Annotated in this window: 170 protein-coding genes, 13 pseudogenes and 2 riboswitches (2 of these 185 only partly in view); of the genes and pseudogenes, 93 read left to right on the top strand and 90 right to left on the bottom strand. The window is 70.6% G+C overall.

Annotation, left to right across the window (positions count from 1 at the left end; translation table 11 throughout):
* A protein-coding gene (locus JNO44_RS06760; protein WP_240167460.1) for an MFS transporter crosses the window boundary here: on the top strand, nt 1-430 show its 3' portion. 983 nt of this gene lie to the left of the window's left edge; the window shows 430 of its 1,413 coding nt (coding positions 984-1,413); its start codon lies off the left edge, out of view; its stop codon occupies nt 428-430.
* 246 nt (nt 431-676) lie between these two features.
* Here JNO44_RS06760 and JNO44_RS06755 read toward each other — a convergent pair whose 3' ends face one another.
* Nucleotides 677-1,024 carry an FUSC family protein gene (locus JNO44_RS06755; RefSeq protein WP_205362249.1) on the bottom strand — a complete coding sequence of 116 codons (348 nt, stop codon included), beginning with the start codon at nt 1,022-1,024 and terminating at the stop codon, nt 677-679.
* A gap of 463 nt (nt 1,025-1,487) precedes the next feature.
* Here JNO44_RS06755 and JNO44_RS06750 point away from each other — a divergent pair, with 463 nt between their 5' ends.
* On the top strand, nt 1,488-2,729 hold the full coding sequence (locus JNO44_RS06750; RefSeq protein WP_240167459.1) for a cytochrome P450: 1,242 nt from the start codon (nt 1,488-1,490) through the stop codon (nt 2,727-2,729).
* A 137-nt stretch (nt 2,730-2,866) separates the two neighbouring features.
* Here JNO44_RS06750 and JNO44_RS06745 read toward each other — a convergent pair whose 3' ends face one another.
* The gene (locus JNO44_RS06745; RefSeq protein WP_420882742.1) at nt 2,867-3,052 is read right to left on the bottom strand and encodes a TetR family transcriptional regulator C-terminal domain-containing protein; all 186 of its coding nucleotides are present in this window, start codon (nt 3,050-3,052) and stop codon (nt 2,867-2,869) included.
* 38 nt (nt 3,053-3,090) lie between these two features.
* On the opposite strand from JNO44_RS06745, the pseudogene JNO44_RS44760 reads away from it, so the two are divergent.
* Together JNO44_RS44760 and JNO44_RS45085 are read left to right on the top strand one after the other, a co-directional pair.
* Nucleotides 3,091-3,555, top strand: a pseudogene (locus JNO44_RS44760) (alpha/beta hydrolase fold domain-containing protein); the annotation flags it as partial.
* 109 nt (nt 3,556-3,664) lie between these two features.
* Nucleotides 3,665-4,078 (top strand): annotated as a pseudogene (locus JNO44_RS45085) (gfo/Idh/MocA family oxidoreductase); the annotation flags it as partial.
* 295 nt (nt 4,079-4,373) lie between these two features.
* On the opposite strand, the gene JNO44_RS06735 reads toward JNO44_RS45085, so the two are convergent.
* From JNO44_RS06735 to JNO44_RS06715, 5 genes are all read right to left on the bottom strand, one after another.
* The gene (locus JNO44_RS06735) at nt 4,374-5,216 is read right to left on the bottom strand and encodes an EamA family transporter (protein ID WP_205362246.1); all 843 of its coding nucleotides are present in this window, start codon (nt 5,214-5,216) and stop codon (nt 4,374-4,376) included.
* A gap of 571 nt (nt 5,217-5,787) precedes the next feature.
* A complete protein-coding gene (locus JNO44_RS06730; RefSeq protein WP_205362245.1) occupies nt 5,788-6,558 on the bottom strand; it encodes a helix-turn-helix transcriptional regulator in 771 nt (256 codons plus the stop codon).
* Between the two features lie 50 nt (nt 6,559-6,608).
* On the bottom strand, nt 6,609-8,321 hold the full coding sequence (locus JNO44_RS06725) for an amidohydrolase (RefSeq protein ID WP_205362244.1): 1,713 nt from the start codon (nt 8,319-8,321) through the stop codon (nt 6,609-6,611).
* A gap of 215 nt (nt 8,322-8,536) precedes the next feature.
* A complete protein-coding gene (locus JNO44_RS06720) occupies nt 8,537-9,781 on the bottom strand; it encodes a serine hydrolase domain-containing protein (RefSeq protein ID WP_205362243.1) in 1,245 nt (414 codons plus the stop codon).
* Nucleotides 9,782-9,849: 68 nt separating this feature from the next.
* Complete coding sequence (locus JNO44_RS06715) at nt 9,850-10,512, bottom strand: DUF4097 family beta strand repeat-containing protein (RefSeq protein ID WP_205362242.1); 663 nt, start codon at nt 10,510-10,512, stop codon at nt 9,850-9,852.
* Between the two features lie 528 nt (nt 10,513-11,040).
* Between JNO44_RS06715 and JNO44_RS45080 the strand changes: the two genes are divergently transcribed.
* The 4 genes from JNO44_RS45080 (at nt 11,041) to JNO44_RS06695 (ending at nt 14,932) form a co-directional block, all read left to right on the top strand.
* A complete protein-coding gene (locus JNO44_RS45080) occupies nt 11,041-11,205 on the top strand; it encodes a hypothetical protein (RefSeq protein ID WP_420882621.1) in 165 nt (54 codons plus the stop codon).
* A gap of 209 nt (nt 11,206-11,414) precedes the next feature.
* Nucleotides 11,415-13,121, top strand: coding sequence for a sensor histidine kinase (locus tag JNO44_RS06705; protein WP_205369434.1), 1,707 nt, complete (start codon nt 11,415-11,417; stop codon nt 13,119-13,121).
* Between the two features lie 96 nt (nt 13,122-13,217).
* A complete protein-coding gene (locus tag JNO44_RS06700) occupies nt 13,218-13,868 on the top strand; it encodes a response regulator (protein WP_073446095.1) in 651 nt (216 codons plus the stop codon).
* Nucleotides 13,869-14,041: 173 nt separating this feature from the next.
* Nucleotides 14,042-14,932 carry a trypsin-like serine peptidase gene (locus JNO44_RS06695; protein WP_240167458.1) on the top strand — a complete coding sequence of 297 codons (891 nt, stop codon included), beginning with the start codon at nt 14,042-14,044 and terminating at the stop codon, nt 14,930-14,932.
* A gap of 66 nt (nt 14,933-14,998) precedes the next feature.
* Here JNO44_RS06695 and JNO44_RS06690 read toward each other — a convergent pair whose 3' ends face one another.
* Together JNO44_RS06690 and JNO44_RS06685 are read right to left on the bottom strand one after the other, a co-directional pair.
* Nucleotides 14,999-16,372 (bottom strand): alpha/beta hydrolase family protein, encoded by a 1,374-nt coding sequence (locus tag JNO44_RS06690; protein ID WP_205362241.1) that lies wholly within the window; start codon nt 16,370-16,372, stop codon nt 14,999-15,001.
* A 219-nt stretch (nt 16,373-16,591) separates the two neighbouring features.
* Nucleotides 16,592-18,280 (bottom strand): carbamoyltransferase N-terminal domain-containing protein, encoded by a 1,689-nt coding sequence (locus JNO44_RS06685; RefSeq protein WP_205362240.1) that lies wholly within the window; start codon nt 18,278-18,280, stop codon nt 16,592-16,594.
* Nucleotides 18,281-18,727: 447 nt separating this feature from the next.
* Here JNO44_RS06685 and JNO44_RS06680 point away from each other — a divergent pair, with 447 nt between their 5' ends.
* Entirely contained in the window at nt 18,728-19,741 is a 1,014-nt protein-coding gene (locus JNO44_RS06680) for a class I SAM-dependent methyltransferase (RefSeq protein WP_205362236.1), read from the top strand.
* Nucleotides 19,742-19,808: 67 nt separating this feature from the next.
* Here JNO44_RS06680 and JNO44_RS06675 read toward each other — a convergent pair whose 3' ends face one another.
* Nucleotides 19,809-21,125, bottom strand: a complete 1,317-nt coding sequence (locus JNO44_RS06675; RefSeq protein ID WP_205362235.1) for a flavin monoamine oxidase family protein — start codon at nt 21,123-21,125, stop codon at nt 19,809-19,811.
* Between the two features lie 72 nt (nt 21,126-21,197).
* Nucleotides 21,198-22,643 carry a pyridoxal phosphate-dependent decarboxylase family protein gene (locus tag JNO44_RS06670; protein ID WP_240167457.1) on the bottom strand — a complete coding sequence of 482 codons (1,446 nt, stop codon included), beginning with the start codon at nt 22,641-22,643 and terminating at the stop codon, nt 21,198-21,200.
* Nucleotides 22,644-22,954: 311 nt separating this feature from the next.
* Between JNO44_RS06670 and JNO44_RS06665 the strand changes: the two genes are divergently transcribed.
* The 3 genes from JNO44_RS06665 (at nt 22,955) to JNO44_RS06655 (ending at nt 27,164) form a co-directional block, all read left to right on the top strand.
* Nucleotides 22,955-23,752, top strand: coding sequence for a phenylalanine 4-monooxygenase (locus JNO44_RS06665; RefSeq protein ID WP_205362234.1), 798 nt, complete (start codon nt 22,955-22,957; stop codon nt 23,750-23,752).
* Nucleotides 23,753-23,993: 241 nt separating this feature from the next.
* Nucleotides 23,994-25,073 carry a methyltransferase gene (locus JNO44_RS06660; protein ID WP_205362233.1) on the top strand — a complete coding sequence of 360 codons (1,080 nt, stop codon included), beginning with the start codon at nt 23,994-23,996 and terminating at the stop codon, nt 25,071-25,073.
* Nucleotides 25,074-26,045: 972 nt separating this feature from the next.
* A complete protein-coding gene (locus JNO44_RS06655; RefSeq protein WP_235092522.1) occupies nt 26,046-27,164 on the top strand; it encodes a serine hydrolase domain-containing protein in 1,119 nt (372 codons plus the stop codon).
* Between the two features lie 106 nt (nt 27,165-27,270).
* Here JNO44_RS06655 and JNO44_RS06650 read toward each other — a convergent pair whose 3' ends face one another.
* A complete protein-coding gene (locus JNO44_RS06650) occupies nt 27,271-28,029 on the bottom strand; it encodes an SDR family oxidoreductase (RefSeq protein WP_205362232.1) in 759 nt (252 codons plus the stop codon).
* A 71-nt stretch (nt 28,030-28,100) separates the two neighbouring features.
* Here JNO44_RS06650 and JNO44_RS06645 point away from each other — a divergent pair, with 71 nt between their 5' ends.
* Nucleotides 28,101-29,027, top strand: coding sequence for a LysR family transcriptional regulator (locus tag JNO44_RS06645; protein ID WP_102923350.1), 927 nt, complete (start codon nt 28,101-28,103; stop codon nt 29,025-29,027).
* Nucleotides 29,028-29,228: 201 nt separating this feature from the next.
* Here the strand turns inward: JNO44_RS06645 and JNO44_RS06640 are convergent, their stop codons facing one another.
* The 4 genes from JNO44_RS06640 to JNO44_RS06625 all read right to left on the bottom strand — a co-directional run bounded on the left by JNO44_RS06640 (nt 29,229) and on the right by JNO44_RS06625 (nt 34,262).
* Nucleotides 29,229-31,988: an EF-hand domain-containing protein gene (locus tag JNO44_RS06640; protein ID WP_205362230.1), complete on the bottom strand. Its 2,760-nt coding sequence runs from the start codon at nt 31,986-31,988 to the stop codon at nt 29,229-29,231.
* 5 nt (nt 31,989-31,993) lie between these two features.
* A complete protein-coding gene (locus tag JNO44_RS06635; protein WP_205362228.1) occupies nt 31,994-32,191 on the bottom strand; it encodes a hypothetical protein in 198 nt (65 codons plus the stop codon).
* Nucleotides 32,192-32,311: 120 nt separating this feature from the next.
* Complete coding sequence (locus tag JNO44_RS06630; RefSeq protein ID WP_205362226.1) at nt 32,312-33,646, bottom strand: DUF6801 domain-containing protein; 1,335 nt, start codon at nt 33,644-33,646, stop codon at nt 32,312-32,314.
* Between the two features lie 400 nt (nt 33,647-34,046).
* Complete coding sequence (locus JNO44_RS06625; RefSeq protein ID WP_205362224.1) at nt 34,047-34,262, bottom strand: hypothetical protein; 216 nt, start codon at nt 34,260-34,262, stop codon at nt 34,047-34,049.
* Nucleotides 34,263-34,806: 544 nt separating this feature from the next.
* On the opposite strand from JNO44_RS06625, the gene JNO44_RS06620 reads away from it, so the two are divergent.
* Both JNO44_RS06620 and JNO44_RS06615 read left to right on the top strand, forming a co-directional pair.
* Entirely contained in the window at nt 34,807-35,598 is a 792-nt protein-coding gene (locus JNO44_RS06620) for a hypothetical protein (protein WP_205362222.1), read from the top strand.
* Nucleotides 35,595-35,981, top strand: coding sequence for a response regulator transcription factor (locus tag JNO44_RS06615; protein ID WP_205362220.1), 387 nt, complete (start codon nt 35,595-35,597; stop codon nt 35,979-35,981). Before JNO44_RS06620 ends, JNO44_RS06615 begins: the two co-directional genes overlap by 4 nt.
* A gap of 104 nt (nt 35,982-36,085) precedes the next feature.
* Here JNO44_RS06615 and JNO44_RS06610 read toward each other — a convergent pair whose 3' ends face one another.
* Together JNO44_RS06610 and JNO44_RS06605 are read right to left on the bottom strand one after the other, a co-directional pair.
* The gene (locus JNO44_RS06610) at nt 36,086-36,769 is read right to left on the bottom strand and encodes a formylglycine-generating enzyme family protein (protein WP_205362218.1); all 684 of its coding nucleotides are present in this window, start codon (nt 36,767-36,769) and stop codon (nt 36,086-36,088) included.
* A gap of 42 nt (nt 36,770-36,811) precedes the next feature.
* Nucleotides 36,812-37,540 carry a TetR/AcrR family transcriptional regulator gene (locus JNO44_RS06605; RefSeq protein ID WP_205362216.1) on the bottom strand — a complete coding sequence of 243 codons (729 nt, stop codon included), beginning with the start codon at nt 37,538-37,540 and terminating at the stop codon, nt 36,812-36,814.
* Nucleotides 37,541-37,636: 96 nt separating this feature from the next.
* On the opposite strand from JNO44_RS06605, the gene JNO44_RS06600 reads away from it, so the two are divergent.
* Nucleotides 37,637-38,017, top strand: coding sequence for a darcynin family protein (locus JNO44_RS06600; RefSeq protein ID WP_205362214.1), 381 nt, complete (start codon nt 37,637-37,639; stop codon nt 38,015-38,017).
* Between the two features lie 26 nt (nt 38,018-38,043).
* Here JNO44_RS06600 and JNO44_RS06595 read toward each other — a convergent pair whose 3' ends face one another.
* Entirely contained in the window at nt 38,044-38,214 is a 171-nt protein-coding gene (locus tag JNO44_RS06595; protein WP_205362213.1) for a hypothetical protein, read from the bottom strand.
* A 105-nt stretch (nt 38,215-38,319) separates the two neighbouring features.
* Between JNO44_RS06595 and JNO44_RS06590 the strand changes: the two genes are divergently transcribed.
* Nucleotides 38,320-39,345, top strand: coding sequence for a GNAT family N-acetyltransferase (locus JNO44_RS06590; RefSeq protein WP_205362210.1), 1,026 nt, complete (start codon nt 38,320-38,322; stop codon nt 39,343-39,345).
* Between the two features lie 182 nt (nt 39,346-39,527).
* On the opposite strand, the gene JNO44_RS06585 is transcribed toward JNO44_RS06590, so the two are convergent.
* Nucleotides 39,528-40,409, bottom strand: a complete 882-nt coding sequence (locus JNO44_RS06585; RefSeq protein ID WP_205362208.1) for an NAD(P)H-binding protein — start codon at nt 40,407-40,409, stop codon at nt 39,528-39,530.
* Between the two features lie 44 nt (nt 40,410-40,453).
* Between JNO44_RS06585 and JNO44_RS06580 the strand changes: the two genes are divergently transcribed.
* A complete protein-coding gene (locus JNO44_RS06580; protein ID WP_235092512.1) occupies nt 40,454-40,828 on the top strand; it encodes a MerR family transcriptional regulator in 375 nt (124 codons plus the stop codon).
* A gap of 255 nt (nt 40,829-41,083) precedes the next feature.
* Here the strand turns inward: JNO44_RS06580 and JNO44_RS06575 are convergent, their stop codons facing one another.
* The 4 genes from JNO44_RS06575 to JNO44_RS06560 all read right to left on the bottom strand — a co-directional run bounded on the left by JNO44_RS06575 (nt 41,084) and on the right by JNO44_RS06560 (nt 43,692).
* On the bottom strand, nt 41,084-41,353 hold the full coding sequence (locus JNO44_RS06575) for a hypothetical protein (protein ID WP_205362207.1): 270 nt from the start codon (nt 41,351-41,353) through the stop codon (nt 41,084-41,086).
* Nucleotides 41,354-41,489: 136 nt separating this feature from the next.
* Nucleotides 41,490-42,647, bottom strand: a complete 1,158-nt coding sequence (locus tag JNO44_RS06570; RefSeq protein WP_205362206.1) for an FAD-dependent oxidoreductase — start codon at nt 42,645-42,647, stop codon at nt 41,490-41,492.
* A 266-nt stretch (nt 42,648-42,913) separates the two neighbouring features.
* Nucleotides 42,914-43,201: a helix-turn-helix domain-containing protein gene (locus JNO44_RS06565; RefSeq protein WP_205362205.1), complete on the bottom strand. Its 288-nt coding sequence runs from the start codon at nt 43,199-43,201 to the stop codon at nt 42,914-42,916.
* Nucleotides 43,201-43,692 (bottom strand): DUF2975 domain-containing protein, encoded by a 492-nt coding sequence (locus JNO44_RS06560; RefSeq protein WP_205362204.1) that lies wholly within the window; start codon nt 43,690-43,692, stop codon nt 43,201-43,203. Before JNO44_RS06560 ends, JNO44_RS06565 begins: the two co-directional genes overlap by 1 nt.
* A 522-nt stretch (nt 43,693-44,214) precedes the next feature.
* On the opposite strand from JNO44_RS06560, the gene JNO44_RS06555 reads away from it, so the two are divergent.
* Both JNO44_RS06555 and JNO44_RS06550 read left to right on the top strand, forming a co-directional pair.
* A complete protein-coding gene (locus JNO44_RS06555) occupies nt 44,215-45,369 on the top strand; it encodes an ABC transporter substrate-binding protein (protein WP_205362203.1) in 1,155 nt (384 codons plus the stop codon).
* Between the two features lie 485 nt (nt 45,370-45,854).
* Nucleotides 45,855-46,778, top strand: a complete 924-nt coding sequence (locus JNO44_RS06550) for a ketopantoate reductase family protein (RefSeq protein WP_205362202.1) — start codon at nt 45,855-45,857, stop codon at nt 46,776-46,778.
* Between the two features lie 15 nt (nt 46,779-46,793).
* Here the strand turns inward: JNO44_RS06550 and JNO44_RS06545 are convergent, their stop codons facing one another.
* From JNO44_RS06545 to JNO44_RS06530, 4 genes are read right to left on the bottom strand one after another with little or no spacing between them, the layout of a single operon-like run.
* Nucleotides 46,794-48,008, bottom strand: a complete 1,215-nt coding sequence (locus tag JNO44_RS06545; protein WP_205362201.1) for an amidohydrolase family protein — start codon at nt 48,006-48,008, stop codon at nt 46,794-46,796.
* Nucleotides 47,983-49,113 carry an MAB_1171c family putative transporter gene (locus tag JNO44_RS06540; protein ID WP_205369426.1) on the bottom strand — a complete coding sequence of 377 codons (1,131 nt, stop codon included), beginning with the start codon at nt 49,111-49,113 and terminating at the stop codon, nt 47,983-47,985. Before JNO44_RS06540 ends, JNO44_RS06545 begins: the two co-directional genes overlap by 26 nt.
* A gap of 23 nt (nt 49,114-49,136) precedes the next feature.
* Nucleotides 49,137-49,658 carry a M48 family metalloprotease gene (locus tag JNO44_RS06535; protein WP_205362198.1) on the bottom strand — a complete coding sequence of 174 codons (522 nt, stop codon included), beginning with the start codon at nt 49,656-49,658 and terminating at the stop codon, nt 49,137-49,139.
* 11 nt (nt 49,659-49,669) lie between these two features.
* The gene (locus JNO44_RS06530; protein ID WP_205362197.1) at nt 49,670-50,137 is read right to left on the bottom strand and encodes a hypothetical protein; all 468 of its coding nucleotides are present in this window, start codon (nt 50,135-50,137) and stop codon (nt 49,670-49,672) included.
* A gap of 858 nt (nt 50,138-50,995) precedes the next feature.
* Here JNO44_RS06530 and JNO44_RS06525 point away from each other — a divergent pair.
* Entirely contained in the window at nt 50,996-53,863 is a 2,868-nt protein-coding gene (locus tag JNO44_RS06525; protein WP_240167456.1) for a helix-turn-helix transcriptional regulator, read from the top strand.
* A gap of 97 nt (nt 53,864-53,960) precedes the next feature.
* Here the strand turns inward: JNO44_RS06525 and JNO44_RS06520 are convergent.
* From JNO44_RS06520 to JNO44_RS06505, 5 genes and pseudogenes are all read right to left on the bottom strand, one after another.
* Nucleotides 53,961-57,917: pseudogene (locus tag JNO44_RS06520) on the bottom strand (type I polyketide synthase); the annotation flags it as partial.
* A gap of 45 nt (nt 57,918-57,962) precedes the next feature.
* Nucleotides 57,963-58,361 (bottom strand): acyl carrier protein, encoded by a 399-nt coding sequence (locus JNO44_RS45075; protein WP_420882741.1) that lies wholly within the window; start codon nt 58,359-58,361, stop codon nt 57,963-57,965.
* Nucleotides 58,244-71,196 (bottom strand): annotated as a pseudogene (locus JNO44_RS45070) (type I polyketide synthase); the annotation flags it as partial. The gene JNO44_RS45075 and the pseudogene JNO44_RS45070, both read right to left, overlap by 118 nt.
* A 48-nt stretch (nt 71,197-71,244) precedes the next feature.
* A pseudogene (locus tag JNO44_RS45065) lies at nt 71,245-71,295 on the bottom strand (polyketide synthase docking domain-containing protein); the annotation flags it as partial.
* A 7-nt stretch (nt 71,296-71,302) separates the two neighbouring features.
* Nucleotides 71,303-79,810, bottom strand: coding sequence for a type I polyketide synthase (locus JNO44_RS06505; RefSeq protein WP_205362189.1), 8,508 nt, complete (start codon nt 79,808-79,810; stop codon nt 71,303-71,305).
* A 310-nt stretch (nt 79,811-80,120) separates the two neighbouring features.
* On the opposite strand from JNO44_RS06505, the gene JNO44_RS06500 reads away from it, so the two are divergent.
* Nucleotides 80,121-81,332 carry a cytochrome P450 gene (locus JNO44_RS06500; protein ID WP_240167454.1) on the top strand — a complete coding sequence of 404 codons (1,212 nt, stop codon included), beginning with the start codon at nt 80,121-80,123 and terminating at the stop codon, nt 81,330-81,332.
* A gap of 195 nt (nt 81,333-81,527) precedes the next feature.
* Here JNO44_RS06500 and JNO44_RS06495 read toward each other — a convergent pair whose 3' ends face one another.
* On the bottom strand, nt 81,528-82,703 hold the full coding sequence (locus JNO44_RS06495; protein ID WP_235092504.1) for an MFS transporter: 1,176 nt from the start codon (nt 82,701-82,703) through the stop codon (nt 81,528-81,530).
* Nucleotides 82,704-82,808: 105 nt separating this feature from the next.
* Here JNO44_RS06495 and JNO44_RS06490 point away from each other — a divergent pair, with 105 nt between their 5' ends.
* Complete coding sequence (locus JNO44_RS06490) at nt 82,809-83,168, top strand: ArsR/SmtB family transcription factor (protein ID WP_205362187.1); 360 nt, start codon at nt 82,809-82,811, stop codon at nt 83,166-83,168.
* Nucleotides 83,169-83,175: 7 nt separating this feature from the next.
* Here the strand turns inward: JNO44_RS06490 and JNO44_RS06485 are convergent, their stop codons facing one another.
* From JNO44_RS06485 to JNO44_RS06475, 3 genes are all read right to left on the bottom strand, one after another.
* On the bottom strand, nt 83,176-84,045 hold the full coding sequence (locus JNO44_RS06485) for an SDR family oxidoreductase (RefSeq protein ID WP_205362185.1): 870 nt from the start codon (nt 84,043-84,045) through the stop codon (nt 83,176-83,178).
* A gap of 365 nt (nt 84,046-84,410) precedes the next feature.
* On the bottom strand, nt 84,411-85,565 hold the full coding sequence (locus JNO44_RS06480) for a bile acid:sodium symporter family protein (protein ID WP_205362183.1): 1,155 nt from the start codon (nt 85,563-85,565) through the stop codon (nt 84,411-84,413).
* 182 nt (nt 85,566-85,747) lie between these two features.
* Complete coding sequence (locus JNO44_RS06475) at nt 85,748-86,611, bottom strand: isocitrate lyase/PEP mutase family protein (protein WP_205362181.1); 864 nt, start codon at nt 86,609-86,611, stop codon at nt 85,748-85,750.
* Between the two features lie 676 nt (nt 86,612-87,287).
* Here JNO44_RS06475 and JNO44_RS06470 point away from each other — a divergent pair.
* Complete coding sequence (locus tag JNO44_RS06470) at nt 87,288-87,956, top strand: hypothetical protein (protein WP_205362179.1); 669 nt, start codon at nt 87,288-87,290, stop codon at nt 87,954-87,956.
* A 196-nt stretch (nt 87,957-88,152) separates the two neighbouring features.
* On the opposite strand, the gene JNO44_RS06465 is transcribed toward JNO44_RS06470, so the two are convergent.
* Genes JNO44_RS06465 through JNO44_RS06450 form a run of 4 tightly spaced genes read right to left on the bottom strand, consistent with a single transcriptional unit; the run spans nt 88,153 to nt 93,230 of the window.
* Entirely contained in the window at nt 88,153-89,223 is a 1,071-nt protein-coding gene (locus tag JNO44_RS06465) for an NlpC/P60 family protein (protein WP_205362177.1), read from the bottom strand.
* A gap of 20 nt (nt 89,224-89,243) precedes the next feature.
* On the bottom strand, nt 89,244-89,726 hold the full coding sequence (locus JNO44_RS06460; protein ID WP_067355194.1) for a poly-gamma-glutamate biosynthesis protein PgsC/CapC: 483 nt from the start codon (nt 89,724-89,726) through the stop codon (nt 89,244-89,246).
* Complete coding sequence (pgsB, locus tag JNO44_RS06455; protein ID WP_205362176.1) at nt 89,723-91,042, bottom strand: poly-gamma-glutamate synthase PgsB; 1,320 nt, start codon at nt 91,040-91,042, stop codon at nt 89,723-89,725. The genes JNO44_RS06460 and pgsB overlap by 4 nt, the downstream gene beginning before the upstream one ends.
* A gap of 4 nt (nt 91,043-91,046) precedes the next feature.
* Nucleotides 91,047-93,230, bottom strand: a complete 2,184-nt coding sequence (locus JNO44_RS06450; RefSeq protein ID WP_205362175.1) for a HAMP domain-containing protein — start codon at nt 93,228-93,230, stop codon at nt 91,047-91,049.
* Nucleotides 93,231-93,503: 273 nt separating this feature from the next.
* Here JNO44_RS06450 and JNO44_RS06445 point away from each other — a divergent pair, with 273 nt between their 5' ends.
* Entirely contained in the window at nt 93,504-94,517 is a 1,014-nt protein-coding gene (locus JNO44_RS06445) for a hypothetical protein (protein WP_205362174.1), read from the top strand.
* A gap of 76 nt (nt 94,518-94,593) precedes the next feature.
* The gene (locus JNO44_RS45060; RefSeq protein WP_420882740.1) at nt 94,594-94,956 is read left to right on the top strand and encodes a DUF6924 domain-containing protein; all 363 of its coding nucleotides are present in this window, start codon (nt 94,594-94,596) and stop codon (nt 94,954-94,956) included.
* On the opposite strand, the gene JNO44_RS06440 is transcribed toward JNO44_RS45060, so the two are convergent.
* Nucleotides 94,881-95,354 carry a YfbM family protein gene (locus JNO44_RS06440; protein WP_205362173.1) on the bottom strand — a complete coding sequence of 158 codons (474 nt, stop codon included), beginning with the start codon at nt 95,352-95,354 and terminating at the stop codon, nt 94,881-94,883. The two genes, JNO44_RS45060 and JNO44_RS06440, sit on opposite strands and share 76 nt — an antisense overlap.
* A 301-nt stretch (nt 95,355-95,655) precedes the next feature.
* On the opposite strand from JNO44_RS06440, the gene JNO44_RS06435 reads away from it, so the two are divergent.
* Both JNO44_RS06435 and JNO44_RS06430 read left to right on the top strand, forming a co-directional pair.
* Complete coding sequence (locus JNO44_RS06435; protein WP_205362172.1) at nt 95,656-96,345, top strand: hypothetical protein; 690 nt, start codon at nt 95,656-95,658, stop codon at nt 96,343-96,345.
* Between the two features lie 291 nt (nt 96,346-96,636).
* Entirely contained in the window at nt 96,637-97,158 is a 522-nt protein-coding gene (locus JNO44_RS06430; RefSeq protein ID WP_205362171.1) for a hypothetical protein, read from the top strand.
* A gap of 121 nt (nt 97,159-97,279) precedes the next feature.
* Here JNO44_RS06430 and JNO44_RS06425 read toward each other — a convergent pair whose 3' ends face one another.
* Nucleotides 97,280-97,861 carry a methyltransferase family protein gene (locus JNO44_RS06425; RefSeq protein ID WP_240167453.1) on the bottom strand — a complete coding sequence of 194 codons (582 nt, stop codon included), beginning with the start codon at nt 97,859-97,861 and terminating at the stop codon, nt 97,280-97,282.
* 439 nt (nt 97,862-98,300) lie between these two features.
* Here JNO44_RS06425 and JNO44_RS06420 point away from each other — a divergent pair, with 439 nt between their 5' ends.
* Complete coding sequence (locus tag JNO44_RS06420) at nt 98,301-98,510, top strand: hypothetical protein (protein ID WP_067355202.1); 210 nt, start codon at nt 98,301-98,303, stop codon at nt 98,508-98,510.
* A gap of 252 nt (nt 98,511-98,762) precedes the next feature.
* On the opposite strand, the gene JNO44_RS06415 is transcribed toward JNO44_RS06420, so the two are convergent.
* Both JNO44_RS06415 and JNO44_RS06410 read right to left on the bottom strand, forming a co-directional pair.
* On the bottom strand, nt 98,763-99,185 hold the full coding sequence (locus JNO44_RS06415) for a hypothetical protein (RefSeq protein WP_205362170.1): 423 nt from the start codon (nt 99,183-99,185) through the stop codon (nt 98,763-98,765).
* Nucleotides 99,145-101,127 carry a hypothetical protein gene (locus JNO44_RS06410; RefSeq protein WP_205362169.1) on the bottom strand — a complete coding sequence of 661 codons (1,983 nt, stop codon included), beginning with the start codon at nt 101,125-101,127 and terminating at the stop codon, nt 99,145-99,147. The genes JNO44_RS06415 and JNO44_RS06410 overlap by 41 nt, the downstream gene beginning before the upstream one ends.
* A gap of 849 nt (nt 101,128-101,976) precedes the next feature.
* On the opposite strand from JNO44_RS06410, the gene JNO44_RS06405 reads away from it, so the two are divergent.
* The 3 genes from JNO44_RS06405 to JNO44_RS06395 all read left to right on the top strand — a co-directional run bounded on the left by JNO44_RS06405 (nt 101,977) and on the right by JNO44_RS06395 (nt 104,551).
* Entirely contained in the window at nt 101,977-102,141 is a 165-nt protein-coding gene (locus JNO44_RS06405; protein ID WP_159425973.1) for a hypothetical protein, read from the top strand.
* Nucleotides 102,142-102,400: 259 nt separating this feature from the next.
* Nucleotides 102,401-102,811 (top strand): hypothetical protein, encoded by a 411-nt coding sequence (locus JNO44_RS06400; RefSeq protein WP_205362167.1) that lies wholly within the window; start codon nt 102,401-102,403, stop codon nt 102,809-102,811.
* A 153-nt stretch (nt 102,812-102,964) separates the two neighbouring features.
* A complete protein-coding gene (locus JNO44_RS06395) occupies nt 102,965-104,551 on the top strand; it encodes a GMC family oxidoreductase (protein WP_205362165.1) in 1,587 nt (528 codons plus the stop codon).
* A gap of 185 nt (nt 104,552-104,736) precedes the next feature.
* On the opposite strand, the gene JNO44_RS06390 is transcribed toward JNO44_RS06395, so the two are convergent.
* From JNO44_RS06390 to JNO44_RS06380, 3 genes are all read right to left on the bottom strand, one after another.
* Complete coding sequence (locus JNO44_RS06390; RefSeq protein ID WP_205362163.1) at nt 104,737-105,483, bottom strand: cutinase family protein; 747 nt, start codon at nt 105,481-105,483, stop codon at nt 104,737-104,739.
* 126 nt (nt 105,484-105,609) lie between these two features.
* Complete coding sequence (locus tag JNO44_RS06385; protein ID WP_205362161.1) at nt 105,610-106,335, bottom strand: DUF6585 family protein; 726 nt, start codon at nt 106,333-106,335, stop codon at nt 105,610-105,612.
* Nucleotides 106,332-107,393, bottom strand: a complete 1,062-nt coding sequence (locus tag JNO44_RS06380) for an AfsR/SARP family transcriptional regulator (RefSeq protein WP_205362159.1) — start codon at nt 107,391-107,393, stop codon at nt 106,332-106,334. Before JNO44_RS06380 ends, JNO44_RS06385 begins: the two co-directional genes overlap by 4 nt.
* A gap of 169 nt (nt 107,394-107,562) precedes the next feature.
* Between JNO44_RS06380 and JNO44_RS06375 the strand changes: the two genes are divergently transcribed.
* Nucleotides 107,563-109,908: a helix-turn-helix domain-containing protein gene (locus tag JNO44_RS06375; protein WP_205362157.1), complete on the top strand. Its 2,346-nt coding sequence runs from the start codon at nt 107,563-107,565 to the stop codon at nt 109,906-109,908.
* A gap of 133 nt (nt 109,909-110,041) precedes the next feature.
* Here JNO44_RS06375 and JNO44_RS06370 read toward each other — a convergent pair whose 3' ends face one another.
* The 4 genes from JNO44_RS06370 to JNO44_RS06355 form a co-directional block, all read right to left on the bottom strand.
* Nucleotides 110,042-110,722, bottom strand: coding sequence for a hypothetical protein (locus tag JNO44_RS06370; protein WP_205362154.1), 681 nt, complete (start codon nt 110,720-110,722; stop codon nt 110,042-110,044).
* Between the two features lie 273 nt (nt 110,723-110,995).
* On the bottom strand, nt 110,996-111,184 hold the full coding sequence (locus JNO44_RS06365; RefSeq protein WP_205362152.1) for a WHG domain-containing protein: 189 nt from the start codon (nt 111,182-111,184) through the stop codon (nt 110,996-110,998).
* A gap of 397 nt (nt 111,185-111,581) precedes the next feature.
* Nucleotides 111,582-112,775 carry a serine hydrolase domain-containing protein gene (locus JNO44_RS06360; protein WP_240167452.1) on the bottom strand — a complete coding sequence of 398 codons (1,194 nt, stop codon included), beginning with the start codon at nt 112,773-112,775 and terminating at the stop codon, nt 111,582-111,584.
* Nucleotides 112,776-112,904: 129 nt separating this feature from the next.
* The gene (locus tag JNO44_RS06355) at nt 112,905-113,342 is read right to left on the bottom strand and encodes a spore-associated protein A (RefSeq protein WP_235092485.1); all 438 of its coding nucleotides are present in this window, start codon (nt 113,340-113,342) and stop codon (nt 112,905-112,907) included.
* A gap of 293 nt (nt 113,343-113,635) precedes the next feature.
* Here JNO44_RS06355 and JNO44_RS06350 point away from each other — a divergent pair, with 293 nt between their 5' ends.
* Entirely contained in the window at nt 113,636-116,005 is a 2,370-nt protein-coding gene (locus tag JNO44_RS06350) for a molybdopterin cofactor-binding domain-containing protein (RefSeq protein ID WP_205362148.1), read from the top strand.
* On the opposite strand, the gene JNO44_RS06345 is transcribed toward JNO44_RS06350, so the two are convergent.
* On the bottom strand, nt 116,002-116,631 hold the full coding sequence (locus JNO44_RS06345) for a transposase (RefSeq protein WP_205360203.1): 630 nt from the start codon (nt 116,629-116,631) through the stop codon (nt 116,002-116,004). The two genes, JNO44_RS06350 and JNO44_RS06345, sit on opposite strands and share 4 nt — an antisense overlap.
* Nucleotides 116,595-117,113, bottom strand: coding sequence for a helix-turn-helix domain-containing protein (locus JNO44_RS06340; RefSeq protein ID WP_205360206.1), 519 nt, complete (start codon nt 117,111-117,113; stop codon nt 116,595-116,597). The genes JNO44_RS06345 and JNO44_RS06340 overlap by 37 nt, the downstream gene beginning before the upstream one ends.
* Before the next feature lie 81 nt (nt 117,114-117,194).
* Here JNO44_RS06340 and JNO44_RS06335 point away from each other — a divergent pair, with 81 nt between their 5' ends.
* Entirely contained in the window at nt 117,195-117,671 is a 477-nt protein-coding gene (locus tag JNO44_RS06335) for a (2Fe-2S)-binding protein (protein WP_067355220.1), read from the top strand.
* Between the two features lie 286 nt (nt 117,672-117,957).
* Here the strand turns inward: JNO44_RS06335 and JNO44_RS06330 are convergent, their stop codons facing one another.
* Complete coding sequence (locus tag JNO44_RS06330; protein ID WP_205362146.1) at nt 117,958-118,785, bottom strand: 3-hydroxybutyrate dehydrogenase; 828 nt, start codon at nt 118,783-118,785, stop codon at nt 117,958-117,960.
* 405 nt (nt 118,786-119,190) lie between these two features.
* Between JNO44_RS06330 and JNO44_RS06325 the strand changes: the two are divergent.
* A pseudogene (locus JNO44_RS06325) lies at nt 119,191-120,189 on the top strand (extracellular catalytic domain type 1 short-chain-length polyhydroxyalkanoate depolymerase); the annotation flags it as partial.
* A gap of 82 nt (nt 120,190-120,271) precedes the next feature.
* On the opposite strand, the gene JNO44_RS06320 reads toward JNO44_RS06325, so the two are convergent.
* Nucleotides 120,272-120,895: a TetR/AcrR family transcriptional regulator gene (locus tag JNO44_RS06320; protein ID WP_205362142.1), complete on the bottom strand. Its 624-nt coding sequence runs from the start codon at nt 120,893-120,895 to the stop codon at nt 120,272-120,274.
* Between the two features lie 274 nt (nt 120,896-121,169).
* Nucleotides 121,170-121,595 carry a GNAT family N-acetyltransferase gene (locus JNO44_RS06315; protein ID WP_240167451.1) on the bottom strand — a complete coding sequence of 142 codons (426 nt, stop codon included), beginning with the start codon at nt 121,593-121,595 and terminating at the stop codon, nt 121,170-121,172.
* Between the two features lie 101 nt (nt 121,596-121,696).
* On the opposite strand from JNO44_RS06315, the gene JNO44_RS06310 reads away from it, so the two are divergent.
* The gene (locus JNO44_RS06310) at nt 121,697-122,599 is read left to right on the top strand and encodes a helix-turn-helix domain-containing GNAT family N-acetyltransferase (RefSeq protein ID WP_205362139.1); all 903 of its coding nucleotides are present in this window, start codon (nt 121,697-121,699) and stop codon (nt 122,597-122,599) included.
* Here the strand turns inward: JNO44_RS06310 and JNO44_RS06305 are convergent.
* Complete coding sequence (locus JNO44_RS06305) at nt 122,535-123,224, bottom strand: TetR/AcrR family transcriptional regulator (RefSeq protein WP_205362137.1); 690 nt, start codon at nt 123,222-123,224, stop codon at nt 122,535-122,537. The two genes, JNO44_RS06310 and JNO44_RS06305, sit on opposite strands and share 65 nt — an antisense overlap.
* 77 nt (nt 123,225-123,301) lie before the next feature.
* Here JNO44_RS06305 and JNO44_RS06300 point away from each other — a divergent pair, with 77 nt between their 5' ends.
* Nucleotides 123,302-123,856: a GNAT family N-acetyltransferase gene (locus tag JNO44_RS06300; RefSeq protein WP_240167450.1), complete on the top strand. Its 555-nt coding sequence runs from the start codon at nt 123,302-123,304 to the stop codon at nt 123,854-123,856.
* Nucleotides 123,857-123,953: 97 nt separating this feature from the next.
* The gene (locus tag JNO44_RS06295; RefSeq protein ID WP_205362134.1) at nt 123,954-124,919 is read left to right on the top strand and encodes a hypothetical protein; all 966 of its coding nucleotides are present in this window, start codon (nt 123,954-123,956) and stop codon (nt 124,917-124,919) included.
* Between the two features lie 21 nt (nt 124,920-124,940).
* Here the strand turns inward: JNO44_RS06295 and JNO44_RS06290 are convergent, their stop codons facing one another.
* Nucleotides 124,941-126,602, bottom strand: coding sequence for an amidase (locus tag JNO44_RS06290; protein WP_205362132.1), 1,662 nt, complete (start codon nt 126,600-126,602; stop codon nt 124,941-124,943).
* A 129-nt stretch (nt 126,603-126,731) separates the two neighbouring features.
* Here JNO44_RS06290 and JNO44_RS06285 point away from each other — a divergent pair, with 129 nt between their 5' ends.
* The 3 genes from JNO44_RS06285 to JNO44_RS06275 all read left to right on the top strand — a co-directional run bounded on the left by JNO44_RS06285 (nt 126,732) and on the right by JNO44_RS06275 (nt 130,012).
* Nucleotides 126,732-128,726, top strand: a complete 1,995-nt coding sequence (locus JNO44_RS06285; protein WP_205362130.1) for a bifunctional serine/threonine-protein kinase/transporter substrate-binding domain-containing protein — start codon at nt 126,732-126,734, stop codon at nt 128,724-128,726.
* Between the two features lie 46 nt (nt 128,727-128,772).
* On the top strand, nt 128,773-129,528 hold the full coding sequence (locus JNO44_RS06280) for a PIG-L family deacetylase (RefSeq protein ID WP_205362128.1): 756 nt from the start codon (nt 128,773-128,775) through the stop codon (nt 129,526-129,528).
* A gap of 169 nt (nt 129,529-129,697) precedes the next feature.
* Nucleotides 129,698-130,012, top strand: coding sequence for a hypothetical protein (locus JNO44_RS06275; RefSeq protein ID WP_205362126.1), 315 nt, complete (start codon nt 129,698-129,700; stop codon nt 130,010-130,012).
* A gap of 44 nt (nt 130,013-130,056) precedes the next feature.
* Here the strand turns inward: JNO44_RS06275 and JNO44_RS06270 are convergent, their stop codons facing one another.
* The 4 genes from JNO44_RS06270 to JNO44_RS06255 all read right to left on the bottom strand — a co-directional run bounded on the left by JNO44_RS06270 (nt 130,057) and on the right by JNO44_RS06255 (nt 134,973).
* Nucleotides 130,057-131,079: a DUF6801 domain-containing protein gene (locus JNO44_RS06270; protein ID WP_205362124.1), complete on the bottom strand. Its 1,023-nt coding sequence runs from the start codon at nt 131,077-131,079 to the stop codon at nt 130,057-130,059.
* 125 nt (nt 131,080-131,204) lie between these two features.
* Complete coding sequence (locus JNO44_RS06265) at nt 131,205-134,009, bottom strand: trypsin-like peptidase domain-containing protein (protein WP_205362122.1); 2,805 nt, start codon at nt 134,007-134,009, stop codon at nt 131,205-131,207.
* The gene (locus JNO44_RS06260) at nt 134,006-134,305 is read right to left on the bottom strand and encodes a trypco2 family protein (protein WP_205362119.1); all 300 of its coding nucleotides are present in this window, start codon (nt 134,303-134,305) and stop codon (nt 134,006-134,008) included. The genes JNO44_RS06265 and JNO44_RS06260 overlap by 4 nt, the downstream gene beginning before the upstream one ends.
* An 86-nt stretch (nt 134,306-134,391) precedes the next feature.
* The gene (locus JNO44_RS06255) at nt 134,392-134,973 is read right to left on the bottom strand and encodes a CAP domain-containing protein (protein WP_205362117.1); all 582 of its coding nucleotides are present in this window, start codon (nt 134,971-134,973) and stop codon (nt 134,392-134,394) included.
* Nucleotides 134,974-135,534: 561 nt separating this feature from the next.
* A riboswitch (cobalamin riboswitch) is annotated at nt 135,535-135,708 on the top strand.
* 224 nt (nt 135,709-135,932) lie between these two features.
* Here JNO44_RS06255 and JNO44_RS06250 point away from each other — a divergent pair.
* The 8 genes from JNO44_RS06250 (at nt 135,933) to JNO44_RS06215 (ending at nt 143,058) form a co-directional block, all read left to right on the top strand.
* Entirely contained in the window at nt 135,933-137,465 is a 1,533-nt protein-coding gene (locus tag JNO44_RS06250) for a CoA-acylating methylmalonate-semialdehyde dehydrogenase (RefSeq protein ID WP_205362115.1), read from the top strand.
* Nucleotides 137,462-138,610: an acyl-CoA dehydrogenase family protein gene (locus JNO44_RS06245; protein WP_205362114.1), complete on the top strand. Its 1,149-nt coding sequence runs from the start codon at nt 137,462-137,464 to the stop codon at nt 138,608-138,610. The genes JNO44_RS06250 and JNO44_RS06245 overlap by 4 nt, the downstream gene beginning before the upstream one ends.
* Entirely contained in the window at nt 138,607-139,689 is a 1,083-nt protein-coding gene (locus JNO44_RS06240) for an enoyl-CoA hydratase/isomerase family protein (protein WP_205362113.1), read from the top strand. Before JNO44_RS06245 ends, JNO44_RS06240 begins: the two co-directional genes overlap by 4 nt.
* On the top strand, nt 139,686-140,582 hold the full coding sequence (gene mmsB / locus JNO44_RS06235; RefSeq protein ID WP_205362112.1) for a 3-hydroxyisobutyrate dehydrogenase: 897 nt from the start codon (nt 139,686-139,688) through the stop codon (nt 140,580-140,582). Before JNO44_RS06240 ends, mmsB begins: the two co-directional genes overlap by 4 nt.
* A complete protein-coding gene (locus tag JNO44_RS06230) occupies nt 140,579-141,370 on the top strand; it encodes an enoyl-CoA hydratase (protein WP_205362108.1) in 792 nt (263 codons plus the stop codon). Before mmsB ends, JNO44_RS06230 begins: the two co-directional genes overlap by 4 nt.
* Before the next feature lie 67 nt (nt 141,371-141,437).
* A riboswitch (cobalamin riboswitch) is annotated at nt 141,438-141,585 on the top strand.
* Nucleotides 141,586-141,622: 37 nt separating this feature from the next.
* Nucleotides 141,623-141,844: a CbtB domain-containing protein gene (locus JNO44_RS06225; RefSeq protein ID WP_039638686.1), complete on the top strand. Its 222-nt coding sequence runs from the start codon at nt 141,623-141,625 to the stop codon at nt 141,842-141,844.
* Between the two features lie 21 nt (nt 141,845-141,865).
* Complete coding sequence (locus JNO44_RS06220; protein WP_205362106.1) at nt 141,866-142,618, top strand: CbtA family protein; 753 nt, start codon at nt 141,866-141,868, stop codon at nt 142,616-142,618.
* Nucleotides 142,619-142,782: 164 nt separating this feature from the next.
* A complete protein-coding gene (locus tag JNO44_RS06215; RefSeq protein WP_039638688.1) occupies nt 142,783-143,058 on the top strand; it encodes a hypothetical protein in 276 nt (91 codons plus the stop codon).
* Nucleotides 143,059-143,085: 27 nt separating this feature from the next.
* On the opposite strand, the gene JNO44_RS06210 is transcribed toward JNO44_RS06215, so the two are convergent.
* Nucleotides 143,086-143,676, bottom strand: coding sequence for a histidine phosphatase family protein (locus JNO44_RS06210; RefSeq protein WP_205362104.1), 591 nt, complete (start codon nt 143,674-143,676; stop codon nt 143,086-143,088).
* A pseudogene (locus tag JNO44_RS06205) lies at nt 143,673-144,909 on the bottom strand (helix-turn-helix domain-containing protein). The gene JNO44_RS06210 and the pseudogene JNO44_RS06205 overlap by 4 nt, the downstream one beginning before the upstream one ends.
* 144 nt (nt 144,910-145,053) lie before the next feature.
* Between JNO44_RS06205 and JNO44_RS06200 the strand changes: the two are divergent.
* Nucleotides 145,054-146,078: pseudogene (locus tag JNO44_RS06200) on the top strand (MmgE/PrpD family protein).
* Nucleotides 146,078-146,794, top strand: coding sequence for an isocitrate lyase/PEP mutase family protein (locus JNO44_RS43175; RefSeq protein ID WP_240167449.1), 717 nt, complete (start codon nt 146,078-146,080; stop codon nt 146,792-146,794). Before JNO44_RS06200 ends, JNO44_RS43175 begins: the two are co-directional and overlap by 1 nt.
* A gap of 875 nt (nt 146,795-147,669) precedes the next feature.
* Here JNO44_RS43175 and JNO44_RS06190 read toward each other — a convergent pair.
* Nucleotides 147,670-148,017: a MerR family transcriptional regulator gene (locus JNO44_RS06190; RefSeq protein ID WP_205362102.1), complete on the bottom strand. Its 348-nt coding sequence runs from the start codon at nt 148,015-148,017 to the stop codon at nt 147,670-147,672.
* 704 nt (nt 148,018-148,721) lie between these two features.
* Between JNO44_RS06190 and JNO44_RS06185 the strand changes: the two genes are divergently transcribed.
* Nucleotides 148,722-148,925 carry a cold-shock protein gene (locus tag JNO44_RS06185; RefSeq protein ID WP_037915390.1) on the top strand — a complete coding sequence of 68 codons (204 nt, stop codon included), beginning with the start codon at nt 148,722-148,724 and terminating at the stop codon, nt 148,923-148,925.
* A 276-nt stretch (nt 148,926-149,201) separates the two neighbouring features.
* On the top strand, nt 149,202-150,701 hold the full coding sequence (locus JNO44_RS06180) for a DEAD/DEAH box helicase (RefSeq protein ID WP_205362101.1): 1,500 nt from the start codon (nt 149,202-149,204) through the stop codon (nt 150,699-150,701).
* Between the two features lie 21 nt (nt 150,702-150,722).
* Here JNO44_RS06180 and JNO44_RS06175 read toward each other — a convergent pair.
* Both JNO44_RS06175 and JNO44_RS06170 read right to left on the bottom strand, forming a co-directional pair.
* A pseudogene (locus JNO44_RS06175) lies at nt 150,723-151,619 on the bottom strand (IS982 family transposase); the annotation flags it as partial.
* Nucleotides 151,571-151,873 (bottom strand): ferredoxin reductase domain-containing protein, encoded by a 303-nt coding sequence (locus tag JNO44_RS06170; RefSeq protein ID WP_205362100.1) that lies wholly within the window; start codon nt 151,871-151,873, stop codon nt 151,571-151,573. The pseudogene JNO44_RS06175 and the gene JNO44_RS06170, both read right to left, overlap by 49 nt.
* Before the next feature lie 325 nt (nt 151,874-152,198).
* On the opposite strand from JNO44_RS06170, the gene JNO44_RS06165 reads away from it, so the two are divergent.
* From JNO44_RS06165 to JNO44_RS06115, 11 genes and pseudogenes are all read left to right on the top strand, one after another.
* A complete protein-coding gene (locus tag JNO44_RS06165) occupies nt 152,199-152,879 on the top strand; it encodes an EF-hand domain-containing protein (protein ID WP_205362099.1) in 681 nt (226 codons plus the stop codon).
* Nucleotides 152,872-154,407 (top strand): PfaD family polyunsaturated fatty acid/polyketide biosynthesis protein, encoded by a 1,536-nt coding sequence (locus JNO44_RS06160; RefSeq protein WP_205362098.1) that lies wholly within the window; start codon nt 152,872-152,874, stop codon nt 154,405-154,407. The genes JNO44_RS06165 and JNO44_RS06160 overlap by 8 nt, the downstream gene beginning before the upstream one ends.
* 10 nt (nt 154,408-154,417) lie before the next feature.
* Nucleotides 154,418-159,058: a type I polyketide synthase gene (locus tag JNO44_RS06155; RefSeq protein WP_205362097.1), complete on the top strand. Its 4,641-nt coding sequence runs from the start codon at nt 154,418-154,420 to the stop codon at nt 159,056-159,058.
* An 82-nt stretch (nt 159,059-159,140) separates the two neighbouring features.
* The gene (locus JNO44_RS06150) at nt 159,141-162,299 is read left to right on the top strand and encodes a hotdog family protein (RefSeq protein ID WP_205362096.1); all 3,159 of its coding nucleotides are present in this window, start codon (nt 159,141-159,143) and stop codon (nt 162,297-162,299) included.
* The gene (locus tag JNO44_RS06145) at nt 162,296-163,306 is read left to right on the top strand and encodes an SDR family oxidoreductase (RefSeq protein WP_205362089.1); all 1,011 of its coding nucleotides are present in this window, start codon (nt 162,296-162,298) and stop codon (nt 163,304-163,306) included. The genes JNO44_RS06150 and JNO44_RS06145 overlap by 4 nt, the downstream gene beginning before the upstream one ends.
* A gap of 214 nt (nt 163,307-163,520) precedes the next feature.
* Nucleotides 163,521-164,846 (top strand): WS/DGAT domain-containing protein, encoded by a 1,326-nt coding sequence (locus tag JNO44_RS06140; RefSeq protein ID WP_205362086.1) that lies wholly within the window; start codon nt 163,521-163,523, stop codon nt 164,844-164,846.
* A 213-nt stretch (nt 164,847-165,059) separates the two neighbouring features.
* A protein-coding gene (locus JNO44_RS06135; RefSeq protein ID WP_420882620.1) for an IS5 family transposase occupies nt 165,060-165,877 on the top strand; the annotation gives its coding sequence in 2 pieces (ribosomal slippage) (nt 165,060-165,411 and nt 165,411-165,877; 819 coding nt in all).
* A gap of 107 nt (nt 165,878-165,984) precedes the next feature.
* Nucleotides 165,985-166,481, top strand: a pseudogene (locus JNO44_RS06130) (citrate/2-methylcitrate synthase); the annotation flags it as partial.
* A gap of 217 nt (nt 166,482-166,698) precedes the next feature.
* Nucleotides 166,699-167,610: a hypothetical protein gene (locus tag JNO44_RS06125; RefSeq protein ID WP_240167448.1), complete on the top strand. Its 912-nt coding sequence runs from the start codon at nt 166,699-166,701 to the stop codon at nt 167,608-167,610.
* A gap of 14 nt (nt 167,611-167,624) precedes the next feature.
* Nucleotides 167,625-169,844 (top strand): protein kinase domain-containing protein, encoded by a 2,220-nt coding sequence (locus tag JNO44_RS06120; RefSeq protein WP_205362084.1) that lies wholly within the window; start codon nt 167,625-167,627, stop codon nt 169,842-169,844.
* Nucleotides 169,841-171,976: a protein kinase domain-containing protein gene (locus JNO44_RS06115; protein WP_205362081.1), complete on the top strand. Its 2,136-nt coding sequence runs from the start codon at nt 169,841-169,843 to the stop codon at nt 171,974-171,976. Before JNO44_RS06120 ends, JNO44_RS06115 begins: the two co-directional genes overlap by 4 nt.
* A gap of 191 nt (nt 171,977-172,167) precedes the next feature.
* On the opposite strand, the pseudogene JNO44_RS06110 reads toward JNO44_RS06115, so the two are convergent.
* Both JNO44_RS06110 and JNO44_RS06105 read right to left on the bottom strand, forming a co-directional pair.
* Nucleotides 172,168-172,470: pseudogene (locus JNO44_RS06110) on the bottom strand (malate synthase A); the annotation flags it as partial.
* Nucleotides 172,467-172,715 (bottom strand): annotated as a pseudogene (locus JNO44_RS06105) (isocitrate lyase); the annotation flags it as partial. The pseudogenes JNO44_RS06110 and JNO44_RS06105, both read right to left, overlap by 4 nt.
* 376 nt (nt 172,716-173,091) lie before the next feature.
* Here JNO44_RS06105 and JNO44_RS06100 point away from each other — a divergent pair.
* Entirely contained in the window at nt 173,092-174,489 is a 1,398-nt protein-coding gene (locus JNO44_RS06100) for a short-chain fatty acyl-CoA regulator family protein (protein ID WP_205369420.1), read from the top strand.
* Nucleotides 174,490-174,505: 16 nt separating this feature from the next.
* Here JNO44_RS06100 and JNO44_RS06095 read toward each other — a convergent pair whose 3' ends face one another.
* Complete coding sequence (locus JNO44_RS06095; protein WP_240167447.1) at nt 174,506-175,306, bottom strand: class I SAM-dependent methyltransferase; 801 nt, start codon at nt 175,304-175,306, stop codon at nt 174,506-174,508.
* 140 nt (nt 175,307-175,446) lie between these two features.
* Between JNO44_RS06095 and JNO44_RS06090 the strand changes: the two genes are divergently transcribed.
* Together JNO44_RS06090 and JNO44_RS06085 are read left to right on the top strand one after the other, a co-directional pair.
* A complete protein-coding gene (locus tag JNO44_RS06090) occupies nt 175,447-175,743 on the top strand; it encodes a hypothetical protein (RefSeq protein ID WP_073447018.1) in 297 nt (98 codons plus the stop codon).
* Nucleotides 175,744-175,772: 29 nt separating this feature from the next.
* Nucleotides 175,773-176,552 carry an alpha/beta fold hydrolase gene (locus JNO44_RS06085; RefSeq protein WP_205362080.1) on the top strand — a complete coding sequence of 260 codons (780 nt, stop codon included), beginning with the start codon at nt 175,773-175,775 and terminating at the stop codon, nt 176,550-176,552.
* A gap of 106 nt (nt 176,553-176,658) precedes the next feature.
* On the opposite strand, the gene JNO44_RS06080 is transcribed toward JNO44_RS06085, so the two are convergent.
* Nucleotides 176,659-177,219, bottom strand: coding sequence for a universal stress protein (locus tag JNO44_RS06080; RefSeq protein WP_205362079.1), 561 nt, complete (start codon nt 177,217-177,219; stop codon nt 176,659-176,661).
* Nucleotides 177,220-177,408: 189 nt separating this feature from the next.
* Nucleotides 177,409-178,185, bottom strand: a complete 777-nt coding sequence (locus JNO44_RS06075; protein ID WP_205362078.1) for a GNAT family N-acetyltransferase — start codon at nt 178,183-178,185, stop codon at nt 177,409-177,411.
* A 553-nt stretch (nt 178,186-178,738) separates the two neighbouring features.
* Between JNO44_RS06075 and JNO44_RS06070 the strand changes: the two genes are divergently transcribed.
* Nucleotides 178,739-179,221 (top strand): SDR family NAD(P)-dependent oxidoreductase, encoded by a 483-nt coding sequence (locus tag JNO44_RS06070; RefSeq protein WP_205362077.1) that lies wholly within the window; start codon nt 178,739-178,741, stop codon nt 179,219-179,221.
* A 507-nt stretch (nt 179,222-179,728) separates the two neighbouring features.
* Here JNO44_RS06070 and JNO44_RS06065 read toward each other — a convergent pair.
* From JNO44_RS06065 to JNO44_RS06055, 3 genes are all read right to left on the bottom strand, one after another.
* Nucleotides 179,729-180,649 carry a serine hydrolase gene (locus tag JNO44_RS06065; protein ID WP_240167446.1) on the bottom strand — a complete coding sequence of 307 codons (921 nt, stop codon included), beginning with the start codon at nt 180,647-180,649 and terminating at the stop codon, nt 179,729-179,731.
* An 11-nt stretch (nt 180,650-180,660) separates the two neighbouring features.
* The gene (locus JNO44_RS06060) at nt 180,661-181,671 is read right to left on the bottom strand and encodes a LysR family transcriptional regulator (RefSeq protein ID WP_205362075.1); all 1,011 of its coding nucleotides are present in this window, start codon (nt 181,669-181,671) and stop codon (nt 180,661-180,663) included.
* 233 nt (nt 181,672-181,904) lie between these two features.
* Nucleotides 181,905-182,393: a hypothetical protein gene (locus tag JNO44_RS06055; RefSeq protein WP_205362074.1), complete on the bottom strand. Its 489-nt coding sequence runs from the start codon at nt 182,391-182,393 to the stop codon at nt 181,905-181,907.
* Between the two features lie 429 nt (nt 182,394-182,822).
* Here JNO44_RS06055 and JNO44_RS06050 point away from each other — a divergent pair, with 429 nt between their 5' ends.
* Nucleotides 182,823-184,493, top strand: a complete 1,671-nt coding sequence (locus JNO44_RS06050) for a CocE/NonD family hydrolase (protein WP_240167445.1) — start codon at nt 182,823-182,825, stop codon at nt 184,491-184,493.
* Between the two features lie 420 nt (nt 184,494-184,913).
* A complete protein-coding gene (locus JNO44_RS06045; RefSeq protein WP_205362069.1) occupies nt 184,914-185,978 on the top strand; it encodes a hypothetical protein in 1,065 nt (354 codons plus the stop codon).
* Between the two features lie 366 nt (nt 185,979-186,344).
* On the opposite strand, the gene JNO44_RS06040 is transcribed toward JNO44_RS06045, so the two are convergent.
* Both JNO44_RS06040 and JNO44_RS06035 read right to left on the bottom strand, forming a co-directional pair.
* Nucleotides 186,345-187,427, bottom strand: coding sequence for an amidohydrolase family protein (locus JNO44_RS06040; protein ID WP_205362067.1), 1,083 nt, complete (start codon nt 187,425-187,427; stop codon nt 186,345-186,347).
* Between the two features lie 220 nt (nt 187,428-187,647).
* Nucleotides 187,648-188,469 carry a DAPG hydrolase family protein gene (locus tag JNO44_RS06035; RefSeq protein WP_205362058.1) on the bottom strand — a complete coding sequence of 274 codons (822 nt, stop codon included), beginning with the start codon at nt 188,467-188,469 and terminating at the stop codon, nt 187,648-187,650.
* Nucleotides 188,470-188,687: 218 nt separating this feature from the next.
* On the opposite strand from JNO44_RS06035, the gene JNO44_RS06030 reads away from it, so the two are divergent.
* Nucleotides 188,688-189,323 (top strand): TetR/AcrR family transcriptional regulator, encoded by a 636-nt coding sequence (locus JNO44_RS06030; protein WP_205362056.1) that lies wholly within the window; start codon nt 188,688-188,690, stop codon nt 189,321-189,323.
* Here JNO44_RS06030 and JNO44_RS43170 read toward each other — a convergent pair.
* Together JNO44_RS43170 and JNO44_RS43165 are read right to left on the bottom strand one after the other, a co-directional pair.
* Entirely contained in the window at nt 189,279-189,818 is a 540-nt protein-coding gene (locus tag JNO44_RS43170; RefSeq protein ID WP_235092430.1) for an aminotransferase class I/II-fold pyridoxal phosphate-dependent enzyme, read from the bottom strand. The genes JNO44_RS06030 and JNO44_RS43170 overlap by 45 nt on opposite strands.
* A gap of 17 nt (nt 189,819-189,835) precedes the next feature.
* Nucleotides 189,836-190,324 carry a hypothetical protein gene (locus JNO44_RS43165; RefSeq protein WP_240167444.1) on the bottom strand — a complete coding sequence of 163 codons (489 nt, stop codon included), beginning with the start codon at nt 190,322-190,324 and terminating at the stop codon, nt 189,836-189,838.
* Between the two features lie 488 nt (nt 190,325-190,812).
* Here JNO44_RS43165 and JNO44_RS06020 point away from each other — a divergent pair, with 488 nt between their 5' ends.
* Nucleotides 190,813-192,084 (top strand): hypothetical protein, encoded by a 1,272-nt coding sequence (locus JNO44_RS06020; protein WP_205362055.1) that lies wholly within the window; start codon nt 190,813-190,815, stop codon nt 192,082-192,084.
* Nucleotides 192,074-192,472: a hypothetical protein gene (locus JNO44_RS06015; RefSeq protein WP_073446997.1), complete on the top strand. Its 399-nt coding sequence runs from the start codon at nt 192,074-192,076 to the stop codon at nt 192,470-192,472. Before JNO44_RS06020 ends, JNO44_RS06015 begins: the two co-directional genes overlap by 11 nt.
* Before the next feature lie 75 nt (nt 192,473-192,547).
* On the opposite strand, the gene JNO44_RS06010 is transcribed toward JNO44_RS06015, so the two are convergent.
* Nucleotides 192,548-193,615 (bottom strand): NAD-dependent epimerase/dehydratase family protein, encoded by a 1,068-nt coding sequence (locus JNO44_RS06010; RefSeq protein WP_205362054.1) that lies wholly within the window; start codon nt 193,613-193,615, stop codon nt 192,548-192,550.
* Nucleotides 193,616-193,632: 17 nt separating this feature from the next.
* Nucleotides 193,633-195,819: a DUF362 domain-containing protein gene (locus tag JNO44_RS06005; RefSeq protein ID WP_205362053.1), complete on the bottom strand. Its 2,187-nt coding sequence runs from the start codon at nt 195,817-195,819 to the stop codon at nt 193,633-193,635.
* Nucleotides 195,820-196,962: 1,143 nt separating this feature from the next.
* Here JNO44_RS06005 and JNO44_RS06000 point away from each other — a divergent pair.
* Nucleotides 196,963-197,826 (top strand): IS5 family transposase, encoded by an 864-nt coding sequence (locus JNO44_RS06000; RefSeq protein WP_205362052.1) that lies wholly within the window; start codon nt 196,963-196,965, stop codon nt 197,824-197,826.
* 79 nt (nt 197,827-197,905) lie between these two features.
* Here JNO44_RS06000 and JNO44_RS05995 read toward each other — a convergent pair whose 3' ends face one another.
* Complete coding sequence (locus JNO44_RS05995; protein WP_205362051.1) at nt 197,906-198,913, bottom strand: transposase family protein; 1,008 nt, start codon at nt 198,911-198,913, stop codon at nt 197,906-197,908.
* A 61-nt stretch (nt 198,914-198,974) separates the two neighbouring features.
* On the opposite strand from JNO44_RS05995, the gene JNO44_RS05990 reads away from it, so the two are divergent.
* The 6 genes and pseudogenes from JNO44_RS05990 (at nt 198,975) to JNO44_RS44365 (ending at nt 202,648) form a co-directional block, all read left to right on the top strand.
* On the top strand, nt 198,975-199,559 hold the full coding sequence (locus JNO44_RS05990; RefSeq protein ID WP_205362050.1) for a DUF3995 domain-containing protein: 585 nt from the start codon (nt 198,975-198,977) through the stop codon (nt 199,557-199,559).
* 132 nt (nt 199,560-199,691) lie between these two features.
* A complete protein-coding gene (locus tag JNO44_RS05985; protein WP_205362048.1) occupies nt 199,692-200,117 on the top strand; it encodes a hypothetical protein in 426 nt (141 codons plus the stop codon).
* Between the two features lie 147 nt (nt 200,118-200,264).
* Nucleotides 200,265-200,945, top strand: a pseudogene (locus JNO44_RS05980) (transporter); the annotation flags it as partial.
* A 399-nt stretch (nt 200,946-201,344) separates the two neighbouring features.
* A complete protein-coding gene (locus tag JNO44_RS05975; RefSeq protein ID WP_420882619.1) occupies nt 201,345-201,683 on the top strand; it encodes a hypothetical protein in 339 nt (112 codons plus the stop codon).
* A gap of 318 nt (nt 201,684-202,001) precedes the next feature.
* Nucleotides 202,002-202,358, top strand: a complete 357-nt coding sequence (locus tag JNO44_RS44370) for a transposase family protein (protein ID WP_338058608.1) — start codon at nt 202,002-202,004, stop codon at nt 202,356-202,358.
* Nucleotides 202,355-202,648 carry a transposase family protein gene (locus tag JNO44_RS44365; protein WP_275695740.1) on the top strand — a complete coding sequence of 98 codons (294 nt, stop codon included), beginning with the start codon at nt 202,355-202,357 and terminating at the stop codon, nt 202,646-202,648. The genes JNO44_RS44370 and JNO44_RS44365 overlap by 4 nt, the downstream gene beginning before the upstream one ends.
* A gap of 28 nt (nt 202,649-202,676) precedes the next feature.
* Here the strand turns inward: JNO44_RS44365 and JNO44_RS05965 are convergent, their stop codons facing one another.
* On the bottom strand, nt 202,677-203,657 hold the full coding sequence (locus JNO44_RS05965) for an alpha/beta hydrolase (protein ID WP_205362046.1): 981 nt from the start codon (nt 203,655-203,657) through the stop codon (nt 202,677-202,679).
* 121 nt (nt 203,658-203,778) lie between these two features.
* Between JNO44_RS05965 and JNO44_RS05960 the strand changes: the two genes are divergently transcribed.
* On the top strand, nt 203,779-204,180 hold the full coding sequence (locus tag JNO44_RS05960; RefSeq protein WP_205362044.1) for a MerR family transcriptional regulator: 402 nt from the start codon (nt 203,779-203,781) through the stop codon (nt 204,178-204,180).
* Nucleotides 204,181-204,364: 184 nt separating this feature from the next.
* Here the strand turns inward: JNO44_RS05960 and JNO44_RS05955 are convergent, their stop codons facing one another.
* On the bottom strand, nt 204,365-204,616 hold the full coding sequence (locus JNO44_RS05955; protein WP_205362043.1) for a hypothetical protein: 252 nt from the start codon (nt 204,614-204,616) through the stop codon (nt 204,365-204,367).
* 57 nt (nt 204,617-204,673) lie between these two features.
* Nucleotides 204,674-205,012 carry a hypothetical protein gene (locus tag JNO44_RS05950; RefSeq protein ID WP_420882619.1) on the bottom strand — a complete coding sequence of 113 codons (339 nt, stop codon included), beginning with the start codon at nt 205,010-205,012 and terminating at the stop codon, nt 204,674-204,676.
* Nucleotides 205,013-205,872: 860 nt separating this feature from the next.
* On the opposite strand from JNO44_RS05950, the gene JNO44_RS05945 reads away from it, so the two are divergent.
* Complete coding sequence (locus JNO44_RS05945; protein WP_205362041.1) at nt 205,873-206,229, top strand: hypothetical protein; 357 nt, start codon at nt 205,873-205,875, stop codon at nt 206,227-206,229.
* An 18-nt stretch (nt 206,230-206,247) separates the two neighbouring features.
* Here JNO44_RS05945 and JNO44_RS05940 read toward each other — a convergent pair.
* Nucleotides 206,248-207,434, bottom strand: a protein-coding gene (locus JNO44_RS05940) for an IS3 family transposase (RefSeq protein ID WP_420882600.1) whose coding sequence is annotated in 2 segments (ribosomal slippage) — nt 206,248-207,161 and nt 207,161-207,434 — 1,188 coding nt in all. Because the reading frame shifts where the segments join, the coding sequence is not laid out codon by codon here.
* Between the two features lie 151 nt (nt 207,435-207,585).
* Between JNO44_RS05940 and JNO44_RS05935 the strand changes: the two genes are divergently transcribed.
* On the top strand, nt 207,586-210,789 hold the full coding sequence (locus tag JNO44_RS05935) for a polymorphic toxin-type HINT domain-containing protein (protein ID WP_240167443.1): 3,204 nt from the start codon (nt 207,586-207,588) through the stop codon (nt 210,787-210,789).
* 935 nt (nt 210,790-211,724) lie between these two features.
* Here the strand turns inward: JNO44_RS05935 and JNO44_RS05930 are convergent.
* The 3 genes from JNO44_RS05930 to JNO44_RS05920 are packed head-to-tail and all read right to left on the bottom strand — an operon-like array spanning nt 211,725 to nt 214,569.
* Nucleotides 211,725-213,131, bottom strand: a complete 1,407-nt coding sequence (locus JNO44_RS05930; protein WP_205362039.1) for a hypothetical protein — start codon at nt 213,129-213,131, stop codon at nt 211,725-211,727.
* Nucleotides 213,128-214,243 carry a WXG100 family type VII secretion target gene (locus JNO44_RS05925; protein WP_205362037.1) on the bottom strand — a complete coding sequence of 372 codons (1,116 nt, stop codon included), beginning with the start codon at nt 214,241-214,243 and terminating at the stop codon, nt 213,128-213,130. The genes JNO44_RS05930 and JNO44_RS05925 overlap by 4 nt, the downstream gene beginning before the upstream one ends.
* Complete coding sequence (locus tag JNO44_RS05920) at nt 214,240-214,569, bottom strand: hypothetical protein (protein WP_205362035.1); 330 nt, start codon at nt 214,567-214,569, stop codon at nt 214,240-214,242. Before JNO44_RS05920 ends, JNO44_RS05925 begins: the two co-directional genes overlap by 4 nt.
* A gap of 282 nt (nt 214,570-214,851) precedes the next feature.
* On the opposite strand from JNO44_RS05920, the gene JNO44_RS05915 reads away from it, so the two are divergent.
* From JNO44_RS05915 to JNO44_RS05875, 9 genes are all read left to right on the top strand, one after another.
* Complete coding sequence (locus JNO44_RS05915) at nt 214,852-216,108, top strand: hypothetical protein (protein WP_205362033.1); 1,257 nt, start codon at nt 214,852-214,854, stop codon at nt 216,106-216,108.
* The gene (locus JNO44_RS05910) at nt 216,105-216,566 is read left to right on the top strand and encodes a hypothetical protein (protein ID WP_205362032.1); all 462 of its coding nucleotides are present in this window, start codon (nt 216,105-216,107) and stop codon (nt 216,564-216,566) included. The genes JNO44_RS05915 and JNO44_RS05910 overlap by 4 nt, the downstream gene beginning before the upstream one ends.
* Before the next feature lie 262 nt (nt 216,567-216,828).
* On the top strand, nt 216,829-217,752 hold the full coding sequence (locus tag JNO44_RS05905) for a GNAT family N-acetyltransferase (RefSeq protein ID WP_205369416.1): 924 nt from the start codon (nt 216,829-216,831) through the stop codon (nt 217,750-217,752).
* A 552-nt stretch (nt 217,753-218,304) separates the two neighbouring features.
* The gene (bla, locus tag JNO44_RS05900) at nt 218,305-219,222 is read left to right on the top strand and encodes a class A beta-lactamase (protein ID WP_205362031.1); all 918 of its coding nucleotides are present in this window, start codon (nt 218,305-218,307) and stop codon (nt 219,220-219,222) included.
* A gap of 1,038 nt (nt 219,223-220,260) precedes the next feature.
* Nucleotides 220,261-221,190 (top strand): LysR family transcriptional regulator, encoded by a 930-nt coding sequence (locus JNO44_RS05895; protein ID WP_205362030.1) that lies wholly within the window; start codon nt 220,261-220,263, stop codon nt 221,188-221,190.
* A gap of 185 nt (nt 221,191-221,375) precedes the next feature.
* Nucleotides 221,376-222,209, top strand: a complete 834-nt coding sequence (locus JNO44_RS05890; RefSeq protein ID WP_268254040.1) for an acyltransferase domain-containing protein — start codon at nt 221,376-221,378, stop codon at nt 222,207-222,209.
* Nucleotides 222,210-222,212: 3 nt separating this feature from the next.
* The gene (locus JNO44_RS05885) at nt 222,213-222,461 is read left to right on the top strand and encodes an acyl carrier protein (RefSeq protein ID WP_039638737.1); all 249 of its coding nucleotides are present in this window, start codon (nt 222,213-222,215) and stop codon (nt 222,459-222,461) included.
* Nucleotides 222,462-222,472: 11 nt separating this feature from the next.
* Nucleotides 222,473-224,467: an asparagine synthase (glutamine-hydrolyzing) gene (gene asnB, locus JNO44_RS05880; protein WP_205362029.1), complete on the top strand. Its 1,995-nt coding sequence runs from the start codon at nt 222,473-222,475 to the stop codon at nt 224,465-224,467.
* Nucleotides 224,467-230,686, top strand: partial view of an SDR family NAD(P)-dependent oxidoreductase gene (locus tag JNO44_RS05875; RefSeq protein WP_205362028.1) — the 5' end (the start) only. 13,088 nt of this gene lie beyond the right edge of the window; the window shows 6,220 of its 19,308 coding nt (coding positions 1-6,220); it begins with the start codon at nt 224,467-224,469; its stop codon lies beyond the right edge, outside the window. Before asnB ends, JNO44_RS05875 begins: the two co-directional genes overlap by 1 nt.

Below are 230,686 nucleotides of genomic sequence, written 5' to 3'. Positions count from 1 at the left end.
ACGCGCCGTACCGGTGATGGCGACGAGCCTGGGAGCGGGCGCGGTGGTCCTGCTGGCCGCGGCGTTCGTCTCCGGACTGCCTCCGTATCTCGCAGCGGTGACCGCCAGCGGGGCGGCGCTGGGCGTCGGCAACGCCCTGACGCTGACCGCCACCCAGGGCGTCATCCGGCCCGAACGCGCCGGTGAGGCATCCGGCTTGACCAAGACGGTCATTACCGTTGCGGCCGGACTGGGGGTGGTCGCCGCAGGCCCCGCGGCCGACCCCGGCGGCACCGCGGCGACTGGCGACAACGGGCCCTTGGCCGTGGCCGGAGCCAGCTGCCTGGCGGCCAGCCTGCTGCTGGTCCTGTGGAGGTGGCTCGGGCGCGGCCGGCGCGCTCGGCGGCCGCAAGAGCCGGTGCCTTCGGCGACGGACAGCGTGGTGCACTGACCGTCGGCATCACCCTGCGCGGCGGCTCCTGGCCGGCCGGCTGCCGCCGTCTCCACCGCCGCCAGGCGACTGTGGGCGTTGTGCGCGGCCACCACGATGCCGGTGCCGGGACCGGGCCATTGCCGATGAAGGCCCCGGCGACCAACGGGCGGCCGGCGGCCGGTGGGGTCAGGCACCGCGCCTTGCGAGGAAGAGGTGCGGCAAGTGCGGTGGCCACACGAGGTGTCCGAAGAGGAGGGCGATCAGTCAGGCGAGGAGGGTGCCGACGAGGCGGGCGGCGCTCTCGCGGGGGTCGCCGATGGCGGTGGGGTTCGCGAGGACCAGCACGATGATGGTGGCCATGGCCGTGTGCCCGGTGTACGACCAGTCGGTGAGCGCGGGAACCAGGGCGCCGATCGTCATGGCGAGGGCGATGAGCGTCCAGCCGTGCGGGGCGAGGGCGGCCAGCCCCAGGGCGAGCAGGATGCCGGCGATCGTGCCGGCGGCCCGGTGCAGGGCTCGGTGGTGCAGGGGCATGGCGTCGGGGCGGAAGACCAGGCATGCGGTATGGGGGGAGAGCCATGAGGCGTGGCGCGGGTGGAGCGCCGCGGCCACGGCCGCCGCGAGCCCGACGCCTCCTTGAGCAGCACACCTCCGCCATCCTGCGTCGCCTGGGCCTGGGCCCTGGGCCTGGGCCTGGGCGAGCACGAGCTGCGCTTGCCGCAGGGGAGGTGAGGCTCAGGGTGACTGGTGCGGGAGCGACATCCATCCTGGCACCGGCCGCGCTCACTCGTTCAGGCGTTTGTCAGATGCCGCACAGGCGGTGAACGGCCACGGTAGAGGTGAGGGTTCAGCGGATCGGTGAGACCCTCCCTGGCGCTGCGCTGTCCTGACATCGATACTGCCGGCCTCGCGCGGCGACACCGAGGAGGTGGACGATGAGCCTGCCGCTGATCGCTTCGATGTGCGGCGATCCGTTCTTCGGCGCCCCGTGTGCACTCGATGGCCGGCGCAGGATGTCTGCGGTGCGGGCCGAGGTGGACTCGTGCCTGGGCAACGGGCCGTTGAGTCAACGTACATGCCATCCAGCAGAGGGATGATGATGGATCCGAACGGGGCAGAACCCGTACACACCGTCAGTGTGCTGTCGGTGGAGCGTCAGCCCGGCTGCCCCTTCGACCCGCCCGAGGAACTGACGCGTGCGCGCCAGCACGGTCCCATCAGCCGATGCCTCCTGCCCGGCGGCCGCCAGGGCTGGCTGGTCACTGGCTACGACCTCGTCCGATCGGTCTTGGCCGACTCGCGGTTCATGTGCATCAGGGGGCTCACACTCGATTCGTACGTGGATATCAGCGACGTCGTGGTTCCTCCGGTGGCACCAGGCGAGTTCACTTTCATGGACGAGCCGCAGCACACCCGTTACCGGAAGCTGCTGGCCGGCGAGTTCACCGTCCGGCGGATGCGCATGCTCACGGAGAGCATCGAGCGGGTCACCGCTGACCACCTGGACGCCATGGAGAAGGACGGGCCGCCGACGGACCTGGTGACCGCGTTCGCCGAGCCCATCCCCGCGATCATGATCTGCGAGCTGCTGGGGGTGCCGTACCAGGACCGAGGCTCCTTCCAGGCACAGTCCGCGACACTCTTCAACGGGGATGCAAGTGCAGAGGAGCAGTTGGCCGCCTACACCGCGCTTCGGGAGTACATCGCGCAGCTGGTGGCCGTCAAGCGTGCCCACCCCACCGGCGATGTGCTGGGCGACCTGACCACAAGCAACCTGACCGATGAGGAACTGACCGGTGCCGGTTTCCTTCTGCTGGCAGCCGGGCTCGACACCACCTCGAACATGCTGGCGTTCGGCACCTTCGCCCTGCTGAGCCACCCCGTTCAATGGGCTGCGCTGCACGCCGATCCCGCGCTCGCCGACAAGGCCGTCGAGGAACTGATGCGGTATCTCTCCGTCGCCAAGACCTTCATGAGAACCGCGTTGGAGGACGTCGAACTGGGCGGCCAGACCATCACGGCCGGTACCACGGTGCTCCTCTCGCTCCACACCGCCAATCGCGATCCCCGGCGCTTCCCCCAACCCGACACTCTCGACATCGAGCGGCAGGCCATCGGACACCTGGGCTTCGGCCACGGCAGACACCAGTGCCCGGGCCAGCAACTGGCCCGCGTCGTGATGCGGGTCGCCTTCCCCGCGCTGGTCAACCGCTTTCCCTCGCTGCGCCTGGACGTACCGCCCGAGGCGATCGACTTGCACTCCGAAACAGCGGATGTCTTCGGGGTGCACAGCCTCCCGGTCGCCTGGGGCGCGTGATCCTTTCGAGGCTGTCTTCGTAGTTCACGGCTCACGAGGACGGCGAGTCCGAAGTCGTCTTCCGCCGCGGCGAGTTCGGGCCGCTCCCTCTCCCGCCTGTTGCGCTGCCGCGGTCATCGCCGTCCCACGGGGTCGTTTCACGACCCGTCGGGCCTGTCCTGGCGCCTGCCTTGACGGCGAGGCGCGCGTGCCCCGTCCAGGACCAGGTCGACCAGGCGCGGGACCAGGGTCTCTTCCAGTGGCTCGCCGGTGAGCAACACCCGCGCCAGCAGGGGACCCGTGATGGCCTCGACCGTGAGGTGAGGGTCGGTGTCGGCGGCCAGTTCTCCTCTGTCGATGCCGCGGCCAAAAGGCTGCCCCCATGCCCGTGGACCCCTCGATCGAGGCCCTGCTCGACCACGTCAACGCTCACCCCCTTCCGCGGATCATCGACACCGACCCGCGGATCCTGCGGGAGCTGAACCGGCAGACGGGCGCCACCGCCGTGGTCGTGGCCGTCGAGTACCGGCTGGCGCCGGAGCACCCCTTCCCCGCCGCCTACGACGACTGCATGGCCGCCACCCGCTGGATCGCCGAGAACGCGAACGGCTACTTCCTCGGCACCCGGGACGTCCTGGACCTGCAACACCTCTACGCCGGCCACGACCCTGCCCTGCGTGGCTCGTTCACAGTCTCCCCGCTGCCCGCCGACAGCTTCGCCGGCCTCGCCCCCGCCATCGTCGCAACCGCCCAGTACGACCCCCTGCACGACGAGGGCAACGCCTACGCCCAGGCCCTGGAAGACGCAGGCGTCGACGTCTTCGCCCGCACCTACGCCGGGCTGATCCACGGCTTCCTCAACCTCTTCCCGGTCGCCCCGGCGGCCGACGCAGCCGTCACCGAGCTGTCCACCCAGCTCAAGCACCAGCTCCGGCGGGCGGGCGGCCACCGCCCATGTGCCGGCGCTGGCCGGGCTCGACGGATACGAGTTGCGGGCGCTGAACGCCAGCAGCGCCGAATCGGCGCGTGCGGCCGGCGAGAAGTATGCGGTGCCGCTGACCTTCGGGAGTGCACGGGAGCTGGCCCGCAGCGAGGAAGTCGATCTCGTGGTGGTGACGGTGAGGGTTCCGCACCATCTGGAGCTCATCCGACCCAGGGACGTGCTGACGGCCGTCGGCCTGCAGGCCCGGTCGGCGCCGCCGCTTCGGTATCTGCGGGACCTGGTCGCCGAGGGCCACGTGGGGCGGGTGCTGTCGACCAGCATGCTCGGATCGGGCTGGATCGGCGGCGCCATCTACGACGACAACCATGCGTACGTGCTGGAGGCCACCAGCGGCGGCACGCTGCTGTCGATCCCCTTCGGGCACTCGGTCGACGCACTGACCATGGTGCTCGGGGAGTTCCGCGAAGTGTCGGCTCACATCGAGAACCCGCGGGGAACCTTGGGCCGGACGAGGACGGCGTTCCCGACTTCCGGCACGCCCTCCGGCGACACGACATGCTGGAGCGGATCCGAGAAGCGGCACGCACCGGACGCAAAGCCACATTCGCGGAGCGGGCCCGATAGTCCCCCGGTCCGCGCGGCCGTCGCTACGGCGCTGCTGCTCGGCGTGAACGACGGTCGGTCCGGCGCGGTCGCCGCGCTGCGGCTGTGCGGGGCGCGGATCACCGGCCCGTGCTCGGCTCGGGGGTGCGGCCTGGGGGGCGGGTGGCGCCGATGGCGGCGAGGGCGACGGCGAGCACCCCGGCCCATTGCGGGGTGGCGAGGTGCTGGCCGAGGAGGAGCAGGCCGATGAGTGCTCCGACGGCGGGTTCGAGGCTGGTGAGGATGCCGAAGACGCGGGGTGGCAGGCGGCGGAGGGCTTCGAGGTGGAAGGTGTAGGGGAGGACGCTGGAGAGTATGGCGACGGCGGTGGCCAGGGCGAGGGTACCGGGGTCCAGGAGCCGGGTGCCCGCTTGTGCGAGGCCGTAGGGCAGGCTCAGCAGGGATCCCCAGGTGACGGCGAGGGCCAGTCCGCGCCCGTCGGGGACGCGTTCGGCCAGGCGTTTGCCGACGAGGATGTATCCGCCCCAGCAGCATCCGGCGAGGGAAGCGCAGGCGAGTCCCGCGGCGTTGAGAGGGATGCCGGAGTTGCTGAGCAGCACGACGCCGGCGGCGGCCAGGCCGGCCCACAGCAGGTCGGTGGCACGGCGTGAGCCGAACAGCGCGACGGCGAAGGGGCCGAGGAACTCCATGGTGGTGGCAGCACCCAGCGGGAGGCGGTCGACCGCTTCGTAGTAGCCGAGGTGATGGACGGCGAGCAGGGTGCCGGCGGCGGCCGCGATGCCGAGGGTGCCACGGTCCCATCGCAGTCCCGGCCGCCACAGTGCGGTGAGGACGACTGCGGCGATGCACAGGCGCAGGGTCACCACTCCCGCCGGCCCCACGGTCGGATAGAGCCGGGTGGTGAGCGCGGCTCCGCACTGCAGGCCGACCACGCCGCCCGTGACCAGCGCCGGGGCAGGCATGGCGCCCAGTCCTCTGCTGATCGCGGCGACAGTGTGTGCGCGGCGGGTGTGGAGCTGGCTGATGGGTGACCTCCTTCGTCTCCGGCACGCCGCAACGCGTGCCGGTCTCCGGTCGAGCAGCACGCAACCTTTCGCGAAGACCGAGCAACTGCTGCGCCAGCAGCTCCATGTCCTGCGCTTGGTACTCCCGCGGCACGTCCTTCAGTTGCGCGGAGAGGACCTGGCGGGCCCGCTCGCCGAAGCGGACGTCGCCGGAGGGTGCGACCGCGACGCCGTCGTGTTCGGCCATTGGGCAGGCGGTGGATCTCGGTGTCGCGATGTGGGGGAGCGTGGCACGAAGAAAACCTGCCTACAACCCCCGATCGGCAACGAAATCCGAAGTTTCCAGGGGGTGTTCGCGCTGCAGATCGTTTCCGGTCACAACGCCAGCGAGGTCCTGTCCGCGGCTACGCCCGCACCCGTCGTCCGTGCGGATCGGCCCGTGCGAGCGGCTTCGGCGAGGCAGCACGCCAACTGGTGCGGCAGCAGCGGCACGCCCGCGGTCCAGGCGTCTTGCGCCGCGGGGCTCGCGTCAGCAGGAGGGGGCGATTCCCCAGGCGGCGGCTCGGGCGGCGGCGGCCGCGCGGTTGGGGAGGTCCAGCTTGGCGAGGATGTGCTCGATGTGGGTCCCCACGGTGCGCGGCGCGATACACAGCCGCTCGGCGATCTCTCTGTTGGTGCGCCCTGTGGTCAGTTCGGCCAGCACCTGGACCTCCCGCGGCGAGAGCCCACCAGGTCGCCGCGCGTCCGCTGCGGGGTCGGTCGCGGTGGCCTCCTCGCGCGGCGGGCCTCCTTGCGCGACGGCCGCGGCGAGGGCCTCAGTAAGAAGGGTGACCACGGCGCGCGCCGGGTCGGGCGTGCGCCGTGGTCGGCGGGTGCTGACGTTGAGCATGCCGACGTACCGGCCGTCGGCGCTGAACAGGCACTGGGCCACGCCGTCCTCGATGCCCAGGGGAGAGAGCACCTCCTGGAAGCCCGGCGATGCCGCCAGGAGGTGACAGGGGACGTCCCTGAGCCAGAGACCGCCTCGGGCCGGGCTGTGGAGCACGGCGAACACCGGGTCGTGGTGGAGGCGGGTCTCGATGTAGGCGGTGGCCTCGTCCGGGTAGCTTCCGGCCAGGGTGGTGTGGCGCCGGCCCAGCGGATCCCATCGGGCCAGGGAGGCGTGGTCGTACTCCATCACCTCCGACAGCGCCGCCAGGACCGCGTCGAGCCCGGTGGTGCCGCTCGTGGCGCTTCGGGCGGCCTCGCGGACGTGGACGGCCGCGTCCAGGATGTCCGCCGTGCTCCGCTGCGCTGCCACCCCCCAAGGATGATCATGCGCCAGGAATGCGTCAATCGCGACGGGTCAGGTCAGTTGCGGAGGGCGTCGTGCACGACCTGCCCGTCGAGGACGGTCAGGACGACCGGCATCGTCGGGATGTCGTGCGGGTCGGCCGTGAGCAGGTCCCCGTCGAGGACACAGAGGTCGGCGACCTTGCCCGGCTCCAGGGAACCCTTCCAGTCGTCGGCGAAGTCCTGCCAGGCCGCGTCGATCGTGTACGTACGGAGCGCCTCGGCCAGGCCGATGCGCTGCTCGGGGCCGCTGACCCGGCCGGCGGCCTTCGACTCGCGCAGCACCATGGTGGCGACGCCCTGGCGCCAGTCCGGGGAGGTGACGGGGGCGTCGGACCCGCTTGCGACGCGCACGCCGGCGTCGAGGGCAGCGCGGTAGGGCCATGCGTACGCGGCCCGTTCGGCGCCGACGAACTCCTCCTCCATGTCGGCGACGGTCCATTTGATGGTGGGGTTCATGTTGACGCCGAAGCCGTGCGCGGCCAGCACCTTCATGCTGTGGGCGGTGAGGAAGTCGCCGTGGATGACGTAGTGGCGGGCGTCGGGCCGCGGGTGTCGGGCCATGGCCGCGGCGAAGGCGTCCGTGACGGTGTCGATGGCCCGGTCTCCGGTGACGTGGACGCCCATCTGGTGCCCGGCGGCGTGGGCGTGCTGGATGATGGCGTCGATCTCGGCGATCTTCTCGCTGTCGGTCTCGCCGCCGACGCACAGGGATCCGCAGCCGCCGCCGATGTACGGCTCGTTCATCCAGGCCGTCTTGTTGGGGACGATGCCGTCGGCGAAGATCTTGACCCCGTGGATCGTCAGGCGGCCCGGGTCGGTGTCCGCGGCCTCGCCTGCGGCGGTGAGGGTGGCGAGGGCGCGGGCGAACTCCTCGGCGGTACTGGCCATTCCGGTGGGTAGGAGCAGGACGCCGACGCGGGCGGTCAGTTCGCCGTCGGCCAGCAGCTCGCGGTAGACGTCGAGGGTCTGCGCGCCGAGTGCGCCGCGCATGATGCCGTCGCCGCCGGGGCCGAGCCCGGGCTCGGTGAAGCTGGTCACGCCGAGCCGGGCGAGCGTGGCGAGGGTCGACCTGATCGCGTCGGTCCGCTCCTGCCGGCTCAGCGGCGGCAGTGCGTGCTGGACGAGGGCCTGGGCCCCTTCGTGGAGGAGCCCGGTCGGCTCACCGGCCTCGTCCACGACGATGGCCCCGCCGGGCGGCGCGACGGAGTGCCGGTCGATCCCGATCAGTTCCAGCGCCTTGGAGTTGACCCAGGTGGCATGACCGGAGAAGGAGTACAGGACGACGGGGTGGTCGGGGCTGACGGCGTCGAGGTCGTGCCGCGAGGGCAGCCGTGACGGGTCGGAGACGCACTCGTCGAGGTAGCCGGTGTCCCAGCCGTGCCCCGTGATCCACTGCCCGACCGGGACCAGCCCGACGGCCTCCCGTACCCCCTCGGCCACGTCCGCGAGGGAGGACACGGCGGGATGGCTGAGGTCGACCGAGAGCGGTGGCGTCGACATGCCGAAGGCGCATCCGTGCAGATGGGAATCGTTGATGCCGGGAAGCAGGGTCGCTCCGTGCAGGTCGACGACGCGGGTGTCGGGCCCGACGAGCGGCGCGACGTCGTCCCGCCCGCCAACGGCAGTGATGGTCCCGCCGGTTACCGCAAGTGCCGAGGCGATGGAGAATTCCGCATCGACCGTGACCACCCGTCCGTCGAGAAACACCAGATCTGCGTACGCGTCCATGGAAGGTCCTTTCAAAAACCGGGCGCACCGCGGCCACCCGCGAACGATCTCCCGAGGACTATGAACCACGCCCCCACCAGCGCACATCGGTCATCCCACCGATACGCGCTCGCGCGGTGGCGGGCTGACGCCGCGCGCTCAGGAACGCGTCGGGCTCAGACCGCGCGGCAGAGGCACGGCGTCGTCCGGCGGTGTCGCTGGCCTCCCCTTGTGCGTCAGTCGTCGATGGCCTGGTAGAGCGTGGTCCAGAAGTCGTGGATGAGTTGTGCCGGGGCGGGGAGGGACAGCCCGACCTGGGTGAGGAGGACGCCGACGAGCCCGTTGTGCGGGTCGGCGTAGACGGTGGTGCCGGTGCCGCCGTCCCAGCCGAACTGGCCGATGGGGGCGTAGTCGCCGCGGTAGGTGCGTACCGCCATGCCGTAGCCCCAACCGCCGTGCTGTCCTTGGCCGAAGGAGATGTGGACGTTGTTGCGGGCCAGGTCGTTGCGGGCGGCGTTCTGTTCGGGGGTGAGGCAGTTGGTGGTCATCAGTTCCACGGCGGGCCGGGACAGGATGCGTTCGCCCTCGTGTATCCCGCCGTTGAGCAGCATGCGGAAGTAGGCGTGGTAGTCGTCGACGGTGGAGACCAGACCGCCGCCGCCTGACGGGAACGCCGGAGGCGTGCTGTACTGCCCGCCCACCGCCTCGTCCCACACGGTGAACTCCCCGGTCTGCGGGTTGGGTGTGTAGCAGGGGGGCAGCCGGTCGATCTTGCCGGCGGGCACGTGGAAGCCGGTGTCCTTCATGCCCAGCGGGCCGAAGATCCGCTCGTGCAGGAACGTGTCGAACGACTGGCCGGTGACCCGGGCGATGAGGACACCGAGCAGGTCGTTGCTGATCTGGTACTGCCAGTGCTCTCCGGGCTGGTGCATCAGCGGCAGCGTGGCCAGTTGGCGCATCCACTCGTCCGGCGCGGCCACCGCCGTCGCGCTCTGGCTGAAGATGCCCCGCTCGAAGACCGCGTCCATGATCGGGGTGCCCAGCGCCGTCAGATCCATGCCCAGGCCGAAGGTGGAGGTCACCAGGTCCCGTACGGTGATCGGCCGCCGCGCCGGGACGGTGTCCTCAAGCGGGCCGTCGACCCGCTTGAGCACTTGGCGATCGGCGAGTTCGGGCAGCCACGGCTCGACCAGGTCGTCCAGGCGCAGCCGGCACTCGTCCAGCAGGACCATCGCCGCCGCCATCGTGACCGGCTTGGTTGTCGAGGCCATCCGGAAGATCGTGTCCCGGCGCATGGGTGCCCCGCCGCCGTGGCGCATCGTGCCGATCGCTTCGACGTGCGCGTGACCGCCCCGACTGACCAGGGCGACGAGTCCGGGAATCTTTCCGGACTCCACGTGCCGCGCCAACACGTCGCGCACCCTGCGCAGCCCGGTTTCGGAGAAGCCGCCGTGCTGACCCGGAGTGATGTTGACGGACATGGTGTGGCTCCTTATGAGATGCGTGTGGTTGGTGGTTGGTGGTTGGTGGTTGGTGGTTGGTCGGGCGGTCAGAGGCTGCGGGCGGTGATGTCGCCGTGGGAGGTGGTGGCGCGGATGTCGAGGTCGGCGGTGCCGTCGTTCTTAAGTGCGTTGCTGACGCGGCCGTGGGCGGTGCCGGCATCGAGGGCGGCCGAGACGCCGCTGGCGGCGCCGATCGAGATGTCGCCGGCCTGGGTGTGGAGCACGACCTTGCCGCCGGTGGCCTCAGTGATCCGGATGTCGCCCCGTGCGGTGCTGATCTCCGCAGGCCCACCCAGCCGGCCGACCTCGACGTCGCCGTCGACCGCGGTGAGGTGCAGGCCGGCGATCTCGTCCAACTTGATCTGGCGGTAAGCCCCTTCGAAGACGACGTCGCCGAGTCGGCCGAGGGTCCGCAGTTCGGCGCTGGCGGTCCTGGCCTCAACTCGCGAACCGGCGGGCAGCTTGACCGTCACCTCGACCGACCCCGAAGGGCCGAAGTACTGGTCCTTCGCCGCCGAAACGATCCGCAGGACCCCGTCGGCGTATTCCACCGAGGTCTGCTCCGCCGCCTTCAGATCCCGGCCCTTCGAGGCGTTGGCGGGCAGGACCTCGACCACGGTGTCGGCCCGCTCCGCGGCGATGAACTGGACGCGCCCGGCGGGGATGTTCAGGACGGCGGAGATCGGGGTGGGGGTGTCGAACTTCTGCATTGTGCGCTCCCTTTGTGTTTGCGGTCCGGCTGTTTCCGAACGATGGAAACGCTACGTTGCTTTCCGTGACTCGACAACGAGTTCTTTGCGTGAAAAGTGCATCCCTGCAGGTAGATTGAGAGAAATCGTTGCAACGCCCTCTCGGGTAACGCAATGCTCAAGTGGCCAATCGTTGCAATGAGTTGAAGGTGAACGCTATGGCGGAGGCGCTTGGCCCGCCGGCGCCGCGCCATCGGCACGCCCGTCGCCACCGCCCCCACTCTGCGCCGGGGCACCAGCACGCGACCACCAGAACCGGCATGCTGCGCTGGTGCCAGACCAGACCAGACCAGACCAGACCAGACCAGACCAGACCAGGCCAGACGGCCGGACGAGCCGGCGCTGATGCGGGAGGCCGCCCATAGCCTGCGGCTGCACGGACCGGACCGGGACGACATTGCGGCAGACCTCGCGAAGCGGGCCGAGGCCCTGGAAGCTGGCTGATCATGCCGTGAGCCGGAGGCGGATCGAGGCCACGGTGACAGTGCCGTGGAAGACACCGGCACGCATGTCGAAGCCTGTGGGCCGCTCGCCTCGGCTGCCGCGGCGCTGGCGGTTGGCGCGCTGACTGCTCGGCTCGGGGATGGTGTGCTGATGCCCCTGCTCTGCCGTCTGCACAGCTTTCCGGACGGCAGTGGTGACGGTCGGCAGTGACGGCGGTCGGCTGCGTCCGGTCAACTTTCGTCGTGGGCCGACGCGACCAATGGCGGGTGCGGTTTCCGGCCACCGCTGCCTAACGTGGCCGCGTGACTCGTGTGGAACGTACAGGCCCTGTGGTATCGGCTCGCCGAGCGCTGGCGGCATGGTTGCGCACGGCGCCCCGGCGGCTGACCGATTCGGGCAGGGCGCTGTTCGCCCCCGGGATGTGGACGCCTGGGCGCGTCGCGGGTGAAGTGCTGCTGAGCCTGGTGCTCGGCCTGCTGGCGGCCGCCGGCGAGGCCCTGGGCACCGGGGGCACCGTACGGATCGTGGCGGTGGCCCTGGCCGCTGCGCTGCTGTCACTGTTGCGCCGGGTCCTGCCCGCGGCGGTGCTTCTGATCACCGCCATCGGTTCGACCGAGTTCGGCGGCCTCGGCCCGCTGGTTCTGGTCGCCGCATGGTCGGCCGGGCGGCGGATCAGCGGGGTCGGCAGGGCGGCCCTCACCTTCGCCACCGCGTATGTCCTCGCCCTCGGCCTGTGGCTCCTGCAGGTCGCGTCCCCCGCACTGCTCTTCCTGGCCTTCGCCGCCCCGTTCCTGCTGGTCGTGCTCGTCGTACCCGGCCTGATCAGTCGCTACTGGTCGCAGCGCCGCACGCTGGCGGACACCCTTCGGGAGTACAACGCCCAGCTGCTGCGCGAACGCGCGATGATCGCCGGACAGGCCCGGATGCGGGAGCGTCAGCGCATCGCGCAGGACATGCACGACAGCCTCGGGCATCAGCTCACGCTCATCTCGGTGCACGCCGGCGCACTGGAAGTGGATCGGGAGCTGACCGGACGGCAGCGGGAGGCCGTAGGGGTGCTGCGCGAGGCATCGGTGGCCGCGATGCACGAGCTGCGCGAGGTGGTGGGGCTGCTCCGGGACGGCACCGAGAATCCCCGGCAGGACAGTGCCTCCCAGGCCCTGCAGGCCATGGGGGAGGAGGACGCGATGGCGTCGTCGCGCGGGGTGGCCGGCATCGAGGGCCTGGTGGCGGCGTCCCGGAGCGCGGGGACGACCGTGGAGCTGCGGCGCTCGGGCGAACCCCGCCCGCTCGCCCCGACCGCCGATCACGCGGCGTACCGCGTCGTGCAGGAGGGCCTGACCAACGCCCACAAGCACGCCCCGGGTGCCTCGATCGCCATCGAGCTGCGCTACGAGCCGGATGCCCTGGTGGTGGAGGTCGTCAACGCCGCCGCCCCAGGGACAGCGGATGGCCAACGGAGCGTGGTGAGCGGCGGCCAGGGCTTGACCGGGCTCGGGGAGCGGACCCGACTCGTCGGAGGCATGGTGCACACCGGCCGGACCGCGGACGGCGGCTTCCGGCTGGCCGGGGTGCTGCCCTACACCCCGCCGGAGGGCGGTGCCCCAAGCCGCGCCGCCGGGGGAGCGACGGCGACGTTCGTCGATCCGACACACGACTTTCGGCAGCAGAACCCGGCGGTCGCTCCGGGCGAGGGTGACCTGGTCATCGACGGGAGCGGTCTGCCGAAGGAGCTGGTCAGGGCAATGACCAAGAACAAGAAGCGAAGCGGCATAGCGATCGGTTGCGGGATTGCGGCAGCGATCCTGGTGCTGCTGATGGTCGCCGGGGTCCTCGCCGCGCTCTTCCTGGCGGGGGAGTCGGACAAGGCCACGATCGATCCGAAGCAGTACGACGCGGTGAAGGTGGGCCAGTCCGAGGCGGAGGTCCGTGCGCGGCTGCCGCACGGCGACTCGTTCCTGGTCAACGGTCTGGACAAGGGCGCGCCGCCGGAGCCGAAGGGGGCGAAGTGCCTCGCCCTGATGTCCACCGAGGCCGGGAGCGCCTGGTACAAGGACCCGGTTTTCCGGTTCTGCTTCAAGGATGGCAGGCTGATCGAGAAGAAGTCCTTCGAGGTCAGGAACTGACGGAGACCGGCTTCGTGGTGACCGGAGGGGGCTCATGCGGGCGGGCTCGTTCGGGGATGATGTCAGGATGACCGCTCGGGACAGCGCAGGAGAGACGTGATCAGGGTTCTCATCACCGATGACGAGCCGCTCATCCGGGCCGGCATCAGGATGATTCTCACCTCGGCCGACGACATCGACGTGATCGCGGAGGCGGCCAACGGCCGCGAGGCGATCGAGTTGGCACGTGCCCAGCGGATCGATGTGGCGCTGCTCGACATCCAGATGCCGGTCATGGACGGGCTGACAGCCCTGACCGAACTACGCCGGACCGTCCCCGACACCCGCGTACTGATCCTCACGACCTTCGGCGCGCAGCAGAACGTGCTGCACGCGCTGACCGAGGGCAGCGCGGGCTTCTTGCTCAAGGACTCGGCACCCGCGGAACTCATCCGCGCGGTGCGCGCCGCGGCCGCCGGTCAGGCGTACCTGTCGCCGGGCGCCACCCGTCACGTCGTGGACTCGCTGGCGTCCGGCCGGACCACGCTCCGCGCCGAGCAGCGCCGCCGGCTGGAGACACTGACCGAACGCGAACTGGAGGTGCTGGCCCTCCTGGGCGAGGGCCGCTCCAACGCGGACGCCGGGCAGCGACTCCACATGAGCGAGGCGACGGTCAAAACCTACGTGAGCCGGATCCTGGCCAAACTGGACTGCGCGAACCGGGTACAGGCGGCACTCCTGGCACGGGACGCGGGCCTGACAAGCTGATCCCGCCAGCCGGCCCGGCACCGAGCCGGCTGGCGCGCAAGCCGGCCGGTGGCGGAGCGGCGGTCGGCAGGGCGCGAAGTCGCCAATACGGGGCGCACCAGCGCTCTGCGGGGAACACCAGTAGCAGTGGCCAGGCGCCCCTGAACTGCACGGTAGGTGCCTACCATCCCACCATGCGCCATAGGTCTGCTGTAACAGTCGTCATGCTCGCCGGTCTGGCTGCCGTGTCGGGTTGTGCCACCAGCGACGTCCCGGCACAGGGCACTCTGGTCTCCGCAATTCCCTCGTCCTCGCCGTTCGCCGGTGCCACCGGGGCCGCGCATGCCTGGTCCGCACAACGGATGCGGGGCGCACGGCCCTTCCGTCACCAGCCGGGGATCTCGCACACCCCACCGCCGACCACTTCCAACGCCCGGGTGGGCGCGGTGTTCAGTCACGGCGGCAACGGCGACCACTTCTGCACCGGGAGCGTTGTGGACAGCCCCGGCAAGTCCGTGGTGATCACCGCGGCACACTGCATCCACACCGGCAAGGACGGCGGCTACCAGACGGACCTGGCGTTCGTCCCCGGCTACCGCGACGGGCAGACCCCCAACGGCGTTTGGCCGATCACCAAGATGGTGGTGGACGACCACTGGGCGCAGTCCTCCGATCCCGGATACGACGTGGGGTTCGTCATCGTCGGCAAGCTCGACGGCAAGCGGATCGCCGATGTCCTGGGCGCCAACAGCTTCGGCTACAACGCCGGTTACGGCAACGACGTGCGGATCACCGGCTATCCGGCCAGCGGCCAGGACCCCATCTCGTGCGTCAACAAGGCCACGAAGTTCCAGACGGACCAGATGAAGGTGGACTGCACCGGCTACAGCGGCGGAACCAGCGGCAGCCCCTGGCTGACCCACTTCAACCGCGCCACACGTACCGGCGAGGTCATCGGTGTCATCGGTGGCTACCAGACCGGCGGTGACACCGACGACACCTCCTACAGCCCCTACTTCAACGACGCCATCAAATCCCTCTACGACAAGGCCATCGGCGAGGAGCACCAGGCACTGACGCCCTAGACGTTCGAGTCCCCTAGCGGGACAGACCCTGGTGCCGTCCACACGGCCGTCCTCGGGGTGCGTCGACTACGGCGTCATCAGGCCCCAGAACAGTGCCCAGGGAGCGAACACCGCGCCGGCGAGCGCCAGCAGCCCGAGGCGGGCGTGGGTCCGGCCCGGTGCCGAGGCCCTGGCCCGCCACCAGCCCAGGGCGGTGGCCGCGGTCGCCAGTGCCGTCCCGGCCGTCAGGAGTTGCAGGACGAGCCAGAGCACTGGACGGCTGCCGAGCACCGGGCCGGGGGTCAGCGTCGTCGCCACGAGGCCGAGGTATCCCAGGAAGCCGAGCACGGTGGCCAGTCCGGTCGCGGCCAGCCATCGCGGTGCCCGGCCGGCCCCGGGAGCGCAAGGGCGCCCGCGCAGGCGCCGCACCAGTTCCGCCAACAGGTACGCGGCGAACGAAACGACCATGAACAGGATGCCTGCGGCCTGTGCCGCGGATGACTGGTATCCGCGGAGAGGGGCCAGAGCGTGGCTCTGCCGGACCTGGCGGGGCGGGGCGTCGTCGGCCCGGTGCCCGTGTCCTGCCACCCAGGACGCCATGGTGTCGACGTAGCCGGGCGTCAGCTGCCTGCCCCGCTGGAAACCGTCGGGTGAGGCGTGGAGTTTGTGGTCGGCGTGCGGGAAGAAGCGGAGCGTCACGTCGGTGTTGCCGCCGTCGCGCAGTGCCTTCTCGACGGCGCCGGCGCTTTCCACGGGAGGTGACTGCTGGTCGTTTCCCCACATGGCGAGCACGGGTTGGCGTAGCCGCCGTAGCGCCGGCATCGGGTCGTAATCCGCCTCCGGGAGCAGACCGGCATCCGTGAGAAACCGCGTCGCGGTGACCGACAGGGTCCGCAGTGGTGATCCTGCGACGCCTGCGTGCCGAAGCTTGTTCTCCAGGGACCACGCCGACTGCCTGGCCGGGGACACCCCGGATGTGCCGACCAGCACCACGTACGAGACCTGCGTCGAGCGCGAGGCTGCCAGCGGAGCGACCCAGCCGCCCTCGCTGAATCCCCAGAGCCCGACCTTGTGGGGATCCACATCGGCGCGCCTGCTCAGCAACCGGGCGCCGGCCAGGGCGTCGTCGGCGAGTTGGGCGTAGGACCGCTGTGTCTGCGAGTAGCCCGTGGTTCGTTTGTCGTAGCTGAGGACCACGAACCCGACTCGTGCCATGGCCTGGACCTCGGCCTGGTAGTTCGCCCGCTTCTCGGGACCCGAACCGTGCACCAGCACGATCCCGGGCCGCCGCCCGGCCGCCCCGGCAGGCGCCGTGACCGTACCGTGCAGCGTCAAGTCCCCACTGCGGAACGCCACGCTCTCCTCGGTGCCATGCCCGGCAGGACGCGCCACGGCCACCCCGCCTGCTGCCACCAGAGCAGCCAGCACCACCATCACCCATACAGCACATCGGACCCGCATCCCGCCCCCCCTGCCTTCAGGAATCTCCCTCTCGAAAGCCTCGGTCGGGTACTCCTCGACGATCCTGCTTCGCATCGCAACGGTGGCCCATCCGGCAGGCCCGCCAACTGTGCTGGGGCTAGCCCCCGTTGGGGGATGCTGCCGCCCTGGAGGTGGACCGAGGAATGGAGCGGGCAGGCCCTGGCCAGTGGCGGTCAGGGCCTGCCCGCTCGTGCGCAGTCACTTCCGGGAGTACAGGCGCCCGTCCGACCAGAGCAGGTCCGCGCGGTCCCAGCGTGCCGCCGCGCTCACGTCGGGGAAGAAGCCGCACCCTTGGTCGTTGGCGCTGGTGTTGCACAGCACCGGTACGCCGCTGAGCTGCTCGTATTCCGTGAGCACCGCGGCCAGCAGTGGATTGTCGTGCTCGGTGACGGTCTGCAGTCGGGCCGTGCCGTCGAGGTGGACGACGGCCGGGATCTTCGTGTGCCACCCGGGGCGTACCTCGTGGTCGAAGAGCATGTACGGGTCGGGGCAGCCGGGGGCGAAGATCTCCGGTGCCCGGTGTTCCAGGCAGATCGGGGCGACCGGGCGGTAGTTGGCGCGGCCCTTGATGTCGTTGAGCCGGTCCTTCGTCTTCGGGTCGGTGGCCGGGGCGAGGATGCTGCGGCCGCCGAGCGCGCGGGGCCCCAACTCGGCCCGCCCGTTGAGGACCACGACCGGCGCCGCGGTTTCGTGGAGCACCTTGGCGAGCCCGGCGGCGTCGCAGGGTTCCCATGTCCACCCGGGTACGTCGGTCACCGGCAGCAGCCGGGGGCCGCGGAACACATCCCAGTCCAGGGCGGTTCTGCCCTCCCGGCTCACCATCTCCGCGACCGCGGTGCCGATCGCGGCGCCGGAGTCGTTCGGGAACGGCGGAATCCATACCTCGGCGAAGAGGCCACTGGACCGGATCAGACTGTTCCACTTGATGTTGAGTGCGCACCCGCCCGACAGACACAGATTCGGGCTGTGCAGGTCAGGTGCGAGTTCCGCCAGGCGTTCGCGCAGCGCGGTCAGCAGCCTGGCGCCGAGATAGCCCTGGAAACTCGCGATGAAGTCGGCTTCCGAACCGCCGGGCAACACCTCGTCGCGGTGCTCGCGGCACCACTCGGCCAGCTCGATGCCGGTGTCGAACGTGAGCGGAATACGGTCCAGTTGGGTGTCGAAGGCCCGGTACAGGGCCGGTTCGTCCCGCCCCAGGGCGGCGTACGCCATCGCCTTGCCCGCCACGTCGAGATTCCGGGGCACGGCGGCATTGGTGATTTCCTGCTCGTCCTGCTGCGGTGCCACCCGGGAGCGGAACGGGTCCCACTGGGCGCAGTAGTCGGCGAAGGCATTGCCGTAGAGGGGGAAGAGGGGACCCAGGCTCCGTACCCGGAAGGGAGCGGTGTCCACCCTGTACAGCCGGGGAACCGTGCCGCCGTCCCAGACGATCCCGAGTGCGGATTCGCCGCGGGCGGCGAACGGGCTGGTGCAGTAGGCCCCGAGCAGATGCTGGGTGACGTGGTGATAACTGGCGTACCGGAAGACGCGGTCGCCCAGCGGCAGGCCGTCGAACTCGTAGCGATGCAGCGCCGCCTTGGCGTTGTCGTCCCCCTCGGAGTACGGCGCGACCTCGATGGCCACCGACCGCCCGTGATGCGTCAACTCCCGCAGCATGGGCATGGGTTCACCCGGCGCCGCCATCCACCCGTCGACCACCACGGCATCGAGGTCGGACAGCTTCACTCCCTGTCCGGCCAGGATGCCCTCGACGGTTTCCATGTGGTCCAGCGGTTGGTAGCGCGGATTGCCGTCGAGTTTCTCCATCTCGATGCTGCACAGCAGCGTGCCGTCCTCGATGACGGCGAGCCCGCCGTCGTGTGTCAGCTTCAGCCCGCAGATCAGCATTGCTTCCAGCCTCTCTTCTCCGAGGTGTCTCGTCTTCTCCGACGTGTCGAGCGGGTCGCATCACGAGCGGGTGGGCACCCGTGCTCCGGTGGTCCTTGCTCCGGTGTTCGTCGTCCAGGCGACGGAACCGTCATGGGGTGGCAGCGACGTCCACGCGGGCATCACTTCCCGAGGCCGTGCGCGACCGTCCTGGTGTCGATCTGCTCCATGGGATTCTCAGCACGACTTTCCAGGATTCGCCAACGGGGAATTCACGGACGGCACTGCGCCGCGCTTCACCCATGACGGACACCCGAACAGTCGAATGCGGAGAACGTGGGCATCTGGATTTTGCGCTTCTTTTGCGGAACTTCGAAATATCGAATTAGACTTCCCGATGGCGCCCGGAAAACGGTGTTTTCCGCTCTCGACACTCTTGAAATCCTCATCAGGAAGGTGGCACCCGGGATGACGAGCGCAGTCGCACAGCTCTACGAGACCTTTCCCTTCCCGTCCCCGGCGGAGGACGCTCCGCTCATGGACATGGTCGCCGACCAACTCCCCTTCGTGCTGCGCGACGGCGACGACCTGGACGGCTGGGAGGTGCTCGACGCCGGGTGCGGAACCGGCTCCATCTTGGTGGCGCTCGCCCGGCGCTACCCCAAGGCCCGGTTCACGGGGGTGGACGCCTGCCGCCGCTCGCTCGACATTGCGCGGCGGTGCGCCGAGCGGCACGGGGTGACCAACGTCGAGCTCGTCCACGGCACCATGCCCGAACTGAGCCTGCAGCGCCGGTTCGACATGGCGGTGTGCTGCGGGGTGCTGCACCATCTCCCCTCACCTCGGGCCGGGCTGCAGTGGCTCACCGAGCACCTCACGGACGACGGACTGATCTATCTGTGGCTGTACGACGCGGTCGGCGAACACGGCCGGATGTTGGACCGGGAGCTGGTGCAGCTGCTCACCTCGCCCGACAACCCCGAGGGCGGGCTCACCACGATCCGCGACCTCGGACTCGAACTGTCGCTCGCGGACTACGGCTTCCCCGTCGGTTGGACCGGTACCGCGCTCACGACGGCCGAACAGGACGTCGCGGACGCCGACGCCTACCTCAACCCCGTGGTCCTGCCGATGCGCTTCGCCGACATGCCCGAGTTGTTCGCGGGTCTGCCCTTGACCTGGCTGGCCGCGGACCGGGTCTTCCACCCGGGCGGCATCGGCCTCGTCGATCTCGCGGGCACGGAGACAGGAAACGGTGGGGCCGTGTTCGTACGCCCCGAGGACCTCTTCGACCGACCGGGCCTGCGGGAGCGGGTCCGCGAGTTGGGGAACCTCGACCGGCTGCGGGCGATCGAGCTGCGGCTGCGGCCGACCGGCTTCGAGGTCCTCGCCGGTCGTGGCGCCGGGCTCGACCGCTGCCTGCCCCGCATCGCGGGCAATCTGCTGCCGTACGGCGACGGCCCCGAGCCCGGCGCACGCTGAGCCCGGAGCCGATCCCCGTACGAAGACCGCCAGACCGCCCCCTGCCCGCAGGACGCCGCCGAGATGATCAGGCGTGGGTGCTCGGTGCCTTCAGGAGAGTTCGGGTGTGGGCGGCGGCGCGGATGCCGGTTTCGACGGCGCCGTCCATCCACAGCGCGTTGAAGTTGGTGGAGGTGTCGCCTCCGGCGAAGGTGATGCGTCCTTCGGGGGCGCTGATGGCGGGCCCGTGTGCGGTGAGCCAGCCAGGGCGGTAGGCGATCCACGTGCCGCGTGAGTAGGGGTCCTCGTTCCAGTCGTGGCTGTGCACGGCCTTGACCCGGGCCTCCGGCGCGTAGGCGGCCAGGGCCTTCTGCGCACCCGAAAGGGTGTACAGGTCGGGGGAGGCCACGGGGTCGCCGAAGCCGGTGAGCAGGCTTCCCTGGGCGGTGACCCGTTCGGTGCGGATCCACTGGAATCCGTCCGGGGTGCCCGCGGCGAAGAAGGACGGATCGGGCAGGCCCTCGGCCAGCAGCCAGACCTTGGCGAAGTGCCCGGCGTGGCCCTGGGCGGTGACGGCCTGCTTCGCGGGGTGCAGGGCCGGGCGGAAGTCGATGGTGTGCCAGCAGTTCAACGGAGTGGCGACGACCGCGGTGCGGGCGACGAACCGCTCGTCGGCGTCGGTGATGACCTCCACGTGGTCCGCGGCCTGGGTGACACGGCGCACGGGGGAGGACAGGTGCACCTCGGCGCCGGCATCGGCGATGAGCGCGTCGAGGAGGGCCTTCGTCCCGTCGCGGAAGCTGTCGAGGACGTCGAGCGCCAACGTCTGCTGCGCGAACAGGGTGTAACGCGTGGCGATCTCACCCAGAAGGTACAGGGCGGAGATCTCGTCGGCGGGGGCTCCGTAGTGCACCGACGCCTGCTGGCTGAGGGTGGCGAGCGCCGTGGGGGACAGGCCGAGCGTGGACAGGTACTGGCGGATCGACACATCCAGGGCACGGGTGCGGTCGGGGTCGTGGAGGTGGGGCCCGGTGGCCCGGGCGGTTTCGGTCATCCGCCGGATGGCGTCCTCGATTTCGGCACCGTAGCCAGGGGGCAGGGCCTGCGGGTCGGTGTGGCGGATGCCGTCGATGAACAGGCTGCTGACGGTCGTGCTGGGGCTCTGCACGACGGGGAGTTGATAGCGGGCGGCCTCGGCGTAGATGTGGCGGAAGGTGTCACGGCGGCCCAGCCACATGCCGCCGAGGTCGACAGGTGTGTCGGTGCCGGGGAAGGTGCTGGTCCAGGTCCGTCCTCCGAGGCGGTCGCGGGCTTCCAGCAACACCACGGAATGTCCTGCTGTCCCCAGTTCTCGGGCGGCGGTGGCGCCGGAGATGCCGCCGCCGATGATGATCACGTCGTGCATGTGTGCTCCTACAGGGTCGGCCGAGAATTCGGCGATCGATACGAAGAAGCGGCTCGGGTGCCTGGCCGGGCGTCAGGGTGCGGTCTCGGCGCGTACGGCGGCGGCGATCCGGTCCCAGGCCAGTCGCACGTGCCGCAGCTCGGTGCCCGGTGCACCGATGGCCATCCGCAGCAGCACCCGGCCACCGACCTTGGTGTGGGTGAGGTACAGCTCGCCGGAGTCGTTGAGCCGTTGCATGATCCGCAGGGCGGTCGCATCCGCCTCGGCGTCGGGCAGTTGAGGCCACAGCGGGCGGAAACAGACCAGGCCCAGCGGGTGGTGGGGGTGCAGGTGGAAGGCCGCATCGGCCTCGATCCACCCGGCCAGCTCCTGCGCCAGGCCGATACCGCTGCGGATGTGCGCCCGCAGCCCCTGCGCCCCGTACCAGCGGATCACCGACCACAGCTTCAGGGCGCGAAAACGGCGGCCGAGCGGGATCTGCCAGTCGCGGTAGTCGATGACCTCGCCCGAGGCGGTGGCCTGGTTGCGCAGGTACTCGGGGAGGACCGAGAGCGCACCCACCAGCGGTGCGCTCTCGGCCACCCACAGCGCGGTGCAGTCGAAGTTGGTGAGCATCCACTTGTGCGGGTTGGTGACGTAGGAGTCGGCATACTGCGCCAGTCCGTCGTTGAGCCACCGCAGTTCCGGACACACCGCCGCCACGCCCGCATAGGCCGCGTCCACGTGCAGCCAGGCACCGTTGCGGCGGCACACCACGCCGATCTCGGGCACCGGGTCGATGGCGGTGGTCGAGGTCGTGCCGACCGTCGCACACACCAGCAGCGGCACGGCGCCCGCGGCGCGGTCCTGGGCGATCGTCGTTTCCAGGCAGGCCGGGTCCATCGCCAGGGTCTGTGGATCGACGTCCACCACCCGCATGGCAGCCGCGCCGATTCCACAGATCCGCGCGGCCTTCTCCAGCGAGGAGTGGGTCTGTGAGCTGGTGTAGAGCGTGTACCGCGCGGTGATGCCGTCCCGCCCGGGCCTTCCCCCGCCCGCTCGGTGCAGCGCGGCGACGACCGCCACCAACGAGGCGCTGGACGCCGAGTCCTGGATGACACCGTTGCCCCGGTACGCCTCCGGCAGTTCCAGCAGCTGCGCCAGCCAGTCGACCACGCGGGTCTCCAGCTCGGTGCAGGCCGGACTGGTCGCCCACAGCATGCCCTGAACGCCCAGCCCGGACGAGAGGAGGTCGCCCAGGATCGCCGGGCCGCTGGCGTTGGCGGGGAAGTAGGCGAAGAACGAGGGATGCTGCCAGTGCGTGATGCCTGGCATCAGCAGCCGGTCCAGGTCCGCCAACACCCCCTCGAAGCCCTCGCCCGTCTCCGGTGGGCTCGGTGGCAGCGCCTCCAACACCTCACCCGGCGCGACCTGGGACCGCACCGGGTACGACTCGATCTTCTCCTGGTAGGCGGCGATCCAGTCGACCACCTGCCGGCCGTGACGCCGGAACTCGTCCGGCGTCATGTGCCCACGCACGACACTGCCTCCCAACACCGTGCCCCACAAGGCTCAGCGCGCATTTGCGGTCCACCTGCTGCCAGAGAGCCGGAGCGCCTTTCGCGCCATAGCGCCTGGGGATCTCTGGGTGAATGGCTGCGACGCCCTCAGTCAAGCAGGAGTACGTGAGAAGGCAGAGGCGGCGGGAACGGGGGTTCACTCCATCGGTCGCCTGGTGAGGCAGCAGGGCACCCATCGGGAGATCCTTCTGTCGGGCGCCCCCTCCCGGTGGGAAATTCTTCCGTTCGCCAAGCCCCTGGAATCAGTGGAACAGGAATCGGTGATCAGCCATGAATCGCGCGAATGAGCACCATGTGGCGGAAGGTGGCCGGCTCGATGAGCCCTGCGCCCGGCGCAGGAAACAAATATCGGAGGCGATCCGCAGGGCGGGCGGGCTCAATTCGCACCCGGTGGCCTACAGCGCGGAGGAAGACCTGTTATGGGGCACGATGGTGTCGAAGCTCAACGCCATGCATCCCCGCGTCGCCAGTTCGCGCTACCTCCAGGCCAAGAATCGCCTGCCGCTGCCCGCCGACCGCGCACCCAGGATCGACGACCTCGGACAGCGCCTCAACAACTCCACGGGATTCCGACTGCTCCCGGTCGAGGGGCTCACACCCGTCGCGGACTTCTACGGGCGCTTCGCCGCCGACATCTTCTCGACGGCCCTGTACCTGCGTTGCCCCAGCCGGCCCCACTACAGCCCGGAACCCGACATGCTCCACGAACTCGTCGGGCACGTCGTGATGCTCTCCGACCCGCTCTTCGCCGACCTCTACCGACTTTTCGGCGAAGCCACGAACAACGCCACCTGCGCGCAGGACCTCCAGGCCATCAGCCGGGTCTTCTGGTTCACGATGGAGACCGGACTCGTGCAGGAGGACGGCCAGGCCAAGGCGTACGGGGCTGCCCTCCTCTCGTCGACCGGTGAACTCGACAAGCTCGGCACCTACCCGGTCGAGAAGTTCTCCATCCAGGAAATGATCGAATCCGACTACGACATCTCCACCTACCAGGGAAAGCTGTTCATTGCCCAATCCGTAGAGGAAATGGCCAGCGAAGTCCGCTCCTTCTTGACACACGTTTGACATGCGGAATCCTTCGCTAGGGCTAGGGCTAGGGCTAGGGCTAGGGCTAGGGCTAGGGCTAGGGCTAGGGCTAGGGCTAGGGCTAGGGCTAGGGCTAGGGCTAGGGCGCCGGCGGAGGCGCACGCCGCGGCAGACATGGGGCACGGTCACCGACATCCACCGGCGAGGCCGTCCCCACCAAAGGCACATGCACGTCTCGGCTTTGAAACCTATTGCGTGTCGGGAAGGCGGTGATGAACCGATGACCACGACGAATACCGGAAGTCGGTCACACGACGGCGGAAGACAGGTGCACGATCCGGCCGCGGTGCGGCTGGTGGAGATCACCCTGTGGTTCTGGATCGGCCAGGCGGTGGGCGCGTTCGCGCGACTGGGCATCGCGGACGCCTTCGGCGATCAGCACCGGACCGTGGACGACCTGGCAGCCCGAACCGACTGCGAACCTCAAGGACTCCTCCGACTGCTGAGATCGCTGACCGGTGTCGGGGTCGTCCGCGAGGTCTCGCCCGGCCTGTTCGCCCTCGGCGAGCTGGGGCAGCACCTCCGTACCGACCACCCCCAGTCCATGCGGGACCTCGCGGTGCTGCAGAGCGAGCCGTGGATGTGGCGGGTCTTCGAGCAACTCCCACACGCGGTCTCCACCGGCGCCACCCCCATCAAGAACGTCCTCGGGACCGACTACTACTGGAACTGGCTGCACCAACAGCCCGAGGAACGGCGGGTGTTCGACGCCGGCATGGTGTCGGTGGCCAAGGCTCTCCAGATCCCCACCGCGCTCTCCTACGACTACCGGGACGTACACCGGATCGTCGACGTCGGCGGCGGCCTGGGACAGGTGCTGACAGCCATCCTCACCGCCAACCCCCACATCAGCGGCACCCTCTTCGACCAGCCGAGCACCGTCGCCGACGCCCAGCGGGCACTGGCGGACGCGGGCCTGGCTGACCGGTGCTCCGTGGAGGGCGGCGACATGTTCCAGGCCGTTCCCGACGGCAGTGACACCTATCTGCTGTCGTTCGTGCTGATGGACTGGGACGACGAGCACGCGGTGCAGCTGCTGAGCAACGTGGCAGCCGTACTCCCCGCACACGGGCGGGTTCTCGTCCTCGACTGCCTGGCGGACCACGACACCGACACCGGCCCGTCAGGACACCCCTTCCACATGGGCCGCACGGTCGACCTGTTCCAGATGTGCATGGGCAGCGCCCGGGTCCGCACCCGCGCGGAGTTCGAAGACCTCTACGCCCGCGCCGGACTGCGACTCCAAGCACTCCACCTGCCGCAGGCCCCGGTCACCCTGATGCAGCTGGCCCCTGCCTGAGAGAACGCGGAGCCGCGGAGCAGGCTTACCGCAACGCCGATCCCCGACGGGGTCGGCTCAACGGCGCGCCGCCTCACCGAGGACCTGGCCGGGCGGCTCGCCGCGGCGGGAGGATGCGCTCACCGAGGACGAACTGCGCATCACCGTCGTTGGCCTGCTGGTCGCTGCGAGCGACAGCACGAGCTTCCAACTCGGCCATGCGATGGCGGCCTTCGCCCCACACCACGAGGGGCTCCGCCGCTGACTCTGGGCGGCGGCTCGCACTACTGCGCCGGGGCGGCGCCGGCCCGTGCGGAACTCGCCGAAGCCCTCACCGCGCTCACCGCACGCCTGGGCCCGCCCAGCATCGCCGGGCCGGTCACCTGGCGCCCGCCCTTCGGGAGCAGCGGCCCGATCGGCCACCGGTCGTCGGATACGTCCCCGACCGCCTCTCTCCCGACGACCGCATGTCGGCCATCGCGTACCTGACGCACATGGGGGGCACGCTGTCCGAGCCGGAGGCGGGGCGCCCGCGCGCCGGCCCTCCGTGGACGTCGCCTTCACGGTGCCTGAATGTGGTCCCGCGCCCCGTGACGTCGCCTGGGAGGGGCTGTCGGGCGTCCTGGCGGTAGACCGCTCGGCGACGAGCGTCACGGTGCACGTGGCGCGCGAAGCCACCGACGCCCTGCGCTTCGCGCCCGCGCGCAGGGAGCGCAGACACACCCGACGGCTGAGGTCGACGTGGGCCTCCTGGCCGGCGCCCAGTACCGCGACGTCGACCAGCGCCCTCGGCCGGCCATCTCGCCCCTCCTCTCGAAGAGGCTCAGCCCCACATATGCGCTTGGTGTTGCACGCGCTGCGTGCATAATGAGGACATGAGTGCGCCGAGGGCCCCGGTGGCATAGGGGGCGGCGTGCTGCTGCTCGTGCCCTGTCACCCCGGTCTGGCGACCTACGTGGAACCCGCCCCGGGGCCTACGAAAGGACGCATGCTGTGACGAATCCACTGGATCCCGTGAAGCTGAACGCCGCCATGGAAGACGTCCACCGCGCCGGGATGCCGGGCCTGTTCGCCGAGGTGCGCGACGGCGACCAGGTCTGGCGCGGCGCCGCCGGGGTCGCCGATGTCGCCACCGGTCGCCCCGTCACCGCCGACATGCGGCACCGCGTCGGCAGCATCACCAAGACCTTCACCGTCGCCGCGGTTCTGCAGCAGGTCGAGCGTGGCCAGATCGGTCTGGACACGCCGATCAGCAGGTACCTTCCGAAGCTGGTTCCCGGGGAACGCGGTGACGCGATCACGGTCCGGATGTTGATCAACCACACCAGCGGCCTCGCCGAGTACCTCCCTTACGCCTACCCGTCCCTCAAGGGGTTTCCCCCCTTCGCGGACACCAGGCCGGCGAGCCTGGACGACCACCGGCTCACGCGGTTCCACTCCACCGAACTGATCGAGATGGGGGTCACCGCACCTGCCGTCGGCGCCCCCGGTGGCACTCCGGGGCTGTACTCCAACACCAACTACCTGCTCCTCGGCGCACTGTTGGAACACGTAACCGGCACTCCCGCCGAGCAGTACATCACCCGGAACGTCATCGAACGCGCCGGGCTCCGGGACACCGAACTCCCCACCACCCCCTACGTCAACGGGCCGCACTCGCAGATGTACGAGGCGTGGTTCGGCATGATCGACCCGCCGCGCGACTACAGCGTCCACGACATGTCATGGGTGGGGCCGGCGGCCTCACTGATCTCGACGGTCACGGACCTCAACCGCTTCTTCGGCATGCTGCTGGCGGGCGAGATCGTCAGTCCGTCGTCGCTGGCGCAGATGCAACGCACCGTCCCGGTCGTCTCCCAAGAGGGGAAGACGATCGACTACGGCCTCGGCCTGTACCCGATGGAAGCTGCCGGGCAGAGCACCTTCTGGGGCCACGGCGGCACGGTGTGGGGTGCCGGAGCGCTGGCCATGATCCGTGCCGACGGCGAGCGCCAGATGGCCGTCGCGGTCAACCTGCAGCGGTGGCACAGGCTCGACTCCTCGGGCACGCCGCAGCTCCACCCCATCGACGACGCGCTTGCGGCTCTCTACCGTGTGGCGATGTACGGCTGACCGGGGCGGCGCGAGTCGCTCTCCCCACGCCGGCACGTATCCCAGGGCCAGTCCCAGAGCCAGTCGCGGGGCCAGACCCTGGGCCTGGCCCAGGCACGCAGGCAGGTCATGCAGCCTGGGCGGTGGCCGCGAGCACCAGTTCGCGCAGGGTGACGCGCTGCGGCTGCCGGTACGCGAAGGTGATCGCCGCTGCCACGTCCTCGGGGACCAGCACCTCGATCGAGTCCTTGAAGGCTTGGTAGTCGGCCTTCACGGCCTCGTCCGTGGTGTGTGAGAGCAACTCGGTCTCCACCGCCCCGGGGGCGATGGTGATCACGCGCACGCCGTGCCCCGAAACCTCCTCGCGCAGACTCTCGGACATACCGTGCACGGCGAACTTGCTGCCGCTGTAGACGGTGTGGTTGGCGTATGTCCTGCGGCCCGCGACCGAGCTGACGTTGACGATCGTCCCGCTGCCACGCTCGATCATGCCGGGCAGCACGGCTCGAACGCCGTGGAGCAGGCCCCGTACGTTGACGTCGAACATCCGCTCCCACTCGGCTGCATCCTGGTGGGCCACCTCCCCGAGCAGCATCACGCCCGCGTTGTTGACGATCAGGTCGGCGTGCCCGTACAGCTCCTCCGCCTCCCGGACGGCGGCGGCCACTTCCCTGGCATCGGTGACGTCGACGGAGCGGGCGAGGGCGTTGGGAAGGCCGAGGGCTTCGGTCCGCTCGACCCTGCGGGCCAGGAGGAGCAGCGGGTGGCCGAGATCGGAGAGGGCGCGGGCGGTGGCAGCGCCGATGCCCGAGCTGGCTCCGGTGATGATGGCGAGCGGTTGCGCAGTGAGGGTCCGGGCGGCGGCGGTGTTCGGCTGTGTGTTCATGTGCTCCAGCTTCGGCGGCCGCCGCACCTCGAACAATGACGGATCACTCCGTGATCCATAACCTGTGCCTTATGGAACGCCGAGATCTCGAAATCTTCCTGACCCTCGCGGAGGAACTGCACTTCGGCCGCACCGCGCAGCGGCTCTTCGTGTCCCAGGCCAGGGTCAGCCAGACCATCAAACAGCTGGAGCGGCAGATCGGCACCGCGCTGTTCGACCGGACCAGCAGACGTGTGGAACTGACGCCGGTCGGACGCGATTTCCTCAACGACGTCCGCCCCGGCTACGAGCTCATCAGAGCAGGCGTCGAGAAGGCGGTTGCCGCCGGCCGCGGCCTCGCCGAGCCGCTGCGGGTCGGGTTCACCAGCCCGCTGGCGGGCGAAATGGTGCTGTTCGCCGCGTCCGCGTACCGCGAGAGCCATCCCGGCGCCGGGGAAGTCGCGCTCCACGAGGCACCGCTCGGGGATCCCCTCGGTCCGCTGCGCAGGGGTGAACTCGATCTGCTGCTGGGCCAGTTCCCCGTGTCCGAGCCCGATCTGCGGACCGGTCCCGTGCTCATCTCCGACAGCCGTGTCCTGGCCGTCTCCACCCGGCATCCCTTCGCGCGCCGGGAATCGGTACGGCTCGACGATCTCGCGAGGGACAAGGTGATCAGCCTCTCCGGCCCCGTCCCCGACTACTGGCTCGACCATCTCCTGCCCCGCACCACCCCCGACGGCAGTCCCGTCGAGCGCGTTGGGGAGGCCACGACCCGGCAGGAGCTCCTGGCCCTCGTCGGTGCGGGCCGCGGAGTGCATCCGGTTGCGTCGCACGAGGTCAGGTACTACGCCCGCCCCAACGTCGCGTACGTTCCGTTCGCCGAGGCCCCGCCTTTGGAGTACGGCCTGGTGTGGCGTGCGGCGACGGAGACCGTTCGGATCCGGGCCTTCGCCGGGGCGGCTGAGGAGGTCGTACGACAGCAGAACGGCCCGGGCCAGGTGTGCAGCGAGTGCCGGTGACCGCTCCCCGCGTGCGCACACCGGCCGGGATGACTGGGCGGGTTGGGCCGGCTGGGCCGACTGGCGGGGTGTGGCGCGGAGTTGCCGTCGGGCGCGTGTCGGAGCCGGACTGCGGCTGGGCGCGGCCCTCGAAGCGGTCAGCCCGGTCCGCGATCGGCGCCCGGAACTCGCCTGGACCAACTCCGCTGAAAACCCCGGGGGTTACCCGACACCGAAGAACACGCTGCCCGTGCCCCCCAGGTCGGGGGAGTGGAAGTACGCGTTGATCGCGCGGCTCAGATCGTCCTTGCTGAGGCAGCCGTCGTCGTCGGTGTCCAGCTGGCCCAGCACGCGCGAGGCGTCTGCGGCGAGGTCCCACATTTCGAGGTACCGGGTCAGCTCCCTCTCGCCGATGCAGCCATCGCGGTCCGCGTCGATGATCTCGAACACCGTCGCTCCGAAGACCGCCACCGGCTCGCGCAGAGCCGGGTCTGTGGTGGTCGCGCCGGCAGCGGTGCGGTGCTGTTCGCGGGACAGGCGGCCGTGGATCTTCGCGTGGCGCTGCAGACAGGTCCAGTACTCCCGGTAGAAGAACGCCAGAGCCCTCGCCTCGGGGGCGTCCGCGGCGAGTTGGTAGGCGGCGCGGTAGCGATCGACGATCCGCTGGTAGTCGGCCCCGTCGACGTAGCCGTCGCCATCGGTGTCGGCGACGTCGAACAGGCGGTCCAGACCGCCGATGCGGTGAACGATGCGCTCGGGCAAGGTGCCGGCGGCCGCGCACAGGTGGTCCCGGAGCTGGGCATGGCGGAACTGGTAGACCGTGCCGACCTGGCGCAGGACCTCGCGCTCGCAGGCGTCCCGCAGGAACGCGTCCACGTCCCTCGGCAACCATCCCGTCAGGGGTAGCCAGATCCGGGCCAGGACCACCCAACGACCCCAGGCGGTCATGGTGCCGACCCCGAGCGCGACCATGGTTCCGGCCGCCAGCCCGGCCCCGGTTCCGGTCAGGGGAGTGTCCGTGAGCCCGAACACGATCCCGTACCCGGGCCCGATGACCAGCCCGACCGCGAGTAGCTGCTTGAGCACGGTGGCGCGGTTGGTGTTCAACAGGTCCGACGGGAGGGCGCGTTTCTCTCTCGGGATGACAGTCTCGAACCCGGCTCCGAGCGCGGCGATGAGCCCCATCACGAACCCCAGAACGATACCCGCCGCGAGCTCCGCCGCCGAGCCCAGCGCGATCGTGGTCCCGGGATCGCCCAGGAGGGCTGACAGCGCCGAACTTCCGAACGCCCACAGGGCTCCGAACAGGAGACCACCGGCGAGCCCGCCGGTGACTCTGGGGCGGAAGCTCGCCCGCAGTCTTGTCTTCGTCCAGTCCTGAAGCCTGATCTCCATGAGCGACGGTTCGAACAGCGGGCCGCCGACCTTCATCTTCGTGACGAACCCGTGCATGAGGGCGAAGGTCAGACCCATCGCGAGCCCGTTCACCGGGCCGGAGACGCATGCCGTCACGAGCCCGTACACGGGTCCGGACGCGAGCCCGCCCTCGACTCCGTACACGAGCCCGGCCACCAGGCCGGACGCGATTCCGACCGTGATCCCGACCCACAGCATGCGCCAGCGCAGCTTCACGGTGGTCCCCAGCCGCCACCATTCGATGTCGGGCGTGTTGAGTTCCGTCACATGTGCGGCGAGGTAGCCGAGCCAGTGCTGGGCGCGTTTGGTGTCCCAGCGCCGGTGATCTCGTGCTGCGCCCCCTTTGCTGAGAGCGCGCCTGTAGGCGGTGGGGACGAAGGTGTCCAGGAGGTGTCTCTCAAGGGCTTCTCGGGTGCCGAACTTCTCGGTGTCCAGCAGTTCCGACGGGTCACGCTCGGATTCGTAGACGAATCGGGCAAGTGTGACCATCAAGGGGGTGGTCAACACGGCGGCGAGAGTGGCGGCGGCCGGTGTGTGGGTAGGGCGGCGCAATTCACTCAGGACATGGGCCCACCCGGTGAGGGGGCCGACGTCCGTACTGCCGGGGAGCGTGGGGAGTGCGGTGTCGGTGGCCTCCTGGAGGTATGTGACGGAGTCGTCCAGGTCGAGATCGATCAACTCGATGGCGTCGGCGGAGGGCACAACCCTGGTTTCTTCCCTGGCGGCTTCGATCTCGGCGCGGCGACTGGTCACGAGCAGCGGCAAGGTGCAGCTGTTGAGTGCGATCAGTGCGTCTTTGCACAAGCCGATGGCGATCTCGTCAAACCCGTCCAGGACCGGTAGCACGTAGTCGGCATCCACCAGCGTGGCGGCCCACGTACTCCCGCTGGGGCTTGCCTCGGCGAGAAGGGGATGATCCCGCTCCAACCGGCCGATCAACCAGTCCCGCAGCTGGGTGGTGTCGGGATTCCATGATCCGAGACTGAAGATGACCGGAACCGGTGCCTTGCGGGTGAGGGGACGCGCTTCCAGGCGGCTCAGCGCGAAACGCAGGGCCAGGGTGCTCTTCCCGGAGCCCTCCCGACCCAGCACCATCAGCCAGCGGGACGTTTCCCGTTTGAGGAGGGCCGTGATGGCGTCCCTTTGACTGCCGAGGTGCCGCGGGGGAGCATGCGTTGTCCCAGTCCGGCCATTACGGAGGTCTTCGCGGTCGGGTGCTTTCCCGTGCACCGGTTGCCAGTGCACAGGCAGCTCCCGATCCGGTAGCCGCAGTTGTTCCACCTCGCGCTTCAGGCGCGCGCGGACCTCACGCGCGAGCAGATCGGCCTTGTCGGCCAGCTCGTCATCGACGGAGCGGCGCTCGGCGCGGACCGCATCCACGAGCTCCTTGACCAACTCGGTGAGCGCGCCCTCGGCTGAGAACCCTTTGTCGAAGAGCACGTTGAGGTTGACCGCGTGGTCGCCGATATTGAGGACGCCCGAGACGTTGCCGACCGTGATCGACGGCTTGCCGCCCGACTGGCCAGGGATATGTGCGGCGGGCTCCGACTCCTGTGGATCCGGCACGGCGCTCACCGGTACCGGATGTTGGTCGCGCCATCGCCGGTGGCGATGATCCCGGCACTGTCCGTGCGGGAGACGCCGCGCGCCCCGGTGGCCTGTGCGGCCCGTGCGTTCGCGGCCCTGCTCGGCACGCCGACGCCGTGCGCACCCGCCACTGCTTCAGCCGCAGGCACGATCTGGCCGAGTAACGGGCCGATCTCAGTCAACAGAGGCACCTCCCTTCGCGCCGACAGTCGGTTTTCAGCGGCCGTTCCGCCCCCCAGCAGGCAGGCAACTGTGCCTGCCTGCTGCCCTGTTCGAGCCACCACCACACAGGCGGTGGTCGGTCACTGCACCTGTCGCACGTACGCGGTGCCGGGCTTCTCGTCGGTCACGACATCGACGTCTTCGCCTTGCAGCAAGTCCTGGAGTTGACTGTCCAGATCGGCGCCGCCGCAGGTCCGCGCACCGACGCCATGACGACCGGACTGGTGTGGAACATGACGTGCCGTCAGACCGTTGCGGCCGTCCGTGACCTTCCTTCTCGCGCTGCCGTGTGATGTTGCCCGACCGCCGCGCCCTCGATGCTGGGGGACAGCGGCATGCGAGCTCTCCCTGTGGCGACCGGCGTCGGCCTTCCCGTCCTTGACGCCTTCGACGAGCAGGCCGTGCTTCGGATCGACGTACCGCTGATCCCCGCCGTCGTCACCGGTGCGGCGGTGGTTCTTCAGGCGCGCGCCGAGGCCGAAGGCGGCGGCGCATGCGGCGAGCACGGCCACGGCCAGCAGGATGAGATCCTTCGTGTCCAGCCCGTCGGCCGAGGCCCTACTGACGATCGTGGGCTCGGTCGACCTCGGCGTCGCATGGGTGGGGTGCGTCACCGACGGGGTGTCGGAGGCCCTGGGGTTCTGGTTGCCCGATGTGATCGCGCTGGGGGTGGTGGGGCCGGTGGTGCCCGCTGGCACCGACGGTTTGGGAACGGCAACGCCCACCGATCCGGTCGTCGGCCTCGGATTGGCGGAGGCTGCCGATCCGGACGAAGGGCTCGGTGTGGCGGAGGGCGCCGAACTCGGCTTTGTGACATCGAAGGACGCCACGACATTGCTCTGGCCGGGGTTCAGGGTGCATGGCGCGTCGCCCTTCAGTACCAGGCTGCCGGTCGCGTTCGACGCGACGAGGTGGAGGGTGAGGTCGCCGGCGGTGATCGTCCCCTTGCCCGGATGGCTGAAGGTGCGGGTGGTCGCGCCGGCGGTTGCCGTGACCTTGAAGGAACCGGATGCCGGGACGTTGGTCGTCGCCATGTGGAAGGGCACCGTGAGGTCGAAGTCGTCCTGTGGCGCGGCCACATGGGCCCCCGCGTCCACCGTGCCCCCGAGGGTCTTCATACCGGCCATGGCGAGCCACCGGGTGAAACTCGCGTCCACCGTCGCCACCGCGTTGACGGCGAGGGGCGTGCTGGGCGCGCCCACCGCAACCGAATCCGGGATGCCCGATCCGATCTCCGCGGTGAATGCCTGAGCGCCGATCAGCTGCGACGAACATGTGTAGGCGAAGGTGTGCGAGAGCGGTTGCGCGGCAGCCGTTCCGGCTCCGATAGCGCCCACCAACCCGCTTGCCATCGCTGAAGCCGTGGCGACCGCAAGGATGATCCTCATCCTTGGCCTGCCGTACCTGATGCTCATGAGCTAGCCCCCGTTCATCGTTCGGGCGTGCGATTATGGAACGACTCTCATTTCCTGAAGCTCGGCATGCTACTCAGATCGCGTGACCCGTGCCGGATCTGTGGAGCCCGGACGATTTCGGCCAGCGGGGCACGTAACGCTGTGAGGAAGACGTGGCTCAGGCGGCTCGGGTTCCGTGCGGAACTCGGCACACTGCTCGAAGACGCCCCAAAACGCCTCACTGGTAAGCACCTTCCACGAGTCCCCCTTCGTGGTTGACTGAACATCAGGAACCGTGCATCTGCGCTTGTCGATGTTTGTGCATCGCGCTGCGCCGCCGGCCGGCAGCTCGGACCACTTGGCCCTGATCCTGACGCGGGCGCAGGTCATTTGGCGCTGACGGCGGTCGCGATCGCCCTGGTCATGGGCGCGTTGAGGACAGTATCGGTGGTTCGCTGATGGTGGCGAAGCCGATGCCGGAGCCGCTGTCGGAGAATCGGCGCAGCAGGGTCCGGCTGGGGCGGTCGGCGCTCCGGGCCCTACGCTCCATGTCGTACTCGCGGACGAGGTCGTCGTAGACCGCTGCTTCGGTCGCGAGCCGTCCGCCCGCGCTTCCTGAATTACGCACCAGGGTCATTGCTGCGGCACTACAACCGCTTCTTCGTCTGCCGGCGGTACAGCGCCTGCGTAGTGCCGACCTGCTCAATTGACGGACGGGGCGGTCGTCGGTGGCGCATTGGTCCGAGCCTGGTCCGAACCCGCTCCGGATCTCGGCCTCAGTCAACGGAAGTCGAGCAGGGGGGCGACGACGGTTTGATGATTCCGCCGTGGTGCGATCTCGTAAGGCGAATTCTTTGATCTTCCGTGCGGTGCGGATTACGGAACGGGCTCCACGGTTATCGCCCTTTTTCTTGCGAGTGATATTGCCCGAGGGGCTGGCCGTCTTGCCTGGTCGGGCGGTCTTGCCCAGTCGGGCGGTCTTGCCCGGTCGGGCGATATTGTGCGGGATAACCTGTCCACCGATCGGATTTGCGGGTGTCCACCGATCGGCCACTTCCTTGTCGATGACCGGGCGAAAGAACCGCTGCCTTACCCGTTTTCGCCCGTGCCGTGCTAGACAGAATTTGACGGCGCAGAGCCCTCTGCGTAACCAGTGTTTCGGAATGTCTGATCGGAGACACATGAGCAGCCCACGGAAAAACAGCTGGAGTTGGCGCATCCTCGGCGTCGGTGTGGCGTCCGCCGCCCTGATCGGCTTGGCGGCGCTGCCGGCTTCCGCCATGACGGGCGATCGGGTCCTGAGGGACTGCGCGAGCGGTTTCGGCAAGTGCACGTTCAACGGCCCGTACCGGCACGAGTCGGAGGGCCCGGCGATCGGCAAGGCATATCTCGGTGACTACCACCAGGTGTCCGACACGATGTGGAACTGCACCACGTCGCCAGCGAAGCAGACGCTGACCTGGAGCGACACCGTCGGGTCGACGGACTCGTTCGACGTGTCCATCAAGGCCGGTGGAAAGATCGCCGGAGTCGTGGAAGCGAGCGTGGAGGCCAAGTACGGGCACACGTGGATGACGCAGCACTCGGACAGCGCCAGCCTGGAGATGACCGTCAAGCCGGGCGAGGTCGGCTGGATATCCCGGGCCCAGGTCATGCGCGAACTCACGGGCTACTGGCAGACGCACTACGACAATCCCCAGGACGGCCACTACTACTGGTACTTGGGGCCCGACACCATCACCAGCCCCGCCCCCAACGACACCGAGGGGGTGAAGAACTCGGTGGTGCTCAAGACGCGACCGATGACCGGTGCGGAAAAGAAGTCCTGCCAGGTGCAGAACGCCGGGGTCTTCCTTTCGAAGAAGAAAGTGGAGCAGCCCCAGCAGCGGAAGGCTCCCCACGCCCCGCCACAGGCCGTACCCGGCAAGGATGACGCGGGGGCAACCGACGAGCGCCAGCGGAAGAGGAGTTGACCGCGACAGACGGCTCCGTGGTCTACCGGGCGATCCAGGCAGGCGCGGCCGGCTACCTCGCGAAAGAGGCCACATGTTCCGAGATCGTCACCGCCGTATTGCAGGTGGCAGGCGGCAGACACGTGATCTCGGAGGAACCGCTCCACGGACTGGTGGAGGAGATCCGCTTGCGGGTCGACAGCGAGGTGATGGTGCTGACCGAACGCGAGCGCCAAGTCCTGCAGGGCTTCGCCGAGGGCAAGAGCATCCCGGACCTGGCGGGCGAACTGTACCTGGGCGTCAGTACGGTCAAGACCCACACCCAGAGACTGTACGAGAAACTCGGGGTCTGCGACCGGGCGGCAGCCGTCGCCGCGGCGATGCGACGCGGCCTCCTCGCATGAGGAGGCCCCGACCCCCACCCGTCAACGGCAACGCCCCCCCGAAAGCAGTGCCACTCGCTGCCAGCGACGTCAGCGTCCTGACTGACTGTTCCCGAATGAGGCCGTCACGGCCGATGCGGCGGTGCGGAGCGCGCGATGCGGAATCCCACGTCGTCGATCCGGAAGGTCGGGTGGCTGCGCCGTCGCACCGATGCCCGGCAGCTCCAGTGCTCGTCGGCCCATCCACCACCACGGAGCACCCGGTAGGTGCCGTACACCTCGGCGTCGTAGACGTCCCAGCACCAGTCCCACACGTTGCCCAGCATGTCGTACAGGCCCCAGGTGTTGGGCTGCTTGGCGCCGACGGGCTGGATCCGCCCACCCGAGTTGCCCTGGTGCCAGGCGATCTCGTCGAGTTGGCCGTACCGCGGGCCGGTGGTGCCCGCGCGGCAGGCGTGCTCCCATTCGGCCTCGGTCGGCAGCCGGTACCCGTCCGCGAAGGCGTCCCATTCGGCCGTCTCGGCTGTGGCGTGGAGGTGGTACGCGGGCGTCAACCCCTCACGCTGGGACAACACGTTGCAGAACTGGACCGCGTCCCACCACGAGACGCCCTCCACGGGCAGCCGGTCGCCTTGGGCGCTACTCGGCCGGCGACCGGTGACCTGCGCGTACCGCGACTGCGTGACGGGGAACGCCGACATCCGGAACGGTGCAACCTCGACGTGCCAGCTTCTCTGCGTCCGCCGGTCGGACAGCGTCACCCGTCCCGGCGGGACCGCAACCATCTCGTTTTCTGCCCCCGTGTCCATAGTCGGCCACCCTATCGCCGCCTCCCGCCGTTCTGTTGATCCTTAGCGGGGAGCGGTCCGAGGCTCTCCCAGTGCGGTGAGGATGTCGCGGACGGTGTGGTCGAAGAGTGGGGCGGGGTCGGTCAGGGCGAAGTCGAGGTGGCCGAAGACCTCCACGGCCACGGCTCCGTACAGCCGGGCCCAGCAGGAGACGAAGACGTAGATGACCTCCAGGGGCACGGGTTCGCCGGAGAGGTGCTCGCGCACCTCCTCCAACTGGACGGTCCAGGCCGGGTCGAGGTCGGCGGGTGGCTTGATGTTTCCGTGGTGCCACAGCTGGACCATCAGGTCCAGGACAACGCCGCCGAAGCGCCAGCTGGGGTCGTGTGCGGCGGCGCCGGGTGCGGTGTCGGCGTCCGTGAGCGGCTTGGCGAACAGCAGCCCGAACTCCTGGGGGTGGGCCAGTGCCCAGCGACGCAACTCGCGGCACACTGCGCCTAGTTGTCGCCCTGGCTCGGAGGCGGGGTGACGGTCGCGGGCCGCTGCCAGGGCCGTGGCCAACTCGTCGTAGAGGGACGAGGCCAGTGCCTGGATCAGGTCCCGGTGTGCGGCGTAGTAGCGATAGAGGCCGGGCGCGGTCATGCCCATTTCGCGGGCGATGGCCCGCAGCGTGACGGCGGCCGGGCCTTCCTCGACCAGGAGCCGTCTGCCGGTGTTCAGGATCTCGGTCAGCGCCTCTTCGCGGACGCGGTGACGGCGCCTGCCCGTGGGGGTTCCCGGAGTGCTCGGCACGGCGACCCGTCTGCCTTCCGCTTGACAAAGTTAACGCCTATCACTTTACCTTCTCCCGAAAGTTAACGGTGTTAGCAATCTCTTCGGGGGAGCCTCATGAAGTACGGCATCGTCCTCACCTACACGGTCACCGAGCGGTGGTTGGCGCTGTCGCGCGAGCAGCGCAACGCGATGCGTGCGGCGCATCTGGAGCCGGTCTTCGCCGCCTACGCGGACCGTGTGACGGCCCGCTTCTTCGACGCCGAGGCGTTCACCGGGCGGGTCTCGGACTTCGCCGTGCTGGAGACCGAGGATCTGGGCGCGTACTACTTCCTCGTCGAGGCCCTGCGCGACACCCCTGTCATCAGCGAGGGCTACCTCACCTTCGCCGACATCTTCCTCGGCGTCGAGGACGGCTTCCAGGCGTACGAGCAGGCCCTGTCGGACGGGAGCGAAGCCCGGTGCTCCTGGACGCGCACGGACGAGCAGTCCCGGTAGCCGTTGCTGCCCGGCAACGGGGCTGCTCAGCTCGGTGTGGGGTCGGGGGAGGCGGCGGTGCGTCGGGTCTGGGTGAGGCCGATGTCGATGTAGCGGTTGAGGATCAGCGGGTCTTGGGTGTTGCCGGCCTGGAAGGTCACGTGGCGGAGCAGGTCGACATCGTGGAGCGCGATGCCCTCGTGGGCGATGGCCACCACTGGCTGGAGGCGGCTGCCGCGTGAGTCTTTGCGTAGGTGGGCAACCTGGCTATCTGGAAAAGGAGTTCTGTCGTCTGTTGAATACGGCCTACGCTTCCGTGCTCGATGGCGCCGCGCATCCAACGTGACGGGGGTCTTGATGTGGACGTGAACAGCGGTAGCGGCCTGGCGTCGCCGGAACAGTTGCCTGGCTACGAGTTCCGACCCTATCGCGGCCACGGTGACCATGACGCGATGGCCGCTGTGCGGCTGGGCTGTGCACAGCAGGATCGGACCGACGCCCACTCGGTTGTGGAAGGGCTCCCGACGGCAGCCGAGATCGCCGAAGCCTCCGTCGGGCTCGACGACCCGACCCGGAACCAGGTCCTGGTGGAGCACAACGGCGGCGTCGTCGGCTACGCGACGATCAGGTGGTGGCAGGAGCGGGACGGGACGTGGCTGTACCTGCACCGCGGCTACCTGCTTCCCGAGCACCGCGGCCAGGGCGTCGGCTCGGCCATGCTCGACTGGGCGGAAAGCCGCATCCGTTGGCTCGTGCAGCAGCACGGAACCACGCGGACGTCCGTCATCGGAGCGAATGCCATGGCCTCCGAACGGGAGGCGACAGCGCTGCTGCTCGAAGCCGGATACCGGCGGGTCTTCAGCCTGGTGGAGCTGGAGCTGCCGGATCTCCAACAGCTCGCGGACGAAAGGCCGTTGCCGGCCACTATCCGAATCGGTGCGGTCGAGCCGGGCAACTACCGCGCGGCCTGGAAGACGGTCGTCGATTCGTATGCAGATGCCGCATTCACTCAGAGGTGGACGTTCGAGAGCTTCCTCGCCACTGCCGACCCGACCTGCTGGCGGGCTGCTTGGGATGGGGAAAACATGGCCGGGGTCGCCCTGTGCTCCATTCGCCGCAACGACCCCACTGCGGGCGAAGTCGAAGAACTGAGCGTCCGGGCACAGTCAAGGCGTCTGGGCCTTGGACGGGCTCTGCTGCTGGACGGGTTGCGATGTCTTCGCGAGCACGGCGCACGGACCGCGCGGTTGTACACCGGGACCGCGAATCCGTATCGATCCTACGAGCTCTACGAAAGCGTAGGGTTCCGGCGCCAGAACGAGTACGTCCGCTACCGCAAGCCGGCGTAGCCTGCCGCTTCTTCACCTCGACGCGCAGGCACGGGAGATCCCCCTCTCGGCAGCGCCATGCCCATCGGCCGTGCGCAGCACGCATGCCTGCCTGTGGGAAACCGAACGATGGCTGACTCGGCGTCCGATGCAGGTCATCGAGGACGTCCGTAAGGGCCTGGTGAGGCGTGCCGCGGTTTTCGTCAGCTGAACTCGGCCGCGTGCTCGATGGCCCACCTCGCGAAGGTGCCGGCCGGTCGGCCCGCAAGGCGCTCGACGTGATCGGTGGTGCAGTTCGACTCCGGTCGCCTCACCGAGGCAGCGATCAGCGCTTCCACCAGCGGCTCGGGACGGCCGTCGGCAAGCATGCGTGATCGCGCGAGGTCGGTGGGGAGCGCCTGGAAGCGCAGACGGCGCCGGAGAGCAGTACCGAGGTGAGCGACCTGGTCGGCGCGACTGAGGACCTCGGGTCCCGTCAACACGTACAAGTCTTGATCCGGTTGGTCGTGATGCGCGAGCAATACGGCTACGGTCGCATCAGCGACATCGCGCTCGTCGACGACGGCTGTGCGCGCCACGTCCGGGCCTGACACCACGTCGCCCACGCGCAACTGTGGTGCCCAGCCACGGGTGTTGGATGCCAATGTGTCGCTGCGCAGCACCACGGGTCGCAGACCGGCATCGTGGAGCAGGGCTTCCATTTCCGCGTGCACCTGAGCGATGGGATCACTCTGGCGGACGGCTTCGTCGTCTATGGCGGTCGTGGACAGATAGACGACACGGGGTGCCGCAGCGATGAGTTCCGCAACCAGGTCATGGGCAGGGGCGGAATCGAGCAGTGGCCAGATGAGAAAGACAGCGTCGATGCCCACGAGCGCCTCGCGGACAACGGCGGGGTCTGTGAGGTCGCCGACCACCGACTCGACTCCGGGGTGCGGAGCAGTCTGATGGCGCACGAGGCTTCGCACGCGCGCGCCGTGAGCTTGGAGACGGCTGACGACCTCACGGCCGAGGTTGCCGGCCGCGCCGGTGACCAGGATCGATGAACGGTGACGAGCTCCCGCGGAGCGAGTGGTATCAGGCATGATCGAGACGCTAAGGGTTCAGGTCGACATGAAGGCAAGGGCGTGTGGTGAAGACGATCGGGGAAGTGGCCGCTGAACTCGGAGTCGAAGCCCACGTGCTGCGGCACTGGGAAGACGTTGGGGCACTCACCGTGCGCCGCGACGGCAACGGCTACCGCATCTACGACGACCATGCTCTGGAGCAGGCGCGTACCGTGCTGAAACTGCGGCGAGTGGGACTCTCGTTGCCCGAGGTCACCGCCGCCATGTCGCCGACGAAGTCGGCGGCACAGGCGGTCGTGAGGGCGAAGATCGCGGCACTCGAAAGTGAGGTCGTCCAGAGACGGCAGGCAATTGCCTTCCTGCAACACACCGTTGAGTGTCGGCATCGATATCTCGACGACTGCCCGGACTGTGCGACTTTCGTCCGTGAAGCTTGAGCCGCTCTCCGGCTGGGAATTCCAAGCGCCGAGTAGTCCTCTTCCGACTCTCCCTCATCCCGCGGCCCGGCAGCGGTGTGTCGCCACTTCGCCGTCGTCAACGTCATGACCCGCAACACCTTGCCGGAAACGCCGGTGGGCAGGGCGCCTTGGCGGGAAGGCCGGCGGGCCGGTCGGGGAACCAGTGCTTCGCCGGCTCGTGCTGGCCGTAGGAGGTCTCGCATGACGGTCCCGCAGCAGCGCGCAGTGCCTGTACTACCGCTGGGCAGAGCACGTCACCGGTTGACCGGGTGCTCCCTTTCGTTGGGCCAGGACGTGGTCGTCGCCTTCCACCAGGAGGCAGTGCGCCACGCTCCTGCCGGTCGGCACGACTTCGAGGCGTGGAGCGTGCCCGCCGTCCTCCTGGGTGCTCCAGGTGGCTCCGCTCACCTTGGCCGGCACGCTGACCGCGCCGTTGGGGCCGTCGATGTAGTCGTGCCGGACGGACTTGAGGGTGCCTCCTTCGGTCCAGGCCCTGTACCTCATGTCAGTACTCGTGGCGCCGCAAGCCGACAGGAGTCCACAGGCAACCACCAGCCCTGCCATCATCATGGTGATGCGCTTTGTGGCCGCCGACATGGGGGATGCGGTCATGAACTTGGCCTCTCGCTCGGTGAGTTGTTCACTTGGGTGTGGGGTCGGGGAAGGATCTGTCGCCGAAGAGGACTCGGCTTGCCGCGGCCCGGCCGAACGGTGTGCGCAGCAGGGTGAATGCCGCTGCTGCCGTGGTCGGCGTCCGTACCTGGGCCAAGAGCCGGCGCAGTGTGAGTCGTCCGCGGAAGTGGGGGCGGAGTGCGGCTCCGTCGTAGTGGGTGAGCGTTTCCGGCCTTCCGGTGCGCAGTGCGTCGTCGAGGATCTCGGCTGCGAGTTTCGACTGTCGCAGGCACGGGTCCAGGCCGCCCGCGGTGAGCGGGGAGACCGCGCCCGCTGCGTCCCCCACGAGAAGACCGTCGGCGCAGCTGATCCGGCGCAGCAGGCCGCCGACGGGTATGGGGCCTGCGCGCCGCTCCACCGTTTCGGGGCGTTGGACGCCGGTCAGTCCGGGCGCCGAGGCGCTGAACCGCTCCATGGCCCGGCGCAGACCGTCTGGATAGCGGTCGGCATAGCCTGCGACTCCGACATGGGCGTGGTGCCCGTCGTTGATCACCCAGGCCAGGTAGCCGGGGGCGAGCGAGGGGTCGAGTACGCAGTGGAATGTCGGTGGCTGGTCGCTTCCGGGGAGTTCGAAGACCTCTTCGGCGCCGACGATCAGGTGGTGGTTGCGGTCGAGGGCGAGGTCGCGGGCGACCCTTGAGCGGGCCCCGTCGGCACCGACGACGAAGCGGGCCCGGACCGTGGTCGGTCCATCGCGACCGGCCAGGTGGAAGATGTTGCCCTGTCGGCCGGTGTAGCGCGTGCCCAGTGCGATGCGTACGCCGGCGTCGGCCGCGGTGGCGGCCGTCGCTTCGTAGAGCGGTGCCATGTCGCCGACCCGGTATTCGTCGCGGGGGCTGGTGAGGCTGACCGGGCGGCGCAGGTTCGGGGGATAGAGGACCACGCGTCGGATCGGTGGTCCAAGGCAGTCGGGGGGCAGTGGGAAGTCGTCGAGTGTCTTCCGCACGAAGATTCCCGTGGTGCGGATCGCGCCGGCAAGACTGGTTCGGCGTTCGACCAGGAGCACGTCGTGGCCTTGTCGGGCGAGGAGCGTGGCGGTGTTCAGTCCGGCCAGTCCGGCCCCGACCACCAGTACGTCGGCGCTGTCCGGGTGCCCGGGGCGGTGAGAGAGGTGTGCTGTCGTCATGTTCTGCTCGCTTCCTTGTGGCGTCCGTGATCGGTGTGTTCGTGTGTTGGGTGCGCTCGGTGCGTTTGCTGCGCGGCGGGGCCGACTGGCGGCAGGCGGCAGTACGGCGACGGCACGGTCCGCGAGGGTGAGGTGCGCGGACGCCGTCGTCCGGTCGTCACGGGGGTACTTGTTGAAGATCAGGCGGAGCGGGGGCGGCAGGGACGGCCGAGGGCGTCGTAGCCGGCGGGCGTGTGCAGGTGGCCGGCCGGCTACCGCGGCTGCGGCTACTGCGGGGAGGAACCGGCCGGGACGGACGCCCCGGATTCCTGCGCAGCCCCGTTGCCGTCGCTGTTCCCGTCCACGGGGCCGTCGGGCTCCCAGCGCAGCAGGTCTCCGGGCTGGCAGCCGAGCACCTCGCACAGCGCGGCGAGCGTGGTGAAGCGCACCGCCTTGGCGCGGCCGTTCTTGAGCACCGCCAGATTGGCGGGTGTGATCCCCACCCGGTCCGCCAGTTCGCCCACGGACATCTTCCGCTTGGCCAGCATCACGTCGATGTCGACGACGATCGGCATCAGATCACCTCGGCCAACTCGGCCCCCAGCTGTGATGCCTCGGCGTCGCGTGCGACGGCCTGGGCGAGCAGCATCCGCAGGACGAGCACGATGAGCGCGATCCCGAAGACCGCCAGGCTGACCCCGCCCAGCAGGGCCACCACGCCCGGGGGTACGACGTGGCCCGACGCCAGGACTGCCCCGAGTGCGAGCGCCAGGAGCGCGGCCGTCACGAACGCGCCGATCACGAGATGGACGTAGCGGAACGCGGCGTGGGAGAACACGGTTCCGCGTTGCACCATCGTCACCAGCCGCCACACGCAGACCAGGACGACCTGGACCGTCATGACGCCCAGGAACGCGATCAGGAGGACCGGAGCGCGGCGGGCCGCAAAGACGGTCTCCTGGATGGCGCCCGTCAGCATCAACACCATCACTGTCTGGGCGCACACCGATCCGGCGTGCAGCGTCACCATCACGGCGCGCAGCCCCAGTACTGTCAGCTTTCCCAACGCCACTCCCTCGATCGATCCACGATGGAAATCTATTGATTATCGATAGGGATGGCAAGTCGGGTCCGTTGGTCATGGGCGGCGGACTCTCTGGAGCGGGCCAGTTGTTGATCACGGCGAGTGGCGGTGGGGAAGGGGGAGGGGAGGGGAGGGGGGCGGACCGTGGGCTGCGGGTCGTGGGCCGTGACCGGTTCAAGTCGATAACGGGCAAGCGTGCAGCAACCGGACCCTGTCGTGAAGTCATGCGGTGTCGGGCGTCTCGTGTGCCGTCCCGGTGAAGATCAGCGGCCGGGCCGGGCGCACCCCGGATGAGGTGCGGTGATGGCTCCCGTGAGCGGTGATCGCGAGGGAAATGGGGTCATCAGTTTCCCCAATGTTTACCTGACGGACACCATAGTTGGGCCTACTAAGGCGCCAGCTTGTTCAGCTATGACAACGGACAGGTGCTCACCCCCCACGTACATCTCCTGTGTGGCCCCACAGGAAACCCCTCAATCCTCTGTGCGTACCCCTGGAGAGACCGTGACCGTCCCCCTGCCGAGAACCGCCGTCCTCACCGGTGTTCTCGCCACCGCCGCCGTGTTCACCCTCAGTGCCTGTGGCGCGGACTCCGCCACGTCGACCACTGACGGCGGACGGAGCGCGGCCGCCGCGACCACGGCCAAGGATGTCGGCGGCATGGACGCCCTGGCCGAGGAGGCCAAGAAGGAGGGCACGCTGCATGCCATCGCGCTGCCCCGTGGCTGGGCCAACTACGGCGCCCTGATCGACGGCTTCGAGAAGAAGTACGGCGTCAAGGTCGAGGTCGAGAACCCCGGCGGCGCCAGCCAGGACGAGATCAGCGCGGTCACCTCGCGCAAGGGCCAGGACAACGCGCCCGACGTCCTCGACCTCGGTAGTTCCTTCGCGCAGAGCGCCGCCCAGCAGGGGCTGCTCGCCCCGTACATGGTCGCCGGTTTCGCCGACATCCCCGACGACCAGAAGGACTCGATCGGCCGTTGGTCGAACGACTACGGCGGCTACATCTCCTTCGGCTGCGACGTCAAGCGGGTGCGAACCTGCCCGACCAGTTTCAAGGATCTGCTCAAGCCGCAGTACAAGGGGCAGGTCGCGCTCAACGGCGACCCCAGCAAGGCGGGTTCGGCGTTCGGTGCCGTGTACGCGGCCGCTCTCGCCAGCGGCGGCTCCTTCGACGACATCCAGCCCGGCATCGACTTCTTCGCCAAGCTGAAGAAGAACGGCAACCTGACGCCCGTCGCCTCCACCCAGGCCACCATCGAGAAGGGCCAGACGCCGATCAGCATCGACTGGGACTACCTCAACACCGGGTACACCGACGACTTCAAGTCCAAGGGCCTCGACTGGACGGTCACGGTCCCCTCGGACGGCCAGTTCTCCCAGTACTACTCGCAGGCCATCAACAAGGTTGCGCCGCACCCCGCGGCCGCGCGCCTGTGGCAGGAGTACCTGTACAGCGCCGAGGGCCAGAACCTCAGGCTCAAGGGATACGCCCGCCCGGCCCTGATGACCGCCATGAAGGAGGCCGGCACGCTCGACCAGGCTGCGGCGGCGAAGCTGCCGAAGGTCACCGGCACGCCGAGCTTCCCCACCGAGTCCCAGCAGAGCAGCGCCAGGTTCGTCATATCGCAGAGCTGGAGCCAGGCCGTCTCCGGATGACCGCGACGTGAACCAGGGCCGACGCGGTGCCGCCGCCTTCTCCCGGCGGCGGCGCCGCGCGGCCGGCCGTCTCGCCCCGACACCGTGCTGGATTCCCTGCACGTGCTGCCGAATGTACGGCGGACCGTCGCTACACGCCCTGTGCACTGCTCACGGACCTGGTGCAGCAGGGCCACGTGGGAAGGAAGGGCGGCCGCGGATTCCATGCCTGTGTGCGGTGAGCTGCGCTCCTGACGGCGGGGCATGAACACCCGCAGGCCGTCGAACACGACCTGCGAGGCGTGCTGTTCCCAAGGAATTTCTTAGCAATTCCTTGGGAACGGGCAAGCAATCGCGAGGATTGACGCCCCTTTCGCTCCTCATCGATGATCGTTCCGGGCCCAGGGCGGCAACCCGTCGCGCCCCTCCTGCCGTGTCCGGACCGGTGGAGGCGGCCGACGGGTGCCGACCCGCGGGCGGCCCACCAGCTGAGAGGAGCCCCACCCATGACGGACACCCGTACGCTCACCGGCGTCCCCGCCCCGACCCCGTCCCGCTCGACCGTGGCCGTACTCGGCCCCGGAGGGGTCGGAGGACTGCTCGCCGCGCTGCTCGCCCGCGCCGGACACCGGGTGATCTGCATCGCCGGCGACGAGACCGCGCACGCCCTGCAGCACGGCGGAATCCGGGTGCACAGTGGGCAGTTCGGTGACTTCACCGTCCCGGTCGAGGCGGACACCCTCCTGCGCGTGCCGGTCGACCTGTGCCTGATGTCGGTCAAGCACACCGCGCTCGACACGGCGCTCGACCGCGTGCCACCCGGTCTCCTCGACGGCGGACTCGTACTGCCCCTGCTCAACGGCATCGAGCACCTGGACACCCTGCGGGCACGCCACGGCGCACGGCGGGTGGTGCCGGCGGTGATTCGCGTCGAGTCGACCCGTACCGCGCCGGGAGTCATCGAGCACGGCAGTCCGTTCGTCGAGATCGACGTGGCCGGTGTGCCGGACCGTCTCGCCCCGCTCGCCGCGTTGCTCACGGCCGCCGGCGTGGACACCCGGGTGATGCCCGAAGAGAACGCCGTCCTGTGGGCGAAACTGGCCTTCCTGGCTCCCTTCGCCCTCCTCACCACCCGCTACCGCCTGCCGATCGGCGACATCCGGTCCGAGCGGCGCGAGGAGTTGGCGGCGCTGGTCGAGGAGACCGCCGCGGTGAGCCGGGCCTGTGGCGGGCCGGGGGATGCCGCTCAGCTCCTGGCGCGCTACGAAGCCTTTCCGCCCGGCAGCAGGTCGTCCATGCAACGCGACGCGGAGGCGGGCCGCCCGCTGGAACTCGACGCGATCGGGGGCGCCGTGCTGCGCGCGGCAGAGCGACACGGGATTCCCGTACCGCTCCTGGAGCGCCTGGTGACGGAGCTGTCGGCCGACTGAGCGGCGGCGTTCGGGCTACCCGGGCTGTTCGGTCCCTTCGGGCGGGAGCGCGGGTGCCCGTCGGCCCGCTGCGAAGACGTGCCGGATACGGCGCAGCGCCGTCGGGTCGGTGAGAGGGTTGCCGTCGGTGACGATGAGGTCGGCGCGCATTCCGGTGGTCAGCGCACCCGTGTCGGTCAGGCCGAGGGCATGGGCGGCGCCGGTGGTGGCCATGTCGAGGACTTCGCAGCGGCCGAAGCCGAGGGTGGCGAAGAAGTCGAGCATGCCGACGTAGTCGCCGAACGCGGCGCCCGGCACGCCGGCGTCGGTGCCGGCGATGAACCGGACGCCGTCCTCGCGCATCCTGCGGATCGTCTCGGAAATCGCGTCCGCGCGTTCCGCTCCCAGTTGCCTGCGGAAGAGTTGCCAGTCGCCGGATACACAGCGGCAGACCGCTATGTCGTTCTCGACCATGCGGCGGGTGATCTCCGGGTCGTAGCCGATGCCTTCGGCGGTGCGCCAGGAGCAGTGCTCGATGGTGCGGACACCCGCGTCCACACAGTGGGCGATGACGTCCGTGCCGTGGGCGTGCGCGGCCACCGCCAAGCCGTGCCGGGTGGCTTCCTCGACGATCAGCCGCAGTTGGCGGGCGGTGAACTGCGCCTCCCACATCCGTGGGCCGGTGGGCGTGAGGGCGCCGCCTGAGGCCATGACCTTGATCAAGTCGGCTCCGGCCGCCGCGTTGCGGGCGATCCCGGCGCGAATGTCGTCGTCGGTGGTGACTTCACCGCCGAGGAACCCACAATGGCCGCCGCGCGAGGTCAAGGGGGTGGTCGCGGCGAGAATGCGCGGCCCGATCGCCGTCCCGGCTTCGATGGCGGCGCGGAGTGTCACGGTGAGCGCGTCGCGGTCGCCGAGGTCGCGGACGGTCGTGACGCCAGAGGCCAGCAGATGCTCGGCGCGGGTCGCCATGGCGGTGGCGAGTTCGGTCGGGTCGGCGTGGGCCACCGCGCGGAGCGGGTCGGCGGAGGCGTCGAAGGCGAGGTGCACATGGCAGTCGATCAAGCCGGGCAGCACCGTCGCCCCCGGGCAGGACAACCGCGTCACGCCCGCGTCGACTGCCGTGTCCAACTCGGCCGCCCTGCCGACCGCAGCGATCCGGCCGCCCTCCACCAACACGGCGCCTTGGTCGATCGGCTGATCCGTGGGCTTGGTGATGACGTGGTCAGCGGTGATCAGGAGCTTGTTCACTGGTGCCTTTCGCATATGCGTGGGAAATGGCGATGAGTTCGCGGGCGTCGGCGGCCAGATCGTTGCCCGACGGGAAGGCGATCGGAGCGGCGGACAGCGCCGCGTCGGGGTCTTCGACGGCCGGTTTCACCGCCAGGGCCGCGGTGATGTGGTGGGCGATGCGGTCGGCCGGCCCGCGCGCCAGATCGGCATCCGGCGCGACGCGGATGAGGTAGGGGCTCAGGCGTACCAGCCCGTCACGGCATTCGATGAGTCGGCGGTAGAAACGTTCATGCGTACCGCGCAGCCTGAGGCGATTCCGTCGGGTGGTGAAGGATTCGCGATTCAGGACGAGCTCCGGGTAGGCCGCGGCGAGGGCCGTCCACAGCGGGGTGAGTTGGTGATACATACGGCGGTGGAGCGCAACGGACCGCAGATGCGCGAAGAGTTGCATGCCGGCGGAATAGCTCATGCCCGCCGTGACGGTGCCCAGCGCCAGGTCCGTCATCGACCAGTTCACGGTGTTGAAGGACTGATGCCCCCGGGGCGCCTCGATGCGCAGGTACACCCAGACCACTCGGTTGACCGAGCTGAGCGCCACCACGAACAGGCCGAACGACATGGTCCGCAGGCCGAGTGCGAGGTGGCGGGTCGCCCTGCGGGCATAGCGCAGTGCCCAAAGCCCGGACGTCAGATAGGCGTAGAGGAAATAGACGTTGCCGATCACGTAGAAGGCGGCGATCTCCGGCCGGGCCATGTACGGGGTGCTCAATGTGTGGCCGCGCAGGGCCGGGGGCGTGGCGGTCATGGCGATCGTCAGCGCGACCAGGACGCCCGCGAGCAGGCCGGTGTGGAAGCGCAGGTAGCGCCGGTAGGCGTTCGCGCGATGTGTGGAGAAGGCGAAGAAGAGGACCAGGGCGCTCAGCCCGATCATGGTGCACGCGTTGAACGCGAGCTTTCCGACGCCGACCGTCGTCAGCGCGTCGACCGCACCGTTGATTTCGGGAACGCTGAGGACTTCTCCGCTGGCCAGCAGGAACAGGCTGGTGACCAGGAGCTGCAGCCCTCGGTCATGGGGGGCGCGAGCCAGGTCGAGGGATCTCCAGATCACCCCGATGATCAACATGATGGTCGTCGGTTCCTGGAAGATTACGTCCACCCCCATCGGGGGTTCAGCGCGGAACTCAGCGAACGGAGATCGAAGTCCTCCGGGGTGCGGGGAGTGGCGTAATCGATGACCACTGCCCATTCCTGGATGATCGTGGCCACCAGTTCCGCTTCGCGTTCGTAATCCTCGGTGTAGCAGGTGCGGCGGAATGCCCGGGTGATCGAGTCGCGGGGATAGTCCGGGCCCAGATCGGGGAGTGCGTCGCCCCCGCTGCCTTCGTCATGGTGATCGGCGAGGATATGGCCGATCTCGTGCAGGATGATGTGGTCCTGGTGTACGCGGGTCGTTTCCTTTTGGTAGAAGATGATTTCTTCGTCCGGTCGGGACATCCATAGCCCGAAGGGGCCGGGGACCGGCAGCGCCCAGGGAATCAAACGTATGCGTTTTCCCCGGTGTTCACCGATTCTTCGGCATAACTCGTCGACGCGCAGTGGAGGTTGCACGTCGAGTCGCCGCAGGAGGCGCTTGCAGTAGCGACGGAGCTCGCGCTCACGTGTGACCACGGAACTCCTCCTCACGCTTCGGTGCCGGAATCGGCGGTCTCGTTCTGGTCGAGGATCTCGATCATCTTGAGCAGCTGCTCGCGCATCGTCGGCGTCATCTCGCCGGCCCGCATGGCGATCTTCCGCACCTGATGACTGGCGAGCCGCTCCCGTAGCAGCGCGTCGTCCGGGTCCTCCTGTGCGACCAGCGACTGGACGGTGATCGAGGGTGATCCCGCTTCGCGGTGGTCGTCGAAGAACTTCGCGAGGCCCTCCAGCACGCTCAGCGTGGGGTTGGTGTGCGAGCCGTTGCGCAGCATCGCCAGGTAGCTCCGCGACAGCGTCGCCGGGTGGGAGGGGTCCGCGGTGACCGCCTCGGCCACCCGGGAGGTGGAGTACTCTCGCCGCCGGCCATGGGCGTCGGTCCAACGGATCGTCGCGAACAACGCGTTGAGCCGCTCGGCCAACGACCGCGTACGTCCCTGACCCTCATCTGTCATCTGTCACGCTCCCGGTTGACTGCCCCTCAGCCCCCGTATCGGCTCACTGCGCGGCCTGTTGGACGCTACCCAAGACCACTTGCCCTCACCGGCCGCAGGGTGCCAATATATTGGACGCTTCGCGCACAGTATGGACTCGCTTCGAGGACACAGTGGTCGATCGATGCGGGCTCGTGCTTGTGGCATCACTCCGCCGCCAGGACGGGCGCTCCGCGCTCGCTGACCAAGGAAGCTGTCGTGGACTGCGATTTAGTTCGTAGCGCAACCCTTATAGCAGCCGGCGATGGCCACGTCGTGGCCCCGGATCCCATGAGACGCCTCAGTGTTACCCCCCGGCCGCGTACCGCCGGGTATCCGACGCCACGGGCCGCGGTGTGCGGCCGGCGTCACCCCTGTCGGCGTGTTCCGCCCTGTTGAAGCGCGGTCAGGGCCCTTCAGCGCGAACCTCCGAATCCGCACCGACTCGTCACCAGGCCACCGGACGGGATTTTCTCCAGGGGAATTCCGGGGCGGTGCCTTTCGCGTGCGGTGGTGCCCCTTGTTGTTTCGGGGTCGTAACGGCCTGTGTCATCGCTCGGGAAGATTCTGTTTCCGGTTGAGGCTGTGGTGGTGCGGAAAGCGTCGGTGAGGACGGGGAGAACGCGACCGAAGGTGTGACCTCAGTCACTGGCGCAAGTGCCCTTGGTTGCTACCGTACTTACGTGGGTTTTCGCAAGGTGTGTGCAACGGAAAAATGTGTGGGGTGGCGCCCACTGGGGCACCGCCGGGTGAGTGGAAAACGCTGCACAGGGTGGGGGCTTTCCCGGAACAACGGCGCTCCGAAGCCCGCTTCACGGCAATAGCCGAGGGGGATTCCAGATGCTGGTGGAACGCGGGTCGCAACTGCGTGCGTTGAGCAGTCGTTTTCGGAAATGTGCAGAGGGAACGGGCGGGATCTCGCTGATCAAGGGCCCGGTCGGTGGCGGGAAGACGGCACTGTTGCGGATGTTCGTCGAAGACGTCGGCGCGCGGCGCGGAGTGGTCCTGGAAGCGGTGGCCTCGCGCCGGGAGATGGAAGTGCCCTTCGGCGTCCTGGACCAGCTCTTCCGGGCTCTGCCGTGCTCGGCGGAACAGCGCCGGACGCGCGCATTATTGAACGACGGCGCGTCCAAGTTATCCGATTCCCCCAGCGGCGTCGGCATGGAATACCTGCGGAACCAGGCGAACCGACAGCTGTGGTCCAGCCTGCAGCAGCTGTCCGAGAAGGCGCCGGTCGTGATCGCCGTCGACGACCTGCAGTACGTCGACCTGCCCTCGTTGGAGTCGCTGCTGTACTTCGCCGCCCATCTGCGCTCGGCACGGGTGGCCATTGTGGTGACACACACCGAGTGCCCGCTCAGTTCGAGGAACCGGGAGCGGACGCTGCTCGTGACCGAGCTGCTGCGGCAACCCTGCTTCGATCTGCTCCGACTCGACCCGCTGTCCACCGACGGCGTGGCGGAACTGCTCGCCGACCGCACCGGACTGGTGGTCAACCGCGCCGTGGCCAGGACCTGGCACCGGGTCTCGGGCGGCAGCCCGTTCCTGCTCAAGGCGCTGATCGAGGATCACCTCGCGGCCGAACCGGAGCCCGGCAGCGACCCGTTGGGGGAGCCGGTGGTCGGCGACGAGTTCGCCAGGGCCACGCTGGCCTGTCTGCACCGCGGCGGCAGATGGTTCGTCAGAACCGCGCGCCTGCTGGCGGTGCTGGCGGAGTCCGACTCGGCCGACCTGATCTACCGCCTGTTCGACGGCAGCGCGGAGAACGCAGGCAAGATGGTCCCGGCGATGAACGCGGCCGGCGTCCTGGAGGCCGAGCACTTCCGGCACCCCGACACCCGGTCGGTGGTGCTCAACGAACTGTCCGCCGCGGACCGTGCGGAGCTGCACCACTGTGTCGCCCGCCTGCTGCACAAGGTCGGTGCGGATCCGCACCGGGTCGCCCTGCACCTCGTCGCCACCCGCTCCACCGGTCAGCCGTGGGAGCTGCCCACGCTCATCGAGGGGGCGCGGGAGGAACTGCACCGCGACGACGTGGAGTTCGCGGCGCGCTGTCTGCGGCTGGCCGAGGGTCTCTGTGAGACCGAGGAACAGCGATGGGAGGTGGCGGTCCTGCGCGTACAGGCAGAATTCCGGGTCAATCCCACAGAGGCGATGCGGCAGTTGGGACCGCTCCGCGAGGCGCTGCGCGCGGGCCGGCTGCGGCACGACCAGATGGTCGCCCTGCTGCGCCCGCTGCTGTGGCACGGGCAGCGGGAAGAGGCGGTGCTCATCCTGGACCGGCTCGCCCGTGCCTACGACCGGCTCGACGCCCGGACCGCCGCAGAGTTGTACATCATGCGGAAGTGGCTGGGCGTCACGCAGCCGCGGCTGCTGGCCACCGCACACCCCGTGGCGAGCATCCCGGAGCAGCAACTCCCGGACGGGGCACGATCGATGATCGTGGCCGACCCGACGGCACACGCGGCCACACTGCTGGGCAGGGTGCTCGAACACGGACCCGACGAGAGCACGGTGCGGACCTCGCAGTGGCTGCTGGAGACCACCCCGCTGGACGACGGCACGCTGTGCTCGATCCAGTCGGCGCTCCTCGCCCTGATGTACGCCGATCGGCTGGACCTGGCCGAGCCGTGGTGCGAGACATGGCTGCGCGAGACCATCGCCCGGCGGGCGCCGACCTGGCAGGCGCTGCTCCTGTCGGCACGCGCCGAGATCGCCCTGCGCCGCGGCGACCTGCTGGCCACCCGCCGCCACGGATGGTCGGCGCTGGGCCTCATCCCGCGCTCGGCGTGGGGGGTCTCCATCGGGTCGGTGGTCGGGAGCCTGGTGAACGCGGCCACCGAACTGGGCGAGACCGACGCCCCTGACCTGCGGCTGGCGGAGATGCCTGACGGATTCTTCGAGACCCGCTCGGGGATCCAGTACCTCTACGCCCGGGGGCGGCGGCACCTGGCGGCCCACCGGCCGCAGACCGCCCTGGACGACCTGCTCACCTGTGGGCGGCTGATGCGGGACTGGGGGATCGACCTGCCGGCCTTCGTGCCGTGGCGCACCGACGCGGTGGGGGCGCTCCTGCAACTCGGGCGGGTGGCGCAGGCCCGGGAGCTCGCCGAGGAACAGCTGTCCCGGCCCGCGGTCCACCAGCCGCGGGTGCGGGGCATGGCGCTGCGCGCCCTGGCGGCCACCCAGGAGGACCTGCGGGAACGCGTCACCACCCTGCTGGACTCGCTGGACGCGCTGGAGGACGGCGCCGACCGCGTCCAGTTGGCGCACACCCTCACCGCCCTGGCCGACACCCAGCGTCAGCTCGGGGAGCGTGGCAACGCGCGCACGTCGGTGCGGCGGGCCGCCCAGATCGCCGAGGTCGGCAAGCTGGAACCGCTGCTGCGCAAGCTGGCCAGGAGCACCGACCCGGTGATGGCCCGGGCGACGGTCGTACCGCATCCGCGGCAGCCGGAGCCGAACGGTGTCTTCGAGGACGGGCTGAGCACCGCCGAACGTCGGGTCGCGGTGCTGGCCGCCAACGGCCGCACCAACCGTGAGATCGCCAAGGAGCTGTACATCACGATCAGCACGGTGGAGCAGCACCTGACCCGGGCGTACCGGAAACTGCGGGTCAAGGGCCGGGCGGGACTCACGTCCTGTCTGCACGTCGAGGACCACACGGGGCCCTTGAACCTCGTGCGCTCGGCGAACCAGGGCGGTTGAGCAACGCCGGCGGGGTGCGAGCCCCGCACCCGCGCCGGCCACTTCGTAGGACGTCGCCCCGTCGAGCAGCAACTCGACGGGGCGACGTCGTGCCGCATCACCCCACGGCGTGCGCGCGGGTGCGGTCCGCACTCTCCCGTGCCGACGGCGCGCGCGACGGCTCGGCACGGTGCGGCGCCAACCAGGCCGCCACGGCCGCCGCCGTGGTGGCGGAGTGGTTCTCCAGGGCCGAGAAGTGATTGCCCGGGACGTCCACCGCCTCGTGCGGCAGCGGCCAGGAGGCCCGCCAGTCCTGGTCCGTGGGCATGCCGGGCAGCGGGTCCTGCGCCCGTAGCAGCAGGGTCGGGGTGCGTACCGACGACGGCCGCCAGGCGCCGAGCACCGTGAGGTAGGCACCCATCGTGGTCAGGCGTGTCTCGCTCAGCGTCAGGTCGAACCGGTCGATCATGCCCAGCATGCCGTTCATCAGCGCGGGCAGCCACCAGCCCCGCGCGGGGTCCTCGGCGGTGTCCACCGGATAGGTGTCGATCATCACCAGGCCGGCGGGGACGCGCCCGCGGTGCTCCAACTCCTCGGCCACGGAGTGCGCGACGCACCCGCCGAGCGACCGGCCGACGAGCGCGAAGGGCCGGTCGCCGACGAGTTCGGTGACGACGTCGGCCTGCAGTCGCGTGAAGGTGTCCATCGAGTCGGGCAGTGGTGTGCCCGCCCCGTAGCCGGGCGCCGGGAGGGCGTAGGTGTCGTGCAGGCCGTTGAGGGCGGGACCAAAACCGGCGTACTCGTGCGGGCCGGACAGCGCGGTGAGCGCCGGGAAGCACACCAGCACCAGGTCGCTGTCGCCGGTCGCCAACCGCACCGGCGGTTCGGCGTGCGCGGCGCGCTCCTGCAGGGCGAACCGAGGGCGCAGCGCCGCCGATGCCGCCAGTACCTGGTTCGCCGCCGAGGCGTCCACCGCGCACAGGGCGAGGTAGACCGCCGCCAGCGGGTCCTGCCCCGCCGGCACCGCCGCGTCGGCCGTCCGGGCGCCGGTCTCCGCTGCCAGGAATTCGCTCACTGCCGCGGGAGTCGGGTGGTCGATCACCAGGTTCCCCGGCAGGGACAGGCCGGTCCTGGTCGCCAGCCGCTTGCGCAGCTGCTGCGCACTGAGCGAGTCCATGCCCAACTCGGCGAATGCCGTGTCCGGCCTGACCTGTTCGCCCGTCGCGTGGCCGAGCACGGCGGCGCTCTCGTCGACGACCAGGTCCAGTAGGGCCGCGCGTCGCACCGGCTCGGGCGCATCGTCGGCGGGGGCCTCCCAGGCGGGCTCCGGGTCCGCCGGGGCGTTCCTCGGCCGGACCGGCATGCCCTCCCCGTCGAGCCAGTACCGGCGGCGTTGGAAGGCGTAGCCCGGCAGGGGGATCAGCGGGGCGTCACGGCCGAGCACCGCAGCCCAGTCGACCGGCAGGCCGCTGACGTGCGCCGCCCCCACGGCTGCCAGCACCGTGGCCACCTCGGGCCTGCCACGGCGCAGCGCGGGCGCCAGCAGTGCGGGTTCCGCGTCGAGCACCTCCCCGGCCATGCCGGTCAGCACCGCGTCGGGCCCGAGTTCGAGGAACCGGGTCACCCCGGCGTCGTGCAGCGTCTGCACCGCGTCCGCGAAGCGGACCGACGAGCGGACGTGGTCGACCCAGTATGCGGCGCTGCCGATCTCCTCGGCCGTGACGGTCTTCCCGGTCAGGCCGGAGGCCACCGGGATGTCCGGTGCGGCGAAGGCGAGTCGCTCCGCCACCGTACGGAACTCGGCGAGCATGTCGTCCATCAGATGCGAGTGGAACGCATGGCTGACCCGCAGTCGGGACGTGCGGCGGCCGCGTGCCGCGAAGCCCTCGGCCAGGAGCAGGGTCGGCTCCTCGTCGCCGGAAATCACCACCGACCGCGGCGAGTTGACCGCAGCGATGCCCACCCCCGGCGGTGCGTCGACCAGCGCGGCCCGGACCTCCGCCTCGCTCGCCTGCACCGCGACCATGGCCCCGCCGGACGGCAGCTGCTGGATCAGCCTGCCCCGCGCGGCGACGAGCGAGGCGGCGTCCGACAGCGAGAACACGCCGGCCACGTGTGCGGCGGCCAGCTCGCCGACCGAGTGGCCGGCCACCAGGTCGGGCCGCAGGCCCCAGGACGCCAGGAGGCGGAACAGCGCCACCTCGACCGCGAACAGCGCCGGTTGGGCGTACGCCGTCCGGTCGAGCTCGTCGCCGTGGTCGGCGGAGAGGACGAGGGTGGCCAGGGGCGGTCCGGGCAGGTGTCGGTCCAGCTCCCTGCACACCGCGTCGAAGGCGTCGGCGAAGACGGGATAGGCGGCATACAACTCCCGCCCCATGCCCGGGCGTTGGCTGCCCTGGCCGGTGAACAGGAAGGCGAGCTTGCCGCCGGTCCGCGCAGTGCCGCTGAGCACGCCGCCGGCCGGCCGCCCGGCCGCCAGCGCCGTCAACCCGGCGACGAGTTCCTCCCGGGCCCCGGCGACCACGACGGCGCGGTGGTCGAGGTGGGTCCGCCGGGTGGCCAGCGTATGGGCGGCGGCCAGCGGGGTACCCGGGGCGTCGGCCAACGCTGCGGACAGGCGGTCCGCCTGGGCGCGGAGCGCGGCGGGCGACTTCGCCGAGAGCAGCCACGGCAGCGGCGCACCGTCGCCGGGGGCGCTCCCGGTTTCCGTGGTGGGTGTGGTGGGGGTGTGGGGTGGTTGTTCGAGGATGAGGTGGGCGTTGGTGCCGCTGATGCCGAAGGCGGAGACGGCGGCGCGTCGGGGGTGGTCGGTGGTGGGCCAGGGTTGGGGTTGGGTGAGGAGTTGGACGGTGTTGTCGGTCCAGTCGACGTGGGGGGTGGGGTGGTCGACGTTGAGGGTGCGGGGGAGTGTGCCGTGGCGCATCGCCTGGACCATCTTGATGACTCCGCCGACGCCGGCCGCTGCAGCTGCATGGCCGATGTTGGATTTGAGGGAGCCGAGCCAGAGGGGTTGGTGGGGGGTGTGGGCGGTGCCGTAGGTGGCGTGGAGGGCGTTGGCTTCGATGGGGTCGCCGAGGGGGGTGCCGGTGCCGTGGGCTTCGACGGCGTCGATGTCGGTGGGTTGGAGGCCGGCGTTGGCGAGTGCTTGGTGGATGACGCGTTGTTGGGCGGTTCCGCTGGGTGCGGTGAGTCCGTTGGAGGTGCCGTCGTTGTTGGTTGCGGTGCCGCGGATGACGGCGTGGATGGTGTGGTTGTTGCGTTGGGCGTCGGAGAGTCGTTCGAGGAGCAGGAGGCCGACGCCTTCGGACCAGCTGGTGCCGTCGGCCGCACCGGCGAACGCCTTGACCCGACCGTCCGGGGACAGACCGCGCTGGCGGGAGAACTCCACGAATCCGGCCGGCGAGGACATCACCGTCACGCCGCCCGCGACGGCGAGTCGGCACTCGCCGTCGCGGAGGGCTCGCGCGGCCAGGTGGATGGCGACCAACGACGAGGAGCAGGCGGTGTCGACCGAGACCGCGGGTCCCTCGAACCCGAAGGTGTAACTGATCCGTCCCGAGGCGACGCTGCCGAGGTTCGAGACCCCGAGGTAGCCCTCCAGTTCCGCCGGCACCTCGGACACCCGGGTGTGGTAGTCCGTGCCCGTCAGGCCGGTGAAGACGCCGGTTCGGGTGCCGCGGAGGGTGTCTGCGGGGATGCCTGCGTGTTCGAGGGCTTCCCAGGTGGTTTCGAGCAGGAGTCGTTGTTGGGGGTCGGTGGCGAGGGCCTCGCGCGGACTGATTCCGAAGAAGGCGGCGTCGAACTGGTCGGCGTCGTGGAGGAATCCGCCGTGGGTGGTGTAGGTGGTGCCGGGGGTGTCGGGGTCGGGGTCGTAGAGGGCGTCGGTGGGCCAGCCGCGGTTGGTGGGCCAGGTGGTGATCGCGTCGGTGCCGGTGTCGACGAGGTCCCAGAGCTGGTCGGGGGTGGTGACGCCGCCGGGGTAGCGGCAGGCCATGCCCACGATGGCGATCGGCTCCCGTCGGGCCGACTCCAGCTCCTGCACCCGCTGTTGGGCCCTTCTGCTGTCGGCGAGCGCGCGCTTCAGGTACTCCCGCAGTTTGTCCTCAGTGGCCATCTGTCCTCATCCCCCGTAGTCCGGAGCGTTGTCCATCAGGTCGAACAACTCCTCGTCGGTGGCGGCCTCGAAGTCGATGTCCACCGCGCCGCCCGCGGTGTCGGGCCCGGCCCACTGGGTGGCCAGTGCCTGGAGCCGCCGGCCGATGTCCAGTCGGGCGGACTCCTCGACGGTCACCTCGGAGAGCATGGCCTCCAGCTGCTCGACGGTGGCCAGCGCGGACGCGCTGACCGGGGGCGTCGCCGGGGCCAGGCGGGCCAGCACGAACGCGGCGAGCGCGGCCGGGGTCGGGTTGTCGAACGCCAGGGTGCTCGGCAGACGCAGCCCGGTGAGCGTGTTGAGCCGGTTGCGCAGACCGATCGCGCTCAACGACTCGAACCCGAGTGACTTGAACGGGGTGTCCACGCCCACCGCGTCCGGGTCGGGCTGTCCCAACACCGCCGCGGTCTGCTCGCGCACCACCTCCAGCACCGCCGCGGCGCGCTCCGACTCCGGCAGAGTCGACAGCCGCGCGACCAGCGCATGTGCCTGCTCACCGGCCACGTCCGGTGCCGCGCCCGCCCCCGGGACCACGAGGGTCGCGGGCGTGTCGGTGTCCAGCCAGTAGCGCTGCCGCTGGAAGGGATAGGTCGGCAGCGGTACCGGCCGGGGCCGCACGGTCCCGGCGAAGGCGGGGCTCCAGTCGACCGGCACCCCGCGCACGGCGAGCGCCGCCGCCGAGGTACGGAACCGGACAAGGCCCCCGTCGTCGCGCCGGAGGGTCTCGGTGACCGTCACCGCCTCACCCGCCACCGCCTCGACGGTGTCCACCACGCTCGACACCAGCACCGGGTGCGGGCTCACCTCGACGAACGCGGTGTGACCCTGCTCGGCCAGGGCCCGGACCGCCTGTTCGAAGTGGACGGTCCGACGCAGGTTGCCGTACCAGTAGTCCGCGTCCATCACCGCGGTGTCGATCCAGTCGGTGGCCATCGTGGAGAACAGCGGCACCGTCGCGGTGCGCGGGCTCAGACCGGTGAGCGCGGCAAGCACGGATTCCCGGATCCGCTCGACGTGGGCCGAGTGCGAGGCGTAGTCCACCCGGATCCGCCGGGTCCGGGTGCCCTCGACGGTGCAGGCGGCGGCCAACTCGTCCAGCGCCTCCGTAGCACCGGAGACGACCACGCTCGCCGGGCCGTTGACCGCCGCGACGGACAGCGCCCCGGCCCAGGGGGCGATGGCGGCCTCGGCGTCGGTGGCCGACAGCGCCACCGACAGCATTCCGCCGTCGCCGGACAGCGCGAGCAGCGCTCGGCTGCGCAACGCCACCACCTTTGCGGCGTCCGCCAGTGACAGCGCCCCGGCGACGTACGCGGCGGCGATCTCGCCCTGGCTGTGGCCGACCACCGCGTCCGGGTGGACGCCGTGCGAGCGCCACAGTTCCGCCAGGGAGACCATGACCGCCCAGAGCGCGGGCTGGACGACGTCGACCCGCTCCAGGGACGCGGCGCCCTCGGCCCCGCGCAGCACGTCGACCAGCGACCAGTCCACGTGCGGGGCCAGCGCCTCGGCGCAGGCGGCGACATGGTCGGCGAACACCGGTGCGGTGTCGAGCAGTTCGGCGGCCATGCCGAGCCACTGCGAGCCCTGGCCGGGGAAGACGAACACGGTCTTCGGCGCGCCCTCGGCCCGTCCCCGCGCGAGGTGTTCGGCGGGCTCGCCGTTGGCGAGCGCGGTCAGCCCCGCCAGCAGGTCGGCGCGCTCTCGGGCGACCACCACCGCACGATGTTCGAGCGCGGACCTGGTACGCAGCAGGGAGTGCGCGGCGGCGACCAGGTCGAGATCAGGGGCGTCGGTGACGAACGCCGCGAGATCACCCGCCAGTTGGCCGAGGGCGGCGGGGGAGGCGGCCGATACCAGGACCGGCAGCGGGGTGTCGTTCTCCTTTGGGGTGGGTGTGGTGGGGGTGTGGGGTGGTTGTTCGAGGATGAGGTGGGCGTTGGTGCCGCTGATGCCGAAGGCGGAGACGGCGGCGCGTCGGGGGTGGTCGGTGGTGGGCCAGGGTTGGGGTTGGGTGAGGAGTTGGATGGTGTTGTCGGTCCAGTCGACGTGGGGGGTGGGGTGGTCGACGTTGAGGGTGCGGGGGAGTGTGCCGTGGCGCATCGCCTGGACCATCTTGATGACTCCGCCGACGCCCGCCGCGGCCTGGGTGTGGCCGATGTTGGATTTGAGGGAGCCGAGCCAGAGGGGTTGGTGGGGGGTGTGGGCGGTGCCGTAGGTGGCGTGGAGGGCGTTGGCTTCGATGGGGTCGCCGAGGGGGGTGCCGGTGCCGTGGGCTTCGACGGCGTCGATGTCGGTGGGTTGGAGGCCGGCGTTGGCGAGTGCTTGGTGGATGACGCGTTGTTGGGCGGTTCCGCTGGGTGCGGTGAGTCCGTTGGAGGTGCCGTCGTTGTTGGTTGCGGTGCCGCGGATGATGGCGTGGATGGTGTGGTTGTTGCGTTGGGCGTCGGAGAGTCGTTCGAGGAGCAGGAGGCCGACGCCTTCGGACCAGCTGGTGCCGTCGGCTGCACCGGCGAACGCCTTGACCCGACCGTCCGGGGACAGGGCACGGTGCCGGCACGCGGAGACGATGCCGTCCGGTGACGACATCACGGTGGCCCCGCCCGCGACGGCGAGCGCGCAGTCGCCGTTGCGCAGCGCCTGCCCGGCCAGGTGGATGGCGACCAACGACGAGGAGCAGGCGGTGTCGACCGAGATCGCGGGCCCCTCGAACCCGAACACATAGCTGATCCGGCCGGAGGCGACGCTCGCGGCACTGCCGTTGGGCAGGTATCCCTCCAACTCGCCCGGGACCGTGTGCAGTCGACTGGCGTAGTCGTTGTACATCACGCCGGTGAAGACGCCGGTTCGGGTGCCGCGGAGGGTGTCTGCGGGGATGCCTGCGTGTTCGAGGGCTTCCCAGGTGGTTTCGAGCAGGAGTCGTTGTTGGGGGTCGGTGGCGAGGGCCTCGCGGGGATGGATCCCGAAGAAGGCGGCGTCGAACTGGTCGGCGTCGTGGAGGAATCCGCCGTGGGTGGTGTAGGTGGTGCCGGGGGTGTCGGGGTCGGGGTCGTAGAGGGCGTCGGTGGGCCAGCCGCGGTTGGTGGGCCAGGTGGTGATCGCGTCGGTGCCGGTGTCGACGAGGTCCCAGAGCTGGTCGGGGGTGGTGACGCCGCCGGGGTAGCGGCAGGCCATGCCCACGATGGCGATCGGCTCGTCCACGCCGATCGGCGCGATGGCCGGGGCCGCGGCCACGGCGTCCCCGGTGAACAGGGAACGCAGGTGCTCGGCCAGCGCCTCCGGAGTCGAGTGGTCGAAGATCACCGTGGCGGGCAGGCGCAGCCCGGTGGCCGCGTTCAGCCGGTTGCGCAGTTCCACCGCGGTCAGCGAGTCGACACCCAACTCCTTGAACGGGCGCGTGGGATCGACGCCCGCACCTTCCGTGTGCCCGAGCACGGTCGCCGCCTCGGTGCGCACCAGGTCGAGGACGCCCTGCGCCACCTCGGCGTCGGGCAGCCCGCGCCACCGTGCACCCGGGTCAGCCACCGAGCCCGCCCGGGAGCGCGCGGTGGGGCGTCGGGCACGCAGCACCCCGCGCAGCATCGGCGGGACCGGCCCGTCCGTGCCACCGGAGGACTCCACGACCACCGGCACCAGCAGCGTCTCGTCGAGCCGCCCGGCCGCGTCGAACAAGGCCAGTCCGGTCCCGCTCGGCAGCGGCCGCACGCCCTGGCGCGCCATCCGGCCGACGTCCGCCCCGCTCAGGTGCCCGGTGAGGTCGCTGGCGTCCGCCCACAGGCCCCAGGCCAGCGACGTGGCCGCGAGGCCCTGGGCCCGACGGTGCGCGGCCAGGGCGTCCAGGAAGGTGTTCGCCGCGGAGTAGTTGCTCTGCCCGGCGGTGCCGAGGACCCCGGCGGCCGAGGAGAACAGGATGAAGGCGGAGAGGTCCAGCCCCGCGGTCAGTTCGTGCAGGTGCCAGGCCGCGTCGACCTTCGGGCCGAACACCGTGTCCAGGCGATCGGGGGTCATGGCTTCCACCACCCCGTCGTCCAGCGCGCCCGCCGCGTGTACCACCGCGGTCAGCGGGTGTGCGACCGGGATGTCGGCCAACAGTGCCGCCAGCGCCGTGCGGTCGGCCACGTCGCAGGCCACCACGGTGACCCGGGCACCCTCCGCGGCCAGTTCGTCCACCAGGGCCGCAGCCTCGGCCGCCGCCGGTCCGCGTCGCGAGGCCAGCACCAGGTGCCGCACCCCGTGTTCGCGGACCAGGTGTCCGGCCAGCAGCCGGCCGAGCAGCCCGAGACCACCGGTGATCAGCACGGTGCCGTCCGGGGCGAACGACCAGCCCGGGTGCTCCGCGACGGGCGCGGTCCGCGCCAGCCGCGGCACCGTGGCCGCACCGTCGCGCAGCACCACCTGGGACTCGCCCGCCGCCAGTGCCGCGGCGACCGCGCCGGGCAGGGCGTGCCGGGACGCCCCGGTGCCGTCCACGTCCACCAGCAGCAGCCGGTCGGGCTGCTCGGTCTGCGCCGAGCGGACCAGTCCCACGGCCGCGGACGCGGGCAGCGAGGGGACGTCCCCGGCCTGCGCCGCGATCGCGCCGGTGGTGACCACGACGAGGGGACGGTCGACCCCCGGTGCCGCGAGCCGCTCCTGTACTTGGGCGAGCACCTGCCCGGTGGTGGCGCGTACGGCCTCGCGCAGGTCCGGTCCGTCGGCGCCGGGCGGCCCGACCTCGACCTCGACCAGGTCCCAGTTCCCGGGCGCCGCGGATTCCGCGGCGGTGGCCAGGTCGGCCCAGGTCACCCGGAGCGGCGCGGGTGCCGGGCCGCCCGCCGCGTCCAGCTGCTCCGGCGCCACCGCCCGGGTCGCCATGGAGCCGACGGTGATCACCGGGGCGCCCGTCCCGTCGGTGGCCGACAGCGACAACGCCTCGCCGTCCACCGCCGCGAGGCGCACCCGCAGCGCGGTGGCGCCGGACGCGTGCAGCCGGACGCCGTTCCAGGAGAAGGGCAGCCGCCGTGCGCCGTCCCCGCCCAGGGCCCACGCGTGGAACGCGGTGTCCAGCAGGGCCGGGTGCACCCCGAACGCCGCCGCTTCCGGGCGCTGCGCCTCGGACAGCTCGACCTCGGCGAAGAACTCGCCGCCGCGCCGCCAGGCGGCCCGCACGCCCTGGAACGCGGGCCCGTACTCCAGCCCGAGGTCGGCGAGCGTGGCGTAGAGGGTGTCCGTGCCGACCGGTGTCGCGCCCGCGGGGGGCCAGACCTGCTGGTCGGCAGCGCCCGCGCCGGTGTCCTGTCGCAGGGATCCACTGGCGTGCCGGATCCACTCGTCCTCGCCCGACCGCGCGTGGACGGCGATCGACCGGCGTCCGGTCTCGTCCAACTCGCCCACGACGAGCTGTACTTGCGCGCCGGACTGACCGGTGAGCACCAGGGGTGCCTCGATCACCAGCTCGTCGACCGTGTCGCAGCCGACCTCGTCACCCGCGCGGATCGCCCACTCCACGAACGCGGTGCCGGGCACGAGCACCCGGTCCAGCACGCGGTGGTCGGCGAGCCAGGGGTGGGTCCGCACGGAGAGGTGACCGGTGAACAGCAGGCCGCCGCCGTCCGCAAGCCGGACCGTGGCGCCCAGCATCGGGTGCCGGGCCGCACCGAGCCCGAGGCCCAGTGCGTCGGCCGGTGCGCCGGGCAGGTCCGGAAGCCAGTACCGGCGTCGTTGGAAGGCATAGCGGGGGAGGTCCACCCACGTGGCGGGCCGGCCGCCGAGCACCGTCGGCCAGTCCACCTCGACACCCTGCACATGGGCGTGCGCCAGCGAGGTCAGGAACCGGTCGAACCCGCCCTCGTCGCGGCGCAGGGTGCCGGTCACCGCGACGTCGGCGGTGCCGGCGTCCTCGGCGGTGTCCTGCACGTGCGCCGTCATCACCGGGTGCGGGCTCAGCTCGACGAACACGTCGTGCTCGTCGGCGAGGAGCGCGCGCACCCCCTCCTCGAAGCGCACCGGGCGGCGGAGGTTGGTGTACCAGTACTCCGCGTCCATGCCCGTGGTGTCGAGCCAGTCCGCGGTCACGGTGGACAGCAGCGGGACGGCTGCCGCCCGCGGGCGGATGTCGGCCAGTGCGCCGCGCACCTGCTCGCCGATCACCTCGACCTGGGCGGAGTGCGAGGCGTAGTCGACGGGGAGCCGCCGGGCACGGACGCCGTCGGCCCGGCAGGACTCGGCCAGGGCGTCCAGCGACTCCGGTTCGCCCGACACCACGACGCTCGACGGGCCGTTGACCGCGGCGATCGAGAGCGTGCCCGACCACCGGGCGAGCCGCTCCTCCGCCGCGCCCGCCGGCAGCGCCACCGACATCATCCCGCCGTCGGGCAGCGAGAGGATCGCCTGGCTGCGCAGGGCCACCACCTTCGCGGCGTCGGACAGCGACAGCGCCCCGGCGACGTACGCGGCGGCGATCTCGCCCTGGCTGTGGCCGATCACCGCGTCGGGGCGCACCCCGCAGGACTTCCAGAGCTCGGCCAGGGACACCAGTACCGCCCACAGCGCCGGTTGCACCACGTCCACCCGGTCCAGTGCCGGGGCGCCCTCCGCGCCGCGCAGGACGTCCAGCAACGACCAGTCCACGAACGGTGCCAGCGCGTCGGCGCAGGCGCCGATGCGGTCGGCGAACACCGGCGCGGAGTCGAGGAGTTCCGCGGCCATACCGGCCCACTGCGAGCCCTGCCCGGGAAAGACGAACACGGTCTTGCGGCCGGGGGCGGCGGTGCCCCTGATCACGTGCGCCGGCCGCTCACCCGCTGCCAGCGCACGCACCCCGGCCACCAGTTCGTCCTGTGCACCACCGATGACGACGGCCCGCTCCCGCTGGGCGGCGCGGGTGGTCAGCACCTGGGCGACGTCGAGCGGGTGGGTGGCGCTGTCGGCGAGCGCCCGGGCCAGTCGCCCGGCCTGCGCGGTCAGCGCCTCGGGCGAGTGGCCGGACACCGGCCAGGCGACCGTGCCGCTCCCGAGCGGGTCGGTGACCGGCGGCAGGGCCTGCGCGGCGTCGGCCTGTTCGAGGACGACGTGTGCGTTGGTGCCGCTGACGCCGAAGGCGGACACGCTCGCGCGCCGCGGCGCTTCGTCGCCCACCCACGGCCGGTTCTCGGTGAGCAGCCGCATGGTGCCGGTGGACCAGTCCACGTGCGGGGTGGGGGCGTCCACGTGCAGCGTCGCGGGAAGCACGCCGTGCCGCAGCGCCATCACCATCTTGATCAGCCCGGCGACACCCGCGGCCGCCTGGGTGTGCCCCAGGTTCGACTTGACCGACCCCAGCCACAGCGGCCGGTCCGGCGCGCGATCCCGGCCGTAGGTGGCGAGCAGCGCCTGGGCCTCGATGGGGTCGCCCAGGACGGTGCCGGTGCCGTGCGCCTCGACGGCGTCCACCTCGCCGCCGGACAGCTGCGCGTCGGCCAACGCCTGGCGGATGACCCGCTGTTGCGCCGGCCCGTTGGGCGCGGTCAGACCGTTGGAGGCGCCGTCCTGGTTGATCGCGGTGCCGCGCACCACTGCCAGCACCCGGTGGCCCAGCCGCTGGGCATCCGAGAGCCGCTCGACCAGCACGACGCCGGCGCCCTCGGACCAACCCGTGCCGTCGGCCGCGGCGGCGAACGCCTTGCAGCGGCCGTCGGGCGACAGGCCCCGCTGCCGGGCGAACTCCACGAAGAGCGACGGCGAGCTCATCAGCGTGACCCCGCCCGCCAGGGCCAGGTCGCACTCGCCCCAGCGCAGCGCGCGCACCGCCAGGTGCAGCGCCACCAGCGACGCCGAGCAGGCGGTGTCCACGGTCACCGCCGGGCCCTCGAAGCCGAAGGTGTAGGAGATGCGCCCGGACCCGACGCTGGCGGCGTTGCCGATCGCCAGGTAGCCCTCCAGGTCCTGGGGCGGGGTGGTGATCCCGGACGGGTAGTCGTTGCCGTTGGTGCCGACGAACACCCCGGTGCGGCTGCCGCGCAGCCCGCTCGGGTCGATCCCGGCGTCCTCGAACGCCTCCCACGTGGTCTCCAGCAGCAGCCGGTGCTGTGGGTCGGCGGCCATCGCCTCGCGCGGGGAGATCCCGAAGAAGTCCGCGTCGAAGTGGCCGGGGTCGCGCAGGAACGCCCCGTGACGGGTGTACGTGGTGCCCGGGCGCTCCATCGTCGGATCGAAGAGCCGCTCCAGGTCCCAACCGCGATCGGTGGGGAACTCCGATATCGCGTCCCGGCCCTCGACGAGCATCCGCCACAGGTCCTCGGCGGAGTCCACCTCGCCGGGGAAGTGGCACCCGATGCCGACGATGGCGATCGGCTCGTGCTGTTGGCTCCGCGCTTCGCGCAGCTTGTCCCTGGCCTCCTGCAACTCGGCAGAGACCCGCTTGAGCAGGTACCGGATCCGGTCGTCGTCCATGTCGTGCCCTTCGCGGTCAGGAGATGCCGAGTTCATTGCTGATGAAATCGATGAGTTCGTCGTCGGAGGCGTCGGCCAGCTCGTCCGCCCGGCCGGCGCCGGTGTCGCGGCCTGCGGCCTCCCAGCCGGCCACCACCGCCCGCAGTCGGTCGTCCACCGCCGCTCGGGTGCGTTCGTCGCGGCCCGCCTCGGTCAGCAGCGCCGCCAGCCGGTCGAGCTCGGCGACCACGGCGTCGGCGGGGTCGGCCGGCGCCGGCAGCAGCGCGTCGCGCAGGTACTCCGCGAGCGCGGCGGGCGTGGGGTGGTCGAACACCACCGTGGCCGGCAGCGCCGTGCCGACCTCCACGTTGAGCCGGTTGCGCAGGTCGACCGCGGTGAGCGAGTCGAACCCCTGGTCGTGGAAGCGGCGGTCGACGTCCACCGCCTGCGGGGAGGGCCTGCCGAGGGCGGCCGCGACGTGCGTGCGCACCAGGCCGACCAGCAACCGCTGCTGCTCGGGCGGTGCGAAGCCCGCATACCGCTCGGCGAACGACACCTGCTCCACGGGGACTTCGGGCGGCGTCACCGACGTGACGAGCTCGGCCAGCAGCGGGTGCGCCCGACCGGTGGCGAGCCGTTCCCAGTCCGCGTCGCACACCATGACGTGGGTGTCCCCGCCGGCCAGCGCGGTGCCCAGGGCACCGATCGCCGACTCCGGCGGCATCGACCGGAACCCGTACCGCTCGCTCTGCGCGACGGCCTGGTCGTCGACGATGCCGTCGCCTCCCCACAGGCCCCAGTCGATGGTGGTGGCGGGCAGGCCGAGGCCCCGCCGGTGCTCGGCCAGCGCGTCGAGGAAGGCGTTGCCGGGCGCGTAGTTGCCCTGGCCCGGCAGGCCGCATACGCCGGTGGCCGAGGAGAACAGGACGAACGCGGACAGGTCCCGGTCGCGGGTCAGCTCGTCCAGATTGCGGGCACCACCGACCTTGACCCGGAGCACCCGCTCGATCCGGTCCGGGGTCAGTTCGCCCAGCATCGTGTCGTCCAGCACCGCAGCGGTGTGCACGACGGCGGTGAGCGGGAACTCCGGCGGCACCGCGGCCAGCACCCCGGCCAGCTCCGCGCGGTCGGCCACGTCGCAGGCCGCGAAGGACACCCGGGCACCCAGGTCGGTCAGCCGTTGTTCGAGTGCGGCACTGCCGGGCGCCTCCCGACCACGCCTGCTGACCAGCAGCAGGTGCTCGGCGCCCTGCTCGGCGAACCAGCGCGCCGCATGCCCGGCCAGCGCGCCGCTGCCGCCGGTGATCAGCACCGTGCCCGGCGCGGGATCCCAGCCCGCGGTCGCCGCGGCGCCCGAGGGGGCGGGGACCAGTCGCCGGCCCACCAGTCCTGCCGGACGCACCGCCAGCTCGGTCTCGCCGTGCTTCCCGCCGAGCGCGTCCCGTACGTGCTGCAAGATGTGCGGGTCCGGCGCGGCCGGCAGGTCGAGCAGTCCACCCCACAGCCCGGGGCACTCCACCGCCGCGACCCCGCCGAGGCCCCACACCAGCGCCCCGGCGGGGTCGGCCACCGGGTCGCCGGGACCGGTGGACACCGCACCCCTGGTGGCGCTCCACAACGGCGCCGGGCTGCCGAGGAGTTCCAGTGCCTGCACCAGGGCGACGGTCGCGGCCAGCCCGCTCGGCACGGCCGGGTGCTTCGGGTCCGGGTCGGTGACCAGGGAGAGCAGGGACACCACGCCGCGCACGGGCTCGGTGCCGATCGCCTCGGCCAGCTCCGTCGCCAGCGCGTCCCGGGTCGCGCCGGCCGGGTCGACGGTGACCCGCCGGGTGCCCTCGCCCAGTGCGGTGGCGAGGGCCTCCCCCCACGCTTGGACCTCGGGGCCGTCGGGCGGCAGCACCAGCAACCAGTCCCCGCCCGTCGCCGGGGGCGCCGCCTCGACCGGACGCCAGGTCGGCCGGTACCGCCAACCATCCACCGTCGTACGGGCGTTGAACCGGTCCCACCAGTCGGCCAGCGCCGGCAGCACCGTGCCCAGCGCGGACTGGTCGTCGGCGCCGTCGAGGGCGAGCGCGCCCGACAGCGCGTCCAGATCGCCGTCCGACACCAAGTTCCAGAACTCCTCGCCCGACGCCCCTGCCGGTGCGGGCCGGGCGGTGTCGGAGACGGGGTCGAACCAGTACCGCTGGTATTGGAACGGGTAGGTCGGCAGCGCGACCCGGCGCGGCGCACGACCGGTGAACAGCGCGTCCCAGTCGACCGGGACCCCTGCGGCGGCGGCCCGGCCGACCGCGTCCACCAGCGTGACCGTCTCCGGCCGGTCGCGGCGCAGCGCGGCGGCGAACACCGGCGCCGCAGCCAACTGCCGCTCGGCACCCACGGTTTCCGCGGCCGAGGCGGTGAGCACCCCGTCCGGGCCGAGTTCGACGAAGCACCGCACGCCGTCGGACCACAGCTGCTCGACGATGTCGGCGAAGCGTACGGCGCCCCGCACATGGTCGGCCCAGTAGCCGCCGGTGAACTCCGACAGCGGTTCGCCGGTCAGGTTGGACAGCACCGGGACGGTCGGCCGCGCGTGCGGCAGGCCCTCGGCGACCCGGCGGAACTCCTCCAGCATCCCGTCCATGTGGGCGGAGTGGAAGGCATGACTGGTCCGCAGCCGTCGGGTCTTTCGGCCCTGCGCAGCGAACCGCTCGGCGACCGCCAGTGCCGCGTCCTCGTCCCCGGAGACGACCACCGAGGTCGGGCCGTTGACCGCGGCGATGTCCACCCGGCCGTCGTGCGTGGCGAGCTCCGCCCGTACCTCCTCCTCGGTCGCCTGGACGGCGACCATGGCGCCGCCGGCGGGCAACGCCTGCATCAACCGGGCCCGGGCGGCCACCAGCGCACAGGCGTCCTCCAGGGTCAGCACCCCCGAGACGTGCGCCGCGACCAGTTCGCCGATGGAGTGGCCGGCCAGGCGGTCCGGGCGGACGCCCCAGGACTCCAACAGCCGGTACAGCGCCACCTCCACCGCGAACAGCGCCGTCTGCGCATAGACCGTACGATCGAGCAGAGCGGCGCCCGCCGTACCGAACACCACATCACGCAGCGGGTGTTCCACGTGCCCGGCCAGTCCCCGGTCCAGTTCCGCGCACACCGCGTCGAAGGCCGCCGCGAACGCCGGGTGGGCCGAGTACAACTCCTTGCCCATGCCGACGCGTTGGCTGCCCTGGCCGGTGAACAGGAAGGCCACCTTCGCCCCGGAGGCGGTCGAGCCCGGTCGCGCGCCACTGGCCACCGCGTCCAGCCCCGACAGCAGGTCGTCCCGGTCGGTGGCGGTGACCGGCACCCGCAGGTCGAACACGGTCCGGGTGGTGGCCAGCGCATGGGCGACGTCGACGGGCTCCACCTCCTGGTGCCCGGCCACGAAGTCCCGCAACCGGGCCGCCTGTGCCCGCAGCGCTTCCGCATCGCGGGCCGACACCAGCAGCGGCACCGCGGGGGCGACGGATCGCTCGACCGGCTCGGCGGGCTCGGCGGCCTGCCGCGCCGGCGGCTCCTCCAGCACGAGATGGGCGTTGGTGCCGCCGATGCCGAACGAGGAGATCGCGGCCCGGCGGGGCCGGTCGGCCACCGGCCAGGGACGGGCCTTGGTCAACAGGGTCAACGGGGTGTCGTCCCAGTCGATGTGCGGGGTGGGCTCGTCGACGTGCAGTGTGCGCGGCAGTACTTCGTGGCGCATCGCCTCGGTCATCTTGATGATCGCGCCGACACCGGCCGCGGCCTGCGAGTGGCCGATGTTGCTCTTGAGCGAGCCCAGGTACAGCGGTTGGCCGGCGGGGCGCTGCTGCCCGTAGACCGCGTGCAGCGCCTGCACCTCGACCGGGTCGCCCAGCGTGGTGCCGGTGCCGTGTGCCTCCACCGCGTCGATGTCGGCGGCGGACAGCCCGGCGTTGTGCAGCGCCTGGCTGATCACCCGCTGCTGGGCGGGGCCGCTGGGTGCGGTCAACTGACTGCTGCGCCCGTCCTGGTTGACCGCGCTGCCGCGGACGACGGCGAGCACCTGGTGACCGTTGCGCTCGGCGTCGGACAGCCGCTCCAACAGCAGCAGGCCCGCCCCCTCGGCCCAGCCGGTGCCGTCGGCGGCCTTGGCGAAGGACTTGCAGCGGCCGTCCGCGGACAGCGCCCGCTGCCGGCTGAAGTCGACGAACGTCGCCGGGGTGGCCATGACGGTGACCCCGCCGGCGAGGGCCAGTTCGCACTCCCCGGACCGCAGCGCCTGGGCGGCCAGATGGATGGCGACCAACGACGAGGAGCAGGCGGTGTCCACCGTGACGGCGGGCCCCTCCAGCCCGAAGCTGTACGCCAACCGCCCGGACACCACGCTGCCCGCGCTGCCCACGACCACATAGCCTTCGAGATCCTCGGGGGCCCGGGCCACGCGGGCGCCGTAGTCGGCGTACATCACCCCGCTGAACACGCCGGTCCGGGTGCCGTGCAGGGTCTCCGGGGGGATGCCGGCGCGTTCCAGCGTCTCCCAGGCGACCTCCAACAGCAGGCGCTGCTGCGGGTCGGTGGCCGCGGCCTCGCGCGGGTTCACCCCGAAGAAGTCGGCGTCGAACCGGTCCGCGTCGTACAGGAAGCCGCCCTCGCGGGTGTAGGACTTCCCCTGCCGGTCCGGGTCCGGGTCGTAGAGGTCCTGCGGCCAGCCGCGGTTGGTCGGGAAGCCGGAGACGGCGTCACGGCCTTCGTCGACCAGCCGCCACAGGTCCTCCGGGCCCCGTACGCCGCCGGGATAGCGGCAGGCCATGCCGACGATGGCGATGGGCTCGTGGAGCCGGGCCTCGGACTCCCGCAGGCGCCGGTGGGCGAGTTGCAGATCGGCGGTGACCCGCTTGAGATAGTCGCGGAGCTTCTGCTCGGTCGTCACTGGGAGTTCAGTCCTCTTCGATGGGGGAGATGCCGAGTTCGTTGTCGATGAGGTCGAAGATCTCGTCGTCGCTGGCGGACTCCAGGTCGGTGGCGAGTGCAGCGGCCTCCAGCCGGCCGAACCGGCTCAGCAGATCGCCCAGTCGGGCCGCGAGCAGTGCCCGCTCGGCGGGCGCCGCGGAGGACAGGCTCTGCTCGATGCGGGCCAGGTCGACCAGGGCCGGCTCGGCCGTGGGGGCGGGCTCCGGCGCGATCTGGGTCAGCAGGTGCTCGACCAGGGCCACCACGGTGGGGTGGTCGATCAGCAGGGTGGTCGGCAGCCGCAGGCCGACCAGCGCGTTCACCTGGTTGCGCAGTTCGATGGTGGCCAGCGAGTCCAGTCCCATGTCCAGGAACCCGCGCCGCACGTCGACGGCGTCCGCGTTCGGATGACCCAGCACCCCGGCCAACCGCGTGCGCAGTGCCTCGGTCAGCCAGGCTGCCCGCTCGGCCTCGGGCAGGCTCACCAGGTGCGCCGCGGCCTCGGGTTCGGCCACGACGCCCCGGCCGGTTGGCCGGGCGGGCGCGCGCACCAGCCCCGACAGGATGGGCGGCAGCACGCCCTCGGCCGCCCTGGCCCGTACCGTGGCCAAGTCCAACGGTGCGGGGACCAGCACCGCGCGGTCGGTGGCCAGCGCCGCGTCGAACAGCGCCAGCCCCTGCTCGGGGGAGATCGTCGCGAGACCCGCACGTCCCATCCGGGCGCGGTCGACGTCGGTCAGCCGTTCCCCCATGCCGCTGTCCCACAGCCCCCAGGCCAGGGCGGTGGCGGGCAGGCCGAGGGCGCGCCGGTACTCCGCGAGGCCGTCCAGGAAGGCGTTGGCCGCGGCGTAGTTGCCCTGCCCGGCCGTGCCGAGGACACCGGCGACCGAGGAGTACAGCACGAACGCGGACAGCTCGGTGTCCCGGGTCAGTTCGTGGAGGTTCCAGGCCGCGTCGACCTTGGCCCGCAGCACCGACGCCACCCGCTCCGGAGTCAGTGCGCCGATCACCCCGTCGTCCAGGGTGCCCGCGGCGTGCACCACCGCGGTCAGCGGATGGGCCGCGGACACGCCGGCGAGGAGCTCGGCCACCGCGTCACGGTCGGCGACGTCGCAGGCCGCCGAGGAGACCTCCGCCCCCAGGGCCCGCAGCTCCGTCGCGAGTTCGGCCGCCGCCGGGGCCGCCCCACCCCGGCGGCTGACCAGCAGCAGGTGCCGGGCACCGTGCGCCGCGACCAAGTGCCGGGCGATCAGACCGCCCAGCGCCCCGGTGGCACCGGTGACCAGCACCGTGCCGTCGGGATCGAGCGACGGCACCGCGCCGCCGCGGCCCGGCCGCTCCAGCCTCGGCACCCGGACCTGCCCGTGGTGGACGTGCAACTGCGGCTCGTCGAGCCCCAGGGCGGCGGGCAGCGCACGGTGCGAGGCGGGCTCGTCGTCGACGTCCAGGAGCACGAAACGGTCGGCGTTCTCGGTCTGCGCGGACCGCACCAGGCCCCACACCGGGGTGGCGTCCGGGGCGCGCAGATCCGCGCGGGACAGCGCGACGGCTCCGGTGGTGACGACGACCAGCCGGCTCGCGGCCAGCCGTTCGTCGGCCAGCCACTCCTGGAGCAGCGCCAGGGTCCGGGTGGTCGTACGGTGCGCCGCGGCCACGATGCCGCCCCGGTGGCCGGGGCCGGTGACGGCGGCCAACACCAGGTCCGGCACCGGGGCGCCGGCGTCCAGGTCCGCCCGCAGCGCGCTCGGGTCCGGGTAGCTGCGCTGGGCACCCAGCGCGGCGGCCCAGTCCGCACCCTCGGCACCCAGCAGCGCGATGTCGCGGTGCGGCGCGGGCTGCGGCGGTTCGACCGGCTGCCACTCGATGTGGAACAGCGATCCGGCCGGGTCCCGGCCGGCGCCGAGCTGGTTGCGCTGCACGGAGCGCAGGGCCAGGGACGCGACGGCCACCGCGGTCGTCCCGGCCGGGTCCGCGATGAGCAGCGCCGCGGTGTCCGGTCCGGTCCGCGACACGCGGGCGTCGAACACGGTCCCGCCGACGGCGTGCGCGGACACCCCCGACCAGGTGAACGGCAGCAGCATCGCGCCGGAACCGCTGCTTCCGCCGCCCCGCACGAGGGGGTGCAGCGCCGCGTCCAGCACGGCCGGGTGGATCCGGTGGCCGGCGGCGTCGGCGTCCTCGGGCAGCCGGATCCGCAGGTAGGTGTCCTCGCCGTGCCGCCAGGCCGCCTCGACCCCTTGGAAGACCGGACCGTACTGGTAGCCCTCGTCGGCGAGCCGCGGATACCAGTCGGTCACGTCGAGCGGCTCCGCGTCCGCGGGCGGGCGGGCACCGGTGGTGTGCCGCGGCTCCTCCGCGGCGGTCAGCAGTCCGCTGGCGTGCCGGGTCCAGGGCGCGTCGGCGTCGTCCGCGGGGCGGGCGTGCAGGGCCACCGGGCGCGCCCCCGTGGGGTCCTCCGCACCGACCGCCACCCGCAGCAGCACCGCGCCCTCGTCGGGCAGCACCAGGGGCGCTTCGAGGGTGAGCTCCTCGACGTGCGGGCAGCCCACCCGCGCCCCCGCGGACGAGGCCAGGTCGACGGAGCCGGCCCCCGGCAGCAGTACCGCACCGCCGATGGTGTGGTCGGCCAGCCAGGGGTGGTCGACCGTGCCGAGCCGCCCGGTGAACAGCCAACCGCCGTCGGGCAGTTCCACCGCGCCGGGCAGCAGCGGATGCTCGCCCGCCGCCAGTCCGGCGTCGCTCAGCTCCGCCGTTCCGCCGGCCTTCGCGGTGAGCCAGAAGCGCTCCCGCTGGAACGGATACGTGGGCAGGTCGACCGGGTGCCGCGGGTCGACGCCGAACAGCGCCGACCAGTCCACCGGCAGCCCCCACACGTGGGCGCGCGCGAGCGCGTCGAGCAGCGCGGCGGGCTCGGACACGTCCCGGTGCGCCGTGGCGACGAGCACGGGTTCGTCGGCGGAGTCGGCCAGGCAGTCGCCGATCATGGCGGTGAGCACCTGGGCCGGGCCGACCTCCACGTACCGGGTCACGCCCTCGGCGTGCAGCGCGCGGACACCGTCGAGGAACCGGACCGCCTCGCGGGCGTGCCGCACCCAGTACGCGGCGGTCGTCAGGTCCCCGTCGCCGGCGGGGGCACCGGTCACATTGGAGATGACCGGGAGGGTCGGGGCGGCGTACCGCAGGCCGCCCGCGATCCGCTCGAACTCCGCGAGCATGTCGTCCATCAGCGAGGAGTGGAAGGCGTGGCTCGTGCGGAGCGCACGGGTCCGGCGGCCACGGGCGGCCCAGACCGCGGCGACTGCCTCGACCTGCTCGGCGGCACCGGAGAGCACCGTCGACGTGGGGCTGTTGACCGCGGCGACGGACACCGCGCCCCCGTGTTCGTCGAGGGAGGACCGGAGTTCGTCCTCGCCCGCCTGAACGGCCACCATGGCGCCGCCGGCGGGCAGTTGCTGCATCAGCCGGCCGCGGGCGGCGACCAGCGCGCACGCGTCGGCCAGGTCGAGAACGCCCGCCACGTGTGCGGCGGCCAGTTCGCCGACCGAGTGCCCGACCAGGTAATCCGGGACGAGGCCGTGGGCACGCAGCAGGTGGTGGAGCGCGACCTGCCACGCGAACAGGGCGGGCTGCGTGTAGGCCGTCTCGTGCAGCAGTTCTGCCTCCGGTGTGCCCGCTTCGGCGAACATCACCTCGCGCAGCGGACGGTCCAGATGCCGGTCGAACTCGGCCCAGACCTTCTCCAGCTCCGCGGCGAACACCTCGGACGTCGCGTACAGCTCGCGGCCCATGCCGGCCCGCTGGCTGCCCTGGCCGGTGAAGACGAACGCGACCTTGCCCGCCCGGTCGGCAGCGCCGCGCAGCACGTTCGGCGCGGTGCCGTCCTGCGCCAGCGTGGCCAGTCCGTCCAGCAGTTCCGCGCGGGACTTTGCGACGACCGTGGCCCGGTGCACGAACGCCGTCCGGGTGGTGGCCAGCGCCCGCGCGATGCCCGGCAGCGACGTGGACGTGCCGTCCACGAACGCCTTCAGGCGCGCGGCCTGGTCCCGCAGGGCGGCCGGGCCGGTCGCCGACAGGACGAAGGGCAGCCGGCGGTCCGGGCCCTCCGGCGGCGCCGGCGCCGCGGCGGGCGGCTGTTCGAGGACGAGGTGGGCGTTGGTGCCGCTGATGCCGAAGGAGGACACGGCGGCACGGCGCGGACGGTCGACCTCGGGCCACGGCCGTTCCTCGGTGAGCAGCGCCACCGTGCCGTCGGACCAGTCGACGTGCGGGGTCGCCTCGTCGACGTGCAGCGTCGCGGGAAGCACGCCGTGCCGCATCGCCAGCACCATCTTCATCACCCCGGCGACACCCGCGGCGGCCTGGGCATGCCCGATGTTGGACTTGAGCGAGCCCAGCCACAGCGGTCGTTCCGCGGTGTGCCCCGCCCCGTAGGTGGCCAGCAGCGCCTGCGCCTCGATCGGGTCGCCCAGCGCGGTCCCGGTGCCGTGTGCCTCGACGGCGTCCACCTCGGACGGCCGGAGCCCGGCCCGGTCGAGCGCCTGCCGGATGACCCGCTGCTGCGACGGCCCGTTGGGCGCCGTCAGCCCGTTGGAGGCACCGTCGTTGTTGACCGCGGTGCCGCGGATGACGGCGAGCACCGGGTGGCCGTTGCGCCGGGCGTCGGACAGGCGCTCCAGCACCAACAGCCCGGCGCCCTCCGCCCATGCGGTGCCGTCGGCCGCCGCGGCGAACGCCTTGCACCGGCCGTCCGGCGCCAGGCCCCGCTGCCGGGAGAACTCGGTGAACATGCCGGGGGAGGCCATCACGGTGGCCCCACCCGCCAGGGCCAGGTCGCAGTCCCCCTCGCGCAGGGCCTGCCCGGCCAGGTGGATGGCCACCAGCGAGGACGAGCAGGCAGTGTCGATCGAGAGGGCGGGGCCGGTCAGGCCGAGCGCATAGCTGATCCGGCCGGACGCGACGCTGTTGGTGCCGCCGGTGAGCAGGTATCCACCGCCGTCGGCCGGGTCGTACAACCGCGGGCCGTACTCCTGCTGGGTGGCGCCGACGAACACCCCGGTCCTGGTGTCGCGCAGCGGTGCGGGCCGGATGCCGCCCCGCTCCAGAGCCTCCCAGGCAAGTTCCAGCAGCAGTCGCTGCTGCGGGTCCATGGCGGCGGCCTCGCGCGGGCTGATCCCGAAGAAGTCGGCGTCGAACAGGTCCGCGTCGTGCAGGAACCCGCCTTCCCGGGCATAGGTCGTCCCCGGCCGGTCCGGATCGGGGTCGAACAGCCGGTCCAGGTCCCAGCCCCGGTTGGTCGGGAACCCGCCCACCGCGTCCGTCCCGCTGGACACCAGCTCCCACAGGCCCTCCGGCGAGTCCACGCCCCCGGGCCACCGGCCCGCCATCGCCACGATGGCGATCGGCTCGTCCTGGACGGGTGCCCGGTGCGCTTCCGGGGCGGCGGTGTCGCCGGTGACGCTCGCGCGGATCGCCGCGGCCACGGCCAGGGGCGTCGGGTGGTCGAAGGTCAGGGTCGGCGAGAGGGGGAGGCCCGCGGCCGCGCTCAGCCGGTCGCGGAACTCCACGGCGCCGAGCGAGTCCAGCCCGAGTTCGGTGAACGTGCGGTCCACCGCCACCTCCGCCGGGTCGTCGTGGCCCAGCACGGCCGCCGCACCGGCACACACGAGATCGAGGACCAGCCGTTCCTGCCGTTCGGCGGTCAGCCCCGCCAGCCGGCCGGCCAGGCCCGCGCCGCCGTCGGACGGTTCCGGTGCCTCCCGGTCGTGGACCTGCTCGGCGGAGGTCGCCTCGGCCGGGGACGGCAGCGCGACCGGCGCGGACGGGGCGAACGGTGCCGGCCGGACGTCGATCCAGTGGCTCCGACGCTGGAAGGGGTAGGTCGGCAGCGCCACCCGGCGGCCGCCACCCAGGACGGTGGCCCAGTCCGGCCCGTGGCCCGCGAGTTCGAGTTGCGCGAACGCCTCCAGCACCGAGCGCCACTCCGCCCGCTCCGGCCGCAACAGCGCGGCGGCCCGGGCGACTTGTCCCTCGGCCCGCTGGGGGAGACCGTTGCGGACCATCGCGCTGAGCACGCCGGACGGGCCGAGTTCGAGGAATCCGGTCACTCCGGCACCGTCCAGGTACCGGACGGAATCGAGGAACCGCACCGGGCGACGGATGTGCCGGACCCAGTAGTCGGGGGTGGTCAGCCGCTCGTCGGCCGGCAGCCCGGTCACATTGGACAGCACCGGAATGCGCGGCGGGTGGAAGGCGATCCCGGCCGCGACCGATCGGAACTCGTCGAGGACCGGGTCCATGTGCGGGGAGTGGAAGGCGTGGCTCACCCGCAGCCTGCGGGTCTTGCGCCCCCGGGCGGAGAACCGTGCGGCGAGTTCGTCGGCGGCCTCCGCGTCACCCGCGACCACGACCGCGGCGGGCCCGTTGACCGCGGCGAGGGACAGCAGGTCCGGCTGCTCGGCGACCAGCGGGGCGACCTCGTCCTCGTCCGCCTGGAGCGCGACCATCGCCCCGCCCGGCCGCGCCGCCTGCATCAGCCGGCCCCGGGCGGCGACCAGCAGGGCCGCGTCGGCCAGGGAGAACACCCCCGAGACGGCCGCGGCGGCGAGTTCGCCGATGGAGTGGCCGACCAGGAAGTCCGGCCGCACACCGTGGTGTTCGACCAACCGGAACAGCGCGATACCGAGGGCGAACAGCGCGGGCTGGGTGTATCGGGTCTCGTCCAGCAGCCGGGCGTCCGCAGATCCCGGCTCGGCGAACAGCAGGTCGCGCAGCGGCCGGTCGAGATGCGTGTCCAGCAGCGCGCACACCTCGTCGAGCGCCGCGGCGAACACGGGGTGTTCGCGGTACAACGCGCGGCCGGCCCCGGCCTGTTGGCTTCCCTGCCCCGGGAAGAGGAACGCGGTGCCGCCCATCCCGCCACCGGCGGCGCGGGCCGTCCGCCCGCTGATGACGGCGGCCGAGGGCGTGCCGTCGGCGAGGGAGTCCAGCCCCGCGAGCAGCCCCGCCCGGTCGCCGCCCAGCACCACCGCCCGGTGGTCCAGGCGGGCGCGGGTGTGCACCAGCGAGTGCCCCAGGTCGAGGGTGCTCCGGTCCGGGAACTCGCGGACGTGCGCGGCGAGCCGGCCGGCCTGCTCGCGCAGCGCCGGGGCGCTGGCCGCGGACAGTACCCACGGCAGCACGGCGGGGGCGGGGCCGGGTCCGTCGGTGTCGGTGGGGGGTTCCTCGGCCCGGGCGGGAGCGGACAGCAGGATGTGGCAGTTGGTGCCGCCCATGCCGAACGAGCTGACGCCGGCGATCAGTTCCCGGTCGGGGCGCGGCCACGCGTCGGTGGTCCGCGCGACCCTCAGGTTCAGCTCGTCGAACCGGATCCGAGGGTTGGGGGTGTCGAAGTTGAGGCTGGCGGGGATCCGCCGGTGCCGCAGGCTCAGCGCGACCTTCAGCAGGCCCACCACGCCCGCGGCCCCTTCGAGATGCCCCACATTGGTCTTGGCCGATCCGATCAGCAGCGGATGCCCGGAGCGCTCCCCGCCGAACTCCTCGCCCAGCGCGTTGGCCTCGATCGGGTCGCCGACCGGCGTGCCGGTGCCGTGGAGTTCGACGTACTGCACGGCTGCCGGCGCGATGCCCGCCCGCTCGGCGGCCTGGCGCAGCACCGCGCGCTGTGCCTCGCCGCTGGGGACGGTCAGCCCGTCCGTGGCGCCGTCGTTGTTGACCGCGCTGCCGCGCACCACGCAGTAGACGGGGTCGCCGTCGGCGAGCGCCGCGGACAGCGCCTTGAGCACGACGAGACCGCCGCCCTCGCCGCGGACGTAGCCGTTGGCCCGTGCGTCGCAGGTGTAGCAGTGGCCGTCCGGGGAGAGGCCGCCGAACTCCGCGACGCTGAGCGTGCTTTCCGCGGTGAGCATGAGGTTCACGCCGCCCGCGACCGCCACCGCGCACTCGCCGCGCCGGATGCTCTCCGCCGCCAGATGCACGGCGACCAGCGCCGAGGACTGTGCGGTGTCCACCGTGATACTCGGCCCGCGCAGCCCCAGGGCGTGCGAGATCCGGTTGGCGAGCATGCCGCGGTTGAGTCCGGTGAGGGTGTGGCGGGTGATCGGGCCGGCGCTCCGGTGCGTCAGCGTGGCGTAGTCGTGCGCGAGCGCGCCGACGAAGACGCCGATCGGGCCGCCGGCCAGGGCCGTCGGCACGATCCCGGCGTCCTCCAGCGCCTCCCACCCCAGTTCCAGCAGCAGTCGCTGTTGGGGGTCCATGGCCGCCGCCTCGCGCGGCGAGATGCCGAAGAACTCCGCGTCGAACGCGTCCACCCGGTCCAGGAATCCGCCGGTGGCCGGCAGGGCGCCTTCGCGCACGCGGTCCGTCGGGGGGTCGGTGACGGCGCTCCGGCCGTTCTTGAGCAATTGCCAGAATGCGTCCGGGTCGGGCGCCCCGGGAAGCCTGCAGGACAGCCCTACTATCGCGACCGCATTCGTGGATGGAATTCCCTCGTTGAGCATCGTGCTCCTTCACCATGAGCGTGACACGGCGCCGGGCCGAACGACCGGGTGGTTGGGAAACCGATGATTGTCCAGGCATTCCGCCCGCCCAACCCCTAACCCACCCTGCTTTCTCCGGGCGCCCGGAACTACCGCTTAGGGGTGCGTCGGGGTCTCGATTAGGGGTGCCGATTAGGGGTGTATCGGGGCTGCCGATTAGGGGTGTTGAGGTCCGTGCCGGGCCGCGTAGTGTCCTGGAATATCTCGACCTAAATCGTGCTCATCGAGCGTCGGGGCACAAGGAAATCGCGGACAATAAGGAGTCGGTCCATTGACAACCCTGGACCAGATGGACGTCTTCGATCAGGAACGCTACCTCGACGGCCCGCCGTACGAGGATTTCGCCGTGCTGCGCAGTGAGGCGCCGGTGTTCCGCAACCCCGACCCCGAGGTGCCGGAGGGGCACTGGGCGGTCACCCGGCACGCGGACGTCGTGCATGTGGCGCGCAATCCCGCCCTGTTCTCCTCGGAGTTGAAGGGTTCCCAACCACAGGAGTTCGACCCGGGCATCATCGAGGTGATGCGCCGCATGATGATCCATCAGGACGCGCCGCGACACAATCGGGTGCGCTCGTTGGTGGCACGCGGCTTCACCCCGCGGGTGGTGCAGACGCTGGGACCGAGGATCGAGGCCGAGTGCGCCGAGATCGTCGACGCGGCCATCAAGCAGGGCGAGTCGGACTTCGTCCAGAGCGTCGCCGCGGAGCTGCCCCTGGTGGTGATCGCCGAGGTGATGGGCATCCCGCGCGCCGACCGGCACCTCATCTTCGAGTGGTCCAAGGCGATCGCCGGGCAGACCGACGACGAGAGCGGTGGCGCGGAGGGGCTGCGGCGGGCCGTCGCGGAGATGTCCGGATACGCCGCCGAGCTCGGTTCGGACCGCCTGCGCTGCCCGGTGGACGACATCATCACGCGGATGGTCAGCGCCGACGACAAGGGCAACCAGCTGACCCAGGAGGAGTTCCAGGCGTTCTTCGTCCTGATGACCGTCGCGGGGAACGAGACCACCCGCTACTCGCTGGCCGGCGCGGTGGAGGCGTTCGCGCACTTCCCCGACCAGTGGGCGCGCCTCAAGGCCGACCCCGGTCTGGCGAGGACCGCCGCGGAGGAGATCGTCCGCTGGGTGTCGCCGACCAAGGTCTTCCGCCGCACCAGCGTGGTCGACCAGGAGTTGGGCGGCCAGCAGATCAAGGCCGGCGAGAAGATCATGGCGCACATCGTCTCGGCCAACCGCGACGAGTCGGTGTTCGCCGATCCCAACACCTTCGACATCGGCCGCGACCCCAACCCGCACCTGGGCTTCGGCGGTGGCGGCCCGCACTTCTGCGTCGGCAAGCACCTCGCGGTGCTGGAGATCGAGTTGATGGTCAAGGCGCTGGCCGAGAAGGTCGACCGCATCGACATCGTCGGTCCGACCCCGCGACTGCGCTCCTACCAGTTCACCGGGATCACCGAACTGCCGGTCAGGGTGGTCTCGGCCTGAACGACGCACCGCGCGGCGCGAGGTGGCAGCGATGCCCCTCGCGCCGTTGCGTGCGTCCGGGGACGGCCGGCCCGAGAGCGGGTCGTCGGCGGTCCCGCGGTCCGCCGGAACGTGACGGCCCCCGGAGACCGTCGAACACGATCTGCGGGGGCGTGCTGCGCCGGGTGACCGCGACGGGTCACGATCACCCGGGCGTCATGCCTCGTTCGGGGTGAGCTCGGCCTGTTGGGCCGGTGCGGGCGCGGGCTCCTTCGCCGCCCTGCGCTCGGGCGCGGTGAGCAGCGCGAAGCCCGCCACCAGGGCGGCGATGACGGCGGAGGCCGGCGCCAGCCAGAGCACACCGGCGACGGAGAGCACCGCACCACCGATGCCGGCGCCGAGCGCGGTGCCGACGTAGTTCATCGACCCGTTCAGGCTCAGGGCGACGGTGGCCACGTCGCCACCCGCGACGAAGACCCGGCTCTGCTGCGGGATGAACAGGGCGGAGCCCATCAGGCCGAGGATGAACAGTGCCACCAGGGTCGGCACGAACCAGTGCTGGACCACGGCCAGCAGGGCCGATCCGAGGGTGACGATGCCCAGCCCGGTGGTGAGCACGGTCAGCGAGGAGAACCGGTCCGCGAACTTGCCGACCAGTCGGTTGCCCAGGAAGAAGCCCGCGCCGTAGACCAACAGCGCGCCCAGGATCGCGTTGCTGCTGCCGGAGGTGCTGACCCCGACGATGGCCGCGGAGTAGGAGGAGATCAGGAACGTGGGCGCGAGCACCAGGGCGCTCACCGCGAGGAGGATGAGGATGCGCGGGTTCACGAGCACCGCGAGCCGCTCCCGCATCGTCGTCGCGGGCAGCGTCATCGACGGCATCGCGATGCCCGCGAGCACCGCGGCCAGCGCCGCCAGCACGACGATCGTCCACAGCGTGCCGCGCCAGCCCCACATCTGACCGATCAGCAGCCCGAAGGGCACACCGAGGACCGCGGCGAGGCTGGGCCCCGCACCGATCACCGCGAAGGCCCGGGCCCGCTGTTCGGGCGGGGCCAGCACCCCGGCGACGGCAAAGGCGTTGGCCTGGAACGCGGCTGCGCCCAGCGCCGCGACGACCCGGCCCACCAGCACGACCGCGTAGGTCGGTCCCGCGGCCTGGAGCACCATGCCGACGAGGAAGGCGATCATGCCCGCACCGATGACGAGGCGCCGGTCCATCCGGCCCGTCAGCGTGGCGATGACCGGCGAGCCGATCGCGTAGGCGACGGCGAAGGCGGTGGTGAGCTGACCGGCGGTGGAGGTGCTCACCAGCAGGTCCTTGGAGATGTCGGGGAGCAGCCCCGGCAACACGAATCCGTCGACACCGAGCACGAACGTGCCGATGGCCAAGATGACTAACCGCCAGGTCGGCGATGAATTCGATGATTGTGGAATCGTCATATCGTGGAGGGTAGTCTATGATTCGATGACGGTCAAAGAATGGAGGGTCTGCGGATGCCACGCACACTGCCCGAGCCGTCCGTCGACTCGTTCGACCTGACGGTCATCCTGAGCGCGCTCGCCGATCCCGGGAGGCGCACGCTGATGCGGGCGCTCTACGACTCCGTCGACCCGATCGACTGCGCGATCCTGGTGGCACGGGTGGATCTGGGGCTGAGCAACCCGACCATTTCCCACCACTACCGGGTACTGCGGGAGGCGGGCCTGACGAGAACGGTCGCCGACGGCCGCAAGCGGGTGGTCCGCGTCCGCCGCGACGACATGGAGTACCGCTTCCCCGGCCTGCTGCAGGCGGTCCTCGGGGCCCCCGAGCGCGAGGGGGGCCAAGCCGAGGCCCGGGAAGGGCGGATGTGAGCGCCGGTCATTCGGCGGACGCGGCACCCAGCCATTTCCGTGTGGTGGACACCACCGCCGAACCGTCGAGGTCGGCCAACTTCCCGGCCACGAACTCCTTCGCGAACTGCGAGGTCTGGACGCGGAACGGCGGCGCCGGGTCGGCCAGCACGTCCAGCACGGTCGCGGCGACCTCCTCCGGGGTCTGCGCCGACGCGAACATCTCGGGGATGTACTCCAAGTAGCTGCCGAGCGCGGGCGTGTAAGGGCCAGCGGCGGCCAGCATCGCGGGGCGGTCCAGGTCGATGTTGTCCACGAACGACGACAGCACCGGGCCGGGCTCGACGATGGACACCGCCACCCCCACCGTGTCGGCCACCGGCGCCAGGCTCTCCAGGTACGCCTCCACCGCGGCCTTGGCGGCGCAGTAGGTCTCGTTGAACGGCTGGCCGACGACCCCGCCGATGCTGCCGATCGTGACCAACCGTCCCCGGCTGGCCCGCAGATGGGGCAGGGCGGCCCGGGTGACCGCGATCGTGCCGAAGAAGTTCGTCTCGAAGGCGGCGCGGACCTGGTCCATCGTCAGCAGTTCCAACGTCCCGACGCTGCCCGCGCCCGCGTTGTTCACCACCGCGTCCAGCCGGCCGTACGCCGCCGCCACCTCCGCCACGGTGTCGGTGAGGGAGGTCTCTTCGGTGATGTCCAGTCGACGGATGTCGAGTGCGACGCCGGCCTCGTCGGCGGCCGTTCGCAACGCGCCGGCGCGATCGGGGTTGCGCAGCGTCGCGACGACGGTGTAGCCCGCCCGGGCCGCTGCCACCGCGGTAGCCAGCCCGATCCCGGACGACGTCCCGGTGATCAGTACGACCCCGCGCGCCGACCCAGCCTTCTCAACCATGTCTTTTCGCCCTCACTGTGACACCGCGCAGCTGCTGCACGCCCATCGGGACCGATGAAAGAAATCAAGAGAAAAGTCCGCGACCGACGTTAACGAAGGGCGCCGAGGCCCTAACACCCCAGAATCTGCTGCCCGTTGACCCCTGCGCCGGGCGGGAGAATAGGGGTGCTTCCGGGGTTGACCGCGTCTCGACTCTCCTGTCCGCGTCCGTGCGCCTGCCGACGGCGGCGCACGGACGCTCAGGACGCGGCGGCAAGTGCCTCGACGCCCTGGGGTTCAACGCCGCCAGCGGGGCGCGACCGGGCCTGTGGGACTGCAACGGCGCCGAAACCGGAAGTGGACCGTGACCCGCTGACCCGCCGCACCTAAGGTCTGTCCGATGGGGCGAGGCCCCGGCGACCGCTCCGTTCCTCTGACGAGGCCTCATCGGCCTTGCTGGTGACTGTGGTTGTGGGAGTCGTTGCGGGGTTGGCTGAGGTGATCGTCTCCGGTGTGGTGGCGGCGGGCGGTGGGGGCTGCCAGCGACGGGCCAAGTAGGCGCAGAGCACCAGTTGGAGGGTGTGGTAGAGCATCAGCGGGAGCACCGTGATCCCGATCCGGTCCGGTGGGAAGAGCACGGTGGCCATCGGCAGACCGCTCGCCAGGCTCTTGTTGGAACCGCAGAAGACGGCGGTGACCCGGTCGGTGCGGGGCAGGCGGATCAGGCGCGCGGTGCCGTCGGCCAGGAACAGGACCAGGCCGAGCAGTGCCAGGCAGATCGCGGCCAGCAGGAGCAGCCGCGGCGGCGGGACGCGGTGCCAGATGCCCGTGGTCATGCCGTGGCTGAAGGCGGAGTAGACCACGAGCAGGATCGAGCCGCGGTCGGACAGGGTGGTCAGCGCCCGATGGCGGCTCAGCCAGTCGGCGATCCAGCGGCGCAGCGCCTGTCCGGCGAGGAAGGGCACGAGGAGTTGGAGCGCGATGTCGACGATCCGGGCGGGGGTGATGGCAAGGGCGCCCGGCCCGGGGCCGCTTCCGGTGTGGCTGATGAGGGTGACGGCCAGCAGCGGGGTGAGCACCACGCCGAGGACGGTGGAGAACGACGCCGAACAGATCGCGGCGGCCACGTTGCCGCGGGCCATCGAGGTGAAGGCGATGGCGGACTGGACGGTGGAGGGCAGCACCGTCAAGAAGAGGACACCGGTGGCCAGTTCGGCGCTGAGCACGGTCTCCGGCAACAGCCCGACCGCCAGTCCGGCCGCGGGGAAGGCCAGGAAGGTGAGGGCGAGGACGGGGAGGTGCAGCCGCCAGTGCCGTACGCCGTCCAGGGCCGCTCGGGGGGAGAGCCGGGCGCCGTAGAGGAAGAAGAGCAGACCGACCGCCAGGCGGGCGGTGAGCGAGACGCCTTCGGCGGCGGCCCCGTCGGCCGGGGCGACCGCGGCCAGGCCGATGACACAGAAGAGCGCGACGATGTACCAGTCGACGCGGCGCAGCAGGCCGCGCAGGACCGGGTCGGTGGTTCCGGGGGAAGGGTGCGGCACGGTTTCCTCCGGGGGAGGGCAGCGGTGCGCTGCGGGCAGGGCAGGGCAGGGCAGGAGCAGGGGAGACGGGGCAGGGGGCCGCGCCGGGCGGCCGGTCGGGGTGCCGGCGCGACCCCGCTGTCCGGGCCTTTAGGCCGCGTGCGGGACGGTGCCTGGGCCGGTGTCGGTACGTCCGAGGGGCGTCAGTGCGTGGCCTCGGCCGGAGCCCGGTCGTGGTGGCGGCTGATGTTCTGCTCCAGCAGCGTCAGGCACTCGCTGACGCCGACGGCGCCCGGAACGTGTTCGGGCAGACGCCCGTCGGCCTGTTTCAGTTCGGCCAGTGCCTGGTCGATGGCCGTCTGGGCGGCAAAGAGGCAGGGCGTGCTGTAGATCGCGACATCGACGCCGAGCTGCTGCAGCTCGGTCAGCGACAGTCGGGGCGACTTGCCGCCCGCGATCTGGTTGAACAGCAACGGCTTGTCGCCGATGACGTGGCGCACCTTGTGGATCCAGTCGACGCTGCGCACGCCGTCCACGAGGATCACATCGGCATCGGTCGCGGCCAGGGCCTTGGCCCGGCGCAGGATCTCCTCTTCTTCGGTGGCGTCGGTGCGGGCGACGACGACCAGGTCCCGGCGGGAGCGGAGGACCAGGTCGAGCTTGGCGAGGTACTCCTCCAGCGGCAGCACCTGCTTGCCGTCGACGTGGCCGCAACGCCGCGGACGCTGCTGGTCCTCCAGGATCACCCCGGAGGCGCCGATGGCCTCCAACTGCTGGACGACATGGCAGGCGGTCTCCGGGTCGACGTAGCCGTCGTCGATGTCGACCAGCAGGTGCTGTTGCGGAAAGGCCATGCGGAGCCGCTGTACGAAGGCGACGATGTCGGGCCAGGCGATGAAGCCGATGTCCGGCAGGCCGTAGTGGGACGCCGCGAAGCCGAAGCCGGAGACGAACATCCCGTCGTAGTGGCGCGCCGCCAGGGACGCGGAGAACATGTCGAAGACGCCGATCAGCGGGGTGGTGCCATCCGCCTGGATCGCGGCTCTTAATCGGTTGGGGTGGTTCACGGTACCCTCCGATGCGTGGTCGCGTGGACTGCGCGTCGCGACCGACCCGTTGCCTGCCAAAGCGGTGGTCGGTGCGATGCGTCACGGGCCGAACCAACCGGGGGCACGCCGCTCTGGCGTGCCCCCGGTTTTGTCATGCCTGAACTGGCCCGTTCGGTGAGCGGCTTTGCGCTCTCCGTGCCAGAAGGTTAGGAAAAGTGTTGGTAATGGCGCAACCATGGATTAGTAATGACCGCTGGTAGGCGTCGCTTTTGAGCCGTTCGGTGGGCGGCTCTCCGGCGGGCCGGGCAGGCCCTTTGGGGCAACGTCGGTGACGGTGTGGCGGACAGGGAATGCCAGGTAATGCCAGGGAAATCCATCGACTGCCGGCGGCTGTCGACAGACGGCCTTTCCGCAGGTGGGGCCGTCGAGTTGGTGCCGTGTCGGGCCATCGGTATCGGGTTCCCGGCCGCTTCGGTGCCGATCCGTTGGAAGGCCGTGGGCGCATGGGCATTACGGCGGATGACTTCACCTGCCGCGGTGTGCGACCTACGGCCGATGTCATGCGGTGTCTGGAGGGTGAGTCAAGGGCGCTGCAGTTGCGACCGCAGGTGGATGAGCGGAAAGGCGTCCTTCATGAACGATGGTTCTGCCGCGGTGCACTCGCCCAAAGCGCCCCAACTCCCAGGAGAATTCCATGCGTTCTTCGTCCTACCGCAAGATGGCAGCAACATTGGCGGCACTCGCCGTGCTGGGCACCGTGGCCACGGCGTCGGCCGCGTCGGCCGACGACAGCGGCAAGAGGCCGCAGTCAGGACCCGCCTACGCGAAGGTGACCGGTAGTGCCGAGTTCGCGCTGCCGTACGTCAAGGACGACGACATCCGTTCGTTCACCTTCGACGCGTCCGCCGCGCCCTACAGCAGACCGCTCCCCGGCATTCCCACCGGCCTGCCTACCGATGCCCGCGGCACGGTGAAGATCTCCCACTACTCGGCCCAACGCCATGTCACCTACACCTCGGAGGGACGGGTGGACTGCCTGGTCACCGGTCCGCACACCGCGACCCTGACCGCCGTCATCACCAAGGTCAGCCCCGGTGGACCGCCGTGGGTGGGCAAGCGGATGGGGTTCAGCGTCTACGACGGCGGCAAGGACGAGGGCGGCAAGGGCCACGGCGGCAAGGAACGAGGCGGCTCCCGCGACCGGGTGGGATTCTCCTGGAACGGTGTGAACCTGTTGCCGGGCACCGCCGCGGCGCCGGAGGCCGAGGTCGGCACCTGTATGGCGCCGGCCCCCTACGCCCCGGTCACCAAGGGGGGATACACCGTTCAGCACGCCGACCTGCTGCCGCCGCCCCAGGGCTGACACCCGAGGCCGTCCGTCGATCAGGCTACGCATTGCGCAGCACGAGTGGATCGTGCGCTCACGACAGCCGGTGGTGTGGCACGCGATGCTGATCGTTGTCCCTCCCGGTGCGCGGCCCGCCCGGTCCTGACCCGCTACGGGGGTGTGGGGCAGGACCGGGGCCGGCGGGGAGGGGTCCCGGCCGTGGGCGTGGGCGTCAGAGACGCTTGGCGTTGCGGAGCAACTGGGCGTAGAAGCCGTTGCCGTCGAGTCGGGACACGCCGCCCGTGTCGCCGATGGTCGGGCCGTTGACCTCCTTGCGGCTGGAGATGAAGACCTTGTGGCCCTCGGTGTCGGGGCCCAGGTACAGGCCCACGTGGTCCAGGCGCTCGCCGGTGTGCCGGTCCATCTTGAAGAACACCAGGTCGCCCGGCTGCAGCACGTCGATGTTCTGCGGGCGTGCGTACCAGGGGCCCGGGCCGGACAGCGGGATGACGTCGGCGCCCAGGTGGGAGCGGCCCATGCCGTTCGCGGTGCGGGGGAGGCCGTCGCCCTTGCCGTCGACGGGGGCGAGCGGGTAGCGGGCCCGGTAGCCGAAGACCAGCCGCATATAGCCGGAGCAGTCGACGGCGCGGTAGCGGGCCGGTTCGGGGCGCTTGGCGGTGCCGTCGCGGAAGGTGTAGGGGATGCCCAAGTAGTCGAAGAAGTCCGACTGTTCGAGCAGCGGCGTGCCGCGGTGCCTGGACAGGTCGGGGTTGACCGGGCCGAACTTGGCGTCGCCGGCGTACGGGATGCCCTGCGGGTCCTTCTTGACGGGTGCCCCGGCGACGTACTGGAAGGCGACGGCGAAGAGATCTTCCTCCTGGCTGCCCCGGTACTTCCGGAACCAGTCCTGGAACCAGCGTTCCTCCTCGGCCCCGGCACGCCACGCCCGGGGCATCAGGCGCACCCAGTCCTCGGTGACCACGCGGGTCGCGGTGTTCGCGGATTCGTCGAAGGTGCGCGACGGGCCCTTGAGCGTGGCGGTGCGGGACCGGTCCGTGAAGGTGGCCAGGACCTGGCCGCTCTCGCCGCGCAGCACGCTGCGGTCGGGGTTCTTCAGGCGCTCCCAGGTCTGCCCGCGCTGCCGGTCGGTGGCCGGGCCGGTTAGCGGGGTGTCGGTGACGGCCTGGGCCCGGGGCGCCTTGTCCTGGGTGTCCCTGCGCAGTTCCACGGTGAGGTAGGCACTGCCGGCCACGAGGGAGAGGGCGGTCAGGGCGTGCAGCAGGGGGCGCTTCTTGTGGGGCATGCGGTGAGGCTCCCGGGCGATCAGGCGGACGGCATGACGCCGAGGAGGATCCCGGCGGTGAGGACGACGTAGGCCATGAGCGTCACCGAGCCCGTGGCCAGGAGGGTGGGGCCCTTGGGCTGGCGCACCAACTGGTAGGCGATCAGGCCCGGCACGATGAAGCCGAGGGTCTGGTTCGCGTACATCAGCGGGAACTCCAGGGAGAGCACGATCATCACGGTGGCCTGGAGGGTGACGCCGAGCAGCACGACCGCGGCGAACAGCCGCTTGCCGTAGAGGATCACGTACCGCTGCATCAGGAGCGTGCCGAGGTAGGTGAGGGCGGTGACGCCGAGCACCATCGCGGCGCGCTGGAGGTCCTCGACGAGGGTCAGGGCCAGCCAGCCCGGGGTGATCATGCCGCCGGGGGAGAGGTTGGTCGTCAGATAGCAGATCAGGGAGAAGAGCAGCCCGATCGCGATGCCGATCGCGGCGATCTCGGGGGTGAGGACGGAGGGGATCAACGGTGCTGTTCTCCTAGGGTGTGCCACTCCTCGCGCGCCTGGGGACGGCGCTGGTCGGGGGCGAGGCGCGGTGTGTACAGCGGCGCGGTGCCGTCGTGCGGGGTGGTGTTCCCGCCGGTCTGGTCGGCGGGGCCCTCGTCCGGCGCGAGCCGCGCGAGGTGCTCCAGGAGCAGTTCGCCCTGGCCGTGGATGTTGCCGATGGCGACGAGCGAGGAGTCGGGGCCGAGCCGGCCCAGCAACTGCCCCATGAACTCCTCCGGATCGCGCCGGTCCCCACCGAGGTCCACCGCCCGGTCCCGGAAGGCGGCCGGGATCGCGTCGATGGCGGACTTGGCCGGGTGGCCGATGACGAAGACCTGCTCCGGGTCGAGGTCGGGGATCAACTCGCCCATCTGGCCGTTGCGTTCGACGCGGTCCGGACGGCAGTTGACGACCACGTGGAGGGGGCGGTGGATGGCGCCCAGGTCGAGCAGCTGGTTGATGTTCATCAACGTCGACTCGGGGTCGTTGGCCGCGAAGACGTTGGCGAAGCGGAGCCGCTTGCCCTCGGGCGTGCGGTACCGCTCCACGGAGAGGACGCCGGGGTCGGGTGGGGCGTCGTACATGCCCTGGAGCGCGGTGCGGCGGTCCACGCCGAGGAGTTCGGCGACGGTCAGCGCGATGGCGACGTTCTCCTTGAAGGTGAACCAGCTGAAGCCGCGCAGCTCCTCGTCGCTGACGGTGTCCGGGTCGGCGTAGACCAGCCGGCAGTTCCGCGCGTCGGCCTCCTCTTGGAGGATGCCGAAGCGGTCCTTCTCCGCCGTCACGCAGATGCCGTCCACCGGCATGGAACGGGACAGCGAACGCGCCACGTCGTCCAGGGTCGGCCCCATCTCGGCGAGGTGGTCCTCACGGACGTTGCACAGCACGCCGATCGTGGACCGGATCAGCTTGGACTGGTTGATCTCCTGGAGCGCGGGCATCACCGCCATGCACTCGATGACCAGGGCGTCCGGCCGGTAGGCGGCGGCGCGGCGCACGATGCCGATCTGCTCGACGACGTTGGCGATCCCGAACTTGCGGTAGACGGGCTCCTCGGTGGCGTCGGGGTGGATGAAGCGGGCGGCGGTGCCGGTGGTCTTGGCGACGGTCGTGAGCCGGCCGCCGCGCAGCGCGCCCGCGCACAGGCGGGTGATGGAGCTCTTGCCGCGGATGCCGTTGACCAGGACGCGGGTCGGGATGCGGTCGAGGTTGGCGAAGTGCCGCCGCTGTTCGACCACTCCGGCGATCAGCAGCACGGCACCGCACACCACGAGCACGGTGTAGAGGAAAAGCACGGTGTCAGGGGGTCCTTCCGGCCGCGGCCGAGGCGCGCGGGGCTCCGTCGTGCGGGCGTTGCTGGTGCTGCAGCTGCTGGCGGATCAGTTCCAGGCTGCGGGTGACGGCGCCCACCTCGTCGTGGTGACGGGGGAAGAGCACGGTCCTGCGGTCGCCGTCCGCCAGCCGCTCGGCGTGCACCGCCAGGGCGCGCAACGGCCGGACCACGACGATGTGCAGCCAGCCCAGACAGCCGGCCGCCGCGGTGACGCCGAGCAGACCCACCAGCACCGTGTGGTTCTGCCGGGTGTACTCGGGGATGGCGAGCGCGGAAGCGGGCTGCGAGCTGACCACCGTCCACGTCAGGTCCTGGGCCGCGCCGCCGCCCGTGAACGGCGCGGCGGCGACGATCCGCACCGTGCCGCCGTCCCGCTGCACGGCGGCCGACGCCTCCTTCGCGGCGACCAGCGGGGCGAGGTGGTCGGGCCGTCGCTGGAAGGCCCGGTAGCCGGTGTTGCTGCCGATGACCCGTCCCCCGGCGTCGACCACGCGGACCTCGCCGAGGCCCGGGCGGCCGAGGAGCCCGTTGAGGAAGTCGATGCGGAACTCGCCCACCACGGCGGTGCCGCGGCGGCCGGGGAGCTCGGCGGTGGCGGTGACGACGGGCTTGGCGCCGCCGTGCCCGCTCACCTGGAACCGCTTGTCGGACGGGCCCTTGCCCGGCGCGGTGTGGGGGGTGCGGCCGGCCTTGGCGAGGATCTCGCCGTCCGGCCCGAGTACGAACAGCGACTCGTAGCGCGGGTGGTCCTGTGCCGCGCGGGCCAGGACGGTCCGCATCGCGTCGGGCGAGGTGCGCTCGCCCATCAGGTCGGCGACGGCGGCGAGGTCGGCGTGCCCCTCGTCGAGGGCCCGGCGCATCCGGTCGCCGAGTGTCGCGGTGCGCGTCTTCTGGTCGCGGACGGTCTGGGTCGGGATGCGGACGCCGTCGTCGGCCCGGTTCAGCAGCAGCATCAGCGGCACCGACCAGGCGAGCAGCAGGACCGCGCCGACGGCGAGCAGGGCGCGGGCGCCGAAGCGGTGCCGCCGCGGCGCGGCCTCCGCGGTGGACTCGGCCGGGGCGCCGCGCAGTTGGCGGCGCAGCCGTTCCAGGGCCGCGCCGATCCGTGCGGCCTCGCCGGACCGCGGCACGGTGACGGGGCGCGCCAGGTCACCGCGGGTGAGGCGGCGGCTCTCCAGGAACAGCCGGATCAGCGGGCGCTGCACGGTCGACAGCAGCAGGAGCACCGCGAGGCCGCCGATGAGCAGCAGGGCGACCGCGGCGGCCAGGCCGAAGGCCGGACCGGCGAGTTGCCCGGTCGGAGCGGCGACGCGGACCTGGGTGACGACGGTCAGGCCGAGCCCGGCGGCGCCGGTGGACTCGCCCGGGGTGGCGCCCGCCAGTGAGGCGTAGCCGGCGACGGACTGCCCGCCTTCCGAGGCGCCCGCGGCGAGGTGGCCGCTGACGCCCGGGTAGCCGCCCGCGCCCGGCTGCTTGGCGGTGATCGGGTTCTGCTTCGCCCGCTCCGCGGCGGTCCCGGCGAACGAGGCGAGCCGCTCCCGGTCCGCCGCGTCGCCCAGCGCGCCGCGACTGCCGACCACGCGTCCGTCGGCGTCGACCACACCGATGGCACGGTGCGCGCCGAGGGTGACGCCCGGCACGTTCAGGCTGCTCGCGCCGATCAGGAGTTGCTGCGGTCGCCCGTCCCAGGACAGCAGGGCGAGGGTGAGCAGCCGGGACTGGCCGTCGGGGAGCCGCACCACGCGCGGGGCGAGGCCGTCCGCGCCGTCGAGCCGGGTGCGGTCGATCGCGGCGAGCGGGACGTTCTCCCCGCGTGCGCCGAGGAGTTTGCCGGACCTGATCTCGATGACGGCGGTGCCGCGCCACTTCTGGTAGACGCTGCCGACCTTGTCCAGGACGGTGTCCGGCGACGCCGGCGGGCCCTGGTTGAACAGGGCGGCGGTGCGGGTGAGGTCGGTGCGCGACTCGTCGAGCGAGGCGCGCAGCGCGATCGCGGCGTCCTCGGCGACGTACTGCTGTGAGAGGCGCACGGCCTCCGGCACCCGGACGTTGTCGGGTGTGCCGAGGGTGAGTGCGGTGATGCCCGCGAGGGACAGGACCAGGGCCGACAGCACGGCGATCGGTGGACGGATCCCGCCGATGAGGGACATGTCTGCTCGTCGGCGGACCTTGTGTCGTCGCTTCGGACGCGAAGCGGCCACCCCGTGCTCCTTTCACCAATCCTGAATCCGCACGTCCACCGCCCCATGCGGAGGTACGCCGGAGGTGCGCGGAAGCGCCCCGGACACGTGCGACCCGTAGGGTAAAGAAATGGTTGTGAATTTCTCAAAAAAAGTGAAATTGCTCTCCGGGGTGGCGTTACAAATCATGACAAAGGGGTGCATACAGGCGAGTGAGTGGCTCCCCGTATCGTTGGTGTGGCCATGACTGCGCACCGGAAGTCCCCCACGACCCTCGCCGCTTCGGCGGCCGTCCTGCTCGCCCTGCTCGCCTCACTCGTCGCCTGCGGCGGCTCGGGCCGTACGGGCGGCTCCGCCGCGCACGACGCCGGGGCGACGACCCGGCCCGGCGATGCGGCGGAGCCGAGCGGGGCCCCGCCGGTCCGGCTCGACCGCCGGATCGCCGCCTACGCCGCCGGGTTCTCCGAGCACACCGGATACCAGCAGCCCCGCCGCGACGACCGGCGGACGATGGCCGAGGCCGTCGGACTGGTCCTCGACGGCCGGCGCGACGCGGCCGCGCAACGGCTGAACACCATCGACTACCAACTGCGCGTCGAAGTCGACGCCGCCACGCACCGCCTGTACGCGGAGATCTCCGACCGTTCGACGCGGAACCCCGCCCCCCGCGGCTGGGGCCGGGTCTACATCGACCTCTCCGCGCCGGTGCGCTGGTCGGTCCAGGTGCCGCACCCGGTCGCCGACCGGCACACCGAACTGCTCGGCGCGCGCGTGCTGCTGAACTCCCCCGGGGGCGTCCTGGTCATCGCGGGCGCGCACCGTCGCGCCGGCCGCGACGGCGCGGCCGACGTCGCCCACCGCCGCGACACCGTCTTCGACGCCGTCTGCGACGAACTGGCCGCCCGCGGCCTCCCCGGCATCCAGGTACACGGCTTCGCCGACGACTCCGCCCCCGGTTACGACGTCATCGCCTCGCCCGGTATCGGGAGCGCCGGCCGCGCCGACGGCCGGGCCCTCGCGAACGCCCTGACCGACGACGCCTTCCAGGTGTGCCGGGCCTGGCTCCGCTCCTGCCCGCTGGAAGGCACCGAGAACGTCCAGGGCCGCGCGGCATCCGACCGCCATATCCCCTTCCTGCACGTCGAGTTCGCCAACTCCGTCCGCACGGACAACCGACGGCTGGACCGCGCGGCATCCGCCGTGCAGACCCTCACCCGCGAGTGGACCCGGCACAACCCGACGACGGGACGACGCTGACCGCGGCCCGAGCGACGCCGACGACTGCCCGGACGAGGCCGACGACGGTCCGGACGACGAGGAGAAGTACCGCGTCCTGCTCCCCGGGACGGCGCAGGCCGCATCTCCTGCCACCGGCCACGACCTGCCGTACCACCACCTGCCGTACCACCACCTCTACCTGGCCGATGCGGAGACCTTCGCCTCCGTCGGCCTGACACTCCTCGGCATCGGCATCGGGGTCCACGGGGACGAGGACGCGGAACCCCGGCCATGCGAAGAGCCGTTCCGGATCCCGGCCCGCCATGTCGCCGGCGTGGAAGTCAACGGCCACATCGCCAACTTGTTCTTCCGCGAGTACCCCGACCTCTCCGACTCGGTCCGTCAGAAGCTGAAGCTCATCAGCGCCGCGGACGTTGAGCGGGCAGTGGCCTCGAAGAAGCTCACCAACGTCTCGTAGGCCCCCTTCAGATACTCGGGCTCGTCCTCGTCCTCGGGATCCCAGATGTTGGGGTACACCTCTTCCTCGGTCATCCGAACCGGGTCGTAATGGGTGACCAGCCGCTCCCACGGCAGCGCCCGCAGCCTCCTCGCCGTGTCCCGGACGCTCTCGACGTCCCAGATGAACAGCGAACCTTCGTCGTCTATCGGGTTACCGTCCATCAGGAACTCAAGGGGCTCATCGGCCTCGCCGAGCAGGAACTCCAGGCCGGCCCATGCCTTGTCGAGGTATGCCTCGGGGTTGTCCGGCCGGATCTCGTCGATCTTCCAGAGGAAGTCCCGCGCCCACTCGGGGTCTTGCTCCGCCCTGTCCAGTTCCTGCGGCGTCACGCAGGTGAACGAGATGACCATGCCCATGAAGGCAGCCCCCATCATCGAGTCGAGATCGATCCATCGCTACGAAGAACGAGTGTTCCAGGCCCCACTGACAGTCCGAGCCGACAGCCCGAACGAGGATGTGGACACCGGGGCAAGGCGGCCATCGCGCCGCGTGCGCGCGCGGCGCGGCACGGATCAGAAGTGGTGGCAACCGGTCGGGCACGCAACAGAATTGGCCAGTGCCGAGCAAAGCCAGGCGAAGTATGGGTGTGCGTCCCTACCATGATCACGCCGTGCCCGTCGGCGCGGTGTGGCGGAGCGACAGACGAGGGGCGGGGCTATGAAGCCACGGTTCGGCATTCTGGTGATGGTCTGTGTCATGGCATCGGGCGCGGTGGGTACGGGCCCGGCCCAGGCTGCGTCCACGTCTGCCTCTGCGCCGGCGTCGGTGCTGCCTGCCCGTGCCGCCGTCCAGGCGGAGATCTTCGCCACCAACAACACCGATCAGATCACCGACCCGGCCGACCCGCGACTCAGGACGCGACTGATCCGATTCGACCGGGAGGTGCGGGACGTCATCCGCTCCCATCACGCCCGCGCCGGCAGTTCCCGCCTCCTGGACGGGGTGTTCTGGTCGTCGGAGCTGAAGAAGACGACGTACGAGCGGTCGCGTGAGTTCGATGTGAACCGTGTCTCCGCCGACGGGCTGCACCACATCGCCGGTGTGCTGGCCAAGCAGTACCACCAGGAGTCGGTACTGACCTTCCGCTACCTGCCACGGACGGCAGCCGACACCAATGCGGTCGACATCGAGGCGCCGGGAGTCGACGCACGACGCCTGCACGATGCGCTGGTGGCCGACCCGGTCGTCCGCGACCGGCTGGGCGGCGGCTCCGTCACCACCGGCGGGCGGCTGGTCCTGATCGCCCCGCTCGACGACCTCGCCCTGGCCCGGAAGTTCGTCGCCGGGCTCGGCGTCGACTGGGCGACGGCACGGGTGCGGTACGGGGCGGAGGAGTTCGTGAGCTAGGGCCGGTCGTCAAACTCCCGCCTGCCTCGCGACGCCTGGCACGCACTCCCCCACGCCTTGAGGGCGCGGGGGACCCCCATGCTGCGTTGTCGGGCTCATCCCGGTACGCCCGGTACCGGGATGCCCCTCCGCCTTGAGATCGCACGCACCAGACGCCGCGAGGCCCGCCCTCCGGGCGAACGACGGGAGTGTGACGACAGGCCCTAGCCCCCGTACGCCGGCCGCCGGACCTCCGTTCCGGGTGGGGTACGTTCGGTGTATGAGGTACTTGATGGGATCCCCGGTGGCCCAGTGAGCGGATGGTGGAGATACCTGGAGGACCGGACCCGTCGGGAGGTCGATGCGCACGTGCTGTGCGACCGCCGGCTGATGGCGGTCAAGGCCGTGTGGGACGCGCTGCGCCCGCTCGGGCTCGATCTGCACGAGGCGGAACGCGTGGTCCACGCGCGCTACGAGGTCCTCGGCGATCGCGTGCGGCACGCGCTGCCCGATCCGCTCGATGTCCGCTCACTGGCAGCCCGTGCGGCCACCCACCCGGGACGGGTGGCCGCGGTCGAGGCGCGTTGGGACGGCGACACCGTCCATGACTGGTTCGTGCTCCTGGTCGCGGTCTTGGCGGACCCGTCCGGGGAAGGCCACTTGGCGACCGTCCACCACCGCCCCGGCGGGTCTGCGCCGGGCGTCGCTGCCGCCCAGGCAGGACGAGCCTTGGCCGACCATCTCGGAGTGCCGTTCCACTTCGCCTCCCCGGATGCCCCGGACGTCCCGGATGCCCCGGACTTCTCAGAAGTCTCAGAGGCCAGACGCCCCTGACTGCCGGGCCCCGCGCCGGCGGGAAGACCGGTGTCTGGCCGAAGGCACGTGAACGTGGCCGCGCGGGGCATCTCCGCGATCCGCCGTTCGGTGTCCGGGCGGTGTGGGCGATACGGGAGCGTCACCAGATGCCGGGGATGAGCCTGCGGGTCCGGGTGGCGTAGGACCGGTACTCCTCACCCAGGGCGTCGAGCAGCATCCGCTCCTCGACGTGGATGCGGTACCCCACTGCGATCAGGGCGCACGCGGTGAACACCAGCGCGGATACGACGTTGTCGGTGAGGAGTGCGAGATCCAGGCCGGCGACCAGGATGCCGGTGTAGGCGGGATGCCGTACCCAGCGGTACGGTCCCGAGCTGACGACCCGGTGGCCGTGTTGGATGTGCACGGTGCCGCGGAAGAAGCGGCCCAGCGTGACGATGGCCCACAGGCGGAGGCCCACTGCGGCCCAGGCCACCAGGAGCACGGTGACTTCCAGGGGCGGCGCGTTCGTGGAGTACGACAGGCCGGGCAACGCGCGCCGGAGCGGCGCCGCCAGCGCGATTCCGCCGCCGAGCAGCACCGGGAAGATCAGCAGGCTGAGCCACTCGGTGCGCTCGGTTCGCGCACTGCGGGTCCGCTGTCGGATCTGGAGCAGGATCTCGGCCGCCGCCCAGACCCAGATGGTGAGGGTGAGTGCGGTGTTGATGACGTGGTGCACCACGGCACCTCCCGGACGTCCAGGATCCCGTACCTCGCCACGGGATCGCGCGATGTCACCATCGCACCCGGACCGGGTGGAGCGGCTCAACTCATGGGTGGAGAGGGGGGTGGAGAGCCCCCGCATGCCGTTTTGGGGCGCCGGTTTCTTCGTGCTTTATTCCCCCGAAGCGGTCCCCGTCGGGCGCGATCCAGGGGGGTACTCGAGAGTAGTGGGCCACGGCAGTCGTGCCCTGATGCTGTGGACCAATCCAGGGCCTTGTGTGAATTCTGCCTTCCGTTTAAAAACCTGGTGTGTGCGGTGAGTGAAGGGTGTGCCGTTTCGTTCTTCTCGACCCGCGCGAGCGTGCAATCTAAAGCATGGCGGGAGTCGTTCAAGGGACTCCCACCGCAGTGCGCCACGCATTGCGACTCACTTCTAGAGAAAAAGGACGCTCATCATCATGAGCAACACCTCCGGCATTGAGACCCGCGAGATAGCCGACGACGACCTCGACAACGTCGCGGGTGGTCTCTCCGTCAGCGGCTCCCTGAATGGCCTGACCGCCACGTTCGCCCCGGGCCCGAATGGCCTGCCCATCCTGACCGGTGGCTCCGTGAAGTCCCTGAGCATTACCGTCTCGGACATCCCCCTGGGCCCGATCGGTCACTGAGACACCACCTGCGGCTGAGATACGGCTATAGCGCGGTGCTCGGCCGATGGGCCCCGCAACCGCCCCGGGTGGATGTGGGGTAATTCGGGGTCCTGTGTGACGTCGGCCTTCAAGACCTGATGGTGGTCTTGAAGGCCGACGTTGTCGTATGGGGTGGTGGTGGACGATGTCCGGGCCGCCGAAGGGGAGTTGACGGGCCGCCTGTGCCCCTGGTGGGGCGGGGGGCCGGGCCCGCGCTCCGCAGCCCGCCCCTTAAGGCTCCCGCCGCTCCTCGGCCTCGAACCTCGCGTACAGATCGCGGTCGCGCCACGAATCGGAGAAGGCTTCCAGCATCGCCTCGTAGAGTCGAAGATGGCTGACGTCCCTCAAGGGCGCGGAGATACGGCGGGAAATGGCTTCTTCCACCGCAGGCCACCGCAACTCGTGCATGACGAAGGAGACCAGTTCGACGACGCCTTCTCGCATCGAATCGATCAAGGCGACGAGTTCTGCCTCGAATTGCGGTTGCCGGTCGGGGGTACTCCGCAGTAACTCAAGTGCGCGCTCCAGATCTGTTTCAAGAACCTCAACTCCGCATGAATGTTCGGCGGAATCCAGGACATCTTGAACGATGCTCTGAAAGCGCGTGAGGGGATCAGCAGCCGGGCTTTCCCCAGGCGGCGTTGTACTTCCCATCCGCATTGAGTCCGTTTCTGTTGAATGCGTCGACGGCCGCCTTCTGTGCGCGTGCCCCGTAAGGCCGGTAGTGTCCGGACTTGTTGTCGAGATAGACGACCTGGCCGCCCTTGGTCTTGAACTCGCCGGCGGCCAGCACCGGGTTGCCGCGGGCAAGGTTGATATGCCCTGCCGTTCTCTTGCCGATGACGAGATCGCCGTTCTCCAGCACCACGTAGAGGTAGTTTCCGGAGCGTTCCAGCGCGGTTTTCGGCGGAATCGGCTTGAACCAGTCGGGCTTGTCCTCGGGAATCAGGTTCGAGAAGGAGTGCGGGTCGTCGTCGCCGTCCTGGGCGAGCGCCCATGCCTTGCCCGCCTGTGCGTGGTACGCGTGGAATCCGCCGGTCGAGAGGCTGGCGCTGGGGCGGAAGCCGTTGGCCTTGCTGCAGCCCGTGTTGTCGCGTTCCCGCTTCACGCCGTTGACGAGCTTCTGGACCTCGACCGTGGCCAGTGCGCGTGCGGTGATCAGCCATTGGGCGTTGTAGGGGATGCGGTACTGGACCGGGCGGCCGCCGTTCGCGCGGGAACGGGCCTGGGCGTCGGCCTTCTTCTGGGCCTCGACCGACGCGAAGACCGGTCCGGCGCCCGGATCGGAGCACGACAGGTCGCCGGAGACGGTGGTGCCGGCGACGGCGAACGAGCTCGGCGAGCTGGTGCAGCGGCCGGCGGACCTGCCGTCGATGCTGAAGGAGGCGGTCATCACGGCGGTGACCTGGCCGCCCGTGAGGCGGCTCTTCGCGCTGGTGGTGATCTGACCGACGAAGCCGCTGTTCGCGGTGCACCCGCCCGAGCTGCACTTGACGGTTCCGGAGCCGTTGAGGGCCAGGGATATGCCACTGTCGGTGGCGTCGCTGAGCTCCTTGGTCTGCTTCTCCAGGTTGCTGAACATCGGCTCGACGGCATCGCCGGTGACCGGGGCCAGGTCCATGCCCTGGGAGTCACTCCCCACGAGCGGGCCTTCGGTGACCGTCGGGGTCTGCGACGGATCCTCGCCGGAATCCCGCGCCGCCATCGGCCTCATCGCCGCCGAGAGCGGTCGCGTCCCCGCGGTGGAGCCACCGGTCGACCGCGACGGCCCGTAGGGCTCCAGGCGCAGCACGCGGTACGGCTTCTGGGCCGTGATGAGCAGTCGGCCCGCTGGCGTGTCCGCCGCGAGGGCCGCCGTGCCGTTCACCGTGGCGGGTCGCTGGGCCGATGCACTGGGTGACGGTGCGTCGGCCATGTCGTCCAGGAGCCCGGAGAGCAGCATCGCCAGCACGGCCGGGGACGGTGTGCGCTTGACGACGTCGTCAGCGGAGCCGGAACTGCCGTCCCCGGCAGCCCATTTGTTCGAGTCCGTGGCGCCGGGCGAGTCCTGTCTGCGGGTGAAGGTCTTGCCGCCCACGTGCAGGATCGCGCGGTCGAGCCGGCTGCCGTAGCCCGTGGTGCCGTAGCGACTGCCGGAGGCGGTGACCGTGATGTCGCGTTTGCTGAGGCCGGCGGAAGAGGAGTCCTTGTACTGCAGTCCGGGGGCAGCGGCCAGCTCGGCCAGGGCCTGTTGGAACGGCTCCAGGTTCTGCTTGGCCGCCGCCGGCTGACGCGGGCCGGAGGTGTTGTTCCAGAGCAGCACTCCGGCCACCAGGGCCAGGACCAGTGCTCCGACCGAGCCGAAGAGGAGAAAACGCCCGCGCCGCCCCGAGGGGTGCAGCCGCTGCGCCGGGCCGCCGGCCGCCGGTTCCGAGGCCGGGGGCCCGTAGGGGAAGCCCTGCGGAGGGACGCGCGGGGCCTGCGGTGGTGGGGGCGGTGGTGGCCCGAAGGCGCCGGGTGGCGGACCGAACGGGCCGGGCTCCGGCGGCCCTTCCGGACCTCCCGGCTGCCGTCCCTGTGGTGGCCACTGGCCGTCCTGGCGTGTCGGCTCCGTCATGGATTCCCCCTAGGCCGTCGGTGTCGACGCAGTGATGCCCTCATGCCACCGGCGCTCTTCGATTCCCCAACTACCCTGAGAGCAGGGGAGGTTCATTGTTCAGCACGGGTGGCTTGGCCACCAGATCGCCGACACGTCGAGGTCATCCGCCTGGTCGCAGGGTAGGGAGCGTGAGTGAAATGGGGATGAAATCGAGAGCTGTTGGGCGTCGAGGTCGGCATGGGCGGCCCTCGCCATGGCCGGCGGCGACGGCCGCGCGTGGCCCGGGGGAGCTGGACCCGGCCCTCGCGGAGCATGTCGCTCACGACGTACGCCACTTGGGCCGGAGCGGAGACGACACGGCCCAACTCACCCTCCACAACGCCGTATCCGTCGTATCCGCCGCATCCGACGTGTCGGTCAGCGCGGACGATGCGTAGGACGGGGGCGACGGGGAGGACGCACGCCGCCGACGGTCCGTCGTGCCGCTGTGCGGGTGGCCGGCGGTCACCGAAGCGGGAGCCCCACACCTGCCGGGCACGCATGGTGAACATCGAGTCGCGTCACGCGACCGGGGGTGTGAGGATGGAGCTGACATGTGGGGCTGCCACAGTCGCCACCGTGCAGGACGCGGGCTATTGCTTCATGCAACGGTTGGTGCGCCGCGTCAAGAGTTGAATGCACCTTTTTCCTGAATTTTCAAAAAAAATCCTTGTTTGCGACGTTGGGGCGACGTAATGTCGAGAACGTCGTAGCCAGGCGTTCCGTCTGGGCGAGCCTGATGGACCCACCTTGCGGGCGCACTGAATCGCCACCGGAAAGACGATCCGGGAAAGGGTTGCGGCAAGGCTCGATGCACAGGAGGCGAAGATGACCTTCAAGGCACTCTTCCCCCGCTACCGCGTGAATGACCGGGGCCGTTACGTACGCGGCGGTGGCTGCGGTGACTGGGGCTGGTGCGACGATGACGACTACGGCTACTTCCGTCGTCCCTTCCGGGGGCGCGGCGGCAACGTCGTCGTCATCATCCGCTGAAAGCTCGATCCGCTGTCATGGCACTCGCCTGACTGTGAGGGCGACGCCCTCCTGGGCCGTTGGTCCTCCTCGTGCCCGGCGCGCACCGCAGGATGCGGCTCGCGCCGGGCGTCGGACTGCCGCCGAACCGTCCGGCGGCACCCGCTGATACAACGACTCGACGATCTCCAGACACCACCGCGATCGAGAGCGAGCCGCTCCAGGATCGGCTCGACTCGCCGGACTTGTCCGAATGTGACAGGGACGCACTGGACGGGCGTTGGCCACGCTGGTCCACTCCTCCTGCGAGCAGGACGTCGCGCAGGTGCTTCTCTGGGCGGCCACGACGTTCGGAGACCGGGGTGCATTCTTCGAGTCCGCAGGCAACTGGCCCGTCGAGGGGAGACCGAGCGGCTCCTGGGCGCCATGCTCGGCGGATCAGGGGGGCGAACCGAGCCTGTCCGCGCCCGTCGGCGCCATCGAGGGCGAAGGCTCCGGAGTCGTCGTGACCACCCGTCACGGCGAACACATCGTTGTGCGGTGCTGCGCTGTCGCCCTGCCGCTCAATGAGCAGAAGCACCTGATGGAGACCGCCAAGACCTGGGCGAGGGGCAGGGGCGAGATCGAGCCCTTCTGTGCCTTCGCGCCCGTGGGGAAGAATCCCACCAGGTCCGCAGGGCACGGCACATGACGATGCTGCGACGCTCGTCGAGCAGTGTGATCCCGACGACGGCCGAGGGCGTGTTCGCCAACGCGTTGCAGAAGGTGGTTCGGCCGCGCCCGTGCGCACCGCGCGCTCCTGGTTCGTCACACGCGCTCCTCAACCACAATCAAAGGGGATGGTATGAGTCTGTATGACTATGTCGTCGTCGGTGCCGGATCGGCGGGCTGTGTGCTGGCGGCACGGCTGTCGGAAGACCCCGGGGTCCGGGTGGCGGTGATCGAGGCGGGCGGCCCCGACACCGCCCAGGAGATCCACATCCCGGCCGCCTTCCCCCAGTTGTTCAAGTCCGACCTCGACTGGGACCTCGACTCCGAACCGGAGCCGGGGATCGGCGGGCGCCGCACCTATCTGCCCCGGGGCAAGACGTTCGGCGGCTCCAGCTCCATGAACGCCATGATCTACATCCGGGGCAACCGCGCCGACTACGACGGCTGGGCCGCGGCCGGGGCCACGGGCTGGTCGTACGCCGAGGTGCTGCCGTACTTCCGGCGCGCCGAGGACAACGAGCGCGGTGAGGACCAATTCCACGGCGTGAAAGGGCCGTTGACCGTCAGCGACGGCAGGTCAGGACACCCGCTCGCCGCGGCCTTCGTGCAGGCGGCCACGCAGGCAGGGCACCGGGCGAACGACGACTTCAACGGCTCCACGCAGTTCGGCGTCGGGAACTACCAGCTCACCCAGCGCGGCGGCATGCGCTGTAGCACCGCCGTCGCCTACCTGCACCCCGCTCTCGAACGGCCCAACCTCACCGTGTTCTCCTCGGCCCTGGCGCACCGCGTGCTGATCGAGGGCGGTCGGGCGACGGGGGTGGAGGTGGAGCGGGACGGCACCGTCGAGATCGTCCGCGCCGAGCGCGAGGTGATCCTCTCCGCGGGCGCCTACGAGTCCCCGAAGCTGCTGATGCTGTCGGGGATCGGGCCCGCCGCCGCACTGTCCGCGTTAGGCATCGACGTGGTGCGCGACCTGCCGGTCGGCGAGGGCCTGCAGGACCACTACATGACGCTGCTGAACTTCCGTACCGAGGTCGAGTCCCTGATCAGCGCCGCGAGCCCGGAGAACGCCGCACTGCTGCAGAGCGAGGGACGCGGACCGCTGACCTCCAACCTCGGCGAGACCGGCGGCTTCTTCCGCAGCCGGGACGGCCTGGCCGCCCCGGACGTCCAGTTCCACGCCGCCGCCGCGCTCTACCGCCAGGAGGGGCTCGGCCCGGCCGCCGAGCACGGCTTCGCCTTCGGCCCGTGCGTGCTCGCCCCCACCAGCCGCGGCAACGTGACACTGCGCTCCGCGCGCCCGGACGCCGCGCCGCGCATCGTGCACAACTACCTGACGACGGCCGAGGACCGGGACTGCATCGTCGCCGGCATCCGGATCGCCCTGGAGATCGCGGCGCAGCGGGCGATCACCGACGTCGCCACGGGGCCGTTCGCCGACATGCCGCGGGACTCGGACTCCGACGCGGAGCTCCTGGCCTGGGCGCAGCGGTCCGGACATACGCTGTACCACCCGACGTCGACCTGTGCGATCGGTGCGGTGGTCGACCCCGAACTGCGTGTGTTCGACGTGGCGGGCCTGCGGGTCGTCGATGCCTCGGTGTTCCCGACGGTGCCGCGCGGGAACACCAACGCGCCCACGATCATGGCCGCGGAGAAGGCAGCCGACCTCATCAAGGGCAGCACCGGCAACGGCGCCGCGGGAGCCGTGCGATGACGATCCCCTGACCGGCGGCCGACCAGTCGTGGGCGATCGCGCGCACGCGTCCCGGAGCCGAGGCACCCGCCGTCGGCTCCGGGACGTGCGTGATCAACAGCGCGGGGACCGCCCGCCGAGCGAGCGCGTCTGTCCGTGGCACTCGTCGATCAACTTGCTTATGCTCGCGCCTGATTGATGGCCGATCAGGCGTCGTACCACGTGATGCCGTCGCCGCCGTCCTGGCCGATGGTCTGCGTCATGATGTTGCCGTCCTGCCAGTACTTGGGGTGCTGCTTGAGGAAGCCGGGGATGGACTGGAGCGAGGTGGCGTCGCACGCCAGGTCGGTGCGGATGCAGAAGCGCTGCACCGGGACGCCGTCGAACTTCGTCAGGCCGGCACCCGTCGACGTGAATCCGAGGGCGCTCCAACCCTTCGGAACCCGGGACCAGACGCCGGTGCCGGGCTGCATGGGGTCGGCGTACAGCATGCCGTTCACCTGCGAGCGGGGGATGTCGGTGCCGCCAGCGGCTATCGTCTGGAGCACCTGGTCCGCCACCTGTGCGCCCTGCGAGTAGCCGACGATCGTGAAGCGGGCGTTCGGGTCGCGGCGGTGGGTTTCCTCAGCGGCGGCCAGCAGGTTGCGGTACCCCTCGCGCACGCTCGCGTCGTAGCTCGGCGCGTTGACGTCCGGGGCGTTCTGGCCGTTGAGCCAGGGGCCGGCGCTCGCCGGGTAGCAGACCGGCACGGGGATGCCGCCGTTGAGGTGCTTGTTGGCGAAGGCGTAGGTGGAGGTGCAGTCGGGCGACGGTGCCGCCGAGCCCGTGCCGCCGACCTCCAGGTAGTAGTGGCGCACCGGATCGGCGTGGGCGACGGTGGGGGTGACGGCGGTGACGGCCATCATGGCCACCGCCGCACCGATCGCCTTCTTCCATGTGCTGAGCAAGGTCATCGCTCTGCTTCTCCTTGAGCTGGTTCGGGCACAACAGCTGTGCCACGAGCAGACGTTATCCGCTGGCGTTGGAATGGGGATGAAACCGCTGGACGCGTTGACGGAATTGACGGGGACCGGTCGCTGTCATTCCTGTAGCGCTTCCGTTCGAAGGCGTTCGGCGAGCGCAGAGAACAGGTAGAGATTCGGTATTTTGGACCCCGTTGGGGTCAGTGTGTGGTGCTTTCCGTGGAGGGTGAGCGTGATGGCCCCGTTCTTCATTGCGAGTTGCTGCACCTGGGGCCATGGCACGGAAAACCCTCCCCAACCGACCTTTTCCGCGGTCAACCAGATATCCCCGAAGGCGAGGTGCTCGCCTTTGCGAAGGGCCGCCCATGCCCGCGGAAGCTGGGCATGGGCGACGGCCCGTTGAATCGCCGGCCCCCATTTTGCCGCCTCGCCGTCGTCCGGTCTGCGATACAGCACGATCCGTTTCCGTTCGACGTCGGTGAGCGTATAGGTGCAGGAGGTGCCGACGAGCGCCGAGATGCCGCGCGGGCGGGCGCTGTTCTGGAACACGGCGGTGGCGTCGTAACGGACGACATGAATCCGCCCCTTGACGGCCACCGTCATTCCGCTTTCGTAGAGGTCCAGTCGGGCGTTCGCGCACACCTTCGGCGCGGACCATCTGCCGTACCGGGCGAGGGCCGGCAGGAGCCGGATCGCCCGGACCGGGCCGCCCTGCGCGGGGCCCCGGAGCACGGTCGCCGTATACGTGGCGAGCCGTCTGCCGAGGTGTGCGCGGCCGGCCGCCGCGGAGATCCGCGCCAACAGCAGCTCCTCACCGCGGGTGCGCGGCGTCGGTGCGGTCATGGCGTGGTGGGGGCGAGGCGGGCGTCGCTGCCGCGCACGATCATCTGCTGCGTCTGCCTGAGCAGTCGGCTCGGCGACACCCCCAACTCGTCGGCCAGACGCCGCCGGGTGCGTTCGAAGACGGTCAACGCGTCGGCCTGCCGGCCGGTGCGGTACAGCGCGCGCATCAGCATCGCGGCGACCGGCTCGTTCAGCGGCTGCGCCACGGCCAGGGCCCACAGCTCGCTGATCGCCTCGGAGTGCCGGCCCAACTGCAGCTGCCAGTCCAGCTTCCGCTGCACGAGGGCGATCCGGCGCTCGGTCAGCCGCAGCCGCTCCAGTTCGGCGAACGGGCCCGGCAGCCCGGCCAACGGCTCCCCGTGGAACAGGTCCAACGCCCGGGTACAGATGCCGACCGCCTCGGTCAGCTCGCCGGCCCGCTCGGCCACCCCGGCGGCGGTCACCAGCTGCTCCATACGCGCCACATCCACCTCGACCGCGCCGGGGACCAGCCGGTAGCCGCAGCGATCGCGCTGGATCACCGAGTCCGTGGCGTTCTCCGAGCGGAGGATCTTCCGCAGCCGATAGATGTACACCGGCACCACTTTCGTGATCGGCGGCTCCAACCCCCACACCCCGTCCAGCAACTCCTCCTGGCTGACCGTCCGGTCCGAGCAGAGCGACAGCGACGCCAGCACGGCCTGCTGACGCAGGTGCCCCAGGTCCACCGGCTGCCCCTCGCGCCAGGCCCGCACCGGCCCGAGCACGGAGATCCGCACCTGTGGCTCGGGTGCCGCGCGCAGGGCGGTCCGCGGCTCCGGGCTCGCCGCCACGCGAGGGCCGCGGCCGGGGACGACCAGCCCGCAGTCGAAGGCGTGGACGATGGCGGCGGCCCGGTCGCGCAGTTCGAGCTTGGCGAGGATCCGGGCGAGGTGTCCGTCGACCGCGCCCTCGGACAGCGTGAGGGTGTCGGCGATCTCGGTGTTCGTCAGACCGCAGCCGACCGCGTGGAGCACCTCGCGCTCCTTGTGCGTGAGCGGGGGGACGGTCGGTTGACCGAGGGTCGCGGTGGTCGGCATCGCGGGCTCTCCTGACGTGACATGACGTGAAGCGGTCGGGCGGTTGCCGTCGACGCTGGTCCCGGAGCGGTCCGTCGGACAGGCCAGCAGACCGGCCGTATCCGGCCGGTGGCCGCGCTAGAGTCCCTCACCTGGGGAAATCGATGGGCAGGGGGAAGGGCCGTGATCTGTGACCAGTGAGTTCAGCGCCCTGTTGAAACGGCTGCGGCGCGAGGCGAAGATGACGCAGGAGGCGTTGGCCGAGCGTGCCGGAGTGGGCGTGCGCACCATCCGGGGGCTGGAGACCGGCGAGCGCGCCGACCCACGGGTGACCACGGTGCGGCTGCTGGCCGACGCGCTCGGGCTGAGCCCCGAGGACCGCGAGCGGCTGCTGGCGGCCGCCGTCCACCGGACCGTCGACGACGGCCCGTCGGACGACGCGACGCCGCGCCCCGAGCCGGCCACCGGCGGCCCATCGGGGTCGGCGTTGCACGAAACCCTGGCCGACGTGGCCGAGCAGGTCGCGCAGACGGTCGCCGCCCGCTGGCAGCGCGAGGAGGAACAGCGGCAGGTCCACGATCCCTACCCGCTGCCGGTGCGCTGGCGGCCGGTCGCCGAGGAGCTGACCGATCACTGGGCCAACATCCGTCGACTGCCCGCCGGGGGGACGCACGGCCCGCTGGACCTGAGCGGGCAACTGGACGAGATCGTGGACGTGTACCGGCGGCTCCCGTCCGGGCGGCTGGTGGTGCTGGGCCGCTCAGGTTCCGGGAAGTCGATCCTCGCCGTGCGGTTCGTGCTGGACCACCTGAAGTCGCGGGGCCGCGCCGACGCCGTACCAGTGATCTTCAGCATCGGCTCGTGGGACCCGACCGCCATCACCCTCCGGGACTGGCTGGCCGCGCAACTGACCCGCGACCAGCCCGGTTTGGCCGCCTCGGCACCGGGCGGGTCGAGCCTGGCCGCCGCGCTGGTCGAGACCGGCCGGATACTCCCCGTGCTGGACGGCTTCGACGAGATCGCCGACGGACTGCGCCGCCCCGCGCTGGAGGCGCTCAACGCCACCACCCTGCCGCTGCTGCTGACGAGCCGCCCGTCCGAGTACGCCGCCGCGGTGGCGGAGACCGACGTGCTCACCTCCGCCGCCGCGGTGGAACTCACCGATCTCGGCCTGGCCGATCTGGCCGACTACCTGCCGCGCACCACCCGCAAGGCCCGCGGCGGGGGCAGCCGCTCGGCGACCGCCTGGGATCCCGTGCTGAGCGAACTGCAGGAGCGACCGGGCAGCCAGGCCGCCGCCAACCTCACCGCGGTGCTGACCACTCCGCTGATGGTCACCCTCGCCCGCGCCGTCTACAGCGACACCCCCGACCACGACCCGGCCGCGCTCCTCGACACCCGGCGCTTTCGCACCCCCGAGGAGCTGGAGGACCACCTCCTCGACAACTTCACCGCCACCGTCTACCGCCCTCGGCCCGGGCACCACCCCGGCAGCGGATCGCGCCGCACCTTCGACCCGGAACGCGCCCAGTACTGGCTCGGCTACCTGGCCCACCACCTGACCCGCCTGGACACCCCCGACCTGGAGTGGTGGCGGCTGGGGCACGGACTGCGCCGGATCCCCCGCACGCTGGTGACGTCGCTGGTGATCTGTGTGGCCATCGGGCTGGTCGACGGCGTGGTCGGCACCCTCTTCGACTCCTTCGCCTTCCAACTCGCGGACGGGCTGGTGGCGGGGCTCCTCGGCGGGCTCCTCTTCGGCATCGCCTACTGGTTCATGGTCGCGGCCAAGGACACGGCCGTGGAACCGTCCGGCGTGCGCATGAAGATATTCGGCAGAGAACGGCGGACCGGGCGGAGCCCCCTTCGCCGCCTGGCCATCGGGGTGCTCTGCGGGCTGGTGTTCGGCATCGGCTACGGCTTCGTCCGCGGGGTGGCCAACGGCCTCTCGTACCACGTCAGCATCCCCCTCGTCCTGGCCGGCAGCCTCGGCGACGGCCTCATCTACGGCGTGATGTTCGCGCTGGCAGCCGGCCCCACCTTCGGCCTGCTGACCCTCTTCGAAACCCCGCTCGACATCCGGTCCGCCGTCAACCCGGTCGGCCTCCTGCGGACGAACGGCCGGACGGTCGCCACCCAACTCCTGCTCTGGGCGCCCACCTTCGGCATCCTGGTCGGCTTCGGCTCCGTGCTGGCGATCCAGCCCATGGCGGCGCTCCTGGGCCCGGTCATCTGGAACGTCACGGCCGCGCTCAAACTCGGTGTCATCAGCGGGCTCGGCGGCGCCCTCGGCTACACCTTCAGCCTGACCTCCTGGGGCCAGTGGACGGTCTTCTCCCGGATCTGGCTGCCGCTGACCGGCCGGCTGCCCTGGTCCGTGGTCACCTTCCTGGAGGACGCCTACCAGCGCGGCGTGCTCCGCCAGGCCGGCGCGGTCTACCAGTTCCGCCACGCCCGCCTGCAGCACCACCTCGCCCGCGCCTACCGGTCACCGCGCCCCCACCAGCCGGCCGAAGGGGTAGCCGGCGACCCCTGACCGGCCGGGCGCGGGGCGGGACACCTGCACACCACCGGGGTTCCGGTCCGCGCCTCCCTGATTCCTTGCTTACCGGTGTCCCGTTGCTCGTCCCTGGTCTCCGCTCCCCGGTCTTTTGTTCGCCGTCTTCCGGTCAGAAGGGTTCGGCGAAGCGCGAGATCAGCAGATCGTCCAATTCCTGACCGAGGTCCTTCGGGACGATCGCCCCTCCGTAGACCAACGCGACCTCTCCCACCGCGAGATCCGGGGACAGGCAGTACTTCAGACGGTCGCCATCGGTCGTGATCTTCAGCAGGCGCCGCGCCGAGATGCGCGCTCGGCCCTCCCCGTCGGGCTCGCCGTCGGGGAGCCCCGCCAACTCGACGACGGTGCGCATGTCGACGGGCCGTGCCACGCCGAACGCCTCCCTGCGCTGCGAGACGAACCCGGCATGAACCTCGCGCAGGAACACCTGCACTGCTTCCGGGAAAATCTCCCAGAATTCCGGTTCCTCGAAAGTGCCGGGATCGTAGCCGACCCAGGAAACCAGTTCCCGTTCCTCCGTCTCCAGGACATAAACCAGCACGGGGGAGTCGTCGGTGATACCGACGCGCACATCGACGCAGTGCGTGTTCAGCACCTCGGCGAATTCAGGGACGAGATCGAGAAATCCCTGGTTCCACAGTGACAGGGCCAGCCGCCGACGTTCTTCCGGGCCGGCGGCAAAGACGATCGGCCGCCATTCTTCGGGGATCCGGGCGACCTCACCACAAGGGGCCCCGACGAACGTCAACGACCAATCATTCAACGTGGCGGCGATTTCTTCAGGGGCCATATCCAACCTCGGTACGGGCTCTTGAGCGGTCGGTCGACAACGTCCGCCGGCGCTACGCCCCTCCCCGACGGCGCCCAAGGGCGCGGTGCGTTCTCTGCTCCGGGTACCTTCCGCCTCACCTCCGGCGTCTGTTGCCCGGGGGTTCTCGGCGGTGACATCTGGATCATCGTGGAAAGCGCTGAAATGCCGATGAAACGCTCCCGTTGCCCTGCCCTGCCCTGCCCTGCTCCGGAGGGCTGGGGCGGCCAGCCTGGTACGTGGCGGTGGTCGGGTTCAGATCCCGCGTTCGATCATGTCGATGACGTGCCGGGCGGCGTCGTCGGCGGCGTGGGTCATGTCGCCGGGCACATGGAAGGCGGTGCGGAACAGGCCCGGTTCCTGCTGGGCGAAGTGGACGTAGCCGGTGCCGACGGCGCCGAAGCGGGCGCGGGCGGCGGCCACCGGGTCCTCGGTGGGCGGCACGGCGGCCTGGCCGGCACACGCCCGGGTCGGTGTGCCGGAGCGTCAGGGACGCGTCGGTGTCAGGTCCGTTGGAAGAACTCCACCTCCGCCAGGGCGACATGGCGCCCCGCCGTGAGCGGTGTGCTGAGCGACGCCGAGCGGTGGGCGAGGTCCAATGGTGCGCCGCGCCGAACGACGGGGGCAGAAACCCTGCCCGGAACTGTGCCCGTTCGGGCCTGCGCACCGTCCGGCGGCGGGCGGCGGAAGGCGCCCCGCGGAGGCGCCGGGGAGCCGGCCCGCCGCCGATGCCGCGGGCCGGCTCGCACACCGCTCGGGCGCGACGAATCCGGGCACCCCCAGCGCTGTGTCGCCCCGACCCGTCACAGGGTGCGGTCGACGAGGCGCCCGGACGCGGCCATCAGGCCAGCGGGGCCACCGCCTTCGACACCTCGACCAGGAGGTCCTCGACCTCCGCGCCCCAGCGCGAGGCGATCACCAGATCGCGCGCCGGGTCCACCCACAGCAGATGGTTGCCCCCGTTGCCACGGGCGCAGCGGCCCGTGCGCGGAGCCCGGGGCCATACGGTGCGGTTGTCGTTGAGCCACCAGGACAGGCCGTAGTTGGGCTTGACCCCGCAGGGGGTCCACAGTTCCTCGATCCAGCGGCGCGAGAGGACCCGTTGCCCGTCCCACTCCCCGCCGCGCAGACAGAGCTGGCCGATGCGGGCCAGGTCCAGGGCGCTGATCCACAGGCCACCGCCCCAGTGCGCCCCGCCGGAGACCACCGGCACCCGGGCGCCGTCGAGGTCGACCACCGAGTTCCGGTAGCCGTGCCAGGACCACTCACCAACGGCGCCTATCGCCGTCATGACGCGCTCGCGCAGCACCTCCGGAAGGGCGCGCCCGGACAGGACCGTGAGCGCGAGCGCCGTGAGGTTCACGCGGACGTCGTTGTAGGCCCAGCCCTCACCGGGAGGCCCGCCCGCCGACTCGGTGCCCTCGCGGGTGCTCTGCGCGTCCGCCCACGTCGGCTTGCCCCACAGCTCGCCCTCCCACTGACTGGTCTGGTCGAGGAGGTGGCGCCAGGTGATCGCGCGTCCGTGCGGGCCGGCGAACTGGGGGAGGTCCACCGACTCCACGACCGGCTCGTCCAGGCGCAGCCTCCCGTCGTCGAACGCGACGCCGCCCACCAGCGACAGCACGCTCTTGGTGGCACTGAACGCCATCTCGGCGCGGGTCGGATCGCCCCACGCGGCGATGACCGTGCCGCGCCGCACCACGACGCCGCCGGGCCCCCGCCCGTCCCGCAGCGGGCCCACGACCTCACGGTGCGAGGCGTCCGACACCTGGGCGGTCAGATACGACGCCATGTCCGCGATCCCGGGCACCGGCCGTCCCGCCTGCGCCCGCACGGCCTGCGCCAGCGCCGCCGCGTCGACTCCCTCCCAGGCATCCCCGGGCCGGCCGCCCCGCTCCAGGACCTCCCCGTCGTACCGCGACGTCACCGCGTCCCCGTCGACCACGTCGTCCGCACCACCCGGCCCGCTCATGCCACTCATGCCACCCATGCCACCCATGCCGTTGACGCCGCTCATGTCGTTCATAGAGTTCATGCCGCTCATGGTGCGCCTCGGAGCCCCCGTGCCCGGGGCGAGACGTCCCGTTCGGTGATGAGGACGAAGGGGGGCGGTGCCCGGCACCACCCCCTGATGGCGCGTCAACTCACCGTGTGACAGCGGCCCTCAGCCGCAGTGGTCGTTCTCCCGGTGGCTGTAGCCGGCGCCGACGACGCCGCCCCAGTCGACGCACGCCCCGCGGGCGTTGACCCACACCGGACCGGCGTACGTGGTGTAGTCGCCCTCGTCCGAGATCCGCGTCGAGGGGTCGTCGGAGCGCGCGAGGGAGACCGACATGGCGATCGGCCCGCCCGTTCCCTTGCGGACGCTGACCGCGCAGTTGCTCCCGGAGGACTTCTGGTACGTGAGGTACACCGTGCCCTCGTTTCCGACGGGCAGGGAGTCTATGACCACGAAACCCGGGCCGCAGACGCCGTTGTAGGCCCCCGTCGTCGCCGCGTCGGCGGTACCCGGGACCGCGATGACCGATGCCGCGGCGATGCCCGCGACCGTGCCGAACGTTGCCAGTCGACGCCCCGCGGAGGAAGCGGAGAACCGTCTCATTCTGTCGCCCAGTGCCATTCTTCGACTCGCCTTCCTGACGATCTTCAAAGGCTCAAAGCTAAGGCGACGCGGAGCGGTACGGCAGAGCCGATTCGGCCAACGCTGGCCGGAACCCGGTAAGCGGTGCACGGCGGACTCCGGGCGTTTCCGCCGCCCCTCGGAGTGCTGTGTCTGTGCGACGACAGACACGGCCACAGGCAGCGCGGACGGAGGTGTCGTCCCTCGTGTTTTGTCGTGAGCACGCTTTCGCTACCATCCGGTAGGCCGATCAACGATGCTCCACGAGAGGACAGATGATGGACGTTCAGGATCGTCTGCCGCCGGAGCCCGACGAGGCCGGCGCCGCGGACCCGGACGCCTCGCGCGCCCCCGCAGGGATCGGCCGCCGGAGGTTCCTCGGCTACGTCCTGGCGGCACCCACCCTCGCGGTCGCCGCGCAACTGGGCGACGCGGTGGCCGGGAGCACCCCGGCGCAGGCCGCGGTCGGCTCGCTCCCCGAGGTGACCGAGCTGTTCGACCTCAACGACATGCTCACGACGGCGGCCCTGCCGACGTCCGGCCTCATCACCATCCACGTGCACGCCGACGGCACGGCCTCGTTCGCGCTGCCGCGCGCCGAAGTGGGCCAGGGCATCACCACGTCCACCGCGATGCTGATCGCCGAGGAGCTGGATCTGCCGCTGGAGAAGATCCGCGTCACCCTCGCCGACGCGCGCCCGGAGCTGCTCTTCAACCAGCTCACCGGCGGCTCCAACACCACCATCTCCACCTACACGCCGATCCGCGTCGCCGCCGCGATCGCCAGGAAGCGCCTTTTGGCGGCCGCGGCCGAGCAGCTCGGCGCCGAACTCTCCACGCTGACCAGCAAGGCCGGGGTGATCACCGCCCCGAACGGCCGGAGTGCCACCTATGGTTCGCTGGCGGAGAAGGCCGCGAGCCTGAAGACCCTACGGGTTGCCACCGACCTCAAGCCGCGCTCCGCCTTCTCGGTCATCGGCACCGCGCGCAACCGCGTGGACGCACTGGAGAGCGTGACCGGCCGCAAGCAGTTCGCCATGGACCTGCACGTGCCGGGCGCGGCGCCGACCATGGTGTGCCGACCGCCCACGATCAACGGCACGGTGCGGTCCGTGCAGAACCTCGACGCGGTACGGGCGATGCCGGGCGTGACCGATGTCGCGACCATCCCGACGGGCGTGGCGGTCCGTGCGCGGACCTTCGGCCAGTGCATCGACGCGGTGCGCGCGCTGAAGGTCCTCTGGGGTCCGGGGACGGCGGAGCGGGCTTCGGACGAGACCGTCCTGCGTGAGCTGAAGGCGGCGGAAATCCCCCTTGCCGTACCGAAGTTGGGGCCACTCGCCAAGACCGTCGAGGGCTCCTTCACCTTCCACTTCGCCAGCAACAGCGCGCTGGAACCCAACTGCGCGGTGGCCGACGTGCGGGCGGACCGGGCGGAGATCTGGGCGGCGCTCAAGTCGCCGATCGTCGCCCAGGGGGCGATCGCGGCGAAGCTGGGCCTGTTGCCGCACGCGGTCACGGTGCATGTCACCGAGGGCGGCGGCTCGTTCGGCCGCAAACTGTTCTTCGACGCCGCCCTCGAAGCCGCCGAGATCTCCAAGGCGATGGGCAAGCCGGTCAAGCTCATGTGGCACCGCACCGACGAGTTCCGGCAGGGCCGTACGCACCCGATGGCCACCTCGCGCATACGGGCGTCGTACGCGCTGGGCAAGGTGCTCACCTATGAACAGCGTCACACCTCGGTGTCCACCGACTTCGGGCACGGCCTCGGGGAGATCATCACGGCGACCGCCGCGAAGCTGCCAGTGGGTGACCTCACCTTCTCCGAGACCATCTTCACCCTCACCCAGCAGTCGCCCTACGACCTCGGGCTCACCACCCAACTGCTCAACGAGGTGGACAAGGGCTTCAACACCGGCAGCATGCGCAACATCTACTCGCCCAACGTCCGGTGCGCGCAAGAGCTGATCATCGACCGGCTCGCGGACGAGATGGGCAAGGACCGCCTGCGCTTCCGCCAGCAGCTGGTCAAGAACGACCGGGCCAGGGCCGTCCTGGACAAGGTAGCCGAACTCGGCGGCTGGGGGCGGAAGTTGCCGGCCGGCATGGCGCAGGGCATCGCCGTGCACCCCGAGTACCACGGGGTCGTCGCCGTGCTCGCCGAGATCGACTGCCGGCCGGAGACCACCGGACGGAAGGTCCCCGACGCCTACACCGGACCGCGCGTCACCAAGGTCGTCTGCGCAGTCGACGTCGGCCTCGCCGTCAACCCGAAGGGCCTCCAGGCCCAGATGATGGGCGGCATCATGGACGGCATCGCGATCACGCTCAGCTCGGGCCTGCACCTCAAGGACGGGGCGTTCCTGGAGGGCAGCTGGGACAACTACTTCTACACCCGGCAGTGGAACACCCCGCCCGAACTGGAGATCGTGGTCATGCCGCCGACCACCGGCAAGCCCGGCGGTGCGGGGGAGTTGGCGGTCGGCGCCGCCTCGGCCGCGGTCGCCTGCGCGTACGGCGCGGCCACCGGCACCATGCCGACGACGTTCCCGATCAACCACTCCGGTCCGCTCGGCTTCGAGCCGCTGCCGACCGTGCCCCCGATCCCGCAATCGCCGACCGACGGCCTGGACCGCGCCTACTAAGCGGTCTTGAGCAAGTCTTCTGTGGTTGGTGTCAGTGCTGTTGCCCGTCGGGTCATTGCCTGGTCGACGGCGGTGTGTAGTGCGGTGGTGCTGGTGTAGGCACGGACGGGCATGTCCTGGTACTTCACTGAGCGCCATATGCGCTCGATGAGGTTCAGCTCCGGCGATCGCGGTGGGAGGTAGAACAGGTGGACGCCGATGGCCTCCAGTTCTTCACGCCGTCCCTTGAAGAGTCTGGCGTGGTGGATCTGGGCGTTGTCCATGACGATCGTGCACGGTCTGACCCGCCGCCAACCAGGCGGCGGGTCAGTGAGACTGTCCGTTCCTTTGGGCAGGCGTGCGATGTGCGTGCAGACGAAGTCGAGAACCATCGAAGCGTCAATTTTGTGGTCGACGGCCCTCCACACCAGTTCGGGGCCTGGCCCGCTCTCGCTCAGTGCTCCCAGGACGTTGACCCGCCGGTTCTTGGTGTCCTCCCGCTTGACGACAGCGCGGACACCGGTGCGGGCCCAGGTGAAACCGGTGGGCAGGGTCGGAGAGAACCCGGACTCGTCCAGGTAGTACAGATCCTCGGTACCGGCTTCGGCCCTCAGCCGTACAGCCGTAGGCCCTCCAGCCGCTCCCACGCGGCGGCCTGGAGGGCCGGGCCGGCCTTGTGCCGCAGACTGTCGCGGGTACGTTTCCAGCGGAAACCGTCCCGGTGCAGCAGCACCGACAGCCAGGAAGAATCGACATTTACCCCACGCTCTCGGCGCAGCCACTCCGCCAAAGCGGGCAGCGTCCACGTGGTCCCCTCAGCCGCCGCGGTATCCAGCATCGCCTCCAGCGCGTCCAGGTCCTCGCGCGTCCACCGTGGCGGCCGGCCCGACCGGGGCGCGTCGGCCAGGGCCTCGAAACTTCCGTCAAGGAACCGGCGCAGAGCTTTGCGCACGGTGACCACATGCCGGTCGACAATGGACGCGATCTCGGGAGCGTTGCGGCCCTGGGCCGACAGCCGCACGCATTCCAACCGCACCCGCTCATTCACCGGCAAGTCCCGAGCCCTCAACCGCCGCCCCAACTCCGCCTCATCCTCCGACGAGAGCTCCACCCACAACGGTCCTGCCATTCCAAACCCCCCTCCTGGTATGGCACATACCCAAACAGCACCACACTTCACCAAGACCGCTTAGTAGCGCAAGGAGCGACCGTGCCCCAACACACCTTCATCCTCAACGGCAAGCCCGTCACGGTGGACGTCGAGGACGACGTACGGCTGCTGTGGGTGCTGCGCGACGTCCTGGGCGTGACCGGGCCGAAGTACGGTTGCGGCCTCGGCGTCTGCCAGGCATGCACCAGTCACATCAACGGCAAGGCGTTCAACCCCTGTTCGGTGCCGCTCAAGGACGTCCGACCGGACGACGAGGTCACCACCATCGAGGGACTGCCGGCCACCGTCGGCAAGGACCTGCACCCCATGCAGGAGGCATGGCTGGAGTACGACGTCGCCCAGTGCGGCTACTGCCAGCCGGGCCAGATCATGGCCGCCGTCGCCAAGGTCAAGCAGGCCCGCGCCACCGGCCGCGAGATCACCGAGGCCGACCTGGACGAGATCCGCAACGTCTGCCGCTGCGGCACCTACCACCGCATCCGCGAGGCCATCGTGGAGGGCGCGAAGCACTTCTAGGGCCTCGCCGGGCGATCGGGCAGCGGACCGGGTGCGCGCCTATGCGGCCAGGCAGCAGGCCGATCGCCACCAGCGCCGCGGTGGCCGGCAGCTCCAGGCAGGCAGGTGCGGCCCCAGATGGCGACCGGGAAGATGGGGGCCGTCCCCAGCAGGAAGCCGCGCGCCACGGTGCTGACGCCGACCGCCGCGAGGCCCGTTCACCGCGGCGACCCGCCACCTCGCGGAGCGCCCGTGTACACCGCTCGCCCGCCGTCAGCCGGCGGCCCGGCCCCCGCTCCAGGAGGGGTCAGCGGATGGTCCAACCCCCGTCGAGGGGGAGGGAGATGCCGGTGATGCCGTCCGCGTGCGGGGTGCACAGCCACACCACGGCCCGGGCCACCTCTTCCGGCTCGATCAGGCGCTTGAGGGCCGTGCGCTCCAGCATCACGCGCGAGACCACCTCGTCCTCCGGTATCCCGTGGGCGCGGGCCTGGGCGGCGATCTGCTCCTCGACCAACGGCGTACGCACATAGCCGGGGCTGACGCAGTTGCTGGTCACGCCGTGTGCGGCGGCTTCCAGGGCGACGACCTTGCTCAGCCCCTCAAGCGCGTGCTTGGCCGTCACATAGGCCGACTTGTAGGGACTGGCACGCAGCCCGTGGACGGAGGAGATGTTGACCACCCGCCCCCACCCGCGCTCGTACATCCGCGGCAGGGTGCGGTGCAGGAGGCGGAACGGGGCCTCCACCATCACCCGCTGCATCAACGCGAAGAGCTCCGGCGGGAAGGACTGGAGGGGGGCGACGTGCTGCAGCCCGGCGTTGTTGACCAGTACGTCCGCGTCGTCGGGAAGCGTGTCCACCGCGTCCGGGACAGACAGGTCGACGATGTGCGCGGCGCCGCCGACCTCCTCGGCGAGCTGCTGGGCCGCCGCCCGGGAGCGGTCCACCACGTGGACGAAGGCCCCCTCGGCGGAGAGCGCCAGCGCGCAGGCCCGACCGATGCCGCCGGCGGCCCCGGTGACCATGGCGGTCCGCCCGGCCAGGCATCCGGCGCCGGGCGCTCCCTGATCGGCGGCGTCGCGCGCCACGCCCGCCGCGTACGGCCCCTCGCCGGGGCGGTGACTGGTGTGCATGGCCGCAACGATAGGAACGGTACGGCGGTCGGCACATGGGGCCACCCCACACATTCGCCCGCGGCGAGGTGGCGTTCGCCGCCATCTCCGGGGAGATGGCGGGCCGGGCGGCCGCCGGGGCGTGCCACCCCCGGCGCGAGTGGTCCGGCGCCGCAATGGCTGTCGCCGCCACAGGCCCCGGTGCCCCCATGTGCCCACCACCCCTACCCGCCCGCCACCTCGCCCCGTAACGTCCGGCACCAGCAGGCGAAGCGGCGCCCACACAGGCATCCCGCACGACGGGACACGGGCGGGATGGCGGGATGTCGAACGGCGCGCCGCCCCCCTACAGGTCCGCCCGCTCAGATCCGTCCCCTTCAGATCCGCCGTCCGCAAATCCGCCGTCCGCAAATCCGGGAGCTCCCTATGCAACTGTCCACGCCCCGCAGTCACCTCGCCCGCCTCAGGGTCGCCGTCGTACTCGGTGTCCTCGCCGCGTGCCTGGGCCTCCTCGCCCCGACCGTCCCGCCCGCGGCGGCCGCGGCCGGCGGACTCCAGCGCGTCCCCGACTTCGGACCCAACCCCGGCAACCTGGAGATGTACCAGTACGTGCCGGCCGCCTTACCGCCGGGCGCGCCCCTCGTCGTCGCCCTGCACGGCTGCACCCAGAGCGCCGACGACTACTATGCGCACTCCGGCTGGCCCAAGTACGCCGACCGGTACGGCTTCGCGCTGGTCCTCCCGCAGACCGGCGCGGTCAACAACCCGCTCTCGTGCTTCAGTTGGTTCGACTCGACCAAGGACACCCGGGGCAACGGCGAGGCGGCGTCCGTCGTCCAGATGGTCCGCCACGCCGTGGCGCAGTTCGGCTCGGACCCCCACCGCGTCTTCGTCACCGGCCTGTCCGCGGGTGGGGGCATGACCGCCGACCTGCTGGCCGACTACCCCGACGTCTTCGCCGGCGGTTCGATCGACGCCGGACTGCCCGCCCACTGTGCGACCAGTCAAGTCCAGGCATCCGGCTGCCAGCTCGGCGCACAGAACCTCACCCCCGCCCAGTGGGGCGACAAGGTCCGCAGCGCCCACCCCGGCTACGCCGGCCCCTGGCCGCGCGTCGCGATCTGGCAGGGCACCGCCGACTTCACCGTCCGTCCGGTGAACGCCACCGAGCTGAGGGACCAGTGGACCGATGTCTGGGGCATCGGCCAGACACCGTCGAGCACCCGCAGCCTCCCCGGCGGCACCACCGAGACCAGCTACGACGACGCCGGCGGCCGGGCCGCAGTCCGGGTCTACACGATCTCCGGAATGGGCCACGGCCTCCCCGTCGCTCCCGGATCCGGCGCCGACCAGTGCGGCACCACCGGCACCTACTACCTCGACGCGATCTGCTCCAGCTCCTACACGGCGCAGTTCTTCGGCCTGGGCTGAGCCGGGGATGGTGCGGTGCGACGCGGCGGTGGCGGCGTGGCAGCCGGTGCCGCTGTGGCGGGCGCGGACCGCCCCGTCATCCGGCGCCGTGATCGTCCTCGGCGTCCTCGACGAAGAGTCGGTCCAGATGCTGATCGATGGCCGTGAGGGTGTCCCGGGGCTCGATCACCTGCAGTTCGAGGAGGGTGGTGAAACCGGTGAGGGCGAGCAGCAGATGGGTCTCGACCACCGGGTCCCGGTCGGGGCGGACGTACCCGTCGGCGACGGCCCGGCGGAGCAACTGCTCGACGGCGGCGCGCCCTTGGGTGATGCCGTCCCGCGCCCGCGCGCGGATGTTCTCGTCGTGCAGCGCCTCCAGGACGAACGCGGCGCTCATCCGGCTGGTCGCGCGGGCGTCGGCGTGCAGCGGGAGCAGCTCCGTGAGCATCACCCGCAGCACGTCGCGGGGGTGCGGACGGTCGCCGAGCTCCGCCAGGCGCCGATCGACGCGCCGCGTGGTCTGCTCGGCGGCGAAGTCCATCGCGAAGGTGAGCATCGCCTCGCGGCTGGCGAAGTAGTGCTGCAACTGGCCGTGGGACATCCCCGCCTCGCGCGCGACCTCGCGCAGCGAGAGCTGGGCGACGCCGCGTTGCTCGACCACCCGCCACAGTGCTCGGGCGATCGCTTCGCGGCGTTCGCGATGATCCACCTGTTTCGGCATCGTCGGTTTCCGTGCGGGCCTCTCGGCGAGCTTTCCCGTGCGGCTGACATGGTACAACCGTCGCCGCGCACCCTTCGGGCGATGCGTCGTATCGGCGGCTCTTGTCCGCTATCGGCGCGCCCTGGGGCAACGGCTCCCCGGTCGGCGGTCGTTCGGCCGCTCCCACGCCCCGGTGGCCGGGCGGTCAGCCCGTCGCGGTCCCGGCGCGGTCGTCCCCGGCGGGCCCGGAGCGCGCCATCCTGAACTCCCTCCGGGGCTCCCCTTCCCGCACCGGCTATACCCGCCCGGTCCGTTGGAAGCCGTGGCGGGCATAGAGCCGTTCCGCGGCTGTGTTGCCCTCCGTCACCCACAGCTCCACCCGCGAAAAGCCGTGGTCCTGTGCCCACCGCAACGCCGTCAGCAGCAGAAGGTCAGCGGTCCCGCGCCCGCGCGCCGAGGGGTGGACCCACATCGACACGACCTGCGCGATGCCCGGAGCCTCCGGAACGACGCCGATCAGCCCGCATGCCTCGTCCCCGTCCTCGGCGACGAACTGACCGCGGCGGGCCAGGCGCGCACGCCACCGCTCCTGGGTGAATGCCTGTTCCCGCTCCAGGGTGGAGCCGAACGCCTGCGGGGCATCGGCCAGCGCCGCCAGGCGGAGCGTGCGATAGCGGGCCCAGTCCTCGACCCCCAGGGGGCGCACGGAGAGCGTCGTCATGGGGGAGACCTTGCCCGGGTCGATCGTCGGGGGCAAGGCGGATTCCCGATCCCGGATGCGGTCCCTTCGCTCCTCCACCATTCTCTGACTAGAGTCAGAGAATGGCTGATGCGACGGAGATCGAGCAGGTGCGGCGGTTCAACCGCGCCGTCACCGAGCGGGTGGGCGTGCTGCACGACCGGTATCTGGGCCGGGACCGGCCCGTCGGCGAGGCCCGGCTGCTCTGGGAGATCGGCGAGCAGGGCCGGGACGTGCGCCGGCTGCGCGAGCGACTGGGGCTCGACTCCGGGTACGTCAGCCGGCTGCTGCGCTCCCTGGAACGGGAGGGCCTGGTGACGGTGGAACCGCACCACCAGGACCGGCGGGTGCGCACCGCACGCCTCACCGACGCGGGCCGCGCGGAGCGCGCCGTGCTCGATCACCGCAGCGACGAGCTGGCCGGCTCCCTGTTGGAGCCGCTCAACGCCGACCAGCGCGCCCGACTGGTCGCCGCCATGGCCGACGTCGACCGCCTGCTGACCGCCGCCACGGTCGCGCTGGACACCGTCGCCCCGGACCACCCCGACGCCCAGTACTGCCTGCGGTCCTACTTCACCGAACTGCAGGAGCGGTTCGAGACCGGCTTCGACCCCGCACGGAGCCTGCTGCCCGACGCGGGCGAACTCGGCCCTCCGCACGGCCTGTTGCTGGTCGCCCGGCTGCACGGCGAACCCGTCGGTTGCGCCGGTCTGAAGCTCCCGGCCGACGCGCCCGCCGAGGTCAAACGCATGTGGGTCGCGCCCCAGGCCCGGGGCCTGGGCCTGGGCCGCCGGTTCCTCGCCGAACTGGAGGAACGGGCCGCCCGACACGGCAGCGACCGGCTGCGCCTCGACACCAACCGGGCGCTGACCGCCGCGATCGGCCTGTACCGCGCCTGCGGCTTCGAGGAGGTCGCCGCGTTCAACCAGGAGCGCTACGCCCACCACTGGTTCGAGAAGCGGATCGCCGGGTCGCCGTCCGTGTGAGGAGGGCGGGCGGATGCTCGGAGTCGGCCGCATCTGAGGTGCGCAGCGCGTCGAGGAAACGGTCCACCGTCGCGGCCTGCGCCTTCGGGGGAAAGCGCTTCGGGTCGAACAGCGCCTGGACCACCAAGCCGTGGACGAAGGCGACGGCCATGGTGGCGAGTTGGTCGAGATCGGCCGTGGTGGGGAGTTCGCCGAGCGCCACGGCGGCTTCCAGGTGGGGGCGGACCGCCGCGCGGATGCGGACGTAGCGTTCCGCCTGGTCGGCGTGGAGCCCCTGGTCGGCGAGGGCCAGGTCCCAGGAGCTGACCCAGATCCGGTTGCGGTCGGTGTTCTCCCGGCCGATCGGCAGGAAGTCCAGCAGGACGGCGCGGAGCGCGGCGAGCCCCTCGCGCGGGCGGGCCCGTCGGGGGCGCTTCGCGCTGCTCTTCTCCAGGAGTTCCAGGGCATGGACGACCAGGGCCCGCTTGGTGGGGAAGTAGTGCATCAGCAGGCCGGTGGAGACGTCCATCTCGGCCGCCACGGCGCGCAGGGTCAGGCCGCCGAACCCCTTGGCGGCTAGCACCCGCCACACCGCCTGGGAGACGTCCTCGCGGCGGGATTCGTGATCGACGGGAGCGGGAGGCATAAGCATCTAGAATACGTACCGAACGCTTGTTATGCACCTTCGTCCGCCGGCCGGCGCGCTGGCGGAGCGATCGACCGATGGAGGACCCCGTGTTCGCCTTGCCGCTTGATGACAGCGCCGAGCTGCGGCCCTTGGAGCCCTGGCAGGCACAGGAGTTCCTCGACCACATCGATCGCGCCCGGCCCACCGTGGACCCCTGGATCCCGTGGGCGACGCGGAGCACGGACCTGGCGTCCGCGATCAACGTCCTTCAGGGCTACGCCGACGGCCAGGCCAAGGACGGTGCGCGGATCTACGGCATCTGGCTGGAGGGCGTGCTGGTCGGCGGCGTGATGTTCACGCAGTTCGATGCCGCGCTGGGGGTCTGCGAGATCGGTTGCTGGTTGGAAGCGGCCGGCGAAGGCCGCGGACTGGTGCATCGGGCGAGCCGGATCCTGATCGACTGGGCGTTCCGCGAGCGCGGGATGAGCCGCGTGGAATGGCGTACCAGTCCGGCCAACAAGCGCAGCGTCGAAGCGGCCCGCCGCCTGGGCATGCGCCGCGACGGCGTGCTGCGCAGCCAGTTCCCGTACGGGGGAGTCCGGCACGACACCGAGGTCTGGTCGGTCCTCGCGGACGAGTGGACGGGCTGAGGCGCCCGCCCGTCGCTCCGTCGGCGAACGGCGGGGCGGCGCCGCAGTCTTCATGACCCCGTACACGACGCCGCCACCGTGCCTGGAGCCCCTCCCCATGGCCGACCGACCCGCTGCCGAACTGCCCGCTCCCGAGGAGCTGTGGGCGCACGCCGCCACGCTGGCCCGGTGGAGCGCCGAGCATCCGCTGCCGGTGCACAACTACCGCGTCGAGGGGGCCGTGCTGCGCTCCGAGGACGTGGGCAACGGCTGGTGGGCGCTGACCCGGGTGGCCGGTGGCCGGGCGGTGCTCTACGGCATCGACAACGACTACAGCGACACCGTGGGCTGCTCCCCGCCCATGGACCTGCTCGCCGGCGGCCCGGCGTGGCTGCCCTGGGACCATCTGACGCCCGTGGTCCACGGGGAGGAGGCCATCGGCTTCGTCCTGTGGTGGGCGGACGGTGTCTGGCGGCGGGCGCCGTATCCGGCGGCCCTGGGCGACGACGGGGCGTCCACCATGGTTCCCGCGGACGACGGCGAGGTGCGGGAGGTGTTGGCGGCGCTCCGGGCGGACGGGACGGCGGCTGCGGAAGTACAGCGCAAGGAGGCGCAGGCGGCCCGGGCCGTGCGCGAAGCCGCCGCCCCTCCTGTCGAGTTGCCGGCCGGCCGCGGCGAGCCGGCCGGCCGGCGGGTGCCGTGCTGGCTGCCGGAGCACCTGGCGGCCGCCCTCGCGGTGGCGATGCGGGCGTCGGCGGAGAGCGCCCGTGCGCTGCCCGCCGGGGACGACGTGGCGGCGGCGGAGGGTGTGGGCGCGGGGCGGTGGCTGTACGTGCGGGTGTCGGTCACCGATGACGGTGTCGGCGTCGAGCGTGCCTACGACCAACTCCCCGGCTGGTGGCGGGGGACGGCGGGCATCTCCGATGCCTGGCCGGAGACCGTGCGGCGCGAGAGGACTCAGCGGGCCCCGCGCCACCGGCCTTCCTGGGTCGGACTGTTGGAGGAGGACGTGTTCCGTACGGGGCTGCCCGCGGAGCTGTGCGCGGTCACGGAGGAGGAGCGCGCCGGGGCGGCGAGGCGTTAGGGCCTGTCGCCGGCGGGGCGTTCAGCGGACGGTGCCGTCGCCCACCGTCGGCAGATAGCGTGGCGCCCGCCAGGCGTGCAGCCGGTGCTCCACCGCGGCCCCCAGCGCCAGGAGCCGGCCGTCCTGGTGGCCACCGGCCATCAGGAGCAGGCCCACCGGCAGTTCGTGCACGAACCCGGCGGGCACCGACAGTGAGGGGTAGCCGGCCACGGCCGCGGGGGTCGAGGACGGGACGACGTCGTTGTCGCCCCGCGCACAGTCGGTCGTCCAGGCCGGCGGATTCGTCGGCGCGGCGATCGCGTCCAGCCGATGGGCGGCCATGGTCTCGTCGATCGAACGCCGGGAGAGATCCCGCAACTCGGCCCGTGCGGCGCGGTATTGCGGGTCGGTGGTGGGCGGCGCGGCAAGCGCCCGCTCGAACAGCTCCTGGCCGGCGAAGCAGGTCCGCTCCGCCGGGTGGGCGCGGTTGAACGCGATCAGCCCGGCGAGGTCCTGCGGCCCGTCGCGGGTGGTGAGATAGGCATCGATGTCCCGGTGGAACTCGGAGAGCAGCGCGGGGAATTCGAGCTCCGCCAGGCGCTTCTGGTACGGGGGCGTCACCTCGACGACCTCGGCGCCCGCCCGGCGCAGCTTCGCCGCGGTCCGGGTCATGACGGCGTCCACGGCCGGTCCCAGCTCGGGCAGCCGCCACAGGCCGATCCGTTTGCCGCGCAGACCGCCGGCGCGGCGCAGTTCGTCCGGGGAGCCGAGGAGGCCGGCGGCATCGCCCGGCCGCCGGGCGTCGCCACCGCTGAGCACCGACAGGGTCAGCGCGGCGTCGACCACATGGCGTGCCATGGGCCCCGCGGTGTCCTGCTCGGCCGAGATCGGGACCACGCCGGCCTGACTGACCAGTCCCAGGGTGGGCTTGTGGCCGACCACCCCGTTCATCCCGGCCGCGCACACGATGGAGCCGTCCGTCTCGGTGCCGATCGCCACCTGCGCCAGGGACGCGGCCAGCGCGGCGGCCGAACCGGCGGACGACCCGCACGGGTTCCGGTCCAGGACATAGGGGTTGTGGGTCTGTCCGCCGACCGCCGACCAGCCCGAGGTCGGCTCGGTCGCACGGAAGTTCGCCCACTCGGACAGATTGGTCTTGCCGAGGAGCACCGCGCCCGCGTCGCGCAGCCGGGTCACCAGGACGGCGTCGCGCTGCGGCGGTCGGCCGGCCAGCGCCAGCGACCCGGCCGTCGTGGGCAGGTCACGGGTGTCCACGTTGTCCTTCAGCAGCACGGGGATGCCGTCGAGCGGGCCGCGGGCCGCGCCGCGGCGATGTCGGGCGTCGCTGGCCGCCGCCTGCTCCAGGGCTGTCGGGTCGGTCCGCAGCACCGCGTTGACCTTCGGATCGACGGCCTCGATCCGGCGCAGATAGGCGGCGGTCAGCGCCGACGAGGTCAGCGACCCGTCCGCCATACGGGCCTGTAGTTCCGGAATCGTCACGGTGTCCAGATCGACCCCCAGGCGCGCGGACTCCCGACGCGTGGACTCCGGGCCCGCCGCCCCCGTGCCGGTGGCCGAACCTCCCGGTGTCCGCCGATCGTCCGCGCCGCCACCGGCCGCCTGTGCGCGCGGATTCGGCGCGCCCGCGCACAGGGCGCCGGCGACCAACACGGCGGCCAGCGTGGCAATGCTCCGCTTCCTCATGCTCCTCATGAAAATCAGCGGACTACAGGCTGCCGGACCGGCACAAGGGCCTTTCGCGTCGCCCTCCCGTCAAGGCACCGGGCGGTTGCGGGATACTGCGGTACGTAACTGCTGGTACGGGGGGTACGGGTGCGACCGCTGGCAAAGGACGATCCACGACAGATCGGACCGTTCCGCATTATCGGGCTGCTCGGCGGCGGCGGGATGGGACGGGTCTATCTCGGCCGCGCGGGCGACGGCCGGACGGTCGCGGTGAAGACCGCGCGCTCCGAACTCGCCGACGACCACGGCTTCCGCAAGCGGTTCGCCCGCGAGGTGGCCGCCGCCGGTCGGGTCGGGGGACCGTTCGTCGCGCCGGTGGTCGATGCCGCGCCACAGGACGACGTGCCGTGGATGGCGACCGAGTACGTACCGGGCCTCCCGCTCAGCTCCGCCGTGCACGACTGGGGGCCGCTGCCCGAGCACACGGTGCGGCTGCTGACGGCGGGATTGCTCCAGGCCCTGTCGGCGGTGCAGGCACAGGGCCTGGTGCACCGGGACCTCAAGCCGTCCAACATCCTGCTCACCGCCGCCGGCCCGCGGGTCATCGACTTCGGCATCGCGCACTCCGCCGCGGACACCGCGCTGACCGTGACCGGCACCGCCCTCGGCACCCCGGGTTTCATGGCGCCCGAGCAACTGGTCATGACCGGCCCCGACATCACCGGGGCGGCGGACGTGTTCGCCCTCGGGGGCGTGGTCGTCTACGCGGCGACCGGCGACGGCCCGTACGGGAGCGCCGAACCACAGGTCCTGATGTACCGCACCGTGCACGAGCAGCCGCAGATCGACCACCTTCCCCACGCGCTCAAGGAGTTGGCGGCGGCATGCCTGGCGAAGGAGCCGCAGCGGCGGCCCGCGCTCCCGGACCTGATGGCGCGGGTGGGTGCACCGGGCCCGTACGGTGACTGGCTGCCGGAACCGATCAGCGAACAGCTCCGCCGGCTGTCCACCCAACTCGGCGACCCCCGCGGCCAGGACACCGCCACGCCGCCGCACCCGGCCCAGGCATCCGCGAACGTCGGCTTCGAGGGACTGCCGACCCGCACGATGACGGATCCCCCTCAACCCCCGCCGTCCGCCGCTCCGTCCGGGCAGCCCCACCGCCCCGGCCCACCACCGCAACCGGCGGGGCAGCCCCCGGCCACGGGTCCGAGCCGCCGCCGGATGCTCGCCGCACTGACCGCCGCCGGGGTCGTCGCCGGCGGCGGGGCGCTGGCCTGGACGCTCCGGCCGGACGGCGGGGCGAAGGGCACCGACGGCGCCGGCGCCGCGGCCAAGCCCGGCGGGACCGGGCAACCGGACGGCCGGCTGCCGCAGGCGATACGCGACAAGGGCACCGTCACCGTCGGCTCGGACCTCACCTACGCCCCGATGGAGTTCGTCGGCAACGGCGGGCCCACCGGTCTCGACGTCGATCTGGCCGAGGCCCTCGGCCGCGAGCTGGGCGTGCGCTGCACGTTCCAGAACGCCGCCTTCGACTCCCTCCTCACCGGCCTCGACGCGGGCAGGTTCGACCTGGTCATGTCGGCGGTGGTCGACACCAAGGACCGTCAGGAGGGGCGCGCGACCGGCTCGACGGCGCGCCGCGGCGTCGACCTGATCGACTACTTCACGTCCGGGCTCTCGCTCGTCGTCCGCAAGGGCAACCCGGACGGCATCCGCAAGATGGCGGACCTGTCGGGCAAGCCGGTCGCGGTCCAGCGCGACTCGGCCGCACAGAGCTACCTGGACGAGGTGAGCCGGCAGTTCCCCGCGCAGCTGACGCTCCGCGCGTTCGACACACCCGACGAGGTCTACTCCGACGTCGCCCAACGCCGTTCCCTCGCCTGCCTCGACGACTTCGCGGTCGCGGCCTACACCGCGGCGACCCATTCCGGCGGCGGCGCCCTCCAACTCTGCGGCCCGCAGCTCGACCCGGTGCCCTTCGGCATCGCCGTCGCCAAGACCGACACGGCCCTGCGCGACGCCGTGCGGGAGGCGCTCGACCGCCTCATCGCGAGCGGCGCGTACGCGAAGATCCTCAAGCGGTGGCACGTCGAGGGCGGGGCGGTGCCGCGTGCCGTCGTCAACGGCGGGCGGTAGGGTCGCCGCACCCGTCTGCCCCGTTCGTGGAAGGTGACGACCAGCCATGTCCCTGCCGAGCCTCCTGGCGGTCTTCGCCCACCCGGACGACGAGTCCCTGTCGGCGGGCGGGCTGCTCGCCCGCCACGCGGCCACCGGTGCGCGAACCGCGGTCGTCACGGCCACCTGGGCGGCGGAGACCCGGCGCGCCGCGGAACTGGCCGACGCACTCCGCATCCTCGGGGCCGGCGCCCCGCGCCTGCTGGGCTATGCCGATGCCGGCGCCCCGCAGTCGGCCCCGGGCGGCGCCCCGTTCTGCGCGGCGCCGCTCGACGAGTCGGTACGGCTCGTGGTCGGACACATCCGGGAGTTCCGCCCGGACATCGTCGTCACACACGACGCCTACGGCGGACTGACCGGCCACCCGGACCACCGCCACACGCACCGGGTGACCACGCTCGCGGTCCAGGCCGCCGGATGGGAGCAGCTCTACCCGGACGCCGGTGCCCCCTGGCAGCCGAGCGCGCTCTACCTGGCCACGCACCCGCACTCCGCCGCACGGGCGTGGGGAGACCGCCTCGTCCGGGCAGGCCGGGCGAGATACAGCGTCCCCGACGCGTGGGTCACCGCGACCGTCGACGTGACCCCGTGGCTGGAGCAGAAGCTAGGCGCCGTACTGGCCCACCGCACCGAGGTCGAGCGCGGCGCCCTGCCGGGGCGCATCGCCGGCCGCCCGCCGGCCGATCGGGCCCGCCTGCTGTCCACCGAGTGGTACATCCACCACGAACGCCCGGGGTTCACGCACCCGTCAGAAGTGCCTTAGGGCGCTTCTGACCCGGTCGTCCGACCCGGCACCCCCTGGACACGCTGGGTGTGCCGCATATGGATCACGACAATTCCCCTCTGAGGCGGGCGAGTCGGGACCTCTCCGGTGCTTAAGGTGCCGGTCTCGGTGCGGGCGCCGCACCGCGCATACTCAGGGGGAGGCTCGTATGCCGAACAGTGTGAAGGGGTCCGTGGACCCGACGGTCGAGGAGACTTCCGCAAGCGCCGACGAGGTGGAGGTGTCGGACCTGGCCGGCTACCTCAAGCACCTCACCGACCGGATCCTGCCGGGGGTCGAGAGCCGACGGGACGGCGCGCGGGCCGCCGACCGGCCGGACGTCGCGGCTGCTTACGCCGAAGTGGCTCACCTCATGATGGAGTCCGTGCAGGCCCTGCGGAACGTCGCCGAAGGGCTGGGCGAAGGACTGGGCGAAGGACTGGGCGAGGGGACGGGCGCGCAGGAGGAACGCCAGGCAGGGTGAGTCGTCGTGCGCCTGCCCGGCGTTGCGCTCCTCGGTGCCGGCGTCTACTTGCGGCGTGCCCGGATGCGGAGGGTGACGGCGAGGGCGAGCGCCCCCACCGCGAGCGCTCCCACGGCCAGCAGGACCAGGCTCCGGGTGTGCTGACTGCCGATCGCGGTGGTGCTGACGGACGGGACCGTCGCGCCGAGCGCGCTCGTGCCGGGCCGTTCCCCGCCCTCCGGGTGCCGCGCTCCACTGGGCTTGCCGTCACGGGAGTTCGGGCCGGCCGCGCCGCCCGTCTCGCCCGGAGTGCCGGATGCGGTCGAGCCGGGCGTGCCGTCCGTGGCGGACGGCCCGGTGTGCGCCGCGGACCCGGGCCCGGCGGCGTCGGATCCGGCCGAGCCGTTGCTCCCGGTCGTCGTCGAGCCGGCCGGCGGGTTCGCCGTGATGGCGAAGGACGCCACCACGTTGTTCTGTTGCGGGGCCAGTTTGCACGGCACGTCGATCGGGCCTCGGAACACCTTGCCGTCGGCGTCCCTGGGCACGACGTGCAGCACGAGGTCGCCCACGGTGATCTGCGCCCTGCCCGGCCGGTCGAAGGTGCGCGACGGTGCGGTGCCGGTCGCCCGGACGGCGAGCGAACCGGAGTCCGGGACGGCGGTCCTGGGTACCTGGAACGGCACGGTGGTGGTTCCGCCGCCGTGTGGCGCGACCACGCGGACCTGGGCGTCCGCCCGGCCCTCGATGCTCTTCACGCCGATCCAGTTCAGCCCGCTGGTGAGGGCCGAACCCAACGGCGCCCCGGCGCGGATGACGAACCGCGGGGTGGGCTGCCCGACCGGTGTCGAGGTGGGGACGTCCGCGTCGATCCGCACCCTTGCGGTCTGTGTGAACGACTGGATCGAGCAGGCGTAGGCGAGCGTGCGCGACAGCGGATCCGCCGCCGCCGGGCCGGCGCCGGTGACTCCCACGATTCCGCTGGCCACCCCCACCGTCGTCGCCACTGTGACGACGCGACGGGCCACCGGACCCTTGAGGACGGCGCGGGCCGAACCGCGCCGGTGTTGCCTTCCTTCGGTACTGATCATCTTGCCTCCCCCGTAAGGCAGCTGTGTCTGTACGACGAGCATCCGCCCGCCGTGTCATAGCCGTGTCACCGCCCGGAATCAGCCCGTCACCGGATCAGCCACCGGGGTGCGCGAGACGTGCAAACTCATCTGTAGGGAAAGGGGAGTTGGCTGTCGTGTTCCCGGAAGGTCTGGGCCAGATGGTCCCGGAGTTCGGCATGGCGGAACTGGTAGACCGCACCGGCCTGACGCAACACGCCCCGCTCGCAGGCGTCGTTGAGGAAGGCGATCAGAGCCCACGGCACGCGTCCGGTCAGTGGCAGCCAGATGCGCGACAGCGCCACCCACTGCCCCCAGGCGGTCCAGCTGAGCCCGTAGCCGAGCCCGCACCCGAAGGCCGCTTCGCCCGCGAACACCAGACCGGCCAGGAACCCGCGCAGCGGCCCGTCGGTGATCCCGTTGGCGACCCCGGCCGCCAGTCCGAAGACGAGTGCCCACACGAGCATGTGGAAGACCACGTTCTTGCGGTTGTCGTTCAGCAGCGCGGCGGGGCGGACGGCGGATCGGATGTCACTGGGTACTTCGAGCCAGGCCACGATGCCCAGCACCAGTCCGATCCCGAGCCCGGCGCCGGGCACGAACATGAGCGCGCCCAGGAGGCCGCCGTCGAGCCCGTCCGCCAGTCCGAGCGGCTCGACCACACCCCTGTCCACCAGCACCAGCACCAGCGCGATCGGGGTGCCGAAGGCGAGCCCGACCGTGAACCGGGGGAGGAACCTCGCACGCCTCTCCCTCCCCCCGCCGAAGAGCCGCACGCGGAACCGCGACGGCTCCGTCGCACCCCGGGAGATGAACGCGTACACCATCCCGAACGCGAACCCGACCGCGAGCCCGTGCAGCAGCCCGACGACGAGCCCCCGTACGAGCGCGAACCGGGCGCCGTGAGAGGTGGCGACCAGGTCGACGGGGAGGTTGCCGACCGCGGTGGTGACGCCGAAGGACAGTCCGGCGAGGAATCCGACCACGAGCACCCGGGTGGAGCGGCGCAGGGTGGTGCCCAGTTGCCACCAGGCGAGGTCGGCGGTGTCGAGTCGGGTGAGGTGCGCGGCGAGGTAGCCGAGCCAGTGGTGGGCGCGTTCGGGGTCCCAGTGCCGTCGGCGGCGACGGCCGGTGGCGGGGTCGCTGTCGGTCGGCGGGCGGTGGTAGGCGGTGGGCGTGAACGCGGCCAGGAGGTGTTTGCGCAGGTCGTCGGCGGTGCGGAAGCGGGTGGTGTCGAGCAGCTCGGAAGGGTCCCGGCCGGGCGCGTCGCTGTAGATGGTGCGTGCCATGGCGACCATCAGCGGGGTGGTGAGCACCGTGGCGACGTTGTGGGTGCCCCGTTCGTGCGGCCGGGTTCCGAGCCTGGCCAGGACGGGCTCCCACACCGTGCCGTGCAGCCCGCCGTCCACGCCGGGGCGGCTGGCGCGCGGCAGGTAGTCGGCGAGGTCGCCGAGGGTGAGGTCGTCCAACTGGACGACGGCGGCGCCGCTGAGCACGTCGGTCGCCGCCACCGCCTGGGCGTATTGCGCGGGGCGGCTGGTGAGCAGCAGCGGTGTGGTGGTGGCGTTGAGCTTGTCGAGCGCTTCCCCCTGCAGGCCGCTGGCGATCTCGTCGAACCCGTCGAGGACGGGCAGGATCCGGCCCGTGTCCACCAGGGCACCGGCCAGGTTGCGCCCGGGCATGTCGGGGTCCCGGGCAGCCAGGCCGTAGTCGCGCACCAACTGGTCGCACATCCAGTCGCGCAGCGAGGTGCTGCGGGGGTCCCACGCGCCCAGGCCGAAGATCACGGGTACCGGGTCGTCGGGGGTGCGGTCGCCGAGCCGGTCGAGGACGAAGCGCAGGGTGAGGATCGTCTTGCCCGAACCGGCCGCACCGAGCACCACCAGCCGGGCGGACGGAACGGACCGGTACACCTGCACGATGTGCTGAAGTCGGCCGGCCAGCGGAAGGGGGCCCGGGTCCGTTCCGGGTGCGGACCGGCGGATGTTGGCCCAGTGGTCGAACAGCCCCGCGTCCGCGGGCCGGAACCGCACGGTCAGCGGCATCGGGTCGTGCACCTTGCGCCGACGCTCCTCCCTGTCCCACTGGTCGTGGACCGTGGCGGCGAGTTTCCTGACCGCTTCCCGCAGTTCCGGCGGGCCGTCGGGCGGCGGTGGGGACGGGCGGGGGAGCCGGTCGAGTCGGTCGGCATCGAGCGGCAGGCCGATGAGCTCGCCCAACTCGCCGATCCGGGCCGGGGACAGGCACGCGTACCAGCGGTGCACCGGGCGCGCGGTGAGCCTGCCGAGCCCGTCGGAGCGGTGGTGCTCGCTGACGATGCCGATCAGGCACCCGTCGCTCCACACCGCGGCCCCCGACATCCCTTCCCAGGGCGAGCGGTCCGGGTCCTGGTCGTGCTCCGGGGCCGCCAGCCTGGCGATCTCCAGGGTGCCCTGGCGCTGGTTCGACAGCGGGACCGCCTGGCCGAGCGCGTGGTGGGTGTCCCGGTAGGAGGTGAGGGGGCCGTGCTCCGGCCACGCGGCGTCGCGGCGCAGCTTGAACCTCGGGAACCCGAGCGCCGCGCAGTCCACCGGCCGCCCGACGCGGGCGAACCGCACCGGCGGCACGTCGACGGCGTACCGCTCGTCGGGGCCCGACCCGTCCGCGATCTTCAGCAGTGCGATGTCCGCGGGGGCGTCCGCCCAGACCGTCTCGCCGGGCACGTCCCGCACGCTGCCGTCCTGATGGACGAACCGCACCTGAACCGACGCCGCGTCGCCGATCACATGCGCGGCGGTGAGCACCACGTCCCCGGTCATCCGGTAGCCCGAGCCGCGCCGGCCCGCGCCCGAGCGGAGGGTGGTGATGATCTGGACCGCCCGCGCCGGGTCGAGTCCCGCCGGCTCCCCGGCCCCGCTCGGCGCGGGAGTCACTGTTCGTGGGCGTCGGCCGGGCCGGAGACGAACGGGTGAGCGTTCGTCCCGGTCAGGGTCGGTTGCAGGGCCAGTTTGATGCGTTGGGTCGTGGTGGTGCCTGCGGTCGCCTCCGCCCCCGACTCCACCACCCAGAACCGCACCTTCGCCCCGGCCTGTGCCGTCCGCTCCAGTGCGACCGACACCTCCAGCTCGACGGGTCCCAGTTCGAAGCGCAGCGCCTCACCCTCCGCCGCGGTGATCGCCTGTTCCAGCTCCGCCCTGAGATCCCTGATCACACTGGCTAACTCGATCACGCGAGGCCCCTTTGTCCGTCACCGGCAACCGAATCCCGTTACCCGTTACCAGTTACCCAGGACGGTGGGCCGGTGATGCGTCGCGGCTACGAGGCGGTGCCGAAATCCTGCGTCCAGTAGTTGCCGGGCTGTGCGAGGCCGACGCCGATCTCCTTGAACGAGCAGTCGAGGATGTTGCGCTTGTGGCCGGGGCTGGACATCCAGCCCGCCATCACGCTCTCCGGGGTGGCGTAGCCGTAGGCGACGTTCTCGCCGTAGCTGTTCCAGTGGTAGCCGGCTCTCGTGAGCCGGGCGCCCGGGTCGGACCCATCGGATCCGGTATGCGACATGTTGTGGTGATCCGCCATGTCCTTGCTGTGGGCTTGGGCGGCCTTTGTCAGCTTTGTGTTGAGGGCCAGGGGGGAGCAGCCGACCTGGCCGCGCTCCTTGTTGACGAGCTCCAGCACGCGGGCCGTCGCGCCGGAGGTCGGTGCGGCGGAGGCGGCGGCCTTCGGAGCCGCGGCGGGTGCCGCCGACGCGGTGCCCGTCCGGTGGTGGTGGAAGTGCCCGGCCTCGTAGGGCCGTTCGCCGCGGCAGGCCATGGCGACGGAGGGGACGCCCACGGCGGCCACGGCGAGGGCGGCGACCGTTATCCGCCGGTAGTTCCGCGTCCTGCGGTGCTTGCTCATGCGTGACCTCGCTCGTTCGTTGCGGTTCGCCGTCGGGCGGTCGGGGCCGCCCCGTTCCCGGTGCCTGGGTGGGGCGGGTGCCGCGCCGGCCGTCATTCTGAGAAGCGCCGCATATCCGGGGCAACGGGGCTTTCTCCTACCCGTGGTAGTAGCTCCCGTACCGGCTTGTCATGGGCGGATGGTCGTGCTGCCCGGCTCCCCGCGGACTCCCTTCGTGCCTGGCGTGCCGTCAGGGGCCGGTGGTGCGCCGTTGAGTGGGCGAAAGGATCAGGGGGGCCGAAGGGCGTCGCTCGATGTGCGCGTCATCGCCAGATCAAGGCGGACAAAGCCCGATTTGTCGCCGCGGCGGGCTCTACTATGCGCCGTAGTTCGCGGCGCAGGCCCGTATGGCGGATGTCACGGGAGGGGGTGGGGCGGGGCGAGCGGGGTTCGGGGCGCGTCGCGCGCGTGTGTCGCGGACCGTCCGGCGTGGCGTCGTCCGGTGGTGCCGGTGGTGCCTGTGGTGCGCGGAAGGAGTGGCGGCCGGCAGGGCTGGATTTACTAGGACGTCCAACTATATATTCGAGGGCGAAGGCCCGCGGTGCAGGGAAGCCGGTGTGAATCCGGCACGGTCCCGCCACTGTGACCGGGGAGTACGCCGTCGAGCGAGACGCCACTGACGTGTCAGACGTCGGGAAGGCGGGCGGCGCGCGCTGATCCGGGAGTCAGGATACCGGCCGTGGGATGTTCCGTGTTGTCCACGAGGATGGAGAAGACACGCATGGCACCGGTGCGCCCCCACGGCCCTGGCGATCTCGTCGGGCAGGCATCGCGGACAGCCCCCGCGGCCCCCGCCACCTGACGACCCTTGCGCCATACGCGATCCCGCGCCACCGACTGACGGCACGCCCCGCAGCCTGCGGGCCTGCCCCGGTCCGGCGCGCCATTCCCTGGATCCCACCTGACGAGAGCAGGCATCCATGGTCCGTGAACGAACCCATGAGCCCGTCCGCGACCTCACCCACTTCGTGGGCGGCACGCACACCCCCGGAACCTCGGGGTCCTACGGTGACGTGTACGACCCCAACACCGGCCGGGTCCAGGCCCGGGTCCCGCTCGCCACCCGCGGTGAGACCGAGGCCGCCATCGCCGACGCGACCGAGGCGCAACGCGCGTGGGGGGAGTGGAACCCGCAGCGTCGGGCCCGCGTCCTGCTGCGCTTCCTCCAACTCGTCGAGGACGAGCGGGACGCGTTGGCCCGGCCGCTCTCCGGCGAGCACGGCAAGACCCTCGCCGACGCGCACGGCGACATCCAACGCGGCCTGGACGTCGTGGAGTTCGCCGCCGGCGTCCCGCACCTGCTGAAGGGCGAGTTCACCGACAACGCCGGCACCGGCATCGACGTCCACTCGCTGCGCGTCCCGATCGGGGTGGCCGCCGGCATCACCCCGTTCAACTTCCCCGCGATGATTCCGCTCTGGCCGGCGGCACCGGCCCTGGCCTGCCGGAACGCCTTCATCCTCAAGCACTCCGAGCGTGCCCCGTCCGTCCCGCTGCGGATCGCCGAACTGTTCCTGGCGGCGGGGCTGCCGCCGGGCGCGCTGAACGTCGTCAACGGCGGCGAGGAAGCCGTCGACACCCTGCTGACGGACCCCAGGGTCGGGGCGCTCGGCTTCGTCGGCTCCACGCCCATCGCCGCCCACGTGTACGCCACCGCCGCCGCCCACGGCAAGCGCGCGCAGTGCTTCGGCGGCGCCAAGAACCACCTGATCGTGATGCCGGACGCCGACCTCGACCAGGCCGTGGACGCGCTGATCGGCGCCGGCTACGGCTCGGCGGGCGAGCGCCGCATGGCGGTCTCCGTGGCGGTCCCCGTCGGCGAGGCCACCGCCGAGGCCCTGGTCGCGCGACTGGCGGAGCGCATCGGACGGCTGCGGGTGGGCCGGAGCGACGACCCCGAGGCGGACTTCGGGCCGCTGGTCGGCCGGGACGCCGTGGACCGGGTGCGTTCCTCTGTCGATGCGGGGGTGGCCGAGAGCGTCGAACTCGACGTCGACGGGCGGGACTTCGTCCTGCCGGGCCGCGAGGGCGGGTGCTTCGCCGGGGCGTCGCTCTTCGACCGCGTCACGCCGGACATGCGGATCTACCAGGAGGAGACCTTCGGGCCCGTGCTGTCCGTCGTCCGGGCCGCCGACTACGAGGAGGCCCTGCGGCTGCCCGGCGAGCACGCCTTCGGCAACGGCGTCGCCCTGTTCACCCGGGACGGCGACACGGCGCGCGACTTCAGCCGGCGGGTGAACACCGGCATGGTCGGCGTCAACGTGCCCATTCCGGTGCCGGTCGCCTACCACACCTTCGGCGGCTGGAAGCGCTCCGGCTTCGGCGACCTCAACCAGCACGAACTGGACGCCATCCGCTTCTACACCCGCACCAAGACCGTCACCTCCCGATGGCCCGCCGGCCGCCGCGAGGGCGCGAGCTTCACGATCCCGGCGATGAGGTGGGCGCGGTGACCACGACCCAGCTCAGCGAGGACCAACTGGCCCTCGTCGAGACGACCCTGGACTTCGCCCAGGACCACCTCGCCCCGCACGCCGTCGCCTGGGACCGGGACAAGCACTTCCCGCTCGACGTGCTGCGCAAGGCCGCCGGCCTGGGGCTCGGCGGCGTGTACGTGCGGGAGGAGTCCGGCGGGAGCGGGCTCGGCCGCGCCGACGGCGTCCTGGTCTTCGAGACCCTCGCCTCCGGCTGCCCGTCCATCGCCGGATACCTCTCGATCCACAACATGGTCGCCTGGATGGTCGACCACTACGGCGACGCCGCCCAACACGAGCGGTGGCTGCCCAGGCTGTGCGCCATGGAGGACCTCGGCAGCTACTGCCTGACCGAACCGGGCGCCGGCTCGGACGCCGCGGCCCTGCGCACCCGCGCCGTCCGCGACGGCGACGACTATCTGCTGACCGGCGTCAAGCAGTTCATCTCCGGTGCGGGCGCCGCCCAGTTGTACGTCGTCATGGCGCGGACCGGCGACGACGGGCCGCGCGGGGTCTCCGCCTTCCTTGTCGACAAGGACGACGCCGGGCTCTCCTTCGGCGCGAACGAACGGAAGATGGGTTGGAACGCCCAGCCCACCCGCCAGGTGATCCTGGACGGGGTCCGGCTCCCCGCCGACCGGCTGCTCGGCCACGAGGGACAGGGCTTCCGGATCGCCATGAACGCCCTCAACGGCGGGCGGCTGGGCATCGCCGCCTGCTCCCTCGGCGGCGCGCGCAGCGCACTCGACAGCAGCCTGGTCCACCTCGCGGACCGGGAGGCGTTCGGCGGACGGCTGCTGGACGCGCCGGCCCTGCGGTTCCGGCTCGCGGACATGGCGACCGAACTGGCCGCCGCCCGGGCGCTGGTGCACCAGGCCGCCCAGGCACTCGACCGGGGCGACCCGCAGGCGCCGCAACTCTGCGCGATGGCCAAGCGCTTCGCCACCGACACCGGATACGCCGTCGCCGACCGGGCCCTGCAACTGCACGGCGGCTACGGCTATCTGAGCGACTACGGCATCGAGAAGATCGTGCGCGACCTGCGCGTCCACCAGATACTGGAAGGAACCAACGAGATCATGCGCGTCATCGTGGCCCGGGGACTGACGGAGGCCCTCCGGTGACCGGCACGGACCAACGGCCCGTCGTGCGGGAGGTCCGGGGCCGGACCGCCCGTCTGACCCTCAACCGCCCCCGGGCGCTCAACGCGCTCACCCACCCCATGGTGCGCGCCCTGGACCAGGCACTGACGGACTGGGAACACGACCCGGCCGTGGAGACCGTCGTGCTCACCGGCGCCGGCGAGCGGGGCCTGTGCGCCGGCGGCGACATCCGCGCCATCCACGACGACGCCCGGGACGGCGACGGCTCGGCCTCGGCCGCCTTCTGGCGGGACGAGTACCGGCTCAACGCCCGCATCGCCCGCTACCCCAAGCCGTATGTGGCCCTCATGGACGGCATCGTGATGGGCGGCGGCGTCGGCATCTCCGCGCACGCCGCCGTGCGGATCGTCACCGAGCGGTCCCGGATCGCCATGCCCGAGACCGGCATCGGCTTCGTCCCGGACGTCGGAGGCACCTATCTGCTCTCCCTCGCCCCCGGCGAACTGGGCACCCACCTCGCCCTGACGGGTACTCAGATCGGTGCGTCCGATGCCCTCCTGTGCGGACTCGCGGACCACTACGTGCCCTCCGCCGCACTCCCCGCACTGCTGGACGACCTCGCCGCACCACCGCTGCGCGAGGTGCTCCACCGGCACGTGGTGCGGCAGGCCCCGCCCGGCCGACTCGCCGACCAGCGGCCGTGGATCGACGCCTGCTACGCCGCCGACACCGTCGAGGAGATCGTCGGGCGGCTGTCCGACCACGGCGATCCGGCGGCCAAGGAGGCGGCCGGGACGCTGCTCGCCAAGTCGCCCACCGCACTGAAGGTCACCCTGACCGCGCTGCGCCGGGCCAGGCACCTCGGCTCCCTGGAAGCCGTGCTCGACCAGGAATACCGCGTCTCCCGCGCCGCCCTGGCCGCACCCGACCTCGTCGAGGGCATCCGCGCCCAGATCGTCGACAAGGACCGCAACCCCCACTGGTCCCCGCCCACCCTCGCGGAGGTCGGCGACACCCATGTCGCCCGCTTCTTCGCCCCCTTGGGCGCGGAGGAGCTGGGACTTGCCCCGTCCGGCACGACACAGGAGGTCCCCTGGTGACCACGACCCTCGCCTTCATCGGACTGGGGCACATGGGCGGCCCGATGGCCGCCAACCTGGTCCGGGCCGGCCACCGAGTGCGCGGCCACGACACGGCCCCCGAGCAGCTGGCGGCGGCCGCGACCGCCGGAGTGGAGCCCGCCGGATCGGCGGCCCGGGCGATCGCGGAAGCCGACGCGGTGTTCACCATGCTGCCCGCCGGCCGCCACGTCCTGGACCTCTACCAGGACGTCCTCGCGGCCGCCCGGCCCGGAACGCTCTTCGTCGACTGCTCCACCGTCGCCGTCGCCGACGCCCGCACCGCCCACGACCGGGCTGCGGCGGCCGGGATGCGGATGCTCGACGCGCCGGTCTCCGGCGGCGTGGTCGGCGCCGAGGCCGGCACCCTCACCTTCATGGCGGGCGGCGGCCCGGACGAGTTCGCCGAGGCCGAACCGCTGCTCGCCGCCATGGGGCGCAAGAGCGTCCACTGCGGCGGACCCGGCGCCGGTCAGGCCGCGAAGATCTGCAACAACATGATCCTCGGGATCTCGATGATCGCGGTCAGCGAGGCGTTCGTGCTCGGGGAGAGCCTCGGCCTCACCCCCCAGGCCCTCTACGACGTGGCCGCCACCTCCTCCGGCCAGTGCTGGGCGCTCACCACCAACTGCCCGGTCCCCGGCCCCGTGCCGACCAGCCCGGCCAACCACGACTACCGGCCAGGCTTCGCCGCACCCCTCATGGCCAAGGACCTCCGGCTGGCCGCCGACGCGGCCAGGTCCGGTGGGGTGCGCACCGAACTCGGCCTACGTGCCGCCGAGTTGTACCAGGCATACGCCCAGGGCGCGGGCGCCGAGGCGGACTTCTCCGGCATCGTCCGGGACATCAGGCAGCGAAGCGGAGGCCAGGCATGACCACACCGACGACGGACGGCTACGAGACGATCCTGGTCGAGCGCACCGGCCGCACCGCGCTGCTCACCCTCAACCGTCCCAAGGCCCTGAACGCCCTCAACCTCCGGCTGATGAACGAGGTGGTCGCGGCCACCGAAGCCCTCGACCGCGACCCGGAGTGCGGCTGCATCGTCCTGACCGGGTCGGCCAGGGCTTTCGCGGCGGGCGCCGACATCAAGGAGATGCAGCCACAGGACTATCCGGAGATGTACCTGAGCGACTGGTTCGCCGTCTGGGACCGGCTCGGCCGGCTCCGCACGCCGACCGTCGCCGCGGTCTCCGGATACGCCCTGGGTGGCGGTTGCGAACTGGCGATGCTCTGCGACGTCCTGCTCGCCGCCGACACCGCCGTCTTCGGCCAGCCCGAGATCAAGCTCGGCGTCCTCCCCGGCATCGGCGGCTCCCAACGGCTGACCCGCGCGGTCGGCAAGGCCAAGGCCATGGAGATGTGCCTGACCGGCCGCACCATGGACGCCGTCGAAGCGGAACGGGCCGGCCTGGTCTCCCGTGTGGTGCCCGCCGACGAGCTGCGGGCCGAGGCGCTGGCGGTCGCCGGGACCATCGCGGGCATGTCCCGGCCCGTCGCGATGATGGTCAAGGAAGCGGTCAACCGGTCCTTCGAGACCACCCTCGCCGAGGGCGTCCACTTCGAACGCCGGATCTTCCACGCGGCCTTCGCCCTCGCCGACCAGAAGGAGGGCATGACCGCCTTCGTCGACAAGCGCCCGCCCCGCTTCACCCACCGCTGACCCGTTCCGCCACCGGCCGGGCCCCCCGTCGGGGCGCAGCGCAGGAGCGTTGGCCCGGCCTTGGCGATGTACCTGACACGCGGTACCTTCTCTTCGATAGCGACGACGGCGAAGCGGAAGCCGGTGGAAATCCGGCACGGTCGCGCCACTGTGTGCGACACGCCCCCCGGGGGTGTGTCGTGAGTCAGACCCGCGGCCGTCGTCCTGTGCACCACCGAAATGGGACGCGAACTCCCAGAAGGAGGTTCTGCCATGGCGCAGACCGTCGCCCAGCCGACATCCACCACTCCCGTCGTTCCCGCCACGCTGCCGCTCAAGGCGATCGCTCCGTGGGCGGTCTTCTTCGGCGTCCTGATGCTCGTCCTGCTCTACTTCGTGGGCGCGGAGCAGGGCGCCACGTCCGTGTTCAGCGGCACCGACGTCCACGAGTGGGTCCACGACGCCCGCCACCTGCTCGGCTTCCCCTGCCACTGACGCAAGGGACGCCGTAGCCCCATGAACTCCGCAACGGTAAGAAATCTGCTCGTACGGGGCATGCTCGCCGGCCTGGGCGCCGGCGTGCTGGCCCTCGTCGTCGCCTACGTCCTCGGTGAGCCGAGCGTCAACAGCGCGATCGGTTTCGAGGAGGCCCACTCCCACGAGCACGAGATGGAGGTCGTCTCCCGCACTCTGCAGTCCACCGCCGGTCTCGCCACCGGCGTCCTGGTCTACGGAGTGGCCTTCGGCGGCATCGCCGCCCTCGCCTTCTGCTTCGCACTCGGCCGCGTCGGACGCTTCGGCCCCCGGGCCACCGCACTGCTGCTGTCCGGCACCGCACTGCTGGCCGTGTACGTCGTGCCGTTCCTGAAGTACCCGGCCAACCCGCCGTCGGTGGGCGCCCCCGACACCATCGGCAAGCGCACCACGCTGTACTTCCTGATGATGGTGCTCAGCGTCCTCCTGGCGGTCGCCGCCACCCAGCTGGGCAAGCGCCTCGCGCTCGGCCTGGGTACCTGGTGGGCGACCGTGGTCGCGGTGGCCGCCTTCGTCGTCGTGATCGGGCTGGCGTACCAGTTCCTGCCGGTCGTCAACGAGGTGCCGAAGGACTTCCCGGCCGCCCTGCTGTGGCGGTTCCGGCTCTCGGCGCTGGCCGTCCAGGCCGTGCTGTGGGGCGGATTCGGGCTGCTCTTCGGTGAGTTGGCCGAGCGGCAGCTCCATCCCGCACCGGCGAGAGCCTCGTCCGGACACACGGTTCCCGCCTCGAACTGAACGGTTTTGGGACACAAAAGGGCCCTTCGGAACCCTCCGAGGGCCCTTTTGCGTTATGCCGGACACGACGACGGAGGTCACGGTCACACCACGGGCGGTCCGGTCCGGGCCGCCCGATCGGGGCACGGGTCGGGGCCGCCGGAGGCGACGAGCGGAGGAGCCGTATGGCCAGAACCCCCCAGCCGCGTCACATCACCCTCGGCGGCCGTGCGGCGGTCGCGCTGACCCCGGAGGAGTACGAGCAACTGATCGCGAGCCGCCGCCAGATCGGCGGCCAGAGCGCGCGGGTACGGGTGCTCGCCCAGCAGGTCAAACGGACCGAGCGACTGCTCTCGGAGCTGGAGGCCCTGGTCGGCGGCCCCGACGACCGCACCGACACCGACCGCCTGCGCCGCGCGATCGCGGAGCTGCTCCGCCGCCACCGGGACGAGGCCCACTGACCCCACGCGGCGCACCCGCCGCAGCCGTCAGCTGTCGGGCTCCGCGTCGGCGACGAGGGCGCGCCCGAGCCGCAGGTTCCAGCGCCCGGACCGACCGCTGACCTCGGTGGCCGTGAGCGGGGGCACGTCGATCCGCCAGAACGCCTCCTCGGGCGCGCCCAGCACATGCACCACCACCGCCCGTACGACCTCCGGTTCGACCACGGCGAGCGTCCGGCCGTCGGCCCGGCCGCAGGCGTCCAGCCACCGCGCGACGCGCCCGCACAGGTCCCGCACCGACTCGCCGCCGTGCGGCGCCGCGCCGGGATCGGTCAGCCACCGGGCCACCGCCTCGGGCTCGGCCGCCGCCACGTCGTCGAGGGTCCGCCCCGACCAGCGGCCGACGTCCAGACCCGCGAGCTCCGGACCCGACGGGCCGCCGTCGAGGCCGAGCGCCGCGGCCGTCTCCCGACAGCGCACGCTGGGGGAGACACAGACCCGGCCGGCGGCCGGCAGGGCACCGGCCGCCGCCCTGGCCTGTGCCGCTCCAACAGCGTCGAGCGGGCCGCCGTCGTCGAAGCGGCCCTGCCGCAGCGACGGGCCGATCGCCGGTGAGATGAGGGTGATACGGCTGGTCACGCGGTGGCTCCTCCTGCTTCGGGCATGGCACTGCGTCCTTCCACGGGATACGGCACGTAGGTGCGCCGGTCGGGGTCGATGGCGAGCCGGCCGGGCCGGGGGCCGGGCGCGCTGCGGGCAGTCGCGACGCTCACAGATCCGACAGCCCAGGCCGATGGGCGTGGCGGCCCGCGGGTCGTCGGGGGCGACCCCCTCGGCGTAGACGAGGCGGTGCGCGTGCCGCAGCTCGCAGCCCAGCGCGACGGCGAACTCGGCGCGCGGGGAATGGTGGCCGGTGCGTTGGAGGGTGCTCAGGCGGTGGCAGACCGTCTCGAAGCCGACGCCGAAGCGCGCGGACAGCAGCTCGATGTCGTAGCGGACCTCCTCGGCGACGCCGTGGAAGGCGGAGCACGGCATGAGCAGCGCGCCCGCGAAGTGGTTCGCCAGCCCGCTGCGGGCCAGTGCCGTCGACTCCGGCGAGGTGAGCTCCGGGGCGCCGCCGGCGAGCCCGTCGAGCAGCGACCCGTGCTCCAACAGGGCCAACCGGTTGGCGAGTTGGAAGGCACGCTGGCCGTCGCTGAGCCAGCGGGACAGGAACGGCACCCCGGTGGTCGGATCGAAGCGGCGGGCGTCGGGGGAGTGGCCCGCGGCGGCCTGCACGACCGTGATCTGGTGCCGCTCGGCGAGGCGCGCGGTGAGCGGGTCGACGGCCCGGCCGGGCCGCAATCCCAGGGCCCCGGCGGTGTGTTCGGCCGCGTCGTCCACCGGGCCGAAGCGGTTGTGGTGGGCGTAGAAGAAGTCCCGTACCTCGTCGTGCGGCTCCGCGGGCGCGCGGCGGGCGTCGATGCCCGGTGCGGCGAGGGCGGCGGCCTGCTCGGCCGCGTCGCGGTAGCGGTGGTGCAGGGCGACCAGGGCGCGTGCCACCTCGGGGTGGTCGCGGGCGGCCTCGGTGATGTCCTCGAAGGCGGGCATCGGCACCCCGCACGCCTCGTCGGCCAGGGCCGCCCTCAGCTCGGCGCCGAGCCGGTCCTCCGCGGCCTCCGAGAAGAACTCCGCGTCGACGCCGAAGACCTCCGCGATGCGCAGCAGCACCGGGGCGGTCAGCGGGCGCTGGCTCTGCTCGATCTGGTTGGCGTAACTGGTGGAGATGCCGAGTGCACGGGCCTTGTCGACCTGGTTCATCCCGTGCTCGCGGCGCAGTCGGCGCAGCCTGGCATGGGCGTAGACCTTCCGGCCGGCCGCTCGCCGGGCCATCGCGCACCTCCGTGTCCGGGCCGTTCGCGTGTCGGCAAAAGTAGCATCCGCATCATTCGCGGGTTTCGCAGATTCGCAGCCCACGGCGGTACGGATTCCGCACGTCGGAGCGGTGGCCCGACGGCCGTCGCGCGGGCAGGCTCGATCGCACCGGCACCCGACAGGACCGCCCGACATCCCCCGGGGAGTCCCGCGCTCGAACACCACGTCCGCGTCCACCCCCAGCGCCGACCGACTGCCCCGCGAGGACCAAACTCGCCTGGAAGCTCGTGCAGGCCGCCACCGGCACCGAGGAGCCGGCCTCCGACAGCGCCGCCATGGCCGTCAACCGGGTCATCGACAACGCCGCGGTCGCCGTCGCCGCCCTGCTGCGCCGCCCGGTCGCCGTCGCCCGCGCCCAGGCCCTGGCCCACCCGACGACCGCCCGCGGCGCCTCGGCCCTCGGCACCGTCGCCCGGGTCTCCCCGGAGTGGGCCGCCTGGGCCAACGGCACCGCCGTGCGCGAGTTGGACTTCCACGACACGTACCTGGCCGCCGACTACTCCCACCCCGGCGACAACATCCCGCCCCTGCTCGCCGTCGCCCAGCACACCGGCCGCACCGGCGCCGACCTGCTCCGTGGGATCGTCGCCGCCTACGAGATCCACGCCGCCCTGGTCAAGGGCATCTGCCTGCACGCGCACCGCATCGACCACGTGGCCCACCTCGGCGCCGCCACCGCCTGCGGGCTGGAGGACGGCACCTGGCACCACGAGCGCTCCTACGCCCCGGACCGCGCCCGCCGACCGGAGACGGTCGAACTCTGGCGGCGGATCACCACGGTCGAGGACCCGGAGTGGACCCGTCGCTACCACGAGCCCGATCCGGCCCGCCGCGCCTTCGGCGGCCGGGCCGTGGTCACCCTCGCCGACGCCACCGTCGTCGAGGACGAACTGGCCGTCGCCGACGCCCATCCGGCCGGGGCCCGCCCCTTCCGCCGGCCCGACTACGCGGCCAAGTTCCGCACCCTGACCGAGGGGATCCTCGCCCCCGACGCCCGAACGCGCTTCCTCGACACGGCGGAACGGCTCGCCGACCTGGACGCCGACGGTCTCGACGCGCTGTTCCCGGCCGTCGACATCGCGGCCGTCACCGCGCACGACGCCCACCTGCCGAAGGGCCTGTTCTGATGCTGCACACCCGCACCACCCCCGCCGAGCGCCGCCGCGCCCTGCGCGCGCGGCTGGCCACCGGACGCCTGCTGCCCATGCCGGGCGCCCTCAACCCGCTCTCCGCCCGCCTCATCCAGGACACCGGCTTCGAGGCCGCCTACCTCTCCGGCGCCGTGCTCGCCGCCGACCTGGGACTGCCCGACATCGGCCTGACCACCTCCACCGAGATCGCCGCCCGCGCCCAGCAGACGACCAGGGCCACCGACCTGCCCGTCCTCATCGACGCCGACACCGGCTTCGGCGAACCGCTGAACGCCGCCCGCACCGTCCAGCTGATGGAGGACGCCGGGCTGGCCGGGCTGCACCTGGAAGACCAGGTCGCCCCCAAGCGCTGCGGCCACCTCGACGGCAAGTCGGTGGTCCCCAGGGAGCAGATGGATCAACTCGCAGAGGTGCTTCGCGAGGAGGCCGGGCGCTGGCAGGAGGCTGCAGTACTCGGTGAGTACTGCGATGCTCTGGAACGTCGTCTTGCCGAAGCGGGCAGCGTCGTGGACGAGCCGGCACTGGAATCGGCAAGACGTTGGTTGGAGTGGGCACGCGAATTCGTTTGTGCGATCAGTCCCTTGAACCGGCGTCCGGAGATGCCAACTCCAAGGGAACCGACGCCAGACGAGCTCAAGGCACACATGAATGGGTGGAGTCCCTACGGCCCAGAACGCCGAGATAGGCGGTGAAGCGCAGAGTGGGCGGGCGGTTCGCTGATTGCCCCACGTGTTCCCGATGACGCATCACGTGGAGTGCGTCGCGGCCCTCGAGCTAGCCACAAAGGGCTCCTGAACTTCGATTTTGCGTGCGCATTACGTGTGGTTTGAGTGTTACGGACGATAGCGACGCCGAAATTGTGATCGTTTTGATGGGACGTCAGACGTGCTACGCCGCTGGACAGGCTGATATGTAATCCGGTCAAGCAGCTTCCCTGAGAGTGTCGTGGCGCGCAGCAGGTTCTTGGTCTGCTTGGTGGTACAGCGTCGGCGTAGTGCTGATCTGCTGAAACGATGCACGGGGCGCCGTCGGCGGCGCGTTGGTCCGTGCCTGGTCCGGATCTTGGTCTCTACCATCGGATGTCAGGAAGGCCCTCAGAGTGGTCCATCACGGGCAGCGCCACCTGCGCACGGCTCATGCCCAACCGGAGTGTGAGCCGTAGGACGTGGGCAGGCAGGCCGGCCAGCGGACGTTGCCTCCAGGCGTCTCTGCGCCACGTCGTTGTCGATGGTGGAACCACTTGGCACACGTTGTCGGAAGCGTCTTGTGCCGTCCAGGTGGTCTAGCTCAGGAGCGTTTTCGCAGGTCAAGTCCTTGCGATCCAGGTGCGTCGACGCTGTTGGTGGTAGGCGTGTGATAGCAGGTGAGAGATGCGGAACCCCCGTCGGCTGGCTCCGGCGGGGGTTTCTGCGTTCGGGGATGGCCCTGGTGCGTGGTGCTCGACGCGGTCTTGTCGTGCTCCGGCTCGCCGTTCTCGACGGCGCAGGGAGGGCAGCGGTGACGATGCGGGTGCGGCGGTCGAAGCGCAGCAGTGGGCGGGGGACGTTACGCGGCGGGACGGTGCGCGTCAGGGACCGGTGGGCTGACTCGGGTCGGCAGCGGTCCGGCGCAGTTCCTCGTTGAGTCGCCGGGCCTCTTCGAGCTGGTCCTCAAGGATGACGATGCGGCAGGCGGCTTCGATCGGGGTGCCCTGGTCGACGAGTTCGCGCGCGCGGGCGGCGATGCGCAGCTGGTAGCGGGAGTAGCGGCGATGGCCGCCTTCGGAGCGCAAGGGGACGATGAGGCGGGCTTCGCCGACCGCCCGCAGGAAAGCGGGCGTGCTGCCGATCATCTCCGCGGCGCGGCCCATGGTGTAGGCGGGGTAGTCGTCGTCATCGAATCTGTCGGTGGCGCGTGAGGGAGTCTCTCGGGTCATTGAACCTCGTCGTAGGACGCGTCGAGGAGCCCTGATGCCATACGGCACCGAGACCCCGGGGGTTTTCCACACCATCTGGTATTGCTGTCGTGCTCGCGGCGCTTCGTGTCTGCCGCGCCTCATTGGCCTCATTGGCTACGAGAGAAATGCTAACTTTCCGAAGTGAGAATGTCTACTGCGGTCAATGGAGATTTCTCTCGGCCGCAGCAACAGGGCTAGACCGCTTCGGCTCCCCGGGTGCGCCGTCGCTCCTGGCGCGCCGCACCGCGAACTGCCCCCGACGGCCGCGTGGTACGGCCAGGTGTAGTCGGTGCGGGCGCCCGTGTCTGCCCGTGTCTGCCCGTGCCTGCGGAGCTCGAGCGGTGGCCGAGGGGGCGCGGTTTTCCGGTCGAATAGAGGCGAGCGCCGGTGTCGAATATCTAATGCCGCAACTACAGAAATGATCACCGGCGGGGTAGGAGTTTTGCGCTCTCGGAAGCGTCGGGCGTATGCCCTGTCTCGTGCCCTGTGCATGGTCGCCAGGGTCGTGCTAACGTCTATTTCAGTTGCAGTTGTGGTTCCCGAAAACTTCAGGTGCGCTCGCCGTCGTACACGGTGGGGGCACCTATGTATTTTCCGGCGGTATTTCCGGCGGGGTGATCATCGCGGCGACGCTGGAGCTCACATGGTGTGGGTTCCGGGCACTGCCCCGAAGGAGATATGGCATGGCTACTGGCACCGTGAAGTGGTTCAACGCGGAAAAGGGTTTCGGCTTCATCGAGCAGGACGGTGGCGGTGCTGACGTCTTCGCCCACTACTCGAACATCGCCACCCAGGGCTTCCGCGAGCTGCAGGAAGGCCAGAAGGTGTCCTTCGACGTCACGCAGGGCCAGAAGGGCCCGCAGGCCGAGAACATCGTTCCCGCCTGATCACTGACGCCGACGCGTACGCCCGTGGCTGGGGCCCGCACCTTGGGTGCGGGCCCCAGCTCGTTGCTTGGACGTTTTCCGTTGTGCGCCGCAACGGCCGCGCAAGCGGCGCGGGGCGGCCTGTTCGACCGCCGCCCCCTTTGGTGACCCGCTGGGCCGGCATATTTCCGACCCGTTTCGTTTCATCTTTTTTCATCGGTTCGTTCTGGCGGTTCTTTGTGTGCGGCTCGTTTCCGCCGGGAATTCCTCGACGTACTGTATCGAGGAAGGTTCTTCATGAACCGCACAGCACGCTCGAAAGACCGCCCGTTCCGCGCCCGCTTCGCCGACTCCGGCCGCGGCGGCCGCCGCTCGCAGCCGTCGAAGCGCTCCGGTGGCAACAGGCGCCGCCCCGCCGCACGGCCGGGAGAGTTCGCGCCACCCGTCACGCACACCCCCGCGCTGCCCCCGGCCGAGACCTTCGCGGAACTGGACATGCCGCCCGCGCTGCTGGCGTCGCTGGCCGCCGAAGGGGTGTCGGTCCCGTTCCCGATCCAGGCCGCCACACTGCCGAACTCGCTGGCCGGACGCGATGTGCTGGGTTGCGGGCGCACCGGATCGGGCAAGACGCTCGCCTTCGGTCTGGCCCTGCTGGCCCGCACCGCCGGCCGGCGCGCCGAACCCGGCCGGCCCCTGGCCCTGATCCTGGTACCCACCCGGGAGCTGGCTCAGCAGGTCACCGATGCCCTCACTCCCTACGCCCGGTCGCTGAACCTGCGCCTGGCCACCGTCGTCGGGGGGATGTCGATCGGCCGGCAGGTCAGCGCGCTGCGAGGCGGCGCCGAGGCCGTGGTCGCGACGCCGGGACGCCTCAAGGACCTCATCGAGCGCGGTGACTGCCGCTTGAACGAGGTCGGCATCACCGTGCTGGACGAGGCGGACCAGATGGCCGACATGGGCTTCATGCCCCAGGTCACCGCCCTGCTCGACCAGGTCCGGCCCGAGGGGCAGCGGATGCTCTTCTCGGCCACCCTGGACCGCAATGTCGACCTCCTGGTCCGGCGCTATCTCACCGACCCGGTGGTCCACTCCGTAGACCCCTCGGCGGGCGCCGTCACCACGATGGAACACCACCTGCTGCACGTCCACGGCGCCGACAAGCACGCCACCACAACGGAGATCGCCGCCCGAGAGGGCCGGTCGATCATGTTCCTGGACACCAAGCACGCCGTGGACAAACTCACCAAGCACCTGCTGAAGAGCGGTGTCCGCGCCGCCGGCCTGCACGGTGGCAAGTCCCAGCCGCAGCGCACCCGCACCCTGGCCCAGTTCAAGACCGGCCAGGTCACCGTCCTGGTGGCCACCAACGTCGCCGCCCGCGGCATCCACGTCGACAATCTCGACCTCGTCGTCAATGTCGACCCGCCCAGCGACCACAAGGACTACCTGCACCGTGGCGGCCGCACCGCCCGGGCCGGCGAGTCCGGCAGCGTCGTCACCCTGGTCCTGCCCGACCAGCGCCGCGAGATGGACCGCCTGATGGCCGACGCCGGCATCACTCCGCAGTCCACCAAGGTCCGCTCCGGCGAGGCCGCGCTGAGCCGCATCACCGGTGCCCGGACCCCCTCCGGAATTCCCGTCACCATCACCACCCCGGTCGTCGAACGCCCCAAGCGCGGCGGCTTCTCCACGCGCGGCCGCCGCACCCGCTCCGCCCAGGCCCGGCGTTCGGCGGGTGCACCCCGCACCGGGACCCCCGCCTCCGGGCGACAGTCCTCCCGCGGCGCTGCCGCCTAGATGATCGATTCCAAGGGGGCAGTGGTCAAGGGCGGTCAGTGATCGCAGGACCGGCTGTCCGGTGTGGTCGTTGTGCCAGATCGCGGCGGTCAGTGCGAGGGTGCGCCGCATGACGCGGGCGGTGACGCCGGCTGGTGTGCGACCACGGTGCTGCTCGAGGTCGAGCTGCCCCTTGAAGCTCTCGTTCACCGATTCGTTGACCTGCCGCAGCGGCTTGAACAGCGGGGCACCGGCCCGCTCCGGCTCGCCTTTGCGGGTCGGCCGCAGCAGTCGGACGTCCAGTTCGGCCAACTGGTGCTCGAAGTCGCGGCCGAAGTAGTTCTTGTCGCCGATCAGCGTCTGACCGGGCCGGGCGGCCACCAGTTCCGGTTCGGCGGCAAGCAGGTCCAGTAGCGTTTCGCGTTCGTCGGCCTTGGCCGCGGTCAGGGCGAAAGCGATCGGCAGGCCCTGAAGCGTGCACACCAGGTGCAGCCGAAGGCCCCAAAAGAAGCGGCTGTGGCTGGAGCAGTATCCGTACTCGGCTCATCCGGCCAGGTCGGAACGCTTGACGGTCTCGCGGGAGCGTCCGCATTCGACCGGGGTGGAGTCGACGATCCACACGTCGCTCCAGACGCTGGTGTCGGTGGCCAGTAGCCGGGTGATGCGGCGAAGCAGCTCGGCGACCTTGCGTAGGCGCTTGTTGTAGCCGGGCTGTTTCGGCAGGTAGGGAAAGAGATGCCGCAGGTGAGCTCGGGCGTGGCGGAGCCACTTCGCCTCGGAGGTGAAGCCGAGCATGGCCTGCATCATCGCGAGCGTGACCAGCTCGGCGTCGGTGAGTCGTGGAGCGATCCCGGTGGCTGGCCGCCACGGAGCGAGATGCGGTGAGTCCTTCAGCAGGCCGTCAGTCTCCACGTAGAGTGCGGTGGCGAGGGAGTCCAAGTCTGGCGACGTACACCGTTCACCTCGACGCCGAGGCGGACATGCTGGCCCGCGCAGAAGCCGCGCCGGTTCGCGTTGGGCTGCAGGGTGAGCGTCACCGTGTCCCGGGCCTGGTGCCGGATGTGCAATACCCGGGCCCGGGTTTCGGATACCGACCACAGCGGATTGACCGCTGCCAGGCAGAGGTCAACGCCGTTCGGTGCCGCCAGGATGTCCAGCAGTGGCGAGGCGAACAGGCGGAGGAGCGGCTTCACGGAAACCTCCTTGGGGGCGAGGGCGGACAGTTGCTCCCAAGCCGTCGAGAGCGTCGAATAGCGCGCCCACCATTGGCGGTTGCGGAGGCGGCGATGCCCAAGGCGGCCCACTTTCTAGCATGTTCGGCACCGCTGTATATCAACTTGGTTTTTAGATAACCAATTTGAGTGATTTCAGGTCATGGCGGGTCGGGTGACGCTGTTAGCCTCCCGGGCACGAGATCACAAACGAGCGTGCAGTAACGATCACGTTGCGCGAACAGAGGGGCTCGTGGTAGCTGAGACGCCGAAGGGCAACGAAGAGACGAATGCGACCCGCAGGACGGTGCTGCGCGGCGCTGCGGGGTTGGCAGCCGGTGCCGTGCCCGCTGTGGCGCTGACGGGTGAGGCCGTGGCCGCGCCCAGGCCGGACGCTGCGGTCACCATTGCGGCCGCGGAACGGCTGGCGGCGGCCCAGGACCCATACCTGCGGCGCAAGCAGCTGTGGATGTTCGAGGTCCTGGACGACGACGGCGACGGTGCGGTGACCCCCGGGGACACGATGCAGTTCGCGCACCGGCTGGCGCGGCTGACCGGGCACGCCCAGGACTCGCCGCGGGCGCAACAGATGGTCGCGACGGTGAACCGGATCTGGCACGCGCTGGTGGTCAAGCCCGCGTGGGTGCCGGACCCGAAGCGGCTGGATGCGGAGCAGTTCGTCGTGGTGATGGCCAACAGTGTTGCGGAGACGCCGGACAAGACACTGCAGTACATCGGTGTGGTCACCAATCTGGCGTTTGCGATGGCGGACGATGACCATGACGGGCGGGTCACCAGGGATGAGGCGATTCGTCTCGGCACGGAGGTCCTGCGCGTGGACCGGAACCACGCCGAGCACGCGTGGGAGGTGCTGGACGCCGATGCGGACGGCCATCTCGGCTACGCCGAGGTGCTGATGGCGGTCACCGACTTCATCACGAGCTTGGACCCCCGGGCGCCGGGCAACCTGGCGCTCGGCCGTGTCTGACACGGCGCCAGGGGTGTTCCACGGCGACGGCCTGGTCGAACTAGCCCAGCGGGTGGCCAGGCCGGTGCATCTGGTGGCCCGCGAGCGGGACGGTGCGCTGGGGCTCTCGGAACGGCCGAGGCCAGCCGCTGTCGGCACGGTGCCGGCCATGTACCCGGAGTGGTTGGGCGACTGGTCCTTCGCCGAAACTCACCAGGTGCGATTCCCTTACGTCGCGGGTGAGATGGCGTACGGCATCGCGGGCGTCGAGATGGTCGAGGCGATGGCCCGGGAGGAGATGCTGGCGTTCTTCGGGGCGGCCGGGCTCGGTCTGGCACGTCTCGACCGGGACCTGGAGCGGTTGCGGACCGGCCTGGCCGGGCGGCGCAACTGGGGTGTCAACCTCATCCACCAGCCGCATGATCGGGCCATGGAGAACGAGGTCGCGGCGCGCCTGCTGCGGGCTGGGGTACCGAAGATCTCGGTGTCGGCGTTCATGGACATCACGCCCGCGGTGGTGCGCTGCTCGGGCTCCGGGCTGCGGGCCGACGCAGCGGGCCGGATCTTTCGGAGAACCGCGCTGTTCGCCAAGGTATCGCGGCCCGAGACGGCCGAGCTGTTCCTGTCCCCGCCCCCGGCGGAACTGGTGCGCCGACTGGTCAGGGACGGTGAACTCACCGAGGACGAGGGCCGATTGGCGGCCCGGACGCCGGTGGTGGACGACATCACGGTCGAGGCGGACAGCGGTGGCCACACCGACGGTCGGCCGCTGGTTGCGGTGCTGCCGGCGGTCCTTGCGCTGGCCCGCCGCAAGAACCCCGGTGTGCGGGTGGGTGCGGCAGGCGGGCTCGGCGATCCGGCCGCGGTGGCGGCGGCATTCGCCCTCGGTGCGGCGTACGTCGTGACGGGCTCGGTGAACCAGATGTCGGTCGAGGCCGCCGTCAGCGACGAAGCGAAGGCCATGCTCGCGCAGGCCGGGGTGGCGGACGTGGCGATGGCGCCAGCGGCCGACATGTTCGAACTCGGCGCCAAGGTCCAGGTCCTGCGACGCGGAACCAAGTTCGCCGGCCGAGCGGCCCGGCTGCACCAGCTGTACACCGCCCACCCGTCGCTGGAATCGATCCCCAAGGAGACCCGGCAAGCCTTGGAGCGCGAGGTCTTCGGCACCTCCCTGGACGATGTGTGGAAGCTGACCGAGGAGTACTGGTCGCAGCGCGCTCCTGCCGAGGTCACCCGGGCGCATGCGGACCCGAAGCACCGGATGGCCCTGACCTTCCGCTGGTACCTGGGCAACGCTGCCGCGTGGGCGGTCGACGGCGCGCCGGGCCGGCGCTTCGACTACCAGCTGTGGTGCGGCCCCGCCGCAGGGGCCTTCAACACCTGGGTCGCCGGCAGTTTTCTGGCCGATCCCGGTCGGCGTTCGGTCACACAGATCGCCCGCAACCTGCTCCAGGGAGCCGCGGTGCTGACCCGGGCGCACCAGCTGCGCACCCTCGGGGTCCGTCTTCCCGCCGAAGTCTTCGACTTCCGGCCTCGCCCACTGGCTTGAGGAACGGCAGATGAGCTTGGACCACCGGATCGCGATCGTCGGCGTTAGCGCGATCACGCCGGGCGCCCCGGATGTGGACGCCTTCTGGCGCAACGTCATCGAGGGGCGCGACCTCATGACCGACGTGCCGGCCGATCGCTGGCTGATCGAGGACTTCTACGACCCTGACCCGGAGGCTCCGGACAAGACTTACGCCCGCCGCGGGGCATTCCTTCCCGAGGTCGAGTTCGACCCGATGGCCCTGGGGGTGCCGCCGCGAAACCTGCCCGCTACCGACACCGCCCAGTTGCTGGCACTGGTCGCCGCGGAGCGCCTGCTGACCGGTCTGGCGGGCACAGGGCTCGACCAGGTCGACGGCGAGCGGGTCGGCGTGTTCCTCGGCTGTGCCTCGTTGCAGCTACTCGGTGAGATGGCGGCGCGGGCCGGGCGCCCGTTGTGGCGCCGGGCTCTGCTGGACAGCGGGCTGTCCGAGGCGGACGCGGATGCGGTCTGCGACCGGATCGCGGACTACTCGACGCCATGGCAGGAGGCGACGTTCCCGGGCCTGCTGAGCAACGTGGTGGCGGGCCGGATCGCGAACCGCTTCGACCTGCACGGGGCCAACTTCACTGTGGACGCCGCGTGTGCGAGTTCCTTGGCTGCTCTGTCGGTCGCGGCGGACGACCTGCTGCTCGGCCGCTCCGACCTGGTGATCACCGGCGGGGTGGACACGCTCAATGACCCGTTGACGTTCCAGTGCTTCAGCAAGACCCCGGCTCTGTCATCCAGCGGCGACTGCCGCCCGTTCGACGAGCACGCGGACGGCACGATGCTGGGCGAGGGCATCGCGCTGTTCGCCCTGAAGCGGCTCGCCGACGCAGAACGCGACGGCGACCAGGTGCACGCCGTGATCCGCGGCATCGGCTCCTCCTCGGACGGCAGCGGCACCTCGGTGTATGCGCCGCTGGACACCGGGCAAGCGCGGGCGCTGCGCCGGGCGTACGAGGCTGCGGGCTACGGACCGGAGACGGTCGGCCTGGTCGAGGCGCACGGCACCGGCACCGCCGCCGGTGACGCCGCCGAACTCGCCGCCCTGCGTTCGGTGTTCGACGCGAGCGGACGGGCTGACCGCCAGTGGTGCGCACTGGGGTCCGTCAAGTCCCAGATCGGGCACACCAAGGCCGCGGCGGGCGCCGCCGGGCTGCTGAAGGCCACCCTGGCGTTGCGGCACCGGGTGCTGCCGCCGACGATCAAGGTCACTCGGCCGAATCCCGGACTGAAGCTGGCGGAGAGCCCCTTCTACCTCAACACACAGGCGCGGCCGTGGATCCACACGGCCGACCACCCTCGGCGAGCCTCGGTGTCCAGCTTCGGCTTCGGCGGCTCGAACTTCCATGTCGCGCTTGAGGAGTACGCCGGCATGGCGCCTCGGACCCGCCACTCGGTGCGCTGCGAGGTACGGCCGTGCGAGCTGGTGGTGCTGTCCGCCGCCACCCCGCAGGAGCTCTTCTCCCGCGACCTTTCGGGCGGCCTGACAGCCATCGCGCGGCGCAGCCAGGAGACCTTCCGCAGCACAGAGGCGCACCGGCTGGCAGTGGTCGCCTCGTCCACTGAGGACCTCGCACAGAAGCTGGAACAGGCGCGCGGCCTGGTCGGCACAGAACCGTTCTCGACGCCCTCGGGTGTGCACTACGGCGTCGGGCGCGCGCCGGGCCGGATCGCGTTCCTCTTCCCGGGGCAGGGGGCCCAGTACGTGGGCATGGGTGCGGACCTGGCGATGCATCTTCCGCAGGCCCACGCGGTGTGGAACGGACATGAGGTGTCCCGGCTCGTCTTCCCCGCACCGGTGTTCACCGACGCCGAGCGGCAGGCGCAGCGGCGCGCGCTCACCGACACCGGCGCCGCGCAGCCGGCCATCGCCGCGCACAGCCTCGCGCTGTTGGCCGTGCTGGATGCGGTGGGGGTGCGGCCGGACTGCGTGGCCGGGCACAGTTTCGGCGAGCTGGTGGCCCTGCACGCGGCGCGCGCGTACGACGAGGACACGCTGATGCGGCTGGCCGCCCGTCGGGGCGAGCTGATGCGCGGGACCTCCGGTGTCATGATCGCGTTGGATACCGGCGTCGACGAGGTGTCGGAGCTGCTCGCACGCCACGACCTCGCCGAGGCGTGGATCGCCAACCACAACGCTCCGCGCCAGGTCGTGGTGGCCGCAACCGCCGAGGCGGGGGCACTGGTACAGAGGCACGCCACCGCAGCTGGAATGACGGCGCGGGTGCTCGACACCTCGGCGGCCTTCCACAGCCCTCTGGTCGTGTCGGCGACGGAGCCGCTGCGGGCGTTCCTATCCGGGGCGACTGTGCGTGCACCGCTGCTGGACGTGTACGGGAATACCACGGCGGCCGTGCACTCTGTGGAGCCTGCCGAGATTCGGCGGGCGATCGCCGACCATGTCGCCTCCCCGGTCCGCTTCGCCGACATGGTGCGGGCCATGCATACCGACGGGGTGCGGATCTTCCTGGAGGTGGGCCCGGGCGGTGCGTTGACCGGCCTGGTCAAGCAGTCCCTCGCCGACGTCCACGCGATCGCCCTCGACCGCCCGGGCCGCAACGGCGTGACCGGACTGCTCGACGCGCTCGGACACCTCTGCGCGCTTGGTGTCCCGCTCGACTTCGCCGGGCTGTGGCACGGTCCCGCCCGGCCCGAGCCTGCGCGACCGGCGATGCCCATGCTGATCAGCGGGGGCAACCACGGCAGGCGCTACCCGCCGAACGCGGAGTACTCGCCCGCGGCACCGGCACCGGTGCTGTCCAACTCCGCTGCCCTGGGCGGCGATACGTTGCGCGCGGTCGCGGAAGCCCAGCAGGAGATCGCACGCGCCCACGCGGCCTATCTGAGCATGGCCGAGAAGTCGATCGACGCGCTGACGGCGCTGGAGGGCACTGCGGACCACATCGTCGAGCCGACCGCCGCAGCCGGACCGCTCCACCGGCCTGCCGTCCCACCGCCCGCGCCAGTCGCCGCCTCGGCACCCGCCGTGGCCATGTCCCCGGCACCCGTCGAGGTACGCAGCCTCGATGATCTGGAGGCCGTGGTGCTGGCCGCCGTGGCTGAGAAGACCGGCTACCCAGTGGAGATCCTGGAGCCGCACATGGAGCTGGAGGTCGACCTCGGCCTGGACTCGATCACCCGCACCCAGGTCCTCGCTGCGCTGCGCCCGATGTTCCCGCAGTTGGAAGCCGTGGACCGGGCTCAGCTCGCCCCGCTTCTGACGCTGCGCACGGTCGGTGAGATCGCCGACCGTCTGCGTGCCCTGTTGGACGCACCCGCTCCGCTCACCACTGCTGTTCCTGTGCAGGCGATCCGCCGGCATGTCCTGACCTTGCAGCGCACGCCCGCACCGGGCTCACCCATGCGGGGACTTGGGACCCTGCTGGTCACCGACGATGGCACCGGAATCGCCAAGGAAGCCGTACGGCTGCTCACCGAGCGAGGCATCCACGCAGAGGTCGGCACCACGGCCGACCTCGCCAGGACGGCGGCCGCCGGCCTGCTGTTCCTCGGCGGGCTCGCCGACATCACGTCCATCGACGACGCCCTGGCCGTCCAACGGGACGCGTTCCGGGCAGCGCAGGCGATCGGGCCGCGGCTGCGCGCCGAGGGCGGTGTCTTCGTCACCGTGCAGGACACCGGCGGCGGGTTCGGCCACCGCGACGCGCAACGACCCTGGCTCGGCGGCCTGGCCGCGCTCGCCCGTACGGTCCGCTGGGAATGGCCGCTCGCCGCGGTCAAGGCCATCGACTGCCGGCGCGCGGACCGGACGGCGGCCGAGGTCGCCGCCGCCGTCGTCGACGAACTCCTGGCCGGAGGCCCCGACCTGGACGTCGGGCTTGCTGCTGACGGGACTCGGTGGACGCTGGCCCTCGCCGAACTCCCCGATCACGTACCGGGGCCGTCCGCCACTGACGCTCTCGGGGAGGACCCGGTGATCGTCGTGTCAGGCGGGACCGGGGCAGTCACGGCGGCGGCGCTGCGCGCGCTCGACTCCCGCCACCGCGCGCGCTTCGTCCTCCTCGGCCGCGGCCCGAGCCGCGAGGTGGACGGATTGGACCAGGCCCGCTACCTGCACGCCGACGTCCGGGACGAGGACGCCGTACGGGCGGCGCTCACGGACGTCCGGACACAGTGGGGGCCGATCACCGGCGTCGTGCATGCGGCCGGAGTGCTGGCCGACCGGCGGGTGGAGGACAAGACCGAGGAGCAGTTCGACGCCGTGTTCCAAACCAAGGTCGACGGTCTGCGGGCACTGCTGTCCGCCACCCGCGAGGACCCGCTGCGGCTGCTGTGCGCGTTCTCGTCGGTCGTCGCCGCGACCGGGAACGGGGGGCAGTGCGACTACGCGATGGCCAACGAAACCCTCAACCACGTGCTCGCCGCCGAGCAGGCAACCCGCCCCGGGACAGTGGTCCGCTCGCTGCTGTGGGGACCATGGGAGGCAGGCATGGTCACCCCCGAGCTGGCCGAGGTGTTCCGGCTCGGCGGCGTCGACATGATCCCGCTCCAGGCCGGGGCACGCTCCTTCGCCGAGGAACTGACCATGACGGCGGACGATCCGCGCGTGCTGATCACCGCCGGCCGCGCGCTGGCGCGGCTGCGGGAGGTGGCCCGTGGATGACGTGGCCGGCGTCGAGATCATGCCCCGGCCCCCGACGTCCCATCGGCCGGCCCCGGCCCCGGCCCCGGCGGATGCCGCAGGCTTGATCTCCGAACAGCTGCGGCTGGCCACCGACCTTCACGAGCGCTTCCTCGCCGCTCAGGCGGACCTTCACATGCCACGCCCCGAACCGGCAGGCAGTCCCGCGCGCACTGCTCACACCGTTGTCGACCTCGGCGGCTGGTACCTCGACAGGGCAGGCCGGATGACGGCCGGAGCCCTGGTGCACGACCTGCTGGAGCTGCTGCCGCAGCGCGACGGGGTGCTCGACTGCGAACTCGCCTTCCACCAAGGGCTCCCCGCGCCGGGTGAGCGGCTACTGAGCTCGCTGACCCTCAGCGGGCGCTCCTTCCGGGGCAGGGTCGACGGCCTGCTGTCGCTGCGCGGCACCGAGTCGGAGGGCCTGAGCCAGGGCCTGCCGCCCGAGCACACGGGCGCTGGATTCGGCCCCGGCGAGGTCACGGCATTCGCCGAGGGCCGCCCGGCCGACTGTTTCACCGGCAACGACTGGGAGCTGACGCGCGCCCATGTCCGCAGCCCCGGTCTCGGTTCGCGCCGCACGCTCCTGCTGCATGAAATCACCGCGTTCGCCCCCTCGATGGGGCTCGTCGCGACCGGACGCACCCTTCCGAAGGAATGGCGGACACCTGCCGCGCTGCTCGAAGGCTGCTTCCAGGCGCTCTCGTTCCAACTCGCCGCAACCTGCTGCACGGTCCACCGCGACGGCTGGCGGTTCGAGCCGCAGCCGGACGAGCCCGCCCGTGTTCGGTTCCTCGCCAACGCCCCGGACGGAACGTCCCGCTACCACATCACGATCCGGTCGATGACGGACACGACCGTGCACGCGGATGCGGTCTGCACGATCGACAACCGGGTGGTGATGCGAGCCGAAGGGCTCGCGGTCCATCTCGTACCGGACACGCCCCTGACGCACTGGCGGCTCCTCGGCCCAGCCACCGTCCAACGCACCGGCAATCCGGGACCGCCCCGCGTGCTCGCCGGCCTGCGCGGCCACGACGATCCGGCCGCCGCCACCGTGGGCTCGGTCCGGTACGACCACGCGGCGATGCTCGCCAGCGCGTGGGGACCGGTGAACGAGATCTTCCCCGGCGCGAGTGACGATGCCTTCCGGCTGCCGGGACCGCCGTACCTGTTCATCACCCGGCTGACCGAGGTGTCCGCCACCATTGGAGCCCCCCGGCCCGGCAGCCACCTGGTCGCCGAGTACGACGTGCCCGAGCAGGTGTGGTTCCGCGAGCAGAGCGGAACGCTCCCAGCCGCCGCGCTGATGGAGGCCGCACTTCAGCCCTGTGGCCTTCTCGCCGGCTACCTGGCAGCCCGGACGACCGACGCGCAGCTGCGGATCCGCAACCTCGACGGCCACCTGACTACCACCCGCGAAGTGCCGCCGGACGTACGGTCGTTGAAGACCGCTGTGGAGTTCGTCGGGCTGGACCGCTGGGACGGCACGGTGGTGGAGACGTTCCGGATCCGCTGCGAGGCAGACGGCGTTCCCGCACTGGAGGGCACCGCGGTCTTCGCCCTGACGCACGCGGCCCAGTTGACGTCCCAGACCGGCCTGCCGGTGACGGACGCGGACCGCACCCGACTGGCCCTGCCCTGTGACCGCCCGGTCACCGACCTCCGGTCCCGGCCCGCGCGGTTCTTCGGGCACTCCGCCCGCCTGCCCGGCCCGATGCTGCTGATGCTCGACCGGATCACCGGGTACTGGCCCGAAGGCGGCCCCGCCGGACTCGGACGGCTGCGTGCCGAATGCGACGTGCGGGCCGATGCCTGGTACTTCAAGGCGCACTTCTTCAACGACCCGGTACAGCCCGGCTCACTCGGCATCGAGGCGATGTGCCAGCTCCTGTGCTACTACCTGGTCGAGTGTGGCGTCGGCGACGGGTTCCGGTTCGAATCGGTCGTGCCGGCCTCGTGGACGTACCGCGGCCAGGTCGTACCGACCGACGCCCTCGTCACCATCGAGCTGGACGTGCTGGACGTCGAGTTGGGGCCCCAGGGCGGGCACGCCGAGGCCGAGGCATGGCTCTGGGTGGACGGCCGCAGGGCCTACCACGTCCCTCGCCTGAGGGTACGTGCGGTCCCCGGCACACCGGACTCACCCTCCACCGTCGACACCGTGCTCGACCCCCGCTCGGACACCTGGCTGGCGGACCACTGCCCCACCTGGACGGTGCCGGCCGTACCGCTGATGTCAACAGCCGACCTCCTCGCCCGAGCGGCCAGTGACCACGCCGGGCGCCCAGTCCGCGTACTGCATGACCTGCGCGTGCAGCGGTGGCTGCCGGTCACCGGCCCGACCCGGCTTCGCATGACCTGCGCGGGGGACACGGCGCGGCTCGCGGTATGGCACGAGGCCGGCGCGCTCTCCAGGTTCGCACCGGTAGCCGACGCAACGGTCGGATTCGAGCCGCCACCCCGTCCGGAACGCTTCGCCCCCCTGCCTGATCTCGTGGACGTGCCGGACCCATACGAGGGCGCGGAGCTCTTTCACGGTCCGAGCTTCCAGTACCTGACGGCGTTGCGGAGGGGCTCCGCCGGATCGAGCGGGATGCTCGACGCCGGGCGCGGCTCAGTGCCGCGCGGCGCACTGCACCAAGGACTGCTGGACGCCGCACTGCACGTCATCCCACACAACGAGCTGCAACGGTGGGAACCGGCCATCGGGCCCGGCCGAATGTCCTTCCCGCACCAGCTCACCCGGCTCGCCGTGTTCGCCCCCCTGCCGGACTGCGGCGAGATCGAGGTGGAAGCCAGGTTCGCCGGTGTGCTGCCGGACGATCTCGTCGCGGTCGACGTCCAACTGTGCCGGGACGAAAGCGTGCTGGTCTCCTTCCAGATCGTCAACATGCTCATCCCGGCCGGCCCCTTGGCCGAGGTCTCCGGCCCCGCCCGCCGCGCCTACCTGCGTGACGGCCACCCCGACTCCCGCCTGCTGCTGACAGGTTCGGACGGTGTGCTGCGACGGAGCGACGTGGGGCGGATCGACGTCCTGACGGGAACCGCCAACGCCGTCTATGGCCTGCCCGACGGTACCCGTGCCACGGACTGGCTTCCGCATATCGCCCTGAAGGAACACATCGCCCGGACAATCGGCGTCCACCCGCGAACCGTAGAGGTCACCGGCCTCGACAACGTCAGCTGGGACGACGACTCCGCCACCGTGAGGACCCCATGATCCTGGTAACCGGAGCCTCCGGCATCGTCGGCTCCGCGCTGCTGCGCGAGCTGGACGAAGCCATCGCGCTCACCCACCACAAGCCGGTCGGCACGCCGTCCGTACGCGGCGACGTGACCCGGCCCTGGCTCGGCCTCCACCCGGCCGACTACCGCGACCTCGCGGCCAGAGTCGACGCCGTCGTGCACTGCGCGGCGAGCGTGAACTTCTCGATCACGCCCGAGCACCTGCACCGGGTCAACGTCGTCGGAACCGGCCACGTCCTGCGGTTCGCCGAGGACGCCGGCGCCCACCTCGTGCACGGCTCCACCGCTTTCATCTCCCGCGCGGGCGACCACACCCCCTTCGGCGCCTATGCGGCCTCCAAAGCCGCCGGCGAGACACTGGTACGCGAGTCCGGCCTGCCCAGCTGCATTGCCCGGATCTCCACCGTGATCGGAGACTCCCACTCGGGGGAAGTCCCCCGTCTCCAGGCATTCCACTACCTGCTCGGCGTCGCCCTTTCCGGCCAGATGCCCTTCCTACCCTGCACCCCAGGCACCCATGTCGACCTCATCCCCCGGGATACTGTCGCCGCCGCACTCGCCGCACTCGCCCGAGACCACAGCGCGCGCGGCGACCACTGGATCACCGCGGGCCCGGCCGCCCTGCCGATGGAACGCATCATCGACATCGCCTACGACGCCTCCGCCGCCCGCGCCCAGAACGACGAAGAACTCCGCGACATCGACCAGGCGGTCTTCCGTACCCGTCTCATCGACCCCGCAGTCGCCGACACAGTCATCAACGCAGTCCTCGCCCGCAGCTCAACCTCCGCCGCGCCCAGCGTCATCCAGCGCGCCGCCAACCTGATGACCGCCTACAACGACGTCGACGCCTTCCCCACCTCCCTGGGGCGCATCCCCACCGGCCCCACAGCCCCCACCCCCGAATCGAGCGAGACCGCCCTGCGCCACATGATCAACTACCTGGTCGAATTGCCCCGCGACACCTGGGAACTCCAGTGACCAGGCAGCTTGGCCACAGTGCGAGCCCCATCGGTGTAGACGTTGGGGTTAGGCAGGCCGGGAAGCGGCACCCCAGGACGCCAAGCCAAAAAGTGCCGCTTTCAAGCCCGAACCGCGAATTGCCGACACGTGGCGCCTTCAGGGCATACCCCACGCCGTGCAGGCTCGTTGACCCCGAAGGTACTTCGGTCTGCCACTCCGAAAGGTGATTTCGATGAAGGTCCCCTGGGGAAAGCCAGCAGTGAGGGGCGATCACCTCACTGCAGGTTGGAAGTCCTATCAGCGGCGCAATCCCGATGCTTCCACGGCGATCGGTTTTGTGTTCCTGTGCGAGGGTGAACATCCCACCCGTGCTGAGCTGCTTGACCTGGTGTCGACCCTGACCGGTCATGTGCCCACCGCTTCGCGGCCGGGTTCGGCTGGAATCCTCGAACATCAGGTGACGCTGGCAGAGGCGCCGGACGAAACGAAGCTGGGAGAGGTATTGGGTGAGTGCTACTCAGCCAGCCTCCCTGATGAAGGCTGGGACGTCTGGATGGTGGGCTACGCGCCGCAGAGGTTCGCCCTGGCCATTCGATTTGATCACCTGCTGATCGATGGAGTCGGTGGGATCCAGCTGCTCTCGCGTCTGGCGAGCATCCCGGGGACAGGCTTCACTCCCGCAGTACCGGTTGGTGATCGCGACCGCCTGCCCTCGCGAACAGCGCCCATGCCCAAGAGCCCGGCTCGGATCGGCCGCTTCACCGTGCTCACCTCGGCGCGCACAGTCCGTGCGCTGGTCGCACCTCTGCTGGGAGTCCCCCGTGCCAGTGTGCTGACTCCCGGCACACGCGCCGGCGCCGACGGGATGAGGTACGTCTGGGCACAGGCCGACTACCGAAGGCTCGTGTCCTGTGCGCATGCCTTGGGCGCGCAACCCAACGACGTTATCCTCGCAGCCCTCACCGGAGCCCTTCGTGACTGGTACGCCGGTTGCGGGCTGCGACCGGACGGACAGGTCACAGCCCTGGTCCCCATCAGCATCCGCCGCACCAACGAGCGCGACACGCATGGCAACAGGATCGTCAGCTCTCGGATCTCTCTGCCGATCGACGAACCCGATGTTCTGGCTCGGCTCAACGAAATCGCCCAGCGCAGCCGCACGGCCAAACGGCTGGCCACGCATGCGCTTCTGCCGCCCCTGCTGCAGCTACTGCCAGGCCCCGTTCTCTCCTGGGGCTTGCAGCGGAACCTCCGCCCGAACGTGAACACTCTGCTCGCAACCACCGTGGCCGGACCTCCCATCCCGCTGCGCGTGCTGGGCCGCAGCGTGCAGCAGATCCTCCCCATCGTCTTCCTGCCGGCGGGCCACCGCGTCGCTGTCGCGATCTCACGCTACGCCGGGACCTCGTTCGTGTGCTTCACTACCGACCGCACTTTGAAGGGCGCAGACAGTCTCCCCGAGATGTGGAGCGCGGCGTTTGACGAGTTGTGCGCTCTTGCCGGTCCGGCTGCGTCGGAGTCGGAAAGCGCCACGTCTGCCGCGGGCGCGAGGGATTGACCTGTCTGTCGTGGCCCTGGGCTCAGCCGTGCCCTGGGCTCGCTCGGGGAGCCTCCTTGGGCCTGTGCAAGCGATCAGTCGACCACAACGGCACCGCACTGCGCTTGCTTCCACTCTCACATCGCGTGGCTTTCTGGGACGTGCCCCTTTTAGAACTCCTAACAGAAGTGGTTGATCATGTGACTGCTGGCCTATTTGCTCGTTGGTCTGGTCGTGGGGAAGCGTCAGTCGCGGCCGTGGATCGTGTCGGATGAACTATGGGCGTTGGTCGAGCCGTTGCTGCCCAAGCCGGGGCCGAAGCTGGTTGAGGGGCGGCCGAGGGTGCCGGACCGGCAGGCGTTGTGCGGGATCCTGTTCGTGCTGCACACCGGCATCCAGTGGGAGTACCTGCCGCAGGAGCTGGGCTTCGGTTCGGGCATGACCTGCTGGCGGCGGCTGGCCGCCTGGAATGCCGCCGGGGTGTGGGACCAGCTGCATGTGCTGCTGTTGAAGAAGCTGCGGTCGGCGAAGAAGCTGGACTGGTCCCGGGCGGTGATTGACTCTTCCCATGTGCGGGCGGCCCGTAGGGGCCCAAAAGCGGTCCCAGTCCGGTCGATCGCGCACGGCCGGGCAGCAAGCACCACGTCGTCACCGACGCTCGGGGCATCCCACTCGCGGTGTCGCTGACCGGCGGCAACCGCAACGACGTCACCCAGCTCCTGCCTCTGCTCGACAAGATCCCCCCTGTCGCCGGGGTTGTCGGCCGGCCCCGGCACCGGCCCGACTCGCTGTTCGCCGATCGTGGCTACGACCACGACAAGTACCGGCGTCTGCTGTGGCAGCGCGGCATCCGTCCCGTGATCGCGCGGCGAGGCGAGCCACACGGCTCCGGCCTGGGCGTCTTCCGGTATGTCGTCGAACGGACGATCGCCTGGCTGCACGGCTTCCGTCGCCTGCGCATCCGATGGGAGCGACGGGACGACATCCATGAAGCCTTCCTCGGGCTCGCTACATGTCTCATCACCTACAGACACGTCCAACGCCTTTGTTAGGACCTCTTAGCCCACCGCGGGCCCAAAGTCCCAGAAAAGTCCCACAGATGCCGCCGCACCTCGTCAGACCCGCTAAGTAGCAGGTCAGGCGAGGTGCGGCGGCATCTGCGTATCAAATCTTCCACATGTGCTTCGGCACCGTGCCCGACGCGGACCTCGTCCGCTGCTTCGAGATCTCCCTCGTCCTCTACGCCGAACACAGCTTCAATGCCTCCACCTTCACCGCCAACGCCGGATCATGGGCTTCGGCCACCGCGTCTACCGGCACGGCGACTCCCGCGTCCCGTTCATGCAGACGGCCCTGGACCGGCTCGTGACGCGTGCCGCCGACCTCGAGACCAGCCGCCTGGCCACGCTCCACGCCGCCCTGCGCCAGGCCGTGCTCACCCGCAAGGGCATCCACCCCAACCTCGACTACCCCGCCGGCCTCGCCTACCACCTGATGGGCTTCGACACCCCGACCTTCACCCCGATCTTCGTGATGAGCCGGATCACCGGCTGGACCGCCCACATCACCGAACAACTCGCCCACAACGCCCTGATCCGGCCGCTGGCCTCGTACGCGGGACCGGGGGAGCGGGCGGTGCCGGCGACCGCCGGGTAGCCCGGCGCACCGGCGTCCCGCCCCGGGCGACCGCCGCCCGCCGCACCCGGTCCGTCGGTCGCGTCAGCGAGATTTCATCGACATGACATCGCCCGGCGGCAGACTTCCCCCTGTCGCCTCGGGGCGTAGGGGCGCCCTCGCCCCGGGCCCGGGCCATGGGACCTGACCATGGCGCTCCCGGCGGCGAAATCGGAACGCACAAAAGGCGAGTTGCCCCGTGAGTGAGACTTCCCAGCCGGACCCCCGCCAGGGCTACGTCGAGAACCGCCCCACCCAGCCCCTCCGGCAGGGGACGCCCGCCGGGGTGCCGGCGGCACCGGCCCCGGAGCAGGCAGTGCCGCCCATGCCGGGCCAGGCGCCGCCGCCGGTCCCGGACGGGGCGCCGGGTGCGCCCTCGGCCTGGTCGCAGCCGGCCCCGTCGACGCTGCCGCACGATGGTGCTCGGGCCGCGGGGCGTCCGCCCCGCGGTGCCCGGCCGTGGCTGATCGGCGGCGGCGCAGTGCTGGCCGTGGCCGCGGTCGTCGGAGTGGCTCTCGCCCTGTCGGGGGGCGGGAGCACCGGCACCGCGGCAGGGCAGGCCCCCGGCGGATCCGTCACGTCGCCGGACCCGGGGGCAGGGGCGTCGGAGGGGAAGACCTACACCAAGGTGTCCGAGGGCTGCCAGCTGATCAAGGCGGCCACCCTCGCCCGTATCGCGCCCGGAACCGAGTGCAAGCCCTCGCAGTTCGACAACGCCACCATGGCGGCGATGATCACCAGGATGCCGAGGTGGCAGGCGCCCTTCGGTTCCGGCGGCGCGTACCTGAGCCTGGACGTGAACCTCACGGTCGGCCCGGCGGCGAAGAACATGTACGACATGGACAAGAACACCGCGCTGAAGGCGTTGGGCAAGATGCGCAAGGTCACCGACTCCCGGCCGGTCGGCGACCTCGGTGACCAGGCCCACGTCGTCCACGCTGTCGACAAGCCTCCGACGAGCCTGGCCGAGGCCACGGTGATCGTCCGCTCGGGCAACGCCACCTACACCGTGAGCTACACCTACGACCCCGGGCGCTCCGGCACCAACCAGCAGCAGGCAGAGGACGCCGCCCTCGCCGCCGCCCGTGACGTGCTCGGCTCGCTCAGCTGACCCGCCACCGCGCAGTGGACACACCCCAGCACGGCCGCAGCGACGACGCCACGCTCCGGCAGCCGCCTCCGCAGCCCACCCTCCCGCAGCCGCACCCGTCGGCCCCGCAGCAGCAGAACCCCGGCCGGATCGGCCCGTACGAGGTCTTCCAACTCCTCGGCGAGGGCGGCATGGGCCGGGTCTTCCTCGCCAGATCGCCGGGCTCGCGCCTGGTCGCGCTGAAGGTCATCCGGCCCGAGTACGCCGAGACGCCGGACTTCCGCGGGCGCTTCCGGCGCGAGGCGGACGCCGCCCGCAAGGTGAGCGGCTTCTTCACCCCACCGGTGCTCGACGCGGACGCCGACGCGCCCCAACCCTGGCTGGCCACCGCCTACATCCCCGCACCGTCCCTGCACGACGTGGTGCGCCGCTTCGGCGTGCTGCCCGACCCGGCCCTGCGGGCACTGGGCACGGGCCTCGCGGAGGCGCTGCTGGCCATCCACACCGCCGGCGTCGTCCACCGCGACCTCAAGCCCGCGAACGTACTGGTGGCCGAAGACGGGCCGCGCGTCATCGACTTCGGCATCAGCCGGGCCGCGGACGCCACGCAGCTGACCCGGACGGGCACGGTCATGGGCACGCCCGGCTTCATGGCCCCCGAGCAGATCGTGTCGAGCCGCGAGGCCGGTCCGGCGGCCGACGTCTTCTCCCTCGGCTGCGTCCTGGTCTTCGCGGCCACCGGGCAGGGCCCCTTCGGCGCCGGCAGCCCCACCGAGGTCGTCTACCGGGCCGTGCACGCCCCGCCGCAGCTCACCGGCGTACCCGACGCGCTGCGTCCCCTGGTGACGGCCTGCCTGGACAAGGACCCGGCGGGCCGGCCGGCCACCACCGCGGTGCTGACCGCGCTCGGCACCGCCGACCCCGCCGCGCTGCTCGTACCGGGGCTGCGGGAGGACCTCGCCACGCGAGCGGCACACGCCGGCGTCCTGGTCACCGCGCCCCCGGTGCCCCTCACCCCGCTGGAGGCGACGGCGGCCCCGAGCCGGCCGAGCCGCCGCCACTTCGTGTGGCTCGCGCTGGCCGGCGGCGCCGCCGCGGCGGCCGCCGGCACCGCGGCCCTGGCCGGCGGGCGACCGAAGCCCGACGGCGCCCCGGGCCGGCCCGCGGGCGCCACGATCGCGCCGGGCGCCACGGTGCCAGCAGGCCCGGCGCCGCAGTGGTCGCACCCGCTACGGCAGCTGCAGAACGGACAGTTGAGGCTGCTCGGCGACACCCTCGTACGGTGGGACCAGACCACCGCGATCGGCTACGACGCCGCCAGCGGAGCGGAGCGCTGGACCGCCGCGCCCCGCATGCCGTCCGACGTCAGCGGCAGGCCCGAATGGCTCGGCGTGCGGGGATCGACGCTGTTCGCGTCGGCCCTCGGCGACCGCGGCTATCTGCTCGGCCTGGACGCCGACGGCGCCCTGAAGTTCAGCCACGCGGTCACCGAGCGGCCTGCGGGCGGCTTCCCCGCCCAGATCAACGCCGTCTTCTGGGCCACCGGTGCGGTCGCCCTCCTCGGCACCAGCAGCGACACGGGCTACGGCGTCTGCGCGGTGGACCTCGCCGCGGGGAAGGTGCTGTGGTCCCGCAAGGTGGCCGGCAGCGACTTCCACGCCCACTCCGACGGCCGCACCTGCTTCCTGCACGACGGCGGCACCCTCCACGGCCTGGACCTGCGGACCGGCACGGTGCGCTGGACGGTCCGGGACGTGCTCCGGCCCGGCGACTACCCGGACCTGACCACCGACGGGAACGCGCTGCTCGTCACCAGCACCAAGGTGCAGGCGTTCCGCGCCACCGACGGCCGGACGCTGTGGACCGCCGTCGACGAGCCGACCCGCCTCAACCCCACCACGGTCCTGGGCACGACGGCCTACGCCGTCGACGGCCAGGGCACCGTCTTCGCCCTCGACACCCGCAGCGGCAAGCAGCGGTGGCACACCGCGAGCCCGCTGTCCCTGGCCCCGGCCGGCGCATCCGACCCGGGCCCCGCCGTCTCCTCGTCCCTGCTGGCCTACCCCCTGTTCGGCGCCGACACCCCGGGCTTCGTCGTGCTGCGTGCCGCGGACGGCAAGGTCCTCTGGGCGCACCGGGCCTCCGGCACCGAGACCAGGAACAAGACCACCGCGTGGCGCGTGCAGATCAGCGGCACCACCCTCTACGCGGCATCCGACACCACCCTGTACGCCTTCCGGAGCGACCCCAGATGACGACGACGCCCAGCACGCCGACCGACACCGCTGTCACCCACATCGGCCCGTACCGCGTGCTGCGGGAACTCGGCGCGGGCGGCATGGGCCGCGTCTACCTGGCCGCGTCGCGCAGCGGCCGTGCCGTCGCCGTCAAGGTCGTCCGCTCCGAACTGAGCGCCGACCACGACTTCCGACGGCGCTTCAAGGCCGAGGTGGACGCGGCCCGCGCCGTCGGCGGCGCCTTCACCGCGCCCGTGGTGGACGCCGACCCCGAGGGGCCGCAGCCCTGGCTGGCCACCGCCTACGTCCCGGGCCCCGCGCTGTCCGACGCCATCGAGGCGCACGGGCCCATGCCCGAGGCCACCCTGCGTGTGCTCGGCGCGGGCCTGGCCGAGGCACTGGCCGCCATCCACCGTGCGGGGCTGATCCACCGCGACCTCAAGCCGTCCAACATCCTGCTCACCTTCGACGGGCCCCGCGTCATCGACTTCGGCATCAGCCGGGCCGTCGACGGCACCGTGCTCACCGCGCAGGGCCAGATCATCGGCTCGCCCGGCTTCATGTCGCCCGAGCAGTCCACCGGGGCCGAACTCACTCCCGCGAGCGACGTGTTCGCCCTGGGCGCCGTGCTCGCCTACGCCGCCACCGGCAATCCGCCCTTCGGCACCGGAGCGGTCCACGCCCTGCTCTACCGCGCCACCCATGAGGCGCCCGCGCTGGACGGCGTCCCGCACGGCCTGCTCGGCACCGTCGCCGCCTGCCTCGACAAGGACCCGGCCCGCCGGCCGACCATCGCACAGCTGCAGCAGTGGCTGCGCCCGACCGGCACCGCGGGCTGGCTCGGAGCGGTCGAGCTCCAGGTGGCCGAGTCGGAGCGCAGCTTCCACGAGGAGGTGCGCACGTCCCTGGTCAGCCGGCGCCGGATGCTGTTCGGCGGCGCGGCGCTCGCCGTGACCGCCGCCACCGGAGGCACCTTCCTGCTGCTCCGCTCGCGCGACGGCGACACACCCGCCGGCCCCGAACTCTCCTGGACCGCCGACCTCCCACAGCCCGACATGGCGCTCATGGCGGTGACTGCGTCCACGCTGCTGTGCGCAGGGAAGACCTCGGGCGCCTGCTTCGACCGGGCCAGGGGCACGCTCCTGTGGAAGGACCTCAGCGGCCAGAACACCGCCGCCCTCGCGGACGACCAACGCGTCTACACCGTGCGCACCGACGGCAAGGTCCACGCCGTCGACGGCCGCACCGGCAAGGAGCGGTGGACCGCTTCCCCGACCGGAACGGGCGCGCCGCACCTGGAGTTCGCCGGCGGCTCACTGGTCGTGACCATGGACAACGGCGGGCGCTTCCAGGGCCTCGACGCCTCGACCGGTGACGTGCGCTGGCAGGCGCCGGTCAAGGGCGGACTCACGGCGGTCGGCACCACCCCGACGGGCCGGCTGATCGTCTGGGGCGGCGCCGGGAAGACGTCCACCACCGCGACGCTCAACGGATACACCGCCCTCGCCCCGGACACCGGGACCCCGCTGTGGTCGAAGGACCTCGTCGCCCTCTACCCGCCGGCCAAGGGCAAGGTGCTCTACGCCATCGACGGCGACATGAACCTGCTGGGCCTCGACCCGGCCGACGGCTCGACGCTCTGGCACCGGAGCACACAACTACCGCCGACGAACAGCCAGTTCATGATGTACGAAGGGTCCCTGCGCCTGCACGACGACATCCTGTTCTGCTACCCGGGCACCGGCGCCAGCGGCGCCACCAGCGGGTTGCTCGCGGCCTTCGACCCGACGACGGGGAAGACCCTGTGGAGCGTGCGGACCGCCGCCCGGGGAAATCGTGGCTACGACCGGTCCGGCGCCACCGTCTGCTATCTCGACACGGTCCTGCACGCCGTCGACGCCCGTACCGGGGCGGCCCGTTGGACGGCCGGCGCCGGCCTCGGCACGCTGCAGTTCCTGGGCGCGGGCGGCGAGCTGTTCCTCGCCGCCGGACCCAAGGGGCTGTACGGCTTCCACGCCGAGACCGGCCGGCAGGTCTGGCGGTACCCGGTCAGCGGCGGCTCCGGCGCCTGGTCGTCGTTCCCCGTCGACGACCGGGTCTTCGCCAGCCGGTCCGGCAAGCTCTTCTGCTTTGCCCTGCCCAAGGCGTAGCGGCCGGTGGGTACGCCGGCACGCCGGCGCCGGCACCAGGGGTGCCATGCGTCGGGCGCGCCCCCGACGGGCCGAGGGCGGGAAGCGCCGCAGCAGCACTTCCCGCCCTCTCCTGGCGGTTCCGACGGCCCCCTCGACCGCCGGGTGCCACCGGGCCCCTCAGCCCGGTGGTGCCAGGCGTCTCGCTCCCGCTACCCGGGGTGGGCGCCGCGGCCGGCCGCGCGGCCCGGCGCGAGGTGGCGGGCGTAGGCGTCGGAGGTGAAGAACGGCGGCAGCGCGTCGGCGAGCGCCGTCCGCTCGAAGAGCCCCCGCACCTCGTCCGGGGCCGCCCATGGGAACGCGGCGCCGAGCGCGGCGAGTTCGTCGTCGAGCAGCCGCAGCACCGACTCCCGGTCGATCACCCGGTGCCGCAGCCACTGCCAGATCTGCACCCGGGCGATCTCCGCGGTCGCCGCGTCCTCCATCAGCCCGTCCAGCGCGACGGCCCCCTGCCCGCCTTGACCTGCTGGACGGCCTGCCCGTCGGTCAGGGCGCCGAGCGCATGGACGTAGTCCCGCTCGTGCAGCTGCCGCCACAGCCGCTCCGCGCCCCGCCGGGCCAGGGTGTGCTCCTCGCGGACGCTGCCGGACAGTCGGACCACGTCGTCGGCGCCGTAGGTGCGCTCCACCCCCCGCCACCGCGGATCGGTGGCCCAGCGCCGTGCGAGTTCCTCGGCCGCCTGCGTCCTCGCCTCTGCCATGACTGTCACGACTCCTCGGTCCGTACTGACTGCCAACTTCCTTGTCCGGACGGACAGGAGTGGCACTGTGTGTCGATCGGCTGGGGTGCGGCCCGCCGTCACGCGGTGGGAGGGAGATGGGCAACGGTGCCGGTACACGACCCCGCCGGTGCCGGGATCTCCGACGTCAGGGCAGGTATCGAGCCCCGGTTCCGGGCGGTGGTCGCCGTGTTCGGCGGGCCGCACTGAGACTCTGGCATTGACACTGAGTGCCATCAACCGTGGGTGCCTGCCAACTTCTGCGAATCTTCCGCCGGCCTTTTGCCAAGGTTGCGAAGGGGGCCTGGGCGACATGATCGCGTACCCTGAGCGGACGCCGGACACGGAGGGCGATCGGGTGAGCAAGACGTATGCGGGCGCGCGCCTGCGACGCCTGCGCGAGGAACGGCGGCTGAGCCAGGCGGAATTGGCCCGCCTGCTCGACATCTCGCCGAGCTACCTCAACCAGATGGAGCACGACTCCCGCCCGCTCACGGTGCCCGTCCTGCTCCGCCTGACCGAAGCCTTCGGCGTCGACCCGGGCTTCTTCTCCGCGCGCGACACCACGCGCCTGGTGGCGGACCTCCGCGAGGCGCTGGCCGGCGAACTCGCCGAGGCCCGGGTCTCCGCCGCCGACCTGGCGGAACTCGCCGCCCGCATGCCCGCGGTCGCCCAGGTCCTGCTCGACCTCGGCCGCCGCAACCAACGGCTCGCCGAACACCTCGACGACGGCCGTGGCACGGCCCCGGAACAACCCCGTTCACCCCACGAGGAGATCCGGGACTTCTTCTACCGCCGTCAGAACTACCTGCACGAGACGGACCTCGCGGCCGAGCAACTGGCCCGGGAGATCGGCATCCGACCCGGCGACGTCGTACGCGCCCTGAGCACCCGCCTCACCGAACGCCACCGCGTCCACCTCGCCGCCGAGTCCGGCGACCAGCTCCACCACTACGACGCGCCGACCCGCACCCTGCACCTCTCCACCCGCCTGCGCCCGGGCCAGCGCGCCTTCCGCATGGCCACCCAGCTCGCCCTGCTGGCCTACGACGACGAACTGGACCGCCAGGCCGCCGAGGACTTCCCGCCCGGCTCGCCCGCCCACGCCCTCGCCCGCATCGGCATCGCCAACTACTTCGCCGCGGCCCTGATCCTGCCGTACGCCGGCTTCCACGCGGCGGCCGAGGAAGTCCGCTACGACATCGAACGCCTCACCGACCGCTACGGCCTCGGCTACGAGACGGTGTGCCACCGCCTCAGCACCCTCCAACGCCCGCGACTGCGCGGCGTGCCCTTCTCCTTCGTCCGCGTCGACCGGGCCGGCAACATGTCGAAGCGCCAGTCCGCCACCGGATTCCACTTCTCCCGCGCCGGCGGCACCTGCCCGCTGTGGAACGTCTACGAAGCGTTCACCGCACCCGGCCGCATCCACGTCCAGATCGCCGAAATGCCGGACGGGCAGCGCTACTTGTGGACCGCACGGGCCGTCACCCGGCACCGCGGCGGCTGGGGAGAACCGGGCAAGACCTTCGCCATCGGCCTCGGCTGCGAGCTCCGGCACGCCCACCGACTGGTCTACTCCGACGGCCTGGACCTCACCAACGCCTCGGCCGCCACCCCCATCGGCATGGGCTGCCGGGTCTGCGAACGCCTCGACTGCCCGCAGCGGGCCGCCCCACCCCTCGACCGTCCACTCCGCATCGACCAGCACACCAGCACCTTCGTCCCCTACCCGGTGACGGATCCCGCGCCCTGACGACAGTCCGTGGGGTCTAGAGTCCGTCCGATGGGTCATGGCCGGGTTCGCGGCGCTCGGCGATCACATGCAGCAGCGCCGCCACCCGGCGATAGGGATCGGTGCGGCCGGCACGTTCCTCGCAGCGAAGAACGGCGTCGAGCGTCGCCGCGTCCGGCAGTGCCGCATCCGACGCGGCGGTGTCGGTGAACACCCGCACCCCGTACCACTGCCGCACCGGCATCGCACGCCGCGCCAACGCCGCCGCAAGCTCCTCCAGCCGATCGGCACGTGCCCGCACACCGATCCGGTTGCGGTAGGAGTCGCCCTCGAACGCCTGCTCCGCGTCCTCCCAGTCGGCCAGCAGCCCGGGCCGCATCGCCAGGGCATCGCCGTTGCGCACGAGCAGCGAGACGATCCCGCCCGGCGCCAGGACCCGCCCGACGGCGTCCAACAGCGGGCCGGGGTCCGCGAAATACATCAACACGCCCTGGCACAGCACCACGTCGAACCCGGACGGCGCGAAGAGATCGGCCAACCGCTCGGCGTCCCCTTCGACCAGCCGCACCCGGTCACCTACCTCCACCGGCACCTCGGCCAACGCGGCGCGGAAGTCGTCGAGGAGCCGGGGTGAGGCGTCCAGCCCGGTCACCATGTGCCCCCGACGGGCCAGTTGCAGGGCCTGGGTGCCCTGACCGCAACCGACGTCCAGCACCCGCCGCGGCGGCAGGTCCGGCAGGTGCGCGGCAAGCTGCCGCGAGACCAGTTCCTGGCGCACGACCTGCCGCAGCGTGCCCAGACGAGCCCGCCACTCCGCTTCCCCCGCCGAGAACCCCACGCCCGCGTCGCCTCCTCCGTCGCCCGATCCATGCGGACCGTAGCCGCGCGACGTCGCGCAGCCCAAGCGTTCGATTCCGGTCCCCCGGACGGAAATCGCCCCCGTGACAGCGGCGGCGCCGGTCCGCGATCGTAGGGTGCATGAGTTCCGAAGAAGCCCAGATGCGGGAAGCCGTGCGCGCGTTGGCCGGGGCATTGGAGACGATGCTCAACCTGATCAGGGCCGATGCGCTGCCCACCACCCCGGAGGCCCGCACCCTGATGCGGAAGGCGATGGCCTTTCTCGACGCGTCGACCGGCCAGATCGTCGGCTCCGAGCGGTCCGAGGAGATCCTCTCCGTTGCCACCGCCGTCAACAGGCTGATCGACTCGGTGCGCGAGCAGATCCTCGACGACGCCGTCGCGGCCTCGCCGGTGCCCGACCACCCGGACATGTGACATCCGGCCCGCCGCCGTGGAGTGATCAGATGCCGTACCTCGACGTGCCGGAAGCCCGACTCTGGGTGGAGGACAGCGGCGGCGAGGGCCCGCCGCTCGTGCTGTTGCACGCCCTGGCCGGCAACAGCACCTGCTGGGCCGAGCAGCGCCCGCTGTTCGAGGCCGCCGGCCACCGGGTCATCACCTACGACATGCGCGGCTTCGGCCGGACCCGCTCGGCCCCCGAACACCGGGCCACCGGGTCTATGACGGCCGACCTCGAAGCCCTGGTGGACGCACTCGGACTGTCGCGGTTCTCGCTCGTCGGCACCGCGCGCGGCGCCGTCTGCGCCACCGAGTACGCCCTCGACAACCCGACCCGCCTGGCCGCACTCGTCGTCTCCACCAGCTATTGCGGGCTCGTCGATCCCGCGTCCGTCCGATTCCGCGCCCAGTACGTCGATCCCGACCTCCCCCGGCTCCCGACCGAGGAGAAGGAACTGGGCCGCACCTACCGCGCGGCCCACCCCGAAGGAGTGCGCCGCTTCCTGGCGATGACGCGGGGCAGCGACTCCCGGGACTACGGCTCCTACCAGTCCGTACGCGAACCCCTGACCGTGACGCGCCTGGCACGCCTGCCGTCCGTCCCGGTGCTGGTGCTCGCCGGCGACGAGGACCGCTACGCCCCGCCGCCGGTGATGAAGCGGGTGGCCGACCACCTGCCGAACGCCGAGTTCCAACTCATGCCGCTCGCCGGCCACAGCGCCTACTGGGAGCAACCACAGGAGTGGAACCGCCGGGTGCGGAACTTCCTGCGCCACCACGCCTGACGACGCCCGCCCGGCACGCACCGCGCCGGGAAGGCGCCCGGAACAGCGGGTCGGTGGCGCGGCGGATCGGCGGGGCAGTGGGCGGGCGGGGCAGTGGGTCGGGAGGTCAGCGGATCTCGGTCAACCCCTGGGTGTCGAGCGGGAGTTTCCATGCATTGCGGCGGTGCACGGCGTCGAGAGTGCGGTGGAGGGGCGAGGGCGGCACGGCCAGTACCGGGCAGCAGGCGTGCGCGAGGCAGTACCGGCCCACCGACGGCCACATCGCCCGACGCAGTCGCCCGCGCGGCCCCGCCCCGATCACGAGCAGATCGTCGGGCCGATCGGCGACCGCCAGCAGGACCGTGCCCGGCTTGCCGTGCACGACCAGCCGCTCCAGCGGCACCCCGGGCCCGGCGCTGCCGAAGGCGGTATCGAGGGCCTCGGTGAGACGGTCGGCCGCCATGCTGCGCCAGGCGGCCGTGCTCGTCGGGCAGGGGCCGCCGCGATGGGGGATGTCGCCGCCCGGCGGTTCCCAGGCCAGCACGGCCGACAACGCCGCGCCCCTGACGCGTGCCTCGGAGGCCGCCCGGTGCAGCGCGGTCAGACTTCCCAGCGAACCACTCACGCCCGCCACGACGCGTATGGCGGGTCTGCTCACGAGGTCGGCTCTCACGAGGTCGGCTCCCATCGGTTCAGCTCCTCGCGCTCTGCCACGCCCACTACTCTTCCGCTTCCCTTCCGCTTCTCTTCCATTTCTCTTCCATCGAAGCGACTGCGGCGAGGCGATCGCGAGGTGTTGGCGCGTCCCTTGCGCAGGGCCGGGGGTCTCTGACGGTTCCATGACGCCTCCCGGTCGCCTCGCCGATGCCGAGGCGCGTCAGGCGACGAGTCCGGCCGTGTGCCGTACCGGTTGCCCGGTGGCGTGGTGCACGTACTCGTCCGCCAGGCGGAAGCCGGCGGTCCAGGCGAGCAGGCGACTGGGTCGGTTGTCGCGGGAGCAGGTCCAACTCGGGATGTGTCCACGGGCGGCGATGTCCCGGCACAGCGCGGTGACGCAGGCCAGGGCCAGTCGCTGCCGGCGATGTTCGGGGAGGGTCACGCAGGCGACGTCCTCGTACCTGGTGCCGCGGAAGTACGTACAGGCAACGGCGACGACACGTCCTTCCTGGAAGGCGGCCCAGCCGTGCCCGGAGGCGGCGAGCCCGGCCGGGCCGCCCCAACTGGCGTGGATCCAGGCGGCTTCCGCGCCCAGCGCGCGCACCGCCTCGGCGTCCTGGGGATGCAGACGGCGCACCTTCACACCTCGGGGCGGGCGCGAGGCGGCCAGCGGCTCGCGCTGGAGGTACACCATCCGCTCCCAGGGCACGAGCAGGTCGAACGAACTGCCCAGGAGAGGCAGGAAGCGGTCGGGTGCCTGGGCGTAGTGCGCGGCGAACCCGGCCAGGGAGAGGGGCGCCAGCGCGGTGGGGTCCCCGCGGAACAGCACGTGGTCGGCGCAGGAGACGGCCACGGCACGCGGGGCGTGGACACGGTCGGTCCACCAGCGACCGGTGCCCGCGATGAGCGCGTGCTCGGCCAGGGCGGTCGCTCCAGGGGGACCGTCGACGAACCAGTCGGCGCAGTGCGGGAGCTGACTGGGAAAGACTTCGATCACAGGCGTTTCCTTGTGGCTGTCGCGGGGCCGACCTCGGACCTCGGGCCTTGGGTATCGGACCTCGGATCCCGGACCTCGGGTCCACCCCGCTCGGTGGATCTGTCCTCGCCTTCGCGTTGCGGCTCTGCACACTGAGTGGTCGTCAGGGGGTGCGGCCGGCGAACGGTCGAGGGGCGACTGCGGCGCGGGACACGGAGTTCGTTCCGGCGGCGCAGCAGGATGCGGGAGATGCGTCAGCGGGAGGCGGACGTCTCCGGGCAGCGCGATGCGCGAGACGGCCTCATCGGATGGGGCGGGTGGTCGAGCAGGAGCCAGACGCTTTTCACCCCGCCATCGAATGCCATGCCACAGCCGGCCGCAAGGGCCCTTCACGCCTCTTGACGTCCCCCTGATGAACTGCGGTTTCGCCGGATGGCGAGCGCACGACGGCGGGCAGGGAAGGCAGCGGAGACGACGCTCGGCGGCCGACGCGAACGTGAACGAAGTGATAGAAAAATGAGCAAACAGGCAGTAATAGACGCAAAGGAGTGCGAACGGATGCAAGAGGCAACTCATGGGTTCTTCTGAACTGACCGAGCGGGTGGCCCTGGTGACCGGAGCGACCAGCGGTATCGGCGCCGCCACCGCGGCACTGCTCGCCGCGCGGGGTGCGCTTGTGCTGGTCGCGGGCCGGGACCGCGCCCGCGGCGAGTCCGTGGTCGCCGCCATCGGGGACCGCGGTGGCAGGGCCGACTTCGTCGCGGCGGATCTGCGCGAGGCGGAGTCGGTGCGGCGGCTCGCGCGGGAGGCGGCGACGCTGGGCGGGGGTCGGGTCGACATCCTGGTCAACAACGCGGGCAGCTACCCCTTCGGCCCCACCGAGCAGACGCAGGACCGTGATACCGATGCCGTCTACGCCCTGGCCGCCCATGCACCGGCCGGCCGTCCGGGCACACCGCAGGAGATCGCCGAGGCGATCGCCTACCTGGCCGGCGACGCGGCGAGCTTCGTCCATGGCGCGGTGCTGTCCGTCGACGGTGGTCGCACCGCCGTCTGAGCACACCACCGGGGCGGGGCCGGGCGCAAGCCCGGCCTGCCCCGACGACTGCTCCCGCAAGAAGCCCACATCGAGTTCGCCGAGTGGCAATACCAGGCAACCGGCCTTCAGGGGCGCAGCGCGAGTCGATGTCGAGGGGAAAACCTGTTCCGGGGGCGGCGTGCGAGTCGTCGGACGGAGTGACTGCGGCGGGTGCCGCGGGTTGGCCGGCCGGTGAACATCGGGTGTCGGGAACTCAACTCGCCTACATCGCAAAGGACATGGGGCGGAGTAGCGTTACCCCGCCGGCCGGAGCGGAACCGTTGGCGCAGTCGTCATCAGGTGAAACGGCCGCCACACCGGTGGACGCGGGCGCCCCGGCAATCGGCACCGACCGGGGGAGCAAGGCGGACACCGGGTCTTCCTGACGGGCGATCACCACGGGTGCTCGCCACGGGTGAGGGGTCGGGCCGCCGGCCCCTCACCCCGCGCATGCGGCGATCACGCAGCGATCCGGCCGTCCGCGCTTCAACGACGCAGCGCCTCGAAGGCCAGCCGGGCGCTGGTGCCGATGACCAGGTCGATGTCCGGCGCGAGGTTGGCCCGGCGGTCGGAGCGGGTGAGCGCGGCCATCGCGACCCGGTCGCCGACCTCGGATTCCACCACACCGATCTCGTGGCGCAGGTGGAGGAAGGTGCCGGTCTTGCCGCTCACCCTGAGGGTGTCCGCACGCAGTTCGCTGGCCAGGCGATGGGTGAACACCTGATGCCCCATCACACGACGCAGTTCCGCGGTCGCGTCGGGATGGGCGATGTCGTCCCGCCAGACCCGTTGCAGCAGGTCGACCAGGCCGGTGGCGGTGCCGACGTTGGCGTGCGCCGGATCCAACATCTCGATGGTGTGCCGCCCCGAGTGGTCGTCGCGGATGGCCAGTTCCAGGGCGAGCGAGAAGTCGTTGCCGGCGGCTCCGGCGGCGCACTCGTACATGCGGTTGAGCCGGTGGCGCAGACGGATGCCCGTGCATCCCCATGCGCGCAGGCGGGTGTCGACCTGCTCCGCCGGGACGAGGCCGAACAGCGTGTCGGCGGCGGCGTTGTCGCTCACCGAGAGCATCAGCAGCAGGAGGTCGCCGACGGCCACGGTGGCCGGGTGGCGGAACGCCGCCAGCCCGGTGGGCCCGACGCTGCTGGTGGCGGGGTCGACGAGCACGGGACGCGCCGCGTCGAGCTCCCCGGTCGCGATCCGGTCCAGCGCGACGAGGGCGAGCGGGACCTTGGCCACCGAGGCGAGCGGCACCGACTCCTCTACGTCGAAGCCGAGTTGCTCACCGGTGTCGATGTGCCTGGCCAGGAACGAGCCGCGGACACCGAGGGCCGCCCACTCCGCGGCGATCGCCTCGGCCACGTCGAAGAGGTCCGCGTCGTCGGCGACACAGGCGGGACCTGGCATGTGGCGGGCGCTCATCCGTGTGCCGCCAGCCGGGACCGGCCGTCCTCGCCCACGGCCCGGGCCACCGCCGCGGTCGGCTCGTCCGGCGCGGCGCCGACCGCGGTGGCCAACAGCGCGCACAGCCACTGCGGCACCTTAGCGGGGCCCCGGCCGCGGTGCGCCGCGCGCAGGTCGTAACCCCGGTGCAGCGACGTATCACCCAGCGCAGCCCAGCGCGCTCCGTGTTGCCGGGCGAACGGCTCGGCGCAGAGCAGCGTCGCCTGTCCGGCGAGGGTCTCGGCGAGCGCGGTCGCCATCGGCCCGGCCGACCGGACCGTGGCCTCCGGCAGTCCGGCCCGCGCGACGGCACGGCGCAGCCGGTCCTGCGCATAGCCGACGTGGTCCTCGACCGTGGTGAGGATCGGGACGGCAGCCGTCCGCCGGTGTCCCGCACCGCCGACCCGTCGCGGACGCAGATCCTCCAGGTGGACGGTGCGCCGACGCGTCCGCGGTCGGTCCTCCGGCGACGCGGGGCGCGCGCCGTCCGGCGTCTCCGAGGGCGCGGAGGCCAGGCCGAGCGGCACCCGCAGCGGGGCGTGCTCCGGGGGTACCCGCACCAGTGCGTACGCCAGCGAACTGTCGGCGAGGCCCGCCTCGCGTTCCGCCGGCGGCAGCTCCCGCATGCCGAGCGCGGTGCCGTGCTCGACACCGGCGCGGATGACGCGCGCCAGCGCGGCCGGACCGCAGTCCGCCGGCACGCCGACGCCGCACGCCGCCGACCGCCGGGCCGACCGGGCCACGTGCCGCAGTCGCTGGGCCCGGTCCAGGACGTCCCGGGCGTACGGCAGCAGGAGGACGCCCAGTTCGGTGGTCGCGACCTGGCGCCGAGAACGGTCGAAGAGCTGGCCCTCGAAGTGTGTCTCCAGCGTCTTGATGCGCCGGCTGAGCAGGGGCTGGGCGATGCCGAGCCGCTCGGCGGCGCGCGAGAAGCTCGCCTCGTCGACGGCGGCGACATACGCCTCAAGGTGTGCGAGCAGGTCCATCCTGGAGTCATACCAAAAAGGCATCTGACACGTCCATCGAGCAGTGATCGTTCCTGATGGCAAACGCGCAGGTCACAACGTCGGAGCCGCGGAGCGAACCGGGGCTCTTGCTCTACCCGTGCTGACTGTGCGCTGACCTGTGGGCACCTGCCATCTCCCCGGGAAACCCGTCCCGTTGGGAGTGAAGCAGGGACCGTATGCCCTGAGGGGGCGTGGCGTCCGCCACCGCCGCCTCAGCTGCGATCACGGCGGTGCGCTGCCCTGCGCCGGCGCTTTCGACGGACAGACTCGATACCGGTGAGCGCGAAGACGTCACCGACCGCCCACAGACCCGCCAGTTCCAGGGCGACACGGTAGTTCTTGGAGCGCGCGTTGATCCACGCACTGAACGCCTTGACCTCCCCCATGGGAGGAACCTGGGCGCCGGGCAGGAACAGCCCGACCATGTGGGCTACGGGCAGGGGCTCCAACAGCGAAGCTTCGAGGTCGAGTTCGGGAACCGAGACCGACACTCCGACGAACGCCTCACCGATGCGCAGGGCCCCGCCGATCCGCGCGTACACGTTCGCACCGGCGGTGCGCGGGACAGCGACGGTGTACTCTATCTCGAACGCGCCCGGCAGAAGCGACCACAGGACCGGTAACCTCACCCGCACCGAGGTGTGGGGGAGTGCGAAGCGGTCCCGTGCCGGCGCGGTTTGGTGACAGGAGCCGCTCATCACCTGGCGCGCACTGCCCTCACCCTTCCGTCACGAACCGTGACAGCGGGCCGCTGTGCATTCAAACGACCCCAAGACACGGGAACAATGGCGTACGCGTGTTCGCGATGGGTAATGCGTCACAACGGTTGTGGCAGCCGATGTCACATGTCGTGCTACGCGTCGAACGGACCGCCCGCCGCTCAGCCGGACCAGCCGCCGCCCCAAGGGCAGAGCCCCTCAAGGCCCTGTCGCGAGGTCTGCCACCGGCATTGGCCGGAAGCACAACCACGCTCACCTCGCTTGCTGGCGGGGTGACTTGCGCACTCGTACCGTGAGGCCGCCGACCACGCTCCGTTGACGGATGCGGCGGTGGAGTCGCCCGGCGCCCGGTCGGCCGGCACAGGGCGACACAGGGCGGCAACCATGGGATGGGATGGGATGGGGGCTGATGTGAACGCAGCAAATGTGCCGTCGGACGAAGGCCGGGAGAACCGGGACCTGCCGGTGAGTCTCTACCCGGAACTGGACGAGGCGCTACTGACGCGGTTCGTCGACGCGCTGGAGTCGGGGGACACCATCGGGCTGGCGCCCCTGCGGGCCGAGGAGGCCGCGGAGGCCCGCCGGCTGGTCCGGTTCGGCCGGGTGACGGTGCCCGGGGCCGACGGGGCCGGACTGGACGGTGCACTGTGGAAGCACCCGCCCGGCGAGCCCCGGCCGCTGATCGTCATGCCCTCGCCGTGGACCGACTTCGGCTGGTGGATCTACGCCGTCCAGGCCACCCTCTTCGCGCTGGAGGGTTATAACGTCCTGGCCTACACCGCACGCGGATTCGGCCGGTCCGAGGGCGAGGTAGAGGTCGCGGGGCCCGCGGACATCGAGGACGGCTGCCAGGCACTCGGCTACCTCATCGAGCAGTCGGGCGGCACGTTCACCAAGGCCGGCTTCCTCGGCGACTCGTACGGTTCCGGCATCAGCCAGCTCGTCGCCGCCCACGACCCGCGGGTATCGGCGGTCGTCGCCATGAGCACCTGGGGAGACCTGGGCGAGGCGTTCTACGAGAACTCCACCCGTCACACCGCCGCCGTGCAGGGCCTGTTCGACGCCGCGAAGAACGCCCGCCTCAGCGAGCGCACCCAGGAGATCTTCGACGACGTGCTGGCCGGCCGGAACATTCCCCAGACCCTGGAGTGGGCACGTGAGCGTTCCCCGTACACCTACGTGGACCGCCTCAACAGCCGTTCCGTTCCGGTGTACTTCGCGCACGCGTGGCATGAGACGCTCTTCCCGAGCAACCAGACGCTGAAAGTGTTCAACGCGCTCAGCGGACCGAAGCGCGTCATCCTGTCGATCGGAGACCACTCCGGCCCGGAGTCACCCGGCACGATCGGACTGCCCAACCGGATCTGGGAGGGCGCGCACCGCTGGTTCGCCCACCACCTCAAAGGGCTGGACAACGGCGTCGACACCGAGGGGCAGGTGGCCGGACACCTGATGTGGAAAGGCCCCCTGACCGAAGCCGGGACCTGGGACACCTTCACCGGCCGCCCCGAACCGCTGTACCTGACCGCCGCGGCCGAGGGTACGGACGACGGCGCGCTGGCGGACAAGCCGGAGACGGGTTGGAGTCTGACCTTCCGAACCGGCACCGACACCCCCGCCACCGTCGCCGACAAGATCATCCAGAGTGGATTCGCGGAGATGGCCGGACGGCCCAAGGTATACCGGACCGGTGACATCAGCCGTGCCGACGCCGGAGTGTGGGTCAGCGCGGCGATGACCACCGGGGCCACGGTCCGCGGCGTCCCACGACTGCGGCTGACGTACACCGCGAGCACCGCGCAGGCGACGTTCGTGGCGTACCTCTTCGACGTCGACGACGCCGGACAGGCGAACATCATCACGCATGCGCCGTTCACGGATCCCGGCGCCGGGGCCGGCCGCCCGCTGATCGCCGACATCCCGCTCCAGGCCACCGGCTACACCGTCCCGGCCGGCCACCGGCTGATGCTCGTCCTGGACACCAAGGACCCCTTCTACAGCGACGCCAACGAGCCCGGCACCACCATCTCCGTCTCCTCCCCGGCCGACGACCCGTCCCACCTCGAAATCCCCCTGGCCTGAACGTGCGAGAGCCCCGGCCGTTCCCGTGGACGGCCGGGGCGGAGCCAACACGGCCGCACGGCACGCCGACTCGGCCACCACCGACGTCGAGCTGCGCCCGGTCAGTGTCACCCCCAGCACGACGCCGGTGACGGCACACCGCGCACCCTCCGCTCCACCGAGATGACCCGGCCGTAGCGCGCCGGCTGTCACAGCACTCCCGCGCGAAGGGGCAAGGCAGCCTGGCAGACCGCCGCCTCGCGAACGGCAGCCCTGCCGTCGCGTTCAACGGCCGGTTGGTGCGGCTGGTCGTATCCGTATCCCTGAGAAGGAGTACCGCCGTGCCCACTGCCACGATCGATCTGCCACTGAGCTTCTCGGTCCCCGAAGGCTTCCGGGACATCGACCTGACCGTCTCCGCCGAGCGGGGACTTCGCAGGCATGCGGTATTCCTCCGCGGACGCGGCCGAGCGGATCGATGAATTCCTCAACTCCCTCCAGCAAGCCTACGAGAAACGCAGCGGCGATCATCCCCTGGCCCGGAGGCTCCCGCGCTATACCTCCGGATCAGTCATCGACTACACCGACCCCGAGACCGCACACGTCCCCTCGTGGGACGGGGAGGGCATGTCCTTCTCCGTCCCCGCCGGGCGGCTGAGGGACAAGGGCTACGGAGCGGACCGCATCCCGGACCCGGCCCTGCGCGACCTGATCGACCTCATCCTCGCCGTGCAGGCGGAGTACCAGCTGCAAAGCCTGCTGCTGGACCGCGAGTTCGAGCGTATCGTCGAGACCCGCGGCCAGGAGCTCGAATACCTGAGGGCGGCCGCCGCCAAGGCCGCCGCGGAAGCCGGAGGGAGCAGCTTCTGGGGCGTTCTCGGGGACGTCCTCGGCGTCGTATCCGCCGTCGCCGGCGTCCTTGCGATGGTCCCGGTGCTGACCCCGCTGGCCGGGCCCATCGCCCTCGCGACGGCGGTCGGCGCCCTGGCCGCGAACACCGCGGACGCGGTCATCCCGGGTGACTGGGACGCAGGCACGATCATCGGCCTGGGCGCCGACGTGCTCGGCGCCCTGCCCGACGTCGGCGCGCTCGGCAAGGCCGCACGGGCCGGCAACCTCACCATGCGCTCGGTCGGCAGGGCGAGCGTGGCCGTCCGCAGCGGCGGGCGCGCCTTCCTCGCCGCGACCGGCGCCGCCGCAGCCGAGGCCGGGGCCATCGCCAACTACCTCGGCACCGCGGGCGCCAAGTTCATCGGAGCAAGCGCCACACAAGGCAAAGTCGTCGGGAAGGTGATCCAGGGAACGATCGACCTGGCCACCCAGATCCCCGCCGTCGTCTCCCTGGCCGGTGCGGATGACATCGCCACCGCGGAAGACATCGCCACCGCTGTCGACTTCACCCAGGGCATGGCCGACAACGTCGGCGACTGGGTCGAAATGGGGGCCGCCGCAGCAAAGAAAGCGGGAAAGGTCTCTCTCGCCCGCTTCGCCGCCGCCTTCGCCTGACGGCCCGTCACGGCTGACGCGCAGGCGGCGCAGGCAGGGCGACGTGGGTGATTCTCACGTCCGGCACGGCGACGACGAAGACGATCGGCACCACCACCGCGCCCTTCCTCGACGGCGACGGCCCCTTCGCGCTGTGCCGCCTGCGCTCGCACGGGACCCAGGTCGGCGAAACCGCCGCCAAGAATCGTCAACCAACGCCCCGGGGCCGGACGAGGCGACGGATTTCGCCTCGTCCCAGCCGCGGTACCGGCCGGCTTCAGCGCACCTCAGCCGACTTCGCGGGAGCTGCTCGACCTCACCGATGGCCAAGGGGCCACTGAAGCCGAGGGCGCCGGCGCCACGGTGTTCACGGGGGACGGTCTCGGGTCAGGCGTCGGCGACGGGGTGCTCGATGCCACCGCACCAGACGCGGGTGAGGGCGCGGGTGGCGCGAATGTCGGCGAGGGGATCGCCGTCGACCAGGACGAGGTCGGCGCGCAGGCCGGGGGCGATCGCACCGCGGTCGGTGAGGCCGAAGTGCCGGGCCGGGAGGCTGGTTGCGGCGCGTAGTGCTTCGGCGGGAGTCAGTCCGGCGGTCACGAGCAGTTGCAGTTCGTGGTGGAGGCTCGTCCCGTGCGGGACCTGGAACGGCACGCCGGGCTGGGTGTTGGCGTCGGTGCCGGCCAGTACCGGCACACCCGCGCGGTGCAGGGCCGCGACGCTCGCCATGGATCCGGCGAACGCCTTCTCGTCGCCGCGGGCGGTGGCGGTGCCTTCCATCATGGTCAGGGTCGGGACGCTGATGTGTCCTTCGGAGCTCATGCGCTCGACGGCTGTGGGGTCCAGCGGCGTGCCCAGGGGGACGTGGGTGACGATGTCGGCCCCGGCGTCCAGGGCCATAGTGAATGCGCCGTGTGAGGCGGCGTGGGCGATCACCCGGATTCCCCGCGCATGCGCGGCCTCGACGAGGGCCGTGGCCGTTGCGGCTTCAGGACCGCCTTCGCCGGGTGCCTCAAGAATGATCTTGAGGTAGTCGGAGCCGGCGGCGATCCGGTCGGCTACGTACCGGTCCGCGTGCGCGGCGTCGTGGATGACGGCGTCCTCGGCCATACCGGGCATCCGGGAGTGGGGACCGCCGGGGCCGATCACGGGAGTGCCTGCGCTGAGGACGCTGGTGGTGCCTGGCACGTCGCGCAGCACGGCCAGTTGCTCGGGCGAGTTCGCCATGTCCAGAGCCGTGGTGACTCCCCGGGCGGCGAGCTGGTCGAGGAACTCCGTGCCGTGCAGGTGGACGTGGGCGTCGATCAGGCCGGGCAGCAGCACCGCGCCGCCGGCGTCGAGGGCCCGGGCGCCGTTGGCGTCGGTTCCGATCGTGCCGTCGTCGATGACGACGGTCGTGGGGTCGGTCAGCCGTTGGCCGTCGAACACCCGGACGTTGGTGAGTGCCGTCTTCAGGGCGGTGGATGCCATGGGGAACCTCTTGAAGTCGCGGTGGATCTGCTTTGCCGTCGGGGCGGTCACGAAGGGGCGGTGGCGCGATGCCGACGGGGCCGGGCAACCCGGTCGGCGTGTGGCGTTCTGCCGTGCTCCCGGCGGTCTCGGCGCCGGGAGACAACCGGAGCAGCCGATCGCGCCGACCGGAAACGACGCGCCGGCGCAGTCGCCGGCACAGTCATCGACGCGCCACGGCCTACCAGGCATGAGGTGATGCGGGCTGCCAGCCGAACTCGGCGAAGATGTCGGCGAGGAAGGTCGACAGATGAGTGAACTCGATCTGGTCGTGCAGGAGGAGTTCGTAGGCGAAGGCCCGCGCCCGGTCACGTGCCTCCGTGCCGCCGGGAGCCGGTGCGGGGGCCCGGTCGAGGAGGTAGCGGCTACGCAGTTCGAAGCCCTCGTCGGTCTTTCGCACCAGGTGGATCATGTAGCCGCCACGGATGCGGGCACAGGCGTGGGCTCGGTAACCAGCCGTGGTGAAACGGCCTGTGTCCAGGCCGAGTTCGGCGGGGTCCACGAACTCGATGGACAGGCCGAGGCGGGTGGGGCCGATGTATTCGACGATGTCGTGTGTGTTGCCGATGTAGCGCTCGGCGTCGCTCAGGCCGGGCCGGGTGAGCACGTCCTTGTTGCGCGGGACGGCGTCCACGTGGTTGTAGGGGTACCAGAGGGAGTACCGCTCGGGCTCCACGGAATGCCACCAGAACCACCAGGTGAACATCTCCGGGGTGCATCCGGGGAAGCGGGTCAGGCTCGTGACGTAGGGGTGACCGGCGTGGGTGAGGCCGTATCCGGTCTCCACGGCGTGGTAGCCGGGTTCCAGCAGGGTGTTGAGGTCGGCGGGGTCCGAGGACAGCATGGCGTCGGGGTCCATGGGCTCCTTCAGGGACGGCAGGACGTCGTCGTGGAGCCACAGGTCGCCGTTGAAGTACTTGGCGTAGGGCTTGTTCTTGATCCGTTCGGCGTTGCGGCGGAACAGGTCCTGGGTGGGGACCGGGTAGTACGTGACAGGCAGCATGGCCCTTCCTTCCACTCGCGAGTGCGGCGCAGCGGTCCCGGCGGCGGCAATGCCGCAGCCCGCACCAGGCTCTGCGGGGCGGCGCCGGTGCGGTGGCGCGCCGGCCGGTACGGCGCCGACCGATAGGCCGGTGTCCAGTGAGGAGCGGTGGACTGAACCATACATGAATGTGAGTTCAGATTCGCATAAGCGTGGCTCCGGGTGCGACAATCAGCGATGTGACCACCGACAGCAGCACCCCTCGGCCCCCGCAGCAGAAGCGCAGCCGCGCCGCCATGGAACGCATCCTCGGCGCAGCCCAGGAACTCGTGGCCGAACGAGGCGCCGCCGCGCTGACCATCGCCGACGTCGCCGTTCGCGCCGAGGTGGCCGTCGGTACCATCTACAGCCGCTTCACCGGCAAGGACGCGCTTCTGGCCGCGGTACAGGATCGGTGGCTGGACCAGCTCATCGCCCGCCACCAGGCCAACCGCACCGCGGTCACCGCGACGTCAGCGGACTTCCAGGACACGGTGGCCCGATGCGTCTCCGGCATGATCGGCACGTTCCGCGACCATGCGGACCTCATCCGTGAGTTCGCCCTGCGCAACGCCGCACTGCCCGTCCAGGACAACGCGGCGCTCCGCAAGCTCCATGAAGTGTTCACCCAGCTGTGCGACGTCGTCCTGGCCCACCCCGGCCGACCGGACGAGATCGACCGGCGGCGGGTCGCCCTGGCCATGCGTGCGGCGCAGTCGATCCTGGAGTGGCGTGTGGCCACCCCCGTGGCGGTGGCGCCGGACAACGACTGGGACACGCTCAGCCAGGACCTACCGCGTCTGGCCATGAACCACCTCAGCGGCAACACCTCCTGACCCACCTCGTTCCCCGGCGCCCGCCTGCGACTTGCGCGTTCGCCGGCCGCCCGTGCCCACCACCGCATCCGCGCCAGTGCCTGGTTCATGACACCGCCGGTCCACGACGCGCAACCTCGACACGGCCGGGTCCGCAGCGCCCCGCACGTGACCGTTGGGCGCGGCCGAGATGCGGTGGAGGAACTCGACGAGCTCGGCGGTGATGACTTCTGCGGGCAGGACGTTGGGAATGCCGGGCGGGTACGCCGCGAGCGTGTCCGCAGACACCTGCCCGACGGCCTCGCCGGCCGGCACGGTGCGGCTGGGCGCGAGGAACGCCTCACGCGTGGTCATCTCTACGGCACCAGGCGGGGGCAGCCGCAGTGGGTCCGCCGGAGCCTGTTCGCCCAACGGGCTCGGGAGGGCGTGCAGGGCCTCGGTGAAGCGGTCGACGTCGGGGGCCGCGCCTGCGCCGACCACGGCGACGATGGCCGCGTCGGTGGCGACTTCGCCCATGATCCGGTGATCACGCATCAGGCGCCGTCGGGCCTCGTGGCCGGAGATGCCGCCGGCCCGAGTGCCGATCGGTACCCGCAACGGATCGGCGGTGGCGATGTCGGGGAAGCGCCCGAAGTCGTCGCTGACCACGCGGATCGGCCGGCGGAGCGGACCCGGGCGCGCATCTTGTCCGCTGCTTCCCGCGAGGCACTGATCCGGTCCCGGCCGGTCACGAGAGTCTGGCGGGCCACGTCGAGAGAAGCCAGGAGCAGTGCGCTGGCACTGGTCGATCCCCAGGCTTCGTCGGCGATGAGCGGGATGCCGGCGGTGTGGGCCACGTCGGCGCAGGCGCCTACGTCGGCGACCGAGTCGAAGTAGCTGGGCGACACCAGGTAGGCGGCGGCCGCTTGCGGGTGGGCGGTGATGGCCCGGGCCAGGCCGGCTGGGGTCACCCCGTGCGCGATGCCCAGGTCGGCGTCGACCGATGGATACGCGAAGGCGGCCTTCTGGCCGGAGAGGACCAAGCCGTCGATGACGTTGGAGTGGACGCTGCGCTGGACGATCAGTGTCCCCTTGAATGTGTGCGCATCGGTATTTCCGACACCGTGCCGGTCGGCCTCGGCGATATCCGCACCCTGTCCGAAGCGTGATAACCATGCGTGGGGTTACTCGGCCGAAGCGAGTCGGTCGTTTACCGACGAGGGGGCCGACTCCCTCACCTGCAAGGGGCCCCAGCGACCGCACCCTCAAGGAAACGCCGCACAACAGGCCGCATGGGCGTTTTGCGTGAGGTGTTGCCCATTCGCGGTGATGTGACGGGCGAGTGCCGGACCTTCCCGATATGCTCCGACCCTGCTCCTGCGATGGGTCGCCGACGCTGATCGCGGACACTTTGAGCTACCTTCGCACGACATGCGGCCCGACCGCACCCCTCGTACGATGATCCATGGAGGCTGACGCATGGATGAATCCCCCGTAAGCGACATGGTGTCACACGGTAGGACTGTCCACGATGGCTACGTCTGCTGACCGCTATCCCTACGCATTCCATATCGCCCTCGACGGGAACGGTTTGAATGGGCTGGAGGGTGCGGCGGGCGTCTGCGCCTTCCTCTATAACCCGGACAGCGGCGAGTACGCCTATCGCGTGCAGTACTACGACGGTGTGGCCGGCGGCCATGCCATCAGCATCACGCCCGACCGGAAGTTCGGCTTTCTCGGCAATGCCGGGCAGCAACTCCTGTTCTACGATGTTGATTCGCTGGACGAGCGCGAGCGGGTCTCCACCCTGCGGTTCGAGATCCCCGATGCATCCATCAAGAGCAGCACGCACATGGTGTGGCTGGACAACACCCAGGGTGCCACCGCGATCGGTGACGGCTTCTGGCTGGTGGACCTCGACCGCCCGACCAAGGCCGAGCGCATCGGCGATCACCTGCTCAAACTGCCGCACGCCATGAAACGCACCGCCTCCGGCCGCTACCTCGTCTACGGCGGTATGGACCATCCCGGTCAGGGCGAGGCAGCCGAAGTCGGCATCTTCGACCTCGAAAAACGTGTCGCCCGGCGAATCCCTCTGCCGACGACCTGCTGGCACGTAGCCTGCCATCCGCGTGAGGACGTCTTCTACGCACTGTCCTTCCGGGTCCATCCCCAAGAGGGTCGCGACTGGCACGAATGGGCCATGGCCTACTTCAAGGAGTACGTGTTCGAGATCGACGCGCGTACCGGGCAGATCCTGCGGCACTGGACCTGCGGCCAGAACGTGCCCGCGCACATCAACTCGGACGTGTGCGTCTCCGACCGCGAGCTGATCTACTGCAACGGCGGCAGCGGCACCATCGTCATGATCGACCTTGCCGACTTCACCTCGTACCGAGTCATCGACGAACGACCAGGACTGTCCGCGCAGATGCGCTCCGCCAGGCAGGCCGCCCGGCAGGTCACCGACGCCTTCACCCGGGGGTCCCCCGTCCCGAGCAGCAGGCATTTCGTCGGTGCGCTGCGCGTCACGCGTGGCACGCTGATTGACTCGGTCTACGCCTGCCAGCTCTCGGCCGACCAGAGGCTGCTGTTCACCGCCAACCGCGGGCTCAACACGATCACCGTGTACGACTATCCGGCCAATGCCGTGCGGCTGCGAGTCGAGATGCCGGAGCTGCGCGCATACCTTCCCGATCTGCCTGTCTGGGCCGATCCCCGGCTGGGGTTCCACCACAGCACCCTGCTGAGCCCGGTCCCCGCCCCTGTCGGTGCCGACCTGAGGAGTGTCCATGAGCACTGAGACGACCGAAGAACTGGCCGCCGAAATCCGGCGAAGCTGGGAACACTTCCGGACCGCAACCGTCCGGATTGCCGAACTCCAGACCGCGATGTGGGGTGACTATGCGGAGTTGATGACCGGGCTGCTCAACGGCAAACCCACCTGGAGCGACGTCAACCGGGCGTACTGGCAGTTCGTCGGCGGCGAGGGCGTGAAGTTCGCCTCGGCCCTGAGTGGACTCGGCATCGACTACGCGCGGAGCGTGGCGGAGCTGACCCGGGAGCACGAACAGCGCCTCTGCGAGCAGTTGCGCGCGTCCGCACCGGAAGCGGTGTCGGACGACAGACCCGGCGGAGGAGGGGGCGCCAAGGCCGGGCCCTCGCCCCGCTCCAGGGGCACGAAGCGATGACGGCGGCTTCCGGGGCAGTCGACGTACGGGCACCGGCGCCGCACCGGCGCCGCCGCCCGTGCCCAGGTGCCTCGGTCAGCTCAACGCCCTGACGCCCTCGTCCAGTTGTCGGGGAACCAGTGCCCGCGTACCCATGACCTCCGGATGCGGACGCAGCCCGGACCTGATCCGGTCCGGTACGTGCAGGCTGGTGATCAGCCAGCCGAGCGCCTCGGCGAGGGCCTGGCGCGCCGGGCGCGGCGTATATCCCAGAGCAGCGGCTTTGGCGTGCTCGTACCAGTAGTAGCGGCCCATGGTCCGGGCCTCCGCGCGGGTGGTTGAAGGCGTTCGGGCGCTCAGCACCGCGCGGATCTCCGCCAGCGTCGCCGCCACGTACGCACCGGTGTGCGAGGCGGTGGCCCACGGCCCATGGGTGCCGCACAACTCGGAGACGGTCTGATGGATGGTCCGCCATGCCCAGTTCTCACCGCCCAGCAGATAGCGTTCCCCGGCGGTTCCGTGCTCCGCGAGCAGTACGTGGCCGTCCGCGACGTCCCGGACGGAGACGATGTTGCATCCGCCCGGGTAGGTGGTGCGCAGAGGATCGGCCAGATAGCGGGTGAGCAGCGCGTTGCTGGGGACCAGCCGCCAGTCGGGCCCGCCGACCACGATGGTCGGGCAGGCGGCCACCACCTGCAGCCCCAGTTCGGCGCCCAACGCGAGCGCTGTCCGCTCCTGCTCCAGCTTGGTGAGGAAGTAGTCCGGCAGATACTCCTCGCCGGGCATCCCGCTCTCGTCGCGGGAGGCCGGACCGTGGGACGATCCGCAGGTGACCGACGAGGAGGTCACCACCACCCGCCGGGCCCCTGCCGCCGCTGCCGCCCGCAGCACCTCGCGGGTGCCCTCCACGTTGGCCCGGGCCAGATCCTCCCGGGTCACGTCCCAGTACGCGAACACGGCGGCGCAGTGGAACACCGTCTCACAGCCTTCGAACGCGGGCCGCAACGTGGCGGGGACACGAAGATCCGCGTCAACCACGGGGACGTCGAGCGCGCGCAGCTGCCGCGTGTCGCTGCTTCGGCGGACCACTGCCCTCACCTCATGGCCGGCGCCCAACAGAGAGCGCACCACCTGCGCGCCGACGAGTCCGGTGGCTCCGGTCACACACGCTTTCACAATGCCTACCTCGATCGCCTGTCCCGGGCCACGGCTTCGCGCAGCCCCTGCCAGAAACCGGTGACCGCGGGACGCAGCTCTTCCCGGAGATCCTCAAGCAGCCCGAAACGAGATGGGACGTCGCCGGGCGCGACATGCCTGAACCCATCCGGGCCCAACTGGCCCGGCAACTTCGACACGGCCAATGCCTGGGCCGTGATGCTCCGTACGAGCCGGGCGGCCTCGGTCAGGCGCTGAGTGGGCAGTTCGGCGGCCAGCATGTCGTCCTGCTTCTCCCAAGGGCGGCCGATCCGGTACGGCCGCCCCTCGTACTGCGCTTCGAAGTTGTCGAGCGTGCGGGTGAAGAACCGCTGGTAGGAGTCCTGCACCAGTGGCTCTCTGAGCGTGGGCCGGGTCTCCGGACGGAACACCTGCCAGGTCAGCGGCAGCGTGAATCGCTGGCGCACCCGGACCACGATCCGGGTCCGGTTTCCGCGGTCCGCCGGGAGAAAGACCACCGAACCGTCGTCGTACTCGGCGGAGCCGTTCGGGCTGTGGACCGTCTGCCAGGCGATCCGCTGCGACCGCTCCTCGTAACTGATCTTCTCAAGCTTGCAGACATCGATGGGTGGGCCGCCGTAGAACGCCATGTAGTTCGGCTGAGCCAGATAGAGGTTGCGTTCGATCTGACGGGTGGGCCGCCCCTGCACGTCGCGGGACACTACGTGGATCCGTCCGCCCAGATAGTCGGTCATGTAGCTGATGGTCCGGCTGATGTCCACCCGCCGCACGAACTCCGCGTACGGCGCGTTGACGGTGCGTTCGCAACCGAAGAGGATCGAGTGGTCCAGGTGTTGCCACCGCATCAGCCAGGCATCTGCGGGCAGCGCGTCGATGATTTCTTCCAACGGCTGGAGGAGACCATTGATCCGGTCGAAGTCACGGTGGGAATAGGCGTCCGGGTCGACGGCGAGAGAGACGTCCCGCCGCCGGACCTTCTCCTTCCTGAACCCGGTCCGCCAGGCGCGTACGGTGGACGACGCGGAGGCGGCTGCCCCGACCACCGTGCAGAGGGCGGCGGAAGCCGCCGGGTTCTCGTCCGCGACGCGGATCAGTGTGGTGAGGAGGCGCGAGAGCCGCGCCAGTGCGGGATCGGTGACCTCCGCCGCGCCCGGGGCCACCTGCCACGAGGCAATGCTGAACAGCCGATGCGCCCGTCCGTCCGGGGCGAGTCGACGCACCGCCTCGACCAGGGCTCTCGGTGGGTTGCGCCATCCCTGATAAGGCGTCAGATCGCCGTCGAGGTGATAGTCGTCCGGCAGCCCGTGGTCGCGGAGTACCCGCGCGTTGAGCGGCGATGAGACGGGGTCGACGTGCATGAGCAGGGCGCCGACCATGTCTGCCAGCGCCCCGTCCGGCGCCGCGATGACCGTCCCCGTTCCCAGTGGTTTGCCCACGTACGATCCGGCACACCCGTGACTGCTCACCACCGCATCGATGATGTGGAAGTCCGGTGCGTAGGAACGCAACAGATCCACGACGACCTCGGCGCCGTCGCGCCGCGCCCGGTAGTGGTGGTGCTTGTCGGCCTGTGGCAGCACCCCCAACAGATTGGCCAGGCAGAGGGCGTACCCGAACTCCGGGTGGGTGCTGTTCTTCGCGATATTGATGCGGAAGTCCGCCTCCAGCCAGGCACGCGCCATTCCACTGCCGTGCAGCACACTGGAAGTGGGAAACCTCGCCGGTTCGACGTCCTCGGAGAGGTCCACGATCCGGTAGGTGTTGCCTCGTTGGGTGCACCCGCCGTAGCCGAGCCGGCGACAGGTCTGAAGGAGTCCGAGACCCTCAAGCCACACGTCCGGACCGCAGCGGGCGGCTCCGACGGTGATGTTCCGGTAGCCCCTGTCGCACAGCAGGTCGATCAGCAGCTCCACGAGCACGGCGCTGACTGCGGTCGTCGGATCGCCGTACGCGGATGTCCCCGGCGTCAACATCACCGCCAACCCGCCCGGATCGCCGGCCGCGCGTTCGTCGAGTCGCTGCCAGAGCCCGGCCCGGGTGACCGCGTCTTCCAGCAAACGCGCGGGCGACAGCGGCCGGGTCCGGGTGGACCGCCTCACGGCAGCGACGGTGGCCATGTCGTCCATGACGCCGGTAGAAGAGACCGCACGCGATGGTCCTGCTGCGGCCTCGTCGTGGGAGATCAACGTCATGGCCTCCGCCCGGGGGTGCGTTGTTCGATGGGCGCCCGATCTACCCAACCGCTATCTGTCATAAAACGACCAAACAGGCATAAAAACGATGCTACTGCACAGGCGGCAGGTGCATGGCAGGACGCGCTTGAGTCCAACGCAAATCATCGTCAGGCCGGCAGTGTGTGAGCGTGGCAGGTGAAATTCCCGGTCATGTCGCCGCACCGCCCCAGGTCCGGGGCGCCGACGGTGAAATCTCGGCGCACGAAGTCCGGCGCCGCCTCCCTCCCGTCGGGCCCGGTCGGGCCCAGCCATCGGCGGATCCATCATCGGGCCAGGCGTCGAGCGACGCCGCCCAACGGGCTGGAATCGCCCTCCCCGACAACTGGGATCTGCGGCTACGCGGCCACGTCTCCGCCCGGAAGGTCCGTCCCTCCGAGCGAGTAATCCGCTCCCCGCGCGCAGCGGTGCGCCTGACGTGCGGCCAGGCGGTCCCTGCGGGAACGCCCTCGTTCGGGCACTGAGTCGCCCACCGTGCCAATGTCGTGCAGGACGGAGGGCTGAACGGCGGTCAACAAGGGCTAGAGGCCCAACCGGGCGACCCGCCCCTGTTGCAGTGTTCCCCCTGGCCGGCGGGCGTCAGGCGGGTCAGGCGGGTAGGGGTTGCGGGGCGACTGAGGCGTCATAACGGCACTGGTACTGCCTGGAGTTGGGGCCGCGCGTATCGCTCGTCCGGGCGATTGGCGGGGTCGGGGTCGGTCTGGCTATTTGCGGACCGGACGGGAGCAGTTAGGGCGGAACGGGGCGACACGCCAGACCAGCGGTGAGTGCTTCCCTTGAGTATTCGGGGTGTTCGGCATGAATCAGAGGATCCCGAACAGCCGGCAATCCACTCAAACGCGCACGTCAGCGACAAGGACGTCCTCTCAGAGGACGTCCTTGTCGCTGACGTACAGGTTTATCCGTTTCGTCGGCAGCCCGGCATGGGCCTATTGGTGCCTGATCGCGCCGAATGTGCAAGGTCAACGCTCGTCACCGGTCTCACGTGTCGTCCTGTTCTGCCCCAACACCTCCTGTCCGGTTCGAAAATGCCCGGTCCAGTCGGCATGAGTCGCCCGGACGAGCGATGTACGCACCCCAAGTCCAGGCAGTATCAGTGCTGTCATGGCGTCGCAGCCACCCCGCAAGCCCTACCCGTCCGACCTCTCCGATGCCCGATGGGCCCTGATCGAACCCACACTGACCGCGTGGCGGGCCGAGCGGCAGAAGACGTCCCTCAACCTGGGCGGCAAGGTCTCCGACCTGCGGGAAGTCCTCAACGCGATTCTCTACGTCAACCGCACCGGTATCCCCTGGCGGTACCTGCCGCACGACTTCCCGGCCCACGCCACCGTCTTCTCGCACTTCAGCGCCTGGACCCTCGACAGCACCATCGAGCAGCTCGGTCTCCGCCTGCACCGGCTGGTGCGCGAGAAGGAAGGACGCAACTCCGCACCGACCGCCTGCGCCATCGACTCCCAGAGCGTGAAGACCGCCCACACCGTCCCCACGAGTAGCCAGGGCATCGACGCAGGCAAGAAGATCGTCGGCCGCAAACGCAGCATCGTCACCGACACCCTCGGCCTCCTGCTGCTGGTCATGGTCACCGCGGCCGGAGTCTCCGGCAATGAAGCCGGCAAACAGCTCTTGCCCCGCACCGCGGCCGCCCACCCCACGATCACCAAAGCCTGGGTCGACATCGGATACAAGAACCAGGCCGTCGAACACGGCGCCACACTCGGCATCGACGTTGATGTCGTCCCACGGAACACGCAGGTGAAAGGCTTCTCCGTGCTCCCACGACGCTGGGTGGTGGAGCGCAGTTTCGGGTGGATCATGATGCACCGCCGACTCGCCCGCGACTACGAGACCAAGCCCGAACACTCCGAGAGCATGATCCGTCTCGCCGCGATCTCGAACCTCACCAAACGAGCAACCGACGCCCCCCGACCTGGCGAGACGCATAAAACACAACCACTCACAAATTAATCGAACCAGACGTCCTCTTGCGGCTGGGTACGCGATTGACGTCGGGACGCGCTGGCCTGGCGGTCCCGCTGGCGGGTGATCAGCTGGTGGCCGTCCAGACGGGCACGAGCTCGGCGCCCGTGCGCCGCCGGGTGGGCCTGCGGGCAGCGCGGTCGGAGACCAGTCCGGCGATGGCGGCATGCGTCTCGGCGTAGTACTCGCGGCGGCCGAGGTAGCGTTGGAGCGGCCGCCACTTCTTCTCCTCGGCGATGGTGTGTTCCACGCAGATCCGGGAGGAGGACTGCCGGCGACGCTCCTCACGCCAGGCGTACCTCTCACCGAGCGGGGCGTCGTCCTTCGGTTGCTTCGGCGGGGCGCTGACCTGGTCGGGGTAGTCATTGGCAAGGCCCCGGCAGCCCTCGTCGACCTCCGCCTTGACGTCCGGATGCAAACGCAACTGCTCGGCGATGCCTTCGGTGCGCATCGCAGTCTGGTCGTGTATCCGGCCGGGTCGGTCGGCCCCGGACCACAGCAGGCGCCCCGAGCTGTCAGCGATGGTCGTGGTCTTGGCGGTGTTCTGTTTCTTCTTCCCAGACACGAAGGCTTTGCGGCCCGCTCGGCCAGCCCTCGGGCGGCGGACCTGGGTTTCGGTGCCGTCGATCCGCAGGTCGATGCCTTCGGCCTGGGCGTAGGCGAAGACATCAGCCAGGGTGCGCAGGCGGATGCCAGGGCAGTCGGGGACGGCGAAGCCGCGTGCGGCGAGCAGGGGCCGGATCTCATGGATGGCACGGGTGACGGTGGGACGGGTCACGCCGTAAAGCTCGGCCAGTGCCGCGTGCGGCAGCTGCAGGCGCATGTAGACCACGGTGACCAGGACTCGGGCGGTGAAGACCAGTTGATGATCCGGCCCGGCACCCACAGCACGCTTGCGCTCGCCACCTCGACGTTCACGCAGTGTGGACTCGCGCTGGGCCAACCACGGCACGGCCAACTCCTCGATCAAACCGCCGAGATGTGCACGGTCAAGGCCGCAGAAGACAGGATGGGACAAGGCCGCACGGGTCCGGTAATGCGTCACGACATCACCAACTCGCGCGGCCGCCGTCATGTCACGGTCAGACTGCCGCCACGGCGTACGAGTCGTTGACGGGCAGGGCACAATTGCGATCATGAGTCTGCGTCGTGAAACGGCGAGCTCCCCGGCCCGATGGCCTGGGTATGCCGCTGCCGTATGGGGGTTCGCGTTCGCCGTTCCCAGCTTCTACTGGGCGATGGGCGGTCTGGCCGGGGCCGCGTCCACGATCTCACCGTCACTGGTCGAGCTGGCACGAGAGCGAAATCCCGGCTTCATCACGGTGTTGTGGGTGACCGGAGTACTCAAAGTCGTCGGCGGAACGCTTGGCCTGGCTCTGGTGCGCCGCCGCACGTGGGGACGCGGCATGAGTCGCCTCCTGCAGCTGAGCGCGTGGGGCGCGGGGGTGCTGCTCGTCTGGCATGGAGCATTGTTTGTCGGGCAGGGACTGCTTGTACAGGCGCACGTCATCGAACTCGCCCCGGAGTTGTTGCCGGTCAGCCGCTGGTACACCTACCTATGGGGACCTTGGTTTGTGGCCGGTGGGCTCACCTTCGTATTCGCCGCACGGACTCACTTGAGCAGGGCGGTTGACCGCCGGGACGCCGTGATCGCGGGCACCGTCGGCGGTCTTGGCGCGCTGCTGCTGTCCGTCACAGCCCTGATCGCCGGAATCGGATAGTCGACCCGCGACGGCAACTCGGCCGCCTACAGCCCCCGCTATCGCGTACCTCGTCGTTAGCGACGGTGGATCCGGGCCTGTCCAATCGCTACACGAGGTCAACCGCACACGGTCTCTGCGGACACAAGCCACATGTTCATCACCGATGCCGTCCTCAATGGGCTGCCGCCGCACATCGCCCAGATGATCGCCGGGCACCAGGACATCAACGTGACTCTCGGCTACAAGGCCGTCTACCCCGAGGAGGCGATCCAGGCGCACATGGCTTTCCTGGCCCGCCGCCGGTCCCTCCGCCCCAGCGAGGAATACCGCGTTTCCACCGACGATGAATGGCAGGAATTCCTCGGCCACTTCGAGCGACGCAAGGTCTCCATCGGTGCATGCGGCCGCGCATTCGGCACCCCCTGCATCCACGAGCACGCCCCGTCCGCTGCCCGATGCTCTGGCCCGACCCCGCTCAGCGTGACCGGCTCGTCGAGATCCGAGACAACCTCCTCGTCCGCATCGCCGAAGCCGAACGCGAGGGATAGCTTGGCGAGGTGGAAGGGCTGCATGTGAGCCTTGCCGGAGCGGAGGAGAAACTCGCACGACGTGCCCCATTGTTCGACCGCCATAAGACCGTATCCACCAGCACCTTCAACGGACAGTCGAGAAGACAACGCTCAAGTAGATCCTGCCGGTTAAGGACTCGGCAACCCCGTACTGGGATCAGATGCCTGGTTCAGAGAAGGCGTGATCAACCAGGGCCTGTACTACATGTCCTGGCTCCTGGCGCACCGGGACGCCTTCCGCGCCCTGGTCCGCGATCGACTGGGAGCGACGGCCGCGTCCCATATCCTGTGGAGCGCGCCTCGGCTGATCTGCGTTGCCGGCGACTTCACCCGCTACGACGCCCACGCGGTGCGCGAGCACCGGCGCAGCATCGACCTGGTCCGCTACCGGTACTACGGCGACGACCACATCGGCCTGGAGACCGTGGCCTCCGTTACGGGGCTCTCGGGCACCGTCAAGCGGAGCTGTCGTCGCGCGGCCAGGCAGCGGGGTGTTCGGCAGCAGGGTGGAGCGCTGGCGGAGCTGGCCGAGGCGGTCCAGGCGGTCGACGAGGCGCTGCTCGGCGTCGGGACCGGTGTCACACGGGTGCAGCGCAAGCAGTACGTCGCCTACCAGCGGCTGTGCGACTCCGCCTGTGCCATCCCGCCCCGGCAGACCAAACTGCTCGTCTACCTCAAGGCCAACCCGAAGACGGTCGACCTCATCCCCGGCTTCACCCGGAACGTCACCGGGCTGGGCCACCACGGCACCGGCAACCTGGAGGTCCAACTGCGCACCGAGCGGGACCTGGTGCGCGCCCAGGACCTGTTCCGCCTCAGCTACGCCGCAGCATGACGGCCGGCGGTCGCGCCGAGCGGGAGCCTGCTTGGGGAAGTGATGTTGGGTTGCCGAGCCCTTCGACGGAGGGGCAGTTGGTGGCGGTGGACTATCAATGAAGCCCCGCCATCTTGAGGTCGCGGGTCATCGGGGTGGCATGGCGTCGTGCTGGGGTGCTCGTGCTGGTCGCGGGCGGCAGTCTGTGTCCTTGATCGTCAGGCAGCGGTCAACGCCGGTCTGCTCGTTTCCAGTCGTCGTTTCCAGGTCGCGGAGGCGTACGGATTCGTAGGCTCGCGGGATGACGGAGATCAACGAGGTCGCCGAACGCGTCGCAGCCCGCCGGGCGGAGCTCGACGAGAGGAGAAGCTCCTGGCCGAACGGCTCGATGCGGTCCGCGCCGAGCGGGAGGAACTCGCGGTGGCGATGCGCGTGTGGGAACGAATGCACGCCCAACTCGACGCGGAGAAGCCGTCGACGCAGGCGGATACGGCTCAAGTGGGCGGGCGTGGTGTGCTGTTGGTCCCGCACCGGAAGGCCGGCGCGGGCGAGGACATCCTGCCGCCGGACTACCAGCGGCTGATGAAGATCGTGCGAGATGCCGGTGGTCCGGTCCGGGGCAAGGACGTCGGCGTCGAGCTGGACCTCGAGGTCGAGGTGAAGGGCCGGCTGGAGCCGCTGCGCGGCAAGCTGAGCAAGCTCGCCGGGCGGGGATGGCTGCGCAAACTGCCTGACGCACGCTTCCAGACCGCACCCTAGGTACGGCGTCGTACCCGTAACCGGCGTGTCCCCGGCGGCCGTTGGCTCGACGTGTGCATGAAGAGGATCAACGAGCCTGCCGGCGACACCGGCTTCCCTGTCCACCAGTGCCGCCTGCCGGTGTCCCGGAAAACCAACGAATACTGCACCGATCCGCTGAGCCGCCACCCGAAGAAGATCGGCTCCCGCTGGCGCCGTCTGCTACCCGGAGGGATCGTCGTCATCGTGCTCGCCGTGCTCCGCCACGACCAGCGCATCGCCGACATGGCCGGCGGCAACCAGGTCGACGACACCACCGTGCGCCGCTGACGCGACGAACTGATATCCCTGCTCGCGGCCCACGCACCCCGTCTGGACCGCGCATGCAAGAGGATCGCCAAGCGGGGCGGTGAAGCCGTCCTGATCGACGGCACCCTGATCCCCATCGTCCGCCGCACCGGCAGAGCGAACCGGCTCAACTACTCCGGAATACACCGCCGACACGGCCTGCACTTCCTCGCCCTGACCGACGAGAAGGGCCACCTGGTCTGGATCTCCGCAGCCCGCCTCGGCCGCACCCACGACATCACCGCCGCCCGCCGCGACCACATCCTCACCCACCTGCGCACCGCCGGGCTCGGCGCCCTGGCCGACCTCGGCTTCCTCGGTCTGGACGACAATCCGGACCACCCGTGATCGTCACGGGCTACCAGGCCACCCGCGCCCGCAAGCTCACGCCCGGCGAGAAGGAAGCCAACCGCGTCCTGGCCGCCGCACGCGCCCCCGTCGAGCACGGCTTCGGGCACTTGAAGACCTGGCGCATCCTCACCAAGCTCCGCACCGACCCCACCCGCGCCACCGATCTCCTGCGCGCCCTGCTCGTGCTCACCAACCTCGAAGTGAACCGCCGACAGTTGGGCTTGGCCCAAGACTGCCGCTCGCGACCAGCACGAGCACCCCAGCACGACGCCATGCCACCCAGATGACCTGCGACTTCAAAATGGCGGGACTTCTCTATATCGAGAGGCGGGATGGCTGAGGGCGGCCGAGGCCCTCGACGATCTCCTCGGCGACCGCGGCAGGAAGGTGCTCCTCGGCGAAGGCGACGGCGTCGGCGACCGCCTTGTCCGCGGCAGAGAGGTGAGCGGCGAGCAGATGCCACACGTGTCCCATCCCCGGCGCGACATCCAGGCGCAGGGGTACGGAGTCCTCGGCCAGCTTGGCGGCCAGCCTGACCGCGTCGCTGAGCATGACCTCGTGACCGCCGGCCTGGATCAGAACCGGAGGCAGTCCGCGGGTGTCGGCGAAGACCGGCGAGGCCAGCGGGTTGTTCCGCGGGGCGCCGCCCAGGACGATGTCCGCGGCGCGGCTCAGCCCCGCACGGTTGACGGACGGGTCCACGCCGTCCAGCGTGAACATCGTGGCCCCGGTGTGTTCGAGGTTGGCCCAGGGGGAGATGGCGATCGAGGCGGCCGGCATCGGAAGTCCCTGGTCACGGGCGGCGACCAGGGCGCTGACCGCCATCGCGCCACCGGCGGAGTCGCCGGCGAGCACCACGTTGTGCGGTTCGGCGCCCTCTTCCAGCAGCCAGCGGTAAGCGGTGACGGCGTCCTCGATGGGGGCGGGGAAGACCGCCTCGGGCGCGAGCCGGTAGTGCGGGACCAGAACGCGGGCGCGCAGGCGTCGGGCGAGATCGCCGACCAGGCCACGGTAGCCCTGTGGGTCTCCCGCCAGGTAGGCGCCACCGTGGAGATAGACCAGGTGCCGGCCGGGTACGGCGTCTGCGGGAGTCGCGCACTCGGCGGCCACCCCGTCCGCTTCCACGGAGTCGAAGGTCACCCCGTCCGGTGCCGGAAAGCTGTCCTGGAAGAACGTCCGGTAGGCGAGCCGGGCGTCCTCCGGAGTGTCGGGGCCTACCCCGGCGGCAGCGTCGATGACACCGCCGCTGCGAGTCGCCCATTCCTGGTAGAAGACGGGAACATCGATCGAGACCATGGCAGTCCTCCTCGTCGCAGATGCACAGCGGCCGCGTCCTGGCCGCCCTGCGAGTCTCAGGCCCTCACATTTATGTGAAGGTCAAACGGGGGGCCGAAGGCGACGCCGTACGCTCGGCGGCATGAGGATCGGAGAACTGGCGGAACGCACCGGCACCTCCCGGCGGTTGCTGCGCTACTACGAGGAGCAGCGGCTGATCACGCCGGGGCGTTCCTACAACGGCTACCGTGAGTACGAGGAAGCTCACGTGGGCCGTGTGATGCAGATCAAGGGACTGCTCGGCTCCGGGCTGCCGACCCGGATCATCCGGCAGATCCTGCCCTGCCTGGACAAGCCCCGGAGCATCTACTTCGACGATCTGACGCCCGAGATGCTCAGGGTTCTGGAGTGCGAACACGGCCACCTGACGCAGCGGATCGACTGCCTGACCCGCAACCGGGACGCGATCGGCGACTACCTGGAGACGGTACGCGGCATGAGAGCCGCCGCCGATCCCTCCGGTCGGGCGGGCGCAGGCTCGTAGGCTCCTTCACTTTCGCCGGAACAGCCTCCGCAACCAGTTCCCCCTCGGCCCGGGGCGACGGGGTCGCCGGCTGCCTGCACTCCCTGACCGGGCAGGTCGCGTGATCCGTATCCGGCGGCTTCCTCTTGCATGCGCGGTCCAGACGGGGTGCGTGGGCCGCGAGCAGGGATATCAGTTCGTCGCGTCAGCGGCGCACGGTGGTGTCGTCGACCTGGTTGCCGCCGGCCATGTCGGCGATGCGCTGGTCGTGGCGGAGCACGGCGAGCACGATGACGACGATCCCTCCGGGTAGCAGACGGCGCCAGCGGGAGCCGATCTTCTTCGGGTGGCGGCTCAGCGGATCGGTGCAGTATTCGTTGGTTTTCCGGGACACCGGCAGGCGGCACTGGTGGACAGGGAAGCCGGTGTCGCCGGCAGGCTCGTTGATCCTCTTCATGCACACGTCGAGCCAACGGCCGCCGGGGACACGCCGGTTACGGGTACGACGCCGTACCTAGGGTGCGGTCTGGAAGCGTGCGTCAGGCAGTTTGCGCAGCCATCCCCGCCCGGCGAGCTTGCTCAGCTTGCCGCGCAGCGGCTCCAGCCGGCCCTTCACCTCGACCTCGAGGTCCAGCTCGACGCCGACGTCCTTGCCCCGGACCGGACCACCGGCATCTCGCACGATCTTCATCAGCCGCTGGTAGTCCGGCGGCAGGATGTCCTCGCCCGCGCCGGCCTTCCGGTGCGGGACCAACAGCACACCACGCCCGCCCACTTGAGCCGTATCCGCCTGCGTCGACGGCTTCTCCGCGTCGAGTTGGGCGTGCATTCGTTCCCACACGCGCATCGCCACCGCGAGTTCCTCCCGCTCGGCGCGGACCGCATCGAGCCGTTCGGCCAGGAGCTTCTCCTCTCGTCGAGCTCCGCCCGGCGGGCTGCGACGCGTTCGGCGACCTCGTTGATCTCCGTCATCCCGCGAGCCTACGAATCCGTACGCCTCCGCGACCTGGAAACGACGACTGGAAACGAGCAGACCGGCGTTGACCGCTGCCTGACGATCAAGGACACAGACTGCCGCCCGCGACCAGCACGAGCACCCCAGCACGACGCCATGCCACCCCGATGACCCGCGACCTCAAGATGGCGGGGCTTCAATGCATCGCACCGGGCGGTCAGACATACGGAGAACCCGCTTCAGGCCGTCCTCGCCAGCTACTCGCACTCGGCGCAGACCTGATGCGGCGACCGTAGGCAGCCAGATGCGGTGGTGGGTCAGGACAGCGAGACAGATCGACAGATGACCAAGGTCGGCTGAGACAGACGACCAGAGGGATCGGGACTGGCCCACCTTCAGCGAGGCACGCGAGATGAGGTCTCTGGCTGACCCGGTCGACATGTCTGAGTGTGGGTGATGGGGCATCTCAAGGAGCGATACATCCGCTAGATGGCCGCTTTAACTGTGCTTGACAGGTTATTGGCCAATGGGAAAGCATGCTCGAAATATGCGCGCCAAGAACGTTAAGGGCTGCGCTGGGGGGAATCAGCGGAACTGTGCCATGACATGCACCCAGCCGAAGTATGCCCGGGCCTTGTTGGCGCGCGGCATGTCTCATTTGTGGGGGTTTATGTATGAGATGGCGTGGCGCATTACGGCGGCCGGTAACCGCAACGCTGGCGGCTACGGTCGCGGTGTCCGCGTGGTGCAACGGGCCGTTGGCCGGCATTGCGCAGGCAGCAGGTGAGGGCCTGGGGTCGCTCGTAGAGGATTACGCCTACCCGGATCGGGACAAGCTGTTGGCCGAAAAGGGGCTGAAGCTGGTCTCTGGGGACGGCAACATCACGTTAGCCGACTGCGCTTCTGGCAATAACCTGGTGCGGATTCACAGCCGCGACGGCGGCTTGGTGTGTTTCGCGACCTCCGGGCCGGTGGGCTATCTGGCTATGGAGATCGAGAAGACGTATCTGGCAAAGTCCGAAGACCGCGACGACGTAACGGCGACGGTACGTATCGAGGACGCCAGAACCCAGGAGACGAAGGTCCAGAAGATTGAGCTGCCCCGAGTTTCGTAGCGGCCGGTTTGCGTGTTTTCAGGCGGCGTTGGGGTTCGCCTGGGATCGGTAGTAGTGGGCCTCGAATTCCTCGGGTGGAAGGTAATCGAGGGCGGAGTGAAGGCGCTCGGTGTTGTACCAGCCGACCCACTGGACGACAGCGCGTTCGACCTGGCCAGCGTCGTGCCAGGGCCCTTGGTGTTCGATCAGTTCGGCCTTGAAGGTGCCGTTGAGGGCCTCGGCCATGGCGTTGTCATAGCTGTCGGCGACGGAGCCGACGGACGCGGTCGCGCCGGCCTCGATGAGCCGTTCGCCGTAGCGGATGGACACGTATTGCGAACCGCGGTCGCTGTGATGAATGAGACCCGAGCCCTTCTTGATCCCGCGCCGCCACAGGGCCATCTCCAGGGCGTCCAGTGGAAGATCGGTGCGCATGTGGGTGGCAAGCTGCCATCCGACGATCATCCGCGAGTACACGTCCAGGACGAAGGCGACGTAGACCCAGCCCGACCAGGTGCGGATGTAGGTGAGGTCGGCGACCCAGAGCTGGTTGGGGCGGTGGGCGGTGAAGTGCCGGTTGACCAGGTCCGGCGGTCTGGGAGCGGACGGCTCGGGGATGGTGGTGCGGCGCCGCTGCCCGCGGATCACGCCTTCCAGGCCGTCCTCGCGCATCAGCCGCTCGATGGTGCAGCGGGCCGCGGCGATGCCCTCGCGCCCCAGCTGGCGGTGGATGCGTCTGGCTCCGTAAGTCTCGCCGGAAGCAGCGTGGATACGGCGGATGCGTTCGGTGAGGTGTGCGTCGCGCTGGCGCCGGGCGGACATCGGGCGCTTGCGGCGGGCGTTGTATGCCGAGACCGACAGGTCCAGTTCCCGGCATACGGGCTCGACCCCGAAGTCGTCGCGGAGGTGGTTGATCACCGCGTCGGCCTCGTGCGGGGCTGGTCGAGCTCCTTCGCGAAAAACACGCTGGCGGCCTTCAGGATCTCGTTCGCCCGTCGCAACTCGGCTATCTCTTTGCGGAGTTGGGCCAGCTCAGTCCGCTCGGCCGTGGTCAGCAGGTCGGACCGGCTGCCCTGGTCGGCCTCGGCCTGGCGGACCCAGCCACGCAGGGCTTCCTTGTGGATACCGAGGTCACGGGCCACGTGAGCGACCGGACGGCCTGAGGTCTGGACTTCGCGGACGGCTCGCTCGCGCAGCTCGTCGGGGTACTTCCGTGGTGCGGGCATCGGACCTGCGTTCTCCCATCTGCCGAGGCGATCATGCCTGGCTTCAGGGCCGCTACAAAATCCGGTTCAGTTCACTCTCGACGGATCTGCCGAAGACCTCCAGGAGTTCCTGGACGACGGTTGGCAGGTAGCCGCCGCACGAGACCAGGAAATGCTCAGCGTCTCCCAGCTGGCCCAGCTTGCAGACAAAGCCCAGAAGCGGGCCACCGAGCTGACCGAGAAGGCCAACGAAGAGGCGGCCAAGGCAGAGAAGGCCACGGGCCGGGCGAAGAAGGCGGCAGCGGATGCCGCCAAGGAAGCCGAGCAAGCCGAGTCCTCCGCCAGCAAGGCAGCGGACGCCGCCCGTGCTGCTGCGGATGCGGCAGATCGGGCAGCTGAGTCAGCGCGTACGGCAGTGGCCGCGGCCGCGGGGGCCAACAAGGCGGCCCGAGTGGCCGCCGGTGCTGCGGCGCAGGCAGCCTACGCCGCAAGCAGAGCCGGCAGCGCAGCGGCCAAGGCCAGGTCCGCCGCTGCTGCCACAGCCAACGACGCTTCCCGTGCGAAGGAAGCCCGTGAAGCAGCGGGAAAGGCACGGGACACCGCAGCGGGCGCGAAGAAGGCTGCCGATGCAGCTGACCAAGCCGGAATCGCTTCCGACAACGCCGCCAAAGCAGCCGGAGCGGCAGCCAGAGCGGGCGCTAATGCTGCTGCTGCCGCTGCGTCAGCAGCCGAAGCCGGCCGATGGGCCGGCCAAGCCGGTGGCAAAGCCGCTGAAGCGCAGGCTGCGGCAGCCCGGGCAAAGCGACTCGCGGACCAGGCTACGCATGCGGCCAATGCCGCGCAGTTCAACGCCAATCGGGCGGCCGAGGCCGCACGCCAGTCGCGGAATGCCGCCAACGACGCGGCCAAACACGCCGAGGCTGCCGCCGCTGCAGCGGACAAGGCCGCCGACGAAGCCGGCAAGGCTATAGACGCCGCCAAGGCATCCACCGAAGCAGCGAACGCGGCAACCACAGCGGCCGACGACGCCCAGAACGCGGCCAACCAGGCCAAGACCGTGGCCAAGCTGGCCCGTGATACCGACGCCGAGCGCCTGGCTGAGCAGGAGAACGAGAACATCCTCGCGGCAGAGGAGGCCAAGAAGGCCGAGGACTCCCGCAAGTCCGCTGCCCAGTGGGAGGCAGGCAGGACCCAGCAGCTCAACGCCGAAACCCAGAAACTCCGGCAAGAGGCCATCGCCGCGTCCGACCAGCAGGTCACAGCGACCAAGGGAAGACACATCGCGGTCAACCTGCTCTCCAATGGTGGAACCTGGGTCCGCTCCGCTGCCGAGATGGCTCTGGCAGGTACGGACGCGGACGTCTCGGAGTTCGTGCGTGATGGGCTGACGATGGCCTTGGAGCAGGATGACCGCGCCAGCGTGGCGCACATAGCTGCCACCACCGGCAAGCCCGCGCAGCAGCAAGCTGCCCTGGCCGCGCTCGACAAGCCGATCGATCAGGTCCGGGAGTTCCTGCACACCCGCGCCTACCCGGGCAAGGAGGACGACGACCGCGTCGCAGTCTCTCAGATCATGGCTGCCGGCGGTCCGGGAGTGAAAGCCACGGCCAACAAAGCACTCGACGGCACCACCGCCGATCTGCACCAGTTCCTGGAGGTAGGACAGTTCACAGCACGCGAGGATGACGATCGCGTCGCCGTCACCCAGGCCATGACCAAGGGCGGCCCCGAGGTCAAGGCGGCCGCACAGGCAGTATTGTCCGGGCCGGCCTCCGGACTGCGGCCGTTCCTGCAAATGGGTCTGTACAAGGCCCAACAGCGCGATGGGAATGCCGCCGCCCACATCTCTGAGATCGACACGCTGCTGGCAGCGGCCGACAAGTCCGCCGCGATCGCCCACAAGGACGCCGCCGAGGCACAGCGCGTTGCCGCGAACGCCCGCAAGGATGCCGTCGAGGCCAGCAAGTGGGCGAATGCTGCAAGGAATTCCGCTGACCAGGCATCCAAGGCCGCCGAGCGAGCCAACAACTCAGCTAACCAAGCAGCCGAATCCGCTAACCAAGCAGCGGAATCCGCCAAGAGGGCTCATAACGCTGCTGCAGCCGCACAGAAGGACGCGCGAGCAGCGGAGCGTTCCGCGCAACAGGCCCAGCATTCCGCTGTCCGCGCCTCGAACTTCGCTTCCCAGGCAGACACTTCCGCATACCAGGCTGGCATCTCTGCGCAAGCTGCTGGCAAGGATGCCGCACAAGCCGCGAAAGCTACAACGGAAGCCAGGAAAATCGCGGCCGAAAAGATGGCCGCTGAGATAAAAGCTCAAGTGGACAAAGAGATCCACGAAAGCAATAAAGAAGTATCAGAGAAAGAGCGCCGTGCGGCTCTTGAGAAGCTGCTGATCAAGACCAGATTCGAGGTTATGGGGAAGGGTGGACTCAAACCTGGTGAGACAGTCCTGGCCTGCGGCACGTACGGCGCCGGGGGAATGGAATGCATCGAAACCACTTACCTTGACCGGCTGATCGCATGGTACGTAGGTGCCGAAGAAATTGAGCGATGCATCGACACCCCATCGATGTCCTGCCTCCCAGACCTTGCAATGAGCGCCCTCAAGATGAAGGCGCTGAAAAAGTTCCCCAAATGCCCAACGAACAGCTTCGCGCCGGGCACCCGGGTGCTGATGGGAGATCGTCGAACCAAGCCAATCGCAGACGTTCACGTCGGCGAACAGGTAATCGCTGGTGACCCGCGTACTGGGCGTACCGAGATCGAAAATGTCCAGGACACCATCGTCGGCAACGGCACGAAGAGGCTCATCAGTATCGCTACCTTCGGCGCGAGTGCTAGGCCTGAGGGCACAGTGGTCGCCACGGACAAGCACCCCTTCTGGGTGGCCGATGACGGCGGAGCTTGGGTCGATGCCGCGCAGCTTAAGCCTGGGATGCACCTGCGCGACAACACAGGGAAGTTGGTACGGATAGCGTCCACGGACGCACGGACCACCGCGGACCAACAGGTCTACAACCTCACCGTTGCCGACCTGCACACCTATTACGTGGTTGCCGGCGGCCGGTCGGTTCTTGTCCACAACGCAGGGCAGTTCTGCGGCGCCGATCGCCAGGCGATGAACGAGTGGGATAAAGCCACTTTCGAGTCTGTCGAAAAGAGCGCCATCTACCATCTCGACAAGCACGGCAAGGGAAGGACGTTCGCCGAGTACACCGAGGAAGCAAGGTCCCTGTGGGGCAAAACGGACCCGAAGAATCGTATTCCATGGGAGCTGAAAGATGGCAGCATGGGATGGAAAATTCGAGGCGACTGGCGTAGCGGTGAAGGCATCTACACCAAAGACGGAAAGATTGTGACCTGGCATGACTGACGATACTGCTTTCAGGTGCGTATACGACGCTTTTCGCGTTATTCCATATCCCGATCGCCCGCAATCGGAGGAGCTGCAAGACTGGGGCTCAGAACTATTGACGCTCGATACCCACGTGGCGGGTTACGCAACTCGAGTACATAGTGGCAATATGAGCGCAAGGGAAATCCCGAAGCTGAACGAGCTCGTCCGCGAGGTCGGGTATCTCCGGAGCTTGCTCGCCTCAATTCCTGCTCGAACAGATCGGGATTCGCGACTCAAGGAGGAGTATGAACTCTATGTAGCGATGCTAGATCGGATGATGAAGGAACTCGTGCGGCTGGCTGCCGAATAACGGCATAGAGCCCCAAGGATGTCGATCCGATAAAGGAATATCGCTCAAGAAATGTCATCCGAGGGGAAAACGCGCGAGGGCCCGCCTGGGCGGGTGGCCACGGAAATTCCGTGGCCACCCGTACGTTGGCGCGTGCTGTGCACGCATTCCGTCTGTCTGCGGCAATCCAGATACCTTTCCGGACGGCCCGTGCATGCTGCTTGCGTGGTCGGATGTCGGAGGAGTGACTGCTACTACAACCACACCTTGCTCGAACTGGCCGAACACCCCGATCCGGATGCCCTCGGACACGCCTGGCGGAACAACCCCACACCCGAGCGATACGTCCTTGACCTACACCATGCGCGGGAAGCCACCCCGGATGACGAAGACGAGGCATGAGAACCACAGGTGGCGCCACAAGCCCCTGCGAAACGGCCGAATCGCAGGGAAGTTACCCCAGGGTCCGACCCGTTGCAGTACTCAGGTGGTGATAGACAGCTCATACCGCTGGACGCCCGTCGCGACGTGACTGTCGGACTCCTCGGGAGCCGCGCCACTGCCTCGGCGGACGTCACCACGCGATCGCTTCCCCTCTGACTCAAACACCCGATCGCACCTGTCACGGTGGGTTCCGCAGACCAGCGGTTGTGGCCTCCGTGTCATAAGGCCCGCCTGCCAACCGTCGCAAGTACACCGTGCGCCGACGCTGGATCAGAAGGAGACCCGCCACCGGTCCTCCCACGGTGCTGGCGATGCACAAGCTCAACAGTGGTCCACCGCCGGGTTCGACCCCTGCGACGATCAGGCATACGGCGAGGAAGCCGAGGCCGAACCCGTACATACCCGGCCTGTGCACGGCCGGCTGCCACAGCGCGTACGGTCCCACCGCGCGCAACGGACGGGTCTCCGAGAGGGGCAGGTCCACCGGCTCGCCCTGCGGAAGGTCCTCAGCACGTCCCGGGGGTATCACCCCGTAGACGTACCGGTCGTCGTCAAGAACGAGCAGGGCCGCGACGGACCACTCCGGGGGCTTGCCTGAATCCGGGGCCCAGTAGAGCCACCCGGCCTGGCCTTCGAGCACCCCGGACAGAGCCTGAGGGTCGAGGCACCGGTCGATGAACAGGTCACGGGTGCCTTCGGGCGACGAAAGACGCAAGGCCGGGGACAGCGTGGTCTGAGGGTCGCCGGACTTCTTTTTGGGATCAGGCGCTGAGAGCCATATCCCGGCTGTTCCACCCGCGATATGCACGCGCAGCCTGCGCGCCGGTCTGTTGCCGAGCACGGACTCGGGAGTCAGCGGATCGGCCTTGGTCTTGAAGAAGGAGATGAAGAAGATGGTGACGGGGAACGCGCCGATGAGACCCAGCAGCACCATTTCGCCCGGTGATGCCGGGCCCCCCAGGAGAGAGGCGAGATGCCCACTTCCGGTCATGATGATTCCCAGGGACGGGGCATCCGGGGCGTACAGTCCGCCTGTTAGCCGTTCGCCGGTTCTCACCCGGTCGGACGTCCTCGTCTTTCCCCTCAAGTGCAGTGCTTTGGCGTGCGTGTCACGTCCCGGCGCCTCGACGGTGACCACGGATACGTATGTCGTGCCGGTCTTGGATTGATTCCGGTATGAGTGGTGAATCTTTGTGATCGTGACAGTTGCGAAGCGGTAGTCGTGCTGAGTGATTGCGGCCAGTTGGGGGCTGTTGTCCGAGACCGAAAAACCCAACAGAAAGAAAGGAACGGACAAGAGCCAGACCGCGACGATGGTGCACAGACCGCGCATCGGTGGCCACCACCATCGGCCCATCTTCAGCCCAAGCGTCGGGGGTATGACTCCTCCCAGCCGGGATTTCCACCGTCCGGTTGCCCGCAGCCACCACGCCAACGACGCCACCGCGGAGAACGCCAGACAAGCCAGCAGATCCCAGCGCGGATACGGCGCGATCTTCCGGACCAGCAGGCAGATCAGGAACGCCGCGGCGCCGACCCATGCCAGCACCGACGCCGCGGCCGTTCCAAGGTCTCGCTCTCTCACCCGAAAACGTCCTTCACTGGCCCCTTCTTCGCGTCGTGTGGCCCTTCGCTCGCCTCACTCTTCTGCTCATCGTCCTTGAGAGCATTCTGAATTGGAGCCGCGATGGCACCGCCGCCGTAGATGATTCCTTGCGTCGGACCCTCGATCGGGAAGTGCGGACCCTCCCGCCCCGGTGGCAGTTGCGTGTTCACACCGTGGACGGCGGCCCCGCCCATACCACCTGTAATGAGGTTCACGCCGGCATCCCATCCCATGTCGACGTCCTGGTCGCCGCCGAGCTTCTTGACGCCGTCCACGGCCAAACCGCCAGTGGCACTGCCGACGCCGCCTCCCGCCACATCTCCGATCCATCCGGAGTGCCGCCCGAACCCTTGGGCGATCGGATTCTCCGATTTCCCAGCCACCTTGCCCAGAGCCCTGACACCACCAGTCGTGAGCATCCCCGGCCCCGTGCCGACGAGCGAGGACAGCCCACCCTGCCAGACCGCGTCGCCCAGATTGGTTTCCTGCCCCGTGAGGGCGTTGGTCATGACCGTACCGCCGGTGTTGCTGGCCCAGTTGACCAGGACGTTCTTCAGGAAACGGTGTTCCTTCGCCAGCCGGGAGATGACTTTGAACGCCTCACTGACCTTCCGCAGGATCGTGCCGAGCGTTTTGGCCAGTTTGGCGGCGCGGGCGGCGAGTTGGGCGGCTCGGGCGGCCCCCGCGGCCGCCGAGAACCCCATGGTCAGAAAGGACATGCCGACCGAGATGCCAATGGAGATGCCGATCTCCAGGTAGATCTCGTGGATCTCGCGGTTGATGTCCTCGACGGCATCGGCGGCCTCATCGAGGCTCTTCGCTGCCTCCGGCAACTGCGGCAGCGTCTTGCCCATCGCCGTGTTGAGGTGTTTCCAGTGTTCGGCGAAGGAGTCGGCTGCCGGACCGCGCCAACCGGACTCCAGGGTCCGCTGCACCTCCCGGTCGAGGTCGTGGAACATGGTGTGGAGGTTTTCGTGGAGGTCCCGCCAGCCCTTGGCGGCCGAGCGCAGGACATCCGGATCACCGCCAGGGTTAATGATTTCCAGGCCGGCCTCGTAGACCTGCTCCGCTACGGACTCGTCACCACTCATGCGCCACCCCCGTGGCTGAAGCCGGCGGCCAGGGACTCGTCCGTGCCCGTGGCGTTCTGCTGAACCGTGCGCAGGCCCTGGCTGATGTGATCCAGGTGCTGCCGGAGGGCGTTCAGTGTCTCCACCATGTCGGTGGACATCTCGATGTAGGCGGAGGTTACTTCCTCGGATTCCGTGAGGACACCGAATCCTTTGTCAATCACCTCGGCGTCGGTCTTCGCCCGGAACTCCTTGGTGTAGGTCTCCAAGTCCGACCCATGGGTATCGAAGGTTTTCGCTAACCTGGCGAGAGCCCTCGCATCCACTAACGACTCAACTTTGGGCATGGTTCACTCCTCGCTTCTTACAAAAACTATCTAGGCATGCCAGTGAAGATTGACATGCAACTAATTGATCTTAGAGAGGAGTGATCACTGAAGTGAGTGCCTAACGATCTTTTGTCGCGCCCTTATCGAATCTCTTGCGTCGCGCCCTTACTTGGCGCGGCGCGACGGTTTTGTGGAAGCTCTTGGTTGCGTTCACGCGGTTTCGGGGATGTGGCGTCAGTTCGCTGCTCCGCCTGTCATCACAGGCGACTCAGCGGGGGACCTTGCTCGCAGAACGAGCGGTTGATCAGTGGCGATCAGGTATCGCCCACAAAGTGTGATTGCTGTCCGCCGTCGGGGGTACGCGGAGTCCAGCCCTTAGCCCAGGTCGGCGTCGAGAGACCGTTCGGCCGCGATGCCGACCTGATCCCCGCGGCCGACGGGACAGCGTCACTGCCTTGGACCCTGCCACTGTCCCGGCTCCAGGCCGTCGCACTGGTCGGCATCGTCCGCACCGCCGCGATCATCACCGCCGCCGCCATCTCGGGCATGCGCGCGAGTGAGCTGATGGAATTGTGCATCGGCTGCCGCCGACTGTCCGAAGAGTCCATTCCGGGCCTGACCCGCTACCGGATCGCAAGCAAGATCGTCAAAGGACAGCCGCTGGGCGGCACCGACGACGAGTGGGTCGTCATCGAGCCGGTCTATCGCGCGATCGAACTCCTTGAGCAACTGCACGACGCCCCTGCAGAAGAAGTCCTGTTGATCGGCAGGTTCTCCTTCAACGTCCGCTTCAAGTGGTTCAAGAACTGGGCCAACTCCGAGGCTGGCCGACGACTTGGCCTCGCGCCGATCCCCGAGGGGCCGGTCAACCTGCGGATGCTGCGGCGCACTTTGTCTCTGGAAATGGCCTACCGGCCTGGCGGCGTCCTGGCTACCAAGATCCACATGAAACATATCGCTGTGGCCACAACGGAGGGCTATGCCTCCCGCCCTGGCGGGGCCCAGGCCGAGCTGCTGGCCGAGGTCAACAAGCACGAGAGCGACCGCAATCTCCAGCTGGTCCTGGAAGAGTTCCAAAACTACCAGCAGGGCATTCTGCCTGCTGGCCCCGGTGCCCGCAGCCTCACCGAGTTCTTCGCGAGCATCGACGAGAAGCTCGACCCGACAGCAGTAACCGCTCCAAAGACACAACGCAGTAACCGCGACGTGCTCAACCTGCTGACCAAACGAGCCAAGATCCTCCACCTCGGTCCCGCGAACTACTGCTGGTTCACCGACCCGTCCCGGGCACTCTGCCTCAAGCTGGCCGGCACCCCGACGGCAGACCGCCCGCTGGTCGGGATGTGCGACTCCGCCCGCTGCCCGCAGGCCACCCATCACCCCTGCCACCGCCCCGTCTGGGCCGAGCACGCCGAACGCACCGAGATCTTCCTCGGCCAGCTCGGCACCACACGCAAGACCGAACGCACCCGGCTCCAAGCCGACCACGACCGAGCCCTCCGCGTCGTCGCCGAGATCGACGCTGCCAGCACCATCACGGACGAGGAGTCCGCATGAGAATCTCTGCAGCCCAACGTACCGAGAACGAGAAACGCATCCGGACCGCCATGGACCGGCTCCTCCGCGGGGAGATCCCGCCTGGCGGAAAGTGCGACATCAAGACCCTCGCCAGCGAGGCGGCGGTCGACCGCACCGCCTTTTACGGCACCCGCCCCTACTCTCACCTCCGTGTCGAGTTCGAACGGCGCCTGAACGCCATGCGCGAGACTGGCGAGATCCCCGACCCCCGCGAAGCCCAGATCACGCGTCTCAAGGCGGAGAACGCCAAGCTCCGGGAACGGCTGGCCGCATCGGAGCAGGAGATCGACGAGATCACGGACTTCCGCGGCCAGGCCCTCGCCCGACTCGCCGCCCAGCACGAGGAGATCGTCCGGCTTCGCGAGTCCGTCGCTGGGACAAGCCCAGTGAGTCGCCTGCCCGCGCCGCGAACCACAGTGATTGGAACCTGCAGTTGACAGCCCCGGGCTCGCTGTTCGGCGTTGTCGGAAGCAGAGTGATCGAAAAGGGTTTGCGGACGAGGGCTGCGGTTGGATAGACGTAACCGCTGGACCCCCACCACGAGGGTCGAGGGGCCACGACAGCGAGAGGAGGGATAAGCCCATGATCCCCATGATCACCGCGCTTGTGTCCTCCCGGGGTGCGGACCGCGTCTGACCCCGGAGCGGACGGGCGCCTTCACCGGAGTGTGCCTTGACCGTGAAAACGAACGACCTGACCATGCGTCCGATCACCGGACACGAAGAACTCGACCTCTTCTCCCAACTGCCTTACGTCCTCAATGAGGAACTGGCGGACGACCTTGCCGCTGGCCGCCGACGTCCGGAATGGATGTGGGTCGCCCTCCGCGGTGACCGCCTGCTCGCCAGAGCAGCCTGGTGGAGCCGATCAGCCGACGACGCACCACTCATCCTGGACATCCTCGACATCGAAGACAGCGCCTCGGGCTCCGATCACGTGGACATCGGGGCGCGACTTCTGCACACCGCGATGGCCGCTACCCTCCCGAACGGGTCGCGTCCCCCTGAGTACAGCCGTTTCGTCCCACCGGACTGGCGTGAGAACGCGGTAACGAGACAAGCCGTCGAAGACCGCATGACGGTACTTGAACGGACCGGTGCCCGGTTCATCGTCGAACGACTGCGTCTGGAATGGCGTCCGGAATCGCCAGTTCCCGAGCCCAACGGACGCCTCGTCTTCCGGCCGGTCCGCGATGGCGAGGAACTCGTGGCTCTGATGTCCTCAGTTCTGGATGGGACTCTGGACGCACACGGCCGTGACGACCTGACCCGGATGTCCATGCACGAAGCGGCCGTCCGGCACTACGAGGACGAGCTGGCGCGTTACAACAGCCCGCGCGACTGGTGGCGCATCGCGACACTGCCCCATGGAGAGCCAGCGGGATTCGTCATCCCGGCCCGCAACGACTACAACGTGATCATCGCCTACATCGCGGTCCTGCCCACACACCGCGGCAACGGCTACATCGACGACATCCTCGCCGAGGGCACCCGAGTCCTCGCCGAGCAGCACGTCCCCCGCATCCGCGCGTCCACAGACCTCGGCAACGTCCCGATGGCGAACGCCTTCCGGCGCGCTGGATACATCAATTTCGAGGGTGAGATCAACATGACCTGGAGCTGATCGAGTCCGGGGCGGGGGCTCCGCAGACGATGCCCCCGCCCCCCAGTCGAGTGATCTACACCACATCGACAAGGTCGGAATGCAATACGCGTCGTTCCCACCATCGCGAAAGTGGCCCCGGCAGCGGACCTGCTTAATGACGACACGAGCTCACCGCACACGGCCTCTGCGGACACAAGACATTGGTTCGCCACGACCGCGCTCAGCAACGGTCTGCCACTTTTGGGCGTGTCCAGGTGGCTCGGACACAAGAGCATCAAGGAGACGGCGGACACGTACGGACACCTCACTCCGGACTCGACGGGGCGGGCCGTGAAGGTGATGGATCTGGTGCTTACCCAGCACCGTGCTGATTTGGTGCTGACGCAAGGCGGCGCGATCCGGTGTCTTCGCAGGTCGGAGAGGCGGCTTCCCATATCAAGAAGTTATGGGGCGTTCAATCTTCACTCTTGGACATGGGTGCAGGCCGGCTGCTTCGCTGTTCCTCGTCGGAGCTCCGCGCGGTCGGGGCTTCGAGAACTTGCCCCTGGACGAAACCGGAGACCTTCGCACATGATCAGTGCCAGCCCGCTGCCCCGACGCGGCCTGCTCAAGGCCGGCCTCGCCGCGTCCACCGCCGTACTCGCCTCCGCTGCGTCGTCGTCGGCCGCCTCGGCCGCTGGCTCCGGCCAACTGCGCGGTGTCGCCGCGGAGTTGCGTGATCTGGAGCGGCGGTACGCGGCGCGCCTCGGGGTGTACGCGCGCAACGCCCGCACCGGGCAGGTCGTCGCTCATCGCGCGCAGGAGCGGTTCGCGATGTGCTCGACGTTCAAGACGGTCGCCGCCGCCGCGGTCCTCCGCGACCACGCGCACTGCGCGCCGCTGGACAAGGTGATCCACTATCCGGCCAGGGACATCCTGCCGCACTCGCCGAAGACCCAGGAGCACGTGGACACCGGCATGACGGTGGGCGATCTGTGCGCCGCCGCGATCCAGTACAGCGACAATGCGGCCGGCAACCTCCTCCTGCGCCAGCTCGGCGGGCCCGAGGGCCTCACCCGGTTCTTCCGGTCGATCGGCGACCCGACCAGCCGGCTCGACCGCTGGGAGCCCGATCTCAACACCGCCGTCCCGGGCGACCTGCGCGACACCACCACGCCCGAGGCGATCGGCACCAGCTACGGGCGGCTGGCGCTGGGCCGGGCGCTGACCCACGACGCGCGCGAGCAACTCGTCACCTGGCTCAAGGGCAACACCACCAGCGAGCATCGGTTCCGCGCCGGACTGCCGCAGCGCTGGGTGATCGGCGACAAGACAGGCACCGGTGACTACGCGTCCGCCAATGACGTCGGTGTGGCCTGGACCGGCCGGGGCACCCCGATCGTGCTGGCCGTACTGTCGACGAAATCCGCCAAGGACGCCCCGGTGGACGAGGCGCTGATCGCGGACGCGGCCCGCATCGTCGCGCGCACCCTCGCCCCCGGCGAGTGACGACCGCCCTCCACCAGGCAGTTTCGCCCCGCGCTGCGGACAGCCGCGGTCCTGCTCGTCCCCGCCCTCACCCGACGCGGACAACCACTGTCGGACCGGGAAGTTGGCGTGCCCGACACCCTGAGGACGACTGATGCCGAGCGGTGTCGGGCGGATACAAGCCACCCACCCCGCCGCCGGCGCGCGACATCATTGGCCGGAATGGCGCCGACGGCGCCCCGTCGACCACTCGACGGGGCGCCGTCGGCGATTCCCGGCGATAACATCGAGGTGTGGTCATGGAGTGCGCCCAACTTTCGTGCAGGGCCCGCCATTTCAAGCGATTCAGCGACGCGGTGAAAGGTCTCCGCGGCGCGGGGACGAGCGCCGCACCGCGCTGCCGCGCCTGAATCATCGAGCAATCCCGTTGGCCGATTCACACGTGGCCAAATGATGGGGGCGTCCTAAAACTTCGTCTTCCGGGCGCGCAGACGTCCGATTATGGTGATCGCCAACGCCAGGAGCGACGGCCATACCTGGATCGATCGTTGGGATCGATTCTCGTGGCGCCGCCGTAACGGAGAGATTGGGAGTTCAACAGGCGCACTCGTATTCCCCCCTCGCGAAGAAGCTGACACCCCCCACGCTGTCGGCCCGGCTGTTCTCCGACGTCGCAGCCAACTCTGCCGGCCTCACAGCCTGTTCCACACCCATCTTGAACCGAATCCGGACGCGATCCTGAGCACGACCGACGACTCGACGGTCAGAAGGTCGCAAGAACATCACCATTCACGCTGATCAGGGCGCCCTGCCCTGGGCAGCGGGGAGACCGCCTGCTTGTCGTCGATCGAAGTCGAGGAGAGTCTCACTCATGGTTACCGCCGGCCTGCGCCGGACTCCGGTCGAGTTACCCCGCCGCGCCCCGGCCTGCCGGGCCCTCGACCGGCACAGGGTCCGTCGGCAGCGCATCACCCCTGTCCGTATGGCCCTCGGCGGCAGTGTCGCCGAATGCGAGGTGCGCGCGGCCAGAGTCCGGAAAAAGCCCTCCGGACGTGCGCTGTGATAGATCACCTGGGATTCAGTCTCACGCAACTGCGTTACTTCGTGGTGTCCGCGGAAGTGGGCAACATATCGGAGGCGGCGGAGAAGCTGAGCGCTTCGCAGTCCACCGTTTCCTCGGCCGTGATGAGGCTGGAACGTCAACTGGGCGTGCAGCTCCTGCTCCGCCATCACGCCCGCGGGGTCACGCTCACGCCGAGCGGCCGACACCTGCTGCGCGAGGCGCGCGCACTGTTGGGGCAGGCCCGGAGCCTGAAGGCGCGCGGCGATGCCCTGGCGGGTGACACCGCCGGCCCCCTCGACGTGGGATTCCTCACCTCGCTCGCCCCGTTCCTGCTGCCCCCGGTCCACCGCATGACACGAGAGCGGTATGCGGCGCTGCAACTGAACGTTCTGGAGGCTTCCGCCGGGCAACTCCTGACCTTCCTTCAGGACGGCCGATGCGAAGTCGCAGTGACGTATGACTTCTTGGCAGGTGATGCCAGATTCCGTCCACTGGTCGCCCTGCCGATGCACGCGCTGTTGGCTGATGACGACCCGATGAGCGCGGCAGGTTCGCTCGGCTTGGACGAATTGGCCGCCCGCCCGCTCGTCACCTTGGACGACCCGGCCGTTCTCCGACACTGCGAAGCGATGTTCGCCGATCGTGGCGTCCGCATGCCGCGCCTGATCACGACGACGAGTCTGGAGACGATGCGGGGGCTGGTGGCCGCCGGCTCCGGCTTCGGCCTGATGTATCAACACGCCGCGCACGCCTCGACGTTGGACGGTGGCACGGTGTGCGCGGTCGAGATCGCCGACGAGGTGCCTTCGGTGTCACTCGGTGTGGTCACGATGCCCGATCTGACCATGAGCAGTCGCGGTAGGGCCTTCCTCCAAGTGCTGAGGTCGGCGGTTTCGCTCGGCTGCGGTGTGAAATCGATTGCATGATCCGGAAGGTCCCGCGGTGCGGCGCTGTCGAGACGATGTGAGCCTGGTCGAAGTGAGCTTTTCTTCCACCGGAGTCGGCGTCGAGTTCCGCCGTGTGATGTCGGCGCGTTCCTAGCTTTTTTCCATCCGGACGATGACCCCTCTCGCAGGCTGTCGCAAGATAAAGGAGTGTCGTGCTGGCGGTTATGTTTGCAGGCCAGGGAAGCCAGGAAAAGGGAATGGGGGGTGAGGTGTTCGAGCGCTATCCGGGGCTGGTGCAGTTCGCCTCGGATGTGTTGGGATACGACCTCGTTTCCTTATGCACCGAGGATCCGGACCACTTATTGGCCCGCACGGAATACACCCAGCCGGCGCTCTACGCGGTCAACGCGCTGCGTACGTTCGAGCGGGTGCACCGTGAGGACCGGCCGGCCGACTGCTATCTGGGGCACAGCCTGGGCGAGTACAACGCCCTGCTCGCCGCCGGTGTCTTCGACTTCGAAACGGGGCTGCGGCTGGTCGCCAAGCGCGGCGAGCTGATGGCGGCGGCCTCCGACGGCGGCATGACCGCGGTGATGGACACACCGGCGGAGAAGTTGCTGCAGATCCTCGCGGACGACGGTGTCGACGGTGTCGACATCGCCGGTTTCAACACCGGCTCGCAGGTCGTCATCGCGGCCACACCCCCCGTACTGACCGCGGCGCACGACTGCCTGGCACGCCGGGAGATCCGCTTCGTGCCACTGAAGGTCAGTGCGCCGTTCCACTCCCGGTACATGGAGCCGGCCCGGGTGCGATTCGCCGAATTCCTGACGCAGTTCAGCTTCGCCGAACCCGCCACCCCGGTCATCTCCAACGTCACCGCCCGGCCGTACGAGCCGGGACAGACGGCACGCATGCTCGCGGAACAGCTGGTGACCCCGGTGCGGTGGACCGACAGCGTCCGCACCCTGCTCGACGGCGACGACGGGCTGGAGTTCGACGAAATAGGGGGCCTGGCCCTCTCCCACATGGTGTACAAGATCAAGGCTGGAGCGTGACTGATGACGACGACGGACAGCATCCGGAAGTACCTGGAGGACCGTTTCCTCTTCGAGTTCGACGACTCGATCACCCCGGACACCGACCTGTTCAAGGCAGGTGTCATCGACTCGTTCGGCTACGTCCGGATGATGAAGTTCCTGGAGTCCGAGTTCTCCGTGAAGATCACCTCGGAGGACATCCTCACCAACGTCTTCGTCTCGCTGAACGCGATCGACGGATTCGTCCAGAAGAAGATCTCCGCGAGCTAGAAGGACGGATCATGTGCGGGTTGGCTGGATTCCTCTCGACCTCGGTGCATCCCGATGCCACCGCCGGGGTCATCACCTCGATGCTGTCGAACATTCGTCACCGCGGGCCGGACGAGGCCGGCTACTACTTGGATGACGGCATCGCCATGGGCGCGGTGCGGCTGGCCATCGTGGATCCAGCCGACGGCTCGCAACCCATGAGCGACCCCTCGGGGCGCTACTGGATCTGCTTCAACGGCGAGATCTACAACCACATCGAGCTCCGCGCGGAACTCGCCCGGCTCGGGCGGCCGTTCCGCACCGACCACTCCGACACCGAAGTGGTGCTCCAGGCATGGATCCAGTGGGGATCGGACTGCTTCACCCGCTTCAACGGCGCCTTCGCGGTGGCCATCAGGGACGCGCTGACCGGCGACCTCGTACTGGCCCGCGACCGGTACGGCAAACGTCCGCTGTTCTACGCCGACCACGGCGATGACTTCCTCTTCGCGTCCGAGATGAAGGCGTTCCGCGCCTTTCCCGGATTCCGTTTCGCACTCGACCCGAACGAACTGGCCACCACCTTCGGGGTGTGGACGCCGCTGCCCGACCGCACGCCGTTCCACGGCATCCGCCAGCTGCCGACGGCCTCGGTGCTGACCCTCAGCGGGGGACGCCGCTCCCTGCGGCCCTACGAGGACCTCGACTTCGACGTCCCGGGCTTCGACGGCACCGAGGCCGAGGCGATCGACTTCGTCCGGGACACCCTGCGCACCAGCGTGGAGATGCGCCTGCGCACCGACGTCGAGGTGGGTGTCTACCTCAGCGGCGGCCTGGACTCCTCGATCGTGACGAGGCTGGCCACCCAGCTCTCCCCGCACCAGGTCCGCACGTTCTCCGTGGCGTTCCAGGACAAGACGTTCGACGAGTCCGACAGCCAGTCCCTGGTCGCCGAGCACCTGGGCACCGTGCACTGCACGGTCCCGATCACCAGCGCGGACATCACCGACAACTTCCCGGCCGCGGTGTACCACGCAGAGGTCCCCACCTTCCGCACCTCGTTCGTGCCGATGTTCCTGCTGTCCCGGCACGTCCGCGACGCCGGCATCAAGACCGTCCTCAGCGGCGAGGGCGCCGACGAGGCGTTCCTGGGCTACTCGCTGTTCCGCGAGACCCTGCTGCGCGAGCAGTGGAACGAGCTGCCCGACGACGAGCGCCGCACCAGGCTGGCCAACCTCCACCCGGAACTGGCGCACTTCGGTCCCGCCCACCAGGCCCACCTGCTCGGTCTGTACCAGCAGTTCTCGGCGGAACGGCTGCCGGGCCTGTTCTCCCACGAGATGCGCTACCAGAACGGCCGGTTCGCGGCGCGTCTGCTCGCCGACCGCCGCGACCCGTTCGCCGATCTGCTCGACCTGGTCGCCGCGGCGCCCGGCTACCCGGGCATGTCCGCCGTGCACAAGGCCCAGTGGCTGGAGTACAAGACGCTGCTGGCCGGGTTCCTGCTGTCCACACAGGGGGAGCGCGCCGCGCTGGCGCACAGCGTCGAGAACCGCTGCCCGTTCCTGGACCCGGCCGTGGTGCGCGCTGCCGCGTCGGTCAACCTCCGCTACGACGACGGCCAGATCGAGAAGGCCATCCTGAAGAAGGCGTTCCGCGCCGAGCTCCCGGAGTGGACCACCAACCGTCCCAAGCAGCCCTACCGCGCACCGGGCAGCGCCGCGTTCAAGGACAGCCGTCCCGAATACCTGGAACTCCTCTTGTCCGACCGCGAGTTGGCCGAGATCGACTGCCTGGACCACAAGTTCGCCCGTCGCCTGGTCGACAAGATCATGTCCTCGCCGGTCGAGGAGATCAGCACCAAGGAGGATCAGACCTTCGTGTATCTGCTGACCACAGCGGTGCTCAACCAACAGTTCGTGCTCGGTGACGGGAGCGGGCGGCCCGGCACGTCGGCGCCCGCCGACCTGAACCTGCGGGTGACCGTCGACAACCGCCGTGCCGTGCAGAAGGTGGGAGAGCGCTGATGGCTGCCGACGACATCGCGATCATCGGGCTCGCACTGCGGTTCCCTGGTTCCAACACGCTGGTCGAGCTGTTCGACCACCTTGCGGCGGGCCGCTCGCTGATCACCGAGGTGCCCGCCGAACGGTGGTCCAAGGAACGCTACTTCGGCGATCCGCGCAGCGGCGAGGAGAAGACCAACAGCGTCTGGGCCGGCTTCATCGAGAACGCCGACCGCTTCGACGCGGCCTTCTTCAACATCTCGCCGCGCGAGGCGGAGACGATGGATCCGCAGCAGCGGTTCGCGCTGGAGCTGGCCTGGCAGGCCATCGAGGACGCCGGCTACCGGGCGGGCACGCTCGCCGGCAGCCGCACCGGCGTGTTCATGGGCGTGTGCCACGGCGACTACGCCGAGCTGATCGAGCGCGACGACGTGCCGACCGACGTCTACTTCCCGACCGGCACCGCGTACTCGATCGTGGCCAACCGCCTGTCGTACTTCTTCGACTTCCACGGCCCCAGCATCGCCAACGACACCGCCTGCTCCAGCTCCCTGGTCTCCCTCTACGAGGCGGTTTCCGCACTGCACAACGGCGACTGCGACCTGGCGCTGGCCGGAGGTGTCAACCTGTGCTGGTCGCCGAAGCTGTTCGTGGCGTTCAGCAAGGCCAGCATGCTCTCGCCCACCGGCACCTCGCACGCCTTCGACGAGGGCGCCGACGGATTCGTCCGGGGCGAGGGCGGCGCCGTCCTGCTGCTCAAGCCGCTGGCCCGGGCCGTGGCGGACGGCGACCCCGTGCACGCGGTGATCAAGAGCGTCGGCACCAACCACGGCGGCAAGACCAACTCGCTGACGGTGACCAACCCGACCGCGCAGGCCACCCTGATCGAGGACGTCTACACCCGCGCCGGGATCGCGCCCGAGACCGTCAGCTACATCGAGGCCCACGGGCCGGGCACACCGGTCGGCGACCCGATCGAGATCCTCGGCCTCACCCGCGCCTTCCGAAACCTGCACGAGGCCAACGGGACCGAACCCCGGCCGGGCAGCACCGGCATCGGCTCGGTGAAGACCAACATCGGTCACCTGGAATCGGCCGCCGGCGTGGCGGGCGTGGTGAAGGTGATCGGCGCGATGGCCGCCGGGACCCTGCCGGCGACCGTCAACTTCCGCAACCAGAACCAGCTGATCGACCTGGACGGCAGCCCGTTCTACATCGTCGGCGACACCCAGCCGTGGCCGGCCGACGAGGGGACACCGCGCCGGGCGGGCGTCAGCTCCTTCGGCTTCGGCGGCACCAACGCCCATGTGCTGCTGGAGGAACCGGCCAGGGAGGAGTCGGTTCGTGACGAGCCGGCCCGTGCGGAGTCGGCCGCCGAGGCGCCGGGACCGTACGTCATCCCGCTCTCGGCGAAGAAGCCGGAGCGGCTGCGCGCGCTGGCCGAGCAGCTGCGGGACCATCTGCGGGCCCCCAAGAGCGCGCTGCGGCCGCGCCAGTCGCTGGCCGACATCGCGCACACCCTCCAGGTCGGCCGGGAGCCGATGGCGGCCCGGGCCGTGCTCGTCGTCGCGGACCGGGAGCAGCTCATCGACGCGCTGGCGTCGGTGACCGACGGCGAGGTCCACAACCCCGCCGGGGCCGGCCCGGACACGGTCGCCGCGGCCGAGGAGTGGGTCCGCGGGGGAACCGCCGACTGGCCCCACGACCCCGAGGCGCATCGCGTCCGGCTGCCCACCTACCCCTTCGCCCGCGACCGGCACTGGTACCGCACCCCGGCGGCCGAGACGCCGGACCCCGCGGCGCTGCACCCGCTCGTCCACCGCAACACCTCCGACCTGGCGCAACAGCGCTACACCAGCACCTTCACCGGGTCCGAGCCCTTCCTGGCCTCCCACCAGGTGCGCGGAGCGCGCGTGTTGCCCGCGGTCGCGTACCTGGAAATGGCGCGGGCCGCGGTGGAGTCCGCGGCGACCGGGGACGGGGCGGTCCGGCTGCGCGACGTCGCGTGGATGCGGCCGATCGTCGTGGACGAGCCGGTCGACGTGCACATCGGACTGACCCCGCGCGGCGACACGATCGCGTTCGAGTTCCGCCGGGGCGAGACGACCCACAGCGTGGGCTCCGCCGAGCTCGTCACCGTGCCGGAGCCGTCGCCACTGGACCTGGACGCCCTGCGCGCGTCCTGCGCGACCCCGCGCGACCCCGACGAGATGTACGCCCAACTCGACGCCCAGGGACTGGAATACGGGCCGGACATGCGCGCGCTGCGCGACATCCGGGTGGGGCAGGACGAGGCGCTCGCCCGCATCCAGACCACCGCGGCCGACGGATGCGTGCTGCCGCCGAGCCTCCTGGATGCCGCCTTCCAGACCTCCGTGCTCCTGATGGGCGAGAGCACCGGCCCGACCCTGGCCTTCGCCCTCGACGAACTCCAGGTCCACCGGCCCTGCCCGTCCGAGACCTGGGCCTGGGTCCGACGCAGCGGCGACTCCGGGGCGCTCGCCAAGTTCGACATCGACCTGTGCGACCGCGACGGCGTGATCAGCGCCAGCCTGCGCGGCCTCGCCCAGCGCACCACCGACGCCGGCCCGCGCGTCGTCACCGCGACCACGCGGTGGATCGACCGGACGACGAACCCGGGCGACGGCTCCCGCACCACGCACTCCGTGACCCTGCCGGAGATCGCTCCGGCCCATCCGGCCGACGGCGTCGAGGCCATGACGGAGCAGGTGTTCGCCGAGGTCCAGCAGCTGCTCGCGGCCGGCCCCAAGGGCGAGCACCGGTTCCTGGCGCTGGTCGACGCCCGGGTGCCGGCGCACTTCCACGCCCCGTTGACCGGCCTGTTCCGCACCGTCGCCCTGGAGAACCCGCTCGTCTCGGGCCGCATCGTGCGGGTCGCGGGCCTGGCTGCGGCCTCCCCGGAACAGGTCGCGCGGCTCGTCCGCGAGGAAGGCGCCGACGACTCCGCCGACACCGAGGTCCGCTACTCCGCCGACGGCACCCGGCAGGTGCGGGAGCCCGTCGAGACACGGCTCGGTGCCGGTCCTCGGGTGCCCGAGCTGCGGGCCGGCGGGGTGTACTGGGTCACCGGTGGCCTCGGCGGCATCGGCCCGCACCTCGCCCGCTACTTCGGCCGCGCGGAGGCGACGGTCGTGCTCAGCGGTCGCTCCACGGCCGGCTCCGTCGCGGCGCTGCGGGCCGAGGGCGTCGACGCGCACTACCTGCCGGTCGACGTGGCCGATGCCCAGGCCGTGCGGGCCGCGGTCGAGACGGTCGTGCGGGAGCACGGTTCGCTCGACGGCGTCGTGCACGCCGCCGGTGTGCTGCGCGACCAGTACCTGCTGCGCAAGGACCTCGCCGACGTCCCCCTGGTGACCGCGCCGAAGGTCCGCGGCACGCTCAACCTCGACGCCGCCACCCGCCATCTCGACCTGGACTTCTTCGCGCTGTTCTCCTCGGTCGCCAGCGTCTACGGCAACCCGGGGCAGTCCGACTACGCGGCGGCCAACGCCTTCCTGGACGCCTTCGCCGAGCACCGGCAGTCGCTGGTCGAGGCGGGGGAGCGCAGCGGGAGGACCGTCGCCGTCAGCTGGCCGCTGTGGGCCGAAGGCGGCATGACCATGGACGAGGTAACCCTGGAGTCGATGCGCCGCGAGCGCGGGTGGCAGCCCCTGCCCACCGAGGACGGGCTGCGCGCCTTCGGCCGGTCCCTGCTCGCCGACGCCCCCGCGCACCTCGTCGTCGCCTACGGTGCCGAGGCCACCCTCGGCGCGGCCCGCCGCGCGGCGCCGGCGCCGGTGGCGTCGTCCGGCGGCGTGGCGGAGGGCGACCGGGCCGGCGCGGACGACCTCCAGGCGCGGGCCGAGGACCTGCTCAAGGGCGTCGTCGCCGAGGTCCTCCGACACGCCCCGGAAGACCTGGAGTCGACCACCAACCTGATCGAGTACGGCATCGACTCGCTGAGCATCCTGGGGGTGACCGCCCAACTGGAGAAGCTCTTCGGGCCGCTGTCCAAGACGATCTTCTTCGAGTACCTCAACATCGCGGACGTGGCCGCGCACTTCGTGGAGTCGCGGCGCGAACAACTGGAAGCCGTGCTGGGGAAGACGGAGCGGGCACGGACGCCGGACGCAGGACGGGACGCCCCGGCCGAGCGGCCGAACGCCCCGGCGACGCGGTTCGACGACGCGGCCGGGCCCACCACCGCACGGGTCCGCGAACCCGCCGCCGAGCCCGGCACCGCAGGCGCTTCCGCACCCGACGCACCCGACGCACCCGACGCACGCGACGACCGGCACGACATCGCGATCATCGGCGTGTCCGGGCGCTACCCCGGCGCCGACACGATGGACGAGCTGTGGGAGCTGCTGGAGAACGGCCGGCACACTTTCGAGGAGATCCCCGCCGACCGCTGGGACCACGCGGCGGTCCACGACAGTGACCGCGCCGTGCTCGGCAAGAGCGTGATCAGGACGGGAACCTTCCTCCGCGACATCGACGCCTTCGACCCCCGCTACTTCCGCATCTCCAAGCGCGAGGCCGAGCAGATGTCCCCGGAGGTGCGGCTGTTCCTCCAGGCCGGCGTGCAGGCGCTGGAGGACGCCGGCTACTCACGGGAGACCATCCACCGCCGCTACCAGGGCGATGTCGGCGTGCTCGTGGGCACCATGAGCAACCACTACAACCTCTACGGCTTCCAGAACGGCCTGACCCGGGGCGCGCCGCAGAGCGGCAGCTACACCGGGACGATCCCCAACATGCTGTCCTACTTCTACGGCCTGACCGGGCCGTCGCTCTTCGTGGACACCATGTGCTCGGCCTCGTCCACGTGCGTGCACCAGGCCGTCCAGATGCTGCGGGCCGGCGAGTGCCGGATGGTGGTCGCCGGCGGCATCAACCTCATGCTGCACCCGTACAACCTGATCGCCTCGTCGCAGGAGCACTTCACCACCGGCACCTCCGACGTCATCCGCAGCTTCGGCCGGGGCGTGGACGGCACCATCCTCGGCGAGGGCGTCGGCGCGGTCGTGCTCAAGCCGCTGGTCGACGCCGAGCGCGACGGCGACCAAGTGTACGCCGTCATCAAGGGCACCGCTCTGTCCAACGCCGGCACCCGCAACGGCTTCACCGTGCCGAACCCGGGCATGCAGGCGCACGCGATCGAGAAGGCGGTGGCGGACGCCGCCGTCGACCCCAGGACGATCAGCTATGTCGAGGGGCACGGCTCGGGCACCGCGCTGGGCGACCCGATCGAGGTCCGCGCGCTGACCACGGCGTACCGCAAGCACACCCCGGACCGGCAGTTCTGTGCGCTCGGATCGGTCAAGGCCAACATGGGGCACCTGCTGGCGGCGGCCGGCATGATCGGGCTGGCCAAGGTGCTGCTCCAGTTCCGGCACGGCAAGCTGGTGCCGTCCCTGCACAGCACGGAACTGAACCCGGACATCGACTTCACCGACACGCCCTTCCGGGTGCAGCAGACGCTCGCCGACTGGCAGCCCCCGGTCACCGTGGTGGACGGCCGGGAGGTCGCCCACCCCCGCCGGGCCGGCATCACCTCGATCGGCGCCGGCGGCATGAACTCGCACATCATTCTGGAGGAGTACCCCGAACGTCCGGCGCGCCGGGAGCCGTTCGGCGAGCAGCTCTTCGTGTTCTCCGCGATGAACGAGGCCGCGCTCGGGCGCTATCTGGTCTCCTTCCGCGACTACCTCGCCGGGGCGCCGGAGGCCGATCTCCCCGACATCGCGTTCACCCTGCGCGTGGGCAAGAACGAGTTGGCCCACCGCTGGGCGTTCGTCGCGGCGGACAAGAGGTCCGCGCTGGCGGCCGTCGACGGCTACCTCGCCGGGCGACGGGAGCTGCCCGCGCACGACCTCGCGACGACCTGGGTCGCCGGCCGGAGCGTCGACTGGGACCAACTGCCGACGGCGCGCCGGGTGTCGCTGCCGGCGTACCCGTTCGAGAAGGTGCGGTGCTGGGTCGAGCAGACCGACGGCGCGCCGTCCGTGCTGGCCCCGCTGGCGTTGCGGGAGCGGCTGCACCCGTTCCTGGGGCGCAATGCGTCCGACGTCCGCGGCCTGCGCTACGCGACGGACGTCCACCTCGACGACCTGCTCGACTACGGCTACCGCCGGGACAAGGCGCCGGCCGTCGTGCCCACCTTCGCCGTGGACCTCGCGCTGGCCACCGCGAAGGTCAGCGGATTCGCCGCACAGGCGTCGGTCCACGACCTGCGCG

Origin of the sequence: Streptomyces noursei (assembly GCF_016917755.1) — a bacterium.
GTDB lineage: Bacteria > Actinomycetota > Actinomycetes > Streptomycetales > Streptomycetaceae > Streptomyces > Streptomyces yunnanensis.
This window is presented reverse-complemented; position numbering and strand designations above follow the sequence as displayed.

Bases quoted from the DNA above. Each gene is read 5' to 3' on its own strand.
- JNO44_RS06750 (WP_240167459.1), top strand. From the start codon at position 1,488: ATGCCATCCAGCAGAGGGATGATGATGGATCCGAACGGGGCAGAACCC.
- JNO44_RS06735 (WP_205362246.1), bottom strand. From the start codon at position 5,216: ATGCCTGCCCCGGCGCTGGTCACGGGCGGCGTGGTCGGCCTGCAGTGC.
- JNO44_RS06725 (WP_205362244.1), bottom strand. From the start codon at position 8,321: ATGGACGCGTACGCAGATCTGGTGTTTCTCGACGGACGGGTGGTCACG.
- JNO44_RS06720 (WP_205362243.1), bottom strand. From the start codon at position 9,781: ATGTCCGTCAACATCACTCCGGGTCAGCACGGCGGCTTCTCCGAAACC.
- JNO44_RS06715 (WP_205362242.1), bottom strand. From the start codon at position 10,512: ATGCAGAAGTTCGACACCCCCACCCCGATCTCCGCCGTCCTGAACATC.
- JNO44_RS06705 (WP_205369434.1), top strand. From the start codon at position 11,415: ATGTGGACGCCTGGGCGCGTCGCGGGTGAAGTGCTGCTGAGCCTGGTG.
- JNO44_RS06695 (WP_240167458.1), top strand. From the start codon at position 14,042: ATGCGCCATAGGTCTGCTGTAACAGTCGTCATGCTCGCCGGTCTGGCT.
- JNO44_RS06690 (WP_205362241.1), bottom strand. From the start codon at position 16,372: ATGCGGGTCCGATGTGCTGTATGGGTGATGGTGGTGCTGGCTGCTCTG.
- JNO44_RS06685 (WP_205362240.1), bottom strand. From the start codon at position 18,280: ATGCTGATCTGCGGGCTGAAGCTGACACACGACGGCGGGCTCGCCGTC.
- JNO44_RS06680 (WP_205362236.1), top strand. From the start codon at position 18,728: ATGACGAGCGCAGTCGCACAGCTCTACGAGACCTTTCCCTTCCCGTCC.
- JNO44_RS06675 (WP_205362235.1), bottom strand. From the start codon at position 21,125: ATGCACGACGTGATCATCATCGGCGGCGGCATCTCCGGCGCCACCGCC.
- JNO44_RS06665 (WP_205362234.1), top strand. From the start codon at position 22,955: ATGAATCGCGCGAATGAGCACCATGTGGCGGAAGGTGGCCGGCTCGAT.
- JNO44_RS06660 (WP_205362233.1), top strand. From the start codon at position 23,994: ATGACCACGACGAATACCGGAAGTCGGTCACACGACGGCGGAAGACAG.
- JNO44_RS06650 (WP_205362232.1), bottom strand. From the start codon at position 28,029: ATGAACACACAGCCGAACACCGCCGCCGCCCGGACCCTCACTGCGCAA.
- JNO44_RS06645 (WP_102923350.1), top strand. From the start codon at position 28,101: ATGGAACGCCGAGATCTCGAAATCTTCCTGACCCTCGCGGAGGAACTG.
- JNO44_RS06630 (WP_205362226.1), bottom strand. From the start codon at position 33,646: ATGAGCATCAGGTACGGCAGGCCAAGGATGAGGATCATCCTTGCGGTC.
- JNO44_RS06625 (WP_205362224.1), bottom strand. From the start codon at position 34,262: ATGACCCTGGTGCGTAATTCAGGAAGCGCGGGCGGACGGCTCGCGACC.
- JNO44_RS06620 (WP_205362222.1), top strand. From the start codon at position 34,807: ATGAGCAGCCCACGGAAAAACAGCTGGAGTTGGCGCATCCTCGGCGTC.
- JNO44_RS06610 (WP_205362218.1), bottom strand. From the start codon at position 36,769: ATGGACACGGGGGCAGAAAACGAGATGGTTGCGGTCCCGCCGGGACGG.
- JNO44_RS06600 (WP_205362214.1), top strand. From the start codon at position 37,637: ATGAAGTACGGCATCGTCCTCACCTACACGGTCACCGAGCGGTGGTTG.
- JNO44_RS06590 (WP_205362210.1), top strand. From the start codon at position 38,320: ATGGCGCCGCGCATCCAACGTGACGGGGGTCTTGATGTGGACGTGAAC.
- JNO44_RS06585 (WP_205362208.1), bottom strand. From the start codon at position 40,409: ATGCCTGATACCACTCGCTCCGCGGGAGCTCGTCACCGTTCATCGATC.
- JNO44_RS06575 (WP_205362207.1), bottom strand. From the start codon at position 41,353: ATGAGGTACAGGGCCTGGACCGAAGGAGGCACCCTCAAGTCCGTCCGG.
- JNO44_RS06570 (WP_205362206.1), bottom strand. From the start codon at position 42,647: ATGACGACAGCACACCTCTCTCACCGCCCCGGGCACCCGGACAGCGCC.
- JNO44_RS06565 (WP_205362205.1), bottom strand. From the start codon at position 43,201: ATGCCGATCGTCGTCGACATCGACGTGATGCTGGCCAAGCGGAAGATG.
- JNO44_RS06550 (WP_205362202.1), top strand. From the start codon at position 45,855: ATGACGGACACCCGTACGCTCACCGGCGTCCCCGCCCCGACCCCGTCC.
- JNO44_RS06540 (WP_205369426.1), bottom strand. From the start codon at position 49,113: ATGTTGATCATCGGGGTGATCTGGAGATCCCTCGACCTGGCTCGCGCC.
- JNO44_RS06530 (WP_205362197.1), bottom strand. From the start codon at position 50,137: ATGACAGATGAGGGTCAGGGACGTACGCGGTCGTTGGCCGAGCGGCTC.
- JNO44_RS06525 (WP_240167456.1), top strand. From the start codon at position 50,996: ATGCTGGTGGAACGCGGGTCGCAACTGCGTGCGTTGAGCAGTCGTTTT.
- JNO44_RS06505 (WP_205362189.1), bottom strand. From the start codon at position 79,810: ATGCTCAACGAGGGAATTCCATCCACGAATGCGGTCGCGATAGTAGGG.
- JNO44_RS06490 (WP_205362187.1), top strand. From the start codon at position 82,809: ATGCCACGCACACTGCCCGAGCCGTCCGTCGACTCGTTCGACCTGACG.
- JNO44_RS06485 (WP_205362185.1), bottom strand. From the start codon at position 84,045: ATGGTTGAGAAGGCTGGGTCGGCGCGCGGGGTCGTACTGATCACCGGG.
- JNO44_RS06470 (WP_205362179.1), top strand. From the start codon at position 87,288: ATGCGTTCTTCGTCCTACCGCAAGATGGCAGCAACATTGGCGGCACTC.
- JNO44_RS06465 (WP_205362177.1), bottom strand. From the start codon at position 89,223: ATGCCCCACAAGAAGCGCCCCCTGCTGCACGCCCTGACCGCCCTCTCC.
- JNO44_RS06450 (WP_205362175.1), bottom strand. From the start codon at position 93,230: ATGTCCCTCATCGGCGGGATCCGTCCACCGATCGCCGTGCTGTCGGCC.
- JNO44_RS06445 (WP_205362174.1), top strand. From the start codon at position 93,504: ATGACTGCGCACCGGAAGTCCCCCACGACCCTCGCCGCTTCGGCGGCC.
- JNO44_RS06440 (WP_205362173.1), bottom strand. From the start codon at position 95,354: ATGGGCATGGTCATCTCGTTCACCTGCGTGACGCCGCAGGAACTGGAC.
- JNO44_RS06435 (WP_205362172.1), top strand. From the start codon at position 95,656: ATGAAGCCACGGTTCGGCATTCTGGTGATGGTCTGTGTCATGGCATCG.
- JNO44_RS06420 (WP_067355202.1), top strand. From the start codon at position 98,301: ATGAGCAACACCTCCGGCATTGAGACCCGCGAGATAGCCGACGACGAC.
- JNO44_RS06415 (WP_205362170.1), bottom strand. From the start codon at position 99,185: ATGGGAAGTACAACGCCGCCTGGGGAAAGCCCGGCTGCTGATCCCCTC.
- JNO44_RS06410 (WP_205362169.1), bottom strand. From the start codon at position 101,127: ATGACGGAGCCGACACGCCAGGACGGCCAGTGGCCACCACAGGGACGG.
- JNO44_RS06405 (WP_159425973.1), top strand. From the start codon at position 101,977: ATGACCTTCAAGGCACTCTTCCCCCGCTACCGCGTGAATGACCGGGGC.
- JNO44_RS06395 (WP_205362165.1), top strand. From the start codon at position 102,965: ATGAGTCTGTATGACTATGTCGTCGTCGGTGCCGGATCGGCGGGCTGT.
- JNO44_RS06390 (WP_205362163.1), bottom strand. From the start codon at position 105,483: ATGACCTTGCTCAGCACATGGAAGAAGGCGATCGGTGCGGCGGTGGCC.
- JNO44_RS06385 (WP_205362161.1), bottom strand. From the start codon at position 106,335: ATGACCGCACCGACGCCGCGCACCCGCGGTGAGGAGCTGCTGTTGGCG.
- JNO44_RS06380 (WP_205362159.1), bottom strand. From the start codon at position 107,393: ATGCCGACCACCGCGACCCTCGGTCAACCGACCGTCCCCCCGCTCACG.
- JNO44_RS06370 (WP_205362154.1), bottom strand. From the start codon at position 110,722: ATGGCCCCTGAAGAAATCGCCGCCACGTTGAATGATTGGTCGTTGACG.
- JNO44_RS06360 (WP_240167452.1), bottom strand. From the start codon at position 112,775: ATGAACTCTATGAACGACATGAGCGGCGTCAACGGCATGGGTGGCATG.
- JNO44_RS06355 (WP_235092485.1), bottom strand. From the start codon at position 113,342: ATGAGACGGTTCTCCGCTTCCTCCGCGGGGCGTCGACTGGCAACGTTC.
- JNO44_RS06350 (WP_205362148.1), top strand. From the start codon at position 113,636: ATGATGGACGTTCAGGATCGTCTGCCGCCGGAGCCCGACGAGGCCGGC.
- JNO44_RS06340 (WP_205360206.1), bottom strand. From the start codon at position 117,113: ATGGCAGGACCGTTGTGGGTGGAGCTCTCGTCGGAGGATGAGGCGGAG.
- JNO44_RS06330 (WP_205362146.1), bottom strand. From the start codon at position 118,785: ATGCACACCAGTCACCGCCCCGGCGAGGGGCCGTACGCGGCGGGCGTG.
- JNO44_RS06320 (WP_205362142.1), bottom strand. From the start codon at position 120,895: ATGCCGAAACAGGTGGATCATCGCGAACGCCGCGAAGCGATCGCCCGA.
- JNO44_RS06315 (WP_240167451.1), bottom strand. From the start codon at position 121,595: ATGACGACGCTCTCCGTGCGCCCCCTGGGGGTCGAGGACTGGGCCCGC.
- JNO44_RS06310 (WP_205362139.1), top strand. From the start codon at position 121,697: ATGGCTGATGCGACGGAGATCGAGCAGGTGCGGCGGTTCAACCGCGCC.
- JNO44_RS06305 (WP_205362137.1), bottom strand. From the start codon at position 123,224: ATGCCTCCCGCTCCCGTCGATCACGAATCCCGCCGCGAGGACGTCTCC.
- JNO44_RS06300 (WP_240167450.1), top strand. From the start codon at position 123,302: ATGGAGGACCCCGTGTTCGCCTTGCCGCTTGATGACAGCGCCGAGCTG.
- JNO44_RS06295 (WP_205362134.1), top strand. From the start codon at position 123,954: ATGGCCGACCGACCCGCTGCCGAACTGCCCGCTCCCGAGGAGCTGTGG.
- JNO44_RS06290 (WP_205362132.1), bottom strand. From the start codon at position 126,602: ATGAGGAAGCGGAGCATTGCCACGCTGGCCGCCGTGTTGGTCGCCGGC.
- JNO44_RS06280 (WP_205362128.1), top strand. From the start codon at position 128,773: ATGTCCCTGCCGAGCCTCCTGGCGGTCTTCGCCCACCCGGACGACGAG.
- JNO44_RS06275 (WP_205362126.1), top strand. From the start codon at position 129,698: ATGCCGAACAGTGTGAAGGGGTCCGTGGACCCGACGGTCGAGGAGACT.
- JNO44_RS06270 (WP_205362124.1), bottom strand. From the start codon at position 131,079: ATGATCAGTACCGAAGGAAGGCAACACCGGCGCGGTTCGGCCCGCGCC.
- JNO44_RS06255 (WP_205362117.1), bottom strand. From the start codon at position 134,973: ATGAGCAAGCACCGCAGGACGCGGAACTACCGGCGGATAACGGTCGCC.
- JNO44_RS06250 (WP_205362115.1), top strand. From the start codon at position 135,933: ATGGTCCGTGAACGAACCCATGAGCCCGTCCGCGACCTCACCCACTTC.
- JNO44_RS06230 (WP_205362108.1), top strand. From the start codon at position 140,579: ATGACCACACCGACGACGGACGGCTACGAGACGATCCTGGTCGAGCGC.
- JNO44_RS06225 (WP_039638686.1), top strand. From the start codon at position 141,623: ATGGCGCAGACCGTCGCCCAGCCGACATCCACCACTCCCGTCGTTCCC.
- JNO44_RS06220 (WP_205362106.1), top strand. From the start codon at position 141,866: ATGAACTCCGCAACGGTAAGAAATCTGCTCGTACGGGGCATGCTCGCC.
- JNO44_RS06215 (WP_039638688.1), top strand. From the start codon at position 142,783: ATGGCCAGAACCCCCCAGCCGCGTCACATCACCCTCGGCGGCCGTGCG.
- JNO44_RS43175 (WP_240167449.1), top strand. From the start codon at position 146,078: ATGCTGCACACCCGCACCACCCCCGCCGAGCGCCGCCGCGCCCTGCGC.
- JNO44_RS06190 (WP_205362102.1), bottom strand. From the start codon at position 148,017: ATGACCCGAGAGACTCCCTCACGCGCCACCGACAGATTCGATGACGAC.
- JNO44_RS06185 (WP_037915390.1), top strand. From the start codon at position 148,722: ATGGCTACTGGCACCGTGAAGTGGTTCAACGCGGAAAAGGGTTTCGGC.
- JNO44_RS06180 (WP_205362101.1), top strand. From the start codon at position 149,202: ATGAACCGCACAGCACGCTCGAAAGACCGCCCGTTCCGCGCCCGCTTC.
- JNO44_RS06155 (WP_205362097.1), top strand. From the start codon at position 154,418: ATGAGCTTGGACCACCGGATCGCGATCGTCGGCGTTAGCGCGATCACG.
- JNO44_RS06145 (WP_205362089.1), top strand. From the start codon at position 162,296: ATGATCCTGGTAACCGGAGCCTCCGGCATCGTCGGCTCCGCGCTGCTG.
- JNO44_RS06140 (WP_205362086.1), top strand. From the start codon at position 163,521: ATGAAGGTCCCCTGGGGAAAGCCAGCAGTGAGGGGCGATCACCTCACT.
- JNO44_RS06115 (WP_205362081.1), top strand. From the start codon at position 169,841: ATGACGACGACGCCCAGCACGCCGACCGACACCGCTGTCACCCACATC.
- JNO44_RS06090 (WP_073447018.1), top strand. From the start codon at position 175,447: ATGAGTTCCGAAGAAGCCCAGATGCGGGAAGCCGTGCGCGCGTTGGCC.
- JNO44_RS06085 (WP_205362080.1), top strand. From the start codon at position 175,773: ATGCCGTACCTCGACGTGCCGGAAGCCCGACTCTGGGTGGAGGACAGC.
- JNO44_RS06080 (WP_205362079.1), bottom strand. From the start codon at position 177,219: ATGGGAGCCGACCTCGTGAGAGCCGACCTCGTGAGCAGACCCGCCATA.
- JNO44_RS06070 (WP_205362077.1), top strand. From the start codon at position 178,739: ATGGGTTCTTCTGAACTGACCGAGCGGGTGGCCCTGGTGACCGGAGCG.
- JNO44_RS06065 (WP_240167446.1), bottom strand. From the start codon at position 180,649: ATGCCAGGTCCCGCCTGTGTCGCCGACGACGCGGACCTCTTCGACGTG.
- JNO44_RS06060 (WP_205362075.1), bottom strand. From the start codon at position 181,671: ATGGACCTGCTCGCACACCTTGAGGCGTATGTCGCCGCCGTCGACGAG.
- JNO44_RS06045 (WP_205362069.1), top strand. From the start codon at position 184,914: ATGCGGTATTCCTCCGCGGACGCGGCCGAGCGGATCGATGAATTCCTC.
- JNO44_RS06040 (WP_205362067.1), bottom strand. From the start codon at position 187,427: ATGGCATCCACCGCCCTGAAGACGGCACTCACCAACGTCCGGGTGTTC.
- JNO44_RS06035 (WP_205362058.1), bottom strand. From the start codon at position 188,469: ATGCTGCCTGTCACGTACTACCCGGTCCCCACCCAGGACCTGTTCCGC.
- JNO44_RS43170 (WP_235092430.1), bottom strand. From the start codon at position 189,818: ATGGGCGAAGTCGCCACCGACGCGGCCATCGTCGCCGTGGTCGGCGCA.
- JNO44_RS06020 (WP_205362055.1), top strand. From the start codon at position 190,813: ATGGCTACGTCTGCTGACCGCTATCCCTACGCATTCCATATCGCCCTC.
- JNO44_RS06015 (WP_073446997.1), top strand. From the start codon at position 192,074: ATGAGCACTGAGACGACCGAAGAACTGGCCGCCGAAATCCGGCGAAGC.
- JNO44_RS06005 (WP_205362053.1), bottom strand. From the start codon at position 195,819: ATGACGTTGATCTCCCACGACGAGGCCGCAGCAGGACCATCGCGTGCG.
- JNO44_RS06000 (WP_205362052.1), top strand. From the start codon at position 196,963: ATGGCGTCGCAGCCACCCCGCAAGCCCTACCCGTCCGACCTCTCCGAT.
- JNO44_RS05995 (WP_205362051.1), bottom strand. From the start codon at position 198,913: ATGACGGCGGCCGCGCGAGTTGGTGATGTCGTGACGCATTACCGGACC.
- JNO44_RS05990 (WP_205362050.1), top strand. From the start codon at position 198,975: ATGAGTCTGCGTCGTGAAACGGCGAGCTCCCCGGCCCGATGGCCTGGG.
- JNO44_RS05985 (WP_205362048.1), top strand. From the start codon at position 199,692: ATGTTCATCACCGATGCCGTCCTCAATGGGCTGCCGCCGCACATCGCC.
- JNO44_RS05965 (WP_205362046.1), bottom strand. From the start codon at position 203,657: ATGGTCTCGATCGATGTTCCCGTCTTCTACCAGGAATGGGCGACTCGC.
- JNO44_RS05960 (WP_205362044.1), top strand. From the start codon at position 203,779: ATGAGGATCGGAGAACTGGCGGAACGCACCGGCACCTCCCGGCGGTTG.
- JNO44_RS05955 (WP_205362043.1), bottom strand. From the start codon at position 204,616: ATGAAGAGGATCAACGAGCCTGCCGGCGACACCGGCTTCCCTGTCCAC.
- JNO44_RS05935 (WP_240167443.1), top strand. From the start codon at position 207,586: ATGCTCAGCGTCTCCCAGCTGGCCCAGCTTGCAGACAAAGCCCAGAAG.
- JNO44_RS05925 (WP_205362037.1), bottom strand. From the start codon at position 214,243: ATGAGTGGTGACGAGTCCGTAGCGGAGCAGGTCTACGAGGCCGGCCTG.
- JNO44_RS05920 (WP_205362035.1), bottom strand. From the start codon at position 214,569: ATGCCCAAAGTTGAGTCGTTAGTGGATGCGAGGGCTCTCGCCAGGTTA.
- JNO44_RS05910 (WP_205362032.1), top strand. From the start codon at position 216,105: ATGAGAATCTCTGCAGCCCAACGTACCGAGAACGAGAAACGCATCCGG.
- JNO44_RS05905 (WP_205369416.1), top strand. From the start codon at position 216,829: ATGCGTCCGATCACCGGACACGAAGAACTCGACCTCTTCTCCCAACTG.
- bla (WP_205362031.1), top strand. From the start codon at position 218,305: ATGATCAGTGCCAGCCCGCTGCCCCGACGCGGCCTGCTCAAGGCCGGC.
- JNO44_RS05890 (WP_268254040.1), top strand. From the start codon at position 221,376: ATGTTTGCAGGCCAGGGAAGCCAGGAAAAGGGAATGGGGGGTGAGGTG.
- JNO44_RS05885 (WP_039638737.1), top strand. From the start codon at position 222,213: ATGACGACGACGGACAGCATCCGGAAGTACCTGGAGGACCGTTTCCTC.
- asnB (WP_205362029.1), top strand. From the start codon at position 222,473: ATGTGCGGGTTGGCTGGATTCCTCTCGACCTCGGTGCATCCCGATGCC.